Source organism: Vibrio sp. BS-M-Sm-2 (assembly GCF_041504345.1).
Classification (GTDB): domain Bacteria; phylum Pseudomonadota; class Gammaproteobacteria; order Enterobacterales; family Vibrionaceae; genus Vibrio; species Vibrio satsumensis.
In genome coordinates this window covers 1,614,801-1,845,486 of record NZ_CP167894.1, presented here as the reverse complement: position 1 = coordinate 1,845,486, position 230,686 = coordinate 1,614,801, and the positions used below count along the sequence as shown (strand labels likewise).

Sequence of the window (230,686 nt, the reverse complement as noted above, 5' to 3'; positions counted from 1 at the left end):
GATCTGAATATACAAACAGTGGGTTTGAAGATACATCAGCCAGAATATCAGTGGTGATTTGGAACAAGCTTTCAAAACTGTTTGGCGTTGTAATGACAAACTGAATTGGAAGGCCTGAACCTGCACCTGGTAGTTCTGGCATTTGGAACGCTGTTACCGCCATTCCAGGAACATCTTTCACCAAACCACCAACGCGGTTTGCTACTTCTGATTGGCTTGCTTCACGCTCACTCCATGGAACCATAGATGCAATACCAAACGCTTGGTTTGCATTAGGAACACCAGTAAACACCTGCGCGTACGCTACTTCTGGCTGGTCAGACAGAATTGTGTTTACGTCGTTCATGGTATTTTGCATGAAGTCTAAGTTCGCATTCGAAGGTGCCGTACCCATTAGCATGATTACACCCTTATCTTCTGAAGGTGCTAATTCACTAGGGATGAACTTGAATAACATCGGCAAACTTGCAAATACGATGATAGCAAAGCCAATGAATACTGGACGATGCTGCATTACCGCGCCAAGCATACGCTCGTAACGGTTAGTCATACCATCCAGTACACCATGAACTTTCTGTTCAAACTTGCTTGGCTCAGCGTGAGCTTTCAGCATTTTTGAACACATCATTGGCGATAGCGTAAGTGCCACAATACCTGACACGAAAACCGAACCTGCTAGGGTTAACGCAAACTCTTTAAATAGCGAGCCTGTGATACCACCCATCATTGCGATTGGAGCATATACCGCACCTAGCGTTAGTGTCATTGCGATAACAGGGACCGCAATTTCACGGGTACCGATAATTGCCGCACGGAAAGGGGACTCCCCGAGCTTGATGTGCCGGTCGACGTTCTCAAGTACTACGATCGCATCATCTACCACTAAGCCGATGGCGAGTACCATTGCCAGGAGTGTCATCAGGTTCCAAGAGAAACCCATTGCCTGCATTACCATTGCCACACCAATCAAAGACAGTGGGATAGTAACGATAGGAATCAGTACCGCTCGGAATGAACCTAAGAACAAGGTGATTACGATCAATACGATTAATGCAGCTTCAAGGATTGTCTTGATAACCTCTTGAATTGACTCGTTAATAGCAATAGTTGAATCGTACATTACGTTCATAGAGATGTTGCTTGGTAGGTTCTTCTCTAGTTGAGGAAGAAGCTCAAGTACATCTGCAGCGATGTTGATTGGGTTGGCACTTGGTGCCGCATTGATCGCAGCAACAACCGCTTCCTGACCGTTTGCACTTGCACGGTAAACGTCGTGGCTTTTCTCTAGAGAAACCTTAGCGATGTCAGACAGACGAATAATCTCACCTTCACCACTTCTAACGACTAAGTTCTCTAATTCTTCAGTGTTCGATACTTGCGTGTCGGCACTGCCGTTATAAAGAACAAACTCGCCGGTTGCTTGACCTGTAGCCGATTGGTAGTTGTTGGCATTCAATACCGTCATTACATCACTAGCAGTTAGGTTAACTGCAGCCATTTTTGACGGGTCTAGCCATACGCGTAGTGCGTATTTCATGCCACCGTATAGGTCAACTTTCGATACACCATTTACCGTAAATAGCTGCGGGTTAATTACACGCTCTAGATAATCGGTAATTTGGCTCGACACCAACTCATCACTAGTAAAACCAATGTAGAGTACAGCTGTTGTTGAACCAGTCGACATGGTTACGGTTGGATCTTCCGCTTCTTTTGGAAGCTGAGAACGCACCGAGTTTGTCTTGGCCAGTATGTCAGACAGCGCTGCATTCGGGTCGGTGTTCAACTTCATGTTCACCGTAATCGTCGAGCTACCGAGTACAGAAGAGGAAGTCATATAGTCGATGTTATCCGCTTGCGCCACAGCCTGTTCGAGGGGTTGGGTGATAAAGCCTTGGATAAGATCGGCACTTGCACCGTAGTAACTCGTGGTTACGGTTACTACGGTATTCGTCATTTCAGGGTATTCACGCACCTGCATTTTGAAAATTGCTTGTAAGCCAAGCAGCGCAATCAAAAAGCTGATGGATACCGCTAGAACTGGACGTTTAATAAAAACATCAGTAAAGCGCATTGTGCCTCCAGTTACAGCTTAGGTGTTTCAGATGGTGGAGTGATTGCATCACTTTCAACAACCTTAACTTTGGCGCCGTTACTTAGACGTACTTGGCCAGAAGTTACAACCGTATCGCCAGCTTTAACGCCTTCAAGGATGTGCGCGATATCTGCTGTGCGTTCACCAACTTTCACGACGTGTTGAGCAACACGCTGAACGCCGTCTTCTTCAGTCAGGATGTAAACATTGTCACCGTATAGAGTGAAAGTAATCGCTGTTTGAGGCAGAGTTACTTGATTCTCTAGTTTAGGCAGAATGATGTTAGCGCGAGCGAACATGCCGCTACGAAGTTTGCCATCATTGTTTGGAATATCTGCTTGAACTTGGATAAGACCACTTTGGATGCTAACAGCGGGTTCAATTGCACTAATGGAGCCTTCAAACGGTGTTTCTGGGTAAGCATCAACAAAGATGTCGACAGCTTGGCCTACATTGATACGAGAGATGTCGGTTTGAGAAACCGTGAAGCGAAGGCGCATTACACTGGTATCTTCTAAACGAACGATATCTGTACCCGATTGCAGGTATTGACCTAGGTATACGTTACGAATACCAACAGTACCGTCGAATGGTGCACGAATTTCACGGCGCTCGATCGATGCTTTTAAGCTTTCAATGTCAGCAGATAGAGAGTAGTAGTTTGCCTCTGCTTCATCGTATGCTTCTTTTGAAATAGAGCCTTTCTTAAACAGGCCTTGGTAGCGTTTGTATTTTGCTTTTGCCGCAGGCAGGCGAGCTTCAGAACTCTTTAAGTTGGCTTTTTCTACGCCAGAATCAAGACGAACAAGAAGTTGGTCATTTTTAACGTCAGTTCCTGAACCAAAAGAGATTTGGTCAATAACACCGCTAGTTTCATTAGCTAGTGTCACACCTTGGTTAGGTTCGATGAAGCCGATAGCTTCAATCACTGGAACCCAGTCGATCGGCTGAACTTCAGTCACTGTTACTGGAAACTCTGGTTCAGGGCGGTTGGCCATATACTCAGCAATTTTTTGTTGTTTGAACATGTTGAACCCAATAACGCTGCCGAAAAGTAGTACAGCGATGAGTAACATGAAGAAAGTCCACTTTTTCATTATGGTCAAAACTCCGATCTAGTGTTTAATTATTGCGTCCCAACTGGCTTCAATTGCAGCTTCTAGTGCAGCCTCGTCGAGTTGGTAAAATCCTAAAGAATGCTTTCGCGCTAGAGATACACTAGCTGCTAAGCTCAAGCCACTTAGTACTTCATTATCAAGTGGTTTAAACAATCCTTGCTCTTTACCCTCATTAAATAGCAGCTCAACTTGGGCAAACATTTTACGTTCTAGTTCCCTGAAGTTTAGGCTATTTGTTATGGGTAGTGAGTCATACTGAACCCGATTTTTGATCGCCGCTAAGTTCGTTCCTGCTAAGTTCCATATGTTGAGCCACATGGTTCTATAGCGTTGCTTTATTGGATCCGAATCATTAACCCCTTCTTGAACAGCATCAGCTACTCTTTGAGTCACGAGCACTCGAACATCATCTATCAAGTGGTCTTTATCATCGAAGTAGCGGTAGATAGTGCCTGCAGCAACCCCCGCCTCTTTGGCTAATTTTTGCATTGAAAGGCCTTGAAAGCCGACCTCGGCAATGAGCTTTTCAGCGGCAGAAAGTATTTGTTGGCGTTTATCCTGAGGTGCATGAGTTGTCATTATTCTATCACCAGTGAATGAACGTTCATTCATTATAGCCTAAGAACCACACACATGTGCAACAAAGTTTTACACATGCAGCGTAAAAATCTTGTATAAGAGAACGTAGCATTCGAGGTGTTGCAGCATTATTATAGGCGCGCAATTTAATTCGCTCCTCTAGACCAAATTGAGAACCAAATGAAACTGAACCCAAGACAAGATGAAGCCGTGAAATATGTTTCGGGCCCCTGCTTAGTATTAGCGGGCGCTGGATCCGGTAAAACACGTGTTATCACGAATAAGATCGCTTACTTGGTTCAAGAGTGTGGCTATAAGGCGCGTAATATTGCTGCGGTAACCTTTACCAATAAAGCGGCACGTGAGATGAAAGAGCGTGTTGGACAAACTCTTGGTAAAGGTGAGTCGAAAGGTCTGATCGTTTCAACGTTTCACACCATGGGTTTAACTATCATTCGTCGTGAATATAAAGCACTGGGTTTGAAAGCGGGTTTTTCTCTATTTGATGATCAAGACCAGTTAGCTCTGTTAAAAGAGTTAACTGAAAGACAAATTGATGGCGATAAGGATTTATTGCGTGCATTGATGAGTGCGATTTCGAATTGGAAGAATGACATGCTGACGCCAGATCAGGCGAAAGCTCGAGCTCAAGGCGAACAAGAACAGCTTTTTGCATTCTGTTTTGAGATGTACCAAAAACAGATGAAGGCCTATAACGCACTCGACTTTGATGATTTGATTGCGATGCCGGTATTACTGCTCAAAACCAATCAAGAAGTACGCGAGCGTTGGCAGTCGCGTATTCGCTACTTATTGGTGGATGAATACCAAGATACCAACACCAGCCAATATGAACTGGTTCGCTTGCTTGTTGGAGAGCGCGGCCGCTTGACGGTGGTAGGTGATGACGACCAATCTATCTATTCATGGCGTGGTGCAAAACCGCAAAACTTGGTGCTGCTTGGTGAGGACTACCCGAACCTACGCTTGATCAAACTAGAGCAAAACTATCGTTCAACCAGTCGAATCTTACGTGCGGCGAACATCTTGATCGCCAACAACCCACACGTTTATGAAAAGTCACTGTTCTCAGAGATCCCAGACGGTGAAAAGCTCAAGGTACTGAATGCTAAGAATGAAGAGCATGAGGCCGAGCGTATTACCGGTGAGATCATCGCTCATAAGTTTTTGAACCGTACTGAATATAAAGATTACGCAGTGCTTTACCGTGGTAACCATCAATCGCGCTTGATTGAAAAAGCGCTGATGCAGAACCGCGTGCCTTACAAGATCTCCGGCGGCACCTCTTTCTTCGCCAGAGCAGAAATTAAAGACATCATGGCTTACCTGCGTGTGTTGGTGAACCCAGATGATGACAACGCCTTCCTACGTATTGTAAACACACCGCGTCGTGAGATTGGTCCGGTGACGCTTGAGAAATTAGGCAGCTACGCCAACATGCGTGGTAAAAGCTTGTTTGAAGCAAGCTTTGAAATGGGCTTAGAGCAAACGCTGACGGGGCGTGGTTTAGAAAACCTGCGCCGATTCGGTGATTGGATTGTTCGTATCTCGGATAATGCTGAACGTGGTAATACGGTTGAGGCTGTTCGTTCTTTGGTTCGTGATATTAACTATGAAGATTGGTTATACGAAACCTCTGCGAGCCCGAAAGCTGCTGAAATGCGAATGAAGAACGTTTCTGATCTTTATAGTTGGATTGTGGCCGATCTTGAGGGTGACAACTACGACAAAGAAGAGAAAACCCTACGCGAGGTGGTTCAACGTTTAACGCTGCGCGACATGATGGAACGAGGTGAAGATGATGACGATGCAGATCAAGTTCAATTAATGACATTGCACGCATCGAAAGGCCTAGAGTTTCCGTATGTATTTCTGATGGGTGCTGAAGAGGGTATCTTGCCGCACCAAACCAGTGTCGATGAAGGTAACGTAGAAGAAGAGCGTCGTCTGATGTATGTAGGGATTACTCGAGCTCAGAAAGAGCTGACCTTTACTAAGTGTCGTGAACGTCGTCAGTATGGCGAGTTGATTAAGCCAACACAAAGCCGCTTCTTAGATGAACTGCCACATGGTGATGTGGAGTGGGAAAGCGTGAAGAAGCCACAGTCCGCTGAAGAGCGAATGGAGAAAGGGCAGGCGCACATTGCTAACATTCGTGCGATGTTCAATAAGAAGTAACTCTCTACTTAATTAACACCATATAGAAGCCAATAAAAAGGTGACCATGAGGTCACCTTTTTTGAATCTGGCATTTTTAATTACAGATCGGTAAATTACAGACCGGCAATCATGTGCTCGATAGCATCTTTGATTTCGTCGTCTGAACAGTCCATACATGAACCTTTCGCAGGCATCGCATTGAAACCGTTGATTGCGTGGTCAGCTAGGATGTCGCGACCTTGAGCAATACGAGGACCCCAGTCACCAGCATCACCTGTTTTAGGTGCGCCACTTACGCCAGATGCGTGACAAGCGATACAAAAGGTACCGTAAACTGCTGCGCCATCACGAGGGCCTGTTGGTTCTGCGGCTACTGGCTCGCTGCCGACTAGGTAAACTTGGCCAACTGGTTTGATGCGTTCAGCAATTGCATCTTGCTCCGCTTCGCTAAGGCCTGCAGCCATTGCGCCAGTTGAAAAGGTTAAAACTGCGATGACAACGCTTAAAATTCGACGAGACATATCCATTAAACTCACTTTACATTCCCAAGGTAAGTACATGCTTACCAATTTATAGTGTTGGAAGGGTGTTTTGGCTTTAACCAGCAAAGAGCAACTGTTAAACCAATGTAAATAATGGGTGATTATATCCCGATAAGTTGTTGCAATAAACAACAACTTATAAGCTGTGGCAGGTTGTAGTACTCAAATAAGGGGTTTATCACATATTAACTGTCGAAAAAGAGACCAAACAGAAAAAAAAGTTAAAAAAGTACTAGACGGCATTGGGTGATATACGTATTATTCCACTCCGCCGACAGGGCATGCGCCTGTAGCTCAGCTGGATAGAGCGTTGGCCTCCGGAGCCAAAGGCCGAAGGTTCGAATCCTTTCAGGCGCGCCATCCGGTCACTTACTTCGGTAAGCGAGAAATTGGCAGAAAAGAAATTATGGTGGCTATAGCTCAGTTGGTAGAGCCCTGGATTGTGATTCCGGTGGTCGCGAGTTCGAATCTCGTTAGCCACCCCATTCTTTCTTTACAAAATATCGGTAGCTTCGGCTTCCAGTGTTGATTCATTCTTCCCAAGAGTCGATACAAAATTAGTCGGTGAATAGCGCAGCTTGGTAGCGCATCTGGTTTGGGACCAGAGGGTCGGGGGTTCGAATCCCTCTTCACCGACCACTATTTCAATAATCGCTTTTAAGCGGTTATATAAAAAATTAGTGGTGGCTATAGCTCAGTTGGTAGAGCCCTGGATTGTGATTCCGGTGGTCGCGAGTTCGAATCTCGTTAGCCACCCCATTAATTTTGGTAGCTTCTTTGAAGTTTCCAGTTTGAGAAATCAAGCGAAACGTCTCGGTGAATAGCGCAGCTTGGTAGCGCATCTGGTTTGGGACCAGAGGGTCGGGGGTTCGAATCCCTCTTCACCGACCACCTTAAGAAAGCTCATCAGAAATGATGAGCTTTTTTTCATCTGTAGATCGCTAGATTGGAACCCAAGTGGGGTTCGCCTGATGTTCAAAGAATGTCTCTTCACTGATCACTTAAGAAGCTCCGTCAGAAATGACGGGGCTTTTTTACGTCTGGAATTTAGATAATTTGGTGCCAAGAGGGTCGCGGGCTGGTGCGCCAGCCCGGTGGATCGCCAGTCCACAGGGAGCCCTGCCGCGCCAAACCCCTCTTCATCGACTCTTAAGAAGCCTTAGTCGAAAAACTGGTTTTTTACATCTGTTGTTTCAGTAACTCTCTACTTTGAATATTGGGATCTTACCTGCTGTTGCTTCCGTAAACCTCCCCCTTTATATGTAAGACAGATTCCTACCATTTTTCTTGATTATGGTGTTGATACAGAGCTACTTTCTTTATCAAACATGCAGTTTTATATCTAATTTTATATAAATAGTTAGTTCAATAATTCGACATACTAATGGGCTTGGTCTAAAGACTTTTATGAAAAGTGAAACCTGACCCTAAACCTGCTCACTAAGGCCTGAATTTGACAGCTTTCTGCGCATTTGCTCGTTCAAAAACGCCTCTGATTTGTTAAGCCTTTCATTTCTCTGGTTTGTATTTATCAAAATAATTTAAATGGTTATATGTATGGTTAATTTTCGTTTATCTAGTTGTTTTATTTGTTTAAATTAACAAAATTAGCGTTTGTTTCTATAGTGTTAATTGTTTTTTGGAATAATTATTTGTTTTCAGTGACTGGTAGTGAGATCTGCTTTGAAGCACAGTTTAAACTCTACAAGTAAGTGGTGGTAAGGAGTTTGTGAGTATTTCTTACCGATAATATAATGTTGATTTTTCTTACTATATGCTCTTTGAGTGAATAGTTATGTGGCACTTTTGCTTGCTAAGCGTTTAATGTCGACTTTTTATCCTATTTTTGTTGCTTTTCTGTGAATTATTTGCCAAATTGTCAACCGTATAAAATATCAGAACAATATTCTGGTAAGAATGGATTCAATTTTGCAGACAGGGCAGAAAGCTGCCAAAGCAGTAGAGGTCTGGTAATGTCACTTTTAGAAGTAAAAAATCTTCGTATCGAATACCCATCTCGTCATGGAGTTCACGCCGCAGTTAAATCACTTTCGTTCAACATTGAACGTGGTGAGATTGTTGGTGTTGTAGGCGAGTCTGGTGCAGGTAAATCAACAGTAGGTAATGCTGTGATCGATTTGCTGAGCCCTCCTGGCCGCATTGCTAGCGGCGAGGTATTTCTGGACGGCGAAAAAGTCTCTGGTTTATCTCCTGAACAGATGCGTTCTGTTCGCGGCTCAAAGATTGGTTTTATCTTCCAAGACCCAATGACTTCTCTTAACCCTCTATTCACAGTAGAACAGCAGTTAAAAGAGACGATTCATGCCAACATGAAGGTTTCGGATCAAGAAGCCTACCAGCGCTCATTAGACTTGATGAACCAAGTGGGTATCCCACAACCAGAAAACCGTTTAAAGCAGTACCCACACCAATTCTCTGGCGGTATGCGTCAGCGTGTGGTTATCGCGATCGCATTGGCTGGTGAACCTGACCTAATCATCGCAGATGAACCAACAACTGCACTGGATGTTTCTATCCAAGACCAGATCTTGGGTTTGATTCGCGACTTATGTATTAAGAAGAACGTAGGTTGTATGTTGGTCACACACGACATGGGTGTGGTATCTAATGTTACTGATCGTGTAGCCGTGATGTATCGTGGTGATTTGGTTGAGTTTGGCCCGACGGCGAAAGTCCTTGGTACTCCTGAACACCCATACACACACAGTCTTATCTCAGCGGTTCCACGTTCAGACCGTAAACTCGATCGTTTCCCTCTTGTGAGCTACATCGAAGAAGCGCACGAGATGGAACCTCTAGATGTGAAAAATCACTGGTTAGGTCAAAGCCAAGATCACCGTGATTACACTGGCCCATTGTTGAATGTTGAAAACGTGCACTTACGCTTTACTACCAAAGATTCTTTCTTTGAGAGTCGTCGTGAGTACGTTCAAGCATCAAACAACGTGAGCTTTGAAGTGCATGAAGGTGAGACGTTTGGCTTAGTAGGTGAATCAGGCTCAGGTAAATCAACTATTGCTCGTGTGATTGCTGGCTTGTATGCACCGAATTCAGGCAAGGTAACGTTTGAAGGCGTTGACCTTACTGGTCTGAAATCTGAAAAAGAACGTCGCCCTATGCGTCGTCAAATGCAGATGGTTTTCCAAAACCCTTACACATCAATGAACCCTCGAATGAAGATATTCGACATCATTGCTGAGCCTATCCGATTCCATAAACTTACGCGCAACGAGAATGAAACTCGTCAGATCGTGAACGACCTGCTAGAGCACGTTGGTTTAGGCGTAATGGCCGGGGTTAAGTACCCACACGAATTCTCAGGTGGCCAACGTCAGCGTATTTCTATCGCTCGCGCTTTGGCAACTCGCCCTCGTCTTTTGATTTGTGATGAACCTACCTCGGCACTGGATGTGTCGGTACAGGCTCAGATCCTTAACCTATTAAAAGACTTACAAGACGAGCTAAACCTAACCATGCTGTTCATCAGTCACGATTTACCGGTTATTCGCCAAATGTGTGATCGTGTTGGTGTGATGCAAATGGGAGAACTATTGGAAGTCGCGCCAACCGAGCAGCTATTCCAATCGCCTCAGCATGAATACAGCAAACACCTAATTTCTTTAATGCCTGAATTTACAGGTTTAAGAGAAGAAAAAGCAGTGGCACAAGCCGCGGTATAAAAATCAGCAGGCTGGAGTTTGGCTTGCTAAAAACAATAAACAGACGCAAATACAACAACTAGGGATCTGGATTCCCGCATGAAGGAGTTATGCAATGAAAACCATGAAAAGCAAATTAGCAGTAGCTTTAATGGCAGCTGGCCTAAGCTTTAGTGCAGCAGCAGCAGATATTACCGTTGGCTACGCAGCTGACCCTGTATCACTTGACCCGCACGAGCAGCTGTCTGGTGGCACACTGCAAATGTCTCACATGGTGTTTGACCCTCTAGTACGTTTCACAAAAGAGATGGATTTTGAAGGCCGCCTAGCATCTAGCTGGGAGCGTGTTGATGAAACGACTTTCCGCTTTAACCTACGTAAAGGTGTGAAATTCCACTCTGGTAACGAACTGACTGCTGATGATGTTGTGTGGACTTTTGAACGTCTACAAGCTTCTCCAGACTTTAAGTCTATCTTCACGCCATACGAAAAAATGGTAAAAGTGGATGACTACACAGTTGAGCTTGTTTCTAAAGCGGCTTACCCACTAGTACTACAAACAGCAACTTACATCTTCCCAATGGACAGCAAGTTCTACTCTGGCCAAACAGCAGAAGGTAAAGACAAGTCTGAGCTAGTTAAGCACGGTAACTCGTTCGCTTCGACTAACGTTTCAGGTACTGGTCCATTCATCGTAACGCAACGTGAGCAAGGCGTTAAAGTAACGTTTGAGCGCTTCAACGATTACTGGGACACAGAAACTGAAGGCAACGTAGACAAGCTAACACTTGTGCCAATCAAAGAAGATGCAACACGTGTTGCTGCACTTCTTTCTGGCGACGTTGATATGATTCACCCAGTAGCACCAAACGATCACAAGCGTGTTAAAAACGCTAAGAACATCGATCTAGTAACGCTACCTGGTACTCGTATCATTACGTTCCAAATGAACCAAAACAGCAACGAAGCACTGAAAGACGTGCGCGTTCGTCAAGCAATCGTTCATGCTATTAACAATGAAGGTATTGTTAAGAAAATCATGAAAGGTTTCGCGACAGCAGCTGGTCAGCAAAGCCCAACAGGCTACGCGGGTCACAACGAAGACCTAGTTCCTCGTTACGATCTGAAAAAAGCGAAAGAGCTGATGAAAGAAGCGGGCTACGAAGATGGCTTTACGCTAACTATGATGGCACCGAACAACCGTTACGTGAACGATGCGAAAGTAGCGCAAGCGTCTGCAGCAATGCTATCTAAGATTGGTATTAAAGTTGATCTTAAGACTATGCCTAAAGCACAGTACTGGCCTGAGTTTGACCTATGTTCAGCAGACATGATGATGATCGGCTGGCACTCAGATACAGAAGATTCAGCTAACTTCAACGAGTTCCTAACTATGACTCGTAACGAAGAGACTGGTCGTGGTCAATACAACTGTTCTGGTTACTCAAACCCAGAAATGGATGCGATCGTAGAAGCTTCTAACACTGAAACTGACCCAGTTAAGCGTTCTGAAATGCTAAAAGGCGTTGAAGCAACACTTTACAACGACGCAGCATTCGTACCGCTACACTGGCAAAGTGAAGCGTGGGGCGCGAAGTCTAACGTAGGTGCAGCAGACGTAGTAAACCCAATGGTTATGCCTTACTTCGGCGACCTAGTTGTAAAATAATCTAGCTTGCTAGAATCGAGAGCCTGAAGCTTTTCAGGCTCTCAAATTATTAAGAAATAGATTTAAGTTTCGGTATTTGGTCTTCCTTCAGTCTGGCTAAATACCTTTTTTAAGACTGAATTTTGTTATCTAGTCGCGGATTTCGACTAGATAGTCATGGATAGATAAGGGGCAAGGAATGGTTACGTTTCTGGTCAAGCGCCTGTTTCAGGCACTGATAGTGATGTTTGTGATCAGTTTGGTGGCGTTTGCCATTCAGGATAACCTGGGCGACCCGTTGCGTGAGTTAGTTGGTCAATCTGTTTCAGAATCGGAGCGTCAAGCGCTGCGTGATGAACTCGGCTTAAATGATCCCTTCATTACAAAATACACTCGCTTTGTGGGCGCAGCTCTACAAGGTGATCTTGGTACTTCATATTTCTTTAAACGCCCTGCTGTGGACGTAATCTTAGATAAATTGGTCGCGACGCTTGAACTTGTGTTTGGCGCTTCTCTGATCATTGTTTGTCTGTCGATCCCACTCGGCGTTTATTCTGCAATACACCCAAAAAGTTTCTTCACTAAATTGGTGATGGCGGGCAGTAGTGTCGGCATCTCGGTACCTGTTTTCTTAACCGCAATCATGCTGATGTATGTGTTCTCGATTGAGTTAGGTTGGCTACCGTCATTCGGACGTGGTGATACCGCAAACTGGTTCGGCTGGGAATCTGGCTTCCTAACGCTAGATGGCCTTGCGCACTTAGTGCTGCCGAGTATTGCTCTAGCATCTATCATGCTGCCTCTGTTCATTCGTCTAGTACGCTCTGAAATGCTCGAGGTTCTTAGTTCTGAATACATCAAGTTTGGTAAAGCAAAAGGCCTAGCGCTGAACAAGATTTACTACCAACACGCTCTGAAGAACACAATGCTACCTGTACTAACGGTTGGTGGTGTTCAAATTGGTACAATGGTGGCTTACACCATTCTTACGGAAACTGTATTCCAGTGGCCGGGTACCGGCTTTCTATTCCTTGAAGCGATTAACCGAGTGGATACTCCACTGATTACCGCATACGTTATCTTCGTTGGTCTGATCTTCGTAGTAACGAACACCATTGTTGACCTGCTGTACGGCATCATTAACCCAACAGTGAACATTACAGGGAAAGGAGCATAATCATGGAACAAACAACAACAGCTCCATCTCGCTGGGAGCGATTTAAGCAGTCAGACATTCTGTACTACTTCTTACGCGATAAAGTGGCAATGGTCAGCTTTGCGATCTTTGCAGCCTTCCTAGTGATGGCATTAGCGGCACCGATCTTAGCGCCAACAGACCCGTATGACGTGACGTCTATCGACATCATGGATTCTGAGTTGCCACCATCTTGGATGGAAGACGGAGAAGAACGTTTCCTACTGGGTACTGATGAGCAAGGTCGTGACATCTTATCTACGATGCTTTACGGCTCGCGTCTGTCACTGACGATTGGTTTCCTCGCGGTAGGTCTTCAGCTGACTCTTGGTATTATTATTGGTCTGTCTGCGGGTTACTTCGGTGGTCGTATTGATAGCTTCCTGATGCGTTTTGCCGATGTTCAGCTTTCGTTCTCAACCATGATGGTTGCGATCATTGTCTCGGCCATCTTTAAGGCGAGTTTCGGTAGTGACTTCTACGCGCAATATGCCGTTGTTATGCTGGTGGTGATTATTGGTATTGCTGAATGGCCGCAGTATGCTCGTACTATTCGTGCATCGGTATTGGCAGAAAAGAAGAAAGAGTACGTAGAAGCGGCACGTGTGATGGGCTTTAGAGCGCCTCGTATCATGTTCCGTCATATTCTGCCTAACTGTTTATCACCGATTTTGGTTATCTCTACGGTACAGGTGGCAAATGCCATCATGTCAGAAGCGGCACTTTCTTTCCTAGGTTTGGGTCTTCCGGTAGACCAACCGTCACTCGGCGCCCTGATCAGTACTGGTTTTAACTACATTTTCTCAGGAGCATGGTGGATCACAGCATTCCCAGGAGTGCTTTTGGTAACATTGGTTCTAGTTATTAACCTATTAGGCGACTGGTTACGCGACGTGTTTAACCCGAAAATTTATAAAGGGTGATAGCTCGGTTTGATTTTTAGTAAAAAAAGTCACTAAACTAAGAGCCGTAAGCAATTACGGCTCTTTTTTTGCTTAATGGATCTGGAACTTAGTATCATTGATAGTGTCAATAATACTTAAAATGGAATTCATGTTTTATCGACATGGATTCGGTAATAATTAGTCCGTAAGGGTTTAAGTGGTGGTTATGAAATTGACAATGAATGCTGTATGTCGTGCTGTGACGAGAAATTATCGTATGGGGCTTATCGCTGCATCTCTTTTGGTATCGAGCCAAGTGAATGCAGAGTCGGTTCTATGTGATGCAACTCAGGCAAGCACCAACCAATTACCACAGCTAGAGCAATCATGTCCGATCGGTAAGGGTGTTTGGGGGAGCAAGGCGCCTAAACGTCATTCAGATAACGAGCTGTTTTGGGTTCAATGTGGCTTGCTGAATAAGCCTTTGTCACTGAACCGAGCAAAGCCCCTATATGAGAAGATCTCGACCAATGTATGGATGAAGCCGGAAGGCGGAGACTATCGTTGTTTAATTGGCCCTTATTCTACCTTCTCCGATGCAAGAAAAGACCTAGCTCAGGTCCGTAAAGTGTCTGGATACAGTGAAGCCTTCATTCGTATGGTTGATAAGTCTCAGACCTCGTCACAGCCTATTGTTGCAAAACCGGCAGAGCCAAAAATGGTTAAGCCTAAGGCTCCTGGAAAACCAAAACCAAAACCAACAGCAAAACCTGTGGCCGTTAAGCAAGCGGCCGCGGTAACGAGTGCTGCTGCTATTCAGACGCTACCAAGCGGTAATGCGCGCTCAGATGGTGATCTAGAAATCGAGATTCGCGTGACAGCAGACGTTGCGGGTAACCAATATGCGATTCCTTACCTTCTAGACCATCAACAACAGTTCTACATGGAACAAGGTAAGCCTTGGAGCCGCCTAGATTACGATAGCGCTGAATTAGTGTGTAATCAGGTCAACATGAAGCTGATGAGTGAAAAGCAATGGCAAAGCATCTTGAGCTCAAAGGTTATGGAAAAACAGAACTGGCCAATGCACCTCCCTTATTGGGGCGCAGATAAGAAAGGCCTGTTTACCAACGGTAACGTTAACCAATTGAAAGGCTCTTCATTGCTCAATGTGATGTGCGTTAAGTAACGACGACCGTTGTTATACCAAATAAGCCTCAGCCATTGCTGGGGCTTTGTTGTTTATACATTCTTCTTTTTCAACATCGGTTCGACTTTCAGATACTCGTTCTTCAAGACGAATTTGATTAAAAATAGCTAAAAATTGTTCAAATAGCACGGTTGATGCGTAGAAAACCATAACTCAAGCAATAAGGTGATTGAGATTATGAGTTTAAAAAAACGATTAGAAGACGTGGCTCCACGCTTTGAAGCCGGAGGGAAGTACGAAAAGCTTTATCCTGTATACGAGGCTTTCGCGACGATATTTTATACGCCTGGTAACGTAAACCAAGGCTTGACCCATGTTCGAGATAGCATCGATCTCAAACGAATCATGATTCTGGTGTGGCTGGCAACTTTTCCTGCAATGTTCTGGGGTATGTACAACGTAGGTCATCAAGCCGTGATGGGTTTGACAGCTACCTATTCTGGCGCTGAGCTTGCCTCCATCATCGACAGCAGTTGGCGCTTGTCGTGGGCATTTGGTGATGCACAGTCACTGATGGCAAGTGGTTGGGTAAGTCAGGTGTTGCTTGGTGCACTCTATTTCCTACCCGTTTATGCCACGGTGTTTGTGGTAGGTGGCTTCTGGGAGGTACTGTTTGCTGTCGTTCGCAAGCACGAAGTTAATGAAGGCTTCTTTGTTAGCTCGGTGCTGTTTGCACTGATTCTTCCACCAACCATTCCGTTATGGCAAGCAGCGCTAGGTATCACCTTTGGTATCGTTGTCGCCAAAGAGCTGTTCGGTGGTACAGGACGAAACTTCCTCAACCCTGCACTCGCAGGCCGCGCGTTTCTCTATTTCGCGTATCCAGCCAACATGTCGGGTGGCTTAGTATGGGTTGCCGCTGACGGTTATTCAGGAGCGACTCCACTGAGTCAATGGTATGAGGGGGGCAGTACCTCTCTGATTAACAATATGACTGGCGAGACAATAACGTGGATGGACGCGTTTATCGGCAATATACCCGGCTCGATGGGTGAGGTTTCTTCATTGCTTATCATGTTGACGGGGCTGATTCTGATTGTCATGAAAATTGCCTCTTGGCGCATTGTAGCGGGTGTAATTGTCGGCCTTGTGGTGACATCTAGCTTGATGAACTGGATTGGTTCAGAGACTAACTCTATGTTCTCGATGCCGTTCTACTGGCACTTTGTGCTGGGTGGTGTTGCCTTTGGTACCTTCTTCATGGCGACCGACCCAGTTTCTGCCGCTTTTACCAACCAGAGTAAGTGGGCTTACGGGATCTTGATTGGTGTAATGACGGTCGGCATCCGAGTGCTCAACCCTGCTTATCCAGAAGGCATCATGCTCGCTATCTTGTTTGCTAACTTGTTTGCTCCATTGTTCGACTTTATTGTGAAAGAGCAAAACATCAAACGCAGACAAAAACGTACAGCACGATAAGAAATAAAACCCCAACGAAAAAGGCTTGCAGATGTGCAAGCCTTTCAATTTTTATCGCGATTGCTTTGAAGTTGATTTAACTCCACTTCAAATCAATCTCGAATGGTTGGGTGTTACCACAATGCTCACCACACATCTCGTCGTAGGCACTGTTATGAATAAGCGTGGCCGACGCTACGCCTTGGTCACTAAAGTGGTCGCGCGCTTGGTTAACACTCAAAAACTTCATTGGGTGCTGGTGGTCGTCTTTGATTAACTGTTTTTGCTCGCCAATGATTTGGTAAGCTAAGTAGATCCCGCCTTCAAATGATTCAATTAGTAGATTCATCACAAACTCCATTGCTGTTCTAGGTAGGTGGATATTTGTGTTACGTCGAATCGGTAACTAAGGTTCAGAGCGGATATAAAAAAAGCAGGCACGAGGCCTGCTTCTAAAGAGTGATCAACTAAGACGTTGATTATCTCATGGTAACTCTACACTCTTTATATTTAGAAGTGAAAAAAACTGGAAACCTATACAACATAAAGCTTCAGGTCATTTTCCAGAAAAATCTCAAAATCAAAAAAATTTAAAGAATAATAAATTCTGGAAAATTAATTTTCCAGAATTTTAGTTATTAGAGTTTTATGGCACTTCCCATCCTATCCTCTCTTCTTTGCCTCTTAGTATATTGTGTTATTTATCAATAGTTAGTGTCCGGTTTTCTGCGTTGACAGGACCAAGTCACTATCTTAACCTCATTGTCGCTTAGCGAAAGCAAAGCACTTCTTTCTAACGTTGTTTGTTAGTTAGTAAACGAAGTCGGTTCTCTATTGTTCATTTTTTGTATCGATAGAATCGGCAAATTAAAGAAGCGGAAATCCCGCAAATTAAATCGGAGTTTTTCATGATGAAACTAGGATTGTTCCTAATTAAGTCACGTCTGTCCCTCAATCAATTTTTCTTACAGGAGAAAACCAATGTTTACCAGTGGTATGAACACCGACGAAGTAACATGTCGTAAAACGTTACTAGAAGCTAATGAGCAGAGTCCAATTAAAGAGATTTTAGAAATAGCGTTTCAAATTGCTACTAATGAATATGAAGCGTTAGATGACGGAATTCCTTTAGAATTAGAGTTTGCAACAAGAAGCGATGCTAAAGCAGCACGAGATTGGGTTCCAAAAGGGAACAAAGACGGTTATGGGAATCTCCCTTGGGAGAAAGCCGTTAGCAAGTCTGTCTACAATTCTAAACGATTTGTCTTGGCAATAAGGCATAATCAAGAATTAGTAGGCTTGGTATCTGGTTACGTGGATTTGGTCAATAAGCGGTTGGTGCTGTCTCAGATCGAGAGAGATGCCAGCAAAAGTAGCTTTGAAGGTCGTGCTATCCCATTTGTTTCTGGGTTGATGTATAGAATTTCAGAAGTATTTGACTTGGAAGAAATTCGTATTATGGAACCAGCTAAACGGTTGATTCACAGATACAAAGAATTCTTTCTAGATGCAGAGGAAGTAGAGTTTCGTCCTCCGTATCTAAAAGTTCCAGTTTATGAATTATCTGGCTAATAGCTTTTAGCGTTCGTGTATAAAGTTGGCTCGTTGTTAGAGTTATGACGAGCTGACTTGTTTTGCATATTTACAGATCTAAAAGTACCAGATTTTGAACGCTCTAGCATGGCTAGCGCTTTTGCTTTTGCTTTTGCGAATTCAGCTATGTTTGAGGTTGTCATTATGGGTACCCTAATTTATTTGGTAGGTATAAAAATTCATACAGTTTTGTATGTATATTAAACAATAATACAGCATCAAGGGGGGCGGTATCAATAGTTTTAGTTATCAACTAAGGCTACTTTGAAAGTGTTTTCTATATGAACTATTAATTCTTGTTTTTGGTTTTTGTCTAATTCATTGATTAAAAAAACTAAATTAGCAGAACATTCGTCTTCACAGAAAAAATAATTCAAAGGTACACCAAGTTCGTCAGCCATTTTCTTCAATGTACTGATATCAGGTGTATGTTTTCCTTTCTCGTACTGATTCATTCTTGCACTAGCCGAACTTTCATCGATGCCAATACGCAACCCCAATTCTTTTTGGGAGATCTTTGCTTTTTTACGCACCTCTTTGAGCCGCGCTGGAACAGGGTTGTCGGTCGACATTTATAATTCATACTATTGGCTCTATATGACTAAGATTTTCTTAGTTTTACTGATTTCTGTATACTAAGCAATCCTTAGTATTTAGATTGGTATAAGCAGTACATGAAACGTTCTATAAAAATCAGTGCAGTAATGCACAAGTTGTTGATTGAAAAAGGAATGGATGGTTTTTCTGTAATAGAAGCTAGGGACGCTTCATTAAACATTGTAGATGGCATAAAAAATCTTGATGAGGCTCGGAAGAAGGTTTATCGCCAAATATGGCAATATCAACAAAGGGGTTGGCTTCGAACTGAAGGTGAAGGAAGAAATAAAAGGTACTTTCAAACCGAACAATTTAGATATCTTGAAGTGTTGCCCCGAAGGAAAGCTAAACGCGAACCCTCGATAAAAGAGGCTACATCGGATTACTCTGTGCTATTTCGAGAGAGCAACGAATACAAAGGTGAATTGGAGATCGTGCTTGGTGAAATTGATGAATATCAATCATTAAGATACCGCTTTCCTGAACTTGAGAGCCGATTATCCCCATTGCTACAGCAAGCAAAAGAACGTTCAGCGCACCTGCTTGGAAAGGTTAATGGATTAACGAATGTTCTTAAAGCGCTCTCAGATGACAACCTACCATGTTAAGGCAATGGCAGATCGAATGTTCAGAAAAAGCGTTACTGAAATTTAGATCGAATCAGCAGCACTTCTTCTGTCAAGCAACTCCAGGGGCTGGAAAAACGGTGCTCGCCGCAACAGTCGCATCAAGATTGCTTAACGATAATATGGTCGATCTTGTTTTGTGTTTTTCTCCGTCTTTAACGGTTTCTGATGGAATCAAGAGAACCTTTTCACGAACTCTTAATTGCACCTTTAACGGAGGCCTTGGCTCTATTGGGCAATCCCTAACATATCAATCAATTCAATTTCTTAATGATGAATTCTGGAAAACCCTCTGTAACCATCGAGTGTTTGTTGTTTTTGATGAGATTCATCACTGTTCAGGTTCAGAGATTGAAAATGCAAATGTTTGGGGGCAACAAGTACTCACAAAGATTCAAGGGCTCGCAACCTATACACTTGCTATGTCAGGAACTCCGTGGCGTTCAGATGCTTTACCTATCGTTATGGGTGAATACAGCAATAACGATAACCAACTTCTCGTTGATTACCAATATACCTTGAAGCAAGCTATTGCAGACAAGGTTTGTCGATCTCCGACGTTGGTGCTAGTGGATAATGAACACCTCTCAGTGGCCAGTGATGAAAAAGTTGAATCGTTTTCTTCAATTTTAGAAATGCTTAAACAGACAAAAACTTCATACCTAAGTGTCATACATAACCAAGAAGCTATGGAATACTTGCTTGGGCTCGGTTGTAAGAAGCTCGCAGAAATCCGCTCTCAATTGCCGACTGCCGGAGGGTTAGTTGTTGCTTCTTCTGTTCAGCACGCTCAAGCGATCAAAAAGATACTCTCTCAAAAGTATGCTCAATCAGTTTCAATAGTCACTTACCTCCACGAAGAACCTTTAGCCGAAATAGAACGCTATCGTCAAAGTGACGCTCAATGGATTGTCAGTGTTGGAATGATTAGCGAAGGAACTGATATCCCTCGCCTTCAAGTTTGTTGCCACATGAGTTCGGTCAAAACTGAGCTGTATTTTAGGCAGGTATTAGGGCGAATTCTTAGGGTAAATGACGCTGTGAATCAGGAGGCTTGGTTGTTTACTTTTGCGGAACAAAGCTTGATTAAGTATGCCGAACGGATTGAACAAGACATTCCTGAGTCTTGCATGTTTGCAAAAATAGATAGCTTGATAGATTTTGAGTTAGAGCCTCAACGGGCTCATCTAATTGTTAATAGCCTCGTAGAAGAGCGAGATGAAGTGAACTCAAATTTGAACTGGAGTAGTACTACCTACATCGATTCCAATTCAAGCAGATTTCTTAATACCTTTGACGAACTTCGATTGGGAAGTTTTAGGCATCGCGTAATTTCAGCCTTTCTAGCCGCTTCGTAGTTTAAAAATGATCTCAACACTCTAGTTAACTCTTTATTTCAGTTACAATATCGTCACTATGGAATATGAGCTCAGTCACTATACGCAATGTGGCATTGTTGAGGTGGTTTTGAGGTTGTGGATACGTCTAAAGGTGAGTGTTGCTTAATGAAGTCCAAAATAGAATGCCTGCTACAAAGTAGCTCAGGACTAAAAGGCCGAGAAATTGCTAAGCAATTGAAATTGGATAAAAAATCAGTCAACTCGTTTTTACACCATGATGAAAGTGGGTTGTTCAAGTGTGTTGAAAATAGATGGTATCTAGGCCGAGCTGAGACAGTTGTAAAGATTGAAAAAGCAGGCTGGCTTAGAGCGTCTGATTTTGAAAAAATCCTATTCGAGAATGAAGATCTGTGGTTAGAGTCCGTAGAATCAGTTCGATTGGAATTTCGCAATTGTGCAATTTTACTAGGAGCAGTATCTAGAATTTTATGTCTTGTTAATCAACTTTCAATTAATGGGAAATCTATAACTTTAGATTTTTTAGAATGTTCTGAATCTTTTTCATACCTTTGCCGCGTAGGGCTGTTTGATGAATTAGATGAAACAATTAGTGTTATTCCCAAAGTTCAAGATCACTCTTGCCATTACGGTCAAAATAGTAAAGTTATGGAGTTTGTCTCTATCCCTTTTGAGACAAAAGAGACGGATCTACCTACTAGGCTTAAAAAATCATTTATTGAACTCGCAGGTGAAGAGCATGCAAACACAGCCTTTGGGTTCATAGCTGAGTTTATTAACAACATTATCGAGCACTCTGAAACGTCAATTCCCGGAGTTGCAGCACTTCAAGTTTATGGAAAAGATAAGAAAAGAAAAAACGTACAAACAGTCTTTTCGGATAGTGGGAAGGGTATTATTGGTACATTGAGACCTGTATTACAGCTTAGATACCCTAAGCTATATCGGAAATACCCATTAGATAATACAAAATCAAATGCACTATTACTTAAAGAAGTGTTTGAGAATGGGGGAATTAGTGGTGCAAAAGACCCCAATTATAAAAGTCGTGGTTTAGGGATGAAGTTGAGTGCAAAGAATGCTGCCAAGTTTGACGCTACTATTTGCATAAGACAAGAATGCTTTGAAATCACGATTAAGTACCAAGAAGGGCAAGTTTATGAGTTTTCATATCAAGACGAACTCACAAAAATCCTAGGAACTCACATTTGTTTTGATTTTTATCTCGATTAATGTGCTATATTCTCATTAAATAAAATATATGAATCAGAAATCATGCTTTTAAAACTCAAAAACTTTACACAAGATGAACATCCAAATGGCAATGTAAAAGGAAAAGCTGTATACGCTGCTCTTTTTGACTTTGTAGCTTGTCATCAAAATGAAGATACATTTGAGATTTCCCTTGATGGAATAGTTGCAACTGATGCATCGTTCCCACGAGAGAGTGTGATGGCGCTTGCTAAACATTTTTCTGGAGAAAAATTTTTCTATTTAACTAACTTTAAAGATGAGGATTTGATTGATAACTGGACATACGGAGCTATTGCTAAAGAGCAACCTATGACTGTCTGGGAAGGAAGTTCAGCTACGTTCATCGGCCCAGACATGACTAAATCAGTCAAAGAGTTGGTTGAATATTTGATTAAGAAAAGAAAGGCAACCACTAGTAAAGTCGCGCAACATTTTGATATATCTACACAAAATGCGAGTACTCGCCTGAAGAATATTTATAAACTCGGGTATGTTAACAGAGTTGAAGAAGCAGCAGAAAGTGGCGGCAAAGAGTTTGTATATAAATTAATCGGCAATTTCTGATTAAAATAATTGATTTAACCAGAATTGAGGGGTAGTATCTCTTTTGTTCACCATGACCTCTAGGTCTGGTTAAAAAAAATATTGAATCAGAAGGTTGCCTACACAATGAATACTTATAACTTATTTATTTCCCACTCATGGAGCTATGGCTCTCAATACATCAATTTTACCAATTTGTTAAATTCCCGTCCTTACTTCAACTTTAAGAATTATTCCGTACCGAAGAGTAGCCCGATAACAGGAGCTAGAACTGATTATCAGTTATCACAAGCTATTGAAAACAAAGTTCGAGCATGTTCAGTTGTTGTAATTATGGCTGGCGTCTATTCAACCCATAGTAAGTGGATTAATAAAGAGATAGAGATAGCAAAGAGATTGGGGAAGCCAATTCTAGCCGTTAAACCTTTTGGTTCGACTAATATTTCTACAACGGTAAGGAGTGCGGCTAGTGAAGTATGTAATTGGTCGACTGAAAGCATTATTTCTGCAATACGTCGATTGGCGTAAGAGGGATGACATCATGAGAAAAGCACTCTTTCTAGGGATAAATGATTATTCGAATATCAATCCATTAAATGGTTGTAATAACGATGCTATTGAGATGGCGTCTGTACTTAAACGACACGCATCTGGTACCCCTAACTTCCATAGCAAGGTATATACAACTGCGGAAAATAATTTAAGTAGACGCTTTGTTGAAGAGTCAATACAGGAGCTATTTTCTGGCTCATGTGATGTAGCTCTATTATATTTTGCAGGTCATGGGCAATTTGACGATAACCTCCATGAAGGAATGATCATTCCTCAAGATTATCGAGACTCAAGAGATGGTGTGAGAGTGAGTGATATTCTTCAATGGGCTGATAATGCAACTGGAATAAAGAACAAAATTATTATCCTTGATTGCTGTGAGGCCGGTGGTGCAGGCGAAGTGCGCCAATTGAAGGGAGGAGCAAGCGTTATTAGTGATGGAATAACAATTCTAACTGCTTGTAGAAAGGATGAGTATGCTCAAGAGGTTAGTGGTCATGGAGTCTTTACTAAGCTTATGCTCCAAGCTTTGCATGGAGGGGCGACAAATGTTCTTGGCCACGTTACACCTGGTAGCCTATATTCTTTTGTTGATAATGCATTAGGTCCTTGGGAACAAAGGCCTGTATTTAAAACCAACGTATCTGAATTTATTTCTTTAAAAGAACATACCCCTTTGGTTCCCTTAGAAACACTTCGTCAGTTACCAGAGTGGTTCCCAGAATCTGAAACTGTTTACGCTCTTACACCCGAATATGAACCTGAATACAGCAACCATAATCCAGAGTTGGGCAAAATTTTTGCTCAACTACAAAAATGTAATCGTCATAGTTTGATAGAGCCTGTTGATTCAGAGCATATGTATTTTGCAGCTATGGAGTCTGCAGGGTGCCGCCTTACTGCACTGGGTGCATATTATCGTGAACTTGCAATTAAGGGGCATTTCTAATGACAGTATTTATTAGTTATAGACATACTGATAGGGGTACAGCACTTGAAATTGATAGACACCTACGAAGTTCTGGTATTGAAACCTATTTGGATGTATTAGATACGGAATCACAAACGAGTGTGAATATTACCGAAGTCATAACAAGAAATATTGCTCGCTCTACACATATGATTGCGGTTATATCACAGGATACCGCAAGCTCCTGGTGGGTTCCATTTGAGATTGGGGAGGCAACAATATCAGCAACTCGAATATCTTCTTATAGAACAGGGTATAGTGCTTTACCAGAGTACTTAAAAATGTGGCCTCAAATGGCAAGAATGAGCCATCTTTCTTTGTTTATTGAGGAGTACCGTCGAGAAAAGACAGTTGCTTTAAACCGTCGAGGCGTATTCGATTCTGCAACCACTGGTAAAGATGCTGCTGAAAACTTCCATAAGAGTCTCAAGGGAAGAATTACTCGAGGTTATTAACGTCAATCATTTGTGTAGTACCTGATTCTAATTCGGCGACTTGATACTGATACTGCTGAATCATTAAGGCCAGTTGGTTATGCTGACTGGCCATTTCACTTAATTGTTGTTTATAGTCTTCAGCTTGCTTGTAATATTTTTCTTTCAAGCGTTTTTCATTCGCTAAACGCTCTCTCAGGTTTGCGATTTTTTCTTCGTAGAGGTTTTGCTTTCTCGTTTTTGGTGAGCTCTTAATCGCTGTCTCTTTTATCGTTGAGACTATGTCTTTGTAGTAATATGCGGACCCATCACCTAACCCTGCTTCTTCTTCTACGGCTTTGACAGAAATTTTTCTATTTGGATCTATGCGTTCGGTTTGCCTACTTAGAATACGCTTTAGCGCATTTTCAAGCTCAACCCTCGTAATTTGGGACTTGCTCATACTGGTCGCTTCCTATGTCGAACTTTTCGAATGGAATTTTAAATCGGTGCAGTACTTTTTCTGCCGCTCTAATCTGCGTTATGAAATGAGAATACATCGAACTTGTTAATGTACCGATCGCATCCATGTCTTTAACTTGCTGAGAAACCCACGAGTGCCGCTTTTGCCAGCTTTCAACTTGCTCTTGACCAATTAGCTGATTTTCACAATTCATGCAGTTTGCAGGTGAGCTAATCTTATGCATCTGGCATTCGTATCCAGCCATACAGTACGAGTGTAGGGTACCAACTAAAGTTAAGCGACCAGCCCTTACATGTTCATTGACTGCATCCCAAGTTCGGTATTTCTTATGCAGTGAAAGGCGGTTTTTGTTTATAGAACCAGCCATATTTCCCATGAGATTGTTTGATTCCTTTTCTTCATACCACTGATGAATTTTTTGAGTTGTTGATTCCTGAATGACATCGTTTAAAAAAGATTGGAGTTCAGTATCAATCTGTAATGCCTTAATCTTGCTTGCAAGTCCTCCTTCCCCATACCATTCAGAAGTTGGAAGATCTAAGTGTTTGAATTGTTGTTTTATAGCAATGTCATGGCACAAGTTGTGTCTTTTGGAAAAAACGGCAAATGTTCTGCGAAGTTGATGGGTTGTTAATGGCCATACGCAACCTTCAGCAATCCTTTCGTCTGCGTGATTTGGCTCTCTATTGGGATTGATAACTTCAAATTCTATTAAGTCTTGAGCTGTAATCACGGCGCCAGCATCCTTACACAATCTGTTGAAATGGGTACGCATATTACCGTCTTGACGAATAATTGGCTTTTGAGCCTTTCTTCCTTGCCCTAACCATAAGCAGCTTGAGTCGTGGTTACTCATTGGGTCATCATCTTCTAGCAGCTGAATTCTCATATAGCGAGAAATAGCTTCTGCTAGCTCGATTGCTTTTTTTGCTAAGGGGGTCGTCACCCATTCGGCACTCTTCCCCGCACCTTGACTAAATTTATGCTGCTCGGATTGGAGCACGCTATAAGTACGCCCATATACTTCTTTTTCTTTATAACTGTTTGAGTGAAGGCAAAATAGCTCTGAGCGGCGCATTCCTGTAAGTGCACCGCATACAATGTAGCAAGCAGTTTGTAATTCTATTACTTTTCCTTGAACTTTTACCGCGTGTCTAGGCAGCAATTGTGCGAGCTCTGAGTTTTCTAGGTGAGCTTGGAATATGCTTCGATAGCTAAAAGGCTGATGCTTATTAACTTCTACCCGATAATCTGGAGAGTCTTTGTCTAGCCAGTGCCAAGTGCCGCTCTTAATTTTGTCATCAACCCTTCTCTTTCCTTCTTCGTAGTTTTGCCTCATATCATGTAATAGTTCATGCAAGGCCTCTTTGTGTGGATGGTACTTTTCGACCAATCCAAAGCAATGGCTATAAATTTTTTCCATTAGACGAGTAGGAATAGCGTAAAACTGATTTTTACACTCTAACTTAGCTTTTCCGGTTATCTCTCTGGAAAAGGTGGTTTGTGTGTAACCTTCTGGAATTATAAGGTTTATTGGTAAGTATCGGGCTATTTTTTCTGCATGCATTAGGGCGTTGAACAAGCCTTCTACTTGACCAACGCTATAACCTTGGTTTCGAACGAATATGCAAAATTGACTAAAAACTAAATTGGATGTTAGTGCCTCGACAGAGGTATAACCTTCATTATCTAGAAACTTATATACGATACATAACTTTGAATAACGAGCGATGAGAGTCGAGGGTTTTATTACAGCGCCCTTTCTATGGTGGCCAGCGATATACAACCATGAAAAACAAATTAGCTTCATCTCTCTAGCCAAATCGTCATCGTCTATTTTTGAGAACACGATACTTTTTTTGTAGGTGATTCTAGCGTCAAGATAAGCTTGAAAGTTCCACTCCTCATCTCCTATTTGACTTCTAGTTGAGCCATCATAATTTTTGGTGACAGTGATCTTATCTAGCTCTCGGTATTTCTTGTCTGCATAGAGCTGAATGATTCTTTTGTATTCAGAGACGTTTTCTTGCAAGATGTTTTTTGGTAACTCAAAAAGTGGTGTCATGGTGCTGTCCTCCTAAAAATCAATATTGATACCATTAGGCCAAATAGGATGGCGACCTTCGTTTTTAAGCTTTTTTTCAGCTAGCCTTTTGACTTTAGGGTGAATTGTGAAAATTACTCGATTAATTGACGCTAGAAGATCGGAGTAATTGTTGGAAAAATGCTGCTCGTTTAAATGATAAACTTTGGAATCCTTGATTGATTCTCGATAACTTAACAGGCACCAGATATCTTCAACACTTTCAATGATCACTTGGTTCTTACAGTTAAAGCAATTATGGATATCTGAGCATGCTAAATGGTCAACGATGAAGTCTTTAGGGCTAAAGTGATTCCTTCTTCGGTATTTCTCGACATGCCCAGAAAAAACATTCTTACAGCCAGTACCAAGCACAGTCTTTTGGCCATTAGAGTCAGTGTACTTATGTAGAAATTCTTCATAAGGGAGAACCTCAATACCCAGCTCTTTTTTTGCGTGCTCTTTTGCTTGGTTAATATCAGAACACCTTGCAACTCCCTCTATTGTGTATGTAGCTGCCAATAATTGCTTGTCGTTTTCAATCCTGTTCCCTGAAGAGTAGTGTTTGTTGAGCGTGCGTGGAGTATTTCCCAATAAAAGTGAAGTTTCTACTGCGTTTCCCGTTTTTGCTAAGTACCGATAGCTCCCACTAGCCCGGAACCTTGATGCCGTTGGTTTTAGAGGTTTATTGTCATCGGTCATCAAGGAAAATGTTTGCTGCAGCCATTTTGAGAATGTTTGGATATGACCTTGTTGCAATGGTGCTACTTCCCCTGCTTTAACTTGATACAGCAGATGAGAGTCAGTCGATATTGACGCGCTAAGCTTAAGGAGTTGCTCAAAAAAACGCAGAGCTATCTTTGGAACATGGTAAGTGCCATTATCGCCAATTGAAACCGATACAAACTTATTTGCTCTGGGTTTCAATACACTTTGCTCAAACCAAGCTCCACCTTCATAAATTTTCTCTTTTGGCTTAGTCATGTTTAGGAGCACCGTTGTATTTCCCCATGTGTAATACGCGAGCAAGAAATAAGCAGCGCTAAAACATTTTGTAATGGGGGAAGCAATATCATGAGTAAACCCCTGGTACATGAAAGTGCCAACACGTTTATTGGTCGCAGCTTTCAGGTATTTCTGTGGTTCATCTAAGATTTGTTTTGATAGCTGGTTAAAAAAACGATATATGACTTTTACAAGAAGACTTAGCTCTTGATCAGAATAACCTTCAGTTGGATTGGGTTCAGAGCGAAACAGGGTGTAAGGCGAAAACCAAGTTGAGCTGGGGTTTCCCAGTCTTTCTAAACATTTTTTTACACATGAAATCTGCTTTCTAGCGGAGTTCACATTCATTTTTTCAATTCTAACTTGTTCTATTAAATGCCTTTCTAAAGACTCAACAGCTTCCTGGCTCTCCGGTCGAAGGCTCTTTGAATCACAATAACGAACAAAGAGAGCAAAGTCTCGAAGGTAGCTTTGCTTGGTAAGATCTGAATATTCATTGGTATCATTAAAAAATCGATACCAACGTAAAACATCATCATCACGGTTTGCTGGCCTTGCTGATTCAAAGCTCCTTTTAAAGGCTACACCATGATAAAAAAAACGAGTGAAATCATATGTAAAATACTGATCAATACCGGTGCGCATTCTTATGGTCAAAATTGGGGGCGAATAGCTCATTTAAGTGACTCCTCTAAAATCTGATCAAGGAGAACTATCGCAGATTGATTAGCTTTCTCTTTGCGAAGGTATTTAAGGTATTTCCATGTTGTTTTGTCATCCTTGTGACCCATCCAAGCCATTACTAGCGCTAGCGCATCACCAACAGCTAGATGATCTAAAAGAGCATCTAACCGGTAGGTTCCATAAGTTGCTCTCAAGTCATGTGTTCTATGATCGAATGATGTTTGAAACGTGTTCTTAATATCTTCTCGTAGACGGCGAAAGTACTGTTGAATATTATTGCTACATAGAGGCATTCCACGATTATTGAGTAAAAGGGTAGAGTGGTCTTGGTTGGTTTTTTTGCTCGATTGAATCGACGTTCTGAGACGCTGTAATAGTACATCCTTTGCATAAGTGAAAATGGAACTTCGACCTTTCTGGTTTTCTTGAATTTTGTGTGCACCCCATTAGAGGGACCGATTTCTACTTCGAATCTCTTTGAGTTTGGGGCTGGTTTTTCTACGGAAGCAATAGAGAACGTGCAAGCTTCTTCGACTCTTAACCCTGATTGAAGCTGTAATAGTTGATGAATGATGAACTCTTCAGAGTAGTTTGTTAAGCAGGTTGCAAATTGAGCAAGCTCTTCTTTTGATAAGGGATTAAGTCTTTGGTTTTCGTTCTTGGCTGGTTTTCTTATTCTTAGATCTGTGGAGCGAACAATAAACTTAGGGTTGTTGTGGCTCATCATCCCTGTGTTTGCGATATGAACTAACTGGTAGTTAAACGGTTTATTATCTTCCGTAAAAGTTATAAAACGTTCGTGAGCCGCCCATTCATAAAACTTAATAACTTGCAGCATATAGAGCGATGCAGTTGAGTATGCGATCTCTCCCTTTTTAGCTGCGTTGAGTAAGTTATCGTTTCTAAACCTGTAAGTAGGCTTTAGGTAATCTGTAGGAGGAAAAGCATTCCAGGCACATCCAGTATCTTCAAGAAATTGCCAGTACCTTTTCATTGCTCTAACGCAGCAAGAAATGTCAGATGCGCTTCTGATATTTTGAAGATAATTTAACCAGAGATTTACGGGAAGAATGTACTCATTTTCGTTTGAGTAGAAAGTTGGAAAGCCTTTTAGTAAGAAAGACTTTGAGATTTTTGACGCAGGAAATATGCGAGGAACATTGAAATCTTTTGAGTGGATAACCGTAACCATACTAGCCTCGCAGAGTGTTGAACTCTATTGAGGCTAGTATGTTTTCCAGACTTTACAAATCTAAAGAGTAGATTTTCCAGACTACGATCTACATGGTAACAAACTCTTCTGAGCCTGTAGGGTGGATTGCCACAACAGAATCGAAGTCTGCTTTGGTTGCGCCCATCTTCATTGCAACGCCGAAGCCTTGAATCATCTCGTCAACAGTGAAGCCGATGCCGTGTAGGCCGACTACGGTCTCTTCTTCGCCAGCACATACTAGCTTCATCTTACAAGGTTGACGGTGCTTGGTTACTGCTGTGTACATCGCAGTGAAGCCAGATGTGTAAACCTTAATGTTGTCTTTGCCGTACTTCTCTTCGGCTTCTTGAGTCGTTAGACCAATAGTGCCGATAGGTGGGTGGCTGAATACAACAGTAGGTACTAGGTTGTAGTCCATTTTCGCGTTAGTTTGACCGTTGAATAGACGCTCAGAAAGCTGGCGACCTGCTTTAACTGCTACAGGTGTTAGCTCGATACCGCCTTCCATGATGTCGCCAACACAGTAGATGCCAGGAACGTTAGTCGCTTGGAACTCGTCTACTTTAATGTAGCCACGGTCGTTGGTTGCAACGCCAGTTGATGCTAGGTTGATCGCGTCAGTCGCTGGGTGGCGGCCGATAGCCCAGATTAGGTGGTCAACGTTTTGAGTGTTGCCGTTCTCAAGGTGCAGAGTCAGCGTGCCATCTGCTTCTTTCACTACTTCTTTAGGAACAGAGTGTGTATGCAGTGTTGGGCCTTCCGCTTCCATTACTTCAACCAATGTTTCGATGATCATTGGGTCGAAGCTGCGAAGTGGTGACTCTTTACGACAGAACAGGTGTGTTTCTGTGCCAAGTGCGCTTAGTACGCCTGCGATTTCAACTGCGATGTAGCCCGCGCCGATAACAGCAACACGTTTAGGTTGCTCCATTAGGTCGAAGAAGCCGTTTGAGTCGATGCCGTACTCTGCGCCTGGGATGTTTGGAATGGTTGGACGACCACCTACCGCGATCAGGATGTGATCTGCTGTGTAGTGTTCGCCGTTAACTTCAACAGTTTTCTCGTCAACGAACTTAGCGAAGCCTTTGATTACGTTTACTTTGTTGTTACCAAGAACGCGATCGTAAGATTGGTGGATACGGCCAATGTACGCTTGGCGGTTTTCTACCAATTTGCTCCAGTTGAAGCCTTTTACGTCAACATCGAAGCCGTAATCTTCAGAATATAGGTTGATAGCTTCAGCAACTTGAGCGCCGTGCCACATTACCTTTTTAGGAACACAACCAACGTTTACACAAGTACCACCAAGGTCTTGAGCTTCGATAAGTGCAACCTTTGCACCGTGCATTGCTGCGCGGTTAGCTGATGCGATGCCGCCTGAACCGCCGCCGATACAGATGTAATCAAAATGAGTCGCCATTACTTTCTCCATTTATTGAAGGCTGTGGGTACAGTGAGCGCACTGAACACCTACGTCCTATAGATTCTTAAATTGTCTAATTATTATATTGAGGGCAGATCGGTTGAACTCAATCTCCCTGTTTAAAATTTATTCGTCCACATCACAGTCTGTTGAAGATTCTTCAGTCTATGATGTGGATTCGAGATTACTCGGGTACGATCCACTCTACTTTGAAGTGACCGGTTGCCGGTGCAATTGCTTCCTTCAAGAATGGAAGAATCTCGTTCATTTGGCTTTCTAGCTTCCAAGGCGGGTTGATAACAATCATGCCTGATGCTGTCATGCCGCGCTCGTTGGTGTCTGGTGATACGCCAAGTTCGATTTGTAGAATCTTGTTGATGCCTAAGCTTTCTAAGCCTTCGATCATATCTTCGATGTCACAACGGTTTACTACCGGGTACCAAATTGCGTAGATACCAGTTGCCCAGCGCTTATGGCTTTGAGCAATCGCCGTCACCACATCGCGGTACTCTCTTGCTAGCTCATAAGGCGGATCGATAAGTACCAAACCACGACGCTCTTTTGGTGGTAGGCTGCCTTTTAAGCGTTGGAAGCCATCTTCTTTGTAGATAGATACCTGACGATCGCGGTGGAACTCTTGCTCAAGCAGCGGGTGATCGGCTGGGTGAAGCTCGGTCAGTACCATGCGGTCTTGTTCGCGCAGATGGGCACGTGCAACACGTGGTGAACCCGGGTAGTAGCGCAGCTTGTCGCCATTGTTTAGCGTTGAGATAGACTCAAGGTAGCTTTGAATGTCTTCAGGAAGGTCTTTTTGCTCCCACACGCGTGCAATACCTTGCTTGTATTCACCGGTTTTTTCAGACCATTCATGCGTTAAGTCGTAACGACCTACACCAGAGTGAGTGTCATGATAAACAAAAGGCTTATCCTTCTGTTTCAAAGAATTAAGAATAAGGCTCTGTACGATATGCTTTACTACGTCGGCATGGTTACCTGCGTGGAAGCTGTGGCGATAACTTAACAAATTAAACTCTCGTAACACTCTCGATTTAGAGTGTGGTTAGTGTAGGTGGGGTTAATCAGACCATTATAACCCTCAATGGACCATAAATTCTCGAACAATTCAGGAACAGTCGTCTGCAATATGTGGTTAGTTATTGGTTCTACTATTGAAATTTGCCTTATTGGGCACTATTTAATAACTATTCGCAGGTGATTTTTTAGGGCGAACCTGAGCCTGATGACTGTAAGACGACCTCATTACAAAAAAGACGAAAGTCTCTAAAGCCAAAGGAATGTTTATATGTCTAATCCGCTATTAACCTTCACGGACTTACCTCCGTTTTCACAAATCAAACCTGAGCACGTTAAGCCAGCGGTTGAGCAAGTGATTGAAGCGTGTCGCAACAAGATAGAACAAGTACTTGAAGGTAATACTTCACCAAGCTGGGACAACCTAGTTGCTCCGATTGAAGAAGTGGATGATCGTTTAGGCCGTATTTGGTCACCAGTAAGCCATATGAACTCGGTTGTGAACAGCGATGAACTGCGTGAAGCGTATGAGAGCTGCCTACCAGTATTGTCTGAGTACGGCACTTGGGTTGGTCAACACAAAGACTTGTTTGAAGCGTACAAAGCGATCAAGGCCAGTGAAGCATTCTCGGCATTAAACCGAGCGCAACAAAAAACCATTACCGATGCACTGCGCGACTTCGAACTGTCGGGCATTGGCTTGCCAGCAGACGAGCAGCACCGCTACGGCGAGATCAGCAAGCGCCAGTCTGAGCTAGGTTCTCAGTTCTCAAATAACGTGCTTGATGCAACCATGGGTTGGAGCAAGCAGGTGACAGACGTGGCTGAATTAGCGGGCATGCCTGAATCAGCACTGGCGGCAGCTCAAGCGGCAGCGGAGTCTAAAGAGCAAGAAGGTTACCTACTGACTCTGGATATCCCATCATACCTACCGGTGATGACCTACTGTGATAATCAAGAGCTACGTAAAGAGCTGTACGAAGCGTACGTAACACGCGCTTCGGACCGTGGACCAAATGCTGGTAAATGGGACAACACAGAGATCATCACCGAGCAACTTAAACTGCGTCACGAGATCGCTCGCATGCTGGGTTTTAGCACTTACAGCGAGAAATCACTGTCGACCAAGATGGCAGAAACGCCAGATCAGGTTCTTGGCTTCCTGAACGACCTAGCAGTAAAAGCAAAACCACAAGGTGAACGCGAAGTTGAAGAGCTGCGTCAGTTTGCTGAGAAAGAGTTTGGTGTTTCTGAGCTAAACCTGTGGGACATCGCTTACTACAGCGAGAAACAAAAACAGAACCTGTTCGAGATATCTGATGAAGAGCTTCGTCCATACTTCCCTGAATCAAACGTAGTTTCAGGCCTGTTTGAGGTATTAAACCGTGTGTTTGGTATGTCGGTAACAGAGCGTGAAGGCGTCGACACATGGCATGAGTCAGTGCGCTTCTTTGATATCTTTGATGCGACAGGAGCACTGCGCGGTAGCTTCTACCTAGATTTGTACGCACGTGAACACAAACGTGGCGGAGCGTGGATGGATGACTGTCGTGGTCGTCGTATTACCGAGTCTGGCGAGCTACAAACACCTGTCGCTTACCTAACGTGTAACTTCAATAAACCTGTTGGTGATAAGCCAGCACTATTTACTCACGATGAAGTAGTGACTTTGTTCCACGAGTTTGGCCACGGTATCCACCACATGCTAACGCAAGTTGAAGCGGGTGCTGTGGCAGGTATCAACGGTGTGCCTTGGGATGCCGTTGAGCTACCAAGTCAGTTCTTAGAGAACTGGTGTTGGGAAGAAGAAGCGCTGTCGTTTATCTCTGGTCACTTCGAAACGGGTGAAGCCTTACCAAAAGAGATGCTAGAGAAGATGCTTGCGGCGAAGAACTTCCAATCAGCGATGTTTATCCTGCGTCAGCTAGAGCTTGGCCTGTTCGATTTCACGCTACACACAGAATACGATCCAGAAGTTGGTGCTCGCGTACTAGAAACGCTAGCGGATGTTAAGTCTAAGGTATCGGTACTGCCAAGCCTTGATTGGAACCGCTTCTCACACAGCTTTGGCCACATCTTTGCTGGTGGTTACAGTGCAGGTTACTACAGCTACCTATGGGCAGAAGTCTTATCTGCAGATGCGTTCTCGGCATTTGAAGAAGAGGGTATCTTCAACACTGAAACCGGTAACCGCTTCCTGAACAACATCCTTGAGATGGGTGGCAGTGAAGAGCCGATGGAGCTGTTCAAACGCTTCCGTGGTCGTGAGCCACAAATCGATGCAATGCTTCGTCATGCGGGTATCAGCGCGTAATATTGTGCTGGTTAGTATGTAAAAAGAGCCTCTTAGTGAGTAATGCCGATCAGTTAAGAAATTTGTGAGATCATTTGACCGATCCTCAAAAGGCTTCAAAATCCGATATTAGGAAACTAATATCGGATTTTTTATGTCTTTAGAAAGCCAACTTGCTAATACTTTTCGGTCATGTAATACCTTCCATCACTTTGACAAATACTCTGACATTCTTAGTCCAGAGCTTATCCAGCAAGGCTTTGAGCAAGCTGGCGTAGCAACCGTTAGAAGAAGGCGGTTACCTTTGGAAGCAGTACTTTGGTCCGTTGTTGGAATGAGTCTCTTTCGTCAACAATCTGTTTGGGATATCGCTAACCAACTCGATATTGTCCTGCCAGACAAACAACGCTTTGTTGCACCAAGTGCTGTTGTTCAAGCGAGGCAGAGATTAGGTGAAGAAGGTGTAAAGCAAGTCTTTAAGAAGATGGCAGCGCATAGCTATCAAGCGTCTAACTTCGAAACTTGGTGTGGATTAAACCTTCTCTCCGTCGATGGTGTCGTTTGGAGAACAACAGATACACCTGAAAATCATCAAGAATTTAAAGCACAGCGTAATCAATCATCTGAAAATATTTACCCTAAGGTACGTATGGTTTGCTTGATGGAGCTTACAAGTCATCAACTAATCGATAGTGCATTCTCTGACTATCGCACCAGCGAAATGCGGCTCGCAGAAGAGCTCATCGAGCAAACACCAAATCATTCTCTGACTATTTTTGATAAAGGATATTACTCTTTAGGGCTGCTTAATCGTTGGAACAAAGTAGGTCAAGAAAGGCATTGGATGCTCCCTGTGAGAAAGGACTTTCAGTATGAAGTCGTCCATAAATACAGCCGGAGTGACGCTATCGTTGCCATAAAAACAACACCTCAGGCAAGAAAGAAGTTCAGTGATCTCCCTGAGACAATAGAAGCAAGGTTAGTATCGAAAATTATCAAGGGTAAGGAATATCAGGTACTTACATCAATGTGTGATGGGTTGCGCTTTCCTGGTGAAGACATCGTAGAGCTCTATCGCTATCGTTGGGAGATCGAATTAGGCTATCGGGAAATGAAGCAAACCTTGCTGGATAGTGAGTATACATTGCGAAGTAAGCGGCCAGATATGGTCAAACAGGAGCTCTGGGGAATTTTGTTAGCCTATAACCTTATAAGGCAGGTTATGACAAAAGCAGCGAGTAAGTTAGATAGCATCTGGCCGAATCAATTAAGCTTTACGAGTAGTGCCATGGCTGTGACTCAATACTTCGCTGCTTTACCTTTAACGAGCCCGGGAAAACTACCTAAACACTATGAAGTGTTATTACAGCAAGTATCTATGTTTATCCTACCACCCCGAAGAGAAGATAGAAGCTATCCTCGCTGGGTAAAACTGAAACCCAAGAAATATGCAACAAACAGAAAAAATGCCAGTCAGCTTAACTGACTGGCATTACCTCTTAGTGAGGCTCTTTTTGTATTTATTTATCAATCGATTATGGATTCACATTGCGATTGATTGGGTTTTGCAATGAAATCAATGTCTCAGTCGATTGAACCTCGTCGATCGCCTGCAATTTATCAATCAACACGAACTGCAATTCTTCTATCGATTTACACATCAGCTTAACGAAAATATTGTAGGCACCAGTGGTGTAGTAGGCTTCAACCACTTCATCTAGGGCATTCAGCTTGGCGATTGCCGAGTGGTAATCTTTGGCTGCATTAAGGTTGATGCCGATAAAGCAACATACGTCGTAACCTAGCTTTTTCGTGTTTACCACAACCTCGGTACGCTCAATAATGTCGGCCGATCTCATTTTCTCGATACGGACGTGAATAGTCGCAGGGCTTACGTCAAACTGCTTTGCCATCTCTGCGTAAGGTGTACGAGCATCTTCCATTAAGGTTTTCAGAATGGCACGGTCTAGGTCATCGAGACGAGCGGTGGTTGTGGACATGCGTAACCCTTAGATTTAATGAAAATATATCGGCTAGAGTACATATCATAGCCAAGGGTGATAATATTAGCAGCAACAATGATGTTAGGGTGAATTCAGTGCGATTTTGGGTGTTATTTATTGCGATGTGTTGGAGCGTATTTGCTTCGGCGCAGACAAAAGATGTATTGGTGATCCACTCCTACCATCAAGGTTTTTTCTGGACGGATGATTTCCATAAAGGATTGTCCGAAGAACTCGATCGCGACGGGTTGTCTTACCGTGTCGTTTATCTCGATAGTAAACGTACCCAAAACCAAGAATACCTAGAGCGTGTGTATCAGCTTTATCACACCAAGCTACAGCATGAAGAATTTGCAGCAATTGTCGTTAGTGACAATAATGCGCTCAACCTAATGAAGCGCCTTGCGCCCGATCTCAAGAGCACACCTGTCATCTTTGGTGGCATCAATAATTTCTCGCCTGAAATGATCGAAGGTTTGAACGCAACGGGCATCACCGAAGATATCGACTTAGTGGGCAATATCGAGCTGGTTAAACGTCTTCAATCGACCGTAAAGAAGATCTACATTGTTACCGATCACTCGGTCACGGGGGAGGCGATTCGTTCTCAAATCGATCTTTTCATCAAAACTCATCCGGATTTTTCTGATCTCGTTGAGCACTATGTGCCGGATTCCTACCAAGAGTTAATGGAATTTTCTCAACGTGCTGATCTAGGTAAGAGCTTGCTATTTTGGGCCTATTACCGCGATGCACAAGGTAGAGTGAGTAGCGATGAAGATTGGCGACAACTGAATATCAAGACTCAAATGCCACTGTATATGGTGCACGATCTAGGGCTAGGTTTTGGTGCGATTGGTGGTGTGATTCAAAGTGGTGAAACGCAAGGTCGAGACACTGGGCGAGTGCTACTGAATGTGCTCGCCAATCCGGATAAACCGCTGCCCCAAGTGGTTGCTGGCGCGCCAGAAATCAAACTCGATTACCAACAAATCTCACGTTGGGGTCTGGGTGCAGAGAATGAAGCCTCGGTGACCTTCCTCAACAAGCCTAAGTCATTTTTAGTACGCTACCGCGATGAAATTCGCACCATAGGTTTGCTGTTTTTGGTTATGTCGTGTGTCATCGCGACCTTGGTGTATTACCTTAATCGCCTTAAAAAAAGTGAACGTGCCAGCCGACAAAGCCAGCTGCTACTGGAATCGATATTCGACCAAAGCCTGCAGTTCATGGGCATTATTGATAAGGGCGGTGTGTTGTTGTCGAGTAACAGCAAGCTACATGAGCTGCTTTATAATCAAGGCTATAAATTGGGAACGCCGCTTCAACAACATCAACACTGGGAAGATTCCGCACGAGAAGTGCTAACCGAATATTTCATCGCAAAAAATGAGCACCCAGCCTTACGATTTGAAGCTGAAGTGTGGTGTCGTGATCGTGGGGCGATGGTGTTGGATATTTCATTGAAACCGATGCCAGACAGTGAAGAGGAAGACATTCAGTTCCTATTTGAGGCGCGCGACGTGACTTCGCGTAAACTTGCTGAGAATAAACTGTTCCAACGTGAAGCGAACTTGAAGCTGTATTACGACAAACAGCCTGTGATGATGATTACGCTCGATGGCAATAATCGCATTCAACAAGTGAACCAATTTGCCGAGGAGCTTTTGGGTTATCCACTAGATCAGCTATTAGGGCATCGTCCTAGAGAGTTCTATGTTGATGAGAATGCGATGATTCCTCGCCATATCTTGTTGCAACCACAGCATAAAATTCGTGGTGTGTGGCGTCGTGATATCGAATATCGCCATGCCGACGGTAGCAAGATCTGGATTCGTGAAAATATCCGCCCGTTGGTCGAGTCTGATCAGCTGTTGATTGTGGGTGAAGACATCACCGAGACGCACGAGCTTTCTGAAAAGCTAGAGTATCAAGCTCGCTATGACCTGCTGACTGACACCTTCAACCGTAACCACTTTGAGCAAGAGCTGCAAAAAGCGCTTAAAGAGGTTGAGAGTCACATGCGAACTCACGCGATGTTGTTCTTAGATTTGGATCAGTTGAAGGTCTTGAACGATACCGCAGGGCATGAAGCGGGCGATGCCGCGATCTTGTTTAGTGCGCAGTTATTGGAAGAGGTACTGCCATATAATGCTGTATTGGCACGAATGGGTGGTGATGAGTTTGCGGTATTAATCAAAGACTGCACTGAGCGCGATGCGGTTAATGTATGTCGCAGTATTATCTCGATGATGAGCGACAATCCATTCCTGTGGGATGATATTCGTCTCAACCTGACCTGTTCTATTGGCATTCGATTGATTGACCATACTGCCGCTTCACCGCAGATGGTGCATGCTCAGGCGGATGCGGCTTGTCATGCCGCTAAAGAAGAAGGCCGTAACCGTTACAACCTTTACCATCAAGATGATGAAGACCTGCGTCGTCGTCATCTTGAGATGGAGAGCGTCAACCTAGTGCATGAGGCTTTGGCTAACGATCGCTTAGAGTTGTTTGCTCAGCGTATTCTTGGCCTAAATAAAAACAGCGATAAAATGCACTTCGAGATTTTGGTACGCATCAAGAACATCAAAGGGGAATACATCTCCCCGGGGATCTTCATGCCTGCCTCAGAGCGTTATAACATTGCGCACTTGATTGACCGCCGAGTCGTGAGTCAAACATTGGCTTGGTTAGAACATCGACCTGAGGTGATTGATGAACTTGGGATGTGTTCAATCAATCTGTCCGGTCATTCGATGGGTAACAGGGAGTTTGTTGAATTCTTGATTGAAAGCTTGGCGAGATCGTCAGTGCCTTGCCATAAGATTTGTTTAGAAATCACCGAAACGGCTGCGATGAGCAACATGAAACAAGCGATCAAATTCTTCACTCGGATCAAAGAGCTTGGCTGCATGATTGCATTGGATGATTTCGGCTCAGGGCTATCGTCATTTGGTTATCTGAAAAAACTGCCCGTCGATATTGTAAAGATCGATGGCCTATTTGTACGTGATATTGATGTCAACGAGATGGATCATGTGATGGTTCGTTCGATTAATGATCTTGCTAAGCAGATGGGCAAGCACACCGTGGCTGAGTTCGTTGAAAATACCCAGATCATCGACAAGCTGATCGAGCTTGGTGTGAACTACGCGCAGGGCTACATCATAGGACGACCTAAGCCACTGGCGGAGCTCGTTGAAGAGTTAAGACAAGAACGCGAGAGAGAGCCATTGGTTTAGGTAAGCCGACTTTAGCTGGGATTACTTTGCACCGCTAATATGTATTGTTGAGGCGATCAGGTAAACTGGTTGCCTCTTTTGTTTTGAATACTACTGTCTGTTGGAGACGACCTTGCAACTACAACTGATTTGCGAAGATGCTACACAAATCGATCATCTGAATGACTTAGCGACCCGTTGGAATTTATCTCACGATGAAAGCAGCGAATTTGCTTTGGTGCTGACTAGCGAACGACTTGAGCTACGCAAAGTAGACGAACCCAAGTTAGGTGCTATCTTCGTTGATTTAGTTGGCGGTGCGGTTGGTCATCGACGTAAATTTGGTGGCGGTAAAGGTCAGGCAATCGCTAAGGCGGCAGGTTTGAATAAAGGGGCTACGCCAACCATTCTTGATGGTACGGCTGGCTTAGGGCGTGATGCATTTGTATTGGCTTCTCTAGGTTGTAAGGTGCAAATGGTCGAGCGTCATCCTGTTGTGGCAGCGCTGCTTGATGATGGATTACAGCGTGCACAGCAAGACCCTGATATTGGTTGTTGGGTAAGCGAACGTATGACGTTGATTCACGCTTCGAGCCATGATGCGTTGGATAAGCTTAGTAACGATCCTAATTTTGAACAGCCTGATGTGGTGTACCTCGATCCAATGTACCCACACCCTGAGAACAAAAAGAAATCAGCTTTGGTCAAAAAAGAGATGCGCGTATTCCAATCTTTAGTGGGTGCGGATCTGGATGCTGATGGTCTATTTGAACCGGCGATGAAGTTGGCATCGAGAGCGAGTTGTGGTTAAAAGACCCGATTATGCGGCTTGGTTACACGAGCAAAAGCCGAGCATGGCGATCGAAACCAAAAAGAATCGTTTTGATGTGTATGTGAAAGCATCAATGACTTAGATAAAGCATCAATAACTTAGAGACACGCTAAGAAAATTTCCCGTCATAAATACGATAAAATGCCATTTAACACTTGCGATAGTCGCGTTACGGATGTATATCTAACTAAGAATCATTATTATTCTTAGCTGGAGTTGTAGCATGGCTAAACGCTTTTGTAAGTTAAACCGTCGAGATATCACTGAACACTTGGGCGAGATCCACAGCTTGGTTACTGAACCTAAGTTTGTGTGTCGTTCTTGTGCTCGTTCTTCGGCGGATCAAGCTAATCTATGCAAACCAACAGCAATTCCACCTCTTGGTTGTCAGAACAAGCCTGTAGAAGAGAAGGCAGCATGCGGCCTGTTAGCGGAAACATTACCTGTACCTGAGCTATCGCTCGCGGAAATCAACGAGTCAATTGAGCGTAGCGTGCAAATATTCGATCCAGCCGCTGCTGATATTGCCCCTCATCTTGCAAAAAAAGAAGCAGTACAGAAAAAAGCCAAGCTGAAAAAACTGATGGCGAAGGCGAGTGGTGATGAGAAAGCAGAACTCAAGCGTGCGAAGAAAGCGGCAAAGAAACAAGAGAAATACAACAAAAAGTTAGTGAAGATGATTAAGAAGCAGCAAAAGCTGTTTAAGAAAAGTCAGAAACTGGAAAGTGATCTTGAACGCATCAACCTACAACTTGATGACGTTGCCTTCACTGAAACCAAGACTCAGGTAGTGAGCCACAATCACATCCACTGAAGTTGATTTGAATGGTTTGTTGCTACCGCGATGATTTAAAAAGAGCGACCTAAGGTCGCTCTTTTGCTTTTTGGGGTTATCCGAGCTAACTCATGCAGCTCATTGAAAGCAGTTAGGCGTTGCTTGCGGATCTTGCAACGCGCTTCTTCACCCACGTCTCATTGACGAATAGAGAGAACAAGATAACAGCACCACCAATAGACAATCGAACTAAATCGACATCTCTGTTCCAAATCAGGATATTCACCACAAGGCCCGCAGGCACTAATGCATTGTTCATCACCGCTAGCGCACCAGCATTCACCATGCACGCGCCTTTATTCCACATAAAGTAACCCAATCCCGAGGCAATCAAGCCAAGGTAGATCAGGATTCCCCATTGAAGTGTTGTGGTTGGTAGTTTTTCGGGGTTGCCCAGCAGCATGAAAGCAACCGACGCGACGCATAACGCCCCTAGGTAGAAGTAACCAAATACTGTTCGCTGAGGTAACTCGGTCGATTCTTTCTCCATCACCACTTTGTAGCCCACCTGACCGATAGCAAAACAGAGGTTCGCGCCTTGTACGACAAGGAAGCCAACTAAAAAGTTTTCGTTGATGCCTGCGAATTTAATGAATACCGCGCCCAATACCGCAATTGCAGCTGTCACTAAGTACCACGGAGAGAATTGCCCTTTAAGAAAGTCATAAATCAGGGTGACGTAAATTGGTGTGAAAACCGTAAATAAAAGGACTTCAGGAACGGACAGCAGTAAGAAAGACTGATAGTAGAAGCAGTACATTAGGCCAAGCTGGATACCACCAATTGCCATCAATTTAGCGATCAGCTTACGCGATATGCCGCGAAACTTTAGAAAAGGAAGAAATACGACGCCAGCAAGGGCAACACGCATTAAAACAGAGAACCAAGAGTCAACCTGACCCGCAAGGTAAACGCCGATCAGGCTAAAGGAGAAGGCCCATAGGAGGGTAACACCAGCTAAATAGCTCATAGTAAAACTTCGTTAATAAGATATGAGCTGTATGTTACCTAACCTTAAATCATTAGTCTTCTGAATCTCTTAGAGGCACGACCAGCATATCAACCGGAGACGCGTTGATCAGTTGTCGTGTTGAAGAAAGCAGCTTACTCCAAAAGTCTTGATGGTGACCACAAACCACGAGGTCAACATTGAACTCGTTGATGGTGTCACACAGTTCATGACTTAAATCACCACTGCCAACGAGGGTATGGGTGATCGGGTATTGAGCGTGCTCCGCAAAATTTTGCAGCTGAATACGAGACGCTTCCATCGCGTTGTGCTGGGTTTCGGCCATGTTGATATCAATCAGGCCAGTGTAGAGCTCTGCGTAGTTAATATCGATATGGATAAAAGAGACTTTGGCTTCCAATGGCTTTGCCAATGCTACCGCTTTATCCACAATTAATTTGCTGTCTTCTGATAAATCGACTGCGACCAAAATATGTTTGTAACTCATATCGCTACCTCCTTTATTCATTGTCTGTTTAAAGATTAGCACTATGCGATGGCTTTTTTTGCTGAAGTGATCTCATATCCACTGTCTTGCGTAATGACAGCTCGAAATATTGGTTAACTAATGGCCTGCGAGATATTCATTAAATAGTGATATAGTAGAGAAAATTGAGGATGTAATTAGGAGTCTTAAATGCTGTCAAAAACTATGGTTGAGCAACTGAATGATCAAATTAACCTAGAATTTTTCTCATCCAATCTATACTTACAAATGAGTGCTTGGTGTGAAGACAAAGGATTTGAAGGTGCAGCAGAGTTTCTGCGTGTTCATGCAGTAGAAGAAATGGAACATATGCAACGTCTTTTCACTTACGTAAGCGAAACAGGTGCAATGCCAATTCTGGGTGCGATTGAAGCACCAAAACACGAATTCGAAAGCCTTGGCGCAGTGTTCCGTGAAACTTATGAACATGAGCAGATGATTACTGAAAAGATCAACAAACTGGCTCACGTTGCTTTCAGCACACAAGACTACTCAACCTTTAACTTCCTGCAATGGTACGTTGCAGAGCAACACGAAGAAGAGAAGTTGTTTAAAGGTGTATTGGATAAGCTAGAACTTGTTGGTGAAGACGGTAAAGCACTGTTCTTTATTGATAAAGACCTAGCGCAATTGGCAAAAGATGGTTCATCTTCAATTATGGAAGCTCCTGCCGTTTAGGTAGTACGAGAAAGACACTGATTATCTTTTTCTTTTGAGTTTTCTTATGAAGATGTAGGGAGGAAAGGATGATCAGCGGCGACACTATTCTATTTGCACTAATGGTTGTGACTTGCGTGAACTGGGCGCGTTATTTTACTGCGCTAAGAACGCTCATTTATATTATGCGAGAAGCGCATCCTCTGCTTTATCAACAAGTAGACGGAGGCGGTTTTTTCACAACCCATGGCAATATGACCAAACAGGTTCGCTTGTTTAGCTACATCAAAAGCAAAGAGTATCACCATCATCACGATGAAGTGTTTACTGCGAAGTGCGATCGTGTGAGAAAGTTATTCATACTCTCTTCCGCCCTGCTGGGTGTAACGTTGCTGGCTTCTTTCATCGTCTAAGTCATTTAGCACGTGTGAAGTAGAACTTAGTTTTTGGTGTAAAACTACGGTTGTTGGTTCGCTAAGCCAAATAGTGGTTTTGCTGCTGTCTACAAATTGTACAATTGAACACCAATTGCAAAGTTTAAAATTGCCGCTAAAATAGCGAGCAATTAGTAAGGATGTGCTGTTTATGCACATCCTTTTTTATTGATGGCATTTCGAGAACAGGGCGTACTCGGGTTGCAAAAGTGAAGAAAAGCAGAACCACATGAGTGAAAAATTTGATGTAATCGTAATTGGTGCGGGCGCCGCAGGCTTAATGTGTGCTGCGGAAGCTGGTAAACGTGGCCGACGAGTGCTGGTGGTTGATCATGCGAAAAAGCCAGGCAGAAAAATTTTAATCTCAGGTGGCGGCCGTTGTAACTTCACTAACTACGATGTTTCAGCAAACAACTTCCTGTGTAACAACTCTCACTTCGTGAAATCAGCCTTATCTCAATACACCAACTGGGATTTCATCTCGATGGTGAGCAAGTACGGTATTGAGTTCGAAGAGCGCGATCACGGCCAATTGTTCTGTGTGAATGACCACACCGCAAAAGACATTGTGAGCATGTTGCTTGACGAGTGTAAGCAAGCGAAAGTCGAACAACGCTACCGTTGTGATGTTCACTCCATCGAAAAAACAGACGCTGGCTTCCAGATGCACCTCAATACCGACCAAGTTGAATGTGACTCATTGGTGGTAGCGACTGGTGGTTTGTCGATGCCTAAGCTGGGCGCAACGCCATTTGGCTATAAGATTGCTGAGCAATTTGGTTTGTCTGTAATGCCGACTACGGCGGGGCTAGTACCATTCACGCTGCATAAAGAAGACAAAGAAGATTTCGCAGAGCTTTCTGGTATCGCAATTCCTGCTGAGATCACGGCGCAAGATGGAACCTTGTTCAAAGAAGCGTTGCTGTTTACTCACCGCGGCTTATCTGGTCCTTCAGTACTGCAAATTTCTTCGTTCTGGAAAGCGGGTCAATCGGTTTCGATTAATCTAGTACCTGAAGTGGATGTGGCTGAGTTGCTGGCCAATTCTCGCGAGAAGCACCCAAATCAGAGTTTGAAAAATACTTTGGCGAAAGCACTGCCGAAGCGTTTTGTGGAAGTGTTGATTGACCGTAAAGAGCTGGAAGACAAACCGCTTAAGCAGTTCAATGAAAAGCAACTTAGTGGTATTGTTGAGCACCTAGAGAACTGGAAAATTGCGCCAAACGGCACTGAAGGTTATCGAACGGCCGAAGTGACTCTAGGCGGTGTGGACACCAATCACTTATCTTCAAAAACCATGGAGTGTAAGAGCGTCTCCGGCCTCTACTTCATCGGTGAAGTAATGGACGTAACAGGTTGGCTTGGAGGCTATAACTTCCAATGGTGTTGGAGCTCAGGTTTTGCTGCGGGACAGTGGGTTTAAGTTTTCCCATAGATTTTAAATTACATAAAAATGGCGAGTCATACGGCTCGCCATTTTTGTATCTAGTTTAGCGTTAAAGGTAACTAAATTGATGGTTTTCGCGATCAATCGAGTCTTTTGGCTCTTATTTACGCAGCTTTGTTTTTAGAAAACTTGATCTGTTGAATCACCAAGCCAGCAATGATCAGTACCAAACCAAACAGTGTCGCTGGGTGAATCTCTTCACCAATGATGGTTGAAAGTAGCATCAGTGAGATAAATGGCGAGGCAAAAATCAGGTTGCTGATACGTGCTGTATTGTTGGTTAGCTTGAGTGCTGATAACCACAATACAAAGGTAATCCCCATCTCGAACAGACCAACGTAAGTCACCGCCATCCAACCCTTCGCCGTAATTTGGCTAAAGCTTTCGCCTTCGTAAAGGGTTAAACCGATCGCGAAGGGTAATGCAACTAAGAAACCAAGCAGCACGCCAACCACTGGGTCAGCCTTGTTTTTGGTGTTGAGAATCCAATATCCCGCCCAAAGTAGAGTAGAAAGCAGCGCCAGTGCCACACCGAGTGGGCTGTCGAACTGCATGCCTAACACATCGCCTTTGGTCGCAATAACTACCACACCCGCATAGCTGAAAGTACAGGCGATCCAATCTTGCTTACGAATCTTTTGCCCCAGAAAAACCGCCGCCATTAAGGTTAGCGTGATAGCCCAGCTGTAGTTGATAGCTTGAGCTTGAGAAGCGGGCAGCAGGTCGTAGGCTTTGAATAGGATCAGGTAATAGGCCAATGGGTTAACCAAGCCAAGCAGCAGGTAATACCAAGGGTTTGAAAGGAACGTTGTACTCAGCTGAGAAAGCTTGCCTTGAAAAGCGCAGACTGCGATCAGCGCAATCGACGACACAATGCTAGCGATAGTCAGCATTTGAATAGGTGAAAACTCAGCAAGGGTCAGCTTAAAAGCAGTAGCGACCGTTGACCACAGCAATACTGCGGAAAGGCCAAAGCCTAAGGCACGACGTTCGTTCATGGTAACTCATTCTAATTTGATGGGACAGAATACGGAGCGCCTAGTCTATCTGCCGAATTTTAATACGGCAAACTGGACATTTATCCAGTATCAAAATACCATTTAATGAGTTATTTCCAATTAGGCTAAATCATTATCATGCAATGGATTATCGAACATCAGGCAACGCTTATTGCTGCAATTTCTGGCGCGCTCGTCAGCGGTGGCGTCGTGGGTTGGTGGATTAAACAGAAGCTCTCTTTTCAGCAGCGATTGCTCGAACAGCAGCTAGAGTCCGATCGTTTGTTGCATGAATCTCAGCAATCTCAGCTCAAATCATCACTTGCAGAGGCGCAACAAGAACTCAATGAGTTAGATGATGACCGAGACAAAGCGGCATTCGAGCTCAAACAGGCGCACGGTAAGGTGATGGCTGCGATGGAAAAGCTGCGCTACTTTGAGGCGGTAAAGCAAGAGCGCCAGCAGTACGCTGATGAGATCAATGTGCTTAAGGATCACAAGTCTGAATTGGAAGCTGAACTTCGTGAGCAAGAGGCAAGGCACGATCAAGAAAACCTCGCCAATAGCGAAAAGCTGCAGTTGCTAGAACAAGCTGAATCTCGACTTAAGCAGCAGTTTGAGTTGTTAGCGAACCAATTGTTTGAGAGTAAAACTGCCAAGGTCGATCAGCAGAATAAGCAGAGCTTAGAAGGTTTGTTGTCTCCATTGAGAGAGCAGTTGGAAGGCTTTAAGAAACAAGTGAACGATAGCTTCAGCCAAGAAGCCAAAGAGCGTCATACCTTAGTGCACGAACTTAAGAACCTACAACGTTTGAATGAGAGTATGACGCGTGAAGCGGTTAACCTGACTCAAGCGCTAAAGGGCGATAACAAACAGCAGGGTAACTGGGGCGAAGTGGTACTGGCTCGCGTGCTTGCTGAATCAGGGCTACGCGAAGGCCACGAATACCAAACGCAAGTGAATCTGCAAAACGATGCAGGCAAGCGTTACCAGCCGGATGTGATCGTTCATCTGCCACAAGATAAGCAAGTGGTGGTCGATTCGAAAATGGCGTTGGTGGCGTTTGAGCGCTATTTCAATGCCGAAACCGACCAACAACGCGATGCCGCACTGCGTGATCACTTGGTGTCACTGCGAGCGCACATTAAAGGCTTGAGCCAGAAAGATTATCATCAGCTCAAAGGTATACAGAGTCTGGATTATGTGTTGATGTTTATCCCGGTTGAGCCAGCATTCCAAGTGGCGATTCAGGCGGATCCTAGCTTGGTTAAAGATGCGATGGAGCAAAACATTATCTTGGTTAGCCCAACTACTCTGCTGGTGGCACTGCGGACCATTGATAACTTATGGCGCAACGACAGACAAAACCAGAACGCACAAGTTATCGCGGAACGTGCGAGCAAGCTTTACGACAAGCTGCGCCTGTTTGTTGATGATATGGAAGGCCTTGGCAGCTCACTTGATAGAGCCAACCAAAGTTATCAAGGGGCGATGAATAAGTTAGTCACAGGGCGGGGCAATGTGATTCGTCAGGCTGAAAGCTTCAAGCAATTGGGGGTTGAAGTGAAGAAACCGATTTCGATTGGTTTGGCTGAAATGGCGCAAAATGAGGCTTTTTCAGAAAATGCCTCCTTAGTAGAAAGACAACCTGCTGAGGATAAAGTAAACTAATCGGCCGCAGCGCCTCTAAATACAAAGAGCGCTGTCGATGAGAACTTACCATGGTAGATAACAGCATTATGGACACAAGCGTGCAGACAAATTCAGCAGTAGAGTCAGAAACCACACACTTTGGTTTCGAAACAGTCGCAAAAGACGAAAAAGTCGCGAAAGTAGCAGAGGTATTTCACTCTGTAGCCGCTAAATACGACATCATGAATGACTTAATGTCGGGTGGTGTTCACCGCTTGTGGAAGCGATTCACGATTGATTGCAGTGGCGTTCGCCCGGGTCAACGTATCCTTGATCTTGGTGGTGGTACTGGCGACCTGACTGCGAAGTTCTCGCGTATCGTTGGTGAAAAAGGCCACGTGGTTCTTGCTGATATCAACAACTCAATGCTGAATGTTGGCCGTGATAAGCTGCGTGATAGCGGTATTGTGGGCAACGTACATTACGTTCAAGCAAACGCTGAAGAGCTGCCTTTCCCAGACAACTACTTCGATTGCATTACTATCAGCTTCTGTCTGCGTAACGTAACCGATAAAGACCAAGCGCTGCGTTCAATGTACCGCGTGCTTAAGCCGGGTGGTCGTTTGTTGGTTCTTGAGTTTTCTAAGCCGGTACTTGAGCCGCTATCAAAGGTTTACGATGCATACTCTTTCCACCTATTGCCAAAAATGGGTGAGCTGATTGCTAATGATGCAGACAGCTATCGTTACCTTGCAGAATCTATCCGCATGCACCCTAACCAAGAAACCTTGGAAGGCATGATGCAGGAAGCGGGTTTCGAGAATACTAAATACTTCAACCTAACGGGCGGCATTGTTGCGCTGCACCGCGGTTACAAGTTCTAGTCGAACTTGGTAGCAGGCTCGTAGGGCGTGCTAAACAATAAGAATAAAGACAGAACGGATAGGTTAAGGCTTATCCGTTTTCAAAGGTAAGGACAGTCATGCCATTTGATCCATTGGTAACCGCGGTTATTGAAACCTCTTTAAATACTTTCGTGAACGATGACCCAGCCTTGGTTCGTCGTTTGTCTCGTTTAAAGGGGCAGATCATTCAAGTTAATTTGAAAGAGTTGAATAAAACACTCACTTTCGTTTTCAGCCAGCAAATCGATGTGTTGTCGGAATACGAAGGGCAGCCTGACTGCTACCTATCTTTGAACCTATCGGTGTTACCTGAACTGCGTGAGCAATCGAACATCACTAAGCTTATCAAGCAAGATAAGCTGATCTTAGAGGGTGATATTCAACTGGCACAGAAATTTGCTCAGCTGATGACAGACTGCAAGCCTGACTTGGAAGAGTGGTTATCTCGTGTGACGGGTGATGTCGTAGCGCATACCTTGGTCCAAGGCGTTAAAAACGTCGGTGGTTTTGTGGCGAAGCAAGCCACTAAGCATCAAAACCACCTCGCTCAGGTATTAACTGAAGAGTGGAAGATTGCTCCTGCGCCATTAGAGGTGGCACATTTTTGCGATCAGGTTGATGACGTAAAAAGCTCTGCTGCTCGTCTTGAAGCTAAGTTGAACGCTCTGTTGGAGAAAGCATGACCCCAACAGAACTGAAACGTCTTTATCATATTATCAAGGTACAGTTGGAATACGGCCTTGATGAGTTGATGCCGGAACACCAACTGACTAAAGCTCCTTTGCTGGCGCGAAAGTCACTGTTTTGGCTTAAGAACAAGCATCAAGATAAAGAGTTGGGTCATCGCTTGCGTCTTGCGTTGCAAGAACTTGGCCCTGTGTGGATCAAGTTTGGACAGATGATGTCGACCCGTCGTGATTTGTTCCCTCCTCATATAGCCGATCAGTTGGCGTTGTTGCAGGACCAAGTTGCGCCGTTTGATGGTCAACTGGCTAAGCAAGATATGGAAAAGGCGCTGGGTGGCAGTTTAGATAACTGGTTTACCGACTTTGATATCGAGCCGCTTGCTTCTGCTTCTATCGCTCAGGTGCATACTGCCAAGCTTAAAGAGAGCGGTCGAGAGATTGTTCTGAAGGTCATTCGACCTGATATTCGCCCGGTGATTGACGCAGATCTAAAACTGATGCACCGAATGGCGCGTATAGTCGCTAAGTCGCTTCCTGAAGCACGTCGTTTGAAACCAGTTGAAGTCGTTCATGAGTACGAGAAAACATTACTTGATGAACTAGACCTGCGCCGAGAGGCGGCTAATGCGATTCAACTGCGACGTAATTTTGAAGGCAGTGAAGAGTTGTATGTCCCTGAGGTTATCCCTGATTTAAGCAGTGAAACCCTGATGGTGTCAGAGCGAATCTATGGGATTCAAGTATCCGATATTGAGACGCTAGAAGCCAACGGCACCAACATGAAATTGCTGGCGGAACGTGGTGTGACGGTATTCTTCACCCAAGTATTCCGAGACAGCTTTTTCCATGCAGACATGCACCCGGGCAACGTATTCGTTAACCCAGAGAATCCAGATAACCCTCAGTGGATTGGTTTGGATTGTGGCATTGTCGGCACGCTCAACAGCGAAGATAAGCGCTATTTAGCAGAGAATCTGTTGGCTTTCTTTAATCGAGATTACCGTAAGGTTGCAGAGCTGCACGTTGATTCGGGGTGGGTTCCACACGACACCAACGTCAATGATTTTGAGTTCGCGATTCGTATGGTGTGTGAGCCCATTTTTGCAAAACCACTTGGCGAGATCTCATTTGGCCATGTGTTGCTAAACTTATTTAATACAGCAAGACGTTTCAACATGGAGGTTCAGCCTCAGTTGGTACTTCTACAGAAGACCTTGTTGTATGTGGAAGGCCTAGGTCGCCAGTTGTATCCGCAACTTGATTTGTGGGCAACTGCCAAACCTTTCCTTGAAACCTGGATGATGAATCAGGTGGGGCCGCAAGCTGTGATCAATGCAGTAAAAGAGCGCGCGCCATTCTGGGCAGAAAAACTGCCAGAGCTGCCAGAGCTACTTTATGACAGCTTGCGCCAAGGTAAAGCGATGAACCACAGAATGGATCAGCTTTATCAAGGTTACCGAGATAGTAAGCGTCAGCAAGCAACTGGAAAGTTTTTGTTTGGCGTTGGAGCCACTTTAGTCGTATGCTCCGCAATATTAGTTTCAAGCCCTTATGAGCAGCTATCTATGGGCTGTGGCATCGCAGGTGTCACATTTTGGTTGCTTAGTTGGCGAGCTTACCGTCGTTAGACAGTAGACTCTCTTAATATTTTTTATGTGTAGACAGACCCGAGGACAATGACAATGGGTGGTATCAGTATTTGGCAACTTCTAATCATTGCTGTAATTGTAATTTTGCTATTCGGAACAAAGAAACTGCGCGGTATGGGTGGTGACTTAGGTTCAGCGGTTAAAGGCTTCAAAAAAGCGATGAGCGATGAAGACAAGCCTGCAGATAAGAAAGATGCAGACTTCGAACCAAAGAATATTGAACAGCAGAAGACAGAAGCTCACGCTGAAACAACTGCTGAAACAAAGAAAGACAAAGAGCAGGCGTAAATCGTGTTTGATATCGGTTTTTGGGAACTGGTATTAATATCTGTCGTTGGGTTAGTGGTTTTAGGGCCTGAGCGTTTGCCCGTGGCGATTCGCAGTATTTCCAAGTTTGTTGGACAAGCGAAAAGCATGGCAAACAGTGTGAAAGATGAACTTTCTCATGAGCTTAAGGTGCAAGAGCTGCAAGAAAACCTACGCAAGGCGGAAAAAATGGGAATGGAAGATTTATCTCCAGACCTTAAAGCGTCAGTCGATGAACTCAAGCAGGCCGCTGCTGAGGTTCAACGTCCGTATGCTAAGCCTGAGTCTGATAAGCCAAGTGAGACTAAACCTAGTGTCACGGAAACTGTGGAATCTGAAACCATTCAGGTCAACAGCGAAGCTTCAGCACCGTCAGATAAGAAAGCCGAATAGTCTCGCAAGGAGGAGTCGCCGGATACTTGAGTCGCTAGATGTTTAAATAGACAGCTATTCAAGTAGATATCTATTCAAGTGGATACCAATTCAACTGGATAGATAGGTGCGCGGCTCCTTTTCGATCTTCCTGTTTAAGAGGTTTGACATGTCTTCGACTGAGCAGACACAGCCTTTAATTAGCCACCTTCTAGAACTACGTAATCGCCTACTACGTGCGATTGTCGCGGTGCTAGTGATATTTGTCGGGCTAATTTATTTTGCTAATGATATTTATGAATTCGTATCAGCACCTTTGGTAGATCGTCTACCGGAAGGGGCGACGATGATCGCAACCGATGTTGCATCGCCATTTTTCACACCACTGAAATTAACCTTGATCGCGTCTATATTCCTCGCGGTTCCATTTATTTTGTATCAGGTGTGGGCTTTTGTTGCTCCGGGTTTATACAAGCATGAAAAACGCTTGATCATGCCGCTATTGGCTTCAAGTTCATTGCTGTTTTACTGTGGTGTGGCGTTCGCTTACTTTATTGTATTCCCGTTGGTATTTGGCTTTTTTACAGCCATATCATTAGGGGGAGTAGAGTTCGCAACCGACATCTCAAGCTATCTTGATTTTGTACTCGCGCTGTTCTTTGCTTTTGGTATTGCCTTTGAAGTGCCAGTTGCGATTATCTTGTTGTGTTGGACGGGTGCAACAACGCCTCAATCTTTGTCTGAAAAGCGTCCTTACATTGTTGTGGGTGCTTTCATCATCGGTATGATGCTGACACCACCAGATATGATCTCGCAAACACTGTTGGCGATTCCAATGTGTATTTTGTTTGAGATTGGTCTGTTCTTCGCACGTTTTTATACGCGTAAGCCAGATGCGGATGAAGAGGAAGAAGCTGAATCTTGATTTGGAATGCTTCAGTAAAAATTACATAATAAAAAAGCGGCCTAGGGCCGCTTTTTTATTATGTCTGTTTATCGAATCTTTAACTGATAGCCACAGTTCTGACATATATAGAGCTCTTTGATGCCCCAAATTTTATGCCATAGAGTTCGATGTTGACGTTGTAAGTGCTGTGAATGGTCACACATAATCAACTACCTCCATATGCAGGTGGTTGATAATATACATGTCACTTAGCTTTCTCAAATAAATTCAGGAAAAATCCGTAATAATTACTTATTAATAGATTTGTTATAAATTAAACAATGATTTAGCATTGATAGTGGTTATGTTTTCGACTTCTTTAAGAGTAATTCCGCGTAATTCGGCGATGCGTTTTGCCACCAATTCTGTGTAGGCCGGTTCATTGCGTTTGCCGCGATTTGGTGTAGGTGCCAAGTAGGGGCAATCTGTTTCTAGGATGACGTAATTCATATCCAGATGTGGGATCACCTTATCCATTCCTGAATTCTTAAAGGTCGAAACACCACCTAATCCGAGGTGAAAGCCGAGCGCGTTGATCGCTTGAGCTTCTTTTAAGCTGCTGCCAAAACAGTGGAATACGCCACGTAAGCTGCCATCTTGTTCTTTACGAAGTAGGGCAAGTGTCTCTTCAATAGAATCACGAGTGTGGATCACCACAGGTAGATCGAGCTCTTTGGCCCATTGCAGTTGAGTCACAAACGCCATCTCTTGTTCAACCTTGAAAGTTTTATCCCAGTACAAGTCGATGCCAATCTCACCCACAGCGATAAAATCATGCTTATCAAACCAAGCTCGAATGGTTTTGAGGGTTTGCTCGATATTCGCATCCACATAACAAGGGTGTAAGCCCATCATTGAACGGCACACATCAGGAAACTGAGCTTCCGTCGCTAGCATTGGTTCGATAGATTCTAAATCGATGTTCGGCAATAGAATGGTATCAATCCCTTGAGCCAGTGCGCGCTCTACAACTTGCTCGCGGTCTTCATCAAATTCGCTCGCGTAAATATGAGCATGAGTGTCGATCATTGTTTTGTCCTGAAAGCGGTCTTTACTGAGTTGTCATGAGTATACGGCAGTGTGAGGAGAAGGTCATTTTTTGCCATTTCTCCCTGTTTTTGAGTGGGTTTTATATTTTACTGCTAGCGTCCTGAGCCATCAGTGATATGCTTTTGCCTGTATTTAGCACTTTTCATATCTAAGTATTTCGGTGCTTAGACTAGGCAAGGAGAATCTAGTGTCTGTTTCAATTCAAGGTCAATTCCCAGGTCGCCGTATGCGCCGTATGCGTAAGCACGACTTTAGCCGTCGCCTAATGGCAGAAAATCAATTGTCTGTGGATGATCTAATCTACCCAATGTTTATCCTGATGGGTAAAGACCGCCGCGAGCCTGTCGAGTCCATGCCGGGTGTTGAACGTCTGTCGATCGATCTTATGCTTGAGGAAGCGGATTACCTTTCTAAATTGGGTGTTCCTGCGATTGCTCTATTCCCAGTCGTGAACCAAGATGCTAAAAGCTTATGCGCGGCTGAAGCCCATAACTCTGAAGGTTTAGTTCAACGTGCTGTACGTTCACTTAAAGAGCACGTGCCAAATATTGGCGTTATTACTGATGTCGCGTTAGACCCATTCACCACACATGGCCAAGACGGCATCATCGATGAAGATGGTTACGTGATGAATGATGAGACGACTGAAGTCTTGATCAAGCAAGCACTATCACACGCTGAAGCGGGTGCTGACGTGGTTGCACCATCGGACATGATGGATGGTCGTATTGGTAAGATCCGTGAAGCGTTAGAAGAAGCGGGCTATATTCATACTCAGATTATGGCGTACTCTGCGAAATACGCATCGTGCTATTACGGCCCATTCCGCGACGCAGTCGGCAGTGCTTCGAATCTGAAAGGTGGTAACAAGAAGAACTACCAGATGGATCCTGCAAATAGCGATGAAGCGATTCACGAAGTCGCGATGGATCTTAATGAAGGTGCCGACATGGTGATGGTTAAGCCTGGTATGCCTTATCTAGACATCGTGCGCCGTGTGAAGCATGAACTTCAAGCGCCGACATTTGCATACCAAGTGTCTGGTGAGTATGCGATGCACAAAGCGGCGATTCAAAACGGTTGGCTTAAAGAGCGTGAAACCGTAATGGAATCATTGCTGTGCTTTAAGCGAGCTGGTGCCGACGGCATTCTTACTTACTTTGCTAAAGATGTTGCTGAGTGGCTTGCAGAAGACAATGCACAAGCTGCAGAGCACTTAAGAGAAAAGTAATCGTGTAGAGTTCACTTAAGTGATCAGTTAAGGGTTGGCCATTGTGCCAGCCCTTTCGTTTATAAAGGATAGATAAGATGTCAGTTGTTGTACGTGAAGGCTCGTTAGAAGAGGTGGTGTCTGTTGTCGATCAGATCTCTGAGTTCGCTAAAAAAGAAAGTATCGCTTCCCTTTCAGAGCGACTGACAGGGAAAAAGAACCTTATCTTAGTGGCTGAAGAATCTGGCGTGTTGCTCGGTTTTAAGATCGGCTATGAATTGGATCAGCATACTTTTTACAGCTGGTTTGGTGGCGTATCGCCGCTCGCGAGAAACAAAGGCGTTGCACAGGCTCAATTAGATGTTCAAGAGCAGTGGGTGCAAGAGCAGGGCTATAGGCAGTTAAAGGTTAAGTCCCGTAACCAGTTCCCTGCAATGTTGCGCCTGTTATTAAGAAACGGTTACTTAATCGAAAAATTTGAAGAAAAAGAAGACATTAATGACCATAGAATCCATTTTTTGAAGCAAATTTGAGCACTGGCGTTAACAGTCTATAAATTAAATGAGATTTATTCTCACTTAATTGTTGACTATTAAATGAGAATCATTATTATTAACTTCGTCTTAGGGAATGAGGAAATGTTCACAAGGATGTTAAGTACTCAAGTATCTACTTGGTTACCCAACAGAATTCTCGCGAACTTGTACTAAGTTCTTTTTGACACGACATTGCTCACATTGCTTCCAGTGTAATTTATAGCTTTTAGGTAAAGCTGTGATATTCAATTTGAATAGCTTTACCGGTTTTTGCTAGGCGACATCTTCGGGTGTCGCTTTTTTTATACCTACCATTTCAACAATATGCATATTCAGTGGCACGTATTTTTATGAATAAAACGCCACCAGCATTCTTTTCCACAACGCAAGATCGAGAAAAGATCGTTGATCATATGTTCGATCTGTAAAATTATTCTTTATTTTCAATTGCTTATTGGTATTTTTTGAGTTGTTTACCTTAGTTCTCAACAGGGTGGATAAATAATATAAACAGAGTTATCCACAGAACGCTTGCGTCTAAGAACAAAAAATAACAACAAATCGATTATAACGAACACAACCGAGTGAACGGATACAGATCGACAACGTGGAATCCAACCAACAGACGTGGCATTCTTAACAGATAATTTCTGTACTTACTGGATACACAAACATTATGGCTCGTATTCCTGATAATCCATTGATTCTGATCGATGGCTCTTCTTACCTATATCGCGCGTTCCATGCTTACCCTGGCACAATGAGCAATGGTGATATCCCAACTAACGCTGTTTATGGTGTAGTTAACATGCTGCGCAGCATGATGCGTCAATTTGCTTCTGATCGTATTGCGGTAATTTTTGATGCGAAAGGAAAGACGTTCCGTGATGACATGTACCCAGAGTACAAGGCAAATCGTCCACCTATGCCTGATGATCTTCGTTGCCAGATTGAGCCTTTGCACAATGTGATTCGTGCAATGGGTTTGCCACTTATCTCTATTCCCGGCGTTGAAGCGGATGATGTGATCGGTACGCTTGCTTCTCAAGCTTCTGCGATGGGTATGCCTGTGCTCATTAGTACTGGCGATAAAGATATGGCGCAGCTTGTCGATGACAACGTTACTCTGATCAACACCATGACCAACGTGGTAATGGATCGTGAAGGCGTGATTGAGAAGTTTGGTATCCCGCCAGAGCTTATTATCGATTACCTGGCGCTGATGGGCGATAAAGTCGATAACATTCCTGGTGTTCCGGGTGTCGGTGATAAAACAGCAACAGCCCTTCTACAAGGTATTGGTAGCATCGAAAAGCTGTATCAAAACCTTGATGATATTGCCGCTCTTGGCTTCCGTGGTTCAAAAACGATGGCTAAGAAGCTGATTGATAATAAAGACAACGCTGAGATGTCTTACGAGCTTGCAACAATCAAACTCGACGTCGAGCTAGAAGAGACGCCTGAGTCGCTTGTAAAAGCACAACCAAACACGGATGAGCTGATTAAGCTATACGGTCAACTGGTCTTCAAATCTTGGCTAAACGAGCTACTTGAAGGCGGCAGTGGTGTGGTTGAAGCGGATGAGAAATCTGCCGCAGCGGGAGCTGGATCAGTACGCAGCAGCGCTTCTGCAACAACGTCTACTGTAGAGATGAATACGTCTGCCGTGACGATTGATCGCAGCAACTACGAAACCATCTTAGATGAAGCCTCTTTTAATGCGTGGCTAGAGAAACTGAAAGCGTCAGAGGTGTTTGCCTTTGATACTGAAACAGACAGCCTAGATTACATGGTCGCTAACCTTGTTGGTCTATCATTCGCAACCGAAGAAGGCGTTGCCGCTTACGTACCGGTTGCCCATGATTACCTAGATGCACCTCAGCAGCTGGATCGTGACTGGGTACTTGAACAGCTTAAGCCTATTCTCGAAGATGACGCACAAGCGAAAGTAGGTCAGAACCTGAAATACGATATGAGTGTGCTAGCGCGCTACGGTATCGAGATGAAAGGCATCAAACACGACACTATGTTGGCGTCTTACGTTTTCAATAGTGTTGGCGGCAAGCATGATATGGATAGCCTAGCGCTACGTTTCCTACAACACAGCTGCATCTCGTTTGAGCAGATCGCAGGTAAAGGTAAGAAGCAGCTTACTTTCAACCAGATTGAGCTGGGTGAGGCGTCTCCATACGCTGCAGAAGATGCAGATGTGACACTACGTCTTCATAACCGTTTAATGGAAAACATCGAGCAAGATGAAAAGCTAAAAGCGATTTATGAAGAGATTGAAGTACCACTGATCCCAGTGATGTCTCGCATTGAACGCACTGGCGTATTCATCGATGACATGTTGTTAGGCGCTCAATCGCAAGAGATTGCGGTTCGTTTGGATGAGCTAGAACAGAAAGCCTACGAGATTGCAGAGCAAGAGTTCAACATGAACTCTCCAAAACAGTTGCAAGCGATTCTGTTTGAGAAAATGGGTCTGCCTGTTATCAAGAAAACGCCATCAGGTGCACCTTCAACCAACGAAGAAGTGCTGCAAGAACTGGCGCTTGATTACCCATTACCGAAGCTGATCATTGAGTATCGTGGCCTTGCGAAACTGAAGTCTACCTACACAGATAAGCTGCCGAAGATGATCAATGCTGAAACGGGCCGTGTTCATACGTCTTATCACCAAGCGGTGACAGCAACGGGTCGTTTGTCTTCGACGGATCCAAACTTACAGAACATCCCAATTCGTAATGAAGAAGGTCGTCGTATCCGCCAAGCATTCGTTGCACAACATGGTTGGAAGATTCTAGCGGTCGATTACTCTCAAATTGAATTGCGTATCATGGCTCACTTATCGGGTGATAAAGCGCTTCTGGAAGCGTTCCAACAAGGCAAAGATATTCACGCAGCAACTGCGGCTGAGATCATCGGCGTTAATATTGAGGATGTAACGACGGAACAACGTCGTCGTGCTAAGGCCGTTAACTTCGGTCTTATCTACGGTATGAGTGCCTTTGGTTTGGCTAAGCAGCTAGGGATTCCTCGTGGCGAAGCACAGCACTACATGGATACTTACTTCGAGCGCTACCCTGGTGTAATGCAGTACATGGAAGACACACGCAGTGCTGCTTCAGAGCAGGGCTTCGTTGAAACTATCTACGGTCGTCGTTTGCACCTTCCTGAAATTCAATCTCGTAATGGCATGCGTCGTAAAGCTGCTGAGCGTGCGGCGATCAACGCGCCAATGCAAGGTACAGCGGCAGACATCATCAAGAAAGCGATGCTATTGGTTGATGAATGGATCCAAGCGGAAGGCGATGGTCGAGTTAAGTTATTGATGCAAGTACACGATGAATTGGTATTTGAAGTAGAAGAGTCATCTTTAGCCGAAATTGAAAGTAAAGTACAACAATTGATGGAATCAGCTGCAGAGCTAGAAGTTCCGCTAGTTGCGGAAGCTGGCCACGGTGACAACTGGGATCAAGCCCACTAATCAGTTTTTGACCTTATTGAGCAAATTAGTATGAGCCAGTGCACAAACACTGGCTTTTTTTTGTCTCAAATAAAGTTGAGTCGTAAGAAGTATTTGGATGTTTTAATAAAACATTCATGAAAAAAAACTACAAAAATTGTTTTCATTTCTGAGCAATTGTTGTACATTAAATCTCGTAGGGTACAGAGGTAAGATGTTCTATCTTTCAGACCTTTTGTTTCACGTTATTGGATTAGGCTGATTCAGCCGCCCCAGTCAGTATTTGACTGGGGCGTTTTTTCTTGTGCGAAAGAAAAATATTTCCAACCTATAATTCCCGCGTTAATCGGCTTCTTTTTAGTACCTTCTCTCTTCTTGTCGAAACTTTCTCTCTATCACTTGATTTGTCTTAAATCTGGAATTTGATCAGCAATTGGTAATTTAAATCCGTCTCTAGGTGGATTGTTTTATTCTTGGAAATAACTTTTATTTTACAAATTGCTCATAATTTATTGACCACTTACGTCTTATTTATCAGTGCATTGAGTGGGTGAATGCTCAATGTAATCCATGATTTCTTGTTGTTTTTCGGTACTGAATTTCAGTGCTTCGGCTGTGATCTGTATTGAGTGCGCCATGGAAGAGATGTTATGGGTCGCTTTCACTAATGTTTGCTGCATGGGTTTAAGGATCAGTAGATAGATAGCCGTTAACGCGATAACAATGACCGCGATCACCGCCGCCAGCGCAATAATGATTTTAGTTTGGATGTCATCTAGCAGTAATTGACTGGTTTTCTTAAAGGCGATTCGAGAATTGTCTAAGGCTTGCGGTAGTTGGTTGAGGGATGTTTTGGTTGAACTGGCAAGCTTATTAATGCTCTCAACAGTTTGATTCAATGCTTGCTGCTGGTCATCGCTGAGGTTGGGGTTGTTGACGATGGCTTGCAACGATTGTGATATCACCTCGAGAGATTCACTTGCCTCTTGAGCGTACTTCTCCATGCCATCGAGATCTAAGGTCATATCAACATTGACTAGAGCGGCCTCGGTTTTGGGCTGTTCCGATTCAGACGTTGCACCAGAAAATGAGATCAATATAAGTGCGATGGTCGCCAAGGGTTTTTTCCACATGAGTATTCCTTTCTCACTGTTCAGTTTGTTAAAGGTTGTCTTTTAGTATGGTTCACTTCTCTCGCTTCTAACTGATTAATCTTGTCTTTAACTCTCAAGATCTAGGTTTAACTGACTCATTTTCGGGTAAAAAAATACCCCACCTATAAAAGGCAGGGTATTGATAAGGCTAAATCACTGGTTGTCAGTGCTTTAGCCTCTAATTATAGATAAAGCTCTATATAGAGACTACTCTGAATCGTTGTGTTCTTCGTCTGCTAACTCATCGATCAGTTGGTCTGCAAGCGCTGGTGCGAACCACTCATCCATCTTGGCACGCAACTGGTCTACGCCGATGCCCTTCATTGAAGAGAAGACATCAACCGCCACATCACCACCGAAAGATTTCGCATCGTTACGAATTTTCAGTAGCTGTGCTTTACGCGCGCCACTTTTCAGTTTGTCTGCTTTTGTTAACAAAACTTGTACTGGGATACGGCTATCGATAGCCCAGTAGATCATTTGTTGGTCAAGGTCTTTCATTGGGTGACGGATATCCATCAATACCACTAAACCTTTCAAGCTTTCACGTCGTTGTAGGTATTCACCTAGCGACTTCTGCCATTTTTTCTTCATCTCAAGTGGTACTTGAGCAAAGCCATATCCAGGTAAATCGACGATATGACAACCGTCCGTTACCTTAAATAGGTTAATTAGCTGAGTTCGACCGGGTGTTTTACTGGTTTTCGCCAAGCTTTTTTGGTTTGTAACGCGATTTAGCGCGCTAGATTTACCAGCATTGGAGCGTCCTGCAAACGCAATTTCGATCCCTTCGTCTTCTGGTAAATGACGAATATCAGGTGCACTGGTAATGAAATGCGTGTTTTGATAATGAATTTTTACGCTCACTGTTAACTCCATCTCGACTTTGTGTAGTCGATTGATTACTTTTTTGTGAATTTGTGTAAAATAACCGTGCTCGGCATAAGGTCGCCTATTGTACCATGAGTGGCAACATAGAGTGGTACTGGAAGCTTGATAATTATAATGGAATGTCATGAAGAAATTAGCGCTAATTTTGAGTCTTTTAGCCAGCTGCTCAGTATGGGCTCAAGGTAGTATTGAAGCTGGTAAAGCCAAATCACAAACATGTGTTGCCTGCCACGGTGCTGACGGCAACAGCCTGATCACTCAGTACCCTAAGCTGGCTGGTCAACACGAGAAGTACCTAGATAAGCAGTTAAAAGAGCTTAAGCTAGGTATGACGAGTGGTGGTAAGCAAGGTCGTTATGAACCTGTAATGGGTGCAATGGCGATGCCTTTATCTGAAGAAGATATGGCTGACCTAGCGGCATACTACGCATCGCTACCTATCTCTAGTAACTCTACTCCTGAAAATGTAGTAGATGAAGGTAAGGTTCTTTACACAGCGGGTAACGCAGAACGCGGCGTAACGGCATGTATTGCTTGTCACGGCCCTCGTGGTAATGGTACCGAACTTTCTGGTTTCCCTAAGATTTCAGGCCAACACGCAGATTACATCAAGGCTCAACTTGAGAAATTTCGCGATGGTAGCCGTAATAACGACATGAATGCGATGATGCGTGATGTAGCTAAAAAGTTAACAGACGCAGAAATTGATACCTTATCGAAGTACGTTGGTGGTTTACACTAATTTGTCGGTTTCTTGCTCTTAGCCAGAGTCAAGGAATGTACGCTCGAGCGAGATTGAAGAGACGCCCCGGTCAGTAATGATCGGGGCGTTTTCTTTTGTATTGGTTTTATTAATGAATTATACACTTGTGTCTGATTTATCAATGTGTGATCGATTTGTGTACAAAAGTGTGAAGTCGCACTCTTGTAGTCTTTTTGTAACCGGGTAAAGTAACGGCCATCAGCTAGGAGCTGACTTAGATATGGATGATCATCTAGTCTAACGGTATAGACAGAAATGGATCAGGCTAGGACAGCCCAGCAACAAGGTGTTAGAAAAGGATAGCCAAAACTCATCAGGACGATGAACAACAAACAAATTTGGCATGGAAAGCACCAATAACAAATGGAGATTTGTGTACCAAGTTGAGTATGCAAATTTTGGCCGATATAGGCAGATTTAGAGAGCGATAGGTTTTCCTATCGCTTTTTTTATTGATTTGATGAAAAAACACCCAATACCACTCCACTATAAACTCAGTTTCTGGTATGTTTCGCATCCCTGTTTAAGGATGTGCTATGTATACTTGTCCCTTATGCCATCACCAAGGCGTGAATCACTATTTTGAAGACAAACGCAGAGCCTATCTGCAGTGTCAGCAATGTGAACTGGTATTTGTTAAACCTGAACAAAGGTTAGAAGCAAAAGAAGAAAAAGCACACTATGATCTCCATGAGAACGATCCTAGTGATGCAGGCTATCGCCGCTTTTTATCTCGCATTGCGGATCCACTAACAGACAAAATTTCATCTAACTCACAAGGGTTAGATTTTGGTTGTGGCCCAGGCCCTACGCTATCTATTATGTTAGAAGAAGCCGGACACACCATGGAGTTGTACGATATCTATTACCACCCAGATACCTCTGTGTTGGAAAAAACGTATGACTTTATGACTGCCACGGAGGTGATAGAGCATCTTTATCACCCAGACAAAGTGTGGCAGCAATGGTTGAATTTAGTTAAACCCAAGGGCTGGATTGGTCTTATGACTAAACTAGTAATAGACGTAGATGCGTTTGCTGGTTGGCACTACAAGAATGACCCGACACATGTCGTCTTCTTTAGTCGTCAAACATTCCAGTTTTTGGCAGAGCGGGATAAGCTCGAACTAGAATTTTTTGGAAATGATGTAATTTTACTGAGGAAAGTGCAGTAATGGGTCGTAGTAAGAAATCAAGAAAACCGGGAGCACTTGGCGCCCCGGAACCTATGGTTACTCGTAACCGTAGTGAATCTGATGTTGAAGGTCGAGAACGTAAGCGTGTTAAAAAACGTAAAGGCCTTAAGTCTGGCAGTCGTCACTCAGATGGTAGCGAAGCAAAACAGCGTAAAGCTGCACAAGCTCGTGACCCTCGTTTAGGCAGCAAGAAAAAAATCCCGCTGATCGTTGAACCAGTGAAGAAGCCAACGAAACAAGAGCGCAAGCTATCTAACGAACAAGAGTTAGAGATGCTTGAGAATGATGCTCAACTGAACACATTGCTAGATCGTATCGAAAATGGTGAAAACCTAGGTGCTGGTCTACAGAAGTTTGTTGATGAGAAACTTGATCGTATCGAACACCTAATGGGCCGATTAGGTCTACTAGAGCCAGAAGACGATGAAGAAGAGATCTTCGAAGAAGCACCGGTTGCATCTAAGAAGAAAGCGAGCTCTGACGAAGACTTGCTATCTCAATTCGAAGATTTCGATTTAGACAGCTTTAAAGGTTAATAGCCAATGAACGTAACCTTATTAGCAATTGCTGGTGGAATTATCATTCTCGGCTTGGGCTCTTACGCAGGTTACCTTCTACTTCAAGTGAAGAAGCAGACGGAGTTGCAAAAGCAGCATCAAGCACTAGCCATTGAAAAACGTAACGCGACGATTTACGAAAACGTAAATACTTTGTGCTTAGCGGGTATTCAAGGGCAATGTGACTTACCTGAGATCAGTATCCGAGTGTGTATCATTATGGATAACGTTCAGGGTGATGAGCGTGTCGATTTTGATTCTGAGTATCCTGCTCTTTCTGAGCTGTACCACATCGTAAAAGATATGGCTCGCGGAGAGGAAAGGCAGGAGCTGACCAAGAAAGAACGCATGCAGCAGAATCTCACACGCCATAAGGCAGAGACTCGCTTGAATGATGCGGTCATCGAGGATTTGAAAAGATTGCAGGAGAAGGTTAAACCACTCAACAATCAAATCAACATTCAGATGATCTAGTCACTAAGACTATTTAATATAGAGGCTTGTTTAACATTTAGTTTTCAAAACGCGCAGTTTTTAAGATGCGCTGCTTTTGAGACATACAGCTTTTAAGACTCATTGTCTTTAGTGCGATTTGTCTTTAACAGATAGTGTTAAATGAGCCTTCTTACCTTTTGCGTCTCGTTAATCCCGACGCTTTGTTAGTGATCAAGCTAGCAGTTCTGAGTTTTTGTCTGAAAAATTGATTTTGTCTTAGAACGGCCTTACTGGTCGTGTGGCAAAATAACCCGTCTATATTTTAATGTATGTAAAATGATTTGAGAGACCTTAGGTTCTCGCGGATCTAAATTGGAAATACCGCTATGTCGAGCAAGCCAGTAACAACGAATCAGCAAATCGTTTGGGATCAAGAGATCTTAAACAAGTACAACTATTCGGGACCTCGTTACACCTCATACCCAACTGCGTTGGAGTTTCATGAAGCGTTTACCGTCGCTGATTACGACATGGCGTGTACTCAATATCCTGAGCGTCCACTCTCTCTTTACGTACATATCCCATTCTGTCACAAGCTTTGTTACTACTGTGGTTGTAATAAAGTCATTACTCGTCACTCGCATAAAGCGGATGAGTACCTTGATGTGATTGAACATGAAATCCGCCAACGCGCCTCTTTATTGAATGGTCGTGAAGTGACTCAATTGCACTTCGGTGGTGGTACGCCAACGTTTTTGACCAAAACACAAATCACTCGCTTGATGATGATTCTGCGTGAGGAATTTAACTTCACCGCTGACGCTGAGATCAGTATTGAAGTTGATCCGCGTGAGATTGAGCTAGACGTACTTGATCATCTGCGTAACGAGGGCTTTAATCGTCTGAGTATTGGTGTGCAAGACTTCAATAAAGAAGTGCAGAAGCTGGTTAACCGTGAGCAAGATGAAGAGTTCATCATTGCGATGGTTCAACGAGCGAAAGAGCTAGGCTTCCGCTCAACTAACCTTGATTTGATTTACGGCCTACCAAAGCAGACTCAAGCTTTGTTCGCTGAAACATTGAAGCAAGTGCTGGAGATGAAACCGGGTCGTTTATCGGTATTTAACTACGCACACATGCCTCAGCTGTTTGCTGCGCAGCGTAAGATTAAAGACGAAGACCTACCGGAAGCGAAAGAGAAAATGGCTATCTTACAAGATACCATCGAGACGCTAACGGGAGCGGGTTACCAGTTCATCGGTATGGACCACTTTGCGCTACCTGAAGATGAGCTAGCGGTTGCTCAGCGTGAAGGCATTCTGCATCGTAACTTCCAAGGCTACACTACCCAAGGTGAAGCTGACCTAATTGGCTTCGGTGTTTCTGCGATCTCTATGGTGGGCGATGCTTACGCACAAAACCAAAAAGAGCTGAAGAAGTACTACGCTCAGGTGAATGACCTGTGCCATGCACTTTGGAAAGGCGTGGCACTAGACAGTGACGACCTTCTACGTCGTGAGGTGATCAAGCAGCTTATCTGTAACTTTAAGCTTGATAAGACCATGATTGAATCTGAGTTCTCGGTTAACTTTAGTCGCTACTTCAAAGAAGATTTAGAGCTTCTACAAACCTTCATCAACGACGATTTGGTTGAAGTCGATGATAAAGAAATCCGCGTTACTCTGCGTGGCCGTTTGCTGATCCGTAACATCTGTATGTGTTTTGATAAATATCTACGTGCCAAGGCTCGCCAGCAGCAATTCTCTCGCGTTATCTAACAGTGCGATAGAGAATAGAACAATAAAAAATGCCAGCATCATGCTGGCATTTTTGTATCTGACTCATTCGATTTCTGCGTGACTTAGGTGAGGCTCTGTTTGGTATTTTGTTTGACCTTGGTGTTGCTGAGGTCGGTAGGCCATTGGTCAAACGGAACTGGACGGCTGTATAAGAATCCTTGAGCAAGTGGGCACTGCAGCTGCTTGAGGAGTTCAGCCTGTTGCTGTGTTTCAACGCCTTCTGCCACCAAGCTTACTTTGAAACCCTTAGTGATGTTAACGATGGCCGCGACGATGGAGCTGTCTAGATTCTCTTTTTCTAGCTTGCTGACAAAGCTGCGATCGATCTTTAAGCAGTCAAATGGCAGTTTCTGCAGATAGGCTAGGGATGAGTAGCCAGTGCCGAAGTCATCAATCGCAATTGAGATACCGAGTGCTTTTAGCGTTAGCATGTTGTCAATGATGGTCGGGTCATTGTCGACGATGCGTGACTCCGTGATCTCTAGTGTCAGGTTGCCTGCTAGAAGCTTGGTGTCACGTAGCGTGCCTTTAACTAGTTCGACAAAGCTACTTTCGCTTAGTTGATCGACCGATAGATTGACGTGAATCGAGAAGTCTTTGCTCCACTTTCCTGACTCAATCGCGATTGCTGTATCTCGGCAGGACTTATGCAGAATCTGTTTTCCGATATCGTAAATGAGCCCGCTCTCTTCCGCGAGAGGAATAAACTCGAGTGGCGAGATCACCCCTTCATCGGTTATCCAGCGAGCTAAAGCTTCCGCCCCTATGGTTGAGCCGGACTCCAGATCAATAATAGGCTGATAAAAGGGTTCGAATTGCTGCAGTTCGATCGCTTTGTTGAGGCGGGCTAGCATCTTGGTTCGGTGCCTAGAGGCCTTGCCCATTTCTGGACTATAGATGCTGACACGAGCTTTGTCTTGCTTGGCATTGCTCAGTGCAATACTGCTGTTGCGAAGCCATAAGGTAATGTCTTGGTCATTTGAGACGTGAACGACACCAATGGACACCTTAATCACCACGCTTTCTGATTCCATGGAAAATGGCGAAGCAAAGGTTTGGAGTAGTCGGTTAGCAAGCAGCTGAACATCGTCATCTTGAGTTACATTGGGTGCGTAAATCGCGAATTCATCGCCACCAGTGCGAGCCAACAAGTACTCTGTTGGCAGAATGCCACGCAGTCTAGCGGCTGCGATGATCAGCAGTTGGTCGCCATTGTAATGACCTAGACTGTCATTGATATCGCGGAAGCGATCGATACCAACCAAATAAAGCGTTCCTTCCTCTGTTTCGGTGCTTTTCTTTGCAGCATCAATAAAGCCTTCTCGGCTATACAGTTTGGTTAGTGAGTCATAGGTAAGCTGAGACTGTAATGCGTGAAACGAGGCCTTTAAGTTACTAGCCATTTCATTGAATGAGTCCACCAGCATACTGGTTTCATAGATATGCCCCGTCTTTGGCATGCTCGTGTCCCAATCGCCCTTAGCAAGACGCTTTGCCGCATCTGCTGTCGAGGTAATAGGTTGGATTACGCGATTAAAAGCAATTAACCCTGCAATGACCCCAATGCAACTCAGTGCTAGCCCGAGCAACCAACTGTTTCTTTGGTTTTCTGGCAACTCACCGAGCAGATTGCTTTCAGGGATCGACACCCCAATAAACCACGTGAGGCCGTGTTCATCTTCGTAAGGGGTGATTTGGTTGAAGTAGCGTTCGTTGTCTAGGCGGAAGCTAAAGCGCTGCTCGCCCAAATTATCGATTAGGTGGAATTGGTCTACGTAACTGGCGCTTTCACGTATGACGGGGGTAGCACTCTCTGTTGCCAGTAAGCGTTGGCCTTTATTGGTTTTTCCTGTTCCCCATGAAACGACACTGCCTCCGCCTGAGTGTGCGACCAAGCGCTGCTGCTTATCGATGATATAAACAGAGGCATCTGTTCTATCTTTGAGCTTTCTGAGAAACGCATTGAAGGTATTGATTTTGATATCGCTGACGACGACGGCTTTGAATTCATTACCATCATAGATAGGGGAGAGAGCAGATAAGGTGATTTCTTGGCGTTCGTCAGCATTGGCATAAATTGGTGACCATAACGGTTTTTTCTGTGTCGCAACGGGTGTGTACCAAGGACGGATTCTTGGATCGTAACCTGAAATCACCGATCGAATGTCTTCACTAATCTTGCTGCCACGGTAAATGACCAACTGATCATTAGTGCGTTCGTCTTGCACCATCAAGGTGTAGCCTTTGTTGGCTTCTTTGCGGAAACCGACGTAGTTACCATCTTCAGAACCAAAGCCGATCACATCGAGTTGAGGTACAGCAGTGTAATGGTCTGAAAACGTATAAAAAATATAGTCTTGGACCTTACTAAGGTTGCCCGCTTGATAAAGATGGTGGTAGCCGATGTTATGGCTGAGTGAGAGGTTCGCATGAAATGGCTTTTCTAAAAAATTAGACAGGCTTTGGTGAACGTGGTCAGTAAGTGATGTTAGCTGGCGTGCACTAACATCACTCACCATCTCTTTGTAGCTTTGCTTTTGAGTAAAAACCATTACGCCCATAGTGAATAGAAAAATCATCACGAATGGCAGAACCACTGCGGTTCTCAAGGTAATTTGTGTTTTCAAAGACATCTTTAGCTACAACTTTGGTGAATAGTGTACTGTAATTGTACCGACACTATTCAGACCAAGCGACACTTTTTTGGTTAAAAAGTAGCTGCATCGAGAGTCATATTAGGTCAGTACAGCTCTTTAAGCTTGCGAGTTAGGGTGTTTCTTCCCCAACCTAAAACCTTGGCTGCATCTTGTTTGTGACCATTAGTATGGTTGAGTGCAGCCTCAAGTAGTATACGTTCAAACTCTGGTAGCGCATAAGTCAGCAGTTCTTTTTCTCCTGAATCAAGCGCACACTTCGCCCAATTAGCGAGCAGTTGTTGCCAGTTATCTCCAGTTCCAGAGGTTGTCACTACTTTTTCTTCTAGCAGCTCTGGGGGAAGGTCTGAAGGGAGAATTTCGCTGCCACTCGCCATCACGGTGAGCCAGCGACAAATGTTCTCAAGCTGACGCACGTTACCCGGCCAATTCAGCTGATTGAGCTTTAAAATGGTCTCAGGATGCAGTGTTTTCACTTCAACACCGAGCTCTTCGGCGGCTGATGCTAGGAAGTGATGAGTCAGCTTTTCAATGTCTTGTTTACGTTCGCGAAGTGCCGGGATATGGATTCGGATAACGTTGAGTCGGTGGAAAAGGTCTTCACGGAAGTCGCCTTCATGCACCAATCGTTCAAGATCTTGGTGGGTTGCGGCAACGATACGAACGTCAACCTTAACTGCTGAGTGCCCACCCACACGATAAAATTGACCATCGGAAAGTACTCGTAGCAGGCGAGTCTGAATATCGAGTGGCATGTCGCCGATCTCATCAAGAAACAGTGTGCCTCCGTTGGCCTGTTCGAAGCGCCCTTGGCGAACGCTGTTAGCACCGGTAAAGGCGCCTTTCTCGTGGCCAAACAACTCAGATTCGATCAGATCCTTGGGAATTGCCGCCATGTTCAAAGCTATGAATGGCTTTTTAGCTCTTGGGCTGTGACGGTGCAAAGCGTGAGCGACTAACTCCTTACCAGTACCTGATTCGCCATTGATGAGTACTGAAATAGATGATCGAGACAAACGGCCAATAGCACGGAAAACCTCTTGCATTGCCGGCGCTTCACCGATGATTTCAGGCGCGTTGGTATCTTCGGCTACTTCACTGGCTTGCTCACGTTTCTGTTCTTGGCTGTGCGCGATCGCTCGCTCCACTAGAGTCAGTGTCTCATCAATATCGAACGGCTTTGGTAGATATTCAAAGGCGCCTTTTTGATAAGCATTTACCGCAGCATCAAGGTCTGAGTGCGCGGTCATGATGATCACGGGTAGGTCAGGGGAGCGTTGATGAACCTGATGCAGCAGCTCAATCCCATCAATGCCGGGCATGCGAATATCCGATACCAATACGTCAGGTGTCTCGCGCTCAAGCGCAAGTAATACGCTCTCAGCATCAGCGAATGTTTCACACTTTATATCCGCAGATGAAAGTGTTTTTTCTACTACCCAGCGGATAGAGCTGTCGTCATCGACGACCCAAACGTATCCCTTACTCATAATTCAATTCCTTTGCAGCCAAATCTATTGTGATAATCATTGTTGTTTTTATGATGTCTTTAATTTTTGTGTTACCGAGTTAAGCCTTTGATCTCGCAGTCCAATAGCGAGGTTCTTGTAACCTAAATCGGCAGGTAAATCGTGAATGTGGTGCTGCCCGGCCAGCTTTCAACATCAATTTTCCCATTGTGTTGATCGATCAGGTTTTGAGATATCGATAACCCTAAGCCTGTGCCACCCTCTCGACCGCTGACCATTGGGTAAAAAAGCGTGTCTTTTAATTCGTCGGGGATGCCTGGGCCGTTATCGCTGATCTCAATTCGAGCAGCGAGTTTGTGTCGCTGCCCATGAATGTTTGCTTGATGCACCGTTCTGGTGCGAATGGTGATTTTCCCTGATTCCTGAGTCTTTAGAATCTGCGCTGCGTTACTCACGATATTGAGCATCGCTTGTTCAACCTGTGCCGAATCCATCAAGATGTCCGGTAGGCTAGGGTCGTAATCTCGTTCGATGGCTAGCGTCGAACCTGATTCGAGCTCAACCAGTTGCCTTACTTTTTCGAGTATCTGGTGAAGGTTCTCTTCTGATTTGGTTCCTGGCTTTTGCGGGCCAAGCAGGCGATCGACTAAAGCGCGCAAGCGGTCGGCTTGCTCAATAATGATCTGGGTGTACTCATTCAGAGACTGATCAGGGAGCATCTTTCCAAGTAGTTGCGCAGCACCTCTTAAACCACCCAATGGGTTCTTGATCTCATGTGCTAACCCACGCACCAGCAGCTTAGCCGCTTGTTGTTGTGCGTGTTGGTTAAGCTCTTGGCTGAGTCTTCTTTGTTGGTCAATCTTGCGCATCTCAACCAATAACAGCGTTTCACGTTGCCAAGAGATTGGGCTAACCGTCACCTCAAGCATCAGCGGGCGGTTATCAACGACGAAGGTCACGTCACTGTCGGTAATGCTCTGGCCGCTTTGTAGAGGTTGAGTTAGAAGTGCTAAGTCGAGCGAGGCGTGTTGGATAAGTTGGCTCAGTGGATGATCAACGATGCGTCGCGCGCTCTGTGAAAAGAGTTGTTCAGCCGCCGGATTGGCGTAGCGGACATACAGTTGCTCATCGAGCATCAATGTCGAAGTCACCATATTGTCGAGAATGGCGCTGGAAAGATGATGTGTATCTATGCTGTCGCTTTTGGCTGATCGATTCACTATTTCGTCCTTGAATTGGTGCTTTTCCCACTGCACCAAATTGGTGCGCAGCTAAGTTCAAGTATGGCGCATATCAACCAGAAGCTAAAGATAATTCATTAGAGTCGCTGAAAGCTGCTTCGATTTGGTGAAAAGTAGAGGTAATCCAGTCTCTTTTAACACATTGGCCTACTTGAGCGTCGCTCGATGTAAATACACGGTGACTGGACTAGTAGATGCAATAAGCTTGCCGCTTCTATGTGCTTGAATTGCAATGGTGTGAGTACCTCGATCGATACCTTTTAATTCCCAAATAGGTTGGGTCTGTGGGGCGCCATAACGACGGCCATCGAGTATCAATTGTAATTGCTCCCCGATACCAAGTTTTCGGTTGAGATCTATCTGAATCGGGATTAAGCCGCGGTTGCTATGAATGGTTTGATCATGAACTGGAGTCAGCATGGTGAGGGCTAATTGAGTGGGGACCTCACGTTTTGTGGTTTCTGTTTTTGCCTGATTTTTAGCTGGCGTTGCCGTTTTAGTTGTAGGTAAAGCAGCGGTGTCTACCGGAGTTGAGGCCTCAAATTTAGGGGCGGATGCTGAAGCTTGCACATCTGGCAGGCGAAGAGCCTCGGCATCTTGAGCGCTAGGGTTATCACTAAAGTGGAGCACGCCATCCTCATCCACCCAGGTATACACCGTTTGAGCAGAGCACGAGAGCGCGACTGTTAACCCGATCAGTAACAGTATATTTTTCATATCTTTAGCCTCTTTGTCACCACTAGGTGATTTCACGTTTGGCGTTGGTTTTGTTATTGATTTTATTGGTTTTGATTTTATTGTATTTAGCGCGACAGCCTCTGAGGGCTTTTGTTAAATACCAATCACAGTAAGTTAATGCTCAGAAATAGCGCAGGAAAAAGGCTTGAAAACGAGGCAGGTTTTTTCGATAAGTAGTTATTCTACAATCAAAAAACCTAACGATGTTATCGAGTGTTTTAACAAGCTAGGCTGAGTAGTTATTTGCTACGATTGGTATCTAGTATGGTACGAGGAGGGGAGCGTCGAGAGAATATAAAAAAGGCCCGCCTGCGAGGCGAGCCTAATATTTAGTCAGCGATTCTTACAAGATTGCAGTAAGAAATGGCTTATCTCTACAGGAGATTAAACTGAGTAGTACAGTTCAAACTCAAGTGGGTGTGTAGCCATGTTCACGCGTTGTACGTCGTCAGATTTCAGAGTGATGTAAGAATCGATGAAATCGTCAGAGAATACGCCGCCAGCTGTTAAGAACTCACGGTCTTCGCTAAGCGCTGCTAGAGCTTCTTGTAGAGATTCTGCAACTGTTGGGATTTCAGCTGCTTCTTCTGCAGGAAGGTCGTATAGATCTTTATCCATAGCTTCGCCTGGGTGAATCTTGTTCTTGATACCGTCAAGGCCAGCCATAAGCATTGCTGAGTAGCATAGGTATGGGTTCGCTGCTGGGTCACCAAAACGTAGCTCGATACGACGTGCTTTAGGGCTTGGTACTACTGGGATACGGATAGAAGCAGAGCGGTTACGTGCTGAGTAAGCAAGCATTACAGGTGCTTCGAAACCAGGTACAAGACGCTTGTACGAGTTAGTTGATGGGTTAGCAAACGCGTTGATTGCACGAGCGTGCTTGATTACACCACCGATGTAGTAAAGCGCCATTTCAGATAGGCCGCCGTACTTATCACCAGCAAACAGGTTAACGCCGTCTTTTGCTAGAGATTGGTGAACGTGCATACCAGAACCGTTGTCACCAACTAGTGGCTTAGGCATGAATGTCGCTGTTTTACCAAATGCGTGAGCAACGTTGTGTACAACGTACTTGTAGATTTGAGTTTCATCAGCTTTCGCTGTTAGCGTGTTGAAGCGAGTTGCGATTTCGTTTTGACCCGCAGTTGCTACTTCGTGGTGGTGAGCTTCAACTACTAGGCCCATCTCTTCCATTACTAGACACATTGCTGAACGGATGTCTTGAGATGAATCTACAGGAGCTACTGGGAAGTAACCGCCTTTAACGCCAGGACGGTGACCTTTGTTACCGCCTTCGATGTCAGAACCTGTGTTCCAAGCTGCTTCTACGTCATCAATCTTGAAGAAAGAACCAGACATGTCGTTTGAGAACTTAACGTCGTCAAATAGGAAGAATTCTGGCTCTGGACCAACTAGAACTGTGTCTGCGATACCTGTAGAACGTAGGTATTCTTCAGAACGTTTAGCGATAGAGCGTGGGTCACGGTCGTAGCCTTGCATTGTTGCAGGCTCAAGGATGTCACAACGGATGTTTAGCGTTGCGTCTTCTGTGAATGGGTCCAGTACAGCAGATGCTGCATCTGGCATCATTACCATGTCAGATTCGTTAATGCCTTTCCAACCAGCTACTGAAGAGCCGTCAAACATTTTGCCTTCTTCGAAGAAGTCTGCATCAACTTGGTGAGAAGGAATAGAGATATGCTGCTCTTTACCTTTTGTATCAGTAAAACGTAAGTCGATAAATTTAACTTCGTTCTCTTGGATCAGGGATAGTACATTTTCTACTGACATCTTGGATAACCTCCAGTGTTATTAATTCGGTATTAGCTCGATTCGGTTGAAACTAGCATTGATTAATGTCTATAAGTGCATTAATCGATGCTGATTTATCTATAGCCAAAAACGTGCCAAAAAAATTATTCCATTAATTTCAATGATTTACTTGTTTTTCAATTTTGCCTAATCTGGTTTTTGCACCAAAATGATCTCTGGTTGCACTTTATTGGTGCAAGTGTTTGTCTGTGCACCAATATGAGACAATAAGCGAACACCATTCAGCAATGAATTGCCTAAGTTGTCAATCCACTTTTGTCATTTTGCCGGAGATTTGGCTCGCCACTCGCCGGTGATGCTTTTTTAGAGTCCTACGAATTTGGCTGCTCAACACTGTACTGAATCAAAGTTAAGCGGATATGAATCGCTAATAAAGAAAAAAGCCTTGGTTCAGATCACATATTTCTGGGTTTTTGTCTAGAATCTGGTATATTATTGACCGTTTTTTAAATCAAGCTAGCGGTTATTATCCAAACTTTTGAGATAAGTGACGGCTACTTTTATGAGTGAATCGAGAATCCATGTCTACTCCACAGATTGATAAGTTAAGAAATATCGCGATCATCGCGCACGTTGACCACGGTAAAACGACTTTGGTTGATAAACTGCTACAACAGTCAGGCACTCTTGAGTCTCGTGGTGAAGCTGAAGAGCGTGTCATGGATTCGAATGACATCGAAAAAGAGCGTGGCATTACCATTCTTGCTAAGAACACAGCAATCAACTGGAATGATTACCGCATCAACATCGTAGATACTCCGGGACACGCGGACTTCGGTGGTGAAGTTGAGCGTATCATGTCTATGGTTGACTCTGTTCTGCTTATCGTTGACGCAGTTGATGGCCCAATGCCTCAAACTCGTTTCGTAACGCAAAAAGCATTCGCACACGGTCTTAAGCCAATCGTTGTAATCAACAAGATTGACCGCCCAGGCGCTCGTCCTGATTGGGTTATGGATCAAGTATTCGACCTTTTCGACAACCTAGGTGCTACTGATGAGCAACTAGACTTCACAGTTGTTTACGCTTCAGCTCTAAACGGTTGGGCAACAATGACTGAAGGCGAAACTGGCGAGAACATGGAACCATTGTTCCAAGCTGTTGTTGATACAGTAGACGCGCCTGCAGTTGACCTTGACGGCCCACTACAAATGCAAATTTCGCAACTTGATTACAGCTCTTACGTAGGTGTTATCGGTGTTGCTCGTGTTACTCGTGGTTCTGTTAAGCCAAACCAACAAGTAACTATCGTAAATGCAGAAGGCAAAAAACGTAACGGTAAAGTAGGTACAGTTCTTGGTTACCTAGGTCTTGACCGTCACGAAGTTGAGCAAGCTAACGCTGGCGACATCATTGCAATCACTGGTCTTGGTGAGCTGAAAATTTCAGACACTATCTGTGACGTAAATAATGTTGAAGCAATGACTCCGCTTTCTGTTGATGAACCAACAGTAACAATGACGTTCCAAGTAAACACTTCTCCGTTCGCGGGTAAAGAAGGTAAGTTCGTTACTTCACGTAACATCCTTGAGCGTCTAGAAAAAGAACTAGTACACAACGTTGCACTACGTGTTGAAGAAACTGATAACCCAGATCGTTTCCGTGTTTCTGGTCGTGGTGAACTTCACCTATCTATCCTGATCGAAAACATGCGTCGTGAAGGCTTCGAGCTAGCTGTATCTCGTCCAGAAGTTATCATCAAGAAAGACGAAGATGGCAACCTAACTGAACCGTTTGAAACTGTGACTATCGACGTGCTTGAAGAGCACCAAGGTGGCATCATGGAAAACATCGGTCTACGTAAAGGTGAGCTAACTGATATGTCTCCAGATGGCAAAGGCCGTGTTCGCATGGACTTCATGATGCCTTCTCGTGGTCTTATCGGTTTCCAAACTGAGTTCCTAACTCTAACGTCTGGTTCTGGTCTTCTTTACCACTCATTTGATCACTACGGTCCTCACAAAGGCGGCGTAATCGGTCAACGTAACAACGGTGTTCTAATCTCGAACGCGACTGGTAAAGCACTGACTTACGCACTATTCAACCTACAAGAACGTGGTCGTCTATTTGCTGAGCACGCAGATGAAGTATACGAAGGTCAAATCATCGGTATTCATAACCGTTCAAACGACCTAACAGTAAACTGTCTGAAAGGTAAGCAGCTAACGAACGTTCGTGCATCAGGTACTGATGAAGCACAGGTTCTTTCGCCACCTATCCGTCACACTCTAGAGCAAGCTCTTGAGTTCATCGACGAAGACGAACTAGTAGAAGTAACGCCTGTAAGCATTCGTATCCGTAAGAAACTTCTTACTGAAAACGAACGTAAGCGTGCAGCACGTCCAGCTAAGGCTTAATTGCCAGCTGACTAGCTTCTAGCTAATTAAATAAGAAAGCCCTGAGTAGCCAAGCTGCTCAGGGCTTTTGTTTTTTAGTTAGCTAAGATACGAGTAAACGAGATGCGGGATACGAAGAGTGTGTTCGATATCTACTTAGCGAATCGTCCTTCCAGAATTGAGGAGCGAAATATCTGGAATCTAGCTTTTGATTCCTAGGTGACTTTCAGCGAACTGAACTCGCTCAGCGACCGACATAAAGGGCACTTCAACTACCTTATAACCTAGCTCTCGATAGACTTTGACCAGCGAGTGGTGAATCGCTAATGCTTCTTCAAATGGGTAAGGGCGCACTTCATCTTGAACATAGATGGAAGCCTCAGGGCAACAGAACAACACTTGAGGGTGATAGCCTTGGCTCGCTTCTCGGTAGTTCTCAGTAACCTCAAGGCTGGCCTGGGACAAGTAACCGCAGATGTCGGGAATAGCGCGATCGAGAAACGCAATCGGACGTTGATTGGCTTGGTCTTTTTGTTCGCTCATGACGGTTAAACATAGGCGAGCAAAGCCCGGAAGGTTTAACCAAGGTAAGATACCGTTCTCAAGTTGGCTCTGCTGTTCGATTAACTGGCGAGAGGACTCAGCGAAGGTTGGGTAACCCGCATCTCCCAAGGCATTAATTAGTGTGGTCTTTCCGGCGCCAGGGCCGCCAGTAATAATGATTGGGTTCATACGGGCTTATCTTTATTTGTGTCTACGGGCGTTATTTCTGGTTCAGTTGAGCTAGGAACTTATCCGATTCTGCTATTGCAGCATTCATCTGTTTGATCGCGTAGGCGATGTCTTTTTCTAAGCTCATAAATTCACCCTGCAGTGAACCCACAGCACTCGCATTGAGGTTGTGCTTCAAGTAAAGCGTGTTATCGCGAAGGGTATTGAGCACGGGATCCATTTTCTTCTCGGCGCGCTTCATTGCTGACAGCATCGTTTGGTAAGACGATTTGGTTTCACGCAACTTTTGCTCACTCGAGCGGCGCAGTGAATCACTGGTGTAGAGATCTAATTCATTCTGCCACTCTTCAAACAGCGCATCTGACACATCTTCGATCGCAGCAATACGATCACTGACATTTTGCGCGGCTTTCTCACTGTCTTGGTATTTATCGTTGATCTGGTTGTACATGTCTTCAAGGTCGCCACCACTGAAGTTAGTCAGGCTGCTGAGTGCTTCAAGTGCGCTGGTAAACTCTTCCTGAGCATCCTGCTGCGACTCTTTAGCGTCTTCTACTCTATCGACCATGATGTCACGTTTGTGGTAGCCCACCTGTTCCATTGCAGAGTAATAAGCGGATTGGCATCCAGTAAGAGTAAAAATAGAGAGGACTATAACTATTAAATAAGGCATCCTAGTTTCCTATAGTTAAGTAACGGAATATTAATTAGGACTATGAACGAGTTACAAGGGAGTTACAAGTTGAAGATAAAAAAGGTCGGCACACTCAGTATTCAGTTTTCTCGCTATCTTTTAGCGCGAATGACGCACGATAGAGTGAATGTGAATGCGGGCTACTTGGCGTACATTACTTTGCTCTCGATCGTTCCTATGCTGACGGTATTGCTCTCTATCTTGTCGTCATTCTCCATCTTTGCTGATGTTGGTATCGTGATTCAAAACTTCGTTATTACCAACTTTGTTCCGGCATCTGGGGATGCAGTACACGGCGCATTGTTGGAGTTCGTTGCCAATACCGGCAAGATGACGGCGGTAGGTAGTGTGTTCTTATTCATTGCAGCGCTGATGCTGATTTCGAATATTGATAAGAACTTAAACTACATCTGGCGAGTAACGGAAAAGCGTCGTGCGGTGCTGTCTTTCTCTATGTACTGGATGGTGCTCACGCTTGGACCAATTCTAGTGGGAGCGAGTATTGCTGCAACGTCTTACGTGACCTCATTGAGCTTGCTGCAAAATGAGGTGGTGTCTGGTGCTTTTAATACCGTAATTCGCAAACTTCCTTTGATTCTCTCTTTCTTTGCGTTTTTCGGTCTGTATCTGCTGGTTCCCAACAAAAAGATACACTTTTCTCATGCAGCTGCAGGTTCTCTAGTGGCGGCTCTGCTGTTTGAATTAAGCAAGAAAGGCTTCGCGGCCTACATTACTCAATTCCCTTCTTACCAGTTGATTTATGGTGCATTGGCGGCAATTCCAATTCTATTTGTCTGGGTTTATTTGTGCTGGTTGATCGTGCTGGTTGGTGCTGAGGTGACGGCCGCATTGGGTGAGCAGGAACAGTGGAGTGACCCGAAAGAAATGGTACACTCGTCGGATAAAGACAAAATCACAGAGCAAGGAAACAACAGTGATAGCACTGATCCAGAGAGTAAGTGAAGCTGCCGTCCGTGTTGATGGCGAAGTAGTTGGTGAGATTGAGCAAGGCTTATTGGTTCTGTTAGGCGTAGAAAAAGGTGATGATGAAGCCAAAGCCAAACGTTTGATGGAACGAGTAACCACTTATCGTGTCTTTGGAGATGAAGACGATAAAATGAACCTCAACGTGAAGCAGGTAGAAGGTAAGGTATTAGTGGTGTCTCAATTCACTCTGCCAGCCGATACCAAAAAAGGGACTCGAGCAGGGTTTTCTCGTGGTGCTCACCCAGAAGATGCTGAGCGTCTCTACAACTATTTCTCAGACCAATGTGAATCAGTGTTGCCAACGGAACGTGGCCGATTCGCAGCCGACATGAAAGTGTCTTTGGTTAATGATGGCCCAGTGACATTCTGGCTGCAGGTTTAGGCTTAAAGGAATAAGCATGTTTAAACTCATAACACCGACCACCGAAAATCAGCTAAACAAGTATTACCATTTTCGTTGGCAGATGCTCCGTGAACCTTGGCGAATGCCGGTAGGTTCAGAGCGCGATGAATACGACCCAATGAGTCACCATCGCATGATTGTTGATGGTCGTGGTCGCCCGATGGCGATTGGTCGCTTGTATATCACCCCAGATTTAGAAGGTCAGATCCGCTACATGGCGGTGAAGAACTCTCGCCGAAGCAAAGGTATGGGCTCATTGATTCTAGTCGCACTTGAGTCATTGGCTCGCCAAGAGGGCGCTAAGCGCTTGGTGTGTAATGCACGTGAAGATGCGATCTCATTCTATGAGAAGAATGAATTTGAACGTCGCGGTGAGATTAATGACCAACGTGGCCCTGTACGTCACCAACAGATGGTTAAGCACCTTGACCCAATGGCAGATGTTCTGCGTAAGCCTGAGTGGTGTAATGAGCTGCAGCAGCGCTGGGAACATCAGATCCCGATCAGTGACAAGATGGGCATCAAGATTAACCAATACACGGGTTACCAGTTTGAGTGTAGTGCTCAGCTGAATCCTAACTTGAACCCGCATAACACCATGTTTGCAGGCTCCGCCTTTACCTTAGCGACCTTAACGGGTTGGGGTATGACTTGGTTACTGATGAAAGAGCGTGGCCTGACAGGTGATATCGTGCTGGCAGACAGTAATATTCGTTATCGTCACCCGGTTGAGCAAAACCCAGTGGCCTCTACCTCATTGGATGGGATCAGCGGTGATTTAGACCGCCTCGCGTCGGGCAGAAAGGCACGTATCATCATTCATGTGACTATTAACAGTGGTGATGTGGAAGCGGTAGAGTTTACCGGAACCTACATGTTGATCCCCGACTATAAAAAGATACTCTCGACAGATTCAAATGGGAGCGAATAGCTAACACCGGTAATACTGTAAAGATTGACTGAAAGCGCTACTCCTGAGGAGTGGCGCTTTTTTGTTGGCAGTCGTTAATCTCAGAATACTCAGCTTGGGTGAGCTTGCCTGAGATTTGATGGCATGTGTCCGATAGGGTAATCGATAGGGTGTGTTGCTCGGCTTTAAGTAAGTCGAGCTCTCCAGACACCTCACCATTGAGCGTTTGAATCCTTTTTTCGCCTTGCTCTGCTGCCGATGCACCAATAATGTGCATCGGTTCGAGAGTGAAGCGTCCACGGTCAAAATTCGCATTGAGCTCTGGGATTTCAAACACGTTATCAGTCGATGTTTCAGAAAGCTTGTCGTTAAAGGTCATCACACCTTGGCGAACGCTGCCTTTGAGTTGTCCTGTGGTTGAATAGCCGAGCATCAGTGAATCGCCGTATAACCCAGCGGCTTGAAGTTCGAACTCGCCATAACCTGTTGCATCGAGCGGTAATTCAAGTTGTTGCAGCATGGGTGCTATCGGTAACCCATCGGCAGAGATATCTAAGCTCCATGGCTTGCTGATTTGGTTAAAATCGAGTGTTGCATTGGCTTCAATATAGCCATTCCTAAGTGGCGCAAACAGACGTGTCAGCGTCCATTTCCCTTGTTCGCTATTCATCTCAACCACCGGCTGTGCGCTAACAATGTTTTGGTAACTGGCATCGTTTGCGCTCGCCATCAATTTGCCTTGCCATAAGCCCAGTTTTCTATCTTGCAGAAATTGAACCTTATGCCCTTCGACATGTAACCCTGAGGCCTGCCAGTAAGGCTTTTGTGCGAGTTGGATGAGTTGACTGCGTTCTATGTTAAGTCGGCTAATCTCGACGCTCTGGACCTGTGTGAGCCAAGGTAATAGGCGAGCGGCGGCTAGAGGGTTATCTTGGTTTTCAGTGACCCATTTTATGCCTTGCAGGTCGAGCTGCTCTAATTCAATGCTGCTAGGGGTGACTTCGCCATTGAGTTGTACAGTGCCCTGCAGGAATTGAGTATAGAAATCTTCGATTAGAATCTGGTTTGGCTCTAGGCTTAGCTTGATATTTGGCTCGATGAACATGTCATCATCAATGGTCACTCCTTCTGCTTGCAGAGAGAAAATGGCTTTCTGCTGCTTCCATAGTTCAAAGGGCAGTTGGATATTTTCTAAAGAGGCATCAAAGGCTGCGAGGTGACCATCTTTCCACTCTACGTCGCTACGCAGAATATCTAAGCTGTTGATGTGGTTGATCTGAATACCTGCCACATTCCACTCTTTATTCAGTAGACTTTGAGCTTGTTTTTCGTTTAATCGCAAACTATCTATTGTCACATTCACCAACGACCAATCATGTTGATATTGTTCAGCTTGTCCGGAGATTTTGGCGCCACGCCAATCAAATGAAGCACCATAAAGGGTGCTGTCACTCGGCTTGAGATCTAGGTCAATCAACAGATTATCGAATGCTTCACCTTGCCAATACAGTTGTGAGGCAGAGAGTTGGGTTTTTCCATAAGGTAGCAGTGAGTTGTCGTCTTCCCATTTTGGTGCGGAGATCTGAAGGTCGATGCCTCGCGCATTAAAGTCTGGGGTCGAGAAATCTAGATTATTGATCGCCAGCTGACGCAGCTTGAGGTTTGGTTGGGTAAACACTGATGTGAGTGTTGTTAGATCGTCGGCTTCTAACTGTAGTCCGCTGATCAACACAGAGTCTAAAACCAGTTTGGCTTCAAGGAGAGAGTCTGGGCTGAACCAAAGATCGATCTTGTCGATATATAGAGGTGTCTGTTTTTCGGGTTGGCTTTGGGTTATGCCCATTAAGGTGATGTGATAAGGCGCCTGATAACCCACATCTTCAATGAACACAGGTTGTTCAATCGTATGTTTGATAAAAAAGTTAGCAACATCCGCACGGTATTGGGTCTGCAGGCTTAATAGCAACGCTGCGATAGTTGCAACGGCGATAGCCAACACAATGCCGAACACCATCAATACCTTTTTCATTCCTTGAAAGCCTTAAATTTCAATAGTCTCAAAATAGAGTGGAACAAAAAGAGTCAGGCAGCAACAAAAAAGCCCCTCAAAAGAGGGGCTTGCTACAAAAATATCATTTTAAATTGGGCGTTTGCTTTTGGCTAAGCCCGAGCAGATGATTGGATTAGTCCAGTTGTGGGCCTGCCGCAACCAGTGACTTACCTTCAGCGTTGTCCGTGTACTTATCAAAGTTGTTGATGAAGCGCTCTGCTAGATCTTTCGCTTTGCTTTCCCATTGTAGAGGGTCAGTGTACGTATCGCGTGGGTCAAGGATCGCTGGGTCAACATCGTGCAGTGCTAGAGGCACTTCTAGGTTAAACATAGGGATAACCTTAGTCTCAGCCTTATCGATTGAGCCATCTAGGATAGCGTCGATGATGCCGCGAGTATCTTGGATAGAGATACGTTTACCAGTACCGTTCCAACCTGTGTTCACTAGGTAAGCTTCAGCGCCAGCCGCTTCCATACGCTTCACAAGTACTTCAGCGTACTGAGTTGGGTGAAGGGTTAGGAATGCCGCACCAAATGCCGCAGAGAAGGTTGGTGTTGGTTCAGTAATACCGCGCTCAGTACCTGCTAGTTTCGCAGTGAAGCCAGATAGGAAGTGGTACTTGGTTTGCTCTGGAGTCAGTTTAGAAACCGGAGGTAGTACACCAAATGCATCAGCAGTCAGGAAGATAACTTTTTGAGCGTGACCTGCTTTTGATACTGGCTTAACGATGTTGTCGATGTGGTGAATCGGGTAAGAAACACGAGTGTTCTCAGTTTTTGAACCGTCATCAAAATCGATAGAGCCATCGCCACGAACCGTTACGTTTTCTAGCAGTGCATCACGACGGATTGCATTGTAGATTTCTGGTTCTGCTTCTTTAGATAGACGGATGGTCTTCGCGTAACAACCACCTTCGAAGTTGAAGATACCGTCGTCGTCCCAACCGTGCTCATCATCACCGATTAGCTGACGTTTAGGATCCGTTGATAGAGTTGTTTTACCTGTACCTGATAGACCGAAGAATACCGCTACGTCGCCTTTCTCGCCGACGTTTGCGCTACAGTGCATTGAAGCGATACCTTGCAGAGGAAGTAGGTAGTTCATCATTGCGAACATACCTTTCTTCATCTCACCGCCGTACCAAGTACCACCGATGATTTGAACACGCTCTGTGAGGTTGAAAGCAACAAAGTTTTCAGAGTTTAGACCTTGCTTTTCCCAGTTAGGGTTCGTTGTTTTAGCACCGTTCATGACCACGAAATCAGGTTCGAACGTCGCTAGCTCTTCGTCAGTTGGACGAATGAACATGTTCTTAACGAAGTGCGCTTGCCACGCTACTTCTGTGATAATACGTACACTTAAGCGCGTATCTGGGTTAGCACCACAATAACCGTCAATGACAAACAGACGCTTGCCAGATAGCTGAGTTGTCACAAGCTCTTTCAGCTCACTCCATACTTCAGTTGTAATCGGTTTGTTATCATTTTTGCCCTGATCTGACCACCACATGGTATCGCGGGTCGTGTCATCTTTAACAATGTACTTATCTTTTGGTGAGCGGCCAGTAAAGATACCAGTGTCAACTGCAACCGAGCCTAGTTCCGTTACTACGCCTTTTTCGTAGCCTTCCAAACCTGGCAGTGTTTCTTCAACGAATAACTGCTCGTAGCTAGGATTACGAAGAACTTCAGTAACGCCAGTCAGTCCGTGCTTAGTTAGATCAATTTGTGCAGCCTTAGTATGTTCCATAACGGTCATAGGTGCTCCTTGTAGGATATTTTGTAGGGATTTTGTATTAATTTTTTATTGTTATCTGCTCACCATGCTAGCAACGAGACTCGGGGGAAACAGGGATACAGCTCAAAAAATATCCATATTAACCATGAGGTTTTAAGTGTCTCGTCACATATTGGCCTAACTAGTCTATCCTGTACGCAAACCTTTGCGCTAGGGGCGAGAACATTATTAATTGATTAAAATTAAGCGGTGATTTTATTACGAGATGTTACGGAGTTTGCGCTATTTTGATCACAAAAAAGGCCAGCTTAGCGCTGACCTTTTTGGGGTAAATTACGTGTTTTTGGTACGCTGTAAATTAATGAACCGTATTGCTGCCTTTATCTGCTGCTTCTGCGTACAGAGCATCAACATCGTTCTTGTCGAACGAGTAGTTTGTGCCACAGTAATCGCAGTGAAGACCAACGCTTCCTTCGGTGCTTAGGATGTCGTAGATCTCTTCTTGAGCAACGGTAATGATAGCAGCGCCACTTCTTTCGCGAGAGCACCCACAGAAGAACTGAACTGGTTGTGGTGTGAACAGTTGTACTTTTTCTTGGTTGTACAGGCGGTAAAGCAATTCGTTCGCTTCTAGAGAAAATAGCTCTTCGTTTTTAACGGTGTCTGTTAGTTGCTCTAGGTGCTCGAAGTCATCTGGCGAACCAGTGCCGTCTGGCATCACTTGTAGCAACATACCTGCAGCGTGTGCTTTACCTTCGTGCTCGCCAGTGCGCAGCCATAGACGAGTCTTAAGTTGTTCCGAGTTAGCGAAGTAGCCTTCAAGTACTTGGGCAAGCGTGTCACCTTCAAGACCAACGATACCTTGGTAACGCTCACCTTTCTTAGGATCGATGGTGATCACTAGGTGACCTTTACCCATTAGGTCGTGTAGACCTGCGTCGTCTGCGATATCGCCTTCAAAGCGAGCAACACCACGGATCTTTTGATCGTGATCGCCATTGATAACTGCTAGAGATACTGGACCGTCACCTTGCAATTGCATAGTGATAGATCCTTCAAACTTTAGGGTCGCAGTTAATAGCGTTGTTGATACCAGTAGCTCACCCAGTAGTTTTTGTACTGGCGCTGGGTATTCCTTGCTAGAAATAATCTGTTGGTACGCTTCATCCATTTGTACCAATTCACCACGTACTGATAGGTCTTCAAATAGGTAGCGATTTAAAACATTACTTGTAGACATTGGGTCTGCCATTTGGCTATTCCTTCTAGCTTATTGATGCTTGAACTTGATGATGTCACGACGTTGCTTCTTATCAGGGCGACGCTCTGGAGCTGGGTTATGAGCATTTAGTTTACGTTGTGTCGCAAACTCTTCTCTTTTTGCCAAGCTCTCGGTGGTTTCTTCATAGAGGGTTTGAGCAATCGGAGCTCCGCCACGATGGGCTGAGATTTTCTCGATCGTAACCGTCTTTTCTTCATTACCTTGGCGCAATGTAATCACAGCCCCAAGTTCGACAATTTTACTTGGCTTGCTGCGCTGACCATTATAGTGGACTTTGCCACCATCGACCATGTTACGAGCAATAGACCGAGTTTTGTAAAAGCGTGCTGCCCACAACCATTTATCGAGTCTGACAGCTTCATTAGAAGTTTTCATATAGGGCTGTGCCTTATTAAGTGAGAAATGAATGCGGTTTAACTGTAGTGAACAGTGCGCAACATGTTTTTGATGATGCTTATCACATTAGATAGAGGTTTTATGTGGAGGCGGTTAGCATTTTTTTCAAGTCATAATACAAAATAGCCATGTAATGCCGATTTATAGATTTGCTATGATATAGTTCAGGATCTTATGCTTAAATAAGCTCGGTATCGAACGAATGAATAAAAAAGCTGAAAGTTTAATAATTTACAGCGTTTGCCGTCATGAAAAGGGGCAAGGAAAGTGAACTTTTTAGAGCTCAAGAATCGCGTAGGAAGTTCTCCTGTGTTGAGCCGCTTGTTAGAGAACGGATTTGTAATCCAGCAGAAACTAAGTCTAGCGACGTGCTGTGTATTGATTGCAGCTTCCGCATGGATTTTAGGACAGCTTGCATGGTTTATTGAGCCTGCTGAGCACACAGTCGTGCCTTGGAAAGCAACAGCTTCATCGTCTTCTACTCCTCAATCGACCCTTGATATCTCTTCTTTGCAGCAGAGCAACATGTTTGGTGCTTATAACCCAACCACGCCCGCTGTAGTTGAACAGCAAGTTATCCAAGATGCACCAAAGACGCGACTGAACTTGGTTTTGGTTGGTGCGGTAGCGAGTTCAAATCCAAAATTAAGCTTAGCGGTGATTGCCAATCGCGGTACACAAGCGACTTATGGGATTAATGAAGAGATTGAAGGCACCCGAGCTAAGCTTAAAGCCGTATTAGTCGACCGCGTAATCATTGATAACTCAGGGCGAGACGAAACCTTGATGCTTGAAGGTATTGAGTACAAGCGTTTAGCTGTCTCAGCGCCTGCAGCACCTCGTAGTTCTTCTTCGGTTCGTGGTAATAACCCGGCTTCTGCAGAAGAGAAGCTTGATGAAATTAAAGCGAAGATAATGAAAGATCCGCAACAAATCTTCCAATATGTTCGATTGTCTCAGGTGAAGCGCGACGATAGCGTTATTGGTTATCGTGTGAGCCCTGGCAAAGATTCAGAACTTTTTAACTCAGTAGGGCTCCAAAACGGAGATATTGCTACTCAGTTAAATGGACAAGACCTGACAGACCCAGCCGCTATGGGCAACATATTTCGTTCTATCTCAGAGCTGACAGAGTTAAATCTCGTCGTCGAGAGAGATGGTCAACAACATGAAGTGTTTATTGAATTTTAAAACTTTGCGTCTAACGAAGGACGAAAGTGTAGGAGAAGTACGTGAAGCATTGGTTTAAGAAAAGTGCATGGTTATTGGCAGGAAGCTTGATCTGCACACCCGCAGCCATCGCGAGTGATTTTAGTGCCAGCTTTAAGGGCACTGATATCCAAGAGTTTATTAATATTGTTGGTCGTAACCTAGAGAAGACGATCATCGTTGATCCCTCGGTGCGCGGAAAAATCGATGTACGCAGCTACGACGTATTGAATGAAGAGCAATATTACAGCTTCTTCTTAAACGTACTAGAGGTGTATGGCTACGCAGTTGTTGAAATGGACTCGGGTGTTCTTAAGATCATCAAAGCTAAAGATTCGAAAACCTCGGCAATCCCTGTTGTTGGTGACCGTGATTCGATCACTGGTGATAGCGTAGTGACACGCGTAGTGACGGTTCGTAATGTCTCGGTTCGTGAACTTTCTCCTCTGCTTCGTCAATTGAACGACAATGCAGGCGCGGGTAACGTTGTGCATTACGACCCAGCCAACATCATCCTTATTACAGGCCGAGCGGCGGTAGTAAACCGTTTAGCTGAAATCATCAAGCGCGTTGACCAAGCGGGTGATAAAGAGATTGAAGTCGTTGAGCTAAAGAATGCTTCCGCGGCAGAAATGGTACGTATCGTTGATGCGTTAAGTAAAACCACAGATGCTAAAAATACACCTGCGTTCCTACAACCTAAATTGGTTGCTGATGAGCGTACCAATGCGATCCTTATTTCAGGTGACCCTAAGGTTCGTAGCCGATTAAGAAAGCTTATCGAGCAGCTTGATGTCGAAATGGCAACCAAGGGCAATAACCAAGTTATCTACCTCAAATACGCAAAAGCAGAAGATCTGGTTGATGTGCTGAAAGGCGTGTCGGACAACCTACAATCAGAGAAGCAGTCATCAACCAAAGGCAGCTCATCGCAACGCAACCAAGTAATGATTTCCGCCCACAGTGATACCAACTCTTTGGTTATTACTGCACAGCCAGACATTATGAATGCGCTGCAAGACGTGATCGCACAACTGGATATTCGTCGTGCTCAAGTATTGATTGAAGCCTTGATTGTTGAAATGGCAGAAGGCGATGGCGTTAACCTTGGTGTGCAATGGGGTAACCTAGAAACGGGTGCAATGATCCAGTACAGCAACACTGGTGCATCGATCGGTGGCGTAATGGTGGGTTTAGAAGAAGCTAAAGATTCTACTACAACCACCGCTGTTTATGACTCTGACGGAAAATTCCTACGAAACGAAACCACCACTGAAGAAGGTGATTATTCAACATTAGCCTCTGCACTTTCAGGTGTTAATGGCGCAGCCATGAGCGTGGTAATGGGTGACTGGACTGCCTTGATCAGTGCGGTAGCAACCGACTCCAATTCAAACATCCTATCTTCTCCAAGTATTACCGTGATGGACAACGGCGAAGCGTCGTTCATCGTTGGTGAAGAAGTTCCGGTTTTAACTGGCTCGACGGCGGGTTCAAGTAACGATAACCCATTCCAAACGGTTGAACGTAAAGAAGTGGGTATCAAGCTTAAAGTGGTGCCACAGATCAACGAAGGTGACTCAGTTCAGCTGAATATTGAACAAGAAGTGTCGAACGTATTGGGCGCGAACGGCGCGGTAGATGTACGTTTTGCTAAACGACAGCTAAATACGTCTGTGATTGTTCAAGATGGCCAAATGTTGGTGCTTGGTGGTTTGATTGATGAACGTGCGTTAGAGAGTGAGTCTAAAGTGCCATTCCTAGGTGATATTCCTGTTCTTGGGCACCTGTTCAAATCAACCAGTACTCAGGTTGAGAAAAAGAATCTAATGGTATTCATTAAGCCAACCATCATCCGTGATGGCATGACAGCAGATGGTATCACTCAGCGTAAATACAACTTCATTCGAGCTGAGCAGCTGTACAAGGCAGAGCAAGGTTTGAAACTGATGGCTGACGATAATATCCCGGTATTGCCTAAATTTGGCGCCGATATGAATCACCCGGCTGAAATCCAAGCCTTCATCGATCAAATGGAAACAGAATAATGGCTGAATTGGTAGGGGCGGCACGTACTTATCAGCGCTTGCCGTTTAGCTTTGCGAATCGCTACAAGATGGTGTTGGAATATCAGCACCCAGAGCGTCCGCCGGTACTCTATTATGTAGAGCCTCTAAAATCGGCGGCGATCATTGAAGTAAGCCGTGTTGTGAAAAATGGTTTCACGCCACAAGCGATCAGCGCCGATGAGTTTGATAAAAAGCTGACCGATGCGTACCAACGTGATTCTTCAGAAGCGCGCCAATTGATGGAAGATATTGGTGCCGACAACGACGACTTCTTCTCGTTAGCAGAAGAACTGCCACAAGATGAAGACTTGCTCGAATCGGAAGACGATGCGCCAATCATCAAGCTAATCAATGCGATGCTGGGAGAGGCGATCAAAGAAGGGGCTTCGGATATTCATATCGAAACCTTCGAGAAGTCACTGTCTATCCGTTTCCGTATTGATGGTGTGTTACGTGATGTGTTAGCGCCGAGCCGTAAACTGGCTCCGTTATTGGTTTCGCGTGTCAAGGTTATGGCTAAACTGGATATTGCGGAAAAACGCGTGCCACAAGATGGCCGCATCTCTCTGCGTATCGGTGGCCGAGCGGTTGATGTTCGTGTTTCAACCATGCCTTCTTCGCACGGTGAGCGTGTAGTAATGCGTCTGTTGGACAAGAACGCGACTCGCCTAGACCTGCACAGTTTAGGCATGACAGCAGAGAACCACGAAAACTTCCGCAAGCTTATTCAGCGCCCACACGGCATTATTTTGGTGACGGGTCCTACAGGTTCTGGTAAATCAACGACCTTGTACGCTGGCCTGCAAGAGCTCAACAGTAATGAGCGAAATATTCTAACCGTTGAAGACCCAATCGAATTTGATATCGATGGCATTGGTCAAACACAGGTGAACCCTAAGGTTGATATGACCTTTGCTCGTGGCTTACGTGCCATTCTTCGTCAAGATCCCGATGTCGTAATGATTGGTGAGATACGTGACTTGGAGACCGCGGAGATCGCTGTTCAAGCCTCTTTGACCGGTCACTTAGTAATGTCGACCCTTCACACCAATACTGCAATCGGTGCGATTACACGTCTACGTGATATGGGCATCGAACCCTTCTTGATCTCTTCTTCGCTGCTGGGTGTTCTGGCTCAGCGCTTGGTTCGTACTCTGTGTAACGACTGTAAAGAACCTTATGAAGCTGATAAAGAGCAGAAAAAGCTGTTTGGACTGAAGAAGAAAGAGAGTTTGACGCTTTACCATGCAAAAGGATGTGAAAGCTGCAGTCACAAAGGCTATCGAGGCCGTACCGGTATTCATGAGCTATTGATGATTGACGATTCGGTGCAAGAGCTGATTCACAGTGAAGCTGGTGAACAGGCAATTGAGAAAGCAATTCGTGGCACAACACCAAGTATTAGAGATGATGGCTTGAGCAAAGTTCTTAAAGGGGTAACGTCCCTAGAAGAAGTGATGCGCGTGACCAAGGAAGTCTAATATGGCGGCATTTGAATACAAAGCACTGGATGCCAAAGGTAAGAGCAAAAAGGGCTCGATTGAAGCGGATAACGCTCGTCAGGCTCGCCAACGCTTAAAAGAACAAGGCTTGATGCCGGTTGAGATGACCGAAGCTAAAGCGAAAACATCGAAAGGTGCTCAGCCATCAACCAGCTTTAAGCGTGGTATCAGCACACCAGACCTTGCTTTGATTACTCGCCAAATTTCTACCTTGGTGCAATCAGGCATGCCGTTAGAGGAGTGTTTGAAGGCCGTCGCTGAGCAGTCTGAAAAGCCACGCATTCGAACCATGCTGCTGTCGGTTCGCTCGAAGGTAACGGAAGGTTATTCGCTAGCGGATAGCTTGGCTGATTACCCGCACATCTTTGATGAACTGTTTAGAGCTATGGTCGCAGCTGGTGAGAAATCGGGTCACTTAGATGCAGTATTGGAGCGACTGGCTGATTACGCAGAAAACCGTCAGAAGATGCGCTCTAAGTTGCTGCAAGCGATGATCTACCCAGTTGTGCTGGTGGTGTTTGCGGTGACGATTGTTTCGTTCCTGCTGGCAACTGTGGTACCTAAGATTGTCGAGCCTATTATCCAAATGGGTCAAGAGCTTCCTCAATCGACACAATTTTTATTGGCATCGAGTGAATTTATCCAGAATTGGGGCATCCAATTACTGTTGTTGAGCATTGGTGTGATTGTGTTGATTAAGACCGCGCTGAAAAAGCCGGGCGTTCGCATGAGTTGGGATCGCAAGCTATTAAGCATTCCGCTGATTGGCAAGATCGCAAAAGGGATTAATACCTCTCGTTTTGCACGAACACTCTCTATCTGTACTTCGAGTGCGATTCCTATCCTTGAAGGGATGAAAGTGGCGGTAGATGTAATGTCGAATCACCATGTGAAACAACAAGTCTTACAAGCGTCAGATAGCGTGAGAGAAGGGGCAAGCCTGCGTAAAGCGCTCGATCAAACCAAACTCTTCCCTCCAATGATGCTGCATATGATCGCCAGTGGTGAGCAGAGTGGTCAGTTAGAACAAATGCTGACAAGAGCGGCGGACAACCAAGACCAAAGTTTTGAATCGACCGTGAATATCGCGCTAGGTATTTTCACACCAGCACTTATCGCTTTGATGGCAGGTTTAGTGCTGTTCATTGTGATGGCGACCCTAATGCCGATGCTTGAAATGAATAATTTAATGAGCGGCTAACTGATTGCTCATAAGACGTTAGTTTTTGGATTATCGAGAAGAAGGACATTATTACCTTCAACTCGCTGTCTGTAATTTGGAGAAAATAATGAAAAATAGAATGAAGAAACAATCAGGCTTTACCCTATTAGAAGTGATGGTTGTTGTGGTTATCCTTGGCGTATTGGCGAGCTTTGTTGTACCTAACCTATTGGGTAACAAAGAGAAGGCTGACCAACAAAAAGCCATCACTGATATCGTGGCGCTAGAGAACGCGCTCGATATGTACAAACTGGATAACAGCGTTTACCCAACAACGGATCAAGGTCTTGATGCATTGGTTTCTAAGCCAAGCAGCCCTGAGCCTCGCAACTACCGCGACGGTGGCTACATCAAGCGTCTGCCTAACGACCCATGGGGTAATGAGTACCAATACCTAAGCCCTGGTGATAACGGCACTATCGATATTTTCACTCTTGGTGCTGATGGCCAAGAAGGTGGTGAAGGTATTGCTGCGGATATCGGCAACTGGAACATGCAAGACTTTCAATAAGCTTCGGCTTGTTGTTGGTTGATACGTTATTGTCGCTTGATTCGTTATTGATGGTAGGACGTAAACAGATGGAGTCTACAAGGTGAAAACTAAGCAAACACAGCCAGGTTTCACCTTAATTGAGATCCTTTTGGTGTTGGTATTACTGTCAGTAACGGCAGTCGCGGTGATCGCGACCATTCCTACCAATAGTAAAGATGTCGCCAAAAAATATGCACAAAGCTTTTATCAGCGAGTTCAATTACTCAATGAAGAGGCGATTTTGAGTGGTTTGGATTTTGGCGTTCGTGTTGATGAAAAGAAATCGACCTATGTACTGATGGCGCTTAAGTCTGAAGGCTGGCAAGAAGTCGAATTTGAAAAAATTCCCTCTTTAACTGAACTACCGGAAGAGCTCGCATTGTCACTGACTCTAGGTGGTGGTGCATGGGAAGATGATGATCGGTTGTTCAATCCAGGAAGCTTGTTTGATGAAGATATGTTTGCGGATCTTGAAGAGGATAAGAAGCCGAAACCACCACAGATCTACATCTTGTCGAGTGCTGAAATGACACCGTTTGTACTATCGTTTTATCCTAATACGGGTGACACCATACAAGATGGTTGGCGTATTCGAGTGTTGGACAATGGTGTCATTCGATTACTAGAGCCTGGAGAAGAAGATGAAGAGGAATAACCGTTCTCCTTCTCGTTATCGTGGCATGACCCTTGGTTCTCGAGGAATGACGCTGCTTGAGGTCTTGGTTGCGCTCGCTATCTTTGCGACCGCGGCGATCAGTGTGATTCGTGCTGTCACCCAGCACATCAATACCCTCAGTTATCTAGAAGAAAAAACCTTTGCTGCTATGGTCGTTGATAATCAAATGGCCTTGGTGATGTTGCACCCTGAGAAGCTAAAAAAAGTACAGGGTACACAAGAGCTGGCTGGAAGAGAGTGGTTCTGGAAGGTTACGCCAATCGATACTAGCGATGACTTATTAAAGGCGTTTGATGTGAGTGTGGCAACCAGTAAACAAGCTTCTCCAGTGGTCACGGTGCGCAGTTATGTGGTCAAGTAAGAGCATGTCCGCCAATAAGCGTGTGTCTCGTACACAAGGTCTATCTTCGAGCGGGAGAGGCTTTACCTTAATTGAGGTTTTGGTCTCTATCGCTATCTTTGCCACGTTAAGCATGGCGGCTTATCAGGTAGTCAATCAGGTTCAGCGCAGCAACGAGCTTTCAATCGAGCGCAGCGCTCGTTTAAATCAACTGCAACGTAGCTTGGTCATTTTAGATAATGATTTTCGCCAGATGGCGGTGCGACAATTTCGTACCAACGGTGAAGAAACATCATCTAAGCTGATATTAATTAAAGAGTATTTACTGGATTCCGACAGCGTTGGCATCATGTTCACTCGCCTTGGTTGGCATAACCCACAGCAGCAGTTTCCTCGCGGAGAAGTCACCAAAGTGGGTTATCGCATTAAAGAAGAAACACTTGAGCGTGTGTGGTGGCGTTACCCCGATACCCCTGCAGGCCAAGAAGGTGTGATTACGCCTTTGCTTGATGATGTTGAAAGCTTGGAATTCGAGTTTTATGACGGAAGCCGCTGGGGTAAAGAGTGGCAAACCGACAAATCGCTACCGAAAGCGGTAAGATTAAAGCTAACCTTGAAAGATTATGGTGAGATAGAACGTGTTTATCTCACTCCCGGTGGCACGCTAGATCAGGCCGATGATTCTTCAAACAGTGACTCTTCAGGTAGTAATGAGGGGAATAATGACTCATCGAACTAACAAGCTTGCACGGACAAGGTCTACTATGGGTCGCAAGCAGCGTGGTGTTGCGCTGATCATTATCCTGATGCTACTGGCGATCATGGCAACTATCGCTGGCAGTATGTCGGAACGTCTGTTTACGCAATTCAAGCGCGTTGGTAATCAACTGAATTACCAACAGGCTTACTGGTACAGCATTGGTGTAGAAGCGCTGGTGCAAGACGGTATTAGGCAAAGCTACAAAGACAGTGATACCGTGAATCTAAGTCAACCATGGGCGCTAGAAGAGCAAGTATACCCATTGGATTACGGTCAAGTTAAAGGACGCATCGTTGATGCTCAGGCTTGCTTTAATCTTAATTCGTTAGCTGGGGTGGCGAGCACTTCAAGTAACCAGACACCTTATTTGATCACGGTTTGGCAAACCTTATTAGAAAATCAAGACGTTGAGCCTTATCAGGCTGAGGTTATCGCAAACTCAACGTGGGAATTTGTTGACGCAGATACCCGAACCACCTCTTCAGCGGGGGTAGAAGACAGCACCTATGAAGCGATGAAGCCATCTTATTTGGCGGCGAATGGCTTAATGGCGGATGAATCTGAGCTAAGAGCGGTTTATCAGGTCACGGGTGAAGTCATGAATAAGGTTCGCCCGTTTGTTTGCGCTCTGCCTAGCGACGATTTTCGCTTGAACGTGAATACACTCACGGAAAAGCAGGCACCTTTATTGGAGGCGATGTTTGCACCTGGCTTAAGTGAGTCAGATGCTAAACAGCTAATAGACAAACGCCCATTTGATGGCTGGGATACGGTGGATGCTTTTATGGCTGAACCTGCCATTGTTGGCGTGAGTGCCGAAGTTAGCAAAAAAGCGAAAGCGTATTTAACTGTAGATAGCGCCTATTTTGAGCTAGATGCAGAGGTATTAGTTGAGCAGTCACGTGTACGTATACGGACGCTTTTCTATAGTAGTAATCGAGAAACAGTGACGGTAGTACGCCGTCGTTTTGGAGGAATCAGTGAGCGAGTTTCTGACCGTTCGACTGAGTAGCGAACCACAAAGCCCTGTGCAGTGGTTAGTTTGGTCGACAAGCCAACAAGAAGTGATAGCAAGTGGCGAGTTGTCTAGCTGGGAACAGCTGGATGAGTTAACGCCTTACGCTGAAAAGCGCAGCTGTATCGCTTTATTGCCGGGAAATGAATGCCTAATTAAGCGTGTTGAGATCCCGAAAGGTGCTGCTCGCCAGTTCGATTCTATGCTGCCGTTTTTATTAGAAGACGAAGTCGCACAAGATATCGAAGACTTACACCTGACGATTTTAGATAAAGACTCAACGCACGCTACCGTGTGTGGTGTCGACCGCGAATGGTTAAAGCAAGCTTTAGACCTGTTTCGTGAAGCCAATATTATCTTCCGTAAGGTGTTGCCAGATACACTGGCCGTGCCTTTTGAAGAACCTGGCATCAGTGCATTGCAGATCGACCAGCATTGGCTACTGCGCCAAGGCAACTATCAAGCGGTATCGATCAGCGAAGCATGGTTACCGATGTTTTTGCAAAGTGATTGGGTGGTTGCTGATGACGAAGAGCAAGCGACGACTATCTTCAGCTACACAGCAATGCCGAGCGAAGACGTTCAACAGCAAAGCGGCGCGAATTGGCAGGCAAAGCCTGCGGAATTGGTGATGTCTTTACTGAGCCAGCAAGCGATCACAAGCGGCGTAAACTTACTGACTGGCACTTTTAAAACCAAATCTTCATTCAGTAAATATTGGCGCGTATGGCAGAAAGTAGCGATTGCTGCTTGTTTGCTGGTGGCTGTGATTGTGACTCAACAAGTGTTGAAGGTTCAACAATACGAAGCTCAAGCACAAGCTTACCGCATGGAGAGTGAACGTATCTTTAGAGCAGTGCTGCCAGGTAAACAACGTATCCCAACAGTCAGCTATCTTAAGCGTCAGATGAACGATGAAGCTAAGAAATATGGCGGCTCAGGCGATGGTGAATCCTTACTAGGCTGGCTAGCGTTACTGCCAGAAACGTTAGGGCAGGTGAAGTCGATTGAAGTCGAAAGCATTCGCTACGATGGCAATCGCTCTGAGGTTCGACTACAGGCGAAAAGTTCTGATTTCCAACACTTTGAGACTGCGAGAGTGAAGCTCGAAGAGAAGTTTACCGTTGAACAGGGTCCATTAAACCGTAATGGTGATGCCGTATTTGGCAGCTTTACTCTTAAACCCCATCAATAACCTGCGTAAGGAGATCAGTGATGAGAAATATGATTGAGCCACTCCAAGCGTGGTGGACTTCAATAAGTCAGAGAGAGCAACGATTAGTGATTGGTTGCTCAATTCTATTGGTGGTCGGTGTTGTTTATTGGGGGTTAATCCAGCCACTCAGTCAGCGAGTTGAACTTGCGCAGAGCCGTATTCAAAGTGAGAAGCAACTTCTAGCTTGGGTAACCAATAAAGCCAATGAAGTGGTTGAGTTGCGAGGCAGTGGTGGCATCAGTGCGAGCCAGCCTCTGAATCAATCTGTACCAGCTTCTATGCGTCGCTTTAATATCGAGCTAATACGCGTGCAACCACGTGGCGAAATGTTGCAAGTGTGGGTAAAACCTGTGCCTTTTAATAAGTTCGTTGACTGGCTAACATACCTGAAAGAAAAACAGGGTGTGGAGGTTGAGTTTATGGATATTGATCGCTCTGATAACCCCGGGGTTATTGAGGTCAACCGATTACAGTTTAAACGAGGTTAATGTGAAACGCGGTTTATCTTTGAAGTATGGCCTGCTCTTCAGTGGCATCTTTATCGTCTTTTTCTCAGTCAGCCTGTTGCTGCACTTGCCTGCCGCTTTTGCTCTCAAGCATGCGCCCGCTGTGCGTGGTTTAAGCATCGAAGGCGTTGAGGGCACCGTTTGGCAAGGTCGCGCTAACAATATTGCGTGGCAGCGTGTCAATTACGGCTCAGTGCAGTGGGACTTCCAGTTCTCTAAACTATTCCAAGCCAAAGCCGAGCTTGCGGTTCGCTTTGGTCGTAACAGCGATATGAACTTATCCGGTAAAGGTCGTGTTGGATATAGCATGAGCGGTGCTTACGCGGAAAATTTAGTCGCATCCATGCCAGCAAGAAACGTGATGAAATATGCACCGGCTATCCCAGTACCTGTTTCTATTGCAGGACAAGTTGAACTGACGATCAAACATGCGGTTCATGTTCAGCCTTGGTGCCAATCTGGCGAAGGTACGCTTGCTTGGTCTGGTGCAGCTGTCGACTCGCCAGTGGGTTCATTAGACCTCGGCCCTGTGATTGCGGATATTACCTGTGAAGACAACACCATTGCAGCTAAAGGCATCCAGAAGAGTGAGCAAGTGGACAGTGAGTTCTCAGCGAGCGTAACGCCAAATCAAAGCTACACCTCGGCGGCATGGTTTAAGCCAGGTGCTGAATTCCCATCAGCGATGCAGAGTCAGCTTAAGTGGTTGGGCAATCCTGATAGCCAAGGTAAGTACCAGTTTACTTATCAAGGTCGTTTTTAGCTAAACAGCTAAGGCTTACTAAATTACGAGATATAAAAAACGGGCACCTCATTGAGGTGCCCGTTTTGTTTGAATCGTCGAGAGTGACAGCGAGCAAGCTCGCCTAGTCTTTACCTTGTAAGATCTCTGCCCACGGTAAGTCAGCATCACCAAGCACAATGAAGTTCGGGTTCTCAAGCGTCTCTCTTTCATTATAAGAGAGCGGTTCCAGTTGAGTACTTAAGATGCGACCGCCAGCTTCTTCAACAATGCACTGCGTTGCCGCTGTATCCCACTCTCCGGTTGGTCCAAGGCGCAGATAACAATCCACAGCCCCTTCTGCTACTAAACATGCCTTAAGCGCTGCTGAGCCTAAAGGAACTAAATCATAATTCCATGCTGAGCTCATATGGCTAGTGATTCGATTGATGTCTTGGCGACGGCTGATCGCCATTGCGATTGACTGGTTTGGCAGCTCGTGACGATGCGTTTTAATTTTAACGCTGTCATTAAGGTCTGGGATCTTCCAAGCCCCTTTGCCACTGTAAGCGTAATAGCTCACGCCTGAAACGGGTGCATATACCACGCCCATTACTGGCTTGTTATGTTCAATTAGGGCGATAATTGTCGCGAAATCACCACTTCGTGCAATGAACTCCTGCGTACCGTCCAGTGGGTCAACTAACCAGTAGCGATTCCATTGAGAACGTTGCTCTAGGCTGATGTCTGCGGCTTCTTCAGACAGCACTGGAATGTCAGGCGTGAGCTCACTGAGCTTTTTCGAGATCAGCTTGTGTGCCGCAAGGTCGGCACTGGTGACTGGTGTGTCATCACTCTTAGTGAACTCTTCGTAATCTTTTTTCTCGTAGATCTCTAAAATCAGTTGTCCTGCAGAGCGAGCAATCTCAATGACAGAGGGTAGGAGGTGAGACAAATCTTTTGTTATTGGCATAAATATTCTCTTACTCTTCGAGTGATCCTGAATGTTCTAATTATTGGTTAAGACACGAAGGGTTAATAGTAGGGCGGTAATGCTGCGAGCCTCACAGAAATCGAGATGTGTTAACAGTTCTTCGGCTTGAGCCAGTGGCCAGCGCACAACGTCTAGTGGCTCAGGCTCATCACCTTCTAGCTTCTCTGGGTAGAGGTCTTCTGCGATAAATAGCGTCATTTTGCTAGAGAAGTAAGAGGGCGCAAGGATCACTTCTTTCAACGGAGTAAGCTTGTTGGCACCGAAGCCAATTTCTTCCTTGAGTTCGCGAACGGCGGCTTCGTTTGGCTGCTCTCCTGGATCGATAAGCCCTTTCGGAAAGCCAAGTTCATAGCGTTCTGTGCCTGCTGCGTATTCACGCACTAACAGAATATCGCCTTGTTCAGTAATCGGAACCATCATTACTGCGTTGCGGCCGCTAGGTTTCATACGTTCGTAAGTACGCTGTTCACCGTTTGAAAAGCGTAAATCGAGAGACTCGATCGAGAATAGTTTTGATTGAGCGACAGTTTGCTGAGCCAAAATTTCTGGCTTGGTCCTTTTTGTCATTGCGCTCGCTCCTCAGCTCATTGGAATTCTTTCTTATAAAGTCATTCTAATATAGGGGAAATGACGTTGAGTTCCTAGATCCGAGTTTTCATATCCTAGAATTATTAGAGCAGGAACCGATTGCGATCACTTGAATACCTTACTCTAAATGGTAACGCATCCGTCATTATTGGTATTGAAAGGGAAATATATTATTTGGAAGAGCTTCTGCTGTTTTAAACACAAAAAGGTTGATGCTTGCACATCAACCTTTTTATTGGATCTTTCACTTTTTATTGACTAAGACTGCATGAGTGCTTAGTCGTAAAAGAGCTTAGTAGTAAGAGTGCTCACCACGATCGTGCTCAGTTGCATCACGAACAGCAGTCAGTTCACCTTCGAATTGTTGAAGAAGTTCTTTCTCGATGCCTTCTTTTAGCGTTACATCAACCATAGAACAACCGTTACAGCCGCCACCGAATGCAACGATAGCAGCACCGTCTTCAGTGATTTCTACCAAGCTAACGTGACCGCCGTGACCAGCAAGCTGTGGATTCACTTGAGTTTGGATTGCGTATTCAACACGCTCTAGAAGTGGTGCATCGTCTGATACTTTACGCATCTTAGCGTTTGGTGCTTTAAGTGTTAGTTGAGAGCCCATTTTGTCAGTAACGAAGTCAATTTCAGCTTCATCTAGGAACGGTAGGCTTAGCTCATCTACGTATGCAGAGAACGCTTCGAATTTTAGCTCTGTGTCAGATGCTTCAATAGCATCTGTAGGGCAGTAAGAAACACCACACTCTGCGTTTTGCGTACCTGGGTTTACCACGAATACACGAATGTTTGTACCTTCAGGCTGCTGTGACAGCAGATTGGCAAAATGAGTTTGAGCTGTTTCTGTAATAGTAATATTTGACACGACGAATACCTGAGTAAATTTGTAGGCTATTAGCGCCATTCTACTCCTGTCAGTTTTGTAATTCAGCCCTTTTTTTGTTGGATTGCTGTACAAGTAGTGATTCACAGCTTTTATCCAGAGGGCTCAGGAGTGCGGCAGATGCAGTAAATATCAATCCTTTTAACGCCCACTTCAAGTAGTAATTGGCATAATTGATACACAGTACTGCCGGTGGTTACAACATCATCAATTATCGCGACGTGAGAAGGGACAGTTCCTTGAAAGTCTTGTTTTCGAAGCGTAAAAGCGCTCTTTAGATTAAGTAAGCGTGCGGATTTAGTCAGCCCTTGCTGAGAAGCGGTTGAGCGAATTCGACGGAACAGCACCTCATCTTTAACGCCAAGTTCTTGAGCTGTGTAATTAGCAAGCAGCTGACTTTGATTAAAGGCACGATGAATATATCGACGCCAATGCAGAGGTACGCTGGTGATCAGCGGAGCAGGGTGCTCGATACGTGAAGCCAATAACTTTGACAGATCGCGTGCAAACCAAAACTTATCGGCGTACTTCATTTGTTGAATGTAACGTGCTGTTGGAAAGGTGTAATCCCCAACGCAATAGAGACGATGCCAAGGTGGAGGTTGAGATAAACACTGTCCGCACTGCTCTACTGTGAGCAGTGTTTTTAAACCACATCGTTGGCAGCGAGGAACTGACTCAAAGAGATTAAGACAAGAATCACACCATCGAGGGTGAGCATCGCTATGCGACTTATCTAGCTTGCACAGGTGGCATTGAGGTGTGACCAGACGTGGTGTGTGTTTTTGTAGCCAATCAGATAACATAGCTCGTGATGCTTTTGGGTTAAGGTGTTCCTTTTACTCACCATACTGAAAAGCACAGATAATCGCCGATGAAAAAAGTAGGGAATATTGAGAATGAGTGACGGGTTATATTGGCATGTTTCTGGGCAAGGGCCTGATTTAGTACTGGTTCATGGCTGGGGAATGAACGGTGCGGTGTGGCAACAAACCGTTAATGTATTACAAGCTGATTTCCGAGTGCATGTTGTCGATTTACCAGGATATGGACACAGCGCACACTGCCACGCTCAAGATCTTGAAGAGATTGCTCAGCAGCTGTTGGCCGAAGCGCCTAAACAAGCTATTTGGGTGGGTTGGTCACTGGGTGGTTTGGTCGCAACGCACATGGCTCTCCATCACTCAGACTACGTGAGTAAACTGGTGACTGTCGCCAGTTCTCCTAAATTCTCAGCCTCAAAAGAGCCAGTGTTATGGCGAGGTATTCAGCCAAACGTATTAAGCGCATTCACCGAACAACTGGTTGAAGATTTCCAAACCACCATCGAACGCTTTATGGCATTGCAAGCTATGGGTAGCCCTTCAGCAAGACAAGATGTAAAACAGCTCAAGCAAGCGGTGCTGTCTCGCCCATTACCGAACCCTGATTCATTATTGGCAGGACTAAAGATGCTGTCGGATGTCGACCTGCGTGAACAACTGCCTGAGATTTCAGTACCAATGTTGCGCTTGTATGGCCGATTAGATGGATTGGTGCCAATCAAGGTTGCGAAAGACTTGGGCGCAGCCTTGCCTCATACCGAGCAATATATCTTTACTCAGTCTTCACATGCGCCGTTTATGACCGAAGCCGATGCCTTTTGCAGTGAACTGGTTAGCTTCGCGCAAAAATAATCGCTAAATTTATATCCGGCTTGGTCGATATATAAGCTAATACCAATCACAGTAAGTAAGTGTTCAAAAATAGCGTAGGAAAAAGGCTTGAGAACAAGGCAGAGTTTTTCGATAAGTAGTTATTCTACAATCAAAAAATCTAACGCCGTTATCGAGTATTTTAACAAGCTAGGATGATCAGTTATTTACTACGATTGGTATAACACCAACGTGTTGCTTGATACTCAGACCTAACTCTCTCCTGAGCTGATTGCGGTAAGTTGGGCTATGCCTGTTGTGCTGACTCACAGTACAACAGCGTTATAGCAATAACGATGGGCGATTCTTGAGGAGTTCGCGATGATTGTGTCACCTGCAACTGCAGTGAGTGTGCCACTTATCGCCCCGTCCGTTAATGTGCAAACAGAGCAAGTTGCGCGTGATAATAGAGTTCGAGAGCCTGTTGCTCCCGCAGTAGCGTTGGCGAAAACCAATGCAGAGCGAAAGGTAAAGTCGGACGATAAGCGAAGGCAGCAGTCGGCTTGGGATCCTTCAGACCATCCTGGTTATGAAATGGAGAACGAGTCAGAGGCCAATTCGATTAGCCAAGAAGAGTCACAAGATCCTTTTGATAGGCTGTTCAGCTTGTTGGCACTGAGAACTTACAGTGCTGACCAAGGAAAGGGCTATACCATGCGTTTTCGCCTGCCAAAGCATGTTTTAGATGCGGCGATTCAGGAGGGACAGATGGAGAAACGACGTAAGGTCATAAAATATCATTATGGTCATGCTGTTGCGCCTCATGCTCCATCAGAGATGCTAGTTGTTTTGTAAAACGATCGTGTTGTGATTAGAACGCGCAGAATACAACCAAGCTTCTATGTCTTTTTTGAACACATAATAAAAACCTGCATACCCTAAGGGATGCAGGTTTTCTGTTTTAGGCGATTCAGTTTTTCAGATACGCTAACGGATTATTTTTTCGCTTTAGCAAAAGCAGCAGCGAATGCGCCACCCATTGCGGCATTTTTTTGTGGCTCTTCACGACGGCGTTGGCCACCTTGTGAATTTTGATTTGAGCGGTTTTGCGTGCGAGGTGCACTTGAACGTTGAGCACGGTTGTCTTGTCCCGGCTCGTCCTTCATACGCATGCTGAGTGCAATACGTTTACGCTGAACATCCACTTCCATCACCTTCACTTTCACGATGTCGCCCGCTTTAACCACTTCACGTGGGTCAGAGACAAAGCGATCGGTGAGCGCTGAAATGTGCACTAGGCCATCTTGGTGAACACCAATATCCACGAAGGCACCAAAGTTGGCCACGTTCGACACCACGCCTTCTAGAATCATGCCTGGTTCTAGGTCTGAAACGCTGTTTACGCCATCTGCGAAGGTTGCAGTCTTGAACTCAGGGCGAGGGTCGCGTCCCGGCTTATCCAGCTCCTTGATGATGTCGGTGACCGTTGGTACACCAAAGTTTTCATTGGTGTAATCAACCGCGTGTAAACCACGTAAGAAGTCGGTGTTACCCACCAGAGATTTGATGTCTTTTTGGTTTTTCTCAGCGATAGTTTTCACTACTGGGTAAGCTTCTGGGTGAACCGATGATGCATCTAACGGGTTCTTACCATCCATAATACGTAGGAAACCAGCACACTGTTCAAAGGCTTTTGGCCCCAAGCGAGCGACTTTCTTCAGCGTAGTACGTGCTTCGAAGCGACCATTCTCATCACGGAAATCCACGATGTTCTGAGCGATGGTGCTAGAAAGGCCAGCTACGCGAGTCAGTAGCGCAGCCGAAGCGGTATTCACATCAACACCAACCGCGTTTACACAGTCTTCGACAATCGCATCTAGGCGCTTAGCAAGCATAGTTTGGCTAACGTCATGTTGGTATTGACCCACACCGATCGATTTAGGGTCAATCTTCACAAGCTCAGCCAATGGATCTTGTAGACGACGAGCGATAGATACTGCACCACGGATCGATACGTCCATGTTCGGGAACTCTTTCGCCGCTAGCTCAGACGCTGAATAAACTGAAGCACCTGCTTCGCTAACAATAATTTTTTGCGCTTTTAGGTTGCCGCGCTTAATCACATCAGCCACAAAACTGTCGGTTTCGCGTGAAGCCGTACCGTTACCAATCGCAATCAGGTCAACGTTGAACTGACGAACCATCTGTTCAACAACGTGTGCTGATTTGTCGTATTGCTTTTGTGGTGGGTGAGGGTAAATAGTTTCTGTCGCTAGAACCTTACCAGTTGAATCCACAACGGCGATTTTTGAACCGGTACGTAAACCTGGATCTAAGCCTAATGTGGCACGAGGACCAGCTGGTGCTGCCATTAGCAGATCTTTAAGGTTGGTGGCGAACACTTCAATCGCTTCGATCTCAGCACGCTCTTTCATCGCGCCCATCAATTCGGTTTCCATGTGCATAGAAACCTTGATGCGCCATGCCCAGCTGATCACTTGCTTACGCCATGCATCCGCAGGTGCGCTGCTTAGGGTAATACCGTAGTGATCAGAGATGATGTTCTCGCAGTATGAACCACGTACACCTTCTTCTTGATCCGGGTCAGCGTTCATCGCCAGTGTTAGGAAGCCTTCATTGCGGCCACGCAGCATTGCAAGCGCACGGTGAGACGGTACTTTGCTAAGAGCTTCGTTGTGCTCGAAGTAGTCTTTGAATTTCTCACCTTCGTTCTCTTTGCCAGCCACAACACGAGCACCAAGCTCTGCATTACGGTTTAGGTGTTGACGAATCTTTTCAAGCAGGTTTGCGTCTTCCGCAATGCGTTCCATGATGATCGCACGTGCGCCATCGAGTGCAGCTTTGGTATCGGCAATGCCTTTATCGTTGCTAATGAAGTTCGCTGCTTCCGTTTCCGGGTCGTGCTGTGGTTCATTCCATAGCGTATCGGCAAGTGGCTCTAAGCCTGCTTCAATCGCGATCTGACCTTTGGTGCGGCGCTTTGGTTTGTAAGGCAGGTATAAATCTTCTAGGCGAGTCTTGCTGTCTGCCTGAGTGATATCACGCTCGAGTTCTGGCGTGAGTTTGCCTTGGTCTTGAATCGACTTAAGAATCGTTTGGCGACGATCGTCTAGCTCGCGTAGGTAAGAAAGGCGGCTATCAAGGTTACGTAGTTGGGTATCGTCTAAGCCACCCGTAACTTCTTTACGGTAGCGGGCAATAAAGGGAACGGTATTACCGTCGTCAATTAGGTTTACTGCGGCAGTGACTTGCTCAGAACGGACATTCAGTTCTTCAGCGATCAGTCGACAGATAGCTTGGCTCATCCGATGAATCTCTTATTTAATATCATGACAAATACATGGGGGTGAGCGTACGCTTTTTCTAGCTTGGACTGTGTAATTATCCTGTCAGAAGTCGAATTTCCGTTTGTGATACCCGCTTTGTGCGAGATCTCTTACAAGTGATGTGAGACTAAGTCACTTTAAACCGATGAAATCGTCTTAATATTAACTTAAGTTGCTGATTTTATTATGTTGAGTGTTTGCGGGTATATTTCTCACCTGAAATGTTTTTTGGGACTATCTAGGAAACTCGCTCAATTACCGTAATATTTAACTTGTCGACAGGGAGTTGGCAGGAACAGGAAAAAGCCTAATGGACTAGGTATCTTCAGGATGAAGATTTGATTACTTAGGATGAGTGGTCAGCAAGGAAGTTATAATCTCTGGATGAGATTCGCCAGTCAGGATGACAGGCTAGAATGGACACCGCTAGGATGGCGATGAACAAAAAGGAAATTGGTTAAAGGATTTAGCCACTATCAAGGAAAGATGCAGGGAGCACCTTATCTCGAAGAGATAAACAGTAGCCGGATTGCTGCGATAGAGACTTAACCCCGTCAGGCGAAAGCCTAGCGGGGTTTTCTTTTATCTGGCGTTTGTGATTTTGCCTGCTCGATCTGTGATGACCGGTTAATCACGCTATGAAATATGCAATGCGCAATAAGCCCTACGCGTTGTCTACGTAGTGAATCGCGTTAATGAACCACTCTTTGTCGCCTTCCGGTGTGGTTACCGTAAACTCCTCATCCACTTCTTTCTTGAGCAGAGCTCTAGCCATTGGCGAGTCGATAGAGATATAACCTTTAGCATCGCCGTAGATCTCTTCAGGCCCAACAATGCGAAACTTCTTAATTTCCCCATCATCATTCTCAATTTCGACCCAAGCACCGAAAAATACCTTACCTTCTTGTTGTGGAGAGTAATCCACGATCGTGACATCAGGTAGGAACTTTCTTAAGAAACGCACACGGCGATCAATCTGACGAAGCAAACGTTTATTGAAGGTGTAATCTGCGTTTTCTGAACGATCTCCAAGGCTTGCAGCCCAAGTGACTATCTTAGTAATTTCAGGACGCTTCTCGTGCCACAAGTGGTCATGCTCTGCTTTGAGCTTGTTATAACCTTCTCGGGTGATAAGTTTGGTTTTCATAAATCTGACTTAATGAAATGATGATCTAAGATAGAATATATAGAAAGGCAACATACGTTAACAATTATTTAGGCGACTTTTTCTCCAATAATGTTACATTTTTAATGTCTTATACCAATATACAATGTACCAAGAATGCTTAACCTTAGGTTTAAGCTTTAATAGGTGGAACCATTACATGCAAGAAAACTACAAAATTTTAGTGGTCGATGACGATGCTCGTTTACGTGCACTGTTAGAACGCTATCTGTCAGAGCAAGGCTTTCAAGTGCGTAGCGTGGCAAACAGTGAGCAGATGGACCGCCTGTTAACCCGTGAAAATTTTCACTTGATGGTATTGGATTTGATGTTGCCGGGCGAAGATGGTCTATCTATTTGTCGCCGTCTACGAAACGCAAACAACTCGCTACCAATCCTGATGCTTACTGCAAAGGGTGATGAAGTGGATCGTATTGTGGGCTTGGAAGTGGGGGCTGATGATTACCTGCCAAAACCATTTAACCCACGTGAACTGCTTGCTCGCATTAAAGCGGTACTGCGTCGCCAAGTAATTGAAGCACCAGGCGCGCCAAGTACAGAAGAGTCTGTGGTTGAGTTTGGTGAGTTCCGCCTGAACCTAGGTACACGTGAAATGTTCCGTGGTGAAGAGCCAATGCCGCTTACTTCGGGCGAATTTGCAGTACTTAAGTCACTGGTAACTAACGCGCGTGAGCCAATGTCTCGCGATAAGCTGATGAACATGGCTCGTGGCCGTGAGTATTCAGCGATGGAACGTTCTATCGATGTTCAGATTTCACGTCTGCGTCGTCTAGTGGAAGAAGACCCAAGCAAACCTCGCTATATCCAAACAGTGTGGGGCTTAGGTTATGTCTTCGTTCCTGATGGTAAGGCTGTGTAATCTAGTATTAAAAGCTCGACAGCAGCTTTATTGATTCTGTGATTCAGAATTCTCTATTTACGGGCCATCTCATTGATATGTGATGGCCCGTTTTGTATTCAGCACAAGAGATTAGAGTTATAGTTTCTATCATGTCTCTGTTTCCCTAACCTCCATTTTAGGTCTTCTATGCGCATACGTAGCTCCTTTACTCAGTCGATAGTGCTTTTCTTAACGCTCTTGGTCGCTAGCCAAATCTTTTCTTACTACGCAGTGTTTAACTATGCATTGATGCCGAGTTTGCAGCAGTTTAATAAGATTCTGGCGCATGAGTTAAATCTAGTATTAGACCAAGGCAGTGATATCGAGATTGATGCGCCATTGCGTCAGCGTGTACTTGAACAACTCGGGGTAACCGTTCACGCGAAAAACAGTGAAGCGGCGGGTGAGTATTACCACGCGGTTGCGATTGACTTGATGAGCGAGGAGATGACCAAAGAGCTAGGCTCTGAAACCGAAGTACGGTTGATTCTAGGTAAAGAGAGCTATGTGTTGTGGATGGACATTGCGCAGCTGCCCAACTCTCTGATTCGTATTCCTCTTTCTGAGTTGCAAGAAGAAGATTTTGCACCACTATTTCGTAACAGTCTGATCATGGCGTTGTTGATTGTCGTAGGTGGTTGGTTGTTTATCCGCTTACAAAACCGGCCGTTGATAGCGCTAGAGAAAGCCGCGCAAGGTGTCGGGCGCGGCGATATTCCACCGCCATTGCCAGTGCAAGGTGCGCAAGAAATTCGCTCAGTAACACGAGCTTTCAATCAAATGTCGAAAGGCATACAAGAATTGGAAGAAGACCGCGCTTTGTTGATGGCAGGAATCAGTCATGATTTGCGTACTCCGTTAACGCGTATTCGCTTAGCAACCGAGATGATGTCGCCAGAAGACAGCTACTTAGCGGAAGGCATCATCAGTGATACCGAAGAGTGTAACGAGATCATCAGTCAGTTCATGGATTACCTAAAGCCTGTTGACAGAGACTCATTCCAAGCGGTGTTTGTCGATGATATTGCGCGAGAAGTCTCTAGCTCTGAAGGTGGCTATGAGGTCCAGATTGAAACCGATATTCCAGAAACCATGAAACCTGCGTTGGGCAACCCGATCGCAATGAAGCGTGCAGTGAGTAACTTGGTGGTGAACGCGCTGCGCTATGGTAATGGCTGGGTCAAGGTATCGACCGGCATGACGGCAGATAACAAGTTAGCTTGGGTTACGGTAGAAGATAATGGTCCGGGTATTCCACAAGACCAGATCGGTAAGTTGTTTGAACCCTTCACACGTGGTGACACGGCTCGTGGCAGCGAAGGTACGGGCTTGGGCTTGGCAATTGTGAAACGTATTGTTAGCCAGCATCAAGGTGCGGTAGTGGTCAATAACCGCAGTGAAGGTGGCTTAAAAGCGCAGATCAGTTTCCCTGTGAAACCTTAGGCTTGTACTATACGCACTAAAAAGGCTTCCTTGAGGAAGCCTTTCTACGTTTTAAGCGGGAATATAATGGCTAATTACGCTTTAGAATAGACATCGCGCTCGCCTAACCAGCGATTGATGATCGCCTTAGCATTGTCTGGGAAGCTATCGTGAATATGGCGGGCGATACGCTGTACTTCAGGGATTAAACGTTGGTCTCGTATTAAGTCGGCAATCTTAAAGTCAGCCAAGCCGGTCTGTTTAGTGCCAAGTAGCTCACCTGGGCCACGGATCTCTAGGTCTCGCTGAGCAATCACAAAGCCATCGTTACTTTCACGCAGTACCCCTAAGCGCTTCTGAGCGGTTTTTGATAGTGGAGAGTGATACAGCAGCACACAGTGGCTTGCGACTGAACCACGGCCAACACGACCGCGTAATTGGTGAAGTTGAGCTAGGCCAAGACGTTCTGGGTTCTCGATGATCATTAAGCTCGAATTTGGTACATCCACACCCACTTCAATCACGGTTGTCGCAACCAATAGGTGCAGTTTGTTCTCTTTGAATTCCTGCATTACTGCCTGCTTCTCGGCAGGTTTCATTCGGCCATGCACCAAGCCAATTTTCACATCTGGCAGCTTTCGTTGCAGCTCTTCTGCTGTGTCAGCCGCGGCTTGAGCTTCTAATACTTCTGACTCATCAATTAGCGTACACACCCAATAGGCTTGCTTGCCCTCATTGAGACACGCATTGCGCACCCGCTCAACAATGTCATCACGTTTGGTATCAGGAATCGCTACGGTTTGAATCGGGGTTCGCCCCGGTGGCAGCTCATCAATAATTGAGGTTTCGAGATCGGCATAGGCCGTCATTGCGAGCGTTCGTGGGATTGGCGTTGCCGTCATCACCAATTGGTGAGGGTAATAGCCTTGTTTCGCGCCTTTTTCACGCAGCTCTAATCGCTGATGGACACCAAATCGGTGTTGCTCATCAATGATCACTAAGCCAAGGTTTTTGAACTCGACGTGTTCTTGGAATAGGGCATGAGTACCGACCACCATTTGCGCTTCGCCGCTGGCAATTCGCGCTAGCTCAGTCTCACGAGCTTTACCTTTGAGTTTGCCTGCCAACCAACCGACTTGAATGCCCATCGCTTCAAACCAATTGGCGAAATTGATCGCGTGCTGTTCAGCCAATAGCTCGGTTGGTGCCATCAGTGCTACTTGCTGACCATGTTCTAATGCGCGAACCGCCGCCAGTGCAGCAACCAAGGTTTTACCTGAACCTACATCCCCTTGTACTAAACGCATCATTGGATGTGGTTTTTCTAAGTCAGCTTCAATCTCTTTAGTCACTCGTGCTTGAGCATTGGTTGGAGAAAATGGCAGCTGAGCCAATAACTTACCTTTCAAGGTGTTCGCTGGGGGAAATGGCATCGCTTTGTCTTGTTGCCCTTTGCTACGAACCGACAACATCGACAGGTTTTGAGCCAGTAACTCTTCCATAATTAGGCGCAGCTGTGCAGGGTGTTTACCTTCATCAAACAGCTCTAGGTCAATGCCCGGAGGTGGTCTGTGAATGGTATGCAGCGCTTGTGCTAGGGTGATTTGGTGATCGTATAAACCAGATGGTAGCAACTCATTGACGGCTGCTTTGTCGATAAGCTCTAACGCTTGGTCTGTCAGGTTACGCAGTGTGACTTGTCTTAGCCCTTCAGTGGTTGGGTACACCGGCGTTAGGTTCGCTTCAACATCTGGCTGCTGCCTTGGGGCAAAGAACTTGTAGTCAGGGTGGACGATCTCCAGCCCCATATTGCCGCGCTTGATTTCACCGTAGGCGTGTACTTGTTTGCCTTCGGCAAAGTTATTCTTCATTCCGGCAGTGAAGTTGAAAAAGCGTAGGGTAATGGTGCCATTCCCATCACTGATCTTTACTGCGAGCATCTTACGTTTACCGAAAATGGTATCAACATGCATCACCTTGCCTTGCACCGCAGCCCAAAGGCCAGCGTGCAGTTTTACGATCGGATAGATGCGTGTTCTATCTTCATAGCGTAAAGGGAGATGAAATAGCAGGTCTTGTACGTTATTAAGCCCAACCTTCTCCAGTTTCTCTGCGACTTTAGCGCCGACTCCAGATAAAGAGTTGAGAGGGATAGCAGATAAAAGCTGTGACATAACAAGGCTCATAAACGTAAGAGAGATGATCTATTCAAGCATTTTACTGGATTTTTGTACAGGATAAAGCTTAGAAGCAGATACGGGATGCGAGTAAACGAGATTCGAAAAGATTAAGGGCAGATGCGGGATGAGAGTAAACGAGATGAGAAGAGATAAAGGGCAGATAAGAGATGCAAGTGAAAGGGGTACGAAAAGATTAAGAGCGGATTCGGGATACGGGTAAACGGGATACGAAGAGATAAGAGCAGATTCGGGATGAGAGTAAACGAGATGAGAAGAGATAAAGGGCAGATAAGAGATGCAAGTGAAAGGGATACGAAAAGATTAAGAGCGGATTCGGGATGTGGGTAAGCGAGCTAAGAAAAGAACAGGGCGGTACAAAAAATTAAAGCAGACTCGAAATACGGAGAGTTGAGTAGTGAAAAGCTTGTGCTCTTCGCATCTCGAGACTCGTATCTCTCATCTGCTTTTGGATCAGTTCTTACGACGTCTTACTTTCAGCGCGTGTGGCATCACACGTAGCTTTTTCATAATGCTTGCAAGATGAACACGATCTTTAGTGGTCAGCAAGATAGTCACTGTGTACAGGCGACCGTCACGTTCTTCGGTAGAAATACCGTGAATGTTAGAGCCTGTTTTCGAGATAACATTAGTTAGCTCAGCCAGTGCACCTTGGTGATTCTGCAGATCAACCTGAAGCTCAGCTGTGAACTCTTGGTCGTAATCATCAGACCATTCAACCGCCATGTATTTGTCTGGTTCTTTCTGGTAACCACGAACGTTTGGACACGTTTCACGGTGAACCACAAGGCCACGACCTGGAGATACATGGGCAATGATGTGATCATCTGGAATCGGGTGACAACAGTTGGCGAACGTCAGCAGTAGACCTTCAGCACCACGGATAGGAAGTTTCTTCCTTGGTGTATCGCTGTTGTTTTCCACTTCAGTGAGTTCGTCAGCATCACCCAGTAGGCGACGAGCAATCACGATACTCATCAGCTCACCAAGACCAATCGATGCTAGTAAGTCTTCAATGTTATCGAGACGCAGATCAGACAAAACATGTTCAACGTTCTCTTGGCCGATATCGCCAATCGAGTGTTCGCCAAGTGCGTGATTCAGTAGACGACGACCTAAAGTAATCGATTCTTCACGACGCATGGTTTTCAGAACCTGTCGGATCTTAGTGCGCGCACGTGATGTCACCACGTAGTTGAGCCATGCTGCATTCGGACGCGCGCCCGGAGCACTGATGATCTCAATCGTTTGGCCATTCTTCAGCGACTTGCTGAGTGGGTAAGGGTTCATGTCTACACGAGCACCTACACACATGTTGCCGACATCGGTATGTACCGCGTAAGCAAAATCGACCGCTGTTGCGCCCGCAGGAAGTTCGACAATGCGACCTTTCGGCGTGAATACAAAGATTTCATCTGGGAACAGATCAGACTTAACGTTTTCAATGAACTCGAATGAGTTACCCGCGCTTTGTTGCAGCTCAAGTAAGCTCTGCATCCAACGTTGTGCTTTAACCTGTGCGGTTGTGCCATTACTGCTACGCGAACCATTGCCTTTGTAAGACCAGTGCGCCGCGACACCTTTGTCTGCCATTTGATCCATATCTTCAGTACGGATCTGAACCTCAACTGGCACCCCATGAGGGCCGATCATTGACGTATGCAGAGATTGGTAGCCGTTGGCTTTTGGTACCGCAATGTAATCTTTCATGCGGCCAGGGCGAGGCTTGTATAGGCTGTGAGCCTGACCAAGTGCGCGATAACAAGTATCTGGGGTATCAACCACCACGCGGAAAGCGTAGATGTCCATAATGGTGTGGAAGCGCTGCTCTTTAGTTTTCATCTTGTTATAGATGGAGAACAGGTTCTTTTCACGACCAAGTACGCGAGCAGGCAAACCGACTTCTTCGAGACGGCCTTCAATTTCGCTATGGATACGTTGGATCATCTCCTTACGGTTACCACGCGCAGCTTTCACTACGTTTTTAAGTACGCGATAACGGTTAGGATAAAGGGCTTCAAATCCCAGCTCTTCTAGTTCGGTCTTGATGTTATGAATACCAAGACGGTGAGCTAGCGGAGAATAAATCTCGAGGGTTTCACGAGCAATACGACGCTTTTTATCAGGACGAAGAGCCCCAAGTGTACGCATGTTGTGAGTACGGTCAGCTAATTTGATCAAGATAACGCGGATGTCTTGCACCATGGCGAGAACCATCTTGCGGAAGTTCTCTGCTTGCGCTTCTTTGCGATCACGAAATTTAAGCTTATCCAGCTTAGATACACCATCAACCAGTTCAGCAACAGTATTGCCAAATTGAGCTTCTAGCTCCTCTTTTGTAACTTCAGTATCTTCAATTACATCGTGGAGTAGGGCTGCTTGCAGGGTTTCGATATCCAGACGCATTTCTGCCAGGATTCTTGAAACAGCAACAGGGTGGATTATGTATGGTTCACCCGTTGAACGGGTTTGCCCTTCATGGGCGTTTCTCGCTACCACATAAGATTGACGCAGAGCCTCAATTTGAGGCTCTGTTAGGTATTCTTGGGCAACGTCTTTGAGGCTATCGAATAGATACAAATTAAAGGCCCGGAAGGTTAATTAGTTCGAATGACGCTTTTAACGAGTGTGAGCGATGCTGCTTACTGCTGCAAGTTCAGCCGCTTCTTGCTCTTGTTGCTCTTGACGCTCACGAGCATCTAGTACGTCTTTAGTGATAAGACCTTCTTCGATTTCGCGAAGAGCGATAACCGTTGGTTTATCGTTTTCTTCAGGCACTAGTGAATCTTTACCGCCAGTTTGCATTTGACGTGCGCGGCGAGCCGCAATAAGAACTAGGTCGAAACGGTTGCCAACTTTTTCAACAGCGTCTTGAACAGTTACGCGTGCCATGAGGACTCCAAATAGTAATTAACTAATAAATTTTTGATGACGAGAAAGTATACAAGTTTAACTAGAGACTTTCTAGATCACCGTATACTTATCTCAATGGAAAATCTAGGGGATCTAGATTATTCCGCTAATAAAGCAGTAAGCATGCCGCTGTATTTCGCTGCTTGCTTATCTTCTTTTAAACGTTCCGCACGAATGATAGCTCTGAAGTCCATTAGGGCTGCATCAAAGTCATCATTCACGATCACATAATCATATTCTGCATAGTGAGAAATCTCTGATTTTGCTTCGCTCATGCGTTTCGCAATAACTTCGTCGCTATCTTGACCGCGAACATTCAAACGACGCTCTAGCTCACCATTTGATGGTGGAAGAATGAATACACTCTTCGCTTGAGGCATTTGTTCACGGATCTGACGAGCGCCTTGCCAGTCGATATCTAGGAATACATCGATACCGCGGTCTAGGTTTTCTTCAATCCAAACGCGTGAAGTGCCGTAGTAGTTGCCGAACACTTCAGCGTACTCTAGGAACTCACCTTTACCAATAAGATCTTCGAAGTGATGTTTTTCTACAAAGTGGTAGTGAACACCATTCTCTTCACCAGGGCGCATACCGCGAGTGGTGTGTGAAACAGATACCTTCATTGCGTAGGTTGGATTGGTTTCTAGCATTGCTGAGATCAAGCTCGACTTACCTGCGCCACTAGGTGCAGATACGATGTAAAGAGTACCTTTGCCCATCTGTATATTTCCACTGTTGGTTGGATTGAGTGAAGGCAATAGACCTACACTATAAAAGATAGCACTGACTCTAATTGTTGTTCCGTTGGTTACGTCTATAAAGAGATAACGAGTAAAACTAATAGAAGCAACTGGTGAAAATTAGGTCAGAAAAATGGAGGCGAAGAGTAGCATATTTAGATGATTGAGAACAACTGGCTTGATCGTTATTTATTGGCGAATGATCTTCATGAGGATCTTTGTAGAAATGTAATGACTGGTCATCGGTACTTTTTTATGTGATCTGGACAAAATTTGTTGAAGTTTTAATCTCAATCCTTACAATCCGCGCAAACGATTAAATGCTGTATATGTCTAGTGATATGGACTAGATGTTTCTACTACCGAGCCTACCTTGGTGACTACAGTTTTTAGTGTAGAGACTTCTCTATTCTCACAGCATTTGAATCACCAAATTCTTAATTTATTGCATAGGTTTTGTTGTGAGTACCGATTCCACCCTAAAAGCCCAGAACTCTTCTGGCTCACTTGATTCGTTGTTTAAAATCACTGAAAGAAAAACCACGATTGGCACTGAGCTGTACGCGGGTTTCATTACTTTCTTGGCGATGAGTTATATTCTGGCGGTCAACCCAGCGATTTTGGGTGGTATTCCTGGCATGGATAAAGGTGCCGTGTTTACTGCAACAGCACTTGCTGCGGCTATTTCGACCCTAATCATGGGTATTTGGGGCAACTATCCAGTGATGCTTGCGCCGGGCATGAGTATGAACGGCTTCTTTAAAGGCTTGCTATTAAGTGGTTCAGTCGCGGTCCTTTGGAATGAAGCACTATTCGGCATCTTCTTGTCGGGCATACTTTATCTTGCGTTCTCGCTGACCAATATTCGTAAGTCGATGATTGAGTCGATCCCTGAAGACTTGAAACTGGCAATTACCGTATCGCTCGGACTGTTTATTGCTTTTTTAGGTCTGAAGAATGCAGGTATTATCGTTTCTAACCCATTCGTGTTGGTTGGTCTAGGTGATATCTCAGATCCAAAAGTGATCATCGCTTATGTAAGTATCTTCATCGCACTAGGCTGTATGGTTCGTGATATCAAGCTCGCTACATTCATTTCATTTGTGTCGGCAATTGCATTAACTATTCTTGCTGACGTATTTATGGGTACATCAAACGCGCCAATCCCAGAACAGTTAGTAGCTATGCCGCCAAGCATGGCAGGCAGCTTCGGTGCTATCTTTGATTTCTCGGCTTTCACACCTGAGAAAATGTTCGACCTATTATTCATCGTGCTTATCTTCCTGATTGTCGATTTCTTCGATGGCTTGAGCACGATCGTTGGTGTTGGCCGCGATGCAGGAATCATTGATAAAGACGGTAAGGTGCCAAACGCGAAGTCGGCTCTAGTGGCTGATGCAGGCGGTACTGTGATTGGCTCAATTCTTGGTACCACATCGATTACGGCTTTCTCTGAGTCAGGTATTGCGTCTTCTCAAGGTGCGAAAACGGGCTTAGCGGCAGTCATGGTGGCTGGTCTGTTCTTAATCTCGCTGTTCCTATACCCAATCTTCTCTATCTTCTCGGCAGCCATGGTTGCGCCGGCGATGGTAGTGGTGGGTATTTACATGGTAGGTCGCCTTGGTCAGATTAACTGGGAAAAGAAAGAGTCACGCATTGCAGCCTTCTTCACCATCATGTTTACAGTGCTAAGCTTCTCTCCAGCGAACGGTATGGCGATGGGTTTCATCAGCTACGCATTCACAATGGTTGTGGCAGGTAAGCGCAAAGAAGTACACCCGCTTATCTACGGACTGTGTGTGGTGTTCTTAACTTACCTGATTCTGCTATAGGGCAGATCGGTAAGTAACGTTTGTTAAGTAACAGGCGATAAGTAAAAGACCAGTAGATGGCTCTGCAGTGAATGTAGGGCCATTTTTGTATTTGCCGTCTCTAGACATGTAACTGGTGGCGTTATCCTAAAGTGATAGTACGCGACTTATATTGATGCATGCTATTGTAGAGACTGGATTAATTATTTTTTGAAGAGTGACTATGCCTTCTCATTTACCCAAATCTTTTAGTAAGCCGTTTTTAAAAGTGTTCCACATTATGGAAGCGGTATTGCTGGTGGCGATCACGCTCGCGACCTTGTTTGCGATGGTCGAAGAGTTCATGCATGTCTTCGCTGAACGCCGTGTACAACTGACCGACATTCTATTGATGTTCATCTATTTAGAAGTGTTGGCCATGGTTCAACAGTTTGTGATGAACGGCAAGATCCCAGTGCGATACCCAATCTATATCGCGATGATGGCGATTGCTCGTTACATCACTTTGGGTATGAAAGAGCTCGATGCGGTATTGATCGTTTGGTTATCTTTAGCGGCATTTATCTTAGCCGCTGCAACACTCTTGATTCGTGTTGGGCATCATTATTGGCCGTATGTAGACCTTCGAACCAAGCAGCCAGATGAGTAACACTTTGAAGGTTAAGGTTTTATAAATGAAGCCCAGCGATATCGTTGGGTTTTTAATTGGGTTGGTTGAACAAAAAAACATCAATTTATCCAAATAACGCTTTACAAGCAGGCTAAGATCACCAAGAATGGCGTCGCTCTGTTTTCAGGGTTATTAAATGAAACATCCAGTTGTAAAGTAAAACCCTTAGTATTGCTTCATTGTTATTCTCAGTGTTTCCCTTAGCTTCATAGATACATTAAATAATTCAAGCTTTCAGCGCATCGCACTTTTGGCGATTAATTTTTTATTTTTATATAAGGGACACATCATGTCTAACAAAACAAACGGCGTAGTAAAATGGTTTAACGAAGAGAAAGGTTTCGGTTTCCTAACTCAAGACAACGGCGGCGCTGACGTATTCGTTCACTTCCGTGCTATCGCATCTGAAGGTTTCAAGACTCTTAAAGAAGGCCAACAAGTGTCTTTCGAAGTAGAGCAAGGCCAAAAAGGTCTTCAAGCTGCAAACGTTGTAGCTCTATAAGATTTTAAGTCGGCGCAGGTTGCATTAGCAACTTGCGTCACTTTCTCCCTTAAATCTTTCCCCTCTAGTTCCACCTGTAATATCCCCCTCAAAATATTCTAAAATCCTTTGTTACATCCGCTTCTCTGTTTTATCTATAGCTGTATCTATCTCTTGCTCCAAACAAATCTCCTGCGTAACAACCTGCTCAACCTGATTGGCATTATTGCATCCATAAAAAAAGCCCCTAAAACTAGGAGCTTATCTTGATCTAATCAACACTGATTCAGCTAATAGCTTATTCACAGCGTGTTACTGGCAAACTGTTATTCAATATTCTGAATCTGCTCACGCATCTGTTCGATGAGAACTTTAAGCTCTACGCCCGATGCTGTGATGTCTGTACTGATAGATTTAGACGCTAGCGTGTTTGACTCACGGTTGAACTCTTGCATCATGAAGTCAAGCTTACGGCCACAAGCGCCACCTTTTTTCAGTACTACATTCGCTTCTTTCACGTGAGAGTCTAGACGGTCTAGCTCTTCTGCTACGTCTGACTTCTGAGCCAGTAGGATAAGCTCTTGCTCAACGCGAGAACCTTCAAGTTCAATTTTCGCATCTTCAAATTTGGTAAGAAGACGCTCACGTTGCCACTCTAGGATTTCAGGCATGCGTGCACGAACTTTCACGACTTCTTCAGTGATCGCATCTAAGCGCTGTACGATTAGCGCCTTCATGTTCTCACCTTCACGAGCACGAGCATCAATGAACTCAGCAATTGCATCGTTGAATGCTTCAAGTAGATCTTTGTTGATGGCATCCATGTCTTGCTCTGGCGTTTCCATCACGCCAGGCCAGTTCATGACTTGGAATGGGTTCAAACGGCTGTCTTCGCCAGTCATGGTCATTACTTGGTTAGCAGCATTAATTACTTGCTGAGCCAAACCTTCGTTAATGCTTAGTTCGCCCTTTGCTGCAGGGTTTGCTTCAAAGCGCAGGTTACACTCAACCTTGCCGCGAGCTAGACGCTTACGGAAACGCTCACGCAAGATTGGTTCTAAACCACGGAACTGTTCAGGCATACGGAAGTAAGTTTCTAGGTAACGCTGGTTTACACTACGGATTTCCCATACTGCTGTACCCCAATCGCCTTTTACTTCTTTGCGTGCGTACGCGGTCATACTATAAATCATCGAATTTTCCTGTCTTTTATCATTCTGAAAATAACGCGCACGCATAGTATCACGATATGGTGTGCTCCCGAAGCTTGTCGCCTTTCATGATGGATAGCTTTGCATGATAAACTGCTATATAATCTTGCCCCAATCAAAACTGTCTCACCCCTTTCTTAGGTGATGCACTCTTTCGATAGTAAATCACTTCAGACTGTTAATAAGGTAGATACCAATGCGTCCAAATGACCGCGCTGTAGATCAAATTCGTCCAATTAAAATTACTCGTAACTACACAGCTTATGCTGAAGGTTCTGTATTAGTTGAGTTCGGCAACACTAAAGTTCTATGTAATGCGACGGTAGAAGAAAACGTGCCGCGTTGGTTAAAAGGCCAAGGTAAGGGTTGGGTAACCGCTGAATACGGCATGCTGCCACGTGCAACGCACACTCGTAACCGTCGTGAAGCGGCGAGCGGTAAGCAAGGCGGTCGTACGATGGAAATCCAACGTCTGATCGCGCGTAGCCTACGCGCTGTTGTTGACCTGAAAGTAATGGGTGAAATCATGATCACTGTCGATTGTGATGTTATCCAAGCAGACGGCGGTACTCGTACTGCTTCTATCTCAGGAGCAAGCGTAGCAATGGCTGACGCTATCAACAGCCTACTAGCAAGCGGTAAACTGAAAAAGAACCCAATGAAAGGCCACGTAGCGGCAGTTTCAGTGGGCATCGTTGGTGCACAAGCACTGTGTGACCTTGAGTACGTTGAAGACTCAGCAGCAGATACCGATATGAACGTTGTAATGACGGAAGACGGTAAGATGATTGAGATTCAAGGCACCGCAGAAGGCGAACCGTTCAGCCACGAAGAGCTGATGCAGCTTTTAGCCCTGGCGAATAAGGGCATTGCCGATATCGTCGAAGCGCAGAAAGCTGCGTTGGCCGACTAGTTTCTAGATAGCTCCCACATTGGGGGCTATTTTTTTATCTTCGTCGTATTCGCGCCCTCCGCGTTGTTAACTGCGCTTGCTCACCCGAATCACTTACTACTCGTAAGCTCACGGGGTTCGCAAGCTTGTTGCCTAGCGGAAAGCACGACTACTTAGAAGATACTGGGATGAGTTTAAGTTAATTAAGTTTTATTGAATAAACGTAGAGGAAAAACATGAAAGCATATCAACGTGAATTTATTGAATTTGCACTAGAGAAAGAAGTACTTAAGTTTGGTGAGTTTACTTTAAAGTCTGGCCGTAAGAGCCCTTACTTCTTCAATGCTGGATTGTTTAATACAGGTCGTGACCTAGCACGCTTAGGTCGCTTCTACGCAGCAGCATTGGCTGATTCTGGCATTGAGTTTGATGTGTTATTTGGCCCTGCATACAAGGGTATCCCAATTGCAACGACGACAGCGGTTGCACTGGCAGATCACCACGATGTGGACACGCCTTACTGTTTCAACCGTAAAGAAGCGAAAAACCACGGTGAAGGTGGCAACCTAGTGGGTAGCGAACTTGAAGGTCGCATCATGTTAGTTGATGACGTGATCACTGCTGGTACTGCGATTCGTGAGTCGATGGAAATCATCCAAGCAAACGGCGCTGATTTAGCGGGTGTTCTGGTTGCGATTGACCGCCAAGAGAAGGGCAAAGGCGAGTTGTCTGCTATTCAAGAAGTAGAGCGTGACTTCGGTTGTGCAATTATCTCAATCGTTAGCCTGACTGACCTTGTGACTTTCCTTGAAGAGAAAGGCACAGATGCAGCACATCTAGACGCAGTAAAGGCGTACCGCGCTCAATACGGAATCTAATCCCTGAAGCGTCGAACCTTACGGTTTAGCGCTCTAAGTTTAGAATCGAAAAATCAAAAAGGCCCGAGAGAGATAACTCTTTCGGGCCTTTTACTTTTCTATTGAAGCGAACTATTTTCTTATCTAAAGATAGGCGCTCTATTTGTAACGAATGCCGCGTTCCACTTCTGGATCTTCCATTGTTTTGAAGCGCTTGTGTAACCACATCCACTGTTCTGGTGCTCTTAAGATAATCTTCTCAAGATAGCGGTTCATATAGGCAGCGGCGGCTTTCTCATCTTTCTGCGGGTAGTTATCTTCGATTGACTCATCGGCCATGATTTCATACTTGCCGTCGGCATTTCTAAAACCAGACCCCGGAACAAGTGCACATCGGCTGGTGTACGCAAGAATGCTGGTGCCTGTAGTGGTGCATGCATCTTCTACCGCGAAGAAAGGCACAAACACAGATTTGTTACGACCGTAATCATGATCCGGTAGGTAGAAAAGGATCTCACCCTGACGCAGGATTCGGATCATGCGCTTCACATCTTTACGGTGAATTAGGCGGTTGCCGTTTTGGGTACGACCGCGGTACTGAATGAATTCATAAGCAGGGTTGTTGTGTGGGCGATAAACCCCTAAGCCAGAAATACCGAGAACAGCCATTGCTCGCGCAGTGATCTCTAGGTTTAAGGCATGCACACAGCACAACAAAACACCTTTACCGTTGGCTTTATGCGTACGCAGTGCTTGGGTATCTTTATCTACTAGGATTCGCTTGAAACGCCACGTTGGCCAGAACCAAGTAATTCCGGTTTCGATGAGTGCCATACCAGTGTTCTTGAAGTTCTCGCTGACCATTGCTGAGACTTCATCTGCTGGCTTGTCTGGGAAGGCGAGTTCCAAGTTACGTGTTGCTACCGCTACACGTTTTTTACCATAACGAGCGCCCAAAGAGCCTAATGAGCGGCCTAATAGCAGTAAGAGACGATAAGGAAGAACGTTAACGATAAGCGCCAATAACCCAAAACCGAACCATACCCCCCAGTATTTAGGGTGGAGTAACGCCAGAGTAAAAGGTGGCTTAGTAATAACGTGTTGTGCAGTGCTGTTTGTCGGAGAAGTTTTCGTCGTCATAACCATCACTTAAGATTTGATTGCTACTTAATTTGATTGCTACTTAATCTGAGCGCTTAGCAGAGCCCAATAAGCATCGAAGTTTTCTGTCGGTTGATATTTGAAGTCTGAGCGAACAAATCGATTCAAGCTGCCTTCAACTTGACCTAGCAGCTGAGCGGCTAAGATTTTCTCATCAACCGGGAATGATTTCCCTTCACGAAGCTTTCTTTCACGCAGGATCTGGCGAAGTTGCGTCTCAATGCGTTCGAAAAGTTGGTTGATGCGATCACGCAGGCGTTCATTTTCAAACATTAGAGCATGACCAGATAAAATTCGAGTCAGGCCGGGGTTACGTTCTGAGAAAACTAAGATAAGTTGTAGCACTAGGCGTATGCGCTCTAGCGTGTCTTTCTCTTCATCCAGAATGCGGTTGATTCGAGACATCAACGCTTCTTCAATGAACTCGATTAGGCCTTCAAACATGCGAGCTTTGCTTGGGAAGTGGCGGTATAACGCAGCCTCAGAAACACCCACTTGCTTGGCTAACTTTACCGTTGTGATACGAGAAGCACCTTCGGTCGATTCCAACATTTGTGCGAGAGCTTGTAGGATTTCTTCACGACGGTTTGATTTTCGAGCACCAGCCATCTATTTACTTCCTTTCCTAAAGATGAGGATTGAGTGAAGAAGGATTATAAACACCAATCAATTCTGTTTCCTAGTTTTGTGAGCCCTAGGTCAACAGAATCGAGAGGTGTCAGCAGATTGTCAGAGCAAATTTGTGCGTTTATGCATCAATAAGCTGTTGGATCTGTTCGAGGATCTGGAAACCAAGTGTGTCTTTGCTATCCAGTGGCAGAGACTTATCGCCGCCTTTCCAATAAAGATGCAGCTCATTGCTACTGCTATTGAAGCCTTGACCTTCGACTGAAACGTCGTTAGCGCAGATCATGTCGAGGTTCTTTCTTTCTAACTTACCGCGCGCGTATTTTTCAACATCTTGAGTTTCAGCTGCGAAGCCGACAGTAAATGGGCGACCTTCGGTCATTGAAGCGACAGAAGCGACGATGTCTGGGTTCTTAACCATTTGAATGGTCATGTCGTCTTTGCCATCGACCTTCTTAAGCTTTTGGTCAGCAATGGTCTCTGGGCGGTAATCGGCAACCGCGGCACAACCGATGAAAATGTCGTGCTGAGCAGCGCGTGAAGAAACGGCATCTAGCATCTGTTGAGCGCTATCAACATCAACGCGAGTGACATTATTCGGTGTCGCGAGTGATACTGGGCCACTGACTAAAGTAACCGCAGCGCCTTGTTTAGCTGCTGCTTCGGCCAGTGCATAGCCCATTTTTCCTGAGCTGTGGTTGGTAATGTAGCGCACAGGGTCGATCGCTTCTCGAGTCGGGCCTGCAGTAATAAGTACAGAGCGGCCTGCAAGTGGTTTGGGTTGGAAGAAGTCTTCACAGCGGTGTACAAGCTGCATAGGCTCTAGCATGCGGCCCATGCCCACATCACCACACGCTTGTTCGCCAGCCGCCGGTCCCCAAATCTCACAACCACGACGTTTTAGTGTTGCGATGTTCTCTTGAGTGGCAGGGTGGCTGTACATCTGTTGGTTCATTGCCGGAGATACCGCAACTGGCGCATCGGTTGCTAGAACCAAAGTGGTCAGTAGGTCGTTACCCATGCCAGCTGTCATGCGAGCAATCAGATCAGCGGTTGCTGGCGCTAGTAATACCAAATCAGCCCATTTTGCGAGCTCAATGTGCCCCATGGAAGCCTCAGCAGCAGGATCAAGCAAACTATCAGACACTGGCTTTCCAGAGACGGCTTGCATGGTGAGAGGAGTAATGAACTCCTTGGCTGCATTTGTCATCACGACTTGTACTTGTGCTCCACGTTCAATTAAGCGTCGAGTCAGTTCGGCACATTTATACGCAGCGATACCACCACTAATGCCAAGTAGGATTTTTTTCCAGCTAGGCCTTGTTGGTCAGCGTTACTCAGTTGATTAACCAATGTTTGCATGATTCTGTTCCTTAATTTCTCTGCGACTTACGATATCAGAACAAAGGATAAGTGCCTAGAAGCAGAACTCGAACAGAGTTGACGCTCATCAAGTTGGTGTTATCAAACTTATCAATTACACGATTTTGTTAGTGTCTCGTTTCCTTTGACCTCTATCGAAGGATCTCTGATTACGATCTCATTAAGGTGATGGGTTGTGTTCATGACCAATGATTGTCTTTATATGCCAATAGATAAAATACCTGCCGAATCGATGCCGAGAGAAAAGTTGTTAAATAGAGGGCCTGATTCCTTGAGTGATGCGGAACTGCTCGCGATATTCCTGCGAACAGGGACACAAGGAATGAACGTCTTGGAACTCGCAGACAAGTTGATCAAAGACTTTGGCTCGCTCCGTCACCTTTTTTCAGCAACACAGGAAGAGTTTTGTGCTCATAAAGGGATGGGGCAGGCCAAGTATGTTCAATTGCAGGCTGTATTAGAGATGACGCAGCGTTATCTAGCAGAGACTTTATCTCGTGGAGATGCGCTTACTAGCCCAAGTCATACTAAGCTTTATCTCTCGAGCATGTTGCGCGATCGCCAGCGAGAAGCCTTCTATATATTGTTCCTCGATAACCAAAATAGGGTAATAAAGGACGAGGTGATGTTTGAAGGAACCATCGATGCCGCATCGGTTTACCCGAGGGAAGTGGTTAAACGGTCACTTCATCACAATGCGGCGGCATTAATTTTGGCTCACAACCATCCTTCGGGTGTTGCAGAACCAAGCCAAGCCGATAGGCGGATTACACGTCGATTAACCGATGCACTGGCGCTGGTGGACATACGAATACTCGACCATTTTGTGGTTGGAGATGGCGAAGTTGTCTCTTTTGCAGAACGTGGATGGATTTGAATCACATTTTAGGTTGTTAGTTGCGTTAAATCTGCTATTATTCCGCCCACATTTTTAGACCTAAAATCAGCTCTGATTACTCAAGCAAGCTGCGCTGCACAAAAAAAGATCACGAAATCCGTAAAAAGGATCTGTTCGGGTCTTGAGCAATGCGTGTCAAGTTAGTATAATGCGCGACCTTTGATAGCCTTGTATGGATTTTCCATAACGGTTTTTACCTTCTATTTTAATTGATAGAGAGGTTCGGCCACCAAGGTTGATATCGAGCTGAAACGATTGGAGAAGACATTCATGTCCCGAGTATGCCAAGTAACTGGTAAGCGTCCAGTAACGGGTAACAACCGTTCACACGCACGCAATGCTACTAAGCGCCGTTTTCTGCCGAACCTACAAACTCATCGTTTCTGGGTAGAGAGCGAAAAACGTTTTGTTAAACTACGTCTAACTGCTAAAGGCATGCGTATCATTGATAAGAAAGGCATCGATGCTGTTCTTGTTGATATCCGTGCACGTGGCGAAAACGTTTAAGAGGAATTAAGCAATGGCTAAAGGCATTCGTGAGAAAATTCGTCTAGTATCTTCTGCAGGTACTGGTCACTTCTACACAACTGATAAGAACAAGCGTAACATGCCAGGCAAATTTGAGATCAAAAAGTTTGATCCAGTAGTTCGCCAACACGTTATGTACAAAGAAGCTAAAATCAAGTAATTGATGCTTTTTTTGCTCTTCTTCAGTAGAAGAAAGAATTGAAAAACCCAGTTTAATCGCTGGGTTTTTTTATATCTAAAATTTGAGTAACTTAATTGTTCTTGCTTAATATAACGCCTTATAGATAGAAAACCGCACAACATAGAAAGTATCGCCACTTTCACGATATACTGAATGTTCAATAGGTTAGATGAGCAGAATCAGATGAGATATCGTGGACGCCGGTGGAACAACATACTCATGTTCAGTGTGATCGCTTTTATTGGCGTGTTAAACCTTCCAACATTGATCAAAGCGTACCTTATCGAACCTGAGCCTCAGGTTGATAGCCCTTATCCTTATCTCCTGAACCCAAAAGCAGAGCTTCAAGCGTTGCACTTTGCTAAGTGGTCTGTCATTCAACAAGACAATCAATGGATTTTCCAGTTCAAAGGTACGGACTTCCCTCAAACCACCAATGCACAAGAGTTATCACAACGTTGGAAAGAGCTTGTGGGCACGGAAGTCGACTCACAGACCTACACAAACCTTACGTCTCGGTTAAAGACACCACACACCATCGAAGTATGGTACCAAGACCAAGAAGAGCCCCAACGCATTACTTATTATCAATTGCCTGAGTTCTGGTTGTTAAAAAACTGGAATGATCAGTGGTTGGCGGTGTCTATTGAAGAGAGCTACCTGTTTCCAAGCTTTAACGCTAACCACTCCTCTAAATCGGACGACTAGATTATGCCTGAATTACCCGAAGTCGAAGTAAGCCGTATGGGGATCTCACCTCATTTAGTCGGTGAGACCATTAAAACGCTTACCTTTCGCACGCCTAAGCTGCGTTGGGATATCCCACAAGAGCTCAAAGCATTAGAAGGGCAGGTGATTCGATCTATCTCGCGTCGCGCAAAGTACCTATTGATTGAAACAGATACCGGCACTGCCATTGTTCACCTTGGTATGTCTGGCTCACTGCGCGTGTTAGATGCCGATTTCCCGGCAGCAAAACACGATCACGTGGATCTTAAGCTCACTAATGGCAAGGTTCTGCGTTATAACGATCCGCGCCGCTTTGGTGCATGGCTGTGGTCTGCTCCTGATGAAATACATCCAGTGTTACTTGGTTCTGGCCCTGAACCGCTAACTAATGACTTTAATGCTGACTACATAGCCGAGAAGGCAGAAAAGCGTAAGGTTGCCGTCAAGCAATTCATCATGGACAACAAAGTGGTGGTGGGTGTCGGAAATATCTACGCCAACGAAGCGCTATTTTCTGCACGTATCAACCCTTTGCGTCCCGCAAGCAAAGTGACAAAAGAAGAGTGGGTCTTGTTGACCAAAGAGATCAAACAAGTCCTCGCCACCGCCATCAAGCAAGGCGGCACTACCTTAAAAGATTTCGCACAGGCGGATGGTAAACCTGGATACTTTGCTCAAGAGCTACAAGTGTATGGCAAAGCAGGCGAAAAGTGCCCTAATTGTGAAGCTCTTATTCAAGAGTTAAAAATAGGGCAGAGGAACACGTTTTTCTGTGAAGAGTGCCAAGTATAAAAAAACTGAACTTATGTTCACTTTTTTACGCTAGTAGATAGGCAGGCTAGTAGCTACAATTACACTAATGATATGAATTGAGAATAGTAGAATGAAATATTTAGTAACTGGCGTTGCCGGGTTTATTGGCTCTGCAGTTTCAGAGCGATTATGTGCAGCAGGACATGAGGTTGTCGGTATTGATAACTTGAATGACTACTATGAAGTCTCTTTGAAACATGATCGCTTAAAGCGCATTGAGCATGAAAACCTAATCTTTATCGAGTTGGATCTTGCTGATAGAGAAGGCATGGCAACGTTGTTTGCTGAGCAAAAGTTTGACCGTGTGATTCACTTAGCGGCGCAAGCTGGCGTTCGTTACTCAATCGATAATCCAATGGCGTATGCTGATAGTAACCTTGTCGGTCATTTAGCTATTCTTGAAGGCTGTCGCCACAACAAGGTTGAACACCTAGTGTACGCATCATCAAGCTCTGTGTATGGCTTGAACCAGAAAATGCCATTCCACACGGCAGACAGCGTTGACCACCCGATTTCATTGTACGCAGCGACTAAGAAGTCGAATGAGTTGATGGCACACACTTACTCGCATCTATATGAAGTACCGACGACAGGCCTTCGTTTCTTTACCGTCTACGGCCCTTGGAGTCGCCCTGATATGGCGATGTTCAAGTTTGCGAACTTAATCGTGGCGGGTAAAGAGATCGATATTTACAACAATGGCGACATGATGCGCGACTTCACTTATATCGATGATATCGTTGAAGGTATTATTCGTGTTCAAGACCGAATTCCAGCTAAACAGCCAGATTGGACTGTAGAGCAAGGCTCACCAGCGACCAGCTCAGCACCATACCGAGTGTTTAATATCGGTCATGGTAGTCCAGTTAAATTAATGGACTACATCGAAGCGTTAGAAGACGCTCTCGGTGTTGAAGCGAAAAAGAATTTCATGCCAATGCAGCCAGGTGATGTGTATGCAACTTATGCTGATACTGAAGATCTGTTTGAAGCGGTTGGCTACAAACCTCAAGTTAAAATCCAAGAAGGCGCGAAAGCTTTCGCTGATTGGTATAAAGCCTATTATTCGCTGTAGTAATTGATGGTTTTGAATTAAAAATAGCGCCAATGAGCGCTATTTTTGTTTTTGATGAGCATATTACTTAGCTGTTTTTATTTTGATTTCAGCCGCAACTTTTTGTGGTACAAACTGACTAATGTCCCCACCATGAATCGCCACTTCTCGAACTATTGTCGAAGAAAGGAAGGCATATTCTTCCGAAGGGGTTAAAAAGACACTTTCAAGTCCGGGTAGGAGTTTTCGGTACATACTCGTGAGACCGAATTCGTATTCAAAATCCATGGTTGTTCTTAGGCCACGCACCAATACGTTAGCTTTCTGTTGCTTCGCAAAATCGACCAGTAACCCAGAAAACCCCTCAACAGACACGTTAGGCAAGTGAGACACTGCATCCCGCAACAGCTCTACTCGCTCCTCTAACTTAAACATGGTCTTTTTGCTTGGGCTCGCGGCCACCCCTACGGTGATATGATCAAACATGCTCGCGGCACGGACGATAATATCGAGGTGACCATTGGTTACCGGATCGAAAGTGCCTGGGTAGATAACGTGTGTGGTCATATTAGCTGTCCTTGCTTGGTGTTTTAATAGAGTTTAAAGCTTTGTCGAGTGTCTGTTTTACCATGTCGAGCGTGATGTCTTTCATTAAATCATCGCCTTTTGCTCGAGTTCCCCATGGAAGGTCTTGAACCGGTTTCCCTTGTTGCGCCTCTACGTGCTGCTGATAAACGCTGACCACAATATCAAGGTCGTTATAGGGCCCAGTTCTTCGTGGGTCACTGTGTGCGTATAACCCGATTACAGGCGTGGATTGTGTGGTTGCCAAGTGGGCTGGGCCAGTATCCGGTGCCAATACAACCGTTGCATGTTTCAGTACGGCAGTCAGTTGCTTCAAGTTCGTTTTGCCAATCAAGTTGATGACAGGAGACTGGCATAGCGCCTCGATATCTTTACCAAGGTTCACTTCTCGTGGAGCTGGAGAACCACACAGTACCACTTGCATACCTTTTTTTACTGCATAATCGGCAATAGCGGCATATCGATCAGTCAACCAGTTACGTGAATCTTTGCTTGCTGCAGGGGAGATAACTAAGGTCGGCTTGTCTGCCATGGTGCTAATTGCTAGTTGTTCATCTTCAGGTGTTAAAGGGATATCCCATTGAGGCTTATCGAAGGGCACACCGATGTAGCGAGCAAATTCGGCAAAGTTATCCAACACATGAAACTTATCTGAAATCGGTAGATGGTGGTTGGTAAAGAGTGACTGCATTTCACGAGTACGGTTTTTGCCAAATCCCACTTTGCACTTCGCCTTTATCCCCCAAGATAGCACGCTGGCTCTGAGTGCGGCTTGCATATGCAGAAGTGCATCAAATTTACGATCAGATAGCTGACGCCATAATTCACGCATTCCTTTGAAGCCTTGTTTCTTATCGAAAACAATCACCTCAATACCGGGTAGATCGCCGATCAGCATGGCTTCTATTTTGCCCGTTATCCAGGTGATTTTCGTTTCAGGCCACTGCTTCTGGATGGCTTGAACCACAGAAATAGCATGACAAACATCGCCAATCGCGGAGAGGCGAAGTATGCAAAGAGATTGAGGTGCAGTTGAGAACAGTGACATAAAGTGCCCGAAAAAAGTGAATAACATCAGAATTATGCAGATACTCGCATTAGTTGTAAAATAGCAATGACGAAAAGCGACCCAAAGGCCTCATAGATGGAAACGATTAGCACCAAGAACCAAACAATTTGGTACGACCCTGAACTTTTGGCGCAGGTACCAGAGGGCAATATCGCTCAGATCTTTGAGGCTGAATATTGGCAGCAACAAGACGCCATTTCAGGCAGTGCTCAAGGACGCGGTACCACATGGTTCATTCAGCTTGATGGAATACAGGCTGCACTGCGCCATTATCGCCGTGGCGGCTTGTTTGGGAAGTTAGTCGAAGACCAATATCGTTTCTCTGATTGGGAAAGCACGCGCTGTGCGATGGAGCTTAATGTTCTCAAAGCATTGGCAAACGCAGGTGTGAATGTACCTAGGCCTATTGCCGCTCGGGCGACGAAAAGTGGACTACTTTATCGAGCGGACTTAATGTCTGAACGAATTCCCAATGCCAAAGATCTGGTTGATGTCTTGGTCAATGGCCCGATAGATGCGGATATTTATCGTCGAATTGGGCAAGAGGTACGCAAGATGCACGATGCTGGGGTTAATCATACTGATCTCAATATTCATAATATCTTACTTGATGACTCGCAAAGGGTGTGGATCATTGATTTTGACAAGTGTGGGCATCAAGCGGGTGATGATTGGAAAGAAGGCAACTTGAATCGATTAAAGCGCTCGTTTTTAAAGGAAGTGCACAAGCGCCAGATTCAATGGCAGGAGTCGGATTGGGAACTGTTATTGCAAGGCTACCAAGTGCTGTTAGTTAAGAGTGCTGACTAGCTAAGAAGGCCATTAATTAAGAATGAATGCCAAGGTTTTATCCAACGCCCCTCGGTTCTGCTCAACCACTTGATAAGCCGCTAAGCCTCTGTTTTTACGCAAGTCAGGCTGAGTGAATAGCTCTCTTAGCTGGCCTGCAATTTCATTACTGTTTTGACAAATAGTGACGGCTTGAGCTTCAAGCAGTTTGTCTGTGATCTCGCTGAAGTTAAAATAGCTAGGGCCATTGAGTAAAGGTAACTGTAGTGCTGCCGGTTCTAGAAGATTGTGGCCACCTACCTTATCGCCCACAAGGCTTCCTCCCATAAAGCACGCATCAGCGCCGCCGAGTAGTACCAACATTTCTCCCATCGTATCCGCAATATACACTTCAATATCAGAGGTGATTGGTTGCTGAATCGTTCGAGTGAGGGTGTTGAATTGGTGCTGTTTAGCCAGTTCCGTCACTTGGTTAAACCGCTCTGGGTGGCGAGGCACGATCATCAGCAAGGTATTAGGATTGTCTTTAAGGAGCTGTTTATGAGCGTCTAAGATAATTTCATCTTCGCCTTGATGAGTGCTAGCAGCTATCCATACACAGCGTTCAAAGCCAATTTGTTCACGTAACGCTTTGCCTTTGGATACTTGTTCAGCTGAGACTTCAATATCAAACTTGATCGACCCAGTCACATGCACAGATGCTTTATCTAACCCTAATCGTATAAAACGCTCAGCATCATTGGGGTATTGGCAAAGTACTTGAGAGAGGTTTTTGGCTAAGAGGTCAAAAACGGCTTGGAATTTAGCATAACGCTGGCATGAGCGTTCAGATAGGCGAGCGTTGAGTACTGAAATGGGGATTCCAGCTCTCGCGACGCAGTGCAGTGTGTTTGGCCATAATTCGGTTTCCATGATTAACATCTGTTTAGGCTGAACAGTTTTCAAGAAACCTCGAATGCACCAAGAAAAATCAATCGGCATGTAGCGGTGCTCGACCAAATCACCAAGCTTCTCTATTTGCTCAGCACCTGTGCTGGTCGTTGTGGTAACAATGATGGCTTGATTTGGATCTCGCAGCTTCAATTGTTTAATGACAGGCATCGCAGCAATAGATTCACCAACCGACACGGCATGAATCCAGATAGGGCTTTTACCTTGAGTTTGCGGTGTGATACCGAAATGTTCTTTCCAGCGCTTACCAAAATTTGGCTTTCCGGGTTTGCTCTTATAAAGCCCATAGAGAAGCAGTGGAGAGGCCAATGACAATATAAGAGTGTATATAAGTCGTATAAGCATAAGAACAGTGACACCAGAGGGTAAAATCAGTAATCAGAAGAGTATTTTCTTCAATCTCGAAAGTAAAGAGCGTTATAATTAAATGCTTAGTTACACTTTCAAACGGAAATGGTGAACTCTATCTCATCGCTTATGCAAACCGATCAATCCTATCGTTTCTTGCTCTATGTCGAGCAAAACTACTCATTTGCTATTCTTCGCCCATTTTATAACTACGCGAAGCAACTTGGTCATGACGTTAAATGGTTGCTGGTTGGTGAGGATGCTTCTGAACATCTTTTATTAGAGCAAGAGCAGCGTGTGTCTTTGACAGAAGCTGTTGCCTACAATCCTTCGGCCGTTTTAGTGCCAGGGGATCGCATTCCTGCATTTATTCCAGGATTGAAGGTGCAAGTGTTTCACGGTTTGAATGAGAGTAAGCGAGGGAACTTATATCCTGAGCGTGGTCTATTTGATTTGTATTGCACCGAAGGCCATGAAAGAACGAGTTCATTGGAACCACTAGCTAAACAGCGCGGCTATTTTCAAGTAAAAGAGACCGGATGGCTGAAGCTAGATAGCTTGTTTAATTATCAAGCTGGTGAGAACCGTCATGAGAGACCTCAAATTCTATTCGCTTCCACTTTTTCGCCAAGCTTATCGTGTGCTGAATTGGTTTATGAAGAGCTTAAGCGCCTAAGCCAACAAAGCCAGTGGCAATGGTTAGTGACATTGCATCCTAAAATGAATCAAGAGACACGAGCGAAATATCAAGCACTGGAAGGGGATAACCTTCTCTTTTTCGACAATGATCGAGTGATTGAAATGCAACATCGTGCTGATGTGATGGTGTGTGATAACTCATCGATATTTCAGGAATTCTTGTTGCTCAATAAGCCTGTTGTAACGGTAAATAATCGAGACCCTCAAGCAAGCTTTATTAACATTACTCAAGCCGAGCAATTAGAGTCAGCAATTCAACAAGCGATGCTGCCTGATGAAGCAAGAGATAAAGCCATTGCTAATTATGGTCCGTCGATAACGCCATATTTGGATGGACAATCTTCAGCTAGAGTTCTGGATGCTATTACCGAAGTGTTAGAAAGCGGTTGGCAAGATAACAAGCCAAAAAATTGGATTCGTAACTTTAAGATCCGTAAATCATTAAACTATTGGAAATTCTAGGGCTGAATAATGAAAATCTTAGTTTGTGCATCGTATCTACATGCTTGGAATAGTATTCGCCCTGAAGCGGAAATATTTGTAGAACTTTCAAATCAAGGTCATTCCGTGACTGTGATGACCCAAGGTGAGTCTGAATATGTCGATAGGCTTCGAAAAAATGGCATCAAGGTTATCGACTGTTATCCGAAAAGAAAAATTTGCTTTGATACGATTATGAGAATTAGAAGCGAACTAAAGAGTGGGGCATATGACATATGTTATGCCTTTAATTCAAAAACTATACCTAATGCCGCATTTGCATGCGTTGGTCTCAAGGTGAAGTTGATTGCGTACCGAGGAACAACCGGTGGTTTGTATAGGCATGATCCAAGTGCTTATCTGACTCAACTTCACCCTCGTATCGATGGTGTAGTCTGTGTGTCAGAGGCGGTTCGACAGGATGTTATCAAGCGAGTTTGGAAAAACAAAGATAATGTCGTGACTATTTATAAGGGGCATCAATTAGAGTGGTATCAAGTCGAACCAACGTCTAGGGAGTCACTTGAATTGAGTCAGACAGATGTTGTTGCCTTCTGCGCTGCGCACGTGCGCCCTAGCAAGGGAATATCTGTTCTTCTCGAGGCGACTAAATATATTACAGTCCCCAATTTTCATCTGGTTCTCGCAGGTAGTGGCTATGACCCCCACTTTGACGAGATGAAAAATAGTCCGATCTCAGATAGAATTCACTATATTGGTCATCGAAAAGACATTCCTTCATTAATGGCCATGGCTGATATTCAGGTACAGCCATCCGTTAGTGGTGAGGGACTGCCTCGTACAATTATTGAAGCGATGGCTAACGGAACAGCGTCAGTTGTTACCACTACAGGCGGAGCGCCAGAGCTTGTCGAGGATGGTCAAACAGGTTTTATTGTTCCTACTGCTGATGCTCAGGCATTAGGTGAAGCTATTAATAAAATCGCTCAGGACAAACAGCAATGCTCTGGTATGGGGCTTGCTGCAAAAGAGAGGCTAGCACGTCACTTTAGCTCTAAAGTAACAGTGGCTGAACACTTAAAGTATTTTGAACGTCTACTAGGTCATTCAAACTAGCTCAATGAAAAAGGTATATTGATTCAATGAGAACATTATCTGCGTTAATTATCTGCAAGAATGAAGAAGACCGTATTCGACCTTGTTTCGAATCGCTAAAAGGTTTTGCTGATGAAATAATTGTTTATGATTCTGGTAGTACGGATAAAACAGTTGAAATAGCACGAGAATACACGGATAAAATCTGGGTTACGAAAGATTGGCCGGGTGATGGTTATCAAAAAGCTAGAGCTTTTGAGCAGGCCACTTGTGATTGGGCTTTAATCATCGATGCTGATGAGTACTTAGATGAAGATATGAAATCTGAGATAACATACCAATTAAGCGATCCCAAGCTAGAAGAAGTTGCTTTTAAATTACCTTGGGGCAATTTGATTCTAGGTAAACAAATGCGCTTTGGCCGTTCATCTAGAGCCCCTAAACGTCTTTTTAAGTGTGAAGGAGCTTCGATCACTAAAGTGGTTGTGCATGCCAATGTAGAAACTGAAGGGAAGGTTTCTACTTTAAAAAAAGGTTTTTTGATGCATAACTCGTTACGCGGCTTTGATCACCTTATGGAAAAGAGTCGTGTCTATGGTTGGGAGACCACGAAGAAGTACTACAGTAAAGGTAAACCGAGTTTGGGTATTCCGTTCGCTATTTTACGTTCAGTTTGGACATTTTTCTTGATTTATATTATCCGTTTAGGGTTTTTGGACGGTAACCGTGGCCTATTGATGGCGATGAACTTTGCTCAATCCTCATTTAATAAATATGCAGGCCTGTGGTATCTAGAGCAAGAAGCTAAGCTGAAAAGCAATAAGCATTAAAATAGAAATTAACAGAGATTTTAGTATGTTAAATAACAAAACAGTATTAATTACAGGTGGCACAGGTTCATTTGGCAAGCAATTCATTAAAACGATTTTAGAGCGTTACCAAGATGTAAAGAAAATTATCATATTTTCTCGTGATGAACTAAAACAGTTTGAAATTAAGCAAAATTATCCTCAAAAAGATTACCCACAATTACGTTTCTTCATCGGCGATGTGCGTGACCGTAACCGTATGATTCAAGCCTGTGAAGGTGTTGATGTAATCATTCATGCTGCGGCAATTAAGCAAGTTGATACAGCAGAATACAATCCGACCGAGTGTATTCGTACTAATATTGATGGGGCTGAAAATGTAATTAATGCAGCACTACAGTGTGGTGTAAAAGATGTAGTAGCACTATCTACAGATAAAGCGTGTGCTCCGATTAATCTATATGGCGCAACTAAGTTAGCTTCTGATAAATTATTCGCCGCCGCTAATAATATTCGTGGCTCTAAAGATATTCGTTTTAGTGTTGTTCGTTACGGCAACGTTATGGGCTCTCGAGGCTCAGTTATTCCGTTCTTTATTCAGAAAAAAGAAGAAGGTGTATTGCCAATTACCCATGAGGAGATGACTCGTTTCAACATATCTCTTCAGGATGGTGTCAACATGGTGATGTACGCTATCGAGAACCATATTGGTGGTGAAATTTTCGTACCCAAGATCCCATCTTACAAAATATTAGACATTGCAGAAGCTATTGCGCCTGGTATGCCAACTAAAGTTGTTGGTATTCGCCCTGGTGAAAAACTTCATGAAGAAATGATTACAGATACTGATTCTCTTAATACGATAGATCTGGGGCGTTATTACGCGATTCTTCCTTCTGTTTCTTTTACATACACAGAAGATGAGTACATGAATCACCATAAGGCTGAAAAAGTGCCTTTTGGTTTTAAATACAACTCAGGTACCAATACTGAGTGGGAAACGATTAAAGGTCTACGCGACCTAATCAAAGAACATGTTGACCCTAAATTTACAGTGTGAGTAAAACAGTGATTCCATACGGCAAGCAAGATATCAGTCAGCAAGATATTGATAGTGTAGTTGATGTTCTTAAATCTGATTTCCTAACTCAGGGACCACAAGTTCCTGCGTTTGAAAAAGCGTTAACAGAACATACTGGTGCTCAGTATGCGTTAGCAGTGAACAGTGCAACCTCCGCTCTACATATTGCTTGTCTCGCTTTGGGTTTGGGCAAAGGAGATTGGCTTTGGACATCTCCTATTACTTTTGTAGCCTCAGCAAATTGTGGCTTGTACTGTGGTGCAAAAGTTGATTTTGTCGACATTGACCCAGATACATACAACATGTGCCCTAAACGACTTGAAGAGAAGCTAATTAAAGCAAAAGCTGAAGGTAGGCTGCCAAAAGTCGTAGTGCCAGTACATTTATGTGGACAGCCATGTGATATGGCTGCAATTGATAAGTTAGCCAAAGAGTATGGGTTTAAGCTTATTGAAGATGCTTCTCATGCGATTGGCGGCCTATATCAAGACCAGCCGATTGGGAATTGTGAACACTCAGACATCACGGTATTTAGTTTCCACCCAGTAAAAATCGTGACAACTGCCGAAGGCGGTGCCGCTCTGACCAATAGTAAAGAACTCGCTGATAAAATGGCGCTGCTGCGTAGTCACGGTATTACGCGTGATCCAGAGTTGATGCGTGGTGAGTCTCATGGTGGTTGGTATTACCAACAGATAGACCTTGGATTTAATTATCGTATGACAGAGCTGCAAGCTGCACTGGGTGTGAGCCAAATGAAGCGCTTGAATGAGTTTGTCTCTGCTCGTCACGAGTTAGCACAAGGCTATTATACTAAGTTAGAGAATTTACCGGTTGTCCTGCCTTACCAGCTTCCCAATACTTACTCAGGCTTGCATTTGTTCGTGATTCGTTTGAACTTGGATGATATTTCACTCAGTCATCCACAGGTTTTTGATGAGCTACGCGAGCGTGGTATTGGTGTGAATTTGCATTATATTCCAGTACATACCCAGCCGTATTATCAAGACTTAGGTTTCATTGAAGGGGAGTTCCCTGAATCTGAACAGTACTACCGCGAAGCGATTTCTTTGCCGATGTTCCACGGTATGACGGAAGCTCAACAGAATACGGTTGTCGACGTATTAACTGATATTCTAAAAGGTGTGTAATGAAAATAGCGATTATTCCAGCTCGTGGGGGGAGTAAACGCATCCCGCGAAAAAATATTAAAGATTTTAACGGAAAGCCGATCATTGCGTACACTATAGAAGCCGCATTGGCATCTGGATGCTTTGATAAGGTCATAGTATCAACGGATGATGCTGAAATTGCTGAAGTCGCAGAGCAGCATGGCGCAGAAGTACCGTTTATGCGTCCAGCAAACGTTTCTGATGACTTTGCCACAACGGCAGATGTTCTGTTGCATGCTATTGATTGGTACGAAGAGCAGTCGCAGTCGATTGAATATCTGTGTTGTATATACGCAACAGCACCCTTTATCGATGTCAACGACATACGCAATACCTATAATTTGTTACTAGAGTCACCCTCTGCTGATTACTGCTTCCCTGTTTGTGAGTTTCCATTCCCAATACAAAGGGGCGTAAAGTTGACCCAAGGGCAACGTGTTGAGATGTTCCAACCAGAACATTTCAACACCCGATCTCAGGATCTTGAGGTTGGGTACCATGATGTAGGGCAATTTTATTGGGGCAAACCAAGCGCTTACCGTCAAAAGATCCCTATGTTTTCAGATAAAGCAATTGCATATCCTGTCTCTAGAAAACGAGTTGTTGATCTTGATACCCCTGAGGATTGGGATTTTGCTCTATTACTTTCTCAAGCATTAAAAGGTTAGACAGGTGCTTATTGGTATTCGCGTTGATGCGTCGTTCAAGATGGGGACGGGGCATGCATTCAGAATGCTCACACTTGCATGTAAGTTAGAGAGCAATGGACATCAAGTCGTTTTCATATGTCGAAAATTGGGAGGAAACTTAATTAATTTCATTGAAGAGAGTTTCAATGTTATTAGTTTACCTGAGCCAGAAGGAGAGGAGACTCACAACACTCATTGTGCTCATGGTAATTGGTTGGAAGTCCCTTATAAAACTGAGATTGCACAAGTACAAGATGTCGTATCTCATTATCTATCTGGTCTAACTCGAACAAAGTTGGACTGGTTGGTAATCGATCACTATGCGTTAGATGAACGCTTTCAGGTGGCTTTGAGGCCACTATCTTGCTGTATTCTTCAAATCGACGACTTGGCTGATAGAGTTCATGATGTAAACATGTTACTTGATCAGAATTATTACTCTTTAGGTAAAAATCGCTATGATGCTTACCTTCCCAGTTATACCAAGCGTCTTTGTGGCCCTAAATATGCGTTGCTGAGAGATGAGTTTCGTGAAAGCAGAAAGCATATTTCAAAATATACACAGCGTTTATCTAAGAGAAAAGTTGTGCTCTTTTTTGGGGGCATTGATTGGGCTAATGAAACATCCAAAGCGTTACGTGGATTATTGAGTGTCGATAGTGGTGATCATCTCGATGTGATTATTGGGATGAATAACCCTCACAAGCAACAGTTGGAGGCGTTGTGTGCTAAACACAAGGCTAGGGTGACCCTTCATGTTCAAGTGAAAAACATGATGGATTATTTTTCAGATGCCTACCTATATGTTGGAGCGGTCGGTGCTACAACGTGGGAAAGGTGCGTGCTTGCCCTTCCTGGTATCGTGTGCTCGGTCGCCGACAATCAAACTCAGCTTGCTAAAGATTTGCATGATATAGACGGCCATTGCTATTTGGGCTTGAACTCCGAGCTATCATCACAAGATTATGCGCTTGCATATCAGCGTTTTATTTCTCAAAAAGAACTTCTCTTGAATCAATCTTCCATTTGCGGTGAACTCGTTGATGGTAAAGGGTGTGAAAGAGTCGTTGAACACCTAGAAGAGATTTCAAAAAATGACAACATTTAGTCTCCGCCCTGCACAAGAAGGCGATAAGTGGGCAGTGTTAGAGTGGCGCAACCACGTTGATGTGCGTGCTGTGATGTTAACTGACCATATCATCTCTAAAACGGAACATTCTGCATGGTGGGATAAAACCATGCTAATGGACCAAAGACAGATTTTAATATTCTGTCGCGATGAGAAACCAGTCGGTGTAGTGACCATTTATTCATGGGAGCAAGATAGCGCGACAGCATGGTGGGGTTTTTACCTCAACAACAGTGCGCTTGAGCAAGCTGAAAAAACAGCCATTTGGCTTGAGCTTGAACAAGCTGTTATTCACTATGCGGGTAAAACACTGAAGGTTCATGAGTTGTATTGTGAATCACTAAGACAGAATCAGCTCGCGTGGAAATTACATCAAAAAAGTGGTTTTGTAGAATGCGAGGCTCCTGTAGATGCGACTGATACTGCAAAAAATGTCGTTTACATGAAATATGTTTACCCAGAAAACAAGCTCGATAAACGTCAGCGGTTGTACCTATTCGCATCCCATAATACCGATTTTTTGTCGGATACCTTAACGAAGCATATTAAGACATATACGCAGTTTCCTTATAAAATTGCGACAGTAGCATTTGGTCGATACCAGCTGGATCTTCTGGATTCTGAGAACACTGATATTAATGATGCATCTTCTTGCTATGCTTTTATCGAGCGAATTGAAGACTTCTTTTCTGATATCTATACCTTGCCAACAGAAGAATCCTTGTTACAAACAGAGCAACGCGTGTTGCAATATCTTGCATTCATCAAAAGTATTGCTCAGCGAGGAAATCGGGTTTTTGTTGCAGATTTTGCTATTCAGAAGGGCTTTCCTTTCTCGATTTCTGAACAATTATCAGATTCAAAAATTCAGAGGCTAATCCAGAAATGGAATAACACGCTTCATACGATGAAAACCGAGAACTTGGTTGAAGTTATTCCTTACTCTCAAATCATCAAGCGTGCTGGCCAAAGTTTCTCCAATAAATATTGGTATATGGCAAGAGCGCCGTTTACTATTCAATTTCTGGAAGCGTACAGTCAGGCATTAATCGGTACTATTTTTGCGGCAAATGCACTTTCTGCTCGAGTCTTGGTGCTTGATCTTGATAATACCTTGTGGAAAGGGATCATTGGTGACGATGGAAAAGACGGTATTAGCTTAGGGGGAGACTACCCAGGTAATATTTACAAAGACCTTCAGTCGCTCTTCCTCACATTAAAATCTAGAGGTATTTTGCTGACTATATGCAGTAAGAATACTGAAGAAGTGGCGCTAGATGCAATTGAAACCCATCCGGAGATGCGTCTTAGAGCGAAAGATTTTGTCAGCCATCGAATTAATTGGGAACCAAAATCCCAGAATATTCATGCATTAAGTAAAGAGTTAAACCTTGGTTTATCATCTTTTTGTTTCATCGATGATAATCCTGTAGAGCGTGCAGAAGTGCGTCGAAATGCACCAGACGTTTTTGTACCTGAGCTACCGGAAGATCCTGCTGAATGGTTCCAGTACCTTTGTAATCTTCCTGAGCTTTGTGTCGCGCAAGTGAGTGAATCTGATAAACGACGTTCTGAGCTCTACAAACAGAGAGTGGACATTCAGAATGCACAAACCGAATTTGTTGATCGAGCGTCATTTATTAAAAGTTTGGGAATGGAAATACGTGTAGAAGCATTGAATTCAGATAACTTCGATCGGACACATCAACTCTTTAATAAAACGAATCAATTCAACACAACAACAACACGCTATAGCAAAGAGCAATTGAGCGAATGGATGAGAGCCTCTGATTATCAAGTTCTCCATGTCCGCTCTAAAGACAAATACTCCAAAGAGTATGAGGGCGTCGCGGCATTGGTTATTGTGAAACAGGATGGTTATTGGGTCATTGATAACTTCGTGATGTCGTGCCGTGTTATGGGTAGGGATATTGAACATATCATACTGAGTAAACTGATTATTCTAGCGAGTGAGTCATCTCAGAATGCTGTGGTTGGTCGCTTTATTGCGAGCTCCAAAAATATGCCAGTTCGAGATCTCTACAAGAACAATCACTTTATTTCAGATGATAACGAACAATGGGTATTTGAGTTTGCTCAGCAGTCGTTGCCGTCAGAATCCAACTTAATGACTCTTAATTGGAAGGCGTAGGAGAAATTTATATGAATGCAATGTTTTCGGCTTTAGGTGTGCTTCATGTTGATCACTATGCTGTGACGACGAAAGACTTGATTACTACACTAAAGGATTACTTATCTATTCCCGGAGCTAAGTTGCTTCGAGGACCTGGAGAAAACCCAGCACAACAAGTGTACTATGCATTTGTGGAACTCAATGGTATGGGGGTTGTAGAGATACTTGCGCCACTAGATGACCATTCTCCAATTCTTGGACATCTAGGCTCTGGTGGTGGTGCTTACCATCTTTGTTATGCGGTGCACGACATTAATAAAGCTATTAAAGTTGCAGAGCAGGATTTTGGTGCAAAACTTGTGGTTGCTCCTCGTGCCGATGGTGCATTTGATGGTCGTAAAGTCGCTTTTCTTGTCCATCCAAATCATGGTTTGTTTGAGTTACTTGAAGCTTATCCTGTAGACTCCATACCAGCATCCCATCAATCTATTAAGCTTGAGGTTGTAGATTCGAAAAAAGATAAGCTTATGGAAATCTATCGTTCGGTCATTGATAGTAGTCGTGTTGATTACGATGGAACGGATATGGCAAGTTGCCCTGAATGGGACTCTTTTAAACATTTGTTGTTAATAATGGAAATCGAAAAGCAATTCGAAACGTCGATACCAGCATCTGATATGTCCACGTTGGATTCACTAAAGAAAATTGAAAGTTACCTGACAAATAAGTAGGAAATAATGAAGATAGCAAATAGAGATATTGGTAAGGGACATAGACCTTACATCATAGCGGAGATGTCAGGTAACCATAATGGTGATATCACTCGCGCAATTGAATTGATTAAAGCAGCGAAAGAAGCAGGTGCCGATGCTGTTAAATTGCAGACTTACACGGCCGATACCATCACAATTAATCACGATAGTGAAGAATTTATGATCCGCGGTGGCCTATGGGATGGCTCAAAATTGTATGACCTGTACGAGCAGGCACACACACCTTGGGATTGGCATAAGACATTGTTTGATGAGGCTGAAAAGCTTGGTATCACCATCTTTAGTTCTCCATTTGACCATACAGCTGTCGACTTCCTAGAAAGTTTGAACGCACCAGCATATAAAATCGCGTCATTTGAGTTGATCGACTTACCATTGATTCGAAAAGTGGCGGCAACCGGTAAGCCGATGATCATGTCGACGGGGAACGCGAATTTGGCAGAAATTGAAGAAGCGGTTGCGGCGGCAAAAGCGGCAGGCGCTACAGATATCGTACTTCTTCATTGTACAAGTGGTTATCCAACCCCTGCATCACAGGCGAACATCTCAACTATGGCGGTAATGCTTGATGCATTTGGTGTAGAAGTGGGCCTTTCAGATCACACTATGGACATTGGTGTATCGGTAGCAGCAGTTGCACTGGGCGCATGCGTGATTGAAAAACACTTTACACTTGCGCGTGCTGACGGTGGCCCTGATTCGGCTTTCTCGCTTGAAAAAGAAGAGCTAAAGTCACTAGTAACAAATTGTACTATGGCTTTTGAATCAATAGGAGCTCCAAATTTTGTAAGTACAGAAGCTGAGTTACAGACTAAATGTCATCGCCGTTCACTTTATGTTGTTAAAGATATTAAGCAAGGTGAAGTGTTTACTGAAGAACATGTTCGTTCAATCCGTCCAGGCAATGGCATATTGCCAAAATACCTTGATGATGTAATTGGCTCAAAAGCGACATGCGATATTAAGTTTGGAACACCTTTAGACTTCAAGCATTATTAAGTATAAAGTGCCTAGAAGAAATTAAAGGTTTCTTCTAGGCGTTCTTTTAATAGGTGTGGATTCTTCTTCCAAGAAATGATCTGCTCATCAAAATTCCCCATTTCTTCATCTCTGAACAGTCTACGCCTTTCACAAAACTGTTCAAACCCTAGTCCCGCTGTTGAGTTAATAGAAGCAACAATCACCTTATTAGGACTATTAAGAAGCTCTAATTCCAATGGGTGTTTGACTGAAAGAAATTTATCTTCATCAAAATAAGGAAGGTAATCCTTTATGTCTTCACTAGGATGAAGCTTTATAAAGTAAGGTTTCCCTTCACTCTCCATATGTCTTGCTATACATTGATGAATATAGAAAAAGTAACCTTCATCTTTAAGCATATTAGCAAGAGTTGATGATAGTGGTTGAGTAGCAATAATAACGATATTGCTTTGAACATTGACTAATTTTGGAGTGAATTTAAAAACAGTGTTGATTGATGGTAAACCTTCTGATTTTCCAAGAAATTCAATAGCTTTTCCTTTTTCTTTCACTGAATTCGGTAACTTTTCAGGCCACACTACATTGATAGTAGTGCAACGCGTGCTTTCACCCATAACCCAAGTGTTAAGGCCTTTAAAATTTATAGGGTTTAAGTATTTACTGATTCCCTTCTTTGGTATCTCATAATAATTCCCAACCCCATCCTCTATAACTTCATATTTTTTTATTAACAACTTAAAAATGCGAGCCACTTTGTTTTTGTCATTGAAAACAAACAAGGATAAATTATTAAAATCGCTTGGTTTCAATATATCTAAATTTATTAGTTGATTAGATGCTAATTTTATTATTTTTTTGTTTGGCTGTATATTTCTCATGGATAGGAATAGTGTTAATTTTCCAAGCCAAGATTTTTTTAATTTATAAATTAATTCCTTGCGACTGATTAATATTATTTCTATATTTTCATTTTTAATTTTTTTATTTATCTTGTCCTTATCAACCCCTTGGTAATCATAGAAAAACAAAATAGTAGAATGTTCATTTGGCTGATAACAAGCTTTTGATATCGAAAATAAAAAGTGTCTTAGTGTTGAGCAAACGTAAAGGTTCATTGGTGACCCCTATTGTTTTTTATCTTTTTAATTAAAAACATAGTGGTAAATAAGTAAAGAAAGTACGTGCCTGGATGCGAGATAGGCACATAACTTAACCCTGCTACAAAAATAAATATTGGCATGATTAATAATAGCGGGGAGTAATTGGATTTAAAATTCTTAATTCCATAAGCAAATGGAACAAACAAAACGCTTATATATAATATAAGGCCAATGAAACCATATTTCACAGTCCTATCTACAATGCTATTATGAAAGTTCTTATTATCAAACCGAGCTAGGGACTTTTTAACTTTACCTTCTTTATACATTTCTTGAATGATTTCTAGGTGTTTGGTTTGTCCTAAACCTAGCCATGATTTATCGTTTTTTATAATATCGTAGCCAACTAACCATAGCTGTACTCTTATACCCCATGATGAGTCTAAGTTGCCTTTTGTCAGGAGTTCTATTTCTTTTGTTGATGTGTCAATTCTGCCTTTGATAATAGGGTAGTTTAATGCTGTCACAGTAGCAAACAAGGCAAGGCTCATGAGGGTAACTTTCCAGTTCCTTTTCTTCATAAATATAAGAAAAATGATAGTTATATATACTGTAATTAGAGCGAGCCATGTACCTCTTGTATCGACTAGTATTACATTAATAGTAAGAAGAATAAAACTTACAACTGATAGCAATGATAGTAATTTACTCTTACTAATATATCCAAGATAAAGGGCTATTATCGATAGTAAGCCGGTGTAGTTTGAATAAGGGATTGCATTTAAGGGGAGCTTCATCCGGCTTAAGTTTTTTATCTCGATGATATTTATAGTTTGGTAAGTTATGTATATAGAACTCAATGTGATTATAAATATCAGAGACTTGTAACGAATTTTTTTGGGATTGATATTGCTGAGTATAAAGCTGTACTAATAAGAACCCTTATCTCAGAAGAGCTATATCCGCTATGGTAATACTTTAATGATGCATAAATAGCACATATAAAAATAATTCCAATCATATGGTTATATTTAAAATCAATGCTATCATCACTATCGAAAAGGCAGCAGACTAATTTTGTGACTAAAGATATTATTATCAACGTGACTAAAATCTTATCACCGTTGTTAATAATGAAAAGACCACTAACAGCCCAATAAATTGGAAGTAAGTGTATAATTTGCATTAATTTTCGAAACATATTATTTATAAGGATTGATATTATTTTCCGGACGAGTCTTAAGTAACCTTAAGATCCACATATATTGCTCAGGATTTTTGCTCACGTAGTCTTCAATACATTGATTCATCATGCGAGCATCTTGCTCTTCGCTTCCTGTTGGGAATGGCAAAGCAGGGTAGAAATCCAGAGTGTATTGACCAGTGTTACTATCGTATTGAGCAAACAGAGGGACGATTTTAGCTTTACTTAATTTTGATAGGCGACCAAGGCCTGAGATAGTTGCTTTTTGAGTCGCGAAAAAGTCAACGAAGACACTGTGTTCACGGCCAAGATCTTCATCAGGGAGATAGTAGCCAAGGTACCCATCACGCACTGACTTGATGAAAGGCTTGATACCACCACTGCGATCATATACACGACCGCCGTATTGCACGCGCTGTCGGTGCATTAGCCAGTCACTGAGTTTGTTTTTTTGTGCTTTCGCCATCGCAGACACAGGTAAATTGCGTGATGCCAATAATACCGCTGGGATATCAATAGCCCATGTGTGTGGCACCAGTAAGATCACATTCTCGCCACTGTTTGTAATATCGGTTAGGTTGCTCAGGCCGTTTATCGAAGTGTTATTCTCTAGCCAAGTTTTACTCTTGAGTGTCAGAGAAGCAAATCCCATCAAAAATGAGATCGAAGTAACGTATGACTGATAAAGAGTTTCTTCGCGCTCTTTGACTGATTGCTCGGGAAAGCACATCTCAAGGTTTACGCGAGCTCGACGGTTAGCTTTATTCTTGATTTTTACAGCTTGCTTAGCCATAAACTTAGCGAGTGCTAAACGAATGCTATTAGGTAAGAAGCAGACTAAAGACGATAACAGAACAGCAATCCAAGTGCCCCAGTATTTAGGTGCTAGAAATCCCCATTCAAACTCAGGATTGTAAGCTTTTGGATCAAAATCATTACGTTGTGTGGTCATTCGTTCACTACATTATTTAAATCAGAGGGTTAACTTTGTATCGGTCACTCGGGGGAGTGATTATGTTTACTAGATTGTCCAATAATGCACCCTCAAAAGCAGGATGCACTATTAGTCTTAATCTGAAATATAAAGCTTACAGCTATGCGTTGACGAGCTTCATGTACTCAGCGACACCATCTGCTACTGTTCTAAACTCGATATCGCAACCTGTATTGCGAAGTTTAGTTAAGTCAGCTTGAGTGAATTCTTGGTAAGCACCTTTCAGATGCTCAGGGAAAGGAATCGTTTCGATTTCACCTTTACCGTGGTGCTTGATTACTGCTTTTGCGACTTCTTCAAAAGACTCTGCGTTACCTGTACCTAGGTTGAAGATACCTGAGATACCATTCTCTAAGAACCATAAGTTTACTGCCGCGACATCACCTACATACACAAAATCACGTTTGAAGGTTTCGCTACCTGCGAACAACTTAGGGTTTTCGCCGGCGTTCATTTGGTTGTTTAGATGGAATGCTACTGAGGCCATGCTGCCTTTGTGTTGCTCGCGTGGGCCATAAACATTGAAGTAACGGAAGCCAACGATTTGTGAAAGCGTTTCGTTATGCGCTACGGCATCTGCAGTTAGGCGACGAACGTAGTTATCAAACTGCTGTTTCGAGTAGCCGTAGACATTCAATGCACCTTCGTATTCTCGCTCTTCAATGAAAGTATCAGTTTCACCGTACGTTGCAGCGGAAGAGGCATATAGGAACGGAATTTCACGCTCAACACAGTAATGAAGTAGCTCTTTTGAGTACTCATAGTTGTTAAGCATCATGTACTTGCCATCCCACTCAGTGGTCGCAGAGCACGCTCCTTCATGGAAAACCGCTTCAATATGGCCGAAGTCATCACCAGCCATGACTTGAGTTAGAAAGTCATCACGATCCATGTAATCAGTGATGTCTAGGTCTACAAGGTTCTTAAATTTCTTACCATCTTTTAAGTTGTCGACGACTAGTATATCGTTGTGGCCCGCTTCATTGAGCGCCTTTACAATATTGCTGCCGATCATGCCAGCACCACCCGTTACGATAATCATAATTTTCTAACTCTTTTGAATACAAAACTGTCTCGAGTATAGCAAGGAATAGATAAGGCGGGCTAGTGGAATAATTCTCCAAGCAGAGTATGATATGGCCAGTTTAACTATGAATTAATTTGAGTAAATAACTCAAACCAATAGGTATTAATATGAAAATTGCAGTAGCTGGGACAGGCTATGTTGGTTTATCAAATGCGATGTTATTGGCACAAAACCATGAAGTCGTAGCTGTCGATATTATTGAAGAAAAAGTTGCAATGCTTAATAAGAAACAATCCCCGATTGTTGATAGTGAGATTGAACACTTTTTATCGAGTAAGAAGCTTAACTTTAGAGCCACAACAGACAAGGCTGCATATAAAGATGCCGAGTTCGTTATCATCGCAACCCCTACGGATTATGATCCTAAAAGTAACTATTTCAACACTTCCTCTGTTGAGTCTGTTATTAAGGATGTTATGAACATAAATCCTGATGCGGTAATGGTGATTAAATCAACGGTTCCTGTAGGTTACACCGCGCAGATAAGAGAAGAGCTAGGTTGCGAAAACCTTATGTTCTCACCTGAGTTTTTACGCGAAGGCAAAGCTCTGTACGATAACCTACACCCATCACGAATTATCGTTGGTGAGTGTTCTGAACGCGCTGAAGTGTTCGCTAATCTTCTTGTTGAAGGCGCAGAAAAAGAGAATATCGACGTATTATTTACTAACTCCACGGAAGCGGAAGCGGTAAAGCTATTCTCAAATACCTACCTAGCGATGCGTGTTTCTTATTTCAATGAACTTGACTCTTACGCAGAAGCTCACGGTTTGGATTCTCGCCAGATTATTGAAGGTGTTGGTTTAGACCCTCGAATTGGCAATCACTACAACAACCCTTCATTTGGTTACGGTGGTTACTGCTTACCGAAAGACACCAAGCAGCTATTAGCTAACTATCAAGATGTACCAAACAACATTATTGGTGCCATCGTTGATGCTAACCGTACCCGAAAAGATTTTATTGCGGATTCAATTATCAAGCGATCTCCTAAGGTTGTTGGCATCTATCGATTGATAATGAAAGCCGGCTCGGACAACTTCCGTGCTTCTTCGATTCAAGGCATCATGAAGCGTTTGAAAGCTAAAGGTATTGAAGTGGTTGTATTCGAACCTGTGTTAGAGGAAGAGCATTTCTTTAACTCGAAGGTTTATTCTGACCTAGAAGAGTTCAAAGCCGTATCAGATGTAATTGTATCTAACAGAATGGTAGAAGAGATCGCAGACGTTGCAGATAAGGTTTACACACGAGACCTGTTTGGCAGTGATTGATTACAGTAGCGATTAATTTGGCTCTATTTTAGCTACTGCTAATTAGACCAGATGTTAACAGCTCGATCTATCCGTTTAGTGGCGATATACTGACCCCCTAAACGGATAGGGATACTAATAACTAATGAAAACACGTGACAAGATTGTTTACGCTGCTCTAGAGCTTTTTAATGAGCACGGCGAGCGCAGTATTACGACCAATCATATTGCTGAACATATCGAGATTAGCCCTGGTAACCTCTACTATCACTTCCGTAACAAACAAGAAATTGTCCGTGATATCTTTACTCTCTATTCAACAGAGTTGCTTGAAAGGTTCACGCCGATTCAAGGCCAACAAGAAAGCCTGACGCTACTAAAGACCTACTTAGATTCTATCTTCACACTGATGTGGAAGTACCGATTCTTCTATGCGAATCTGCCTGAAATATTGTCACGTGATGAAAAACTCCACCTTGATTACATGGCCGTGCAAGAAAGATTGCAAACCAACCTTGTCGATATCATGAGGGCCTTTGTAGAGTTGAACTTGCTTAAAGCGACAGACTCAGAGATGAAGTCGATGGTAACGTCGCTGCACTTGATCGCATCGGGCTGGTTAGCTTATCAGTCTGCGATGTCTCCAAAAGCTCAAATTACTGAGCAAGTCGTTCATCAAGGAATGCTGCAGATGATAGCGACCGTTAAACCAATTGCGACCGCGCAAGGTTTTGAACAGCTGACATTGTTGGAAGATGGTGTAAGGGCGTTGAACTCTAAATAGAAAGATGCGAGTAACCGAGATACGAAGATCGGGAAAGCGCAGATTCGAGTAACGGGATACGAGTAAACGAAAAGCAGGGTAGAGCGACGGCGAGGCCAGCGTTTTAATGTCACGTTTTACTCATACCTTGTATCGGCTTTTAAGCTCTTCGCATCTCGTTCACCCGCATCCCGTATCTGTTCTTATGCTCTTCGTATCTCGTTTACTCGCATCCCGTATCTACTCTTACCTAACTAACCAACTCTTCGGATTTTGAGCTTGGCTGTTTCTACGGATTTCAAAATACAGTGATGGGCGAGTTTGGCCGCCAGTGTCACCAGCAAGGGCGATGGCTTCACCCGCTTTAACCTTGTCACCTTCTTTCTTTAAAAGCGCTTGGTTAAAGCCATAGAGCGTCATATCACCTTTACCGTGGTCAAGTAGTACAACTAAACCATAACCACGCAGATACTCGGCAAATACCACCGTACCTGAGTAAACAGATTTTACCTGCTGACCGTACTTGGCGTTGATCACCATGCCTTTCCAGTTAATTTGACCCGTTTGGCGTGAACCATAGTTATGTAGCACCTTATCTTTGATCGGCCAAGGTAGCTTACCTTTGCGTTTTGCTAGGCCATCCATCGGGACTGCATTACGTCGTTCTCGAGCTGCTTTTTCTGCTTTCGCAATTTCGGCTTTCAGGCGAGTTTCATTGCGCTGAAGTTCAGCTAAGTAATTTTTGTCGCCAGAAATATTCTTCTTGATACTACCAACGGTTTTCTTACGTTGCGTTTGAGTCTGAGACAACTTGTCACGCTTGGTGGTTTGCTGTTTTAACAATGTTGCTATCTGTTCTTGCTCGAGTTGGCGTTGCTTGTGACTTTCTTCTAACTCAAGCTGTGTCTGTTCAATCGTTTTGATTGTTGCAGATCGCGCTTTGGCAAGGTGTTGGTAATAGTGACTGATACGATCTTCTTCCACACCTGTGTTGAGGATGTGGGAAGAAGCTTTAGCTCGACTTGTCATATAGTAAGTCTGAATCAGTTGCTCTAACTTATCGGTATGGACCTTTTTCTGAGCCGTAAGCGTTTTAATCTTGGCATCTAAGTTAGCAATATTTGCATTAGCTGTATTGAGTTGCGCTTTACTATCGACGATTGCTTTTTCAAGCGAAGCGATGGATAGCTCTTGTTTCTTGAGGCTTGCTTGTAGGCTATCGAGTTTTTTCTGTTGTGAGGACAGGTTTTTTTGTTGGCGAGATATTTCACTCGATACACCTTTCAGCTCCCCCTGAGAGGCGGCAAATGAGGATGTAGATAAAAGAGCAACACAAAGGCTGGTAGATATCAGAAGTGTCCGGCTAATGGCTCGAATTTGTTTCATCATTATCGTCATTTTGCTCTTATTCATTATCAACAGTTGTTTTTAAATCTTTTCGCATCTGCTCTTAATTTTTCGAATTTCGCTGAATCGAATCCACATCTGCTTTTAAGCTCTTCGCATCTCGATACTCGTATCCCGTTACTGCTGTTTTATATCCCATCACCATGGATGAAGTTCTGAGAGCGACCATTGAACCCTTGGTCCATGTCTAAAGATGGCTTGTCTGTTTTCGGTTTTCCGACAATTTTTGCAGGAACCCCAGCGACTGTTGTATGAGGTGGTACGGCTTGTAGAACCACAGAGCAAGAACCAATCTTTGCACCTTCCCCCACTTCAATGTTGCCGAGTATTTTAGCGCCGGCACCAATCATTACGCCTTCACGGATTTTAGGGTGACGATCGCCACCTTCTTTACCCGTACCACCAAGGGTCACGTCTTGAAGGATAGATACATCATTTTCAACGACAGCGGTTTCACCAATCACAATTCCTGTCGCGTGGTCGAGCATGATCGCTTTACCGATACGAGCCGCCGGGTGAATATCAACTTGGCAAGCAACCGAAATTTGGTTCTGTAGGTAAGTGGCAAGCGCAATACGACCTTGCTTCCACAACCAGTTAGCCACTCGGTAACCTTGAAGGGCGTGGTAGCCTTTCAGATAAAGCAGAGGCATCGAGTACATCTCGACCGCAGGATCTCGATTTACCGTCGCGCAAATATCACAAGCGGCAGCATCAATAATCGATTGGTCCTGCTTGAATGCTTGTTCAACCACTTCACGCACTGCCATTGCTGGCATTGAAGCCGTCTTTAGCTTGTTTGCTAGAATGTAGCTAAGAGCTGCGCCTAAACTTTCATGGTTAATGATCGTGGCATGGTAAAAACTCGCAAGCATAGGTTCTTGCTCCGACTGCTGTCGAGCTTCCTTCACAATGCATTGCCAAACTTTTTGTTGTTCACAGTGTTTCATTTTACCATCCATTATTTTTAAGGGGCAGATGCGAGATACGAAGAGCTATAAGAGCAGATGCGAGTAACCGAGATTCGAGATACGAAGAACGAGATGTAAAGAACAGATTAGAGTCGTGAGATACTAGTAATGAAAAGCATTGTCATCGAACGTTTGAAGGCGCTCTTCATCTTTTCGCATCTCGATTACCCGAATCTCGAATCTGCCTTTACTCTTTTCGCATCTCGATTACTCGAATCTCTCTACCGCTTTTCTATCTTTCTGACTTCTTGTCTCGTGCAAGTAGATCTTGTGCTGCTAAGTGTGCATCTTTCCCTTGATACAACACTTGATAAATTTGTTCAACAATTGGCATCTCAACGCCCATGCGTTCTGATAATAACCAAACTTCTTTGGTGTTGCGATAACCTTCGACAACTTGGCCAATTTCTTCTTGAGCCGTGTCGACGTCTTTACCTGAGCCTAGCGCCAAACCAAAACGGCGATTTCGCGATTGGTTATCGGTACATGTTAGTACTAGGTCGCCCAGTCCAGCCATTCCCATGAAGGTTTCTGGTTGCGCGCCAAGAGCTGCGCCCAAGCGACTCATCTCGGCTAAACCGCGAGTGATAAGCGCGGTACGTGCATTAGCACCAAAGCCAATACCATCCGACATGCCAGCGCCAATTGCGATGACATTTTTAACGGCGCCGCCAAGCTGCATACCAATGAAATCTGAGTTTGCGTACACGCGGAATGTTTTACCGCAGTGGATTTTTTCTTGAAGCTCTTCTAGGAAAACTTCATCTGGTGAAGCTACAGAGATAGCCGTTGGCATGCCCATCGCTAACTCTTTGGCGAAGGTTGGGCCTGATAAAACAGCTAACGAGTACCCATCACCAAGCACATCGTGTGCGACATCTTTGAGTAGGCGGCCAGTTTCTGGCTCTAACCCTTTCGTTGCCCAGCAGATACGAGAGTTCGTAGTTAAGTGAGGTTTAAGGCTATTTAAAACGATACCAAACACGTGGCTAGGAACAACGACAAGAAGGTCGCGACTTGCTGTTACCGCTTTCTCAAGGTCTGACTCGATGATTAGGCTTTCTGGGAAGTCGATATTGGGCAGAAACTCATTATTCGCACGCTCTGATTCAAGGCGATTCATATGAACAGGATCATGCCCCCAAAGAACAACATTTGCACCGTTACGCGCTAGAGATATCGCTAAAGAGGTTCCGTAAGAACCTGCGCCAATGACAGTCATGGCGATATCTTTGCCGTAAGCGCTGTCTTTACCGTAAGCGTCTGTCGTGTTAGTCGGGCGAGTTGTTTCTGTCATGCTTCCACCTAAAAATAATGAGGAAAATCGAAGAGTTCTGGAAAAGCTATCCACTAAAGTAAGAAGAGCTTTCAATCTTAGTACAGTGTAAAGAAAAAATGCACATCGCAGAAGTTACGATGTGCATTTAAAAGCTAACTAGCGCTTGAAACGTTAGAGTTAAGTTCTACTTTGAGACTTAAGCCTGTTCGCCTTCAGCTTGTTGAGCTTGGTTCTGTAGGTAGTTCATGAACAAAGCATCGAAGTTTACTGGAGCTAGGTTCAGTTGTGGGAACGTACCTTTAACCACTAGGCTCGAAATTGTTTCACGAGCGTATGGGAACAGGATGTTCGGGCAGAATGCGCCTAGGCAATGAGCCAGTTGACCAGCTTCCATTTCGCTTGCAGAGAAGATACCACCTTGTTGAACTTCACAAAGGAATGCAGTGTCTTCTGCGTTCTTAACTGTAACCGTTAGACGTAGGATTACTTCGTAAACGCCTTCGCCAAGTTCACGGCTTTGAGTGTCTAGGTCCAGTTTTACATCTGGGTTCCACTCTTTTTGGAACATGTCTGGAGAGTTTGGCGCTTCGAAAGATACGTCTTTTAGGAAGATACGTTGGATTGCGAAGTTTTGTTGTGCGTCTTGTTGTGCTGCTTCAGCCATTTTCTTGTCCTTAAAAATTTATAATTAGGTTTTGTTCGTCATATCAGCCAAACAAAACCTTAAAGTCATATTCGTGTAATCAGGTCAGCTTACTTTTTGCTTTGAACTACTTCTTACCTTTAACCAAAGGTAAGTTAGCTTCGCTCCAAGCCACTAAGCCGCTTTTCAGTACGCTTACGTTTTCGAAACCTGCTTTAACCAGCAGATTAGCGCTTTCTTGAGCCGTTTGACCTGTCTTGCATACTACGATGATTGGGTCTGCTTTGCGGCTTTCAAGGCTTCCAAAGCTATTTGCTTTGATGTCTGACGGCAAAATGTGAACTGCGTCCGTAATATGGCCCTTTTTGAACTCATCCTTAGTACGAATATCAACCACAACACCATTTTCACGGTTAATCATGTGTGTGGTTTGCGCTGCAGTGATCTCTTTATAGGCTGCGTTTGATGTCTTGATAACGTTCGCAATGATGGCAACAACTAAGCCGATCCATACGATGGCTAAAATCATATTCTCTTGAACAAATGGAACTAACTCTTGCATATCTTGAACTCTTATTCGTTATTGGGCAAAAAATTATAGGGTAGGAGTATAGCTAGAAAGAGTAGGAGAATACAGAGGAAGAACGTTGTTGTGAGGACATCGGCCGTAGCTCGAGGAAAAGCATTATAGTGACAAATGTAAGGAAAAATATTGCTAGTGGAATTAGCTTGTAACTGTTGGTACGTCTTAACGTAAAGTGTACAGTACTTTACGAGTAAAAGTTGGATAAGCCTCACTCTATTTGGTATGATTTTTCACTTTTAGTAAACGCTGAGTTCAACCATAGAGTTCGTATACCCTTATAAGTTTTTGCCTTTAGGAGCCAAACCTAAGGGCGGTAGCTTATCTAAATTTGAGTACACATACGTTTGGATATGGGTATCTAGCAGCTTATGAGAGTATGCGCTAATTGATATTAACTTCACTCTCATTTTGAAAATAATGTTGGAACTGTGAATGGATTGGCTTTTATTATCGCGTATGTCCGAGTTTATACGCTCTTGAAATTATGGAAAGTAGAGTTTGGGCTTATAAGGTGTTGTTTCCATGACGGTATTGCTGGTGACAGTGGTTTCAAGGAGTAGGGAGAGTCGCGGAATCTTTGGTGAAGACAATTATGATAGGTGATGATAATCCATTGTCTGTTTACGAATGGAAACAGCTTGGTGGATTAATGACCACTGAAAATAAGAAAATTAGTTGATAATATCAAATTACATTAATCGGATTAATATTGAATGAAAAATTTGCTCAAGAAAATTTATGCACTTGTGATTTTGAAAAGAGTAATGAGAACGGTTCTCGAGTGTTGTTATAACTTTATGTATGATTGCGTCTCTTATATGAAGCATTCCGCATCTGTTTTTCAGGAAAACGATAAAATTAAGCTAGAAGGGCGAATCTGCGTTCTTTACCATGCCATTGAAAAAGGTATGTCCCTGAAAAAGAGCCAAGATGGATTTGGTAAGGAAAAAGTTAAGAAACTGATCGAGTTGTGTAATAAATACAAAGAGCTAGGAGGTGAAGAAGAGTTACTTGTGACGTGTAGAAATGTTTTACGCGGTTATTGTGCACATCAGGAACAATATTTGGATAGTAGCTTCCTAGAAGAGCTAAAAAACTCAAAATTGTATGCTTTGGAATCAACAGTACTTAGTGACGGTGGTGTTGAGGCTTTTACACCCAACGAGTTCGACTTTTCTAAATATAAAAATTTCGTCCTAGCGAGAAAAAGTATTCGGAACTTCAGTCAAGATGATGTTGCATTTGAAGACCTAAAGGATGCCATTGATGTTGCTAGGTATACGCCATCTGTATGTAACAGACAACCTTGGATGTCATATATTTATACCAATGAGAGTGAAATAGAACAAGCTCTATCATATCAAAACGGTAACCGAGGATTTGGTGAGCAGGTGAAAGGTTTGATCTTAGTTACCGGAGAGAAGAAGAAATTTTGGCATGCTATCGAAAGAAATGAAGTTTATGTCGATGGTGGTATGTTCTCAATGTCTATTGTCTATGCGCTCCACGCTAAAAACCTATCTTCTTGTTGTTTAAATCTAAATATGACAGCGCGAAAAGAAGCTGAACTTAAGAAGTCTCTTAATATACCAACTTCTGAAGCTTTGATTATGATGATTGCTGTAGGTAAAGCTGAAAGCAATGCAAATACAGCTGTTTCAAGTCGATTTAGTACAGAAAAATTTATAGGTAATTTATAATGAAAATCGGTATTCTTACTTACCATGATACGTTCAATGCGGGTGCTTTTCTTCAAACATACGCCACATACAAATACTTACTAGATCAAGGGTATGAAGTTGAAGTCATAGATTATTGCCCTATGTCCGGCTTTATTAAAGAGCGGAAGACGAAAATTAAGACTAAGCAACCTCTATTAGGCCTAAAGTCGTTACTGACAAAACGTTCATTTTTAAATAAACACCTAGCGCTTTCGAAACAACGAGTTATTAGTAACGATTTTGATAAATCAAAGGGCATCCTTGAAGGATACGATGCGGTTTTGGTTGGTGCTGATACAGTATTTGAAGTCAAGCAGCAAAGCGTAGCATTTGCCCCTCAGATTCCTAATATTTATTATTTTCCTGAATCGTTGAAGTGTCGCAAAGTTGCTTTTGCTGCATCTGCAGATGCCTCTGATTTCAGTTTGTTGAACCCAAGCCAAAAAGATTACATTACAAGCTCACTCAACGACTTTCACGCACTATCTATTCGAGATACATTTACTTTATCAGAGCTTGAATCAATCGCACCTAACGATTTTAAACTTGTTTTCGATCCAACGTTTATGATCGACTTTCCGAGCACAGGCATTGATAAAAAACTTAATATCGAAGGTGGCTTTGCTGTACTAAACATCCCAAACCAACAGTTAAGTAAGTTGTTTTCTGATGTGTTTCGAGCAAGAGGTTGGAAGGTGGTCTCTCCAACAAGAAACAAATACGCTGACATCAATTTAAATGGCCGAGTCAACCCGTTTGAATGGGCGGAGCTATACAAATATGCAAAGTTCACCGCTACAGATCGATTCCACGGAACTATTTTTAGTTTGAAAGGAGGCTGCCCTGTTGTTTCAGTAGACAGCTTGTCACTTTATGAAAACCAGCTCAGCAAAAAAGCAGACATGCTACAACGAATGAACTTAGAACATTTGTTGCTCGATTTTAAAAAAGCATCTAACACCTCTACTGTAGAGTTGAATATAATTATAGATCAGATTATCGACAACTGGGACTATGAAGAAATAAGTACGCAACTAAACTATGCTGGCACTATTTCTAAAGATTTTCTATCTGAAGCTTTATCTTAACGTTGATATATAATGTTTAATTTAAACAGCACAATTATGAAGTTTGCCAAAAATGCATCATGGTTAATTTTTGGTAAGCTTTATCGAGTAGTTCTAGTTACTTTTACTACTATATATCTTTCTCGATATTTAGGCCCTGAAGAGTTTGGTTTATTAAACTACTCTCTTTCGTTAGCTATCTTATTTTCATTTATTATTGGTCTTGGCTTAGAGTCGCTAATAGTTAATGAAGTTCATAAAGACGAAAAAAAATCGGGAGAAATACTATCGTCAGCCATTGCTTTAAGGTTAATCGGTTGGATCGTTTTTGTTGGCGTAATAAGTGGTGTCTGCTTTTTTCTAAGACCTGGTGATGTAGAGTTTTTCAAGTTGATGATCGTATTATCTATCGGATACTTATTTAAAACGTTCGAAGTTTTCAGGTTTTTCTTTGAGTCTAAGGCTTTAGGTAGATTAATATCCTTAGCAGAAATTGCTGCTATATCAATAAGCTGCTTTATGAAGTTCTATTTCATTTACCTTGGTTTAAGTGTGGAGTGGTTTTTCTATATAGCAGTGTTAGATATTGTGTTTCTGTCAATATTTTTATCGTTGTTATATGCCAATCATAGGCGCGTTCTAGATAGTGATTCTTATGCCTTAACTCCAACGATAAAGAAAATGAAAAAGCTTATTTCTCTTTCATGGCCATTAATTTTTGCAAGCGGTTTATATTTAATTTATTCAAAAATAGATCAGGTTATGCTGGGAGAACTTGCAGGAATGCGTGCCGTTGGAGTTTACGCGGCAGCTGTTAAGTTGAGTGAGGGAAGTGGTTTTATTTTTACCACGCTTGCTGTGGCATTATTTCCCTTAATGTTGAAAGAAAAAAACGTCAGCGACGAGCGGTTTTTATTGCAAACTAAAAAGCTTCTTTCGTTATTAGTGGTTTTGTCCGTATCTCTAGCTTCTATCGTATCTTATAGCTCAACATTCATATCAGATTTAATATTTGGTGACCAATATAAAGGTGTGGATACAGTCCTAATGTTACATGTATGGGGAGCAGTATTTATAGCTATTAATGCAATTAGTTCTAAGTACTTAGTAACAGAGGGACTTCAAAAACACTCAATATATAAAAATGTTATCGGTATTTTTTGTAATGTTGGTCTGAATTTCCTACTTATTCCAAAGTATGGAGCAAGTGGAGCGGCTTTTGCTACAGTAGTTTCTCATATCTTATCAACTTATATATATTTTGGTCTGAGAAAGGAAACTAAGCGTCTGTTTTATATTCAGAGCTATGCAATATTTTTTGCATGGCTACCAAGTTTATTAAGAAGAGTTGTAAAAAATAGAACTTAGTTATTACATTGACTGACTTTAAGGCGTTAATTTGAAAAGAATAGGGTTATATTTAGTATCGTTTTCTGGTGGCGGAGCCGAACGAGAAATGATCTATTTAGCAAATGAACTTGCTAGGAAAGGCTATTTGGTCGATTTGATAGTGCATCGTGACTCTGGTCCTCTAGAGTCACTTGTCTCCGGTGCTGTCAATAAATTAATCATAGACAAAACATATGGGCATGATGTTCTGTATTTAGCAAGATATATGAGGAAAAATAAACCTCAGTTTATGCTGAGCACATTACATATGCCCAATTGGACCTTAGCTATTGCCAAGTTACTATCATTTACTAAAACAAAAATTTCATGGCGTATTGTCATTAGTCTTTCTGAGTCTAAAAAAGATGGTAAAGGTATCGTCTCAAAGTTACTAAATTTGTGTTATCCGATATTGTCGAGGAATGTGGATAACATAACTTGCGTATCTAAGGGCGTGGCTGAAGACCTCATTACTAACTTTAGCGTTAATAGAAAGAAAGTTAATGTAATGTATAATCCAGCTTATACAGGTGAAATACATGACTTAGCAAAAGAAAAAGTCGAGCACCCATGGTTTGAAGAGCAGTACAAAACAGTTACCTCTCTTGGGCGTCTATCTTCTCAAAAAGATTTTCGAACACTAATTAGTGCATTTCAAATTGTCAATCAACAAGTTCCAGAAGCACGACTTCTTATTTTGGGCGAAGGGGACTTAAGAAGCGAACTACAGATACATATCGACACTTTAAAACTGTCCAATGTAGTTGAGCTCCATGGTTTTGAACTCAACCCGTATAAATACCTCGCAAAATCAAACATGTTTGTACTTTCATCTATCTATGAAGGGTTCGGTAATGTGATCGTAGAGGCCTTAGCTCTTAATATTCCAGTGGTAAGCACCGATTGTCCCTCTGGACCTTCTGAGATTCTTAACGATGGAGAGTGGGGCGAACTCGTAGCAATTAGAGATATAGATGCGCTTTCTGATGCTATCTTGCGAACATTTGAGAAAGAATACCAGAGAGATACTTTGGCACGGGCAAAAGAATTTAGTGTTGAAAGTGTGGCTAATAACTATATTGATTTGATGCAGTAGCAATCAATAAGGACAACTAATGTTTAAATATTACGACTGCTTAGGTTCCAGATCTTATTACCGAGGAACAGCAGAAACCCAAGTGTTTTCTTCGTTTGCTGATTGTATAAAATCCAAAGGAAACTCAGTTCGTCAAATTGATGATATGGCAGTTCTTAGTATTTTGATGAAAAACTATAGCGTAGGCGATAGGACTTTAATCAAAGGAATCGAGCGTACATCATGGATGTCTCGTCAAATGAATGATGGTTCTTGGTCGGATGCTGATCTACCAAAGCATGGTCGAGCGGTAGTCAGCTCATCCGAGGCATGCAAAACCCTTCACCACAACTTACGACTGGAAGTATTAAATTTTGTTTCAGACAAAAATAGCGTAGGGATTCTTTTAAGTGGTGGGATGGACAGTCGTATTGTAGCGGGAATTGTCCGAGAGCTACAACAGTCTGGGGAGTATACTGGACAAGTTGTTGCGTTAACTTGGGGAATCTGTGAAAGCCGTGATGTTGTTTATGCTAAACGGATTGCTGATGAGTTTGGTTGGGGGTTTGAGCATTTTGAACTTAATGCTGATGTACTTAAGCGAAATATTGAGCTAACGGCAGAAAGAGGCGCAGAGTATTCACCTGTTCATTTACATGCAATGGAGCAGGTCTCAAAAGCAAAAGGTGTCGATGGTATTCTTGCTGGAAGTTACGGGGATAGTATAGGCCGTGGAGAATATTCTGGCAGACGAACAAATAAACTTCCTGGAATCTTAGATAAGCATCTAAACCATTTCGCATTTATGTCTATTGGTGCCGAGAAAAGAGCGCTAACTACAATGAAGCAGGTGTTGGCTCATTCGCGAGCTCGTTTTCCTGGTAGAGACGAAATGGCCTATCGAGAAATTGACATGCAAATGCATTACATGCGTAGACAGCTTAATGCTTGTATGGAGGTTATAGACGACAAAATCCCTCTTTATCAGATGTTTGGTTCTCCGGACACATTTGGTTATATGTGGTCCCTTTCTTCTGATAGTCGTAGCGATGATGTCTACGAGGATCTGTTAAAATCTCTACCAAGTGTCCTTAAAGAGATACCTTGGGCTCGAACTGGTAAAAAATATAATACTGAGGCTGCTCCGGTAGAAGATAGCCATACAGCACTAAATAATCGCTATGGTATGTGGCTTAGAGCAGATTTGCGAGCATATGTTACCGAATTAATTTCAACTGGTGCGCTTCAAAGTATCGGAGTTTTTAATCCAACGGCTTTGAAGTTTTGGGTCGAGCACTGGGCAAAAGGCGATGATCCCAAGGCAGATCGTCTAGATGAGAAAATGGCGTGGTTAGCTTCTTTGTCTTTGTTAATTGAAAAATATAATATTCAACCTAGCAATGATAAAGCAGTAAATTCATCTTTATTCGATTCTCTTAACCTTACTAAAGCAATAGTACATACCAAACTGTATCATGAAGCACTTAAATGGAAGCGTAAATAATTAATTGCCGGATAGCTAATTTCCGGCTTATTTAGATAATTCTATAGTTATAGAACAGGTGGGTAAGGTGATATTGTATTCTCGAATTGTCGGTTTGTTAGTTGGGCTCTGTTTAGTCGTAGTGCTCCTAACATATCGTTCATTTGAAACTAATTTTGTGTTCTATCTTAGTTGGTTGTCTGGTCTTTTTATAGTATTCCTATTTGTCAATACAACCGTAATTAAAGTTAAGATTGATAGAGTGACGGCATTGGTTTTAGCTATTGTTTTAGCATGGCTTTTTATTGGGCTTCTTTTCTTTCCCTTTGCTTATGATAAGACAGAACATTTTAAAATACTTGCAATAACTACTTTTTATATGGTTACTGCAACTTTTTTTTCAGAGTTATTAATTAAGAGCAAGGTAAACTTTGCAAAATATACATTTTTTATGGTGAATGTATGGGCAATAGTTAATTTAATTCTTCTGGTTCTATTTTTTGTAGGTATTTACATACCAGAAAAACATCAGTTTTCTGGTGTATTTCATGATAGAAATGTTTTTTCGATAACGACACTTCTGGTAGTTGGATTTGCTGTCAGTCATTCTGAAAGTATTATAAGCGGATTCTCGCGTGTATTACTTTATATAAGTGTTATAGCGTGTTTCTTTATGATTCTTATATCAAAGTCTATTACAGGTAGTTTAGGCTTACTCATATTGATGTTTCTCTATAGTCAACGTCTTACTTTAGCGAAGCGTATTTTGGCTTTTAGTCTGCTCATTTTGGCTTTTGTTGTTGTTATTGCAACTGATAATCCTCTAAGTGCGAGAATCTCTAGATTTGTTATTGCTATCATGGGAGATACTGATTCTCTAAATACAAATGAAAGTGCTTATTTGAGAGTTTATTTGATTAAGAGTGGCTTTGAGTTGATTGCGCAACACCCCTGGGTCGGTGTAGGGTTAAATAATGCTAAAGAGTTTGTTGTGTGGCCTGATCGAGGGTATGGTAGCTTTTTGCATAATACATACTTAGACGTATTTACTAGCGGAGGTTTTCCGTTGTTTTTAGTGTACTATGGGCCTATATTTTATTGCTTATTCTCTTTAATTTCATTAAGAAAAAAGTTTTGATGATTTTGGATGAGCGATATTACAGTTTATGGAAATTAGCCTTTGTTAGTTTGAGCTTGAAGCTAATATGTGATCTCACATGGACAACTTACTTTGAGTATTTTATGGTTTTCACAGTAATATTTAGTATGTATGTCACCTTTTATATTAAGCGAGCGTTGCGAATGAAAATGAAGTATCGAGCGTTTGTATGATTCTGTTTCGTTATTTTTGTTGAGCTGATTGAATATGGAAAAAATAAAATTATTATATGTAGTAAGCACGTTAGTACGCTGTGGCCCAACGAATCAGTTACTAAACATTATCAGGAACCTCGATCCTGGAGTTTTCCAACCTACGGTTATCACACTATCTCCAGAGCCGAGTGATAGTCTTAAGTATAAATATGATGAGTTAGGGATTGATATTCAGTCACTAGACATGTCAAGAGTTCAAGGCTTGTTCAAGTCGAAAGAGCTCTTACACCAGAGAATAAAAAAATAGCACCTTCAGTCATTCATACTCAAGGTATCAGAGCTGACTCTTTGCTCTCAAAGCTAAAACTACAAACGCCTTGGGTAATGACTTCTCGTAACTATCCCTTTGATGACTACCCAATGAAGTTTGGATTATTAAAAGGTAAATTAATGGCCTATTCGCACATTGCAGCGATGAGAAGATGCAATAACGTAGTAGCTTGTTCAAAAACTATCGCGAGTGTGCTTACTAAGCATAATATAGTTGCAACTCCGATTCAGAACGGTGTGCATAATGAACCTGTTATCAGTATGGCTGATAGTGGTGAATTACCAAGGTATGAAGCTCCTGTATTTATAAGTGTTGGTAGTTTGATCGCGCGTAAGAATATGGAGCTATTGATTGAGGCGTTTAATCGATACTCGAAAGATCATAAAGGTAGTCTCCTGATACTAGGTGGTGGTCCTGAACAATCAGCTTTAGAGGAACAGGTGGAATCAGAGCATATCCACATTTTGGGATCGGTTAATAATGTGAGAGACTACCTGTTGGTCTCCGACTATTTCTTGTCTGCGTCTCTTTCTGAGGGATTACCTAACACCGTTCTTGAGGGGCTTGCTTCTGGGCTTCCTGCATTGCTTTCTAACATTCCTTCTCATGAAGAGATTGAATCAGAGTCTTCTAAGTGTTCTAACATATTTGCACTCGAAAAAGGTGCCGACGAATTACTTGAAAAGATGATTTTAGTTAATCGTATCTTTGATGAAAATGCCTCAGATGCTGCTTTAAAACTTGCACAAACAGTGCTTTCTGCCGAGGCTATGTCAAATAAATACCAGGTTTTATACCAAAGCCTTCTGAAATAATTTATTGAGAAATACCATGAGTGATTCATACAGTCCTTTAGAGAGAGCTATTGCGCGTATTTTGGCACGAGCTCCATTTATAAAAAATATTATCAAGAGGTGTTATTCACAACTTGTTTATCTACGTTCTAAGAAAGATTACGAGTATAAGTCTAGCTTTGATGTAGCTTGCATTAATGTTAATCAAAGCACAGAGAGTTTTTTTGGCTATTTTGATAAATCTCCTGTATCGAAAGGTGGTTACACACTAATACATAAAACTGCAGAAAAAACGGATTGCTTGCCTCAACGTGACAAAGCGGTATCACTTGCGGTGATTGCCCCTTCTGGGGAGGAGCTATTTGCAGTGAAAACTAACACGTTTAATTGGCAGCAAGGCTCCCGAGCACATTGGCTTGATGAAGATAACTTCATTTTCAATGATTTTGATACTAAAGCCCAAAAATACGTGAGCCGAGTTTATTCGATAGCGACTAAGCAAGAAGTGAAACAATTTGGCTATGCTGTGCAAGATTCATATAAAACCGACTACTTCTTATCTTTGAATTACCGTCGTCTGATGACGATGAGGCCTGACTATGGCTATCGTAATCTACCAGTTATGAATAAAGATGAGCTGCAGGATACAGATAAAGACGGTATTTGGAAGGTCGATTTCGACTCAGGAGAAGGGCAGCTTTTGCTGTCTATTTCTGACGTTAAAGAGGTCGAGTATGAGCCAAACTTTGATAATGCAACACATAAAGTTAACCATGTAAGTATATCTCGTTGTGGTGAACACTTTATTTTTCTTCATCGCTACTTTGTTGGACAACGCCGCGTTGATCGTTTAATGCTGTCGTCCGCAGATGGAAAACAAGTGAAATCTCTCGTTGCGTTCGGCATGGTTAGCCATTGCTTTTGGGCTGATGACTCTACCATTTTGGGGTATTTGAGAGGGCCAGGCGAAAAAGACGCATATTGGTTAATCGATATTCACACGGGAAATATGACGCATTTTGCTGACGGTGTACTTGATTCCTATGGTGATGGTCACCCACACGTTGTTGGCGACTGGTTTATTACCGATACTTATCCAGACAAAGCTCGTATGCAGTATTTATTGCTCTGTAACTGGAAAACAGGAGAGGTTAAGAATCTGGGAGAGTTCTACCATGGCTTTGGTTATAACGGTGAAACTCGTTGTGACCTGCATCCAAGACTTTCAGAAGATGGCCGTAATGTTTTTTTTGATTCAGTGTTCAGTGGTAAGAGACAACTTTATCGCATTTCTTTAAACGAGGAGTAATCAGTTAAACAACATTTATCTGGTTACTAGCAGATTGAATATGTGAACTGATAGAGTGAAGATGAAAAAAATTTCGGTATTGATGTCTCTCTATGAGCAAGAGAGGGTCGACTTTCTGGCATTGTGTCTGGAAAGTTTGATGAAACAAACTAGACAGCCTGATGAAGTGGTTATCGTTTTTGATGGCTTTGTGAATGATGCTTTGAAAGATACAGTTAATGAATATTGTCAGCATTTACCAATCATTAAGGTATGTTTAGAGAAAAACTCAGGGCTTGCGATTGCTTTAAATGAAGGGCTAAAGCATTGTTCCGGTGATTTGATCGCCCGAATGGACACTGACGATATATGTTTGTATGAGAGACTTGAAAAACAAGAAGAATATATAGTCACTCAGAGTTTGGATATAGTTGGTACTGCTGCAGTCGTCGTGGATCTTGACGGGAAAATCACAGGAGTTCGAAGGAATCCGGCAACTCATACTGATATTGTTGATAAGTTGTGGTGTAACCCATTGATCCACCCTAGTGTAATGTTCGTGAAATCAAGTATTGAAAGGATCGGCGCTTATGATCACTCATTACGAAGACGTCAAGACTATGAGTTGTGGTTTAGAGCGGCAAGTCACGGATTGAAATTCGGAAACCTTCAAGAGAAACTCATAAAATATCGCTTTGATCAGCACACTTTGCAAAAGCAGTCCCCAAAACTTGCTTGGCAACAAGGTATGATAGGATTCAAAGGGAGTATGTCCTGTAAGCTAGGGTTAATAAAGTCCGTTGTTTGCTTTGTCCCGTTCATACGCTCATTGTTACCTATTGGGCTTCAAGTGAGGTTTACTAAATTAATGAAAAGCTTTGATTCACGCACGAAATGAATGATGAATGCATTTGAGTTTCAATTTAATAAACTTCAAACTGACCAGATATAATCGAGTAACTATCGATTTACTTCACTTCTAACAAAAAATTGAGCAATGAATATATTATTAACTGGTGCAAGTGGTTTTGTAGGTAGTCACTTTTGTGGTGACGATAGCATTAAGCGAGTAGTCGTGCGCGATAGCGATAATTGTTCCCATTGGAGCTGTGACCAATATCAAGTCGATGCTATCGATGGACAAACTTGTTGGTCTGGTGCTTTTGAGAACATTGACGCGATCATTCATTTAGCAGGGCTAGCACACAGTCGAACATTCACCAGTGACGACTATCAAACGGTGAATGTTGATGGTGCATTGCACTTGGCGAAAAAAGCTGCGCTTGCTGGTGTGAAAAGGTTTGTTTTTGTTAGTTCTATCGGAGTGTTGGGTTCACATACTAGTGACTCTCCTTTTACGGTAGATAGCCCACTTATACCTGAGAATGAATATACTCAATCTAAATTGTCGGCTGAAATCGGGTTAAATAAAATCTCGCGAGAAACAGGGTTAGAAGTTGTTATTGTTCGTCCGACACTCGTTTATGGGGCTGATGCGCCGGGAAACTTTGGCATGCTAGCTAAGCTAGTTTCTCGTGTACCAATACTACCTTTTGGTCTCGTTAGTAATAAGCGTGATTTTATCGCCGCTGATAACCTGAAAGATATTCTTATGTGTTGTGCTCTGCACCCGGCAGCTAAAGGTGAGACATTTTTGGCGAGCGATGGCGAAACAGTTTCAATTGGCGAGTTTACTAGTCATATTGCACAAGGGTTGAACCGGAAGGTCATTCAATTGCCAGTCCCTATCTCGCTCTTTAGATTTTTAGGAAGGCTGATTGGAAAGACTCAATTGGTGGAGCAACTAGTCGGTAACCTACATGTTGATAACTCTAACTTGAAACAAAAGTTAGGCTGGGTTCCTTCGTATACCATGAAAGACGTTATGTCACGACTGAATAAAGGCAAAAAATGATTCGTATTATTGATTTTCTCGCGGCACTTATTGGCTTAACATTACTATGGCCCATATTGTTAGTTGTCGCTGTCTTAGGGCTATTTGACACTGGTTCCCCTATCTTTGTACAAACCAGAGTCGGTAAAGGAAAAAAGCCATTCAAGCTGATTAAATTTCGCACTATGTCGGTAGAGACCAAGTCCGTTGCGAGTCACTTGGCGGCTAACTCTTCTATTACCAAGTTGGGAGCTATTTTACGTAAAACTAAAATAGATGAGTTGCCACAACTAATTAATGTTTTGAAAGGTGAAATGAGCTTAGTTGGTCCTCGTCCTAATTTATTCAATCAAGAAGAGTTAATTAAAGAGCGAGAGGCGAAAGGTATTTACGATGTTCTTCCTGGAATCACAGGGCTTGCACAAGTAGAAAATATCGACATGTCAACGCCGAAACTGCTTGCTGAGACAGATAAGAAGATGATCGAGATGCTGACGTTAAGAGATTATTTTAAGTATATCCTTATGACAGTTACAGGTAGCGGTTCTGGCGATGCAGTGAAATAAACGCGCAGGTACGAAAAGGCTTTATTTGGTTTTATTTTGACCTGATGCTTTTGATGGCCTCTGTTATGGATGAGATGTTTGTTTTTTAGATGTATACATCTCATGCAATCCAACACATTTGTGACTCCCTAATGTCATGTGTATGAATCATCTTCCTTTAGTGATTTACAAGTAAACTTGTTATTGCCCTATAGGTATCGATTAGAGACAAAATCTACTTTAGTCGGTACTATACGGTGTTAGATTTATTAAGAGAAATATAATGGCTAGGCTTAACTTTTTGTGGAATTTATCCCGTCTTCAGAAACGAGTGATAAGTATATTCATTGATGCTCTTTTTGTTGTTATATCTTTTTATGCCGCCTATTGGACTCGTATCGGCCATATGAAGCCTCTCGACGATGTATCTACCCAGTACGTGTTGCTTGGGACGTTATTGGTTACTATTCTTGCTTTCACTAAGCTTGGTCTATATCGAGCAATTCTACGTTATCTCACCTTTCACGCCTTGGCTGTAGTTAGTGTTGGGACTGCTATCTCCGCAGGATGTGTAGCTGTTCTGGCTTTTTACTTTGACGCAAGTATTCCTCGTTCAATTCCAATTATATATGGCGCATTTTTGTGTCTCCTTAGTGGCGGTTCTAGATTAGTTATTCGAGTGTTAGTCTCTCAAGCTAGCAGTAAAGATAAGAAGAAAGTGCTAATTTATGGTGCTGGTGCGGCTGGTAGGCAGCTAGCGCTTGCTCTTCGTTCTTCTGAAACCCATCGAGTTATGGGCTTTATAGACGAAGATACTACGTTAGAAAATACTATTATCATGGGCCTTAAAGTTCATGATACGAGTTCAGCACAAGCGCTAGTTGAGAAGTGCAATGTAAATCAGATTTTACTCGCGGTTCCCAGCGCTTCTAGGTCAAGACGTAAGGAAATCCTAGATGCTTTAGTACACCTTTCGGCTGAGGTGCTTACTATTCCAGACATGAAAGATATTGTAGAGGGAAAATCAAAGATAGATGAATTGAAGGACGTCGCTATCGATGATTTGTTGGGGCGAGACCCCGTAGTACCTCAACAAGTTCTTATGGAAGGTAACATTAAAGATAAAGTTGTAATGGTGACAGGAGCGGGTGGTTCTATAGGCTCGGAATTATGTCGTCAGATCTTGAGGAATAAGCCTAAAACTATTGTTCTATTTGAGCTCTCTGAGTTTGGTTTATACCAAATAGATCGTGAATTATCTTTGTTGAACAAAGATGAAGGATTGGGTGTTGAAGTTATTCCATTGCTAGGCTCTGTACAGCGTATAAATCGCTTATCCACTGTAATGACAAGCTTTAATGTCAACACTGTTTATCATGCAGCAGCTTACAAGCATGTTCCGTTAGTAGAGTACAATGTTGTAGAAGGCGTACGTAATAACGTTTTTGGCACTTACTACGCAGCAAGAGCAGCAATTGAGGCCAACGTTGAGTCATTTGTTCTTATTTCAACTGATAAGGCTGTGCGCCCAACGAATATCATGGGCACGACGAAGCGTGTCGCTGAACTCGGCTTACAAGCTTTAGCCGAACAAGAAAATAAAAAGCAAAAAGGCACCCGCTTTTGTATGGTTCGTTTTGGTAATGTGTTGGGCTCATCAGGCTCTGTGATTCCACTCTTTAAACGACAAATATCGAAAGGTGGGCCGATTACGGTGACTCACCCAGATATTATTCGTTACTTCATGACTATTCCTGAAGCTGCACAATTGGTTATTCAAGCTGGCGCTATGGGTAAAGGTGGCGATGTTTTTGTTTTGGATATGGGGAAACCCGTTAAGATAACTGACTTGGCTGAAAATCTAATCCAGCTTTCTGGGTTAGAGGTCAAGAATGATGACAATCCGTATGGTGATATCGCTATCGAATTTACCGGACTTAGGCCGGGTGAGAAGCTGTTTGAAGAGCTGCTTATTGGTGATAATGTTGCTCTTACCGCTCATGAACGGATTATGACCGCGAACGAACAGTTTTTAGCAATTAATGAATACCAACGATTGATTGCAGATTTAGATGATGCGTGCCATAACTTTGAGCATGAAAAAATAAGGCAGTTACTATTAGATGCCCCTACCGAGTTTTCTCCAACGGATGGGATCGGTGATTTAGTTTGGAAGCGTACTAGTCCTCGACAAAATTAATATGAACCTCTGCCTGTTCAAACACAGCTTTGAGAGCGCTTCTCAAAGTTGCAGTGATTTTTTTTGCATTCTGTTTAAGTGTAAGGTGCTGATTGAACTAGGTTGATTTAAAGAGCGCTGTTAGAAAGTTTACGAATCGAACAATACTAACAATGTACAGTATGATAGTATTTACCGGTTATTAATTTAGATGTTTTGAGAGATTTAAAGTGAAGCAGTCAACACAACCCAAGCCATACTCTGCCCACAATCCACCGATGTTCATAGAAGATGACGAGATCGATCTTAGAGATATTTTTAAGATGCTATGGGATGGCAAGTTAATTGTAATATTGGTTACTGTTTTGTTTGCAATTGGTAGTATTACTGTTGCGCTGACAACTCAAGAGTGGTGGTCATCTAAGGCTAAGATCACAGAAGCCCAGCCTCAAAACTTAACAGCATACCAGCAGCAGGTTAAGCAATTTCAGCCCGTTTTCGATATTTATCAGGACGATGGAACAGTACTTGTAAGTAATGATTTGGATAAGTTAGTTGACTCCGAGTTATTGTTTAAACGTTTTGTAAGTACTTTCAATTCAGCTAATAATAAACGTGCTTTTTTAGATAGTAGTGTTGAGTTTCAAGAGTTCAAAAATACTCTTTTTGCTGATAGTTCAGAAATGACAGATGACACGGTTCGTGCTTTGTATCTGCAATGGTTTGAAAGAATTACAGCATCGATTTCAGATAAAAAAGATCGTAACTCACCTTATTTTGTAAGCTTTCAAACAACTTCTAAACAAAGTAGTTTTGATTTACTTACCTCGTATCTTTCCGTTACCGAAGCTAAAGTTCGTCAAGATGCATTTAACAACTTGAATGCCGTTGTTGATGGCAAGCGGAATGAACTGATACAGCAGAAAAGGATCCTCGAAACTCAAGCTAAAAGTCAGTTGCTTATAGAAGCTGAGCGAACTAATTATGCAGTTGCAATAGCAATTGCAGCGGGGGTCGAAAAGCCTATTCAGACGAGCAATCATCGTGAGCTATTTGGAATTGATTTAGGTTCTAAAGGGCTAGAAGCGAAAATGAAAGCTTTAGAGTCAATTAAAAATTTAAGTGTTATTGAGCCTCGCCTTCAGCAAATCAATGCCAAATTGGACATGCTAAATAATCTTACGATAGACCGAAACATTGAATTTCAAATGTTTCGTTTTCTAGAACGAGTGGAGCAACCAATTACAAGAGATAAACCTAACCGTGTGCTGATTGTTCTTTTGGGAACATTGTTTGGTGGGGTCTTGGGATTGATGATTGTCGCGATTAGATTTGCTTTTAGAAAACAAGATTAATAATTACCAATGGCTAGTGTTCATACACTAGCCATTTTTTTGCTGAGTATATTTTGTTATTTCGCTATTTGGCATTTGTATGCCTTATCAATACTGACTAGCAGAAAAGCTTACTTGGACTTCATACCTCAGTAACACACGGTAGTTGCATCTGGCGCCCAAAAGTCGTCCGTACACTCGGATTTACCTCCAATACATCATTCAAACGGCACTCGGCAAAGGCTCGGGCGACCGCGTTTAATTTGCCTTCTTTCTTATCTTTCACTCCTTCCTGACGCAATCCTGACGTTTTTTTGAATCGTTGTGGTGCGTTTACTAATTATACATTTACTTGATAGCAGTAATTACCTATCATAATGTTCAATTAGTTGTTTAATCAGAGTAATTCCTTTTTAGGCTATCTATCATTGATTAGATGGTTTTGGTTGGATATTGAAAGTAAAGCAGCAATCTTCTTGTGTTGGTATCTTCTGAGTACCATTTTTGTAGTGTCATACGAAAAGATTACGCTAGCTGCTCGCTTGCAATGGGCTAAGCAAGCTACTCTCAAGTTCTTTGAGCTTGTTAAACAACATTGATAAATCTGGCGAAATTCAAAAAGTACAGTATTGAGCTGTCTGTAGCTTCTAGCTTCAGCATTCAATATTGTGCACTTGCGTCAGTAGTTTTGGTACGGAATGGCGTGTATGAGTGCCTGCTTTTTGGGCTTTCATACAAAAACTGATTAGACTATCGCTTAGATTTGCTAGGAAAATCAGCCTCAGTTCAGTTTGAAATATGGAAGATATAATTATATGAAAATGCAGTGGTTAGCTAGGGTTTCACCTTTGTTGTTGCTATCAGCAACAGCTGTTGGAGCTGAAAATTTATACGTGGGCGCTAAAGTAGGTAGTGTAACTGCCGATAACTTTGCACCATTAGTAGAGAGCCGTACGGCTATTGACGACTCAGACACATCTTACGGTTTGTTTGTGGGTTATCAATTATTGGACACCTTGTCTATAGAAGGCAGCTACAACTATCTTGGTGAATATAACCTTAAAGATATTGCCGGTGGTAGTTACGATGCAAGTACCTTTGATGTGCTGCTTAAAGCCTCTGGTAACATCAACGATAGTCTAGCGTTATATGCTAAAGGTGGCTTCGCTATTTATGACTGGAACGCAAACGGCCCAGGCGTGGAGTCTGATGATTCTGGCGTGATTCCAACAATCGCTTTCGGTTCTGAATACTCGATTACACCATCAATGAAGGTTGGTTTAGAGTATCAATTCTATGATGGTATTGGTGGTGTTAACATCGATTCATTTAATGTTGCCTTGTCTCATAGCTTTTAATCATTTGTAGGGATAAATTGTGAAATATAAAATTTTAGCGTTATCAGTCGTTGGTGCAATCCTTGGTGGTTGTGGCAGTGACAACAACAACAGCGTGCCACCGGAACAAGCGTACCGTAATATTATGGCATTCGACCCTGCAGTAATGGGTATGAAAGGTACATTCAGCTGTGATGATGGTACAACCGGTTCTCTAGAAGAAACAAACTACTACGGTGTTTCTGAAGTCACTGAGCTTACTGTTCTTAACTACCCTGAAACTTGTTCGTTTGCTTACGCTGCAACAGCGGATGCAGTTGACGTTTCTAACGGCAAAGACATGAGCAAGGTGAGCTACAAGTTCCCTAAAGGCTTAGCAAACTACGACGACCTTGTGACATCTTCTCCAATCTCAACTTTGATTGAGAAAGAGCTAGATGGCCAATCTTATGATGAGTCGATTGGTGAACAGATTCTTAACGATCTTGGCTTGGGCGACTTAATAAACAATGGTCGAGCTAAGAGTGTTGCTGACTTCCTACGCCGTACACAAGAAATTATTGCAGATCTTCCAGCAGACGAAGCTAGCCTAGTTTCAGCGACAGCAGCGGTACTATCAGACGTACTTGTAGTAAGTTCTGATAAGTCAGCAACTGAGCTCTCTAAGGCAGCTGTTGCAATTACAGAGGAAGTTCTCAACACCTACCCTGACTACCCTACAGCTCCGGGTGGCGGTGACATCTACTTGGATCTAACTGCAGATCCTGACTTTATTAAAGATGTTGTCGCTGACCCAACTGCTCCTGTAGTCATCCCACCTTCAGCAGAAAAACCATCTGAACCTGTTCCAGACCCAGATGAAGGCACTAAGCCACCAACTGGCGGTACTGGTGGTACTGGTGGTACTGGTGGTACTGGTGGTGGCGGTAACGGCGGTGGTACTGGCGGCTAATCTAAGCATCAATAATAAAAGGCACCACACGGTGCCTTTTTTGCATGCTGTTACTATCAACATAGTCACAATTAAGCATAGTCACTATCAAACTCTGTCACCATTAAACGTAGTCACTAACAAAAATAGTCACTGTCAAATACGGTTAAAACCTATTGTATCCCAATGAAAATACTCAGTTATTCTAAAAATGCATCTCTCATAGCATCTCTTAGCGCATTAGCTATCGCTTCTAATGCCTATGCCGTCGATAACTTGATGTCGTCCCAAAGTTATACCGGCGCAATCATTGTGCCTAATGCTCAAGTGATGGACACTGGCGACATCTCTTACCTCTATGGTCAAGGCGTACCATACAAGGGAAAAACCAGTGAGTTAGATAACATATTATTTAGCGTTGGTTTATTCGATGGGTTTGAAGCGGCGGGTCGAATTGTCACAAAAACTTATGACTGTCACCTCTACACAAATGTACCGAACTACAACCCTAATTGTGGTAATGGTATTCGTGATTTGTCGGCATCGTTTAAATACCAGCTTCCTTTCGTTAAAGATTGGACAGGGTTCGATTTTGCCATAGGTGTTCAAGATTTCGGTGGCGCGGCCAGCAACTTTGAAACCTACTATGCGGTAGCCGATTTTGAGCCTGACTTTGTCCCTGCAAGGTTTAGTGCCGGTTATGGTAAATCAGAGGTGAGCCATGGCGTTCTGAACGGGCCCTTTGCCAGCTTAGAATATCAGCCGTTGGATTTTGTACAGCTGATTGCAGAGCACGACTCTCACCAATTTAACGCTGGCTTGAAGGTGTTCACACCAGAAAACTACCTGCCACTGGATACGCAGTTATCTTTTCAATACCAGTTTTACACCAGTGGTAATGCCGATATAGACATTTGGTCTGTGGCTGCATCCGCTCCTTTAATGGGCTTCTCTGAATCTCGCCGAGTGAATGAGTTAACCCTAGAAGACAAGATCGCAGTAGAACAAGCGCATCATAAATTTGCCGGTATGGTTCAACTTAAAAAAGCACTGGTTGATGAAGGCTTTCTTAACGTCAGAATTTCGGCTGATGATATTGGTTTAAACGTAGCACTGGAAAACCGACGTTATAATCGTAACCAAGTGGATGGTGTGGGTGTTGCGTTGGGTATTATCTCTTCCTACGTGGGAGAAGGTATGCTTCAAGACCTCGGGGTTAAAAACTACCAACAACAAAACATTCGCTTGTTTAACTTGGTGAACGACATGCCGATGATGGAAGTGATCACCAGTGCCCCATGTTACCGTGAGTTTGTAAAAACGGGTGAACCTTGCAAAACCCTTCTTGTTCGCACATCAGATGTGAAAAAGAGTTATGCAAAAGCAAACTTTGATAAAGAGGTGGCTCGTTCTGGCTTTGGTCGCACACAGGTCATTGTTTCCCCTGCTTTGTATCACAATACCGCCACAGAATACGGTGTATTTGACTACTCTTTAGCGCTTGCCACTAACCTATATACGCCTCTTTGGAAGGGTGCCGCGTTGGATGTTCGACATGTAATGCCACTGGCAGAGAGTGACGACTTTGAAGAGGGCGAAATTTGGGGTGACAATGCCTTTGAAAATGAAGTTGATAGGGTTCTTTTCCACCAAGCATTCCAATTGCCTTACAACCTCACGACTCAATTCTCATTCGGACAAGTTTACGGAAACTTTTTGGGCTTTTTGAATGAAACGCAGTATGCGAGCAACAGCGGTCGTCACATTCTAGGAGCTGAATACGCCAACTTTTCTGCTCAAGATAAGTACGACTCAAGAGGGAAGGCTATCTTAGATGCGACCCCTATGATTGGCCACTATACCTACTCAAGACCAGAGTGGAACTGGCAAGGTAAAGTGCAAGCCGGTCAATTCTGGAAAGGCGATGAAGGGGTACGCGTAACCACCAGTCATTGGCTAGGTGATGTAAGAGTTGATGCGTCATACCAGACCACAAAAGCAGTAGGCAGCAGTGAAGCCGAAGATTTTGTGACGCTTTCTATCGCGATTCCGCTGACACTATGGCGTGATATGAGCCCTGACTACGTTCAATTGCGTGGTATCGACCAGTTTGTGTACGCTCTACAAACTCGTGTTGGTGATAGCCATAATAATTTAGGCACAGGCTTGGGTGTCGATACTGGCTTACAACACAATATTGAAAGGCAGTACTTCAACCGTAACCGCATCGGTGCGAGTTACTACTATGAAAACAGACAGCGCTTACGCAATGCTTACCTGAAATATTTAGAAGCAGTAAAATAATTCAGCGTAACATCTAAAACTAAGAGCCAGCACCTCATGTGTTGGCTCTTTTTTTGCTCTTGCTCTTGCTCTTAGCTCTTCGTTCACTCGAATCCCGTTTACCCGCATCTCGATACTGCTCTTTAGAATCTCGCATCTGCCCTTTAGCTCTTCGCATCTCGTTTTCCCGCATCCCGTATCTGCTCTTAACCCTTAAAACCATACAACTAGGTTGATAATAAACACAATTTGTGGATAATGTTTACGGATTAAAATGACCGGATGCAAGCATCGTTTTTGCTGCGTTTGGTATTGACTATGCAGTGTGGTGTCACGGACGATCAAAGGGCGGTAGCATCTTGATTTTTCGATGATAAATGAGAGTTGGATCTTATTATTTTTCCACGTCAGCGCTATTTAAAGCCGCATAGCTGATAAAATTACGCGCTTAACTTCCTTTGGTGTCCTTTTGGGGATCACAATACATTCCACCTCTATTACTTGGTTAACATGAAGATCAATAAAAATCGTCTCCTTTTCGCGCTTATACCTGCATTGCTTGTAGGGTGTACGACTCCAGGTACTCACCTGTCTACTGGTGGTAAGAATGTGATTCAGCCTTCTGAGGAGCAGCAAGAGTCTGATATTTCTGAAGTGGTGAATGTGTATCCGCTGACGGCGCAGCTAGTATCGACTTACCAAACGGGTACATTGTCGGTGTCACAAGCCAACCCTGAACTCGACGTAGATATCGCAAAGTATGAATACAAAGTCGGTGTGGGTGACATCCTAAACATAACGATCTGGGACCATCCTGAACTGACGATTCCTGCGGGCTCGTACCGTAGTAGCACCGAAGCGGGTAACTGGGTTCATGCAGACGGCACCATCTTCTACCCGTACATTGGTACAGTCGAAGTTGCAGGAAAAACCGTTCGTGAAATTCGTTCTGATATAGCGGAACGTTTGGCTAAATACATCGAAAGCCCTCAAGTCGATGTGAACGTAGCGGCTTTCCGTTCTAAGAAAACCTACATTACTGGCGAAGTGTCTAAACCTGGGCAGCAGCCAATCACTAATATCCCACTAACATTACTGGATGCCGTGAACCGTTCTGGCGGTTTGTCTGAAGATGCTGATTGGCGTAATGTGTCATTAACCCGCAATGGCGTGGAAGAGAATCTTTCGCTTTATGGCTTAATGCAACGTGGTGACCTAACCCAAAACCGCTTACTGCAAGCGGGCGATATTGTTCACGTACCTCGTAACGATAATCAGAAAGTGTTCGTGATGGGTGAGGTGAACGATCCTCAACTACTCAAGATTGATCGTGTTGGGATGAGCCTAACCGAAGCACTCAGCAACGTTGGTGGTATTAACCAGCTGACGGCAGATGCAACGGGTGTGTTTGTGATTCGTACTTCTGATGATAAATCAGAACGCATGGCGGACATCTACCAACTGAATATGGAAGATGCATCTGCATTGGTGATTGGTACCGAGTTTGATTTAAAACCTTACGACATTGTTTACGTAACGGCTGCACCAATCAGCCGTTGGAACCGTGTTATCGGTCAGCTTGTACCGACCATCTCTGGCTTCAACGACCTAACCGAAGGTATGTTGCGCGTTCGTAATTGGTAATAACTGAAGATTAATAATCAGGTTGCACTTAGCGTGTGACCTGATTTTTTACATCTAGAAGTAAACCTTGTTTGTAAGCACGTTCAGTTTATAAATGCATTCGGTTCACAGGTGCATTGGGTTTACAGATGCATTGGGTTTACGAAAAACTAACGCTATAAGTGAATTATGTTTAATAAAATTTTAGTCGTATGCGTGGGCAACATTTGTCGTTCCCCGACGGGAGAGCGAGTTTTACAAAACTTGCTTCCAAACAAAGAAGTGGCCTCTGCCGGTATAGCTGCTGAAAAAAGCCGTTTAATTGGTAAGCCTGCAGACGATACTGCGATTTTAATTGCCGCTGAAAATGGTGTCGATGTTGAAAATCATCAGTCTCAGCAAGTCACGCCACAGCTTTGTGCACAGTATGACTTGATCTTGGTGATGGAGAAGGGCCATTTAGAAGCGCTCACTCAAATATCGCCAGAGGCACGTGGTAAAACCATGTTGTTTGGTCAGTGGATTGGCCAAAAAGACATTCCTGACCCTTATCGTCAAAGTCGTGAAGCGTTTGAACACGCTTATCAGCTGATTGACGAAGCAGCACAAGCTTGGGCAAAAAAGCTGTAATTGATAGAGAAAATCTTCAGTTAAGCTATGTTGCATAGCCACCAACAGAATCATATAAAAGAGAAGTACGCGGAGCGTATATGAAGTCTCTTAAATAGCAATAATTTAGGAAGTAGCAAACAAATGACAACACAACCCTCTCAGCAATCGCATACAGAGAACTCTGATGAGATAGATTTAGGAAAACTGCTTGGCATTCTGCTGGACGCTAAATGGCTAATCATGCTGACCACATTCGCTTTTGCTGTGTTTGGTATTGCGTTTGCATTGCTTTCAACGCCGATATACAAAGCCGATGCACTGATTCAAATTGAAGAGAAGAGCTCTGGCGGTATTTCATCGATGGTCGGTGACATGGGCGAGTTGTTCTCTCAAGAATCTTCTGCGACGACAGAAGTGGAGATCATCAAATCTCGTATGATCTTAGGTGAAACGGTTGATAAGTTTAACCTAACGACGGTGACATCAGCGAACTACGCACCCATCGTCGGTAAGGGTTTTGCTCGCTTAACCGGTGACATCAATCACATCGCAGTGAGCCGCTTTACTTTGCCAAGCTATGCGAGCGGTTACGAACACACGATCCAAATTCTCGATGCCGAGAAAGGCACTTACCAACTGGTTCGTGACGATGAGCGCATTATCTTAAAAGGCCAAGTGGGTGAGCTAGCGACAGCCGATGACTACAGTTTGTTTGTGGCCGGTTTTGAATCGTATAATGATTTTGAATTCTCTATTGCGAAACAAAGCCGACTAGAAGCGATCGAATGGTTGAAAAAATCGTTGTCTCTGTCTGAGCAAGGCAAGCAGACCGGTATTTTGAAGCTGAGCTTTGAAGGTGAAAACAAGCAGCAGATCTCTGAAATCCTCAATCACATTAGCCAGATCTACTTCTTACAAAACGTGAAACGTAATTCAGCAGAAGCAGAGAAGAGCCTAGAGTTCTTAGAGAGCCATCTTCCGGGTATTAAATCAGAGTTAACTGGCTATGAAGACGTACTAAACAATTACCGCCAAAAGAACGAATCGATCGACTTGGGTTTAGAAGCACAATCAACCCTGAAGGTAATGGTAGAGCTTGAAGCGCAATTGAATGAACTGACGTTTAAAGAGAGTGAAATCAGCCAGCGCTTTACTAAAGATCACCCAGCCTACAAAGCCCTGCTTGATAAGCGTAAAACGCTATTGGGTGAAAAAGAGCGCCTAAACAAGCAAGTACAAAAGCTGCCAAAAACACAACGTGAAGTACTGCGTATGACGCGTGATGTTGAAGTAAACCAACAGATCTACATCCAGCTATTGAACAAGGTTCAAGAACTCAGCATCATCAAAGCCGGTACGGTTGGTAACGTTCGTATTTTAGATGACGCTCAAGCCTATGCTCGTGCAGTAAAACCTAAGAAGCCGCTGATTGTTGTATTAACAACACTATTAGGTGGCATGCTAAGTGTCGCGTTTGTATTAGTGAAAGCGGCGTTCCACCGTGGTGTGGAAAGCCCAGATCAAATTGAACAAATCGGCCTTCCGGTTTACGCCGCGGTACCAAAATCTGATTTACAGATAGAGCTAACTAACCGCTTTAAATCGAAGAAGCAGCAAACCAAGGGGACGCAAGCACTGCTTGCCGAATCGAACCCTGCTGATCTTTCGGTTGAAGCACTGCGTGGCCTTCGTACCAGCTTGCACTTTGCGATGCTAGAAGCGAAAAACAACGTCTTGATGATCTCTGGCCCAGCGCCAGGCATCGGTAAGTCATTCATCTCGACTAACTTTGCTGCAGTAGCTGCAAAAACAGGCCAAAAAGTGCTGTTGATTGACGCGGATATGCGTAAAGGCTACCTACAACAAAGCTTTGGTGTGAAATGGGACAACGGCCTTTCTGATGTATTAAGCAGTAAGCAAGAGTTCGCTCAATCTGTTAAAGCCACACCAGTAGAAAACCTACATATTATTACTCGCGGCCAAGTGCCACCCAACCCATCTGAACTGCTGATGCACCCACGCTTTGCTGAGCTAATGGAATGGGCATCAAAAGAGTATGACTTGGTGATTGTCGATACCCCACCTGTACTGGCGGTAACCGACCCAAGTATTGTTGGCGCCTTCGCTGGCACCACATTAATGGTGGCGCGTTACGGCCAAAACACCATTAAAGAGATCGATGTCGCTCGCAACCGCTTCGAGCAATCAGGTATTGAAGTGAAAGGTGTTATCTTCAACGCCATCGAGAAGAAAGCATCAAGCTCGTACGGCTACGGTTACTACAACTACACATATTCTAGCGACAAGAAATAAAGAGCAGTAACGAGATACGAGTAACCGGGTAAACGAAGAGCAGAAAGGCAGATACGAGATTCGAGTGGCGAGATACGAAAAGCGCCACTCGATTCCGCTCTTCATCTCTTCGTTACTCGTTTACCCGCTACCCGCATCTATTATTTTAAGCTCTTCGCATTTCGTTTACTCGTCATTCGTATCTATTATTTATCCACTCGCATCTGCACTTTAAATTATTCGAGGACTTAGCTTTTGGTTCTCCCCCTTAAACACCGGACTATTGTGAGTGATGGTGTTAATAGAAGGGGAGTTAGAGGGGGTTGTTAGCGATGCCTAACCAACCCCTCCCTGCCTCCCCTTATATTGATGTTTTTTGCCAAGTAACAATCGTGATAAAGGGGAGGAGCTAAAAGCACCACTCGCATCTGCTCTTTTAGCTCTTCGCATCCCGTTTACCCGCTACTCGCATCTGCTCTTTTAGCTCTTCGCATCCCGCTTACCCGCTACTCGAATCTGCTCTTTTAGCTCTTCGCATCCCGTTTACCCGTCACCCGCATTTGCTTTTCAAGCCTTTCGTATCCCGTTTACTCGTTACCCGTATCTACTTTTTTATAACGCCACCCGTCAAATACAATCCAATTGCCGCTAACACCGGGTAACCAAACGCTTCATTGGTCATTTCCCCTAATGGTTTCCAATCATAACCATGCATACAACCCAGAATCACCATCACATGCAGTGCCACATAAGGAATGGTGAACAACAACACAATGTAGCGCTGTACCAACTTAAAAGGTTCATACGCTTTAAGCAGTGCCAGTTTGTGCTTCGCTTTTTCTTCATCAGTAAAAAACATCGCATCTCCTGTGTTGGTGAGTGCATCTAACCCTTTGCTAATTGAAGACTGACTCCCAAATATTCTTCCGAACAATGTCATACTGCTCCTTGGTTGATTGATGGTTATATACCGCCTTTCTCGTCACTCCCGCTCTTAAGCCTTTCGCATCTCGTTTACTCGAATCTCGTATCTGCTCTTCAGCTCTTAATCTCTTCGAATCTCGCTACCCGTCACTCGCATCCGCTCTTTTAGCTCTTCGCATCTCGTTTACCCGTCACCCTAATCTGCTCTTCCTGCTCTTCCTGCTCTTCGCATCTCGCTTACTCGCATCCCGCATCTGCTTTCAAGCTCTTAAAGCCACAACCGGACACGCCTTATTCACGCCCCAATCCTTATGCCCCTTAACATTCTCATCTGAAATCAAGAACTGCTCTTGCAAGGCTGCCATCAAACCAAACAACGCCTTGCGCTGCGCAAGCGTGAAGTTATCTTCTGGTTGCAGCTCGGCATTACAGCCGCCGACCAGACAAATCCCAATATTGCCCTTGTTGTGGCCTTTCACATGCGCGCCGGTTTGCGACAGCGGCCTGCCAAGTTCGACATCGCCATTACGACGAATAACAAAGTGATACCCCACATCACGCCAGCCTTTCTTTTTATGCCATCGACGAATCTCGGCTACGTCTACATCTTGCAGTGGTGGCGTGGCGCTGCAATGCACCGTAATAAATGAGAATGCCGGGCAATGAGGCAAACGGAGTAAAACCGAAACCAGACTGAAGGAGTAGGGCGCGAGTGAAAAACAAGGCTCTAACGAAGGACTTCGCTCTTCCGTGCTAGCCCGCTCTTTCGAGTCAGCCAGTTCTTGTGAATCAGTAGACGCTTTTAACGGCTGGTGTGGAACTCGATCAGTTGCTGGTGGAGTGTTTGACAAAATAAATCCTCGTGTTGTTGTAAATAGGCGATTAAAGACGTTGATAACGATTCTTTTAAATCAGTGTGCAGTGCGATGTGTTGTCGCAAACTGGCGGCGACGGTTTTTGCATAACTGGGGTGGTGACTGACATAACGTAAATACATCACGCAATAACCCAGTGGCTGCCTACGCCGTGCTCGGCTGATCATCCAACAAATATCCTCATAGCTGGGGACGTCACCGTATTCATCCTCATTAAAATAACAACCTTCCAAATGGCTTTCTTTATAACCGCCGGCTTCATAGCTCAGTACTTGGCCAGACCCATCACTAAAAAATAACGGCTGGCGTGATTGATTCAGGGAATTAACGCGGCACTCGAGGCTCGTCATTCCGGGTTGGTACGCTGAAATAAAAAGAGAAACTATCGCCTTCATTAAGCACCTTATTGCTGCATGGGGAGGGCAATGTACTTCAACATTCTTGATTGGGGTTGGCGGTAATAGCGCGAAAATGGAGGGACACAGAAAAGTGAGAAGTGCTTCGAAAAATTACAGATCAATAAGGTTGGTGTTGCATATCTATCCGAGGCGTTTAACCAAACATCTTTTCTTACAACTTATCTCATGGGCGTTTCGCCCCTAAAGCGCCAAAAAGTGTTGTTAATGCTCTGTATATCAATGGATTTCTATACGAATGACTAATTAACAAGGAGCGTTAAGCATGTGTGTTTCTCTAATTCTTTCTTTCATCCCATTAAAAACCGGCTCGCCGATAAGCAAGTTGGTGTTATTAAAATTGGCCGATAACGCCGACGCGCGTGGCGTCTGTTTCCCATCCCTAAATTACTTAGCACAATATTGCGAAGTGTCGGTAAGAACCGTTAAGCGACACGTTAACGAACTCGAGAAACAAGGGTTTGTGAAGCGGATAAAGCGGTTTGATGATTCAGGACGCCAGCGCAGCAATATATATCAGCTGCGCCTACCCAGCGACAGCCACATTCAGCAGGCCGATCTAGACCAAACGAATCAAGAGAACACCAATGCAGAACAAACAGGTTTACCGCCAGCCTCGTCGGAATATCCACAGAAAACAGAGCTCGCAAAGAAAACAGACCATTCAGACACTCCCCTGGGTGACTCAAGATCCAACACGGAGAGTGATCATCCTGCACACATAATCTTTCATAAAGAACACAAAACAGACATTCCTTGTGAAGAGCCCCTTAATTGCGAAGATAAAGAAAATGCTACATCCCAAACGGAAAGTACCAATCAAGGAAGCTCAAAGAGTGAAGCCGTGATTCACCTGTTCACCAAAGAGGGCAGCGCGCCGATTTACCATGAGTTCACCACCATATTAGAGCGCACCTACCCCAAGTTAGATGTGCTGCAAGAACTGCACGCCATGCAAGCGTGGCTGTACATCAACCCCGATAAGCGTAAACCCTTTGAGCACATTGGCCATTTTGTGAATGGCTGGCTCAGAAGAAGCGCCCAAGCTAAGGCGAAGCGAGACTCATCGCCAGTCTTTAAGCAAACACAAGCGGTGAAACCCTCAAAGAAACCTAAATCGATAAAAGCCGTAGGATCAATAAAAGCAGGTGCGCCCACAACAGCTTCAAACCAAGCTCAGCCAATCAAAAGCAATCAAGCAGAAAGCAAATCTCAACAACTCACGCCTGTCTCTCAGGCCCTCGCGGACTACAAAGCCAAAAGCACCACCAACCCGTTCGAAGCGCGTATCAAGGCCCTAGTTCAATCCAAATCGCTCGGCACGGATTCTAAGCAGTGAACATCCGATTATTCGCAGACGAAGCGCTTGTTGACACAGCCAAAAGCTATAGAAAACCAAGAGCTGAGGAAACCAAAAGCTCAGGAAAACCAAAAGCGAAGGTAGACCAAGCGCGAATATAGACAAAAAACGTCAAGAGACAAAAAGTAGAATTAGGGAGAGGGCAAATGGACGATACCAGCCTAAAAAAACTGACAACGGCAGAAAAAGTCACCATTTTAGAGAAAGAGATAGCGCGAGTAGAAGGGCGCATTGGCGAGTTCTTAGCCTTGCTAGTGAACCACTACCCACAAGGGCTAACACGCACCGAAATTAAAGAGCTCTTAGTGGTAAACAATAACCAAAGCTTCGTTTCCCTGTACCGCAACGGCAATATTTTCATTGATATAGAAAAGCGCTACTGCACCACAGCACAAGAAAACCGCTACCACATAGGAACCCAGTATCTGCAAGACGTACAATGCTTTCGCTGGATAAACGCATGGTGAGAGGCTTGTCCAAATAGGGTAAATTTCAAACTGGTCAATATGCACTTACTTTGCTAGAATGCGCAGCAAATTAGAAACCGTATGAAAACCGCATAACAGCGGATAAATCGTCAAACCTTGCCTGTAGGAGCCAAACCTAAGGGCGGTAGCGTAACTAAATGCGAGTGGCTAACAAGTAAAAAGTGCTACAAACCACAGAAAGGCTGTTTTTTGGCGGCCTACTGGGGCGGTTTTAAAAAAGATAGCAAAATCTAGGTTTTATAAGGGATTGTCGAAAATAGACTGTCTCAAAATGAATAAAAAGTGTCTCAGGGGCTTAAAATTGACTGAGACATTTTTGTGGGATTAAACCTCAAAAATTCTATACATATTCACGTTCGTGAGTTGTTCTAAAATATACTACAAGAGAAAACTATGAAGATCCTCGTCACTGGTGGTGCTGGCTTTATCGGCTCTGCAGTCATTCGTCATATCATCAAGAACACATCTGACAGCGTAGTCAACGTTGATAAACTCACTTATGCAGGGAACTTAGAATCTCTTATCGAAGTGGATTCAAATGAACGCTATGCTTTTGAACAAGTGGATATCTGTAACCGTACAGAATTAGATAGAGTGTTTAAAGCTCACCAACCTGACGCAGTGATGCACCTAGCGGCTGAATCACACGTTGATCGCTCTATCACTGGCCCTGCTGCGTTTATCGAAACCAATATCGTAGGGACATATACGCTACTGGAAGCAACTCGCGAATACTGGAACACGCTTGAAGAACGAGAGAAAACAGAGTTCCGTTTTCACCACATCTCTACTGATGAAGTGTATGGTGATCTTCCGCATCCAGATGAAGTTCCAGAAGGCACAGCGCTGCCAATGTTTTTAGAAACAACCTCGTATGAGCCATCGAGCCCATACTCGGCGTCAAAAGCATCGAGCGATCACCTTGTGCGTGCATGGTTACGTACTTACGGCCTTCCAACCATAGTAACCAACTGCTCAAATAACTACGGCCCTTATCACTTCCCTGAAAAGCTGATCCCACTGGTTATCCTCAACGCGCTTGAAGGCAAAGAGTTACCTATTTACGGTAAAGGTGACCAAATCCGTGATTGGCTATTTGTCGAAGATCATGCTCGCGCACTCTACAAAGTAGTGACCGAAGGTAAAGTCGGCGAGACTTACAACATTGGTGGCCACAACGAGAAGAAAAACCTCGAGGTCGTGAACACTATTTGTGAAATCCTAGATACGTTAGTACCGAAAGAGTCTGCGTATGCAGAGCAAATTACGTATGTGCAAGACCGCCCAGGTCATGACAGACGCTACGCCATTGACTCATCTAAAATGCAGCGAGAGCTAAATTGGACGCCAGAAGAGACGTTTGAAACGGGTCTTCGTAAAACAGTGCAATGGTACCTAGACAACTCAATATGGTGTCAAAACGTTCAAGATGGCAGCTATCAACGTGAGCGTTTAGGTGTAGAAACAACGGAAACTAAGGAAAGTAAATAATGAAAGGGATAGTTCTTGCTGGTGGCTCTGGCACTCGCCTATACCCATTGACACGCGGTGTATCCAAGCAGCTATTGCCTATCTACGATAAACCAATGGTGTTTTACCCAATCTCAACATTAATGCTGGCTGGCATTAAAGATATACTAATTATCACCACACCAGAAGATAATGCAGGATTCCAACGCCTACTGGGTGATGGCTCTGATTTCGGTATTAACCTTGAGTATGCTATTCAGCCAAGCCCTGATGGCCTAGCGCAAGCGTTTATTATCGGTGAAGAATTCATTGGTGAAGACGATGTCTGTTTAGTGCTGGGAGATAACATCTTCTACGGCCAGTCCTTTAGCCGCCAGTTAACAAGAGCTCGAGAGTTAACATCAAAAGGTTTATCTACAGTATTTGGTTATCAAGTGAAAGACCCAGACCGTTTTGGTGTGGTTGAATTTGATGAAGAGATGAAAGCTGTCTCTATTGAAGAGAAGCCTCAAGCACCAAAGTCTAACTATGCAGTCACAGGTTTGTATTTCTACGATAACCGCGTGGTAGAAATGGCCAAGCAAGTGAAACCATCCCATCGTGGTGAGCTAGAAATTACCACCCTTAATGAAATGTACTTAAATGACGGTTCGCTAAACGTAGAGTTACTCGGTCGTGGTTTTGCGTGGCTAGATACTGGAACTCACGAAAGCCTTCATGAAGCCTCTTCGTTTGTACAAACGATTGAAAATGTTCAAGGCTTGAAAGTCGCTTGTTTAGAAGAAATCGCGTGGCGTAACGGTTGGCTGAGTGATGAGCAAGTATTGACGCTCGCTAAGCCGATGATGAAAAACGAATACGGTCAGTATTTGACACACCTAGTGGCTGAATCTCAGAAAAAGGCAGTAAGCTAATGCGTATCTTAATTACGGGTTGTCATGGTCAGGTTGGCGCTAGTTTAACAGAGCAGTTAGCTAGCCATGATAATACTGAAGTGTTAGCGCTTGATAGAGAGCATCTTGATATTACCAATCAAGGTGCCGTCAATACAGCGGTTGCTGAGTTTAAGCCGAGCATTATTATTAACGCGGCGGCACATACTGCAGTAGATAAAGCAGAAGAGGAAATCGACCTTTCTTACGCGATAAACCGTGATGGTCCTAAATACCTAGCCGAAGCCGCACAAAGTGTTGGTGCGGCGATTTTACATATATCAACAGATTATGTATTTGAAGGCAACAAAGCAGGTGAGTATGTAGAAACAGATATCACCAACCCGCAAGGGGTTTACGGTAAAAGTAAGCTCGCCGGTGAAATCGCCGTTGCCGAGGCGTGTGATAAACATATTACCCTTCGTACAGCATGGGTATTCGGTGAGAGCGGCAATAATTTCGTGAAAACCATGCTGCGTTTAGGTGAGAACAGAGACGTATTTAGTATTGTCGGAGACCAGTTTGGCGGGCCGACTTATGCGGGTGACATTGCCAGTACATTGATCGAAATCGCGAAGCGTATTACTCAAGGTAATAAGGTTGAGTACGGTGTTTACCACTACTCGGGTTTGCCACATGTGAGTTGGTTTGACTTTGCTGATGCCATTTTTGATGTTGCTGTTGAGCAAGGAGTTCTTGCAAATAAGCCAAGCTTAACGAGTATCACCACTGACCAATACCCAACACCAGCTAAGCGGCCAAGCAATTCTCGATTAAGTACTGAAAAAATCACGCTAGGTTTCTCGGTTAAAGCGAGCGATTGGAAGGCCGCGTTAAACAATATTCAAGCGTATACGGAATAACAAAATGAAAGTAATCGATACTCGTATTCCAGATGTAAAAATCATAGAGCCAAGTGTCTTTGGTGATGAGCGTGGTTTCTTTATGGAAACCTGGAATCAAAAGCAATTTGAAGAACTAGTAACAGGCAAGCCAACCCGCTTTGTACAAGATAATCACTCTAAATCAAAGAAAGGTATTTTGAGAGGCCTTCATTATCAAACTGAAAACACGCAAGGAAAGTTAGTGCGTGTTGTTTCTGGTGAAGTGTTTGATGTGGCTGTTGATATCCGAAAAGGCTCACCGACGTTTGGCCAATGGGTTGGGGAATACTTGTCGGCAGAGAACAAACGTCAATTGTGGGTACCAGAAGGGTTCGCTCATGGATTTTATGTAACGAGTGAAGAAGCAGAGTTTGTTTACAAGTGCACTGACTACTATAACCCGGAACATGAAAAATCAATATTATGGTGCGATAGTACATTGAATATTGAGTGGCCGGATATGCTAACTCCTTTGCTGTCAGAAAAAGATAGGCTTGCCATGAAGTTTAGTGAAAAGGAGTTTTTATGAAAATATTTGTATCTGTGATATCACATGGTCACGCAAAATTAATAGATAGCCTAGGATGTTTAAAGAAAATAAATGAGTCGACTAACATCGTAGTTGTTGTGAAAAATAACTGCAAAGACCAAGAATTAATAGATTATTGCATAAAAAATTCAATTGATTATATCGATAATGAGTATGGTAAAGGTTTTGGAGAAAACAACAATATAGTATATAAATACTGCGTTGAGAAATATAAAACTAGAGATTGTGATTTATTTTTAGTTTTGAATCCAGACGTGTTGATTGAGACTGAAGTTTTATTATCGATGCTATCGGGAATGAAAGAAAATAGTATAAATTTTGCTACATTAAATCTATTTAAAAATCTAGATAAAACCATATTCGATCCATCAATAAGGAGGTTTCCTAAATTTCTAGACTTTACGTCATCTTTTATTGGTTTAGGTAATAAGACAATAATTAATAAAGAAAATATTGAATCTATAAGTTGTATAGATTGGTCTGCTGGTTCTTGCTTATTCTTCACCTTTAAGCATTATTGTGATTTAAGAGGGTTTGATCAAAATTATTTTATGTATTGTGAAGATATAGATATTTGTTTTCGTAGTAAAGCTATGGAAGAGGAATTATGGTATTTTCCTAATTTACATGCAATACACTTAGCAAAACATGCAAATAGGAATGTTTTTTCAAAACATTTCATTTGGCATATAAATAGTGTAATAAAATATCTATATTATTCAAGCGTTAGTGATTCTAAAAGAAATGCAAGAATAATAAGCTGTATTTGAAGTTATGAATAATAAATTAAAAAATATTATTTGGTATTCAGGCGAAAAATATGTAACTGTTTTAATGTCATTTATTACAACTGTGATCCTAGCAAGAGTCCTAGAGCCTTCAATTCTTGGAGATATTGTACTTTTGCAAAGCTTTGTAATATTGTTTAATATTGTTACTCTTTTAGCTATGGATAGTATTTTTATAAAAAGAATGACTGATGACGATAATTATATTGAAGCAGTTTATTTTTTAAAAATAATATCATCAATACTTGCTAGTTTGCTGTATTTTACGTATGTATCTATTGATGAAAGTTCAGTGGAATTTAGTGCTAGACTAGTTTTGGGGTTACCGCTATTACTATCATTCACAACATTCGTTGATGTTATTTTAATGAAAGATAAGTTGATATACAAGTTATCAACTAGAACTATATTGTTATATATAATAATAGGTTTTATAAAGTGTTTATTGATTCTAAATACAAGTGATATCTTTCTAATTTGTTTGCTATTGATTGTTGATCAAGTTGCAGTAAGAGTTTTTACTTTCTGTTATGGGATAATTAATAAGTTAACTCCAAATAAATTATTATTTAATAAAAATACTTTTAGTTATTGCTTGTTATTACTAAATGAAGGTAAATTTCTAGTATTATCATCATTCTTTCTAGTTGGTTTTGTTAGGACTAATCAATTATTAGTTAGTTATTTTTTAGGTAGTGAATCTCTTGCATACTTTTCGATGCCAATAAAAATAGTAGATGGGTTGACCATATTAATAAGCACGTACACAGCTTCTGTATACCCTTATTTATTATCAAGTATAAAATCTCATGGCAGTAAAAACACAGCATTAAGGTATTTTAGTGGAGTGACCAAAATTGGTGTTTTGATTGCGACTATAGTAATTTTTCTTTCGGAAGATATAATATTGTTTATCTTTGGAGCTCAATATGTCAATAGCATACCAATATTAAAGATATACGCTTTTGGTATTATCTTTAACTATATATTTGTAGCTTCGGGGCGTTGGTTTGTTGCTGTATCTGAAACGAATTTTGTGGCGACTAGAAATATTATGGCTTTTTCATTAAATTTAATATTATCTTTCACCCTTGTCCCTCATTATGGTATAAATGGAGCTGCTTGGTCGGCTATGATATCATGGTGTTTAGCTGGATACGTTAGTTGTATATTTTCTAAAAATAACCGTTGGCTATTGATCTTAATCCCAAGATCATTATTTAAGTTTGTAAGACCGTTATAATAAAAGGCAAATATGTTTAATTCAATTTCTTTATACGATCCTTCCATTTCAACTAAGAACGTAGGCGATGAAATCATATCAGAATCAGTTCAAAGAGAATTGCGTGATATATTCCCGTTGGCACAGGTGTTAAAGTTCTCATCACATTCAACTAGAAGCATTGAAATGTTAAAGAGAGCAAACAATAATGACATAAGCATTATTGGTGGTTCTAATTTATTGTCACCTAGAATGTTAAGATATAGACAGTTCAAAGTTAATATATTAGATCTTATTTACACTAAGGATTTAGTTTTAATGGGTACTGGCTGGCAATATTATCAAAATAACATCGACATACTGGCTCGTTTTTTCTACAAAAATAATTTTAGTAGCAAATATATCCACTCTGTGAGAGATGATTACACTGTAGAAAGACTAAAATCTATTGGATTTGACAATGTGATTAATACAGGTTGCCCAACTATGTGGCGTCTTGATGAAAGTCATTGTAAACAAATACCAACAACAAAGTCAGACAATGTAATATTCACATTAACTGATTACTCCAAAGACCTTATTCAAGACCGAAAGTTAATAGAGAGCTTAAAATTAAACTACAATAATATATTTTATTGGCCACAAGGACTGAAAGATCTCGATTACATTAAGGAACTAGGAATGTATGACGATGTTAAAGTAATACCACCTAGACTACCTGATTATAATGATTTCTTAGATTTTAATGATTGTGATTATATTGGTACTCGCCTTCATGGAGGGATTAAAGCTCTGCAAAAGAAAAAGAGAACAATTATAATTGGAATTGATAATAGAGCTTTAGAAAAACAAAAAGACTTTAATATCAAAGTATTGGCTAGGGATGCAATTCAAGAACTAGACGAGATGATTAATAGTGATTTTAAAACCAATATATCGCTCAATCAAGATAATATTCTGAAATTTAAAGAGCAATTTGTAAGCTAGGTCTAGATTATGAGAGTATTACATGTTGTTGGTGGATTAGATTTTGGCGGGATTGAGAAATGGCTAGCGAATATTTTTCATAATAGTAATGATATATTTGATAATTTTGTTGTTTCGATGAATCCTCACAAGCGTTCTATTGTACCTTATTTAAATATTTCTGAAGAAAATATAGAGTTTACTAAAAGAGATAATCCATTATCTAGAATTATAACACTATGGAAATCTATAAGGCGATATAAGCCAGATGTAGTACATTGTCATGCAGGTTATTCTTCAGGATTATATGCCTTAATAGCTAGAATTTTAAGAGTGAAAAAAGTAGTTGTCCACTCCCATTCTGATCGACGTGTTATAGATAGAAATACATCATTGATTAAAAAGTTGTACATTTTAATAATGAAATTACTTATTTCAAACTTAAAATTAGAACGGATATCTGTATCAAAAGGAAGTGGTGAAAGCTTATATTTTGGTGATTTTCGAGTAATTTACTGCGGAGTAAGTGTCAGTAGAAAGGATTGTAAAATATCATCACTTGAAAAAATAAAATCTGATGGGAAATCTGTAGTTTTTCATATTGGTCGATACACTGAAGCAAAGAATTTCGACTTTATCCTTCAACTTTTGATCGAAATGAAAAGTCTTGATAAGTTTCATTTTGTATTTATTAGTGGTGAACTTGATGATTTCAAACGATTGTGTGAAGAAAATAATATTGAAAATGTAACATTTTTGGGTCAAGTCGAAGATCCTACCTACATAATGCACAAGTATGGAAACGTTTTTATTTTACCTTCTAAGTGGGAAGGTTTGCCTTTAAGTGCTGTCGAAGCACAGATGTCTGGCCTACCTTGTATTCTTTCTAGCAATATTACAGATGAAGTAAACTTAGGTCTTTCAGTATATAAAGACCTCAATATCAGTGATTGGATGACTGAAATTACTGATACGAGTTATGTAGATAGACGAAAAATTGAAATTGACGATAAGTTTTCGATTAACCATAACGTGCGACATTTGAATGACATCTATAAAAATAGGAGTTAGAGCATTTATGAACAACAATTACAAGGAAATTGCCTATATACATGACTTTTGCTTCTATAAGAATAAAAAAGGTACATGTTATACTGCTGTAGGAATGCCAGAAAAATATTTTGATAGGTTTTTCGAATCAGGGTTCGAACAAGTAAAAATCTACTCTAGAAGTAAAGTTAAAAATGAAAAATTTATACAAGATATTGGTTTTAATAAAATTAAAAATAAGTCAATATTGATCCCTTTGATGTTAAAAAATTATGCTCATCTTCTAAGCCCGCGTGTTATTCGTAGCCTTATAATCGAATTTAAAAGAGCAGATCTATTAGTTATAAATTTCCCTAGTATTATAGGTTTGTACTCTTGGATCCTCAACCTAATTTCAAAAACCCCTTATACGCTTGAAGTTGCTGCTGACGCTGATCAGTTTTCACAAAAGAAATTTGGGGGAATTGTAACTCGGATATTCAAATGGATTTTTCCTCGTATTGTCAATAGCTCTCAAGGCGGAATTTACGTATCTAAATATTTATTAGAGCAATTCCCTCATCCCAATGGAACAGTTGCAAGCAATGTTATAGTAAACAGTATTAAGCCATTAGAAACTAAAAATTATTTAAAGTACACGCACGATTCTAAAAAATATAAAATTCTTTTTGTTGGCGGAGTTAATAAGCGTAAAGGTGTGTCAACCTTAATTGAAGCTATGGAAATATTAGTCTCTAAGGGTTATGATAATATAAGTCTAGACATTGTAGGTGGTCATAATGACTTAGACTATAAAAGTATAGTTAAATCTAAGGGATTGGGCGATAAAATTTTTTTCGAGGGATTCTCTCTGCAAGTGAGTTAAGACATTACTTTGAAAGTGCTAATTTATATGTGCAACCTAGTTTTGCAGAAGGAATTCCAAGGGCTACTTTAGAAGCTATGTCATATAATATACCTATTTTGGCAACTAGGTTACCTGGATTTCGGGAAGTACTTGAAGAAATCTGCCTATTCGATTCGGGAGACTCAAACTCTCTATCTTTGTTAATTGAATCTGTTTTAAATTGTGAACATAATATTATGCGGACGGTTGAAATTAATAATAAGAAAATATCTGAATATACTGTCGATAAATTGCATAGTAAAAGAATTGAATTTTACAGAGGTTTAAATGTTTAATGTTAGAGGTTATGATCTTCTAGGGATATTTAATTTATCATTGTCAATTATTATTACAAAAGTCTTTTATCCAAAAGCCCGACTTATTCGCCTACCTGTCTCGGTTAGAGGTAAAAATAATATAGACTTTGGTTTGAGTTTGACAACTGGAAGATATTGTAGACTCGACACGTTTTCCACTACAAACTCGAGAGAATCTGTTCTTGTATTTGGTGAAAACTGTCAGATTAATGATTCAGTACATATAGCAGGTGCTAAAAGTATAACGCTAGGGAACAATGTTTTAATTGCAAGTCGTGTGTTCATTACAGATCACCAGCATGGAAGTTATAGCAACCAAGAGCAGTCTAGTGCATTCGAACTTGCTTTAGAGAGACGTTTACATTCAAAACCAGTTATCATTGAGGATAATGTATGGATTGGTGAAGGTGCGGTTATTTTACCCGGAGTTAAGATTGGTCGAAATTCAGTTATTGGAGCTAATAGTGTAGTTACAAAAAGTGTTAATGAAAATACAATAGTTGCTGGAAATCCTGCTCGACCGATTAAATACTTTGATATTGATAGTGAACAGTGGTTAGCGATTAGTAATGATAGGTAAAAATCACAAGCTAATAGAACTTGTATCTATAATTATTTTCATATCATTATTTTTGACTATGAAAATATTTTACTCTGCGGGTTTGGATATTACTGAAGGTGTTACATTAATAATATTTGCAACGTTATGCATTTTTTCATTACAAAGAAATATATTTATTTCACTGGTATATCTTTACTGGTTTATATTTTTTGCTTTGTTTATTGATTCCATTACACCGCTTTCAACACCAGACTCCTATAAATATTATGTAGAGGCATTTAAAGGTGGCTACTATAGAACACTAGGTTTTTCCGATATACTTGAAGGGCATATACCTATTGTTGAAGTGGGTGGTATGATCATAAAGACTATTAGTAGATTGATGTCAACTGAGAATCTTAAAGTAATTATTTGTTTCAATATACTTTTACTTGTTGAAAGTTCAGTGTTATTTTCTAATCTTGTTAGGTATAAGTTTAATATATCAAAAATCCATTCTAGTATATTATTTTTATTATTGTCTATGTCACCTTCAGTAACTAGTGTTGGACTCGAATTATTAAAGGATATTTATGTTTTCTTTGGGATTGCTTTATCACTATATCTAATGGAAAAAACAAAGGAAACTAAGTTATATTATTTCTTGTTGTTAAGCGTGTTCGTTGTGTGCACAATGCTACGAGTCTATTTTATTCTTTTACTAATTCCATATGTTATACTATTTTTTGAGTACAGAAAAAAAACTTTTAGGTTTGTGGTATTTGTATCCATAGCATATATTATTTTTGCAATTTTATTTCTTAGATCAGGAATTGTTAGTATAGTTTTTGGTTCATTAGCATCACTTGCATCTCCAAATTTTTTTCGAGTGACTAATTGGGTTAATTTCCCGTTCACAACATTAGAAGCATTGCTTATAACGATATTGTTTTTTATTACAGTTCTTTCTTCTTACTTAAATAAGAATTACAAAAGTTTTCTGCTAATCTCCTATATATTTATTTTTTCTGGATCAGTTCTTACTGGTGTCAGCCAAAATCGACTTTTGAATGATAGTAATTATGTTTCAACAGGTTCGTTGCTTAATGATGATATGTCTAGAAAGAAAGTACCTTTCATCCCTTTATATTTAACTGTAATTTTTGTTTTCTCAAATAAAAAGTTAGGAAGATTTTAACGCTATATATTATAAATCAATTAATTGGTTTCGCGGTATTGCTATTATTTTTTTCGTATTAGGTCATATTGACATACTTCATTTTTCGGTAAAGGTGAAGGGATTGATCGCCTTTTTAGCAACGGAACATTTTACTTTTTATTAATGTCAGGTTTCTTTCTTTATTTAAAGATAAGTTCAGATATGATTTATTTATGGAGAAAAAATCAAATATGTATTTATACCATATCTGTTTATATTGCTACCAATGATTATATTGTCGGTTTATCTAACAGTAAACAATATTAATTGGTCGCACGCACACCTCATACCTGAAGATTATGGGAACGTTATTTATCTTATTGGGTATTTAATTACAACTGGTGGAGCAATGTTGAGCCCTTGGTGGTTTGTACCCATGATTATGTGTTTATTTATAACTTCTCCCTTTGTTATTAAAATAATGAACTCCAAATGGTTTACCATCATTTTGCTTCTATCTTTAACGTTTACATTTACCACATTTAGACCAGATCAAATTTCCCCTTTAGATAATTTCTATCATTGGTTTGGCGTTTTTTTACTGGGTGGATATATTTGTAAATATTATAAGTTTCTAGAAGGTAATAAGTATGTTGTGTTTTTCACTTCAGTAGTATTCAGTTTTGTTTCCTTATATTATGAGAATGATCTGAAAGAAATGGCAATAAATGGTTCTCATGTCGTGAGATTCTGCATGTCTTTCATGTCTTTCATGTTTTTGTCTTCTTTGCTTATTCTTGAAAAAAATAATTTTAAATTTCAACTTTTAAACACTTTAGCAAAATATAGTTTTGGTATGTTTTTTCTTCATGCTTATTTCATTAATATCTCACGTCTGTTTGTCGTAAAGTTTGGTAGCGGTGTTTCAATTTACATAATTACGGTAGTAGCTAGTATCTTTGGAACAATATTAGTGGTTAAGTTGGTTGATTTTATAATTGAAAAGTATGTTTCACAATACTTGTCTATAGACAGTCGAACGTTGGTGGGATGTTGATATACCTGTGTTAGTGTTAGTGATGCATATCGAGTTGTTGTTATAGGTGTTTAACGTGTCATTTTTTATTGGGTTTATTAATCTAATTAGTAACGGTGTTGGGCTTTGTTGCGTAATTAAACTTATAGATAGAGCTACCTCGTTTCGTGTGTTTCTTAGTCAATACGACAAGTTTCAGGCATACCTAACCCAATAAGCTTGTTCAACGCTTTTATCATCGCGTAAGTTTCACCCACCTGTGCATTGTAATTTCTTAAGCTCAGTTACAAATATACAGGACACCCATATATTTGACATTTATAAAATTAGCCAACACAAAGCGCACACTATCTTTTTCCAAAACGAAGATGACCGAGCTCTGTTCGCAAAACATAAACTGGCACCTCTAGAGATTACCGATCGTGTACCAGGCTCCGGTGCTGATTTATCCCGTTTTGCTGTTTCACCAAGTAATGACGATGGCACTGTGCGCTTTTTACTCATAGCACGAATGCTTTACGATAAAGGTATCGGTCATTATGTCGAAGCGGCTCGTGAACTAAAAGCAAAGTACGGTGTTGCTGTTGAGTTTCGACTCTTGGGATTTCTTGATGTGAACAATCCATCTGCGGTCTCTAAGCAAGATATGCAATCTTGGGTAGATGAAGGGATAGTCAACTATTTAGGGACATCCGATTCGGTAGAGAAAGAAATTGAGCAAGTCGATTGTATGGTGTTGCCTTCGTTTTATCGAGAGGGGGTGCCTAAATCTCTGCTAGAAGCATGCGCGATGGGCAAGCCTATTGTGACTACCGATAACGTAGGTTGCAGAGAGACGGTCGATGATGGCATCAATGGTTACTTGTGTGAACCTCGCAGCACTGCAAGCTTAGTTGAAAAACTTGAATTGATGATTCGCCAATCTCACGAGCAACGTCTACAAATGGGCTTAGAGAGTCGAACTAAAGTCGAGAAGGAATTTGATGAAAAAATTGTCATCAATAAATATCTAGAAGCAGTTAAGTCTGCACTGAATTAATTTCTGATAATGATTATGTACCAAGGTGTCACCTTGGGTATAAAAAAACAACAAGTTGGTTAAAATGAAAATTGCAATTGCCGGAACAGGCTATGTAGGCTTATCAAATGCGATGTTGTTATCACAGCATCATGAGGTTGTCGCGGTTGATATTATCGAAGAGAAAGTAAAACTACTTAACGATAAATTATCTCCAATCGTTGATGCTGAAATTGAAGATTTCTTGGCGAATAAGCCATTAAACTTCACTGCAACGCTCGATAAAGAATTAGCTTACTCCAATGCTGAGTATGTCATCATCGCAACACCGACCGATTACGACGTTGAAACGAACTACTTCAATACCTCTTCAGTTGAAGCGGTAATTAAAGATGTGATGGCGATTAACCCCAATGCAGTGATGGTGATTAAGTCTACCGTGCCTGTAGGTTATACCACGCGTATTAAACAAGAGTTAGAGTGTGAAAACCTGATGTTTTCACCTGAGTTCTTACGTGAAGGTAAAGCGTTATACGATAACCTGCACCCATCACGCATTGTCGTGGGCGAGCGCTCTGAGCGCGCGATAGTATTCGCGAACTTGTTGTTAGAAGGCGCGGTTAAAAAAGACGTCGAAATCCTGTACACCGATTCAACAGAAGCCGAAGCCGTAAAGCTGTTCTCTAACACTTACTTGGCGCTTCGTGTTGCTTACTTTAATGAGCTAGATACTTATGCTGAATCGCACGGGCTAGATACGCGTCAAATTATCGATGGGGTTAGTTTAGATCCTCGTATTGGTTCGCACTACAACAACCCTTCATTTGGTTACGGTGGCTACTGCTTACCAAAAGATACCAAACAACTGCGTGCGAACTACTCTGATGTACCAAATAATATTATTGGTGCCATTGTTGACTCAAATACCACGCGTAAGGATTTTATTGCTGACTCTATTATTAAACGCAACCCGCAACGTGTGGGTATTTATCGCTTAGTCATGAAGTCCGGTTCAGATAATTTTCGCGCGTCCAGTATTCAAGGCATTATGAAACGCTTGAAAGCAAAAGGTATTGAAGTGGTGGTGTTTGAACCAGAGCTTAAAGAAAAAGAGTTCTTCCGTTCATTAGTGCTAACGGATTTCGAGCAGTTTAAGTCTAGCTGTGATGTAATTGTCTCAAATCGCATGGCCCAAGAGCTAGCGGATGTAAAAGACAAAGTGTATACGCGCGATCTATTCGGTTCAGATTAAGGAATAAGTAATGAAGTATTTGGTAACAGGCGCAGCGGGTTTTATCGGCAGTGCTGTGGTAGAGAAGCTAACGGCAAAAGGGCATCAGGTTGTTGGTGTTGATAACCTAAATGATTACTACGATGTCGCTTTGAAAGAAGCGCGTCTAGCGCGTATTCAGCATGCTAATTTTAAATTGGTTCAGTTAGACATTGCCGATCGCGATGGTGTAGCTAGCTTGTTTGAAGCGGAGCAATTTGACCAAGTGATTCACTTGGCTGCACAAGCGGGTGTTCGCTATTCCATTGAAAACCCACATGCCTATGCCGATTCAAACTTAGTCGGGCACTTAAACATTCTTGAAGGATGTCGTCACAATAAAGTGAAGCATTTGGTTTATGCCTCTTCAAGTTCTGTTTATGGGTTGAATGCTAAAACACCGTTTGCAACCTCAGATTCAGTCGACCACCCGGTTTCATTGTACGCAGCGACCAAAAAGTCGAATGAGCTAATGGCGCACAGCTACTCTCACTTATACGACATTCCAACCACAGGCTTACGCTTCTTTACTGTGTATGGTTCGTGGGGCCGTCCAGATATGGCACCGTTTATCTTCACTAAGAAGATTCTTGATGGCGACACCATTGATATCAACAATAACGGCGATATGTGGCGTGATTTTACTCACGTAAACGATATTGTTGAAGGTGTGGTGCGCATCGCGGATGTGGTGCCAACACGCGATAACGATTGGACAGTAGAAACGGGTTCTCCAGCAAGCAGCTCTGCGCCTTATGCGGTATACAACATTGGTCATGGTTCGCCAATCAACTTGATGGATTTTGTAAAGGCGATTGAAGACGAGCTGGGCATTGAAGCGAAGAAAAACTTCCGCGAGATGCAGCCTGGTGATGTTTATCAAACTTATGCTGACACACAAGACTTGTTTGCCGCAACGGGTTACACGCCGAAAGTAACGGTTAAAGAAGGTGTTGCTGAATTTATTCAGTGGTACCGCGAGTTTTACAATAAGTAGAGTTCCAATAGGGTGTTTTAAAGTCCCCATATAGAATACGACTCGGTTTATTAAGTTATACCCTCTGATGCCTAAATTGCCTCATTCCATACTGGTTTGAGGCATTTTTCTTTGGATGGACACCTCAATCTCATCCGCAATATTTTTATATATACGTCAGTTAATAACACATAAGAATTTAAATAATGATCAAACACTGCTTATTCCCTGCAGCGGGTTATGGCACGCGCTTTTTACCTGCAACCAAATCCATGCCAAAAGAAATGATGCCTATCGTTAACAAGCCGCTAATTGAATATGGCGTTGACGAGGCGATTCAAGCAGGCATGACCAGCATGGCCGTTGTTACTGGCCGTGGTAAAAGCTCATTAATGGATCACTTCGATAAAAACTACGAGCTTGAGCACCAAATTCAAGGCACTAATAAAGAACATTTGCTCGATGATATACGCTCTCTGATTGATTCGGCGCAGTTCTCTTTTATTCGCCAGCGTGAAATGAAAGGGCTAGGGCACGCCATTTTAACAGGCAAAGAACTTGTCGGTGACAACCCGTTTGCCGTGGTTCTAGCTGACGACCTTTGCATTAATGATGATAAAGGCGTGTTAGCACAAATGGCCGCACTTTATCGCCAGTTCCGCTGTTCTATTGTCGCGGTAGAAGAAGTACCAGAATCTGAAACGCATAAGTACGGCGTGATTGCCGGCGAGCACTTAAGTGACGACTTGATTCGTATTACCGATATGGTCGAGAAGCCAGAGCAAGGCACAGCACCAAGTAACCTCGCTATCATTGGGCGCTACATCTTAACCCCGGACATTTTCGATATTTTGGAAGAAACACAGCCGGGTAAAGGTGGCGAAATCCAAATTACGGATGCGCTGTTAGAACAAGCTCAAAAGGGTTGTGTGATTGCGTATAAGTTTAAAGGTAAGCGTTTTGACTGTGGAAGCGTCGATGGTTATATCGAAGCGACAAACTACTGTTATAAGAATGTTTACTTGAAAGGCAACAAAGCTGAAATAGATCAAACTGCAACTGAAAAGGTGTAGTTGTTGGATTTACAACATTGATACTTTAGACATAAAAAATGGCCAAGTTCATATTCTGAATTTGGCCATTTTTGTTTCTGCTGTTCACGATAAATCTTTTGTTACGCTAACGAAATTTCACATCGAAAATTAGCTTTCTAGTGAGAATTAATACACTTTCTCAGGGAGGTTACGCCAACTTCTAATCCAGCTTGTGATTCGCCAAACATAGCTCATGGCTACGGTGTAAGAAGTAAAGCAAATCATAAACAGGATGAACATGGTCGATTCTGCAATGTTTAAAAATTCACCGTAGATACCGAAGCCAGCGAAGCTACTTGCGATAGCACAAATGATGGCGAGTGTTTGGCGCGACGTAAAACCAAGGCGTTGGAAAATGTGGTGTAGGTGTTCTCTGTCGGGCTTGAAAGGGGAGTCACCGCGTCGTACGCGTCTGAACATGATAGCGGCCATATCCATCAGCGGCACAGCAATTAACCACAGTGCAGTAATTGGTCGCATCATGGCTTCTGATGGATCTTGGCTTGCGCCCAGCAGTAACCAAATCACAGTAAAGCCAATCATCATGCTGCCAGCATCCCCCATGAAAACTCTACGTTCTCGTCCAAGAATACCGAGATTCATTAAGATATAGGGAATAGTCGCGGCAATGAATACAGCACACAAGTAAGCTAAGCCGTGTTGACTGTCGACTTTGAGTAAAATCGCGATACCGCCAAAGGTTACAATCGCGAGTCCACCTAGCAAACCATCAATGCCATCGACCATATTGAACGCGTTAATCGCGCCAATCACAGCAAGTACTGTAACTACAGGGCTAAGAAACCCTAAGTGCAGTTCTCCGGTTCCAAAGAGGTTACCAATGTGCTCTAGTCGGATATCGGCGAAATACATCATGCAAATGGAGAGGATCGCTTGAACCACAAGGCGAATCTTGAAACTGATATCGAATTTGTCATCAAGAGCGCCGATAAAAATCAGCGCGGCGATAGAGGCTAAAAAGAGCTGGCTATGGGGGATCACATCGGGGTGCGTGACGATAAACTGGCCTATCGCTAAACTGATAGCGATACCGCCTACAAGTGGGATCGCACCCTTGTGCAGCTTTCTTTCATTGGGTTTATCTACTAAGCCGATGACTTTTGCTACTTTTCGCATTAAAAAGAGTGAGGAAAAGGAGAAGAAACCAACAAATGATAGCTCTAATAACATGATGAACTCTAGCCAGTATTTTGTATGAATTTTATTTGCGTGTATCTTACGTTAAAACTATCACTATGTACACTTGGTTGAGTATGTTTTGTTCGTTGTTTTTTTAGTGTGACATTGGGTTTTAGTATGTAATTTAATGTTAACTAAGAATGGTGGCTACGCTGCTTTAGTCAGTATTATTGCTTAGGCTTTGTAGGTGCCTTAAACACAAAATGACGCTTTTTTTCACATTCGATCATCCTACCTGCGCCCTTTCTTGATCTTCCGCTACAGTTTTGACTGTAAACTGTAGTAAAATTACGCTAATTTGTTTCTATACCGATTTATTTTGAATTGAACGAGGTCAGTCCTATGTCAGCTAAGAAGCCAATGGCTCTAGTGATCCTTGACGGTTACGGTTACCGTGAAGACAACCAAGACAACGCTATCGCGAACGCTAATACACCTGTATTAGACGGTCTTATTGCTAACCAACCTAACACGCTAATCTCGGCTTCTGGCTTAGATGTAGGCCTACCTGATGGCCAAATGGGTAACTCTGAAGTGGGTCACACCAACATCGGCGCGGGTCGCGTGGTATACCAAGATCTTACTCGTATTACTAAGTCAATTTCAGACGGCGAGTTCGGTCAAACTGAAACGCTAGTTAACGCTATCGATAAAGCGGTGAAAGCTGAGAAAGCGGTTCACATCATGGGTCTTATGTCTCCAGGTGGCGTTCACTCTCATGAAGATCACATCTACGCAGCGGTTGAAATGGCAGCTGAGCGTGGCGCAGAAAAAATCTACCTACACGCATTCCTAGACGGCCGTGATACGCCGCCACGTAGCGCAGAAAACACACTAGCTCGTTTCCAAGCGCTATTCGCTAAGCTAGGCAAAGGCCGTGTGGCTTCTCTTATTGGTCGTTACTACGCTATGGACCGTGATAACAACTGGGATCGCGTTCAAGAATCTTACGACTTGCTGACTCAAGCAAAAGCTGAGTTCACATTCGACACAGCTGTTGCTGGCCTAGAAGCGGCTTACGCTCGTGACGAAAACGATGAGTTCGTTAAAGCGACTGAAATCAAAGCGGAAGGTGAAGAGTCTGCAGCTATCGTTGATGGCGATGCGGTTATCTTCATGAACTACCGTGCTGACCGTGCTCGTGAAATTACACGTGCGTTCGTGCCTGATTTCGACGGTTTTGCTCGTAACGTATTCCCAGCGATCGATTTCGTGATGCTGACTCAATACGCAGCAGACATCCCACTGCTATGTGCATTCCCACCGGCTTCTCTAGAGAACACTTACGGTGAATGGCTATCGAAAGAAGGCAAAACGCAGCTACGTATCTCTGAAACAGAGAAATACGCGCACGTGACGTTCTTCTTCAACGGCGGTAAAGAAGACGAGTTTGAAGGCGAAGAGCGTCAGCTTGTTGCTTCTCCAAAAGTAGCAACGTACGACCTACAGCCAGAAATGAGCGCACCAGAGCTGACTGAAAAGCTTGTTGCAGCAATCAAAGGCGGCAAATACGACGCTATCGTTTGTAACTTCCCTAACTGTGACATGGTTGGCCACACTGGCGTTTACGATGCAGCGGTTAAAGCGGTCGAGTCGCTAGACGAATGTCTTGGCAAAGTGGTTGAAGCAATCAAAGAAGCCGATGGCCAACTGCTTATCACAGCTGACCACGGTAACGCGGAAATGATGGTTAACCCAGAAACGGGCGGCATCCACACGGCGCACACTAACCTACCAGTGCCACTTATCTACGTAGGCAACAAAGACGTTGAGTTCAAAGAAGGTGGTAAGCTGTCTGACCTTGCACCAACGATGCTTTCTCTATCTGGTATCGCAATCCCGGCTGAGATGTCAGGTGATGTGATCGTTAAATAGCTAGTCGTTAAATAGTTGTTTGGCTCAGCGGTTCACGTTGAGCTTTAACGATTCTGAAAGCCCGCACTTCAAAGTGCGGGCTTTTTTATAGATTCGGGATACGAGTAAACGAGATTCGAAGAGCTTTAAGGGCAGATTTGGGATGCGAGTAAACGGGATTCGAAGAACTAAGAGCTTAAAAGCAGATGCGGGATTCGGGTAAGCGAGTATCGAAGAGCTTAAGGGCTGGTGCATGATGCGAGTAAGCGGGTCACTAACAGAATGAGAGCTGTTATATATTTTCGCATCTCGAATCTCGTTACTCTCATCTGCTCTAGACTGTCATTCCAGAATTGAGGAACGAAATGTCTGGAATCTCATGCCATGTATTACTTGTCATATTCGGTGTTCTGCATAAAGAGAGATTCCCTATCACGCTCGTCCCTCACTGTAGGGAATGACGTTGTCAAAAGTGTAATGATAAAGGGCGGATGCGGGATGTGGGTAATCGAGATTCGCAGAGCTAAACGTTATTTGTAGAGTATGCAGTGTTGAATGAGCAGTTGTTCTAAGTTTTGTTTTTGCAATGCGATCACATCTACAATTACTCTCGTTTCTTTCGGATGAGCTGACGGTAACGTTCGGTAGATAATACGAAAACGATCGAGGTGAAATTCGCGAAAGTTTTTCACTCCAAGCTCTAGTAAAGAAGGGGCAATGTTTGCAGCATGAGGGTTATCAGAGACCAAGGCTTCAAATCTGTTGAGAAGAGCTTCTATGCGTTCAATAACAGCCACTTCACTAGAATAATCACTTAAGTAATTAATTAAAGCATCAAGTAGTTGCTCAAAGGTGTCTGTGTACTCGATGGTTGTCATATTATTGAACCGACTGCTTACGCTTTGCCAGTTTATCTCGAATCTGAGAGCCGGAGTTTACTCGGCCATGTTTTTCATCATCAATAGAAAACGACAATAGTTTCATTAATGCTATCGCTTCATCTCTACGCTTTCGATCTTCATAAGATTCAATCGTATAAGCGGGTTTACCATTTTGAGTAATGGTCATAGGCTCCGATAAATCGAGGTTCGCCGCGTGCTTTTTTAAGTAACTTATCGTTTCAGTGGACATTATCATCGCCTCTTAATGTAGAGGTTTAAATGTAGACTATATTTAGTCTGATGACAACGACGCTTCTTGATGGTGAAACTTTATATTATTGATCTAGTGAGATAAGGTTTGTTTCTTTTTATTTAAGACTGAACGCTCAAAATCCAACAACCACTCTTTGCGGTTAATGCCGCCGGTGTAGCCGGTTAATGTACCGTTTGCGCCAATCACTCGATGGCAGGGTACAACAATACTAAACGGATTCTTGCCGTTCGCACCACCTACTGCTCTTACTGCTTTTGGGTTGTCCATTCTCTTTGCTTGTTCGCCGTAGCTGATGGTTTCGCCATAAGGAATGGTTGTTAAAGCCTGCCAAGCTGCTTTTTGAAAGTCAGTCCCTTTTGGCTGCAGTGGCAAATCAAAGCTTGTACGTTTTCCTGCGAAGTATTCATCTAACTGTTTCGTCGCCCGTTGGCAAAGCTCATCTGGATTGCTAGTCATTAGCTCTTCGTGATTTACATGGTCAATTTCAATAAGCGACACACCATTACTCACAATGATCATCTTGCCAATCGGTGCGTCATAGAACATTTTGTAAGTACTGTCTTCCATGTCACCTTCCTTCTTCTAGTCTCTTTCTGCTCTCAAGCTCTTCGAATCTCGATACTCGAATCCCGTATCTGCTCTTAAGCTCTTAAATCTTTTCGCATCCCGTCACTCGCATCTCGAATCTTTCTCTACTTGAAGCGCAAAGCAATACCCTGAAATACCGCCCATGATGTTCCCCAAGGCTAAACCAATAAACAGTCCTTCAACACCATCAATCTGGCTACCTATCCAAGCGAATGGAAGAGTAAATACAAACAGGCGCATGAAGCTCCACTGAAAGGCTTTGAGTGGTTGATGCATCGCATTCATCGCGCTGATCAGCATCATCACAATGCCTTGGAATCCGTAGCTAAATGGGACGACTAACAAGTAATGCCACAAGATGCCTCGCACGGATTCTTCTTGAGAGAACAGGGCGGCCAAAGGAATGCTTAGTGGCACCATCATTAAGAAAATCAAACCTTGGAACATCACAGCAAAACGCATACTCAGAAACAGTGCCTTAAAGCTTCGTTGTGGGTTGTTTGCGCCAAAGTTCTGCGCCATGAAAGGCGTAAGGGCAGAGGTCAGAGACATCAATACAATGATAAGAATCGATTCAATACGCTGGGCAGCTCCGTAAGCAGCAACAGCTTCTGTCCCTTGTTTGGCAAGCATCATCATTATAATGGCGCCAGCAAGTGGATTGAGGGCATTGGAAAGGGCTGCGGGTGTGCCAATGGTTAAGATTTGTTTCCAGTCATCGATGATGTTTTTTAGCTTGGGCGGAGCAAGTAGCTTTTCTCGTATGGTTAATACATACAGTGAGCCACACAATGCACCAAACCAACTGAATCCGCTAGCAATGGCTGCGCCTTGAATCCCTAATTCAGGGAAAGGCCCGTAACCAAAGATTAATAGGGGATCGAGAATGCCGTTAATCAGGCCGGCCAGCATCATAATCTTGGCGGGTGTTTTAGTATCACCACTGGCTCGTATTGCACTATTACCTGCCATTGGAATAACAAGCAGTGGAATGGCTAAATACCAGACTGTCATGTATTCAGATATTAGTGGCAGTAACTCTGGTTTTGCCCCCAATAAAGCAAACATAGGCTCTAGCGTTATAAGCCCCAGTGTTGATGCAAAACCAACAAGCAGCACAGCAAGCAGTAAACCGTGGCAAGTAAAACGAGCGGCATTTTGCGCGCAACCTTGGCCAAGTAATCTTCCTATACATGTCGACAAGCCAATGCCAATCCCCATGGTGATGCAGTTGATGGCAAAGGTGATAGGGAAGGTGAAACTCACCGCTGCAAGGGCTTGTGTGCCCAGTAATGAGATAAAGAAGGTATCGACGAGGTTAAACATCAAGATCGCCACCATACCGAATATCGTCGGTATGGTCATGGTACGCAATGTACTCTCAATAGGAGCGGTTAATAGCCCGTGCTTATCTTGCATGCAAAACGCCGATAGAATCTAAAAGCGTAGGATAAACAGATGCGGGCGGGAAGGGAAGAAAAGCAGATGCGGGATGTGAAAGAGCAGATGCGAGTAAACGAGATGCGAAGAGCTTAAAAGCAGATACGAGATGCGGGTAAACGAGTATCGAAGAGCTAAAAGCGGACAAAAGAAAAGCAGCCTTCTTTTGCTTAACCGCCTGACCGTTACACAGGATTATTCGCAGGGGCGTTTTTGCTTTCCGTATCTCGCATCCCGTTTACTCGCATCTGCTCTTACTTGCTCTTATCTGCTCTTTCGATCACAATTTTTCCCTTTAACCCCTTGGGATCTTTCACTTCGCCCCAACATACTCTTTAACCCCATGCCAATCGTGGCAACTATCAAATTAAATGGAAATTATCAGGAGATCTGACCGATGAATATCCGTCCTCTACACGACCGAGTTATCGTTGAGCGCCAAGAAGTTGAATCTAAATCTGCTGGTGGCATCGTTCTAACTGGTTCTGCCGCTGAAAAATCAACTCGCGGTGTAATTCTAGCTGTTGGCAAAGGCCGCATTCTAGAAAACGGTTCAGTACAACCATTGGACGTTAAAGTTGGCGACACTGTTATCTTCGCTGAAGGCTACGGCACTAAGTCTGAAAAAATCGACGGCAAAGAAGTTCTGATCATGTCTGAAAACGACATCATGGCGATCGTTGAGTAATCCGACCCATAAACCTGAACTGACTGAATAAAGAATTTAAAGGAAATAAAGATGGCTGCTAAAGACGTTAAATTTGGTAACGACGCACGTATTAAAATGCTAGAAGGTGTAAACGTTCTGGCTGACGCGGTAAAAGTAACGCTAGGTCCTAAAGGCCGTAACGTTGTTCTAGATAAATCATTTGGCGCACCAACGATCACTAAAGATGGTGTTTCTGTTGCACGTGAAATCGAACTTGAAGACAAGTTCCAAAACATGGGCGCACAAATGGTTAAAGAAGTGGCTTCGCAAGCGAATGACGCTGCGGGCGACGGTACAACGACAGCAACAGTTCTTGCTCAAGCAATCATCACTGAAGGCTTAAAAGCCGTTGCTGCTGGCATGAACCCGATGGATCTTAAGCGTGGCATCGACAAAGCGGTTATCGCAGCAGTTGAAGAGCTAAAAGGCCTTTCTGTTCCATGTGCAGATACTAAAGCTATCGCGCAAGTAGGTACTATCTCTGCAAACTCTGACGCGACAGTCGGTAACATCATTGCTGAAGCGATGGAAAAAGTAGGCCGTGATGGCGTTATCACAGTTGAAGAAGGTCAGGCTCTGCAAGACGAGCTAGACGTAGTAGAAGGTATGCAGTTCGACCGCGGTTACCTATCTCCTTACTTCATCAACAACCAAGAAGCCGGTTCTGTTGATTTAGAAAGCCCATTCATCCTTCTTATCGACAAGAAAGTATCAAACATCCGTGAACTTCTTCCGACTCTAGAAGCCGTTGCTAAGGCATCTCGTCCACTTCTAATCATCGCTGAAGATGTAGAAGGCGAAGCGCTAGCGACTCTAGTTGTGAACAACATGCGCGGCATCGTGAAAGTGGCGGCTGTTAAAGCCCCTGGTTTCGGTGACCGTCGTAAAGCAATGCTTCAAGATATCGCTATCCTAACGGGCGGTACGGTTATCTCTGAAGAGATCGGTCTAGACCTTGAGAAAGTAACACTAGAAGATCTAGGTCAAGCTAAGCGCATTACTATTACTAAAGAAAACTCAACCATCATCGATGGTGCGGGTGAAGAAATGATGATCCAAGGTCGTGTTTCTCAAATCCGTCAACAAATCGAAGATGCAACGTCTGACTACGACAAAGAGAAACTTCAAGAGCGCGTAGCGAAACTAGCTGGCGGTGTTGCAGTAATCAAAGTTGGCGCAGCGACTGAAGTTGAGATGAAAGAGAAGAAAGACCGTGTTGAAGATGCACTTCACGCAACTCGCGCTGCAGTTGAAGAAGGTGTGGTTGCTGGTGGTGGTGTTGCACTTATCCGCGCTGCATCTAAAGTTGCTGGCCTTGAAGGCGACAACGAAGAGCAAAACGTAGGTATCCGTGTTGCACTACGTGCAATGGAAGCGCCAATCCGTCAAATCACTAAGAACGCAGGTGATGAAGAATCAGTGGTTGCTAACAACGTTCGTGCTGGCGAAGGTAACTACGGTTACAACGCGGCTACTGGCGAATACGGCGACATGATTGCAATGGGTATCCTAGATCCAACTAAGGTAACTCGCAGCGCACTTCAGTTCGCAGCATCAGTTGCTGGTCTTATGATCACAACCGAAGCGATGATCACTGATAAGCCACAAGATTCTGGCCCTGCAATGCCTGATATGGGTGGCATGGGCGGTATGGGTGGCATGGGCGGTATGATGTAATCATCCCCCTTTCTCGTAACAGAGAAAGCCATACATAGGCTTTGAAAGATATAAGCTTTAAAGCGGAGACTTCGGTCTCCGTTTTTTTTGCTCTTCGCATCTCGTTTACCCGCATCTCGTATCTCTCATTTTTTCTTCCCTTATCCGCTCTTTGCCTTTCGCATCTCGTTCACTCGAATCCCGCATCTGCTCTTAACCATTGCTCTTTATGGTTTAGCGGCTTATATTCAACAGTACAGTTATGACATTGATCTAACATGGATAGCTGTTGAATAAAGGATAATAAATGCTTGATTGAAAATGGATTAATCAAGTCAACAATAAGTCAGTGGAGACTCCCCCAATGAAAAAACTACTTTCAGTATTAGCTGTGTCGGCAGCGGTAATGGCACCAGCGGCATTTGCTTCATCGCCAGTTATGTTTTCAACGATCAACGGCTTCAACGCACCGGATTCAGATGCGGTTGGCGGTGTACGTTTAGCTCTGCTTCACGGACAAGTAAACGACCTTAAAGGTGTCGATCTTGCGGTTGTTGGTATGTCTGAGACGCAAACAACAACAGGTGTGAACCTGGGTATCTTCGGTGCATCAAAAGTGAACCAAGAAATGACCGGCGCATCTCTAGGTTTCTTCAACTGGAACACGGGTAAAACAACCGGTGTTAACCTTGGTGCAGTGAACATTACCAATGATGTAAAAGGCGCGAACGTGAGTTTCGTCAACTACTCAGAAGGTAACACTATGGTTGATGTTGGTGCAGCGAACCTTTCAGAAGTGTCCACGGTTCAGGTTGGTATTTTCAACAAAACCAACAAAATCGAAGGCGTGCAGGTTGGTCTGATTAACTGTGCTGATAACGGTTTCTTCCCGTGCTTCCCGATTGTAAACTTTGCTAAATAAAGCGGTCGTTTAGCCTTTGGTTCTACTATTGGCTTAGCGTATTAGCTTTTTAATTAGCGCATTGCTTTTAGTTAGCGCATACGCGATTAAAGACTAAGTATAATAACGCCTAAACCCTTGTTTAGGCGTTATTATATTCAATTCTACGTCTACGATAAACTTCTCCAACCATCCAATAAGCATTCTGTTTTATATTTGCTATTGCAGTATTTTTACTTATAAGTACAATGTGCGATAAATTCCCAACGATGATTTATATGCTTTGATTAATCCCCATACCGTCGATTTTAAAAAGGCTTTCTTAGGCCTGACCGCCAGTTTTTTAGTAGTTTTGAGCTTGTTGCTCGTTGATTCAGCGGAAGAATCAGATAAACAGTATGGAATCGAAAACCAAGGCGTGACACGCTCTTTAGTGGAGCTCACACAGATCATTAATGCACTAGAGTACAACATCACTGCGCTCTACCCACTGCATGGTGACACCTACGTATTCTCGCATGAGAAAAAGATCGAAGATGAGACGTGCTATTTCACCAGTGAAGAGCAACATGCCCCTCGCTTTGACTTTATGTTCTCTGGCCCTCGCGAGATGTGCAACCCGAAATCGGACCTTTATGCCGAAGCGGGTAAGCGCTTGTTCATCGCACCGACCATGGCTTATTTTGCCAATACCATTGATACCATCTCTGCGATTTACTTCATTTCAAAAGAGAAGTTTATTATCTCTTCCCCCTCCGATATTGCCCAATATATGAAAGGCGATACGTTCGACTCTGTCGTAAATAGCCGGCCATATTGGATTAATACGATTCGCTTTGGCTTAGCTCAGGGGCAAGATCAGGTGGTGTATACCGGCCAGTACGATGACTACCTGACAGGTCAGAAAGTAGTGACCTTAACCAAAGGGATCTACGTTAATGGCGAATTCAAAGGGGTGTTGGGTGTGGATGGTTATGTCTCTAATCTCGTATCGAACCCTACCCATGGCTATCAAGTGACGAGTACGCGAGGCGCAAACAAATACGGGTTTATGGATTTTACCTATTCCAAGCCTCTGTATGTTGGTGACATTAACACTCAGTTGTATCTGAGTATTGAAGAAGATAAGAGCGAGCACTTTCTGCATGTATTGGAGATGGAGAAGATTCAACTTTCGATACTCTTGATTTTGTATCTGCTCTCAGTTTTATGGTTATGGCGCTTTTATACAAGACAAGAACACCAGCGTTTAAATGACCTAGCAATGCGCGACCCATTAACTGGCTTGCTGAATCGACGTGGTTTTGAAGCTCGATTACTGGCTCAGGATGAAGAGCCTATTATTGGTGTTGGCGTGTTTGATATCGATGATTTCAAAGTCGTTAATGATCAATATGGCCATAAAGTGGGGGACGAGGTGATTTGCCATGTTGCTCAGTTGATGCTGAACAGCGTTAGACAGCAAGATATCGTGGCTCGATTTGGTGGTGAAGAGTTTGTTGTTGCGATTACGGGGGAATCATCAGAGTTGCTTTCGTCGATCTTTGAGCGAATTCGAAACGACATTAGCCTACAGAGTTATCGATGCCCTACGGGTGACAAGATTAGTGTCTCAGTATCTGGTGGCGCGACGCTTTATTCTCTGTACAAGTTTGATAGTGTCGGGCACTTATGGAAAAACCAGAGTATTCGTTCGTCTGATCAGCTGCTCTATAAGGCAAAGGCCGCGGGTAAGAATCAGGTGTGTATTCAGGTGTATTAAGCGCTTTCGTACAAACTCAAAGCCTAGTCGTTTGACTAGGCTTCTTTTTTGTCTCTAAGGAATTGTGTCTAAGCAATTGTCTCTAAGAAATTGCACCTAAGATTAGAGATTATTTTTTCACGCGACCTTTTCGCATCCACTTCTGATGAACACCACGACGCAGGCTTTGGAAGCTGTTTTCCACCTTATCGACACCAAGCAGAATTACTAGCGCCATTAGCGTGATAATGACCGATTGGGAAAGGTGACCAAGTGCGATCATCATACCTAATGCAGCGAGTACCCAGATAATCGCGGCTGAAGTGACACCATGAATCTTTCCATCCAGTGTCATCATTACTCCAGCGCCAAGGAAACCAACCCCAGTAATGATCTGACCAAGCACACGAGCTTGATCGAGCGTGTTAGGGGAAAGGCTAATCGCCATGGTGAGGAAGAAATAGGTACCGCTGATGATCAGAATCGATGTCCTGATTCCGACCGGTTTGCCGCGTGTTTGCCTTTCGATGCCGATTAACGAACCACACAGCATGCATACTGCAAGGCCTGCCCAGCTAAAGGGGGCAAGGTTGAGAGTTTGTTCTATAAATTGTGTCATATCACCCCTCCTAAAAATTTAGAATAGAGCTGAGTATGCTAATAATAGACCGGACGATCGAACAAAAACTTTTTGTCTTAACGATTGATAAAGATGACGTAAAGTCTAACAGCCGTCTGTTGTTAAGGTGAAGACAGGTGTCGTGGTCTCAGTCGCTTCTTGATATTCAAGGTAACAGTTATCAGCCTGCTTTTTTCGGCTCGAAGGTGCATAAAGAATAATGCCATCGTGCGCGTCTGTGTTGGTAAAGAACCAGTCAGCTCTACCTGTATCCCAAACCGCATCTAAGAAAGTGGATTCGATAAGGTGTGCCCAAGCTTGATCATTCATCGCCGCAGGATAACCGTAAGCCACCAATATATCGTCGCCCTCAACATTTACTGACGCACTCGCTGCTTTATCTAAGCCTAATGCTGATGTCTTACCATAAAGCATAGCACTTGCGCCTTCCATACCGCCTTTAAGGCCATTTAATGTCGAGATGCGAGCATCGGTTTGCAGGTTGAGGAACTTCGAAGCGGCCGTTACAGACACAATACCCAGAATCACGATCACCACGACCAACTCGATGATGGTGAAACCTTTTGAGTTGGACTTAAGCGCTTGACGGGATGTGGTTGCTGGTGGAGCAACTGAAGTATTGTGTTTCATTGATACAACTTCTCTATTCAATGTGGAGGTCGAGTGGCGTCTTGCTGCTGCGTCCACCAATCTCACGAGTTAACTTAGGCACCAAGTAGCCAGAAACCTCAGAGATTAGCCCTTTAAAATGATGCTTCGCTTCTTCATCAGAAATATAAAAATGAGCAGCGCCCTGAACTTTATCAAGTACATGCATATAGTAAGGTAAAACGCCGGCATCGAATAGTTTTTCGCTTAATTCTTTCAAGGAGTTAGCGCTGTTGTTCACCCCTTTAAGTATCACGCCTTGGTTAAGCAGAGTCACACCACTTTGCTTCAGCTTATGAAAGACTTTTTTGAGCTCTAAGTTAATTTCGTTGGCATGATTAATATGGCTCACCATGACCACATTGAGGTGAGTTTGCGCTAACAATTGGCACAGTTCATCCGTCACTCGAGCGGGGATCACAACCGGTAATCGGCTATGAATTCGAACGGTTTTGACATGTGGGATTTGTTCGATAGCACTGATAAGCCATTCTAGTTCGCTATCTTTTGCCATCAGTGGATCGCCACCCGATAAGATAACCTCGTTGATCTCTGAGTGAGCAGCCACATAGTCGAGGCTGGTTTGCCACACCGACTTTGAGCCCTTGTTATCTTGATAAGGAAAATGACGACGGAAGCAGTAGCGGCAGTTAATTGCACAGCCACCTTTCACAATCATCAATGCGCGATTTTTGTATTTGTGCAGTAAACCTGGAATCGCGTTGTCTTGCTCTTCTAAGGGATCTGCGGAATAGCCTTGGTGCACCTCAAACTCTTCACTTAGCGGTAAAACCTGTCTTAGCAATGGATCGTGTGGGTTGCCTTTTTCCATTCGTTCGACAAAGCTAAGGGGTACCCGAAGTGCAAATAACTCACGAGCAGCGAAGCCTGCTTGCCACGGTGTTGGGTCTATTTCCAATGCCTCAAGCAGTTTTGTCGGGTCAGAGATCGCATTCGATAGTTGTTTGAGCCAGTTTTGCTCAACAGATTCGACTTTTCGGGTTATGATATGCGGCATTGAAATTAACTCAAAGATGTGGAAGAGAAAATCATGGCGTCAGTAAGCACCAATGAATTCAAAGGCGGTTTAAAATTCATGTTAGATAACGAGCCTTGCTCAATTATCGACAATGAATACGTTAAGCCAGGTAAAGGCCAAGCGTTTAACCGTGTAAAACTTCGTAAACTGCTGTCAGGCAAAGTGTTAGAGAAAACATTCAAGTCAGGCGAAAGCTTCGAGCTTGCAGATGTTGTTGACGTTGAATTAGGCTACCTATACAACGATGGCGAATTCTACCACTTCATGAACAACGAAACATTTGAGCAAATCGCAGCAGACGTAAAAGCAGTTGCTGACTCTGCAAAATGGTTAGTTGAAAATGACGTTTGTACTCTAACGTTGTGGAATGATAACCCTATCACAGTAACTCCACCAAACTTTGTTGAGATCGAAGTAACTGAAACCGATCCTGGCCTTAAAGGCGACACACAAGGTACTGGCGGTAAGCCTGCAACTCTAGCAACAGGCGCGGTAGTTCGCGTACCTCTATTCATCGCAATCGGTGAAGTTGTGAAAGTTGATACTCGTACTGGCGAATACGTTGGTCGTGTGAAGTAATTTGATTGTGCCCATCCTATTTTGGGATGGTTCAGTGAAATAGAAAAGGTCGCTCATGAGCGACCTTTTTTGTACCTCAAGATCAGATGCGAGTAAACGGGATGCGGGATACGAAGAGCTGGAAGGGCAGATTCGAGTAAACGAGATGCGGGATACGAAGAGGTGGAAGGGCAGATGCGAGTAAACGGGATGCGGGATACGAAGAGCTGGAAGGGCAGATGCGAGTAAACGGGATGCGGGGTACGAAGAGCTGGAAGGGCAGGTTCGAGTAAACGAGATGCGGGATACGAAGAGCGGTAAGGGCAGATTAGAGTAAGCGAGATACGGGATACGAAAAGCAGGAAAAGCAAGAGCGAGCTAGATGTGTGATATTCGACAAGCAACAAAAAAGCAGAACAAGATAACCCTGCTCTGCTTTTAGTCTTTTCGCTCTTAAGCACTTCGATACTCGTTTACCCGAATCTGCTCTTAAGCTCTTCGATACTCGATTACTCGATTACTCGATTACTCGAATCCCGAATCTGCTTTTAAGCTCTTCGCATCTCGATTACTCGAATCCCGCATCTGCTCTTAACTGTTAGATCATAAAGATGAAAATAACAGACAATGCGCTGATTAGGCCTGCAACGAAGTAGCAGCCCACTTTACCCGCAACGCCGACATGGAACTTAAGGTCGTGCATGCCGTGGTGAAGACGGTGCATTGCGTGCCACATTGGCAGTGCTAGCGTACCGATGATGAACAGTGCACCGATAATGCTGGTGGCAAATTCAGACACACGTTCGTAGTTCATTGCGTCCGCATCGATGATGCCCATTGGCACTAAGATACCTAGCACTAAAATCGTGATTGGTGTGATCATCGCGAACCAAGTACCGCCAGCGCCGAATAGGCCCCACCAGATTGGCTCATCAGAGCGTTGTGGGTTGTGGTTAACAGGTTTTACTTTGTAATTTGTGTTCATAACGAAAGCTCCTTACACCACAACAAGAACGATTAAAGAAATAAAAGCCACCGCTGCCCACTGGGTCAGTACGATGATTCTTTTATCAACCAATTTGCCTTTAAGGCGGATTGGCATTACTTGAGGCATCATGCTGAAGAAGGTCTGAGCGTGCAGTAAGCTGCCAAGCAGTGCCACGATGTTGATACCAACAATGATAGGGTTAGCCATAAAGCTCAACCAACCTTCCCACGCTTCAGGACCTTTCACTAGCGCACCCAAACCAAAGGTTAGGAACACAGTGAACAGAATCAAAGGCAGTACAGTTGCTTCACGTAGCATGTAGAAGCGGTAGAACGGATGGTTGCTCCACCATGTTCTCTTCATCTCACGAACATAAGGCTTACGATTGCTCATATTATGCCTCCTCTGCTGTTTTTACTTGCGATCCATCAGGCTTGAACATCGAAATAACGAAGTCCATTGAAGACTCAACTTTGCCTTGGTTTACTGCCGCTGCTGGGTCTACTTTCTTCGGACATACGTCAGAACAGTAACCTACAAACGTACAGCCCCAAGCGCCGTTGTCGCCATTGATAAGTTTCATGCGTTCAGCTTTACCATTGTCACGGCTATCTAGGTTGTAGCGGTGAGCAAGAGCAAGTGCCGCAGGGCCGATGAACTCAGGGTTTAGACCAAACTGAGGACACGCTGCGTAACACAAACCACAGTTGATGCAGCCAGCGAACTGTTTGTACTTCGCCATTTGCTCTGGAGTTTGGATGTTAGTGCCGTCTTCTGGCTTACGGTCGTTACCAATGATGTAAGGCTTGATTGCTTCAAGGCGCTCGATGAACGGCGTCATGTCGACAATCAAATCTTTTTCGATTGGGAAGTTAGCCAAAGGCTCAATCTTGAAGCCATTCGGGTAGTCACGTAAGAAGCTTTTACATGCCAGTTTTGGCACGCCATCAACCATGATGCCGCAAGAACCACAAATCGCCATACGACAAGACCAACGGTAAGACAGGTCTTTATCTAGGTTGTCTTTGATGTAACCGATCGCATCAAGTACTGACATGGTTTCATCAAATGGCACTTCAAAGGTTTGAAAGTGAGGTTCTGCATCGTGCTCAGGGTCATAACGCAGGATTTCAATTTTTTGGATTCGATTCGCTGACATTATGCTTGCTCCTCTTCGCTCTTCTTAGCATTCTCTTCTGCTGCTTTTTCAGCGGCAGCGGCTTTCTCTGCAGCTTCACCGTACAGACGAGCTTTAGGTTGAGATTTGGTGATCTTAACGCCGCTGTAGTCGATGGTTGGTGCTGCATCTTCGTTGTAGAAAGATAGAGAGTGTTTCAGGAAGTTCACGTCATCACGTTCTGTGCAGTTGTCGTCTAGACGTTGGTGTGCACCGCGAGACTCTTTACGAAGGATCGCTGAGTGAACCATCGCTTCTGCAACTTCAAGGCCGTAACCCACTTCGATAGCGTAAAGTAGGTCAGTGTTGAACACTTTGCCTTTGTCTTTAATGCTGATCTTCTTGTAGCGAGCTTTCAGTTCAGTGATTTTGTCGATGGTCTTTTGCATCAAGTCTTCTTGACGGTAGATACCACAACCCGCTTCCATGGTGTGACCCATTTCAGTGCGGATGTCAGCCCAGTTCTCATCACCTTCTTGGTTTAGTAGACCTGCGATGCGATCTTCAACCGCTTTAACTTGCTTAGCGATAGATTCTTCATTCCAGCCTTTGAATTCAGCTGCACGTTTCACTGCTTGTTCACCGGCTACGCGACCAAATACTACAAACTCAGCCAGCGAGTTAGAACCTAGGCGGTTTGCACCGTGTAGGCCAACTGAAGCACATTCACCAACGGCGAATAGGCCTTTAATGCGAGTTTCACAGGTACCGTTAGTTTCAATGCCACCCATGGTGTAGTGAACGGTCGGACGAATTGGAATTGGCTCTTTTGCTGGATCGACGTTTACGTACGCTTTTGCCAGTTCACAGATGAACGGTAGACGCTCTTGCAGGTACTCTTCACCAAGGTGGCGAAGGTCAAGGTGTACGACATCACCAAGTGGGTGCTTGATGGTGTTACCTTTCTGCTGCTCGTGCCAGAATGCTTGAGAAACTTTGTCACGAGGACCCAGTTCCATGTATTTGTTCTTCGGCTCGCCCACTGGAGTTTCAGGGCCCATGCCGTAATCTTGTAGGTAACGGTAGCCGTTCTTGTTGACGATGATACCGCCTTCACCACGACAACCTTCGGTCATCAAGATGCCAGTGCCCGGTAGGCCTGTTGGGTGGTATTGAACGAACTCCATATCACGCAGTGGTACACCGTGGCGATAAGCCATTGCCATACCGTCGCCCGTTACGATGCCGCCGTTGGTATTGCAGTGGTAAACACGACCTGCGCCACCGGTTGCTAATACAACAGATTTCGCTTTAATCGTAACAAGCTCACCTTCAGACATATGAATCGCGATTAGGCCTTGTACTTCGCCATCTTCAACGATCAAATCCACCACAAAGTACTCATCAAATCGTTTGATTGTGTCGTACTTCATCGAAGTCTGGAACAGAGTATGAAGCATGTGGAAGCCGGTTTTATCCGCTGCGAACCACGTTCTCTCTACCTTCATACCGCCGAATCGGCGTACGTTTACTTCACCGTTTTCTTTACGACTCCATGGGCAGCCCCATTGTTCCATTTGGATCATTTCGCGAGTCGAGTTTTCAACAAAGTATTCAACAACATCCTGTTCACATAGCCAGTCGCCACCGCCAACAGTATCGTTGAAGTGGTTATCTAGGCTATCTTCGTCTTTAATTACCGCTGCTGAACCGCCTTCTGCTGCTACCGTGTGCGAACGCATTGGGTAAACTTTAGAAATCAGTGCTACTTCCAATTCAGGATTAGCTTCAGCTGCTGCAATTGCTGTACGAAGACCAGCGCCGCCTGCGCCGATGACTGCGATATCTGTGGTAATTGTCTTCACAGTTATTCTCCAGTGTGATGCGGAGTATTCCGCTTGTTATTATAAAAAGCTTATTTAGAGAGCAGTAAACGGCATCAACCGTTCATCACCCCTAAGCCTTAAGTGGTAGGTTCAGTGTAAGAGAGGAAGGTATTCGAAAAGTTGATGCATTTGGGTTTTTAGGTCGGTAGTGCATATGGAGGCATAGAATTTATAGGTTATGTGACTGCAATCACGGCAATGAATTGTTGATAACGATTAGCCCACAGGGCTTGTGTTAACGGCTTGTTGAGTATGATTTTTGTTATCAATGTGGATGTGAAAGCTGTATTGATAATTGTATTGTAGAACGTAATTTTCTGGCTTCATTAAAGCAACATTTTGCTTTCATCTATAGAAAGATAGAAGCTTACAAAAGAGGCGAAAGGTGGTAATTTCCGTCGCCTAGAATTCAGTAATATGGAACTTAATAATGCACTCAACATGGCAACCAGCCGCAACCATTAAGCAGTTAAAGCAACGTGCTGATATCCTTAATCAAATCCGTCAGTTCTTTGCTGAGCGAAACGTGATGGAAGTGGATACGCCTGCGATGAGCCACGCCACGGTGACGGACGTGCATTTGCATACTTTCAAAACTGAATTCGTAGGGCCGGGTTATGCGCACGGTCAGCCCTTGTTCTTTATGACTAGCCCTGAGTTTCATATGAAACGTCTATTAGCGGCGGGCAGTGGCTGTATTTATCAAATTTGTAAGTCTTTCCGGAATGAAGAAAATGGCCGTTACCACAACCCTGAGTTCACCATGTTGGAGTGGTATCGCGTCGGGTTTGATCACCATGACTTAATGGATGAAATGGATTTGCTGTTACAGCAGGTACTTAAATCGAGCTCAGCAGAGCGAATGACTTACCAACAAGCCTTTATCGACGTGTTAGGTGTGTGTCCGCTTGAAGATTCGATGGATACGTTAAAACAAGCCGCAGCAAAACTTGGGCTCAGCGACATAGCTGACCCTGAAGAAGATCGCGATACCTTGCTGCAGTTGCTGTTTAGCATCGGGGTTGAAGCAAAGATTGGCCAACAGGTGCCAGCCTTTGTTTATGACTTCCCAGCCTCACAAGCGGCATTAGCTAAGATTAACCCCGAGGATTCACGAGTGGCGGATCGCTTTGAGGTGTATTTCAAAGGCATCGAATTAGCTAACGGTTTCCATGAGTTGGATAAACCACAAGAGCAACTCAAGCGTTTTGAAGACGACAATGCCAAACGTATTGAGATGGGCTTATCACCTCAACCGATTGACCATCACTTGATTGAGGCATTAAAAGCGGGTTTACCAGATTGTGCGGGTGTTGCTTTAGGTATCGATAGGCTGATTATGCTGGCTTTGGGTTACGACCACATCGATGATGTGACCGCTTTCCCGTTCCCACGTTCTTAGCTTTTTGCTTTTGTTTTTACTGAGAGTTAATTAACTATTAATTCTCAGCTTCTAATCAGCTTTACTCGCTGACCAGAATACCGGTGCTCTATCTGACCAAAATACCTGTACCCACTAGCTGACCAGAATACCAGTACCCACTACGGCAACAATGGCACCGATCCAAGCGTAGGCATTTGGTCTCTGTTTGGTGTACAGCCAAAGTATTGGTAACAACATGATAGGTGTGGTTGAAGATAACAGAGCGACCATGCCGACATTGCCTTCCTGTAGTGCATACAAGATCAGCGTCATTCCCACCGCCATCGCTAAAAAGCCGTTAACTGCCGTAATCGCAAATATCTGACCATTCATCGGGTTGATTGCGCGTGATAGCTTGGCACCCGTTAAACGAAATGCGGAGTGGGCGACAAAGGCGGTGATCATCCGAATCGCAGAAGCGGCAACCGGGTCGATATTGGTTTGCATCACGGGTTTGGCGATGATGCCACCCAGTGCTTGACAAATCGCAGCTGTAATTCCCAGTGCAACACCAATCCACACGGTGCCTTTAATGGTTTCAAGTTGATTGTTAGTCTGTCCTCGACGACCAAAGAATATCGCGGTTAAGACGCCACTGAACACCAAAGCCGAGCCAATCAGCTCAACAGAAGTCATGCTTTCGCTAAATAGGAAGTAACCAAGAATGGCTGAGAACACGGCGTGACAAGAGAACAGCAAACCCGCTTGGCGCGGTCCCATTCGGTTTAAGCAGGCAAATAGGGCGGTATCACCAATGAAGATACCAATCAGGCCAGACAGCATCATCGGCGTGACTAGATTGGCTTCGACAGTTGACCAACCTCCGGTAAACCAAGCCATACTCGATAAGATGATTGCGGTACAACCCATTCGCCAGCGGCTATAGGCGAAAGAACCCAAGTGCTGAGCAGGCTTTACTGACATTAGGCTCGCAATGGCCCAAAGAAAGGCAGCGGCGAGAGCTAACCATTCGAATCCCATCTGAATAACATCCTTGTGTCTGGGATAAATTAGCTCATCAATATGCATCAAACCGAACTGAGAACAAAGTGATTCTTAGCAAAAGCACCACTTTGCTGCTCAATTACCGCCTTGCTCTTCAGTTACTGTTTTGTTCCGGTTATCCGTTTCGCTTGTCTGACTAGCGAAGCTTTATACCTTAAAGCGCTCCACATCTCGGCGCATCGACTCGGCAGCGCTGCTCATCTCATTTGAGCTGTTGCGGCTGCTTTCCGCTTGTTGTGCAAGATCATCAGAGGCATCTTTAATCCCTTGTGTATTACGACTGATGTCTTCGCTCACGGCACGTTGTTCTTCCGCAGCACTCGCTATTTGCAACGCCATATCGTTGATTTCGGTGATGGCTTGCGTGATTTTAGATAGGCTGCCATGAGCTTGTTCTGCGAAGCCAACACTGTTCTCTGCCAGTTGAGTGCTGGTGGTCATGCTTTCGACAGCATGTTCAGTATTCTTCTGTAACGTATCAATCATCACGCGGATTTCTTCCGTTGAGCCATGCGTTCTTTGGCTTAGTACTCGAACCTCGTCTGCGACAACAGCAAATCCGCGACCTTGCTCACCCGCTCGAGCGGCTTCAATTGCCGCATTCAAGGCCAACAGGTTGGTTTGTTCAGCAATACCTTGAATGGTGGATAGGATCTTGTTGATGCTTTGAGCATTACTCTCTAATTCACGAATCACATTGGCCGCGTCTTCAACTTGAGTCGCGAGGCCAGTAATCGCATCGCGGTTTTGTTGAATAACCTCCTGACCTTCATTACAAGCAGTGGCTGAAGCTTGAGAAGCGGATGCAGTGAGTTCAGCATGGCTGGCTACTTCAGCTGCGGTGGCGGACATCTCATGAATCGCGGTCGCTATTTGATTGATATCGTTTTGCTGATTTTCAACTCGAATGGAGGATTGGGTCGCCAGTTGGTTGGCCTTTTCGGCATGATTGTTGAGATCGTGGCTGTGTTCTATGACGCCTTTCAACATGCTTTGCATCTGGCTTAAGAACTGGTTTACAAGCTCGGCCAGTTTGCCTATCTCATCCATACGCGTGATATCAATACGTTGAGTGAGATCACCTCTACCTTGAGCAAGCTGAGTCAGTGCTTCTGATAAGGTTTGTAATGGTGAAAGCAGGCGGTTGATCACCATTGTGCTCGCAATCGAAATGACGATGTACAAAACCAAAGAGGTTAGGGAGATGAATTGAATCGCGTCAGAGACCGCAGAGAACGCCATTTTCTTATCGATAACAATACCTAACGACCAATCAGTATTCGGGACATTGGCAATGTAGACCAGTTTATCCCCTTGGCCTGGCCAAGTTAGCGTGGTGATCATTTGATCTTGGATCAATTGCGACACTTTGTTTGCAGTGAGTCCTGGGTTCAAACTGGTCAGTGGTTTCTGACTTAGCTCTTCATCAGTGTAGGCAACGATGTTGTTGTTACCATCCACTAAAAACGCAAAGCCATCGTTATCCAGTTTTACATTGAGAACCGTATCAATAATGCTGGTGACGGTTAAGTCTGCCGCGAGAACACCTTGTCTATCGCCACTGAATGCTTTGGCAAAACTGATGACGATGCTGCCGTCAAAGTCTTGATAAGGTTCAGTAATGACGAGGTCTGATGTTGCGTTAGCATCTTTATACCAAGGGCGGGTGCGTGGGTCATAGCCTGCTGGCCAATCTTCACCTTTATCGCCATACGCGATAGTGCCATCGCTGAATCCCGCATAAACAGACAAGAATTGCCCAGCTTGTTTGGTGATTAGCAACTCGCGGTCAGAGTTACTACTGCTTGAAATGGTCGGCTCATTAGCAAGCATCATATCGCTGCGAGTAGAGAGCCAATCGGCAATATAATTGGTAGTGCCGACACTGACATTTTTCATTTCTTGGTTGATCGCGACTTCAGTCTCTTGAGTCAGCTGATTAACCGAGATCCATGCTTGAGCCCCACTCACGACGGCAATAATGACCGCAATGGCGATCTGAATTTTAAATTTAATAGTATGTCTCAAGGTCCATTCCTCTCTGATTAGACAATAACCTAACTACAACGACGTACTTGATGGTGAATTGACGTGTCTTTGATGCGTGTATATTGCCGCTGTCTTGATGTTGTTAAATGTGTTTAAAATCAAAAATTTAAAATAAATCATCGTTATTTTTAATAATCCGTGAAGTAGAATCACAATTATCTATCGATCAAAATCGAATAAACCCTCCAGATAGCGAAATCATGATTGCTATCTGGAGGGTTGTAGTGAGAATTTAACGTGCTAGATGATAATAAGCTAACGTGCTAGGTGATGATAAACAGCGCGAGGTAGACCATTGACAAGCCGACAATCCCTAAGATGATGCCCATCTTCGCCATGTCTTTGCTTTCGATAAGCCCGGTTGAGTAAGCCAGTGAGTTTGGTGGTGTCGATACTGGTAAAATCATACCAAGTGATGCTGAGAAGGCGACCACAACCAGCAAGCCCTGTAGGCCACCAATCGCAACTAGGCTTTCCATCGATGCACCAATCGCAGCGGCTATTGGCATCAGTAAGTTGGCAGTCGCGGTGTTCGACATGAAGTTCGCCATTAACCAACACACGATAGATAACGTCAGTACCACAGCAGCAGGCGAGAGTGATTCATAGTCAATCGCGTGTGCGAGTGCAGCGGCTAAGCCTGTTTTATCCAAGCCAATCCCAATCGCAATACCACCCGCAACCAGCCACAATACATCCCAGTTAATCAGCTTGAGCTCTTCTTTGCCCATGATGCCAGTGAGAGTAAAGACAGCCAGTGGAATGATAGACACTACATAAGTGTTCATGCCATGCAGTTTGGTGGTCATCCACAATAAGATCGTCGCAGCGAAGGTGATGTAAACCACAATCGCTCGCCAGCTCTTTCTGAATTGTCCATCGAGTTTGAGCACCATGTTCTTCTGCTTGGAAGGAAAAATTTTCTGAAGAAGGAACCAAGCAATGGTGAGTTGGATGATCACAAAGGGCAAGCCCATCATCATCCAGCTGAGGAAGTCGATGGTGTTTTCACCCGTTAGGTATTGTAATGCGATGGCATTGGGAGGCGTGCCGATTGGTGTCGCGATACCACCGGTGTTGGCAGCAATGGGAATACACAACACGAGCGCTTTGATCCCCATGTCGCCTCTTGGTGCCGACGCCACGATAGGACCGAGTAGCGCCAGCATCATTACCGTGGTTGCGGTATTTGACATGAACATCGAGAACACGGCGGTGATCAGCATTAAACCCAGCATGATGAAGCGCGGCTCTGTGCCAAATGGCTTGAGTAGCACTCGAGCTAAGTTGTTATCGAGTTCGTACTTGGATGCGGATATCGCAAGAGCAAAACCACCCATGAATAGGATGATGATCGGTGACGAAAATGCACCGAATATGTCGGTATATTTGATTAACTCACCTAGATCGTGTCCTGCGGGTGGATTTCTAAACAGGTGTAAGCCTTTATCAGAAATCATTACTAGCTCAAGTGCAATGATCAAAATGGAAGTGGCGAATACCGGAACAGGTTCAAGTACCCACAGTAGAGCTGCCAACAAGAATATCGCCAACAAGCGGTGTTGAATCAGCGTGAGATCATCGATTGGTATTGAATCTATCGGCATGAATAACACGCCTAAGGGAATCGCAAAACAAATCAACAGCTTGACCAGAACGCCAACATTGAGTTTAGGCATGTACAAAGACCCTATGAATAAAATATCTTCAAATAGAGTAAGTTATCTGGATTTTTGGTACTTGGAGACGGATTGTAAAATCGAAAAGTTGTTTAAGGTTTCGACAGTTGTTTTGTTTTTGGTCAATCTTTTATCTGAGCAATTAGAGGCAAGAGTGAGAAGCAACAGCTGGCTGGGCAGGGGTTGAGGATTGAAAGCTTGGGTTGTTAGGGCTTGAGTAGGAGACGAATTGGTAGAGTTAAGAAAAAGGCGCGTTCTTCTCTGATATAGAAATAGAAAAAGTAACGCGCCTTTAAAACTAAATGAGTTAACTCAAACCGTTAAGCTTGGTCAGTGTTCTCTGTTGAATCAACAGCTTCAGTCTCAACTTCTTTACCAGCAATATGCGCGAAAGGGGTACCAAGAACGGTTTTCTCACCATTTTGCATCGTGTCGTCAAATTTGATCGCACCTTTACCGAACAGGTTGATAACGGTTGAACCAAGCTTAAAGCGGCCCATCTCTTCGCCTTTCTTCAAGATGATTGCGTTATTGCCTTGTGCTGGGTAATCCCATTTGTAAACCGAGTTACCGCGAGGTGGCGTGATGGTGCCAGCCCATACTTGCTCAATGCTGCCTACGATCGTTGCGCCAACCAACACCTGTGCCATTGGGCCAAATTCCGTATCGAAGATACAAACGACACGTTCATTACGTGCGAATAGGTTTGGAACGTTCTCTGCCGTTAACGGGTTAACTGAGAAAAGATCACCGGGAACGTAGATCATCTGGCGTAGTGTGCCGTCGCATGGCATATGCACGCGGTGGTAATCACTTGGAGACAGGTAAAGCGTTGCGAATTCGCCGTCTTTAAACTCATCCGCTAGCGCTGCATCACCACCCAATAGCTCGCGAGCTGAGTAGTCATGGCCTTTAGCTTGAATCAGTTGACCGTCAGTAATTGGGCCAAATTGGCTTACACGTGCATCGGCAGGGTGAACAATAACTGACTCACCTTCAGCGATAGGGCGCATGCCATCTTTCAATTCACGCACGAAGAATTCATTGAATGTTTTAAAGTGTTTTGGATCGCTATGCAGAGCTTCATCCATGTTCACTTTGTATTGCTTGATGAACCAGTTGATGATCGCTGTCGTTAAGCCGCCCGCTTTAGCAGACGCAAGTTTGCCGACTAGGCGAGTCAGTCCATGTTGTGGAATCCAGTACTGCAATCCAACTTTAATCTTATCCATTGTATTAATTTTCCAATGCTAATTGTTTTTCAATTAAATCTGTTGATGACGGTTTAGGGCGCGAGATGTTACTTAAATTCGCGCCAATTGTCAGTAAATGCACACATTTGTTCACAAAAACGCGATTAGAGATCGGCTTTTTTGTTGCGTGAATACTGACGGTTATCTTTGTTACTCGCCATGCTTTCAATGATGCGGTGGTAGTTGTCGAAACGTAATCGACTGATCTTGCCGTTTTCTACTGCTTCGCGCAGGATACAACCAGGGTCATCGTTGTGTTTACAGTCGCGGAATTTACAACCGCCAAGGTAAGGCTTGAACTCGATGAAGGCTTCAGTGATTTCATCGGCTTCTAAGTGCCATAGGCCGAATTCACGAACTCCTGGTGAATCAATCAGATCACCACCAGAAGGGAAGTGGTATAAACGAGCTGCCGTGGTGGTATGCTGGCCAAGACCTGAGTTCTCAGAGACTTCGCCTTCTTCAATGTCTAGCGTTGGCATTAATGCATTCACTAGGCTTGACTTACCCACACCCGATTGACCAACAAAGATGTTGATACGGTCTTTAAGTTCAGCTTCCAGCTCTTTGATGCCGTAGCCAGACTCTTTACTCACGAACATCACTTTGTAGCCGATCTTCTCGTACTCTTTCAGTGTTTCACGGTATTCAGCAATCTGCTCATCAGTCAGCAGGTCGACCTTATTCAGCACAACAAGTGGCGCGATGTTCACTGTTTCTGAAGCGATCAAATAGCGGTCGATAATATTAAGTGATAGCTCTGGTAGTACTGCCGATACGATAACCATTTGGTCAACGTTCGCAGCAACCGGCTTTAGGCCATCGTAGTAATCAGGGCGAGTCAGCATTGAAGTTCTCGGTTCAACCGCTTCCACAACGCCAGAAATGCCGGCCATGGATTCTAAGCCTGCGCGCCAAGTCACTCGGTCACCAGAAACTAAAGTCTCGATACTACGGCGTAAGTTACAACGATGAACTTCGTTAGTTTCAAGATCTTCGATATCGGCATGTTGGCCAAAGCGCGTAATCACGAGTCCGCTTTTGGTTCCGCCAAGCATGTTCTCATCCCACTGGATAGAATCTTCTTTCTTGAGTCGCTTGTTCTGGTTGCTACGCACACGACGTACTTGACCTTTGGTTAACTTCTTTTTTTAGCCACAATTTTTCACTTAACACATCTAACTTGATGATTGGGAACTCAAACAGGATGTTGCTGGTACCACGTGATTTCGGTGGTCCTAAAGCTAGTTTGAGTATAGTTATTTGGGTATAGTACCTCTTTTACACATAAACAAATAGGCGACGCCTTATGTCCTTTAGCGATCAGAACCTTATTTGGGTTGATCTAGAGATGACAGGACTTGATCCTGAAACTCATAAAATCATTGAAATTGCTACTATCGTTACTGATAGTGAGCTTAACATCCTGGCTGAAGGACCTGTTTTGGCTATTCACCAACCTCAGAGTGAATTGGACAAGATGGACGAGTGGTGTACAACGACGCACACTGGCAGCGGCCTCGTGAAGCGAATTCAAGAAAGCACGGTTTCAGAGCAAGATGCCATCCAACAAACGATTGAGTTTCTTGAAAAATGGGTACCAAAAGGTAAGTCACCGATTTGTGGCAACAGCATTGGTCAAGATCGCCGTTTCCTATACAAGCACATGCCAGAGTTAGAAGAGTACTTCCACTACCGCTATGTTGACGTAAGCACGCTGAAAGAGCTTGCGCGTCGTTGGAAACCTGAAGTGCTAGATGGTTTTTCTAAGTCAGGAAGTCACCTTGCACTTGATGATATTCGAGAGTCGATCGCCGAGCTGCAGTACTACCGAAAAACGATTATTAACATCTAGTCGGATAAAATGATTACGTTTATCTAACTTTTCAGGGACATAAGAGCTAATTTTTTTGCAAATCTGTGTGCTTTTACAGCAGTTGAGTAAAAAGTTTCGTAATTTTGCATTAAGGACTTGCATCACAAAAAAATGCTCTTATAATTCGCAGCCCTGAACGGCGAAAGACGTTTTCAGATTGCGATACTAGCTCAGTTGGTAGAGCGCAACCTTGCCAAGGTTGAGGTCATCGGTTCGAACCCGATGTATCGCTCCAATTTGTAGGTTACGGCGAAAGCGGTAATCGAAGGGTGAAAGACCTTTTATAATGCGATACTAGCTCAGTTGGTAGAGCGCAACCTTGCCAAGGTTGAGGTCATCGGTTCGAACCCGATGTATCGCTCCAAATTAGCCTTTTAAAGGCAAGATTCATTGACTTAAACAATGCATCCGGACGCGGGATGGAGCAGTTTGGTAGCTCGTCGGGCTCATAACCCGAAGGTCGTCGGTTCAAATCCGGCTCCCGCAACCACATTACAGTTAGGCGCTATCTGTTGCCCAAGGCGGTAAGAGCAGCGATTAACTAATGCGATACTAGCTCAGTTGGTAGAGCGCAACCTTGCCAAGGTTGAGGTCATCGGTTCGAACCCGATGTATCGCTCCAAATTCTCTCTTTTTAGAGAACAGAGTCATTAACTTAAATAATGCATCCGGACGCGGGATGGAGCAGTTTGGTAGCTCGTCGGGCTCATAACCCGAAGGTCGTCGGTTCAAATCCGGCTCCCGCAACCACATTACAGTTGAACGTTGATTTGATGCTTCTTAGCAGAAAAAGTTAACGGTTAGCTTATGCGATACTAGCTCAGTTGGTAGAGCGCAACCTTGCCAAGGTTGAGGTCATCGGTTCGAACCCGATGTATCGCTCCAAATTTTATTCTTAGGAGCTGTCTCTTTGAGAAAGTGCTCGGAATGAAAATGGTTTAGTCTCATTGTCTTAAACAATGCATCCGGACGCGGGATGGAGCAGTTTGGTAGCTCGTCGGGCTCATAACCCGAAGGTCGTCGGTTCAAATCCGGCTCCCGCAACCACATTACAGTTAAGCGCTATCTGTTGCCCAAGGCAGTAAGAGCAGCGATTAACTAATGCGATACTAGCTCAGTTGGTAGAGCGCAACCTTGCCAAGGTTGAGGTCATCGGTTCGAACCCGATGTATCGCTCCAAATTCTCTCTTTTAGAGAACAGAGTCATTAACTTAAATAATGCATCCGGACGCGGGATGGAGCAGTTTGGTAGCTCGTCGGGCTCATAACCCGAAGGTCGTCGGTTCAAATCCGGCTCCCGCAACCACATTACAGTTAGGCGCTATCTGTTGCCCAAGGCAGTAAGAGCAGCGATTAACTAATGCGATACTAGCTCAGTTGGTAGAGCGCAACCTTGCCAAGGTTGAGGTCATCGGTTCGAACCCGATGTATCGCTCCAAATTAGCCTTTTTAAGGCAAGATTCATTGACTTAAACAATGCATCCGGACGCGGGATGGAGCAGTTTGGTAGCTCGTCGGGCTCATAACCCGAAGGTCGTCGGTTCAAATCCGGCTCCCGCAACCACATTACAGTTGAACGTTGATTTGATGCTTCCTTAGCAGACAAGATGAACGGTTAGCTTATGCGATACTAGCTCAGTTGGTAGAGCGCAACCTTGCCAAGGTTGAGGTCATCGGTTCGAACCCGATGTATCGCTCCAAATTAGCCTTTTTAAGGCAAGACTCATTGACTTAAACAATGCATCCGGACGCGGGATGGAGCAGTTTGGTAGCTCGTCGGGCTCATAACCCGAAGGTCGTCGGTTCAAATCCGGCTCCCGCAACCACATTACAGTTAAGCGCTATCTGTTGCCCAAAGCAGTAAGAGCAGCGATTAACTAATGCGATACTAGCTCAGTTGGTAGAGCGCAACCTTGCCAAGGTTGAGGTCATCGGTTCGAACCCGATGTATCGCTCCAAATTAGCCTTTTAAAGGCAAGATTCATTGACTTAAACAATGCATCCGGACGCGGGATGGAGCAGTTTGGTAGCTCGTCGGGCTCATAACCCGAAGGTCGTCGGTTCAAATCCGGCTCCCGCAACCACATTACAGTTAAGCGCTATCTATTGCCCAAGGCGGTAAGAGCTGCGATTAACTAATGCGATACTAGCTCAGTTGGTAGAGCGCAACCTTGCCAAGGTTGAGGTCATCGGTTCGAACCCGATGTATCGCTCCAGCTTTCTTCTAAAAAGCTATTAAGACTCTTTAAACCACCGTGTTTTTCTTTAAATCACAGAGTTTAAAGGCGACCTTAAAGGTCACGCTCTTTCTTTAATGCTGCGAAGCATAATCCCCCCAAAAAGCAAATAATCCTCCATCATGGTGGATATTTTTTTGTCTTAAATTTTTCTTAGCAACTGGAATGCTAGTAAACATCAGGTCTCTGAAGCAGATACTTGAGGTTTTTCATATCTATAAACAGACTTATCCACAAAATGTTAGGTGTGGATAACTTGGTTGATAAAGTTATTTCAGGCTTAATTCTTTACCTATCCCTAAAAGATCTTTCTTGTTTTCAATATATTAGATGAATTGCGCCGATCGTAACTTGTTGTTTTTTATCAAGTTGGATGCTTGTCTTGGGTTTGATAAAAGATCGTTAACTTGTTGTTTTTTGATCTTAATCATTTATCGGTACTGTGTTTAACTTTGTGCGAGTGTCGGAAGTTTACGAGAGTTCTGAATTTTTTCCACATTGCTAGAATTGAGAACAAGGTCAAACATTGTTCTAAAATTATGTGCAACGAGTTGTCTTAAATATTGGACTGTTAGTGGGGGCTCGCTTGCCATACATTGGTATATAAAGCGTTAAGCGTCTCTTGGTAGTCCTTTTTCTACAATACGTATTAGTCGGTGCTTTTTAGTCGCGACTTTACTGTTACCTTTTGGCACCTCAATGGCACTAGGTAATTGCTGTAGTTGTTTTTCTAAAGCCCACTCAATATGGACATCTAGCATTTCGTTTTTGCCTTGATGAGATTCCAGTGTTTCAACAATGCGTTGTTGAAATGGTGCATTGCCCATCGCAACAAAGATATTGCGCAACCATTGGGTGTGGCCGATACGTCTTATTGCGGAGCCTTCCATTTTCTTTAGGAAGGTTGCTTCATCCCAACCTGAAAGTGCAACCAGATCGGCTTCTTGGAAATCTTCTCTGCGGTGAAAGTCGGTTTGTTCTGTGAGTTCGGCATGACGGTTCCATGGGCAAACTAACTGACAATCGTCGCAGCCGTAGATACGGTTACCAATCGCTTCTCTATACTCTTCAGGGATCACACCATCATATTCAATGGTTAAGTACGAGATACATTTGCGCGCATCCACCACGCCATCATCAATAATGGCACCTGTTGGGCAAGAAGTGATACATGCGGTGCATTTACCACACTCATCGACACTCGGTTCATCTGTTGGAAGAGGGATGTTAACTAACAGCTCCCCTAGAAAGAACCAAGAGCCCGCGTCTTTATCAAGAATTAATGAGTGTTTACCTGTCCAGCCCAACCCTGCTTTTTGAGCGAGCGGTCTTTCCAAAATAGGTGCTGAATCGACGAAAGGGCGTGAGTCTAAACCTTCGACCTCTTTTTCAATTCTTTGTCCCAGCTTTTTCAACTGGTTACGGAACAATTTGTGATAGTCGCGGCCTAAAGAATAACGGCTGATGTAGCCTTGAGTGGTATCGCTTAGGTTAGAGGCGAACTGAGCTTCTGGTGGTAGGTAATTCATTCGAGCGCTGATCACTCGAATTGTGCCTGGGTGAAGTTCATCAGGACGTGCACGCATCATCCCATGTCGAGCCATCCAATCCATTTCGCCGTGGTGACCCGCATCTAGCCATGCTTGAAGAGGGGCTTCGTGTTCACTTAAATCAACATCGCAGATGCCAACTTTTTGAAAGCCTAACTCTTTTCCCCAAATTTTAATTTTTTCAGCAAGATGGTCTAGATTCATGGCTTCATACTTATCGATTAAAATTCGGTTAGGCAAAAATGGGGGCGGATCTTAACGGATCTTAGTGGTGTTGACCAGAACA

General features: G+C 43.6%; 201 protein-coding genes, 21 tRNA genes, 4 pseudogenes and 1 riboswitch (1 of these 227 running past the window's edge). Of the genes and pseudogenes, 148 read left to right on the top strand and 78 right to left on the bottom strand.

Features of this window, described 5'->3' with window-relative positions:
• The 3 genes in view from AB8613_RS08305 to AB8613_RS08295 are tightly spaced (at most 18 nt apart) and all read right to left on the bottom strand, a layout consistent with a single transcriptional unit that may run on beyond the window.
• Positions 1 to 2,074 carry the 5' portion of a multidrug efflux RND transporter permease subunit gene (locus tag AB8613_RS08305; protein ID WP_146491944.1) on the bottom strand. 1,049 nt of this gene lie to the left of the window's left edge, so only the first 2,074 of its 3,123 coding nucleotides appear in the window; its start codon is at positions 2,072 to 2,074; its stop codon lies beyond the left edge, outside the window.
• Positions 2,075 to 2,085: 11 nt separating this feature from the next.
• The gene (locus tag AB8613_RS08300) at positions 2,086 to 3,192 is read right to left on the bottom strand and encodes an efflux RND transporter periplasmic adaptor subunit (RefSeq protein ID WP_060983266.1); all 1,107 of its coding nucleotides are present in this window, start codon (positions 3,190 to 3,192) and stop codon (positions 2,086 to 2,088) included.
• An 18-nt stretch (positions 3,193 to 3,210) separates the two neighbouring features.
• Positions 3,211 to 3,792, bottom strand: a complete 582-nt coding sequence (locus tag AB8613_RS08295) for a TetR/AcrR family transcriptional regulator (RefSeq protein ID WP_010433399.1) — start codon at positions 3,790 to 3,792, stop codon at positions 3,211 to 3,213.
• A 180-nt stretch (positions 3,793 to 3,972) separates the two neighbouring features.
• Here AB8613_RS08295 and rep point away from each other — a divergent pair, with 180 nt between their 5' ends.
• Positions 3,973 to 5,991: a DNA helicase Rep gene (rep, locus tag AB8613_RS08290; protein ID WP_372383708.1), complete on the top strand. Its 2,019-nt coding sequence runs from the start codon at positions 3,973 to 3,975 to the stop codon at positions 5,989 to 5,991.
• 95 nt (positions 5,992 to 6,086) lie between these two features.
• Here the strand turns inward: rep and AB8613_RS08285 are convergent, their stop codons facing one another.
• Positions 6,087 to 6,500 (bottom strand): cytochrome c5 family protein, encoded by a 414-nt coding sequence (locus tag AB8613_RS08285; protein ID WP_017069626.1) that lies wholly within the window; start codon positions 6,498 to 6,500, stop codon positions 6,087 to 6,089.
• A gap of 298 nt (positions 6,501 to 6,798) precedes the next feature.
• Between AB8613_RS08285 and AB8613_RS08280 the strand changes: the two genes are divergently transcribed.
• The 11 genes from AB8613_RS08280 to AB8613_RS08230 all read left to right on the top strand — a co-directional run bounded on the left by AB8613_RS08280 (position 6,799) and on the right by AB8613_RS08230 (position 16,551).
• A tRNA-Arg gene (locus tag AB8613_RS08280) sits at positions 6,799 to 6,875 on the top strand.
• Between the two features lie 49 nt (positions 6,876 to 6,924).
• A tRNA-His gene (locus tag AB8613_RS08275) sits at positions 6,925 to 7,000 on the top strand.
• A 77-nt stretch (positions 7,001 to 7,077) separates the two neighbouring features.
• Positions 7,078 to 7,154 (top strand) — tRNA-Pro (locus tag AB8613_RS08270).
• Between the two features lie 44 nt (positions 7,155 to 7,198).
• Positions 7,199 to 7,274, top strand: a tRNA-His gene (locus tag AB8613_RS08265).
• A 55-nt stretch (positions 7,275 to 7,329) separates the two neighbouring features.
• Positions 7,330 to 7,406 (top strand) — tRNA-Pro (locus AB8613_RS08260).
• Positions 7,407 to 8,488: 1,082 nt separating this feature from the next.
• Entirely contained in the window at positions 8,489 to 10,216 is a 1,728-nt protein-coding gene (locus tag AB8613_RS08255; RefSeq protein WP_019826573.1) for an ABC transporter ATP-binding protein, read from the top strand.
• Positions 10,217 to 10,310: 94 nt separating this feature from the next.
• A complete protein-coding gene (locus AB8613_RS08250) occupies positions 10,311 to 11,864 on the top strand; it encodes an ABC transporter substrate-binding protein (protein WP_065677336.1) in 1,554 nt (517 codons plus the stop codon).
• Positions 11,865 to 12,042: 178 nt separating this feature from the next.
• Positions 12,043 to 13,020: an ABC transporter permease gene (locus AB8613_RS08245; RefSeq protein WP_210447262.1), complete on the top strand. Its 978-nt coding sequence runs from the start codon at positions 12,043 to 12,045 to the stop codon at positions 13,018 to 13,020.
• A 2-nt stretch (positions 13,021 to 13,022) separates the two neighbouring features.
• On the top strand, positions 13,023 to 13,961 hold the full coding sequence (locus AB8613_RS08240) for an ABC transporter permease (RefSeq protein WP_017060135.1): 939 nt from the start codon (positions 13,023 to 13,025) through the stop codon (positions 13,959 to 13,961).
• A 187-nt stretch (positions 13,962 to 14,148) separates the two neighbouring features.
• Positions 14,149 to 15,111: an SPOR domain-containing protein gene (locus AB8613_RS08235; RefSeq protein ID WP_372383707.1), complete on the top strand. Its 963-nt coding sequence runs from the start codon at positions 14,149 to 14,151 to the stop codon at positions 15,109 to 15,111.
• 198 nt (positions 15,112 to 15,309) lie between these two features.
• Positions 15,310 to 16,551 carry an NADH:ubiquinone reductase (Na(+)-transporting) subunit B gene (locus tag AB8613_RS08230; protein WP_372383706.1) on the top strand — a complete coding sequence of 414 codons (1,242 nt, stop codon included), beginning with the start codon at positions 15,310 to 15,312 and terminating at the stop codon, positions 16,549 to 16,551.
• 76 nt (positions 16,552 to 16,627) lie between these two features.
• Here the strand turns inward: AB8613_RS08230 and AB8613_RS08225 are convergent, their stop codons facing one another.
• Positions 16,628 to 16,879: a DUF6482 family protein gene (locus AB8613_RS08225; RefSeq protein WP_065207383.1), complete on the bottom strand. Its 252-nt coding sequence runs from the start codon at positions 16,877 to 16,879 to the stop codon at positions 16,628 to 16,630.
• A 632-nt stretch (positions 16,880 to 17,511) separates the two neighbouring features.
• On the opposite strand from AB8613_RS08225, the gene AB8613_RS08220 reads away from it, so the two are divergent.
• Entirely contained in the window at positions 17,512 to 18,102 is a 591-nt protein-coding gene (locus AB8613_RS08220; protein WP_372209248.1) for a hypothetical protein, read from the top strand.
• Between the two features lie 263 nt (positions 18,103 to 18,365).
• On the opposite strand, the gene AB8613_RS08215 is transcribed toward AB8613_RS08220, so the two are convergent.
• Positions 18,366 to 18,695, bottom strand: a complete 330-nt coding sequence (locus AB8613_RS08215; RefSeq protein WP_372209249.1) for a helix-turn-helix domain-containing protein — start codon at positions 18,693 to 18,695, stop codon at positions 18,366 to 18,368.
• Between the two features lie 102 nt (positions 18,696 to 18,797).
• Here AB8613_RS08215 and AB8613_RS08210 point away from each other — a divergent pair, with 102 nt between their 5' ends.
• From AB8613_RS08210 to AB8613_RS08180, 7 genes are all read left to right on the top strand, one after another.
• On the top strand, positions 18,798 to 19,328 hold the full coding sequence (locus AB8613_RS08210; RefSeq protein ID WP_372383705.1) for a hypothetical protein: 531 nt from the start codon (positions 18,798 to 18,800) through the stop codon (positions 19,326 to 19,328).
• Positions 19,322 to 20,704 (top strand): DEAD/DEAH box helicase, encoded by a 1,383-nt coding sequence (locus tag AB8613_RS08205; protein ID WP_372383704.1) that lies wholly within the window; start codon positions 19,322 to 19,324, stop codon positions 20,702 to 20,704. The genes AB8613_RS08210 and AB8613_RS08205 overlap by 7 nt, the downstream gene beginning before the upstream one ends.
• 147 nt (positions 20,705 to 20,851) lie before the next feature.
• Complete coding sequence (locus AB8613_RS08200; protein ID WP_102294560.1) at positions 20,852 to 21,937, top strand: ATP-binding protein; 1,086 nt, start codon at positions 20,852 to 20,854, stop codon at positions 21,935 to 21,937.
• Between the two features lie 42 nt (positions 21,938 to 21,979).
• Positions 21,980 to 22,522 (top strand): DNA-binding protein, encoded by a 543-nt coding sequence (locus AB8613_RS08195; protein WP_372383703.1) that lies wholly within the window; start codon positions 21,980 to 21,982, stop codon positions 22,520 to 22,522.
• Between the two features lie 105 nt (positions 22,523 to 22,627).
• On the top strand, positions 22,628 to 23,029 hold the full coding sequence (locus AB8613_RS08190) for a TIR domain-containing protein (protein WP_102294564.1): 402 nt from the start codon (positions 22,628 to 22,630) through the stop codon (positions 23,027 to 23,029).
• 13 nt (positions 23,030 to 23,042) lie between these two features.
• Positions 23,043 to 24,002, top strand: coding sequence for a caspase domain-containing protein (locus tag AB8613_RS08185; protein ID WP_372383702.1), 960 nt, complete (start codon positions 23,043 to 23,045; stop codon positions 24,000 to 24,002).
• Positions 24,002 to 24,478 (top strand): toll/interleukin-1 receptor domain-containing protein, encoded by a 477-nt coding sequence (locus AB8613_RS08180; RefSeq protein ID WP_102579892.1) that lies wholly within the window; start codon positions 24,002 to 24,004, stop codon positions 24,476 to 24,478. The genes AB8613_RS08185 and AB8613_RS08180 overlap by 1 nt, the downstream gene beginning before the upstream one ends.
• On the opposite strand, the gene AB8613_RS08175 is transcribed toward AB8613_RS08180, so the two are convergent.
• From AB8613_RS08175 to AB8613_RS08150, 6 genes are all read right to left on the bottom strand, one after another.
• Positions 24,462 to 24,899: a hypothetical protein gene (locus AB8613_RS08175; protein WP_372383701.1), complete on the bottom strand. Its 438-nt coding sequence runs from the start codon at positions 24,897 to 24,899 to the stop codon at positions 24,462 to 24,464. The genes AB8613_RS08180 and AB8613_RS08175 overlap by 17 nt on opposite strands.
• Positions 24,871 to 26,985: an integrase gene (locus AB8613_RS08170; protein WP_372383700.1), complete on the bottom strand. Its 2,115-nt coding sequence runs from the start codon at positions 26,983 to 26,985 to the stop codon at positions 24,871 to 24,873. Before AB8613_RS08170 ends, AB8613_RS08175 begins: the two co-directional genes overlap by 29 nt.
• A 12-nt stretch (positions 26,986 to 26,997) precedes the next feature.
• Entirely contained in the window at positions 26,998 to 28,686 is a 1,689-nt protein-coding gene (locus AB8613_RS08165; protein ID WP_372383699.1) for a hypothetical protein, read from the bottom strand.
• Entirely contained in the window at positions 28,683 to 29,093 is a 411-nt protein-coding gene (locus tag AB8613_RS08160) for a tyrosine-type recombinase/integrase (RefSeq protein ID WP_372384807.1), read from the bottom strand. The genes AB8613_RS08165 and AB8613_RS08160 overlap by 4 nt, the downstream gene beginning before the upstream one ends.
• Before the next feature lie 879 nt (positions 29,094 to 29,972).
• Entirely contained in the window at positions 29,973 to 31,325 is a 1,353-nt protein-coding gene (gene gorA, locus AB8613_RS08155) for a glutathione-disulfide reductase (protein ID WP_372383698.1), read from the bottom strand.
• A 187-nt stretch (positions 31,326 to 31,512) separates the two neighbouring features.
• Complete coding sequence (locus AB8613_RS08150; RefSeq protein WP_372383697.1) at positions 31,513 to 32,352, bottom strand: 23S rRNA (adenine(2030)-N(6))-methyltransferase RlmJ; 840 nt, start codon at positions 32,350 to 32,352, stop codon at positions 31,513 to 31,515.
• A gap of 279 nt (positions 32,353 to 32,631) precedes the next feature.
• Here AB8613_RS08150 and prlC point away from each other — a divergent pair, with 279 nt between their 5' ends.
• Entirely contained in the window at positions 32,632 to 34,674 is a 2,043-nt protein-coding gene (gene prlC, locus AB8613_RS08145) for an oligopeptidase A (protein ID WP_372383696.1), read from the top strand.
• 133 nt (positions 34,675 to 34,807) lie between these two features.
• Positions 34,808 to 36,139 (top strand): IS4 family transposase, encoded by a 1,332-nt coding sequence (locus tag AB8613_RS08140; RefSeq protein ID WP_372383695.1) that lies wholly within the window; start codon positions 34,808 to 34,810, stop codon positions 36,137 to 36,139.
• A 49-nt stretch (positions 36,140 to 36,188) separates the two neighbouring features.
• Here the strand turns inward: AB8613_RS08140 and asnC are convergent, their stop codons facing one another.
• The gene (gene asnC, locus AB8613_RS08135) at positions 36,189 to 36,653 is read right to left on the bottom strand and encodes a transcriptional regulator AsnC (RefSeq protein ID WP_008218581.1); all 465 of its coding nucleotides are present in this window, start codon (positions 36,651 to 36,653) and stop codon (positions 36,189 to 36,191) included.
• A gap of 125 nt (positions 36,654 to 36,778) precedes the next feature.
• Here asnC and AB8613_RS08130 point away from each other — a divergent pair, with 125 nt between their 5' ends.
• The 3 genes and pseudogenes from AB8613_RS08130 (at position 36,779) to AB8613_RS08120 (ending at position 41,526) form a co-directional block, all read left to right on the top strand.
• On the top strand, positions 36,779 to 39,901 hold the full coding sequence (locus AB8613_RS08130; protein ID WP_372384806.1) for an EAL domain-containing protein: 3,123 nt from the start codon (positions 36,779 to 36,781) through the stop codon (positions 39,899 to 39,901).
• Between the two features lie 112 nt (positions 39,902 to 40,013).
• Positions 40,014 to 40,794: pseudogene (locus tag AB8613_RS08125) on the top strand (class I SAM-dependent methyltransferase).
• A gap of 141 nt (positions 40,795 to 40,935) precedes the next feature.
• Complete coding sequence (locus AB8613_RS08120; RefSeq protein ID WP_146491953.1) at positions 40,936 to 41,526, top strand: hypothetical protein; 591 nt, start codon at positions 40,936 to 40,938, stop codon at positions 41,524 to 41,526.
• 112 nt (positions 41,527 to 41,638) lie between these two features.
• Here AB8613_RS08120 and AB8613_RS08115 read toward each other — a convergent pair whose 3' ends face one another.
• Entirely contained in the window at positions 41,639 to 42,517 is an 879-nt protein-coding gene (locus AB8613_RS08115) for a carboxylate/amino acid/amine transporter (RefSeq protein WP_146491954.1), read from the bottom strand.
• Positions 42,518 to 42,569: 52 nt separating this feature from the next.
• Positions 42,570 to 43,004, bottom strand: a complete 435-nt coding sequence (gene uspA, locus AB8613_RS08110; protein ID WP_017060149.1) for a universal stress protein UspA — start codon at positions 43,002 to 43,004, stop codon at positions 42,570 to 42,572.
• Between the two features lie 189 nt (positions 43,005 to 43,193).
• Between uspA and ftnA the strand changes: the two genes are divergently transcribed.
• The 3 genes from ftnA (at position 43,194) to AB8613_RS08095 (ending at position 45,557) form a co-directional block, all read left to right on the top strand.
• Complete coding sequence (gene ftnA, locus AB8613_RS08105) at positions 43,194 to 43,721, top strand: non-heme ferritin (protein WP_017066029.1); 528 nt, start codon at positions 43,194 to 43,196, stop codon at positions 43,719 to 43,721.
• A gap of 68 nt (positions 43,722 to 43,789) precedes the next feature.
• Positions 43,790 to 44,113, top strand: a complete 324-nt coding sequence (uspB, locus tag AB8613_RS08100) for a universal stress protein UspB (protein ID WP_146491955.1) — start codon at positions 43,790 to 43,792, stop codon at positions 44,111 to 44,113.
• A gap of 250 nt (positions 44,114 to 44,363) precedes the next feature.
• Positions 44,364 to 45,557 (top strand): NAD(P)/FAD-dependent oxidoreductase, encoded by a 1,194-nt coding sequence (locus AB8613_RS08095; RefSeq protein ID WP_372383694.1) that lies wholly within the window; start codon positions 44,364 to 44,366, stop codon positions 45,555 to 45,557.
• Between the two features lie 128 nt (positions 45,558 to 45,685).
• Here the strand turns inward: AB8613_RS08095 and AB8613_RS08090 are convergent, their stop codons facing one another.
• Entirely contained in the window at positions 45,686 to 46,579 is an 894-nt protein-coding gene (locus tag AB8613_RS08090; protein ID WP_048607574.1) for a DMT family transporter, read from the bottom strand.
• A 138-nt stretch (positions 46,580 to 46,717) separates the two neighbouring features.
• Here AB8613_RS08090 and rmuC point away from each other — a divergent pair, with 138 nt between their 5' ends.
• From rmuC to tatC, 7 genes are all read left to right on the top strand, one after another.
• On the top strand, positions 46,718 to 48,250 hold the full coding sequence (rmuC, locus tag AB8613_RS08085) for a DNA recombination protein RmuC (RefSeq protein WP_146491957.1): 1,533 nt from the start codon (positions 46,718 to 46,720) through the stop codon (positions 48,248 to 48,250).
• A gap of 65 nt (positions 48,251 to 48,315) precedes the next feature.
• Positions 48,316 to 49,095: a bifunctional demethylmenaquinone methyltransferase/2-methoxy-6-polyprenyl-1,4-benzoquinol methylase UbiE gene (ubiE, locus tag AB8613_RS08080; RefSeq protein WP_026012235.1), complete on the top strand. Its 780-nt coding sequence runs from the start codon at positions 48,316 to 48,318 to the stop codon at positions 49,093 to 49,095.
• 98 nt (positions 49,096 to 49,193) lie between these two features.
• Positions 49,194 to 49,799 carry an SCP2 domain-containing protein gene (locus AB8613_RS08075; protein WP_327784993.1) on the top strand — a complete coding sequence of 202 codons (606 nt, stop codon included), beginning with the start codon at positions 49,194 to 49,196 and terminating at the stop codon, positions 49,797 to 49,799.
• Entirely contained in the window at positions 49,796 to 51,430 is a 1,635-nt protein-coding gene (ubiB, locus tag AB8613_RS08070; RefSeq protein WP_052880270.1) for a ubiquinone biosynthesis regulatory protein kinase UbiB, read from the top strand. Before AB8613_RS08075 ends, ubiB begins: the two co-directional genes overlap by 4 nt.
• A 54-nt stretch (positions 51,431 to 51,484) precedes the next feature.
• Positions 51,485 to 51,739: a Sec-independent protein translocase subunit TatA gene (gene tatA, locus AB8613_RS08065; protein ID WP_017060154.1), complete on the top strand. Its 255-nt coding sequence runs from the start codon at positions 51,485 to 51,487 to the stop codon at positions 51,737 to 51,739.
• A 3-nt stretch (positions 51,740 to 51,742) separates the two neighbouring features.
• On the top strand, positions 51,743 to 52,150 hold the full coding sequence (gene tatB, locus AB8613_RS08060) for a Sec-independent protein translocase protein TatB (protein ID WP_048612432.1): 408 nt from the start codon (positions 51,743 to 51,745) through the stop codon (positions 52,148 to 52,150).
• 148 nt (positions 52,151 to 52,298) lie between these two features.
• Positions 52,299 to 53,054, top strand: coding sequence for a twin-arginine translocase subunit TatC (gene tatC / locus AB8613_RS08055; protein WP_017060156.1), 756 nt, complete (start codon positions 52,299 to 52,301; stop codon positions 53,052 to 53,054).
• 288 nt (positions 53,055 to 53,342) lie between these two features.
• Here tatC and AB8613_RS08050 read toward each other — a convergent pair whose 3' ends face one another.
• On the bottom strand, positions 53,343 to 54,104 hold the full coding sequence (locus AB8613_RS08050; RefSeq protein ID WP_146491961.1) for a TatD family hydrolase: 762 nt from the start codon (positions 54,102 to 54,104) through the stop codon (positions 53,343 to 53,345).
• A 208-nt stretch (positions 54,105 to 54,312) separates the two neighbouring features.
• Between AB8613_RS08050 and hemB the strand changes: the two genes are divergently transcribed.
• The 3 genes from hemB (at position 54,313) to polA (ending at position 59,361) form a co-directional block, all read left to right on the top strand.
• Entirely contained in the window at positions 54,313 to 55,356 is a 1,044-nt protein-coding gene (gene hemB / locus AB8613_RS08045; protein ID WP_210447255.1) for a porphobilinogen synthase, read from the top strand.
• 77 nt (positions 55,357 to 55,433) lie between these two features.
• Positions 55,434 to 55,868 carry a GNAT family N-acetyltransferase gene (locus AB8613_RS08040; RefSeq protein WP_210447254.1) on the top strand — a complete coding sequence of 145 codons (435 nt, stop codon included), beginning with the start codon at positions 55,434 to 55,436 and terminating at the stop codon, positions 55,866 to 55,868.
• A 679-nt stretch (positions 55,869 to 56,547) separates the two neighbouring features.
• The gene (gene polA, locus AB8613_RS08035; protein WP_210447253.1) at positions 56,548 to 59,361 is read left to right on the top strand and encodes a DNA polymerase I; all 2,814 of its coding nucleotides are present in this window, start codon (positions 56,548 to 56,550) and stop codon (positions 59,359 to 59,361) included.
• Positions 59,362 to 59,867: 506 nt separating this feature from the next.
• Here the strand turns inward: polA and AB8613_RS08030 are convergent.
• Both AB8613_RS08030 and yihA read right to left on the bottom strand, forming a co-directional pair.
• Positions 59,868 to 60,473: a GTP-binding protein gene (locus tag AB8613_RS08030; protein WP_327784996.1), complete on the bottom strand. Its 606-nt coding sequence runs from the start codon at positions 60,471 to 60,473 to the stop codon at positions 59,868 to 59,870.
• A 228-nt stretch (positions 60,474 to 60,701) separates the two neighbouring features.
• The gene (yihA, locus tag AB8613_RS08025; protein WP_017631972.1) at positions 60,702 to 61,361 is read right to left on the bottom strand and encodes a ribosome biogenesis GTP-binding protein YihA/YsxC; all 660 of its coding nucleotides are present in this window, start codon (positions 61,359 to 61,361) and stop codon (positions 60,702 to 60,704) included.
• 148 nt (positions 61,362 to 61,509) lie between these two features.
• On the opposite strand from yihA, the gene AB8613_RS08020 reads away from it, so the two are divergent.
• The 5 genes from AB8613_RS08020 (at position 61,510) to hemN (ending at position 66,114) form a co-directional block, all read left to right on the top strand.
• A complete protein-coding gene (locus AB8613_RS08020; protein WP_060983242.1) occupies positions 61,510 to 62,127 on the top strand; it encodes a cytochrome c in 618 nt (205 codons plus the stop codon).
• A 557-nt stretch (positions 62,128 to 62,684) separates the two neighbouring features.
• Positions 62,685 to 63,323 (top strand): class I SAM-dependent methyltransferase, encoded by a 639-nt coding sequence (locus tag AB8613_RS08015; RefSeq protein WP_048612436.1) that lies wholly within the window; start codon positions 62,685 to 62,687, stop codon positions 63,321 to 63,323.
• Entirely contained in the window at positions 63,323 to 63,880 is a 558-nt protein-coding gene (gene yihI / locus AB8613_RS08010; RefSeq protein WP_060983241.1) for a Der GTPase-activating protein YihI, read from the top strand. Before AB8613_RS08015 ends, yihI begins: the two co-directional genes overlap by 1 nt.
• 6 nt (positions 63,881 to 63,886) lie before the next feature.
• Complete coding sequence (locus AB8613_RS08005; RefSeq protein ID WP_372384787.1) at positions 63,887 to 64,375, top strand: DUF2489 domain-containing protein; 489 nt, start codon at positions 63,887 to 63,889, stop codon at positions 64,373 to 64,375.
• Positions 64,376 to 64,722: 347 nt separating this feature from the next.
• Positions 64,723 to 66,114: an oxygen-independent coproporphyrinogen III oxidase gene (gene hemN / locus AB8613_RS08000; RefSeq protein ID WP_285953015.1), complete on the top strand. Its 1,392-nt coding sequence runs from the start codon at positions 64,723 to 64,725 to the stop codon at positions 66,112 to 66,114.
• Between the two features lie 83 nt (positions 66,115 to 66,197).
• Here hemN and AB8613_RS07995 read toward each other — a convergent pair whose 3' ends face one another.
• The 5 genes from AB8613_RS07995 to glnA form a co-directional block, all read right to left on the bottom strand.
• Positions 66,198 to 68,768 (bottom strand): EAL domain-containing protein, encoded by a 2,571-nt coding sequence (locus AB8613_RS07995; protein ID WP_285953016.1) that lies wholly within the window; start codon positions 68,766 to 68,768, stop codon positions 66,198 to 66,200.
• 107 nt (positions 68,769 to 68,875) lie between these two features.
• On the bottom strand, positions 68,876 to 70,279 hold the full coding sequence (gene glnG / locus AB8613_RS07990; RefSeq protein WP_048661285.1) for a nitrogen regulation protein NR(I): 1,404 nt from the start codon (positions 70,277 to 70,279) through the stop codon (positions 68,876 to 68,878).
• Between the two features lie 122 nt (positions 70,280 to 70,401).
• Positions 70,402 to 71,478: a nitrogen regulation protein NR(II) gene (glnL, locus tag AB8613_RS07985; protein ID WP_372384786.1), complete on the bottom strand. Its 1,077-nt coding sequence runs from the start codon at positions 71,476 to 71,478 to the stop codon at positions 70,402 to 70,404.
• Positions 71,479 to 71,646: 168 nt separating this feature from the next.
• Positions 71,647 to 72,216 carry a DUF4124 domain-containing protein gene (locus tag AB8613_RS07980; RefSeq protein ID WP_372384785.1) on the bottom strand — a complete coding sequence of 190 codons (570 nt, stop codon included), beginning with the start codon at positions 72,214 to 72,216 and terminating at the stop codon, positions 71,647 to 71,649.
• A gap of 405 nt (positions 72,217 to 72,621) precedes the next feature.
• Positions 72,622 to 74,031, bottom strand: coding sequence for a glutamate--ammonia ligase (glnA, locus tag AB8613_RS07975; RefSeq protein WP_019826498.1), 1,410 nt, complete (start codon positions 74,029 to 74,031; stop codon positions 72,622 to 72,624).
• 563 nt (positions 74,032 to 74,594) lie between these two features.
• On the opposite strand from glnA, the gene typA reads away from it, so the two are divergent.
• Positions 74,595 to 76,430: a translational GTPase TypA gene (gene typA / locus AB8613_RS07970; protein WP_017059220.1), complete on the top strand. Its 1,836-nt coding sequence runs from the start codon at positions 74,595 to 74,597 to the stop codon at positions 76,428 to 76,430.
• 180 nt (positions 76,431 to 76,610) lie between these two features.
• Here typA and AB8613_RS07965 read toward each other — a convergent pair whose 3' ends face one another.
• Entirely contained in the window at positions 76,611 to 77,141 is a 531-nt protein-coding gene (locus AB8613_RS07965) for an AAA family ATPase (RefSeq protein WP_372384784.1), read from the bottom strand.
• A gap of 31 nt (positions 77,142 to 77,172) precedes the next feature.
• Positions 77,173 to 77,814 carry a DUF2959 domain-containing protein gene (locus AB8613_RS07960; RefSeq protein WP_048607602.1) on the bottom strand — a complete coding sequence of 214 codons (642 nt, stop codon included), beginning with the start codon at positions 77,812 to 77,814 and terminating at the stop codon, positions 77,173 to 77,175.
• 42 nt (positions 77,815 to 77,856) lie between these two features.
• Here AB8613_RS07960 and AB8613_RS07955 point away from each other — a divergent pair, with 42 nt between their 5' ends.
• From AB8613_RS07955 to AB8613_RS07945, 3 genes are read left to right on the top strand one after another with little or no spacing between them, the layout of a single operon-like run.
• Complete coding sequence (locus tag AB8613_RS07955; RefSeq protein ID WP_372384783.1) at positions 77,857 to 78,798, top strand: virulence factor BrkB family protein; 942 nt, start codon at positions 77,857 to 77,859, stop codon at positions 78,796 to 78,798.
• Positions 78,770 to 79,204 (top strand): D-aminoacyl-tRNA deacylase, encoded by a 435-nt coding sequence (dtd, locus tag AB8613_RS07950; RefSeq protein WP_004735590.1) that lies wholly within the window; start codon positions 78,770 to 78,772, stop codon positions 79,202 to 79,204. Before AB8613_RS07955 ends, dtd begins: the two co-directional genes overlap by 29 nt.
• A 16-nt stretch (positions 79,205 to 79,220) precedes the next feature.
• Positions 79,221 to 80,156: a bifunctional GNAT family N-acetyltransferase/hotdog fold thioesterase gene (locus AB8613_RS07945; RefSeq protein ID WP_146491970.1), complete on the top strand. Its 936-nt coding sequence runs from the start codon at positions 79,221 to 79,223 to the stop codon at positions 80,154 to 80,156.
• A gap of 37 nt (positions 80,157 to 80,193) precedes the next feature.
• Here AB8613_RS07945 and AB8613_RS07940 read toward each other — a convergent pair whose 3' ends face one another.
• The 4 genes from AB8613_RS07940 to hslR form a co-directional block, all read right to left on the bottom strand.
• Positions 80,194 to 82,164 carry an AsmA family protein gene (locus AB8613_RS07940; protein WP_372384782.1) on the bottom strand — a complete coding sequence of 657 codons (1,971 nt, stop codon included), beginning with the start codon at positions 82,162 to 82,164 and terminating at the stop codon, positions 80,194 to 80,196.
• 154 nt (positions 82,165 to 82,318) lie between these two features.
• Positions 82,319 to 83,944, bottom strand: coding sequence for a phosphoenolpyruvate carboxykinase (ATP) (gene pckA / locus AB8613_RS07935; protein ID WP_285953020.1), 1,626 nt, complete (start codon positions 83,942 to 83,944; stop codon positions 82,319 to 82,321).
• Between the two features lie 337 nt (positions 83,945 to 84,281).
• Positions 84,282 to 85,175 (bottom strand): Hsp33 family molecular chaperone HslO, encoded by an 894-nt coding sequence (gene hslO, locus AB8613_RS07930; RefSeq protein ID WP_146491973.1) that lies wholly within the window; start codon positions 85,173 to 85,175, stop codon positions 84,282 to 84,284.
• Positions 85,176 to 85,193: 18 nt separating this feature from the next.
• Positions 85,194 to 85,580, bottom strand: coding sequence for a ribosome-associated heat shock protein Hsp15 (gene hslR / locus AB8613_RS07925; protein WP_146491974.1), 387 nt, complete (start codon positions 85,578 to 85,580; stop codon positions 85,194 to 85,196).
• Positions 85,581 to 85,868: 288 nt separating this feature from the next.
• On the opposite strand from hslR, the gene gspC reads away from it, so the two are divergent.
• From gspC to AB8613_RS07865, 12 genes are all read left to right on the top strand, one after another.
• Entirely contained in the window at positions 85,869 to 86,792 is a 924-nt protein-coding gene (gspC, locus tag AB8613_RS07920) for a type II secretion system protein GspC (protein WP_146491975.1), read from the top strand.
• Between the two features lie 41 nt (positions 86,793 to 86,833).
• Complete coding sequence (gene gspD, locus AB8613_RS07915) at positions 86,834 to 88,858, top strand: type II secretion system secretin GspD (protein ID WP_210447244.1); 2,025 nt, start codon at positions 86,834 to 86,836, stop codon at positions 88,856 to 88,858.
• Entirely contained in the window at positions 88,858 to 90,360 is a 1,503-nt protein-coding gene (gspE, locus tag AB8613_RS07910) for a type II secretion system ATPase GspE (RefSeq protein WP_019826480.1), read from the top strand. The genes gspD and gspE overlap by 1 nt, the downstream gene beginning before the upstream one ends.
• Before the next feature lies 1 nt (position 90,361).
• Positions 90,362 to 91,582 (top strand): type II secretion system inner membrane protein GspF, encoded by a 1,221-nt coding sequence (gene gspF, locus AB8613_RS07905; RefSeq protein ID WP_050652109.1) that lies wholly within the window; start codon positions 90,362 to 90,364, stop codon positions 91,580 to 91,582.
• An 88-nt stretch (positions 91,583 to 91,670) separates the two neighbouring features.
• Positions 91,671 to 92,114 (top strand): type II secretion system major pseudopilin GspG, encoded by a 444-nt coding sequence (gspG, locus tag AB8613_RS07900; RefSeq protein WP_017062485.1) that lies wholly within the window; start codon positions 91,671 to 91,673, stop codon positions 92,112 to 92,114.
• A gap of 82 nt (positions 92,115 to 92,196) precedes the next feature.
• Entirely contained in the window at positions 92,197 to 92,790 is a 594-nt protein-coding gene (gspH, locus tag AB8613_RS07895; RefSeq protein ID WP_210447243.1) for a type II secretion system minor pseudopilin GspH, read from the top strand.
• A complete protein-coding gene (gene gspI, locus AB8613_RS07890; RefSeq protein WP_146491977.1) occupies positions 92,777 to 93,172 on the top strand; it encodes a type II secretion system minor pseudopilin GspI in 396 nt (131 codons plus the stop codon). Before gspH ends, gspI begins: the two co-directional genes overlap by 14 nt.
• Entirely contained in the window at positions 93,159 to 93,890 is a 732-nt protein-coding gene (gene gspJ / locus AB8613_RS07885; RefSeq protein ID WP_372384781.1) for a type II secretion system minor pseudopilin GspJ, read from the top strand. Before gspI ends, gspJ begins: the two co-directional genes overlap by 14 nt.
• Positions 93,874 to 94,923 (top strand): type II secretion system minor pseudopilin GspK, encoded by a 1,050-nt coding sequence (gene gspK, locus AB8613_RS07880; RefSeq protein WP_210447240.1) that lies wholly within the window; start codon positions 93,874 to 93,876, stop codon positions 94,921 to 94,923. The genes gspJ and gspK overlap by 17 nt, the downstream gene beginning before the upstream one ends.
• Positions 94,892 to 96,121: a type II secretion system protein GspL gene (gene gspL / locus AB8613_RS07875; protein ID WP_372384780.1), complete on the top strand. Its 1,230-nt coding sequence runs from the start codon at positions 94,892 to 94,894 to the stop codon at positions 96,119 to 96,121. Before gspK ends, gspL begins: the two co-directional genes overlap by 32 nt.
• Before the next feature lie 20 nt (positions 96,122 to 96,141).
• Positions 96,142 to 96,630, top strand: coding sequence for a type II secretion system protein M (locus AB8613_RS07870; protein ID WP_372384779.1), 489 nt, complete (start codon positions 96,142 to 96,144; stop codon positions 96,628 to 96,630).
• Between the two features lies 1 nt (position 96,631).
• Positions 96,632 to 97,411, top strand: a complete 780-nt coding sequence (locus tag AB8613_RS07865) for a type II secretion system protein N (protein ID WP_372384778.1) — start codon at positions 96,632 to 96,634, stop codon at positions 97,409 to 97,411.
• 103 nt (positions 97,412 to 97,514) lie between these two features.
• Here the strand turns inward: AB8613_RS07865 and cysQ are convergent, their stop codons facing one another.
• The 4 genes from cysQ to AB8613_RS07845 all read right to left on the bottom strand — a co-directional run bounded on the left by cysQ (position 97,515) and on the right by AB8613_RS07845 (position 100,652).
• Positions 97,515 to 98,342, bottom strand: coding sequence for a 3'(2'),5'-bisphosphate nucleotidase CysQ (gene cysQ / locus AB8613_RS07860; RefSeq protein ID WP_372384777.1), 828 nt, complete (start codon positions 98,340 to 98,342; stop codon positions 97,515 to 97,517).
• Positions 98,343 to 98,378: 36 nt separating this feature from the next.
• Positions 98,379 to 98,930: an ADP compounds hydrolase NudE gene (gene nudE / locus AB8613_RS07855; RefSeq protein WP_060983216.1), complete on the bottom strand. Its 552-nt coding sequence runs from the start codon at positions 98,928 to 98,930 to the stop codon at positions 98,379 to 98,381.
• Between the two features lie 313 nt (positions 98,931 to 99,243).
• Positions 99,244 to 99,828 (bottom strand): Fe-S biogenesis protein NfuA, encoded by a 585-nt coding sequence (gene nfuA, locus AB8613_RS07850; protein WP_026084098.1) that lies wholly within the window; start codon positions 99,826 to 99,828, stop codon positions 99,244 to 99,246.
• 110 nt (positions 99,829 to 99,938) lie between these two features.
• Positions 99,939 to 100,652 carry a ComF family protein gene (locus AB8613_RS07845; RefSeq protein WP_372384776.1) on the bottom strand — a complete coding sequence of 238 codons (714 nt, stop codon included), beginning with the start codon at positions 100,650 to 100,652 and terminating at the stop codon, positions 99,939 to 99,941.
• A 93-nt stretch (positions 100,653 to 100,745) separates the two neighbouring features.
• Here AB8613_RS07845 and bioH point away from each other — a divergent pair, with 93 nt between their 5' ends.
• A complete protein-coding gene (gene bioH, locus AB8613_RS07840) occupies positions 100,746 to 101,522 on the top strand; it encodes a pimeloyl-ACP methyl ester esterase BioH (RefSeq protein ID WP_372384775.1) in 777 nt (258 codons plus the stop codon).
• Positions 101,523 to 101,861: 339 nt separating this feature from the next.
• Positions 101,862 to 102,335 carry an ATP-dependent Lon protease gene (locus AB8613_RS07835; protein WP_146491984.1) on the top strand — a complete coding sequence of 158 codons (474 nt, stop codon included), beginning with the start codon at positions 101,862 to 101,864 and terminating at the stop codon, positions 102,333 to 102,335.
• Positions 102,336 to 102,475: 140 nt separating this feature from the next.
• On the opposite strand, the gene AB8613_RS07830 is transcribed toward AB8613_RS07835, so the two are convergent.
• Together AB8613_RS07830 and greB are read right to left on the bottom strand one after the other, a co-directional pair.
• A complete protein-coding gene (locus AB8613_RS07830) occupies positions 102,476 to 104,806 on the bottom strand; it encodes a Tex family protein (RefSeq protein WP_372384774.1) in 2,331 nt (776 codons plus the stop codon).
• Positions 104,807 to 105,491: 685 nt separating this feature from the next.
• Positions 105,492 to 105,974: a transcription elongation factor GreB gene (greB, locus tag AB8613_RS07825; protein WP_372384773.1), complete on the bottom strand. Its 483-nt coding sequence runs from the start codon at positions 105,972 to 105,974 to the stop codon at positions 105,492 to 105,494.
• A gap of 178 nt (positions 105,975 to 106,152) precedes the next feature.
• Here greB and ompR point away from each other — a divergent pair, with 178 nt between their 5' ends.
• Together ompR and envZ are read left to right on the top strand one after the other, a co-directional pair.
• Positions 106,153 to 106,872 (top strand): two-component system response regulator OmpR, encoded by a 720-nt coding sequence (gene ompR / locus AB8613_RS07820; RefSeq protein ID WP_008218409.1) that lies wholly within the window; start codon positions 106,153 to 106,155, stop codon positions 106,870 to 106,872.
• A gap of 168 nt (positions 106,873 to 107,040) precedes the next feature.
• Positions 107,041 to 108,336, top strand: a complete 1,296-nt coding sequence (gene envZ, locus AB8613_RS07815; protein ID WP_048661311.1) for a two-component system sensor histidine kinase EnvZ — start codon at positions 107,041 to 107,043, stop codon at positions 108,334 to 108,336.
• Positions 108,337 to 108,410: 74 nt separating this feature from the next.
• Here the strand turns inward: envZ and recG are convergent, their stop codons facing one another.
• The 4 genes from recG to gmk form a co-directional block, all read right to left on the bottom strand.
• Entirely contained in the window at positions 108,411 to 110,489 is a 2,079-nt protein-coding gene (gene recG, locus AB8613_RS07810) for an ATP-dependent DNA helicase RecG (protein ID WP_372384772.1), read from the bottom strand.
• A 477-nt stretch (positions 110,490 to 110,966) separates the two neighbouring features.
• Positions 110,967 to 113,093: a bifunctional GTP diphosphokinase/guanosine-3',5'-bis pyrophosphate 3'-pyrophosphohydrolase gene (gene spoT / locus AB8613_RS07805; protein WP_048607651.1), complete on the bottom strand. Its 2,127-nt coding sequence runs from the start codon at positions 113,091 to 113,093 to the stop codon at positions 110,967 to 110,969.
• 39 nt (positions 113,094 to 113,132) lie between these two features.
• On the bottom strand, positions 113,133 to 113,405 hold the full coding sequence (gene rpoZ, locus AB8613_RS07800) for a DNA-directed RNA polymerase subunit omega (RefSeq protein WP_009848003.1): 273 nt from the start codon (positions 113,403 to 113,405) through the stop codon (positions 113,133 to 113,135).
• 119 nt (positions 113,406 to 113,524) lie between these two features.
• Positions 113,525 to 114,148, bottom strand: coding sequence for a guanylate kinase (gmk, locus tag AB8613_RS07795; RefSeq protein WP_048661314.1), 624 nt, complete (start codon positions 114,146 to 114,148; stop codon positions 113,525 to 113,527).
• Between the two features lie 324 nt (positions 114,149 to 114,472).
• A riboswitch (purine riboswitch) is annotated at positions 114,473 to 114,572 on the top strand.
• A gap of 58 nt (positions 114,573 to 114,630) precedes the next feature.
• On the opposite strand from gmk, the gene AB8613_RS07790 reads away from it, so the two are divergent.
• The 3 genes from AB8613_RS07790 (at position 114,631) to AB8613_RS07780 (ending at position 117,152) form a co-directional block, all read left to right on the top strand.
• Entirely contained in the window at positions 114,631 to 116,001 is a 1,371-nt protein-coding gene (locus tag AB8613_RS07790) for an NCS2 family permease (protein WP_048661315.1), read from the top strand.
• Between the two features lie 202 nt (positions 116,002 to 116,203).
• On the top strand, positions 116,204 to 116,629 hold the full coding sequence (locus tag AB8613_RS07785) for a phosphate-starvation-inducible protein PsiE (protein WP_017062464.1): 426 nt from the start codon (positions 116,204 to 116,206) through the stop codon (positions 116,627 to 116,629).
• A gap of 310 nt (positions 116,630 to 116,939) precedes the next feature.
• Positions 116,940 to 117,152 (top strand): cold-shock protein, encoded by a 213-nt coding sequence (locus AB8613_RS07780; RefSeq protein WP_004735656.1) that lies wholly within the window; start codon positions 116,940 to 116,942, stop codon positions 117,150 to 117,152.
• A 305-nt stretch (positions 117,153 to 117,457) separates the two neighbouring features.
• On the opposite strand, the gene AB8613_RS07775 is transcribed toward AB8613_RS07780, so the two are convergent.
• Positions 117,458 to 118,324 carry a YicC/YloC family endoribonuclease gene (locus tag AB8613_RS07775; RefSeq protein ID WP_004735725.1) on the bottom strand — a complete coding sequence of 289 codons (867 nt, stop codon included), beginning with the start codon at positions 118,322 to 118,324 and terminating at the stop codon, positions 117,458 to 117,460.
• 214 nt (positions 118,325 to 118,538) lie between these two features.
• Here AB8613_RS07775 and rph point away from each other — a divergent pair, with 214 nt between their 5' ends.
• Positions 118,539 to 119,255, top strand: coding sequence for a ribonuclease PH (rph, locus tag AB8613_RS07770; RefSeq protein ID WP_009847983.1), 717 nt, complete (start codon positions 118,539 to 118,541; stop codon positions 119,253 to 119,255).
• A 215-nt stretch (positions 119,256 to 119,470) separates the two neighbouring features.
• Positions 119,471 to 120,112 carry an orotate phosphoribosyltransferase gene (pyrE, locus tag AB8613_RS07765; RefSeq protein ID WP_371714013.1) on the top strand — a complete coding sequence of 214 codons (642 nt, stop codon included), beginning with the start codon at positions 119,471 to 119,473 and terminating at the stop codon, positions 120,110 to 120,112.
• Positions 120,113 to 120,250: 138 nt separating this feature from the next.
• Here the strand turns inward: pyrE and lpxL are convergent, their stop codons facing one another.
• The 3 genes and pseudogenes from lpxL to coaBC all read right to left on the bottom strand — a co-directional run bounded on the left by lpxL (position 120,251) and on the right by coaBC (position 123,241).
• Complete coding sequence (gene lpxL / locus AB8613_RS07760; protein ID WP_146491992.1) at positions 120,251 to 121,231, bottom strand: LpxL/LpxP family Kdo(2)-lipid IV(A) lauroyl/palmitoleoyl acyltransferase; 981 nt, start codon at positions 121,229 to 121,231, stop codon at positions 120,251 to 120,253.
• A gap of 39 nt (positions 121,232 to 121,270) precedes the next feature.
• Positions 121,271 to 121,861 (bottom strand): nucleoid occlusion factor SlmA, encoded by a 591-nt coding sequence (gene slmA / locus AB8613_RS07755; RefSeq protein ID WP_017063086.1) that lies wholly within the window; start codon positions 121,859 to 121,861, stop codon positions 121,271 to 121,273.
• A gap of 139 nt (positions 121,862 to 122,000) precedes the next feature.
• Positions 122,001 to 123,241 (bottom strand): annotated as a pseudogene (gene coaBC, locus AB8613_RS07750) (bifunctional phosphopantothenoylcysteine decarboxylase/phosphopantothenate--cysteine ligase CoaBC).
• A 223-nt stretch (positions 123,242 to 123,464) separates the two neighbouring features.
• On the opposite strand from coaBC, the gene radC reads away from it, so the two are divergent.
• From radC to AB8613_RS07720, 6 genes are all read left to right on the top strand, one after another.
• Positions 123,465 to 124,139, top strand: a complete 675-nt coding sequence (gene radC, locus AB8613_RS07745; RefSeq protein ID WP_029236389.1) for a DNA repair protein RadC — start codon at positions 123,465 to 123,467, stop codon at positions 124,137 to 124,139.
• 291 nt (positions 124,140 to 124,430) lie between these two features.
• On the top strand, positions 124,431 to 124,667 hold the full coding sequence (gene rpmB, locus AB8613_RS07740; RefSeq protein WP_004728407.1) for a 50S ribosomal protein L28: 237 nt from the start codon (positions 124,431 to 124,433) through the stop codon (positions 124,665 to 124,667).
• A 13-nt stretch (positions 124,668 to 124,680) separates the two neighbouring features.
• Positions 124,681 to 124,848, top strand: coding sequence for a 50S ribosomal protein L33 (rpmG, locus tag AB8613_RS07735; protein WP_002535344.1), 168 nt, complete (start codon positions 124,681 to 124,683; stop codon positions 124,846 to 124,848).
• A 204-nt stretch (positions 124,849 to 125,052) separates the two neighbouring features.
• Positions 125,053 to 125,577 carry a hypothetical protein gene (locus AB8613_RS07730; RefSeq protein ID WP_372384771.1) on the top strand — a complete coding sequence of 175 codons (525 nt, stop codon included), beginning with the start codon at positions 125,053 to 125,055 and terminating at the stop codon, positions 125,575 to 125,577.
• Positions 125,578 to 125,580: 3 nt separating this feature from the next.
• Complete coding sequence (gene mutM, locus AB8613_RS07725) at positions 125,581 to 126,390, top strand: bifunctional DNA-formamidopyrimidine glycosylase/DNA-(apurinic or apyrimidinic site) lyase (RefSeq protein WP_081230193.1); 810 nt, start codon at positions 125,581 to 125,583, stop codon at positions 126,388 to 126,390.
• Positions 126,391 to 126,481: 91 nt separating this feature from the next.
• Complete coding sequence (locus tag AB8613_RS07720) at positions 126,482 to 127,486, top strand: NAD-dependent epimerase (RefSeq protein WP_081230192.1); 1,005 nt, start codon at positions 126,482 to 126,484, stop codon at positions 127,484 to 127,486.
• A 63-nt stretch (positions 127,487 to 127,549) separates the two neighbouring features.
• Here AB8613_RS07720 and coaD read toward each other — a convergent pair whose 3' ends face one another.
• A complete protein-coding gene (coaD, locus tag AB8613_RS07715) occupies positions 127,550 to 128,032 on the bottom strand; it encodes a pantetheine-phosphate adenylyltransferase (protein ID WP_285953033.1) in 483 nt (160 codons plus the stop codon).
• A gap of 1 nt (position 128,033) precedes the next feature.
• Complete coding sequence (locus AB8613_RS07710) at positions 128,034 to 129,098, bottom strand: glycosyltransferase family 9 protein (RefSeq protein ID WP_372384770.1); 1,065 nt, start codon at positions 129,096 to 129,098, stop codon at positions 128,034 to 128,036.
• 96 nt (positions 129,099 to 129,194) lie between these two features.
• On the opposite strand from AB8613_RS07710, the gene AB8613_RS07705 reads away from it, so the two are divergent.
• Complete coding sequence (locus tag AB8613_RS07705) at positions 129,195 to 129,929, top strand: 3-deoxy-D-manno-octulosonic acid kinase (RefSeq protein WP_372384769.1); 735 nt, start codon at positions 129,195 to 129,197, stop codon at positions 129,927 to 129,929.
• 12 nt (positions 129,930 to 129,941) lie between these two features.
• Here AB8613_RS07705 and waaA read toward each other — a convergent pair whose 3' ends face one another.
• Complete coding sequence (waaA, locus tag AB8613_RS07700; protein WP_372384768.1) at positions 129,942 to 131,204, bottom strand: lipid IV(A) 3-deoxy-D-manno-octulosonic acid transferase; 1,263 nt, start codon at positions 131,202 to 131,204, stop codon at positions 129,942 to 129,944.
• A 132-nt stretch (positions 131,205 to 131,336) separates the two neighbouring features.
• Here waaA and AB8613_RS07695 point away from each other — a divergent pair, with 132 nt between their 5' ends.
• Genes AB8613_RS07695 through pseI form a run of 10 tightly spaced genes read left to right on the top strand, consistent with a single transcriptional unit; the run spans position 131,337 to position 142,228 of the window.
• Positions 131,337 to 132,368: a UDP-N-acetylglucosamine 2-epimerase gene (locus AB8613_RS07695; RefSeq protein WP_146492015.1), complete on the top strand. Its 1,032-nt coding sequence runs from the start codon at positions 131,337 to 131,339 to the stop codon at positions 132,366 to 132,368.
• Between the two features lie 9 nt (positions 132,369 to 132,377).
• Complete coding sequence (locus AB8613_RS07690; protein WP_372384767.1) at positions 132,378 to 133,463, top strand: glycosyltransferase family 4 protein; 1,086 nt, start codon at positions 132,378 to 132,380, stop codon at positions 133,461 to 133,463.
• A 26-nt stretch (positions 133,464 to 133,489) separates the two neighbouring features.
• On the top strand, positions 133,490 to 134,272 hold the full coding sequence (locus tag AB8613_RS07685; RefSeq protein ID WP_372384766.1) for a glycosyltransferase family 2 protein: 783 nt from the start codon (positions 133,490 to 133,492) through the stop codon (positions 134,270 to 134,272).
• Positions 134,273 to 134,297: 25 nt separating this feature from the next.
• Positions 134,298 to 135,311: a UDP-N-acetylglucosamine 4,6-dehydratase (inverting) gene (pseB, locus tag AB8613_RS07680; protein WP_372384765.1), complete on the top strand. Its 1,014-nt coding sequence runs from the start codon at positions 134,298 to 134,300 to the stop codon at positions 135,309 to 135,311.
• Complete coding sequence (pseC, locus tag AB8613_RS07675; protein ID WP_372384764.1) at positions 135,308 to 136,483, top strand: UDP-4-amino-4,6-dideoxy-N-acetyl-beta-L-altrosamine transaminase; 1,176 nt, start codon at positions 135,308 to 135,310, stop codon at positions 136,481 to 136,483. The genes pseB and pseC overlap by 4 nt, the downstream gene beginning before the upstream one ends.
• Positions 136,483 to 137,172 carry a pseudaminic acid cytidylyltransferase gene (pseF, locus tag AB8613_RS07670; RefSeq protein WP_372384763.1) on the top strand — a complete coding sequence of 230 codons (690 nt, stop codon included), beginning with the start codon at positions 136,483 to 136,485 and terminating at the stop codon, positions 137,170 to 137,172. Before pseC ends, pseF begins: the two co-directional genes overlap by 1 nt.
• Before the next feature lie 4 nt (positions 137,173 to 137,176).
• Positions 137,177 to 138,301 (top strand): UDP-2,4-diacetamido-2,4,6-trideoxy-beta-L-altropyranose hydrolase, encoded by a 1,125-nt coding sequence (gene pseG, locus AB8613_RS07665; RefSeq protein WP_372384762.1) that lies wholly within the window; start codon positions 137,177 to 137,179, stop codon positions 138,299 to 138,301.
• Positions 138,288 to 140,474: a UDP-4-amino-4,6-dideoxy-N-acetyl-beta-L-altrosamine N-acetyltransferase gene (pseH, locus tag AB8613_RS07660; RefSeq protein ID WP_372384761.1), complete on the top strand. Its 2,187-nt coding sequence runs from the start codon at positions 138,288 to 138,290 to the stop codon at positions 140,472 to 140,474. Before pseG ends, pseH begins: the two co-directional genes overlap by 14 nt.
• Positions 140,475 to 140,485: 11 nt before the next feature.
• Positions 140,486 to 141,187 (top strand): VOC family protein, encoded by a 702-nt coding sequence (locus AB8613_RS07655; RefSeq protein WP_372384760.1) that lies wholly within the window; start codon positions 140,486 to 140,488, stop codon positions 141,185 to 141,187.
• 6 nt (positions 141,188 to 141,193) lie between these two features.
• On the top strand, positions 141,194 to 142,228 hold the full coding sequence (gene pseI, locus AB8613_RS07650; RefSeq protein ID WP_372384759.1) for a pseudaminic acid synthase: 1,035 nt from the start codon (positions 141,194 to 141,196) through the stop codon (positions 142,226 to 142,228).
• Positions 142,229 to 142,239: 11 nt separating this feature from the next.
• Here pseI and AB8613_RS07645 read toward each other — a convergent pair whose 3' ends face one another.
• From AB8613_RS07645 to rfaD, 4 genes are all read right to left on the bottom strand, one after another.
• Positions 142,240 to 143,325: a hypothetical protein gene (locus AB8613_RS07645; protein ID WP_372384758.1), complete on the bottom strand. Its 1,086-nt coding sequence runs from the start codon at positions 143,323 to 143,325 to the stop codon at positions 142,240 to 142,242.
• Entirely contained in the window at positions 143,322 to 144,107 is a 786-nt protein-coding gene (locus AB8613_RS07640) for an O-antigen ligase family protein (protein WP_372384757.1), read from the bottom strand. The genes AB8613_RS07645 and AB8613_RS07640 overlap by 4 nt, the downstream gene beginning before the upstream one ends.
• A gap of 405 nt (positions 144,108 to 144,512) precedes the next feature.
• On the bottom strand, positions 144,513 to 145,466 hold the full coding sequence (lpxM, locus tag AB8613_RS07635) for a lauroyl-Kdo(2)-lipid IV(A) myristoyltransferase (RefSeq protein ID WP_372384756.1): 954 nt from the start codon (positions 145,464 to 145,466) through the stop codon (positions 144,513 to 144,515).
• A 142-nt stretch (positions 145,467 to 145,608) separates the two neighbouring features.
• Positions 145,609 to 146,550: an ADP-glyceromanno-heptose 6-epimerase gene (gene rfaD, locus AB8613_RS07630; protein WP_372384755.1), complete on the bottom strand. Its 942-nt coding sequence runs from the start codon at positions 146,548 to 146,550 to the stop codon at positions 145,609 to 145,611.
• Positions 146,551 to 146,702: 152 nt separating this feature from the next.
• On the opposite strand from rfaD, the gene AB8613_RS07625 reads away from it, so the two are divergent.
• Together AB8613_RS07625 and AB8613_RS07620 are read left to right on the top strand one after the other, a co-directional pair.
• A complete protein-coding gene (locus AB8613_RS07625; protein WP_372384754.1) occupies positions 146,703 to 147,866 on the top strand; it encodes a nucleotide sugar dehydrogenase in 1,164 nt (387 codons plus the stop codon).
• Positions 147,867 to 147,990: 124 nt separating this feature from the next.
• Complete coding sequence (locus tag AB8613_RS07620; RefSeq protein WP_065675998.1) at positions 147,991 to 148,629, top strand: TetR/AcrR family transcriptional regulator; 639 nt, start codon at positions 147,991 to 147,993, stop codon at positions 148,627 to 148,629.
• A gap of 225 nt (positions 148,630 to 148,854) precedes the next feature.
• Here the strand turns inward: AB8613_RS07620 and AB8613_RS07615 are convergent, their stop codons facing one another.
• The 5 genes from AB8613_RS07615 to AB8613_RS07595 form a co-directional block, all read right to left on the bottom strand.
• Positions 148,855 to 150,006 carry a murein hydrolase activator EnvC gene (locus AB8613_RS07615; RefSeq protein WP_372384753.1) on the bottom strand — a complete coding sequence of 384 codons (1,152 nt, stop codon included), beginning with the start codon at positions 150,004 to 150,006 and terminating at the stop codon, positions 148,855 to 148,857.
• 137 nt (positions 150,007 to 150,143) lie between these two features.
• On the bottom strand, positions 150,144 to 150,965 hold the full coding sequence (gene cysE / locus AB8613_RS07610; protein ID WP_009847961.1) for a serine O-acetyltransferase: 822 nt from the start codon (positions 150,963 to 150,965) through the stop codon (positions 150,144 to 150,146).
• Between the two features lie 253 nt (positions 150,966 to 151,218).
• Positions 151,219 to 152,283, bottom strand: coding sequence for an NAD(P)H-dependent glycerol-3-phosphate dehydrogenase (gene gpsA, locus AB8613_RS07605; protein WP_372384752.1), 1,065 nt, complete (start codon positions 152,281 to 152,283; stop codon positions 151,219 to 151,221).
• A gap of 178 nt (positions 152,284 to 152,461) precedes the next feature.
• Entirely contained in the window at positions 152,462 to 152,929 is a 468-nt protein-coding gene (gene secB, locus AB8613_RS07600) for a protein-export chaperone SecB (RefSeq protein ID WP_009847959.1), read from the bottom strand.
• Between the two features lie 106 nt (positions 152,930 to 153,035).
• A complete protein-coding gene (locus AB8613_RS07595; protein ID WP_048612491.1) occupies positions 153,036 to 153,470 on the bottom strand; it encodes a rhodanese-like domain-containing protein in 435 nt (144 codons plus the stop codon).
• A gap of 737 nt (positions 153,471 to 154,207) precedes the next feature.
• On the opposite strand from AB8613_RS07595, the gene AB8613_RS07590 reads away from it, so the two are divergent.
• From AB8613_RS07590 to AB8613_RS07500, 19 genes are all read left to right on the top strand, one after another.
• Positions 154,208 to 155,194 (top strand): nitroreductase family protein, encoded by a 987-nt coding sequence (locus AB8613_RS07590; RefSeq protein WP_372384751.1) that lies wholly within the window; start codon positions 154,208 to 154,210, stop codon positions 155,192 to 155,194.
• Positions 155,194 to 156,303 carry a polysaccharide pyruvyl transferase family protein gene (locus AB8613_RS07585; RefSeq protein WP_372384750.1) on the top strand — a complete coding sequence of 370 codons (1,110 nt, stop codon included), beginning with the start codon at positions 155,194 to 155,196 and terminating at the stop codon, positions 156,301 to 156,303. The genes AB8613_RS07590 and AB8613_RS07585 overlap by 1 nt, the downstream gene beginning before the upstream one ends.
• 36 nt (positions 156,304 to 156,339) lie before the next feature.
• Positions 156,340 to 157,650 (top strand): flippase, encoded by a 1,311-nt coding sequence (locus AB8613_RS07580; protein WP_372384749.1) that lies wholly within the window; start codon positions 156,340 to 156,342, stop codon positions 157,648 to 157,650.
• A 31-nt stretch (positions 157,651 to 157,681) separates the two neighbouring features.
• Positions 157,682 to 158,767, top strand: a complete 1,086-nt coding sequence (locus AB8613_RS07575) for a glycosyltransferase (protein ID WP_372384748.1) — start codon at positions 157,682 to 157,684, stop codon at positions 158,765 to 158,767.
• A gap of 19 nt (positions 158,768 to 158,786) precedes the next feature.
• Positions 158,787 to 160,250, top strand: coding sequence for an asparagine synthase-related protein (locus tag AB8613_RS07570; protein WP_372384747.1), 1,464 nt, complete (start codon positions 158,787 to 158,789; stop codon positions 160,248 to 160,250).
• Between the two features lie 241 nt (positions 160,251 to 160,491).
• Positions 160,492 to 161,367 (top strand): O-antigen ligase family protein, encoded by an 876-nt coding sequence (locus AB8613_RS07565; protein ID WP_372384746.1) that lies wholly within the window; start codon positions 160,492 to 160,494, stop codon positions 161,365 to 161,367.
• A gap of 560 nt (positions 161,368 to 161,927) precedes the next feature.
• Positions 161,928 to 162,689, top strand: a complete 762-nt coding sequence (locus tag AB8613_RS07560; protein ID WP_372384745.1) for a glycosyltransferase — start codon at positions 161,928 to 161,930, stop codon at positions 162,687 to 162,689.
• Positions 162,690 to 162,705: 16 nt separating this feature from the next.
• Positions 162,706 to 163,977 carry a glycosyl transferase gene (locus AB8613_RS07555; RefSeq protein WP_372384744.1) on the top strand — a complete coding sequence of 424 codons (1,272 nt, stop codon included), beginning with the start codon at positions 162,706 to 162,708 and terminating at the stop codon, positions 163,975 to 163,977.
• A gap of 61 nt (positions 163,978 to 164,038) precedes the next feature.
• Positions 164,039 to 164,854 carry a glycosyltransferase gene (locus tag AB8613_RS07550; protein ID WP_372384743.1) on the top strand — a complete coding sequence of 272 codons (816 nt, stop codon included), beginning with the start codon at positions 164,039 to 164,041 and terminating at the stop codon, positions 164,852 to 164,854.
• A 99-nt stretch (positions 164,855 to 164,953) separates the two neighbouring features.
• Positions 164,954 to 165,871, top strand: coding sequence for an NAD-dependent epimerase/dehydratase family protein (locus AB8613_RS07545; RefSeq protein WP_372384742.1), 918 nt, complete (start codon positions 164,954 to 164,956; stop codon positions 165,869 to 165,871).
• Positions 165,868 to 166,416 (top strand): sugar transferase, encoded by a 549-nt coding sequence (locus AB8613_RS07540; RefSeq protein ID WP_372384741.1) that lies wholly within the window; start codon positions 165,868 to 165,870, stop codon positions 166,414 to 166,416. The genes AB8613_RS07545 and AB8613_RS07540 overlap by 4 nt, the downstream gene beginning before the upstream one ends.
• Positions 166,417 to 166,678: 262 nt before the next feature.
• On the top strand, positions 166,679 to 168,595 hold the full coding sequence (locus tag AB8613_RS07535) for a polysaccharide biosynthesis protein (protein ID WP_372384740.1): 1,917 nt from the start codon (positions 166,679 to 166,681) through the stop codon (positions 168,593 to 168,595).
• 209 nt (positions 168,596 to 168,804) lie between these two features.
• Positions 168,805 to 169,929: a Wzz/FepE/Etk N-terminal domain-containing protein gene (locus AB8613_RS07530; RefSeq protein ID WP_372384739.1), complete on the top strand. Its 1,125-nt coding sequence runs from the start codon at positions 168,805 to 168,807 to the stop codon at positions 169,927 to 169,929.
• 794 nt (positions 169,930 to 170,723) lie between these two features.
• A complete protein-coding gene (locus AB8613_RS07525) occupies positions 170,724 to 171,266 on the top strand; it encodes an outer membrane beta-barrel protein (protein WP_048663159.1) in 543 nt (180 codons plus the stop codon).
• Between the two features lie 19 nt (positions 171,267 to 171,285).
• On the top strand, positions 171,286 to 172,197 hold the full coding sequence (locus AB8613_RS07520; protein ID WP_123306258.1) for a serine/threonine protein kinase: 912 nt from the start codon (positions 171,286 to 171,288) through the stop codon (positions 172,195 to 172,197).
• A 165-nt stretch (positions 172,198 to 172,362) separates the two neighbouring features.
• A complete protein-coding gene (locus AB8613_RS07515; protein ID WP_372384738.1) occupies positions 172,363 to 174,480 on the top strand; it encodes a YjbH domain-containing protein in 2,118 nt (705 codons plus the stop codon).
• 489 nt (positions 174,481 to 174,969) lie between these two features.
• Entirely contained in the window at positions 174,970 to 176,103 is a 1,134-nt protein-coding gene (locus AB8613_RS07510) for a polysaccharide export protein (protein WP_019821513.1), read from the top strand.
• A gap of 168 nt (positions 176,104 to 176,271) precedes the next feature.
• Positions 176,272 to 176,712 (top strand): low molecular weight protein-tyrosine-phosphatase, encoded by a 441-nt coding sequence (locus tag AB8613_RS07505; RefSeq protein ID WP_055320062.1) that lies wholly within the window; start codon positions 176,272 to 176,274, stop codon positions 176,710 to 176,712.
• 123 nt (positions 176,713 to 176,835) lie between these two features.
• Positions 176,836 to 179,007: a polysaccharide biosynthesis tyrosine autokinase gene (locus tag AB8613_RS07500; protein ID WP_372384737.1), complete on the top strand. Its 2,172-nt coding sequence runs from the start codon at positions 176,836 to 176,838 to the stop codon at positions 179,005 to 179,007.
• 583 nt (positions 179,008 to 179,590) lie between these two features.
• On the opposite strand, the gene AB8613_RS07495 is transcribed toward AB8613_RS07500, so the two are convergent.
• The 3 genes from AB8613_RS07495 to AB8613_RS07485 all read right to left on the bottom strand — a co-directional run bounded on the left by AB8613_RS07495 (position 179,591) and on the right by AB8613_RS07485 (position 181,180).
• Complete coding sequence (locus tag AB8613_RS07495) at positions 179,591 to 179,926, bottom strand: hypothetical protein (protein ID WP_029224976.1); 336 nt, start codon at positions 179,924 to 179,926, stop codon at positions 179,591 to 179,593.
• Positions 179,927 to 180,170: 244 nt separating this feature from the next.
• Positions 180,171 to 180,761 carry an N-acetylmuramoyl-L-alanine amidase gene (locus AB8613_RS07490; protein ID WP_372384736.1) on the bottom strand — a complete coding sequence of 197 codons (591 nt, stop codon included), beginning with the start codon at positions 180,759 to 180,761 and terminating at the stop codon, positions 180,171 to 180,173.
• The gene (locus AB8613_RS07485) at positions 180,713 to 181,180 is read right to left on the bottom strand and encodes a hypothetical protein (protein WP_372384735.1); all 468 of its coding nucleotides are present in this window, start codon (positions 181,178 to 181,180) and stop codon (positions 180,713 to 180,715) included. The genes AB8613_RS07490 and AB8613_RS07485 overlap by 49 nt, the downstream gene beginning before the upstream one ends.
• 286 nt (positions 181,181 to 181,466) lie before the next feature.
• Between AB8613_RS07485 and AB8613_RS07480 the strand changes: the two genes are divergently transcribed.
• The 14 genes and pseudogenes from AB8613_RS07480 (at position 181,467) to AB8613_RS07415 (ending at position 194,871) form a co-directional block, all read left to right on the top strand.
• A complete protein-coding gene (locus AB8613_RS07480; RefSeq protein ID WP_372384734.1) occupies positions 181,467 to 182,540 on the top strand; it encodes a helix-turn-helix domain-containing protein in 1,074 nt (357 codons plus the stop codon).
• 167 nt (positions 182,541 to 182,707) lie between these two features.
• Positions 182,708 to 183,028, top strand: coding sequence for a hypothetical protein (locus AB8613_RS07475; RefSeq protein WP_372384733.1), 321 nt, complete (start codon positions 182,708 to 182,710; stop codon positions 183,026 to 183,028).
• 414 nt (positions 183,029 to 183,442) lie between these two features.
• Positions 183,443 to 184,540: a dTDP-glucose 4,6-dehydratase gene (rfbB, locus tag AB8613_RS07470; protein WP_372384732.1), complete on the top strand. Its 1,098-nt coding sequence runs from the start codon at positions 183,443 to 183,445 to the stop codon at positions 184,538 to 184,540.
• Positions 184,540 to 185,433, top strand: coding sequence for a glucose-1-phosphate thymidylyltransferase RfbA (gene rfbA, locus AB8613_RS07465; protein ID WP_372384731.1), 894 nt, complete (start codon positions 184,540 to 184,542; stop codon positions 185,431 to 185,433). The genes rfbB and rfbA overlap by 1 nt, the downstream gene beginning before the upstream one ends.
• Positions 185,433 to 186,314, top strand: a complete 882-nt coding sequence (rfbD, locus tag AB8613_RS07460; protein ID WP_372384730.1) for a dTDP-4-dehydrorhamnose reductase — start codon at positions 185,433 to 185,435, stop codon at positions 186,312 to 186,314. Before rfbA ends, rfbD begins: the two co-directional genes overlap by 1 nt.
• A gap of 4 nt (positions 186,315 to 186,318) precedes the next feature.
• Positions 186,319 to 186,864, top strand: a complete 546-nt coding sequence (rfbC, locus tag AB8613_RS07455; protein WP_372384729.1) for a dTDP-4-dehydrorhamnose 3,5-epimerase — start codon at positions 186,319 to 186,321, stop codon at positions 186,862 to 186,864.
• Entirely contained in the window at positions 186,861 to 187,655 is a 795-nt protein-coding gene (locus tag AB8613_RS07450; RefSeq protein ID WP_372384728.1) for a glycosyltransferase family 2 protein, read from the top strand. The genes rfbC and AB8613_RS07450 overlap by 4 nt, the downstream gene beginning before the upstream one ends.
• A gap of 4 nt (positions 187,656 to 187,659) precedes the next feature.
• Positions 187,660 to 188,916: an oligosaccharide flippase family protein gene (locus tag AB8613_RS07445; protein ID WP_372384727.1), complete on the top strand. Its 1,257-nt coding sequence runs from the start codon at positions 187,660 to 187,662 to the stop codon at positions 188,914 to 188,916.
• A gap of 12 nt (positions 188,917 to 188,928) precedes the next feature.
• Positions 188,929 to 189,882: a polysaccharide pyruvyl transferase family protein gene (locus AB8613_RS07440; RefSeq protein WP_372384726.1), complete on the top strand. Its 954-nt coding sequence runs from the start codon at positions 188,929 to 188,931 to the stop codon at positions 189,880 to 189,882.
• 9 nt (positions 189,883 to 189,891) lie between these two features.
• Positions 189,892 to 190,932: a glycosyltransferase gene (locus AB8613_RS07435; protein WP_372384725.1), complete on the top strand. Its 1,041-nt coding sequence runs from the start codon at positions 189,892 to 189,894 to the stop codon at positions 190,930 to 190,932.
• A pseudogene (locus AB8613_RS07430) lies at positions 190,907 to 192,093 on the top strand (glycosyltransferase family 4 protein). The gene AB8613_RS07435 and the pseudogene AB8613_RS07430 overlap by 26 nt, the downstream one beginning before the upstream one ends.
• Positions 192,086 to 192,694: a DapH/DapD/GlmU-related protein gene (locus AB8613_RS07425; protein ID WP_372384724.1), complete on the top strand. Its 609-nt coding sequence runs from the start codon at positions 192,086 to 192,088 to the stop codon at positions 192,692 to 192,694. The pseudogene AB8613_RS07430 and the gene AB8613_RS07425 overlap by 8 nt, the downstream one beginning before the upstream one ends.
• Positions 192,684 to 193,853: a hypothetical protein gene (locus AB8613_RS07420; protein WP_372384723.1), complete on the top strand. Its 1,170-nt coding sequence runs from the start codon at positions 192,684 to 192,686 to the stop codon at positions 193,851 to 193,853. Before AB8613_RS07425 ends, AB8613_RS07420 begins: the two co-directional genes overlap by 11 nt.
• 247 nt (positions 193,854 to 194,100) lie before the next feature.
• Entirely contained in the window at positions 194,101 to 194,871 is a 771-nt protein-coding gene (locus AB8613_RS07415) for an acyltransferase family protein (RefSeq protein ID WP_372384722.1), read from the top strand.
• A 155-nt stretch (positions 194,872 to 195,026) separates the two neighbouring features.
• Here the strand turns inward: AB8613_RS07415 and AB8613_RS07410 are convergent.
• Positions 195,027 to 195,134: pseudogene (locus AB8613_RS07410) on the bottom strand (IS5/IS1182 family transposase); the annotation flags it as partial.
• Here AB8613_RS07410 and AB8613_RS07405 point away from each other — a divergent pair.
• The 4 genes from AB8613_RS07405 to galU all read left to right on the top strand — a co-directional run bounded on the left by AB8613_RS07405 (position 195,110) and on the right by galU (position 199,187).
• Complete coding sequence (locus tag AB8613_RS07405; protein ID WP_372384721.1) at positions 195,110 to 195,889, top strand: glycosyltransferase family 4 protein; 780 nt, start codon at positions 195,110 to 195,112, stop codon at positions 195,887 to 195,889. The pseudogene AB8613_RS07410 and the gene AB8613_RS07405 overlap by 25 nt on opposite strands.
• Before the next feature lie 64 nt (positions 195,890 to 195,953).
• Positions 195,954 to 197,120 carry a nucleotide sugar dehydrogenase gene (locus AB8613_RS07400; RefSeq protein ID WP_372384720.1) on the top strand — a complete coding sequence of 389 codons (1,167 nt, stop codon included), beginning with the start codon at positions 195,954 to 195,956 and terminating at the stop codon, positions 197,118 to 197,120.
• Between the two features lie 10 nt (positions 197,121 to 197,130).
• On the top strand, positions 197,131 to 198,135 hold the full coding sequence (locus AB8613_RS07395) for an NAD-dependent epimerase (RefSeq protein WP_372384719.1): 1,005 nt from the start codon (positions 197,131 to 197,133) through the stop codon (positions 198,133 to 198,135).
• A 185-nt stretch (positions 198,136 to 198,320) separates the two neighbouring features.
• A complete protein-coding gene (gene galU, locus AB8613_RS07390; RefSeq protein ID WP_372384718.1) occupies positions 198,321 to 199,187 on the top strand; it encodes a UTP--glucose-1-phosphate uridylyltransferase GalU in 867 nt (288 codons plus the stop codon).
• A gap of 147 nt (positions 199,188 to 199,334) precedes the next feature.
• On the opposite strand, the gene wecA is transcribed toward galU, so the two are convergent.
• Positions 199,335 to 200,399 carry a UDP-N-acetylglucosamine--undecaprenyl-phosphate N-acetylglucosaminephosphotransferase gene (wecA, locus tag AB8613_RS07385; RefSeq protein WP_372384717.1) on the bottom strand — a complete coding sequence of 355 codons (1,065 nt, stop codon included), beginning with the start codon at positions 200,397 to 200,399 and terminating at the stop codon, positions 199,335 to 199,337.
• A 351-nt stretch (positions 200,400 to 200,750) separates the two neighbouring features.
• Between wecA and gpmM the strand changes: the two genes are divergently transcribed.
• On the top strand, positions 200,751 to 202,283 hold the full coding sequence (gene gpmM, locus AB8613_RS07380; protein WP_372384716.1) for a 2,3-bisphosphoglycerate-independent phosphoglycerate mutase: 1,533 nt from the start codon (positions 200,751 to 200,753) through the stop codon (positions 202,281 to 202,283).
• A gap of 509 nt (positions 202,284 to 202,792) precedes the next feature.
• On the opposite strand, the gene AB8613_RS07375 is transcribed toward gpmM, so the two are convergent.
• The 4 genes from AB8613_RS07375 to AB8613_RS07360 form a co-directional block, all read right to left on the bottom strand.
• Entirely contained in the window at positions 202,793 to 203,140 is a 348-nt protein-coding gene (locus AB8613_RS07375; RefSeq protein ID WP_372384715.1) for a type II toxin-antitoxin system RelE/ParE family toxin, read from the bottom strand.
• Position 203,141: 1 nt separating this feature from the next.
• On the bottom strand, positions 203,142 to 203,393 hold the full coding sequence (locus AB8613_RS07370) for a type II toxin-antitoxin system Phd/YefM family antitoxin (protein WP_052880189.1): 252 nt from the start codon (positions 203,391 to 203,393) through the stop codon (positions 203,142 to 203,144).
• Positions 203,394 to 203,486: 93 nt separating this feature from the next.
• The gene (locus tag AB8613_RS07365) at positions 203,487 to 203,984 is read right to left on the bottom strand and encodes a methylated-DNA--[protein]-cysteine S-methyltransferase (RefSeq protein WP_372384714.1); all 498 of its coding nucleotides are present in this window, start codon (positions 203,982 to 203,984) and stop codon (positions 203,487 to 203,489) included.
• Positions 203,985 to 204,086: 102 nt separating this feature from the next.
• Positions 204,087 to 205,424 carry an MATE family efflux transporter gene (locus tag AB8613_RS07360; RefSeq protein ID WP_372384713.1) on the bottom strand — a complete coding sequence of 446 codons (1,338 nt, stop codon included), beginning with the start codon at positions 205,422 to 205,424 and terminating at the stop codon, positions 204,087 to 204,089.
• A gap of 418 nt (positions 205,425 to 205,842) precedes the next feature.
• Here AB8613_RS07360 and AB8613_RS07355 point away from each other — a divergent pair, with 418 nt between their 5' ends.
• The 4 genes from AB8613_RS07355 (at position 205,843) to AB8613_RS07340 (ending at position 210,473) form a co-directional block, all read left to right on the top strand.
• Positions 205,843 to 206,133 carry a co-chaperone GroES gene (locus AB8613_RS07355; protein ID WP_004741353.1) on the top strand — a complete coding sequence of 97 codons (291 nt, stop codon included), beginning with the start codon at positions 205,843 to 205,845 and terminating at the stop codon, positions 206,131 to 206,133.
• A 51-nt stretch (positions 206,134 to 206,184) separates the two neighbouring features.
• Positions 206,185 to 207,831, top strand: coding sequence for a chaperonin GroEL (gene groL, locus AB8613_RS07350; RefSeq protein WP_081230126.1), 1,647 nt, complete (start codon positions 206,185 to 206,187; stop codon positions 207,829 to 207,831).
• A 343-nt stretch (positions 207,832 to 208,174) separates the two neighbouring features.
• A complete protein-coding gene (locus AB8613_RS07345; protein WP_017068001.1) occupies positions 208,175 to 208,732 on the top strand; it encodes a VC2662 family protein in 558 nt (185 codons plus the stop codon).
• 262 nt (positions 208,733 to 208,994) lie between these two features.
• Positions 208,995 to 210,473, top strand: coding sequence for a diguanylate cyclase (locus tag AB8613_RS07340; RefSeq protein ID WP_372384712.1), 1,479 nt, complete (start codon positions 208,995 to 208,997; stop codon positions 210,471 to 210,473).
• 109 nt (positions 210,474 to 210,582) lie between these two features.
• Here AB8613_RS07340 and AB8613_RS07335 read toward each other — a convergent pair whose 3' ends face one another.
• The 3 genes from AB8613_RS07335 to epmB all read right to left on the bottom strand — a co-directional run bounded on the left by AB8613_RS07335 (position 210,583) and on the right by epmB (position 212,758).
• A complete protein-coding gene (locus AB8613_RS07335) occupies positions 210,583 to 211,071 on the bottom strand; it encodes an MgtC/SapB family protein (RefSeq protein ID WP_048607785.1) in 489 nt (162 codons plus the stop codon).
• Positions 211,072 to 211,176: 105 nt separating this feature from the next.
• A complete protein-coding gene (locus AB8613_RS07330; protein WP_372384711.1) occupies positions 211,177 to 211,722 on the bottom strand; it encodes a prepilin-type N-terminal cleavage/methylation domain-containing protein in 546 nt (181 codons plus the stop codon).
• A gap of 13 nt (positions 211,723 to 211,735) precedes the next feature.
• Positions 211,736 to 212,758: an EF-P beta-lysylation protein EpmB gene (gene epmB / locus AB8613_RS07325; protein ID WP_372384710.1), complete on the bottom strand. Its 1,023-nt coding sequence runs from the start codon at positions 212,756 to 212,758 to the stop codon at positions 211,736 to 211,738.
• A 33-nt stretch (positions 212,759 to 212,791) separates the two neighbouring features.
• On the opposite strand from epmB, the gene efp reads away from it, so the two are divergent.
• The gene (efp, locus tag AB8613_RS07320; RefSeq protein ID WP_019822013.1) at positions 212,792 to 213,358 is read left to right on the top strand and encodes an elongation factor P; all 567 of its coding nucleotides are present in this window, start codon (positions 212,792 to 212,794) and stop codon (positions 213,356 to 213,358) included.
• A 577-nt stretch (positions 213,359 to 213,935) separates the two neighbouring features.
• On the opposite strand, the gene frdD is transcribed toward efp, so the two are convergent.
• From frdD to frdA, 4 genes are read right to left on the bottom strand one after another with little or no spacing between them, the layout of a single operon-like run.
• Positions 213,936 to 214,322: a fumarate reductase subunit FrdD gene (gene frdD / locus AB8613_RS07315; protein ID WP_372384709.1), complete on the bottom strand. Its 387-nt coding sequence runs from the start codon at positions 214,320 to 214,322 to the stop codon at positions 213,936 to 213,938.
• Between the two features lie 12 nt (positions 214,323 to 214,334).
• Positions 214,335 to 214,718, bottom strand: a complete 384-nt coding sequence (gene frdC / locus AB8613_RS07310; protein WP_102530487.1) for a fumarate reductase subunit FrdC — start codon at positions 214,716 to 214,718, stop codon at positions 214,335 to 214,337.
• A gap of 1 nt (position 214,719) precedes the next feature.
• Positions 214,720 to 215,484, bottom strand: a complete 765-nt coding sequence (locus tag AB8613_RS07305; protein ID WP_009847917.1) for a succinate dehydrogenase/fumarate reductase iron-sulfur subunit — start codon at positions 215,482 to 215,484, stop codon at positions 214,720 to 214,722.
• Positions 215,484 to 217,307 (bottom strand): fumarate reductase (quinol) flavoprotein subunit, encoded by a 1,824-nt coding sequence (gene frdA, locus AB8613_RS07300; protein WP_081230121.1) that lies wholly within the window; start codon positions 217,305 to 217,307, stop codon positions 215,484 to 215,486. The genes AB8613_RS07305 and frdA overlap by 1 nt, the downstream gene beginning before the upstream one ends.
• A gap of 451 nt (positions 217,308 to 217,758) precedes the next feature.
• Between frdA and epmA the strand changes: the two genes are divergently transcribed.
• Positions 217,759 to 218,730, top strand: coding sequence for an elongation factor P--(R)-beta-lysine ligase (gene epmA / locus AB8613_RS07295; RefSeq protein ID WP_371715056.1), 972 nt, complete (start codon positions 217,759 to 217,761; stop codon positions 218,728 to 218,730).
• Positions 218,731 to 218,844: 114 nt separating this feature from the next.
• On the opposite strand, the gene AB8613_RS07290 is transcribed toward epmA, so the two are convergent.
• From AB8613_RS07290 to rsgA, 5 genes are all read right to left on the bottom strand, one after another.
• Positions 218,845 to 219,732 (bottom strand): DMT family transporter, encoded by an 888-nt coding sequence (locus AB8613_RS07290; protein WP_146490032.1) that lies wholly within the window; start codon positions 219,730 to 219,732, stop codon positions 218,845 to 218,847.
• A gap of 171 nt (positions 219,733 to 219,903) precedes the next feature.
• Positions 219,904 to 221,784, bottom strand: coding sequence for a methyl-accepting chemotaxis protein (locus AB8613_RS07285; protein ID WP_372384708.1), 1,881 nt, complete (start codon positions 221,782 to 221,784; stop codon positions 219,904 to 219,906).
• A gap of 284 nt (positions 221,785 to 222,068) precedes the next feature.
• Positions 222,069 to 223,484, bottom strand: a complete 1,416-nt coding sequence (locus AB8613_RS07280; RefSeq protein ID WP_327785089.1) for an SLC13 family permease — start codon at positions 223,482 to 223,484, stop codon at positions 222,069 to 222,071.
• A gap of 320 nt (positions 223,485 to 223,804) precedes the next feature.
• On the bottom strand, positions 223,805 to 224,716 hold the full coding sequence (gene asd, locus AB8613_RS07275) for an archaetidylserine decarboxylase (protein WP_372384707.1): 912 nt from the start codon (positions 224,714 to 224,716) through the stop codon (positions 223,805 to 223,807).
• A gap of 125 nt (positions 224,717 to 224,841) precedes the next feature.
• The gene (gene rsgA, locus AB8613_RS07270; protein ID WP_372384706.1) at positions 224,842 to 225,855 is read right to left on the bottom strand and encodes a small ribosomal subunit biogenesis GTPase RsgA; all 1,014 of its coding nucleotides are present in this window, start codon (positions 225,853 to 225,855) and stop codon (positions 224,842 to 224,844) included.
• 191 nt (positions 225,856 to 226,046) lie between these two features.
• On the opposite strand from rsgA, the gene orn reads away from it, so the two are divergent.
• The 17 genes from orn (at position 226,047) to AB8613_RS07185 (ending at position 228,829) form a co-directional block, all read left to right on the top strand.
• Positions 226,047 to 226,592, top strand: coding sequence for an oligoribonuclease (orn, locus tag AB8613_RS07265; RefSeq protein WP_017055371.1), 546 nt, complete (start codon positions 226,047 to 226,049; stop codon positions 226,590 to 226,592).
• Between the two features lie 180 nt (positions 226,593 to 226,772).
• Positions 226,773 to 226,848 (top strand) — tRNA-Gly (locus AB8613_RS07260).
• A 53-nt stretch (positions 226,849 to 226,901) separates the two neighbouring features.
• A tRNA-Gly gene (locus AB8613_RS07255) sits at positions 226,902 to 226,977 on the top strand.
• A gap of 49 nt (positions 226,978 to 227,026) precedes the next feature.
• Positions 227,027 to 227,103, top strand: a tRNA-Met gene (locus tag AB8613_RS07250).
• A gap of 56 nt (positions 227,104 to 227,159) precedes the next feature.
• Positions 227,160 to 227,235: transfer RNA gene (locus AB8613_RS07245), tRNA-Gly, on the top strand.
• A gap of 51 nt (positions 227,236 to 227,286) precedes the next feature.
• A tRNA-Met gene (locus AB8613_RS07240) sits at positions 227,287 to 227,363 on the top strand.
• A 59-nt stretch (positions 227,364 to 227,422) separates the two neighbouring features.
• Positions 227,423 to 227,498, top strand: a tRNA-Gly gene (locus AB8613_RS07235).
• Between the two features lie 85 nt (positions 227,499 to 227,583).
• Positions 227,584 to 227,660 (top strand) — tRNA-Met (locus tag AB8613_RS07230).
• Positions 227,661 to 227,716: 56 nt separating this feature from the next.
• Positions 227,717 to 227,792, top strand: a tRNA-Gly gene (locus AB8613_RS07225).
• A 50-nt stretch (positions 227,793 to 227,842) separates the two neighbouring features.
• Positions 227,843 to 227,919, top strand: a tRNA-Met gene (locus AB8613_RS07220).
• Between the two features lie 56 nt (positions 227,920 to 227,975).
• Positions 227,976 to 228,051 (top strand) — tRNA-Gly (locus tag AB8613_RS07215).
• Positions 228,052 to 228,100: 49 nt separating this feature from the next.
• Positions 228,101 to 228,177, top strand: a tRNA-Met gene (locus tag AB8613_RS07210).
• A gap of 60 nt (positions 228,178 to 228,237) precedes the next feature.
• Positions 228,238 to 228,313: transfer RNA gene (locus AB8613_RS07205), tRNA-Gly, on the top strand.
• A 49-nt stretch (positions 228,314 to 228,362) separates the two neighbouring features.
• Positions 228,363 to 228,439: transfer RNA gene (locus AB8613_RS07200), tRNA-Met, on the top strand.
• 56 nt (positions 228,440 to 228,495) lie between these two features.
• Positions 228,496 to 228,571 (top strand) — tRNA-Gly (locus tag AB8613_RS07195).
• A 49-nt stretch (positions 228,572 to 228,620) separates the two neighbouring features.
• A tRNA-Met gene (locus AB8613_RS07190) sits at positions 228,621 to 228,697 on the top strand.
• A 56-nt stretch (positions 228,698 to 228,753) separates the two neighbouring features.
• Positions 228,754 to 228,829: transfer RNA gene (locus tag AB8613_RS07185), tRNA-Gly, on the top strand.
• Between the two features lie 632 nt (positions 228,830 to 229,461).
• Here the strand turns inward: AB8613_RS07185 and queG are convergent.
• Positions 229,462 to 230,604: a tRNA epoxyqueuosine(34) reductase QueG gene (gene queG, locus AB8613_RS07180; protein WP_372384705.1), complete on the bottom strand. Its 1,143-nt coding sequence runs from the start codon at positions 230,602 to 230,604 to the stop codon at positions 229,462 to 229,464.
• Between the last annotated feature and the right edge of the window lie 82 nt (positions 230,605 to 230,686).

What these genes read in the sequence shown, in the direction of transcription:
- AB8613_RS08300 (WP_060983266.1), bottom strand. Translation starts at nt 3,192, where the DNA reads ATGAAAAAGTGGACTTTCTTCATGTTACTCATCGCTGTACTACTTTTC.
- AB8613_RS08295 (WP_010433399.1), bottom strand. Translation starts at nt 3,792, where the DNA reads ATGACAACTCATGCACCTCAGGATAAACGCCAACAAATACTTTCTGCC.
- rep (WP_372383708.1), top strand. Translation starts at nt 3,973, where the DNA reads ATGAAACTGAACCCAAGACAAGATGAAGCCGTGAAATATGTTTCGGGC.
- AB8613_RS08285 (WP_017069626.1), bottom strand. Translation starts at nt 6,500, where the DNA reads ATGGATATGTCTCGTCGAATTTTAAGCGTTGTCATCGCAGTTTTAACC.
- AB8613_RS08255 (WP_019826573.1), top strand. Translation starts at nt 8,489, where the DNA reads ATGTCACTTTTAGAAGTAAAAAATCTTCGTATCGAATACCCATCTCGT.
- AB8613_RS08250 (WP_065677336.1), top strand. Translation starts at nt 10,311, where the DNA reads ATGAAAACCATGAAAAGCAAATTAGCAGTAGCTTTAATGGCAGCTGGC.
- AB8613_RS08245 (WP_210447262.1), top strand. Translation starts at nt 12,043, where the DNA reads ATGGTTACGTTTCTGGTCAAGCGCCTGTTTCAGGCACTGATAGTGATG.
- AB8613_RS08240 (WP_017060135.1), top strand. Translation starts at nt 13,023, where the DNA reads ATGGAACAAACAACAACAGCTCCATCTCGCTGGGAGCGATTTAAGCAG.
- AB8613_RS08235 (WP_372383707.1), top strand. Translation starts at nt 14,149, where the DNA reads ATGAAATTGACAATGAATGCTGTATGTCGTGCTGTGACGAGAAATTAT.
- AB8613_RS08230 (WP_372383706.1), top strand. Translation starts at nt 15,310, where the DNA reads ATGAGTTTAAAAAAACGATTAGAAGACGTGGCTCCACGCTTTGAAGCC.
- AB8613_RS08225 (WP_065207383.1), bottom strand. Translation starts at nt 16,879, where the DNA reads ATGAATCTACTAATTGAATCATTTGAAGGCGGGATCTACTTAGCTTAC.
- AB8613_RS08220 (WP_372209248.1), top strand. Translation starts at nt 17,512, where the DNA reads ATGTTTACCAGTGGTATGAACACCGACGAAGTAACATGTCGTAAAACG.
- AB8613_RS08215 (WP_372209249.1), bottom strand. Translation starts at nt 18,695, where the DNA reads ATGTCGACCGACAACCCTGTTCCAGCGCGGCTCAAAGAGGTGCGTAAA.
- AB8613_RS08210 (WP_372383705.1), top strand. Translation starts at nt 18,798, where the DNA reads ATGAAACGTTCTATAAAAATCAGTGCAGTAATGCACAAGTTGTTGATT.
- AB8613_RS08205 (WP_372383704.1), top strand. Translation starts at nt 19,322, where the DNA reads ATGTTAAGGCAATGGCAGATCGAATGTTCAGAAAAAGCGTTACTGAAA.
- AB8613_RS08200 (WP_102294560.1), top strand. Translation starts at nt 20,852, where the DNA reads ATGAAGTCCAAAATAGAATGCCTGCTACAAAGTAGCTCAGGACTAAAA.
- AB8613_RS08195 (WP_372383703.1), top strand. Translation starts at nt 21,980, where the DNA reads ATGCTTTTAAAACTCAAAAACTTTACACAAGATGAACATCCAAATGGC.
- AB8613_RS08190 (WP_102294564.1), top strand. Translation starts at nt 22,628, where the DNA reads ATGAATACTTATAACTTATTTATTTCCCACTCATGGAGCTATGGCTCT.
- AB8613_RS08185 (WP_372383702.1), top strand. Translation starts at nt 23,043, where the DNA reads ATGAGAAAAGCACTCTTTCTAGGGATAAATGATTATTCGAATATCAAT.
- AB8613_RS08180 (WP_102579892.1), top strand. Translation starts at nt 24,002, where the DNA reads ATGACAGTATTTATTAGTTATAGACATACTGATAGGGGTACAGCACTT.
- AB8613_RS08175 (WP_372383701.1), bottom strand. Translation starts at nt 24,899, where the DNA reads ATGAGCAAGTCCCAAATTACGAGGGTTGAGCTTGAAAATGCGCTAAAG.
- AB8613_RS08170 (WP_372383700.1), bottom strand. Translation starts at nt 26,985, where the DNA reads ATGACACCACTTTTTGAGTTACCAAAAAACATCTTGCAAGAAAACGTC.
- AB8613_RS08165 (WP_372383699.1), bottom strand. Translation starts at nt 28,686, where the DNA reads ATGAGCTATTCGCCCCCAATTTTGACCATAAGAATGCGCACCGGTATT.
- gorA (WP_372383698.1), bottom strand. Translation starts at nt 31,325, where the DNA reads ATGGCGACTCATTTTGATTACATCTGTATCGGCGGCGGTTCAGGCGGC.
- prlC (WP_372383696.1), top strand. Translation starts at nt 32,632, where the DNA reads ATGTCTAATCCGCTATTAACCTTCACGGACTTACCTCCGTTTTCACAA.
- AB8613_RS08140 (WP_372383695.1), top strand. Translation starts at nt 34,808, where the DNA reads ATGTCTTTAGAAAGCCAACTTGCTAATACTTTTCGGTCATGTAATACC.
- asnC (WP_008218581.1), bottom strand. Translation starts at nt 36,653, where the DNA reads ATGTCCACAACCACCGCTCGTCTCGATGACCTAGACCGTGCCATTCTG.
- AB8613_RS08130 (WP_372384806.1), top strand. Translation starts at nt 36,779, where the DNA reads ATGTGTTGGAGCGTATTTGCTTCGGCGCAGACAAAAGATGTATTGGTG.
- AB8613_RS08120 (WP_146491953.1), top strand. Translation starts at nt 40,936, where the DNA reads ATGGCTAAACGCTTTTGTAAGTTAAACCGTCGAGATATCACTGAACAC.
- AB8613_RS08115 (WP_146491954.1), bottom strand. Translation starts at nt 42,517, where the DNA reads ATGAGCTATTTAGCTGGTGTTACCCTCCTATGGGCCTTCTCCTTTAGC.
- uspA (WP_017060149.1), bottom strand. Translation starts at nt 43,004, where the DNA reads ATGAGTTACAAACATATTTTGGTCGCAGTCGATTTATCAGAAGACAGC.
- ftnA (WP_017066029.1), top strand. Translation starts at nt 43,194, where the DNA reads ATGCTGTCAAAAACTATGGTTGAGCAACTGAATGATCAAATTAACCTA.
- uspB (WP_146491955.1), top strand. Translation starts at nt 43,790, where the DNA reads ATGATCAGCGGCGACACTATTCTATTTGCACTAATGGTTGTGACTTGC.
- AB8613_RS08095 (WP_372383694.1), top strand. Translation starts at nt 44,364, where the DNA reads ATGAGTGAAAAATTTGATGTAATCGTAATTGGTGCGGGCGCCGCAGGC.
- AB8613_RS08090 (WP_048607574.1), bottom strand. Translation starts at nt 46,579, where the DNA reads ATGAACGAACGTCGTGCCTTAGGCTTTGGCCTTTCCGCAGTATTGCTG.
- rmuC (WP_146491957.1), top strand. Translation starts at nt 46,718, where the DNA reads ATGCAATGGATTATCGAACATCAGGCAACGCTTATTGCTGCAATTTCT.
- AB8613_RS08075 (WP_327784993.1), top strand. Translation starts at nt 49,194, where the DNA reads ATGCCATTTGATCCATTGGTAACCGCGGTTATTGAAACCTCTTTAAAT.
- ubiB (WP_052880270.1), top strand. Translation starts at nt 49,796, where the DNA reads ATGACCCCAACAGAACTGAAACGTCTTTATCATATTATCAAGGTACAG.
- tatA (WP_017060154.1), top strand. Translation starts at nt 51,485, where the DNA reads ATGGGTGGTATCAGTATTTGGCAACTTCTAATCATTGCTGTAATTGTA.
- tatC (WP_017060156.1), top strand. Translation starts at nt 52,299, where the DNA reads ATGTCTTCGACTGAGCAGACACAGCCTTTAATTAGCCACCTTCTAGAA.
- AB8613_RS08050 (WP_146491961.1), bottom strand. Translation starts at nt 54,104, where the DNA reads ATGATCGACACTCATGCTCATATTTACGCGAGCGAATTTGATGAAGAC.
- AB8613_RS08040 (WP_210447254.1), top strand. Translation starts at nt 55,434, where the DNA reads ATGTCAGTTGTTGTACGTGAAGGCTCGTTAGAAGAGGTGGTGTCTGTT.
- polA (WP_210447253.1), top strand. Translation starts at nt 56,548, where the DNA reads ATGGCTCGTATTCCTGATAATCCATTGATTCTGATCGATGGCTCTTCT.
- AB8613_RS08030 (WP_327784996.1), bottom strand. Translation starts at nt 60,473, where the DNA reads ATGTGGAAAAAACCCTTGGCGACCATCGCACTTATATTGATCTCATTT.
- AB8613_RS08020 (WP_060983242.1), top strand. Translation starts at nt 61,510, where the DNA reads ATGAAGAAATTAGCGCTAATTTTGAGTCTTTTAGCCAGCTGCTCAGTA.
- AB8613_RS08015 (WP_048612436.1), top strand. Translation starts at nt 62,685, where the DNA reads ATGTATACTTGTCCCTTATGCCATCACCAAGGCGTGAATCACTATTTT.
- yihI (WP_060983241.1), top strand. Translation starts at nt 63,323, where the DNA reads ATGGGTCGTAGTAAGAAATCAAGAAAACCGGGAGCACTTGGCGCCCCG.
- AB8613_RS08005 (WP_372384787.1), top strand. Translation starts at nt 63,887, where the DNA reads ATGAACGTAACCTTATTAGCAATTGCTGGTGGAATTATCATTCTCGGC.
- hemN (WP_285953015.1), top strand. Translation starts at nt 64,723, where the DNA reads ATGTCGAGCAAGCCAGTAACAACGAATCAGCAAATCGTTTGGGATCAA.
- AB8613_RS07995 (WP_285953016.1), bottom strand. Translation starts at nt 68,768, where the DNA reads ATGTCTTTGAAAACACAAATTACCTTGAGAACCGCAGTGGTTCTGCCA.
- glnG (WP_048661285.1), bottom strand. Translation starts at nt 70,279, where the DNA reads ATGAGTAAGGGATACGTTTGGGTCGTCGATGACGACAGCTCTATCCGC.
- AB8613_RS07980 (WP_372384785.1), bottom strand. Translation starts at nt 72,216, where the DNA reads ATGAAAAATATACTGTTACTGATCGGGTTAACAGTCGCGCTCTCGTGC.
- glnA (WP_019826498.1), bottom strand. Translation starts at nt 74,031, where the DNA reads ATGTCAGTAGAAAATGTACTATCCCTGATCCAAGAGAACGAAGTTAAA.
- typA (WP_017059220.1), top strand. Translation starts at nt 74,595, where the DNA reads ATGTCTACTCCACAGATTGATAAGTTAAGAAATATCGCGATCATCGCG.
- AB8613_RS07965 (WP_372384784.1), bottom strand. Translation starts at nt 77,141, where the DNA reads ATGAACCCAATCATTATTACTGGCGGCCCTGGCGCCGGAAAGACCACA.
- AB8613_RS07960 (WP_048607602.1), bottom strand. Translation starts at nt 77,814, where the DNA reads ATGCCTTATTTAATAGTTATAGTCCTCTCTATTTTTACTCTTACTGGA.
- AB8613_RS07955 (WP_372384783.1), top strand. Translation starts at nt 77,857, where the DNA reads ATGAACGAGTTACAAGGGAGTTACAAGTTGAAGATAAAAAAGGTCGGC.
- AB8613_RS07945 (WP_146491970.1), top strand. Translation starts at nt 79,221, where the DNA reads ATGTTTAAACTCATAACACCGACCACCGAAAATCAGCTAAACAAGTAT.
- AB8613_RS07940 (WP_372384782.1), bottom strand. Translation starts at nt 82,164, where the DNA reads ATGAAAAAGGTATTGATGGTGTTCGGCATTGTGTTGGCTATCGCCGTT.
- pckA (WP_285953020.1), bottom strand. Translation starts at nt 83,944, where the DNA reads ATGACCGTTATGGAACATACTAAGGCTGCACAAATTGATCTAACTAAG.
- hslO (WP_146491973.1), bottom strand. Translation starts at nt 85,175, where the DNA reads ATGGCAGACCCAATGTCTACAAGTAATGTTTTAAATCGCTACCTATTT.
- hslR (WP_146491974.1), bottom strand. Translation starts at nt 85,580, where the DNA reads ATGAAAACTTCTAATGAAGCTGTCAGACTCGATAAATGGTTGTGGGCA.
- gspE (WP_019826480.1), top strand. Translation starts at nt 88,858, where the DNA reads ATGGCTGAATTGGTAGGGGCGGCACGTACTTATCAGCGCTTGCCGTTT.
- gspF (WP_050652109.1), top strand. Translation starts at nt 90,362, where the DNA reads ATGGCGGCATTTGAATACAAAGCACTGGATGCCAAAGGTAAGAGCAAA.
- gspG (WP_017062485.1), top strand. Translation starts at nt 91,671, where the DNA reads ATGAAAAATAGAATGAAGAAACAATCAGGCTTTACCCTATTAGAAGTG.
- gspI (WP_146491977.1), top strand. Translation starts at nt 92,777, where the DNA reads ATGAAGAGGAATAACCGTTCTCCTTCTCGTTATCGTGGCATGACCCTT.
- gspJ (WP_372384781.1), top strand. Translation starts at nt 93,159, where the DNA reads ATGTGGTCAAGTAAGAGCATGTCCGCCAATAAGCGTGTGTCTCGTACA.
- gspK (WP_210447240.1), top strand. Translation starts at nt 93,874, where the DNA reads ATGACTCATCGAACTAACAAGCTTGCACGGACAAGGTCTACTATGGGT.
- AB8613_RS07870 (WP_372384779.1), top strand. Translation starts at nt 96,142, where the DNA reads ATGAGAAATATGATTGAGCCACTCCAAGCGTGGTGGACTTCAATAAGT.
- cysQ (WP_372384777.1), bottom strand. Translation starts at nt 98,342, where the DNA reads ATGCCAATAACAAAAGATTTGTCTCACCTCCTACCCTCTGTCATTGAG.
- nudE (WP_060983216.1), bottom strand. Translation starts at nt 98,930, where the DNA reads ATGACAAAAAGGACCAAGCCAGAAATTTTGGCTCAGCAAACTGTCGCT.
- AB8613_RS07845 (WP_372384776.1), bottom strand. Translation starts at nt 100,652, where the DNA reads ATGTTATCTGATTGGCTACAAAAACACACACCACGTCTGGTCACACCT.
- bioH (WP_372384775.1), top strand. Translation starts at nt 100,746, where the DNA reads ATGAGTGACGGGTTATATTGGCATGTTTCTGGGCAAGGGCCTGATTTA.
- AB8613_RS07835 (WP_146491984.1), top strand. Translation starts at nt 101,862, where the DNA reads ATGATTGTGTCACCTGCAACTGCAGTGAGTGTGCCACTTATCGCCCCG.
- AB8613_RS07830 (WP_372384774.1), bottom strand. Translation starts at nt 104,806, where the DNA reads ATGAGCCAAGCTATCTGTCGACTGATCGCTGAAGAACTGAATGTCCGT.
- greB (WP_372384773.1), bottom strand. Translation starts at nt 105,974, where the DNA reads ATGAAAACCAAACTTATCACCCGAGAAGGTTATAACAAGCTCAAAGCA.
- ompR (WP_008218409.1), top strand. Translation starts at nt 106,153, where the DNA reads ATGCAAGAAAACTACAAAATTTTAGTGGTCGATGACGATGCTCGTTTA.
- envZ (WP_048661311.1), top strand. Translation starts at nt 107,041, where the DNA reads ATGCGCATACGTAGCTCCTTTACTCAGTCGATAGTGCTTTTCTTAACG.
- recG (WP_372384772.1), bottom strand. Translation starts at nt 110,489, where the DNA reads ATGTCACAGCTTTTATCTGCTATCCCTCTCAACTCTTTATCTGGAGTC.
- rpoZ (WP_009848003.1), bottom strand. Translation starts at nt 113,405, where the DNA reads ATGGCACGCGTAACTGTTCAAGACGCTGTTGAAAAAGTTGGCAACCGT.
- gmk (WP_048661314.1), bottom strand. Translation starts at nt 114,148, where the DNA reads ATGGGCAAAGGTACTCTTTACATCGTATCTGCACCTAGTGGCGCAGGT.
- AB8613_RS07785 (WP_017062464.1), top strand. Translation starts at nt 116,204, where the DNA reads ATGCCTTCTCATTTACCCAAATCTTTTAGTAAGCCGTTTTTAAAAGTG.
- AB8613_RS07780 (WP_004735656.1), top strand. Translation starts at nt 116,940, where the DNA reads ATGTCTAACAAAACAAACGGCGTAGTAAAATGGTTTAACGAAGAGAAA.
- AB8613_RS07775 (WP_004735725.1), bottom strand. Translation starts at nt 118,324, where the DNA reads ATGATTTATAGTATGACCGCGTACGCACGCAAAGAAGTAAAAGGCGAT.
- rph (WP_009847983.1), top strand. Translation starts at nt 118,539, where the DNA reads ATGCGTCCAAATGACCGCGCTGTAGATCAAATTCGTCCAATTAAAATT.
- pyrE (WP_371714013.1), top strand. Translation starts at nt 119,471, where the DNA reads ATGAAAGCATATCAACGTGAATTTATTGAATTTGCACTAGAGAAAGAA.
- lpxL (WP_146491992.1), bottom strand. Translation starts at nt 121,231, where the DNA reads ATGACGACGAAAACTTCTCCGACAAACAGCACTGCACAACACGTTATT.
- slmA (WP_017063086.1), bottom strand. Translation starts at nt 121,861, where the DNA reads ATGGCTGGTGCTCGAAAATCAAACCGTCGTGAAGAAATCCTACAAGCT.
- radC (WP_029236389.1), top strand. Translation starts at nt 123,465, where the DNA reads ATGCCAATAGATAAAATACCTGCCGAATCGATGCCGAGAGAAAAGTTG.
- rpmB (WP_004728407.1), top strand. Translation starts at nt 124,431, where the DNA reads ATGTCCCGAGTATGCCAAGTAACTGGTAAGCGTCCAGTAACGGGTAAC.
- rpmG (WP_002535344.1), top strand. Translation starts at nt 124,681, where the DNA reads ATGGCTAAAGGCATTCGTGAGAAAATTCGTCTAGTATCTTCTGCAGGT.
- AB8613_RS07730 (WP_372384771.1), top strand. Translation starts at nt 125,053, where the DNA reads ATGAGATATCGTGGACGCCGGTGGAACAACATACTCATGTTCAGTGTG.
- mutM (WP_081230193.1), top strand. Translation starts at nt 125,581, where the DNA reads ATGCCTGAATTACCCGAAGTCGAAGTAAGCCGTATGGGGATCTCACCT.
- AB8613_RS07720 (WP_081230192.1), top strand. Translation starts at nt 126,482, where the DNA reads ATGAAATATTTAGTAACTGGCGTTGCCGGGTTTATTGGCTCTGCAGTT.
- coaD (WP_285953033.1), bottom strand. Translation starts at nt 128,032, where the DNA reads ATGACCACACACGTTATCTACCCAGGCACTTTCGATCCGGTAACCAAT.
- AB8613_RS07710 (WP_372384770.1), bottom strand. Translation starts at nt 129,098, where the DNA reads ATGTCACTGTTCTCAACTGCACCTCAATCTCTTTGCATACTTCGCCTC.
- AB8613_RS07705 (WP_372384769.1), top strand. Translation starts at nt 129,195, where the DNA reads ATGGAAACGATTAGCACCAAGAACCAAACAATTTGGTACGACCCTGAA.
- waaA (WP_372384768.1), bottom strand. Translation starts at nt 131,204, where the DNA reads ATGCTTATACGACTTATATACACTCTTATATTGTCATTGGCCTCTCCA.
- AB8613_RS07695 (WP_146492015.1), top strand. Translation starts at nt 131,337, where the DNA reads ATGCAAACCGATCAATCCTATCGTTTCTTGCTCTATGTCGAGCAAAAC.
- AB8613_RS07690 (WP_372384767.1), top strand. Translation starts at nt 132,378, where the DNA reads ATGAAAATCTTAGTTTGTGCATCGTATCTACATGCTTGGAATAGTATT.
- AB8613_RS07685 (WP_372384766.1), top strand. Translation starts at nt 133,490, where the DNA reads ATGAGAACATTATCTGCGTTAATTATCTGCAAGAATGAAGAAGACCGT.
- pseB (WP_372384765.1), top strand. Translation starts at nt 134,298, where the DNA reads ATGTTAAATAACAAAACAGTATTAATTACAGGTGGCACAGGTTCATTT.
- pseF (WP_372384763.1), top strand. Translation starts at nt 136,483, where the DNA reads ATGAAAATAGCGATTATTCCAGCTCGTGGGGGGAGTAAACGCATCCCG.
- pseH (WP_372384761.1), top strand. Translation starts at nt 138,288, where the DNA reads ATGACAACATTTAGTCTCCGCCCTGCACAAGAAGGCGATAAGTGGGCA.
- AB8613_RS07655 (WP_372384760.1), top strand. Translation starts at nt 140,486, where the DNA reads ATGAATGCAATGTTTTCGGCTTTAGGTGTGCTTCATGTTGATCACTAT.
- pseI (WP_372384759.1), top strand. Translation starts at nt 141,194, where the DNA reads ATGAAGATAGCAAATAGAGATATTGGTAAGGGACATAGACCTTACATC.
- AB8613_RS07645 (WP_372384758.1), bottom strand. Translation starts at nt 143,325, where the DNA reads ATGAACCTTTACGTTTGCTCAACACTAAGACACTTTTTATTTTCGATA.
- AB8613_RS07640 (WP_372384757.1), bottom strand. Translation starts at nt 144,107, where the DNA reads ATGAAGCTCCCCTTAAATGCAATCCCTTATTCAAACTACACCGGCTTA.
- lpxM (WP_372384756.1), bottom strand. Translation starts at nt 145,466, where the DNA reads ATGACCACACAACGTAATGATTTTGATCCAAAAGCTTACAATCCTGAG.
- rfaD (WP_372384755.1), bottom strand. Translation starts at nt 146,550, where the DNA reads ATGATTATCGTAACGGGTGGTGCTGGCATGATCGGCAGCAATATTGTA.
- AB8613_RS07625 (WP_372384754.1), top strand. Translation starts at nt 146,703, where the DNA reads ATGAAAATTGCAGTAGCTGGGACAGGCTATGTTGGTTTATCAAATGCG.
- AB8613_RS07620 (WP_065675998.1), top strand. Translation starts at nt 147,991, where the DNA reads ATGAAAACACGTGACAAGATTGTTTACGCTGCTCTAGAGCTTTTTAAT.
- AB8613_RS07615 (WP_372384753.1), bottom strand. Translation starts at nt 150,006, where the DNA reads ATGACGATAATGATGAAACAAATTCGAGCCATTAGCCGGACACTTCTG.
- cysE (WP_009847961.1), bottom strand. Translation starts at nt 150,965, where the DNA reads ATGAAACACTGTGAACAACAAAAAGTTTGGCAATGCATTGTGAAGGAA.
- gpsA (WP_372384752.1), bottom strand. Translation starts at nt 152,283, where the DNA reads ATGACAGAAACAACTCGCCCGACTAACACGACAGACGCTTACGGTAAA.
- secB (WP_009847959.1), bottom strand. Translation starts at nt 152,929, where the DNA reads ATGGCTGAAGCAGCACAACAAGACGCACAACAAAACTTCGCAATCCAA.
- AB8613_RS07595 (WP_048612491.1), bottom strand. Translation starts at nt 153,470, where the DNA reads ATGCAAGAGTTAGTTCCATTTGTTCAAGAGAATATGATTTTAGCCATC.
- AB8613_RS07590 (WP_372384751.1), top strand. Translation starts at nt 154,208, where the DNA reads ATGAAAAATTTGCTCAAGAAAATTTATGCACTTGTGATTTTGAAAAGA.
- AB8613_RS07585 (WP_372384750.1), top strand. Translation starts at nt 155,194, where the DNA reads ATGAAAATCGGTATTCTTACTTACCATGATACGTTCAATGCGGGTGCT.
- AB8613_RS07580 (WP_372384749.1), top strand. Translation starts at nt 156,340, where the DNA reads ATGAAGTTTGCCAAAAATGCATCATGGTTAATTTTTGGTAAGCTTTAT.
- AB8613_RS07570 (WP_372384747.1), top strand. Translation starts at nt 158,787, where the DNA reads ATGTTTAAATATTACGACTGCTTAGGTTCCAGATCTTATTACCGAGGA.
- AB8613_RS07560 (WP_372384745.1), top strand. Translation starts at nt 161,928, where the DNA reads ATGACTTCTCGTAACTATCCCTTTGATGACTACCCAATGAAGTTTGGA.
- AB8613_RS07555 (WP_372384744.1), top strand. Translation starts at nt 162,706, where the DNA reads ATGAGTGATTCATACAGTCCTTTAGAGAGAGCTATTGCGCGTATTTTG.
- AB8613_RS07550 (WP_372384743.1), top strand. Translation starts at nt 164,039, where the DNA reads ATGAAAAAAATTTCGGTATTGATGTCTCTCTATGAGCAAGAGAGGGTC.
- AB8613_RS07545 (WP_372384742.1), top strand. Translation starts at nt 164,954, where the DNA reads ATGAATATATTATTAACTGGTGCAAGTGGTTTTGTAGGTAGTCACTTT.
- AB8613_RS07540 (WP_372384741.1), top strand. Translation starts at nt 165,868, where the DNA reads ATGATTCGTATTATTGATTTTCTCGCGGCACTTATTGGCTTAACATTA.
- AB8613_RS07535 (WP_372384740.1), top strand. Translation starts at nt 166,679, where the DNA reads ATGGCTAGGCTTAACTTTTTGTGGAATTTATCCCGTCTTCAGAAACGA.
- AB8613_RS07525 (WP_048663159.1), top strand. Translation starts at nt 170,724, where the DNA reads ATGAAAATGCAGTGGTTAGCTAGGGTTTCACCTTTGTTGTTGCTATCA.
- AB8613_RS07515 (WP_372384738.1), top strand. Translation starts at nt 172,363, where the DNA reads ATGAAAATACTCAGTTATTCTAAAAATGCATCTCTCATAGCATCTCTT.
- AB8613_RS07510 (WP_019821513.1), top strand. Translation starts at nt 174,970, where the DNA reads ATGAAGATCAATAAAAATCGTCTCCTTTTCGCGCTTATACCTGCATTG.
- AB8613_RS07505 (WP_055320062.1), top strand. Translation starts at nt 176,272, where the DNA reads ATGTTTAATAAAATTTTAGTCGTATGCGTGGGCAACATTTGTCGTTCC.
- AB8613_RS07500 (WP_372384737.1), top strand. Translation starts at nt 176,836, where the DNA reads ATGACAACACAACCCTCTCAGCAATCGCATACAGAGAACTCTGATGAG.
- AB8613_RS07495 (WP_029224976.1), bottom strand. Translation starts at nt 179,926, where the DNA reads ATGACATTGTTCGGAAGAATATTTGGGAGTCAGTCTTCAATTAGCAAA.
- AB8613_RS07485 (WP_372384735.1), bottom strand. Translation starts at nt 181,180, where the DNA reads ATGAAGGCGATAGTTTCTCTTTTTATTTCAGCGTACCAACCCGGAATG.
- AB8613_RS07480 (WP_372384734.1), top strand. Translation starts at nt 181,467, where the DNA reads ATGTGTGTTTCTCTAATTCTTTCTTTCATCCCATTAAAAACCGGCTCG.
- AB8613_RS07475 (WP_372384733.1), top strand. Translation starts at nt 182,708, where the DNA reads ATGGACGATACCAGCCTAAAAAAACTGACAACGGCAGAAAAAGTCACC.
- rfbB (WP_372384732.1), top strand. Translation starts at nt 183,443, where the DNA reads ATGAAGATCCTCGTCACTGGTGGTGCTGGCTTTATCGGCTCTGCAGTC.
- rfbA (WP_372384731.1), top strand. Translation starts at nt 184,540, where the DNA reads ATGAAAGGGATAGTTCTTGCTGGTGGCTCTGGCACTCGCCTATACCCA.
- rfbD (WP_372384730.1), top strand. Translation starts at nt 185,433, where the DNA reads ATGCGTATCTTAATTACGGGTTGTCATGGTCAGGTTGGCGCTAGTTTA.
- rfbC (WP_372384729.1), top strand. Translation starts at nt 186,319, where the DNA reads ATGAAAGTAATCGATACTCGTATTCCAGATGTAAAAATCATAGAGCCA.
- AB8613_RS07450 (WP_372384728.1), top strand. Translation starts at nt 186,861, where the DNA reads ATGAAAATATTTGTATCTGTGATATCACATGGTCACGCAAAATTAATA.
- AB8613_RS07445 (WP_372384727.1), top strand. Translation starts at nt 187,660, where the DNA reads ATGAATAATAAATTAAAAAATATTATTTGGTATTCAGGCGAAAAATAT.
- AB8613_RS07440 (WP_372384726.1), top strand. Translation starts at nt 188,929, where the DNA reads ATGTTTAATTCAATTTCTTTATACGATCCTTCCATTTCAACTAAGAAC.
- AB8613_RS07435 (WP_372384725.1), top strand. Translation starts at nt 189,892, where the DNA reads ATGAGAGTATTACATGTTGTTGGTGGATTAGATTTTGGCGGGATTGAG.
- AB8613_RS07425 (WP_372384724.1), top strand. Translation starts at nt 192,086, where the DNA reads ATGTTTAATGTTAGAGGTTATGATCTTCTAGGGATATTTAATTTATCA.
- AB8613_RS07420 (WP_372384723.1), top strand. Translation starts at nt 192,684, where the DNA reads ATGATAGGTAAAAATCACAAGCTAATAGAACTTGTATCTATAATTATT.
- AB8613_RS07415 (WP_372384722.1), top strand. Translation starts at nt 194,101, where the DNA reads ATGATTATATTGTCGGTTTATCTAACAGTAAACAATATTAATTGGTCG.
- AB8613_RS07400 (WP_372384720.1), top strand. Translation starts at nt 195,954, where the DNA reads ATGAAAATTGCAATTGCCGGAACAGGCTATGTAGGCTTATCAAATGCG.
- AB8613_RS07395 (WP_372384719.1), top strand. Translation starts at nt 197,131, where the DNA reads ATGAAGTATTTGGTAACAGGCGCAGCGGGTTTTATCGGCAGTGCTGTG.
- galU (WP_372384718.1), top strand. Translation starts at nt 198,321, where the DNA reads ATGATCAAACACTGCTTATTCCCTGCAGCGGGTTATGGCACGCGCTTT.
- wecA (WP_372384717.1), bottom strand. Translation starts at nt 200,399, where the DNA reads ATGTTATTAGAGCTATCATTTGTTGGTTTCTTCTCCTTTTCCTCACTC.
- gpmM (WP_372384716.1), top strand. Translation starts at nt 200,751, where the DNA reads ATGTCAGCTAAGAAGCCAATGGCTCTAGTGATCCTTGACGGTTACGGT.
- AB8613_RS07375 (WP_372384715.1), bottom strand. Translation starts at nt 203,140, where the DNA reads ATGACAACCATCGAGTACACAGACACCTTTGAGCAACTACTTGATGCT.
- AB8613_RS07370 (WP_052880189.1), bottom strand. Translation starts at nt 203,393, where the DNA reads ATGTCCACTGAAACGATAAGTTACTTAAAAAAGCACGCGGCGAACCTC.
- AB8613_RS07365 (WP_372384714.1), bottom strand. Translation starts at nt 203,984, where the DNA reads ATGGAAGACAGTACTTACAAAATGTTCTATGACGCACCGATTGGCAAG.
- AB8613_RS07360 (WP_372384713.1), bottom strand. Translation starts at nt 205,424, where the DNA reads ATGCAAGATAAGCACGGGCTATTAACCGCTCCTATTGAGAGTACATTG.
- AB8613_RS07355 (WP_004741353.1), top strand. Translation starts at nt 205,843, where the DNA reads ATGAATATCCGTCCTCTACACGACCGAGTTATCGTTGAGCGCCAAGAA.
- groL (WP_081230126.1), top strand. Translation starts at nt 206,185, where the DNA reads ATGGCTGCTAAAGACGTTAAATTTGGTAACGACGCACGTATTAAAATG.
- AB8613_RS07345 (WP_017068001.1), top strand. Translation starts at nt 208,175, where the DNA reads ATGAAAAAACTACTTTCAGTATTAGCTGTGTCGGCAGCGGTAATGGCA.
- AB8613_RS07335 (WP_048607785.1), bottom strand. Translation starts at nt 211,071, where the DNA reads ATGACACAATTTATAGAACAAACTCTCAACCTTGCCCCCTTTAGCTGG.
- AB8613_RS07330 (WP_372384711.1), bottom strand. Translation starts at nt 211,722, where the DNA reads ATGAAACACAATACTTCAGTTGCTCCACCAGCAACCACATCCCGTCAA.
- epmB (WP_372384710.1), bottom strand. Translation starts at nt 212,758, where the DNA reads ATGCCGCATATCATAACCCGAAAAGTCGAATCTGTTGAGCAAAACTGG.
- efp (WP_019822013.1), top strand. Translation starts at nt 212,792, where the DNA reads ATGGCGTCAGTAAGCACCAATGAATTCAAAGGCGGTTTAAAATTCATG.
- frdD (WP_372384709.1), bottom strand. Translation starts at nt 214,322, where the DNA reads ATGAACACAAATTACAAAGTAAAACCTGTTAACCACAACCCACAACGC.
- frdC (WP_102530487.1), bottom strand. Translation starts at nt 214,718, where the DNA reads ATGAGCAATCGTAAGCCTTATGTTCGTGAGATGAAGAGAACATGGTGG.
- AB8613_RS07305 (WP_009847917.1), bottom strand. Translation starts at nt 215,484, where the DNA reads ATGTCAGCGAATCGAATCCAAAAAATTGAAATCCTGCGTTATGACCCT.
- epmA (WP_371715056.1), top strand. Translation starts at nt 217,759, where the DNA reads ATGCACTCAACATGGCAACCAGCCGCAACCATTAAGCAGTTAAAGCAA.
- AB8613_RS07290 (WP_146490032.1), bottom strand. Translation starts at nt 219,732, where the DNA reads ATGGGATTCGAATGGTTAGCTCTCGCCGCTGCCTTTCTTTGGGCCATT.
- AB8613_RS07280 (WP_327785089.1), bottom strand. Translation starts at nt 223,484, where the DNA reads ATGCCTAAACTCAATGTTGGCGTTCTGGTCAAGCTGTTGATTTGTTTT.
- asd (WP_372384707.1), bottom strand. Translation starts at nt 224,716, where the DNA reads ATGGATAAGATTAAAGTTGGATTGCAGTACTGGATTCCACAACATGGA.
- orn (WP_017055371.1), top strand. Translation starts at nt 226,047, where the DNA reads ATGTCCTTTAGCGATCAGAACCTTATTTGGGTTGATCTAGAGATGACA.
- queG (WP_372384705.1), bottom strand. Translation starts at nt 230,604, where the DNA reads ATGAATCTAGACCATCTTGCTGAAAAAATTAAAATTTGGGGAAAAGAG.